The 227,065-nt window shown below is 65.3% G+C and carries 204 protein-coding genes, 3 tRNA genes and 2 pseudogenes (2 of these 209 cut by a window edge); 87 read left to right on the top strand and 122 right to left on the bottom strand.

The genetic code is table 11. From position 1 onward, the window contains the following. The 7 genes from ACQR0U_RS20150 to ACQR0U_RS20180 form a co-directional block, all read right to left on the bottom strand. Nucleotides 1–273: the 5' portion of a hypothetical protein gene (locus ACQR0U_RS20150; protein WP_315716536.1), read on the bottom strand. The gene continues 48 nt to the left of window position 1, outside the view; the window shows 273 of its 321 coding nt (coding positions 1–273); the start codon lies at nt 271–273; its stop codon lies beyond the left edge, outside the window. An 83-nt stretch (nt 274–356) separates the two neighbouring features. After that, nucleotides 357–1,376, bottom strand: coding sequence for a WD40 repeat domain-containing protein (locus tag ACQR0U_RS20155; protein WP_315716535.1), 1,020 nt, complete (start codon nt 1,374–1,376; stop codon nt 357–359). Further along, a complete protein-coding gene (locus tag ACQR0U_RS20160; RefSeq protein WP_409997649.1) occupies nt 1,376–2,416 on the bottom strand; it encodes a CobW family GTP-binding protein in 1,041 nt (346 codons plus the stop codon). The genes ACQR0U_RS20155 and ACQR0U_RS20160 overlap by 1 nt, the downstream gene beginning before the upstream one ends. A gap of 70 nt (nt 2,417–2,486) precedes the next feature. Beyond that, entirely contained in the window at nt 2,487–3,362 is an 876-nt protein-coding gene (locus tag ACQR0U_RS20165; RefSeq protein WP_315825453.1) for a metal ABC transporter substrate-binding protein, read from the bottom strand. An 11-nt stretch (nt 3,363–3,373) separates the two neighbouring features. Then, on the bottom strand, nt 3,374–4,246 hold the full coding sequence (locus tag ACQR0U_RS20170; protein WP_409977973.1) for a metal ABC transporter permease: 873 nt from the start codon (nt 4,244–4,246) through the stop codon (nt 3,374–3,376). Beyond that, nucleotides 4,243–5,004 carry a metal ABC transporter ATP-binding protein gene (locus tag ACQR0U_RS20175; RefSeq protein ID WP_434872225.1) on the bottom strand — a complete coding sequence of 254 codons (762 nt, stop codon included), beginning with the start codon at nt 5,002–5,004 and terminating at the stop codon, nt 4,243–4,245. The genes ACQR0U_RS20170 and ACQR0U_RS20175 overlap by 4 nt, the downstream gene beginning before the upstream one ends. Continuing rightward, nucleotides 5,004–5,216, bottom strand: a complete 213-nt coding sequence (locus ACQR0U_RS20180; RefSeq protein ID WP_315753695.1) for a hypothetical protein — start codon at nt 5,214–5,216, stop codon at nt 5,004–5,006. Before ACQR0U_RS20180 ends, ACQR0U_RS20175 begins: the two co-directional genes overlap by 1 nt. Nucleotides 5,217–5,488: 272 nt before the next feature. Between ACQR0U_RS20180 and ACQR0U_RS20185 the strand changes: the two genes are divergently transcribed. Beyond that, nucleotides 5,489–6,592 carry a hypothetical protein gene (locus ACQR0U_RS20185; RefSeq protein WP_434872226.1) on the top strand — a complete coding sequence of 368 codons (1,104 nt, stop codon included), beginning with the start codon at nt 5,489–5,491 and terminating at the stop codon, nt 6,590–6,592. A 556-nt stretch (nt 6,593–7,148) separates the two neighbouring features. On the opposite strand, the gene crcB is transcribed toward ACQR0U_RS20185, so the two are convergent. Both crcB and ACQR0U_RS20195 read right to left on the bottom strand, forming a co-directional pair. Beyond that, nucleotides 7,149–7,535, bottom strand: a complete 387-nt coding sequence (crcB, locus tag ACQR0U_RS20190; protein ID WP_434872227.1) for a fluoride efflux transporter CrcB — start codon at nt 7,533–7,535, stop codon at nt 7,149–7,151. A gap of 178 nt (nt 7,536–7,713) precedes the next feature. Continuing rightward, a complete protein-coding gene (locus ACQR0U_RS20195; RefSeq protein ID WP_315753699.1) occupies nt 7,714–8,313 on the bottom strand; it encodes a superoxide dismutase in 600 nt (199 codons plus the stop codon). Nucleotides 8,314–8,418: 105 nt separating this feature from the next. Here ACQR0U_RS20195 and ACQR0U_RS20200 point away from each other — a divergent pair, with 105 nt between their 5' ends. Further along, on the top strand, nt 8,419–8,952 hold the full coding sequence (locus ACQR0U_RS20200; RefSeq protein ID WP_434872228.1) for a GNAT family N-acetyltransferase: 534 nt from the start codon (nt 8,419–8,421) through the stop codon (nt 8,950–8,952). Between the two features lie 1,035 nt (nt 8,953–9,987). Next, nucleotides 9,988–10,422 carry a DUF2147 domain-containing protein gene (locus tag ACQR0U_RS20205; protein ID WP_315716527.1) on the top strand — a complete coding sequence of 145 codons (435 nt, stop codon included), beginning with the start codon at nt 9,988–9,990 and terminating at the stop codon, nt 10,420–10,422. 6 nt (nt 10,423–10,428) lie between these two features. Here the strand turns inward: ACQR0U_RS20205 and ACQR0U_RS20210 are convergent, their stop codons facing one another. Then, complete coding sequence (locus ACQR0U_RS20210; RefSeq protein WP_315716526.1) at nt 10,429–11,577, bottom strand: DUF3095 domain-containing protein; 1,149 nt, start codon at nt 11,575–11,577, stop codon at nt 10,429–10,431. Between the two features lie 152 nt (nt 11,578–11,729). Here ACQR0U_RS20210 and ACQR0U_RS20215 point away from each other — a divergent pair, with 152 nt between their 5' ends. Beyond that, nucleotides 11,730–12,530, top strand: coding sequence for an RMD1 family protein (locus ACQR0U_RS20215; RefSeq protein ID WP_409977997.1), 801 nt, complete (start codon nt 11,730–11,732; stop codon nt 12,528–12,530). A gap of 213 nt (nt 12,531–12,743) precedes the next feature. On the opposite strand, the gene ACQR0U_RS20220 is transcribed toward ACQR0U_RS20215, so the two are convergent. Then, the gene (locus tag ACQR0U_RS20220) at nt 12,744–13,460 is read right to left on the bottom strand and encodes an MgtC/SapB family protein (RefSeq protein ID WP_315772367.1); all 717 of its coding nucleotides are present in this window, start codon (nt 13,458–13,460) and stop codon (nt 12,744–12,746) included. 156 nt (nt 13,461–13,616) lie between these two features. On the opposite strand from ACQR0U_RS20220, the gene ACQR0U_RS20225 reads away from it, so the two are divergent. Then, on the top strand, nt 13,617–14,024 hold the full coding sequence (locus ACQR0U_RS20225) for a hypothetical protein (RefSeq protein WP_315716524.1): 408 nt from the start codon (nt 13,617–13,619) through the stop codon (nt 14,022–14,024). A gap of 10 nt (nt 14,025–14,034) precedes the next feature. Here the strand turns inward: ACQR0U_RS20225 and ACQR0U_RS20230 are convergent, their stop codons facing one another. The 5 genes from ACQR0U_RS20230 to ACQR0U_RS20250 form a co-directional block, all read right to left on the bottom strand. Beyond that, nucleotides 14,035–16,329 (bottom strand): heavy metal translocating P-type ATPase, encoded by a 2,295-nt coding sequence (locus ACQR0U_RS20230; protein WP_315828459.1) that lies wholly within the window; start codon nt 16,327–16,329, stop codon nt 14,035–14,037. Between the two features lie 99 nt (nt 16,330–16,428). After that, nucleotides 16,429–17,160, bottom strand: a complete 732-nt coding sequence (locus tag ACQR0U_RS20235; RefSeq protein ID WP_315716522.1) for an SDR family NAD(P)-dependent oxidoreductase — start codon at nt 17,158–17,160, stop codon at nt 16,429–16,431. Then, a complete protein-coding gene (locus ACQR0U_RS20240; protein ID WP_316174999.1) occupies nt 17,153–18,541 on the bottom strand; it encodes an AMP-binding protein in 1,389 nt (462 codons plus the stop codon). Before ACQR0U_RS20240 ends, ACQR0U_RS20235 begins: the two co-directional genes overlap by 8 nt. Beyond that, complete coding sequence (locus ACQR0U_RS20245) at nt 18,528–18,773, bottom strand: acyl carrier protein (RefSeq protein ID WP_315716519.1); 246 nt, start codon at nt 18,771–18,773, stop codon at nt 18,528–18,530. Before ACQR0U_RS20245 ends, ACQR0U_RS20240 begins: the two co-directional genes overlap by 14 nt. A gap of 127 nt (nt 18,774–18,900) precedes the next feature. Then, on the bottom strand, nt 18,901–20,706 hold the full coding sequence (locus ACQR0U_RS20250) for a long-chain-acyl-CoA synthetase (protein WP_434843612.1): 1,806 nt from the start codon (nt 20,704–20,706) through the stop codon (nt 18,901–18,903). Nucleotides 20,707–20,882: 176 nt separating this feature from the next. On the opposite strand from ACQR0U_RS20250, the gene ACQR0U_RS20255 reads away from it, so the two are divergent. Beyond that, the gene (locus tag ACQR0U_RS20255) at nt 20,883–21,869 is read left to right on the top strand and encodes a Bug family tripartite tricarboxylate transporter substrate binding protein (RefSeq protein WP_316171301.1); all 987 of its coding nucleotides are present in this window, start codon (nt 20,883–20,885) and stop codon (nt 21,867–21,869) included. Between the two features lie 26 nt (nt 21,870–21,895). Here the strand turns inward: ACQR0U_RS20255 and htpG are convergent, their stop codons facing one another. After that, nucleotides 21,896–23,785, bottom strand: coding sequence for a molecular chaperone HtpG (gene htpG, locus ACQR0U_RS20260; protein ID WP_434843613.1), 1,890 nt, complete (start codon nt 23,783–23,785; stop codon nt 21,896–21,898). A 50-nt stretch (nt 23,786–23,835) separates the two neighbouring features. Next, complete coding sequence (locus ACQR0U_RS20265) at nt 23,836–24,354, bottom strand: MarR family winged helix-turn-helix transcriptional regulator (protein WP_316186074.1); 519 nt, start codon at nt 24,352–24,354, stop codon at nt 23,836–23,838. Between the two features lie 140 nt (nt 24,355–24,494). On the opposite strand from ACQR0U_RS20265, the gene ACQR0U_RS20270 reads away from it, so the two are divergent. The 7 genes from ACQR0U_RS20270 (at nt 24,495) to ACQR0U_RS20300 (ending at nt 30,247) form a co-directional block, all read left to right on the top strand. Continuing rightward, nucleotides 24,495–25,037, top strand: coding sequence for a VOC family protein (locus tag ACQR0U_RS20270; protein ID WP_315716514.1), 543 nt, complete (start codon nt 24,495–24,497; stop codon nt 25,035–25,037). Between the two features lie 51 nt (nt 25,038–25,088). After that, a complete protein-coding gene (locus tag ACQR0U_RS20275) occupies nt 25,089–26,726 on the top strand; it encodes an FAD-dependent oxidoreductase (protein WP_434843614.1) in 1,638 nt (545 codons plus the stop codon). Beyond that, nucleotides 26,723–26,917, top strand: coding sequence for a DUF2783 domain-containing protein (locus ACQR0U_RS20280; protein ID WP_315716512.1), 195 nt, complete (start codon nt 26,723–26,725; stop codon nt 26,915–26,917). The genes ACQR0U_RS20275 and ACQR0U_RS20280 overlap by 4 nt, the downstream gene beginning before the upstream one ends. Nucleotides 26,918–27,164: 247 nt before the next feature. Further along, nucleotides 27,165–27,815, top strand: a complete 651-nt coding sequence (locus ACQR0U_RS20285; RefSeq protein WP_316171297.1) for an Mpo1-like protein — start codon at nt 27,165–27,167, stop codon at nt 27,813–27,815. 126 nt (nt 27,816–27,941) lie between these two features. Continuing rightward, complete coding sequence (locus ACQR0U_RS20290) at nt 27,942–28,352, top strand: hypothetical protein (RefSeq protein ID WP_315753724.1); 411 nt, start codon at nt 27,942–27,944, stop codon at nt 28,350–28,352. 750 nt (nt 28,353–29,102) lie between these two features. Further along, nucleotides 29,103–29,537, top strand: coding sequence for a bleomycin resistance protein (locus ACQR0U_RS20295; RefSeq protein ID WP_434872229.1), 435 nt, complete (start codon nt 29,103–29,105; stop codon nt 29,535–29,537). 56 nt (nt 29,538–29,593) lie between these two features. Continuing rightward, the gene (locus ACQR0U_RS20300; protein WP_315753728.1) at nt 29,594–30,247 is read left to right on the top strand and encodes an HAD family hydrolase; all 654 of its coding nucleotides are present in this window, start codon (nt 29,594–29,596) and stop codon (nt 30,245–30,247) included. 25 nt (nt 30,248–30,272) lie between these two features. Here ACQR0U_RS20300 and ACQR0U_RS20305 read toward each other — a convergent pair whose 3' ends face one another. The 4 genes from ACQR0U_RS20305 to ACQR0U_RS20320 form a co-directional block, all read right to left on the bottom strand. Further along, nucleotides 30,273–30,755, bottom strand: a complete 483-nt coding sequence (locus ACQR0U_RS20305; protein ID WP_315828454.1) for a hypothetical protein — start codon at nt 30,753–30,755, stop codon at nt 30,273–30,275. A 152-nt stretch (nt 30,756–30,907) separates the two neighbouring features. Further along, nucleotides 30,908–31,396, bottom strand: a complete 489-nt coding sequence (locus tag ACQR0U_RS20310; RefSeq protein ID WP_315828453.1) for a DUF427 domain-containing protein — start codon at nt 31,394–31,396, stop codon at nt 30,908–30,910. A gap of 120 nt (nt 31,397–31,516) precedes the next feature. Next, complete coding sequence (locus tag ACQR0U_RS20315) at nt 31,517–33,124, bottom strand: hypothetical protein (protein ID WP_434843616.1); 1,608 nt, start codon at nt 33,122–33,124, stop codon at nt 31,517–31,519. A 220-nt stretch (nt 33,125–33,344) separates the two neighbouring features. Further along, the gene (locus ACQR0U_RS20320) at nt 33,345–34,148 is read right to left on the bottom strand and encodes an MBL fold metallo-hydrolase (protein WP_434843617.1); all 804 of its coding nucleotides are present in this window, start codon (nt 34,146–34,148) and stop codon (nt 33,345–33,347) included. A gap of 118 nt (nt 34,149–34,266) precedes the next feature. On the opposite strand from ACQR0U_RS20320, the gene ACQR0U_RS20325 reads away from it, so the two are divergent. The 6 genes from ACQR0U_RS20325 (at nt 34,267) to ACQR0U_RS20350 (ending at nt 42,721) form a co-directional block, all read left to right on the top strand. Continuing rightward, entirely contained in the window at nt 34,267–35,385 is a 1,119-nt protein-coding gene (locus tag ACQR0U_RS20325) for a ring-opening amidohydrolase (RefSeq protein ID WP_434843618.1), read from the top strand. Nucleotides 35,386–35,948: 563 nt separating this feature from the next. After that, complete coding sequence (locus ACQR0U_RS20330; protein WP_434843619.1) at nt 35,949–38,480, top strand: TonB-dependent receptor; 2,532 nt, start codon at nt 35,949–35,951, stop codon at nt 38,478–38,480. 40 nt (nt 38,481–38,520) lie between these two features. Then, on the top strand, nt 38,521–39,210 hold the full coding sequence (locus ACQR0U_RS20335) for a Fe2+-dependent dioxygenase (protein ID WP_315716500.1): 690 nt from the start codon (nt 38,521–38,523) through the stop codon (nt 39,208–39,210). A gap of 1,234 nt (nt 39,211–40,444) precedes the next feature. Continuing rightward, on the top strand, nt 40,445–41,452 hold the full coding sequence (gene exbB / locus ACQR0U_RS20340) for a tonB-system energizer ExbB (RefSeq protein WP_434872241.1): 1,008 nt from the start codon (nt 40,445–40,447) through the stop codon (nt 41,450–41,452). Between the two features lie 4 nt (nt 41,453–41,456). Then, entirely contained in the window at nt 41,457–41,906 is a 450-nt protein-coding gene (gene exbD, locus ACQR0U_RS20345) for a TonB system transport protein ExbD (RefSeq protein ID WP_316167910.1), read from the top strand. Between the two features lie 26 nt (nt 41,907–41,932). After that, a complete protein-coding gene (locus tag ACQR0U_RS20350; RefSeq protein ID WP_315753745.1) occupies nt 41,933–42,721 on the top strand; it encodes an energy transducer TonB in 789 nt (262 codons plus the stop codon). 352 nt (nt 42,722–43,073) lie between these two features. Here ACQR0U_RS20350 and ACQR0U_RS20355 read toward each other — a convergent pair whose 3' ends face one another. The 7 genes from ACQR0U_RS20355 to ACQR0U_RS20385 all read right to left on the bottom strand — a co-directional run bounded on the left by ACQR0U_RS20355 (nt 43,074) and on the right by ACQR0U_RS20385 (nt 55,448). Then, entirely contained in the window at nt 43,074–44,930 is a 1,857-nt protein-coding gene (locus ACQR0U_RS20355; RefSeq protein WP_434872230.1) for an outer membrane beta-barrel protein, read from the bottom strand. An 88-nt stretch (nt 44,931–45,018) separates the two neighbouring features. Beyond that, nucleotides 45,019–45,360, bottom strand: coding sequence for a cupredoxin domain-containing protein (locus tag ACQR0U_RS20360; RefSeq protein WP_315716494.1), 342 nt, complete (start codon nt 45,358–45,360; stop codon nt 45,019–45,021). Between the two features lie 615 nt (nt 45,361–45,975). Continuing rightward, nucleotides 45,976–46,755 (bottom strand): cytochrome b/b6 domain-containing protein, encoded by a 780-nt coding sequence (locus tag ACQR0U_RS20365; protein ID WP_316186068.1) that lies wholly within the window; start codon nt 46,753–46,755, stop codon nt 45,976–45,978. A gap of 10 nt (nt 46,756–46,765) precedes the next feature. Beyond that, nucleotides 46,766–47,044: a PepSY domain-containing protein gene (locus ACQR0U_RS20370; protein WP_315716492.1), complete on the bottom strand. Its 279-nt coding sequence runs from the start codon at nt 47,042–47,044 to the stop codon at nt 46,766–46,768. A gap of 974 nt (nt 47,045–48,018) precedes the next feature. Continuing rightward, nucleotides 48,019–48,627, bottom strand: a complete 609-nt coding sequence (locus tag ACQR0U_RS20375; RefSeq protein WP_315716490.1) for a DUF4399 domain-containing protein — start codon at nt 48,625–48,627, stop codon at nt 48,019–48,021. A 9-nt stretch (nt 48,628–48,636) separates the two neighbouring features. Then, nucleotides 48,637–50,106, bottom strand: coding sequence for a formylglycine-generating enzyme family protein (locus ACQR0U_RS20380; protein ID WP_434872231.1), 1,470 nt, complete (start codon nt 50,104–50,106; stop codon nt 48,637–48,639). Nucleotides 50,107–50,138: 32 nt separating this feature from the next. Then, nucleotides 50,139–55,448: an AAA family ATPase gene (locus ACQR0U_RS20385; RefSeq protein ID WP_434872232.1), complete on the bottom strand. Its 5,310-nt coding sequence runs from the start codon at nt 55,446–55,448 to the stop codon at nt 50,139–50,141. A 755-nt stretch (nt 55,449–56,203) separates the two neighbouring features. Between ACQR0U_RS20385 and ACQR0U_RS20390 the strand changes: the two genes are divergently transcribed. Both ACQR0U_RS20390 and ACQR0U_RS20395 read left to right on the top strand, forming a co-directional pair. After that, nucleotides 56,204–57,211: an efflux RND transporter periplasmic adaptor subunit gene (locus ACQR0U_RS20390; RefSeq protein ID WP_316171289.1), complete on the top strand. Its 1,008-nt coding sequence runs from the start codon at nt 56,204–56,206 to the stop codon at nt 57,209–57,211. Further along, nucleotides 57,204–60,356, top strand: coding sequence for an efflux RND transporter permease subunit (locus ACQR0U_RS20395; protein WP_434872233.1), 3,153 nt, complete (start codon nt 57,204–57,206; stop codon nt 60,354–60,356). Before ACQR0U_RS20390 ends, ACQR0U_RS20395 begins: the two co-directional genes overlap by 8 nt. Nucleotides 60,357–60,665: 309 nt before the next feature. Here the strand turns inward: ACQR0U_RS20395 and ACQR0U_RS20400 are convergent, their stop codons facing one another. Next, a complete protein-coding gene (locus ACQR0U_RS20400) occupies nt 60,666–61,244 on the bottom strand; it encodes a hypothetical protein (protein WP_316186063.1) in 579 nt (192 codons plus the stop codon). Beyond that, complete coding sequence (locus ACQR0U_RS20405; RefSeq protein ID WP_316186062.1) at nt 61,237–62,307, bottom strand: hypothetical protein; 1,071 nt, start codon at nt 62,305–62,307, stop codon at nt 61,237–61,239. Before ACQR0U_RS20405 ends, ACQR0U_RS20400 begins: the two co-directional genes overlap by 8 nt. A gap of 212 nt (nt 62,308–62,519) precedes the next feature. On the opposite strand from ACQR0U_RS20405, the gene ACQR0U_RS20410 reads away from it, so the two are divergent. Together ACQR0U_RS20410 and ACQR0U_RS20415 are read left to right on the top strand one after the other, a co-directional pair. Continuing rightward, nucleotides 62,520–63,758, top strand: coding sequence for a hypothetical protein (locus ACQR0U_RS20410; protein ID WP_316186061.1), 1,239 nt, complete (start codon nt 62,520–62,522; stop codon nt 63,756–63,758). Between the two features lie 182 nt (nt 63,759–63,940). Further along, nucleotides 63,941–65,293 carry a transposase gene (locus ACQR0U_RS20415; RefSeq protein ID WP_434872234.1) on the top strand — a complete coding sequence of 451 codons (1,353 nt, stop codon included), beginning with the start codon at nt 63,941–63,943 and terminating at the stop codon, nt 65,291–65,293. 869 nt (nt 65,294–66,162) lie between these two features. Here the strand turns inward: ACQR0U_RS20415 and ACQR0U_RS20420 are convergent. The 3 genes from ACQR0U_RS20420 to ACQR0U_RS20430 all read right to left on the bottom strand — a co-directional run bounded on the left by ACQR0U_RS20420 (nt 66,163) and on the right by ACQR0U_RS20430 (nt 72,072). Further along, nucleotides 66,163–67,410 carry an amidohydrolase family protein gene (locus ACQR0U_RS20420; RefSeq protein WP_434872235.1) on the bottom strand — a complete coding sequence of 416 codons (1,248 nt, stop codon included), beginning with the start codon at nt 67,408–67,410 and terminating at the stop codon, nt 66,163–66,165. A 120-nt stretch (nt 67,411–67,530) separates the two neighbouring features. Next, complete coding sequence (gene putA / locus ACQR0U_RS20425) at nt 67,531–71,184, bottom strand: trifunctional transcriptional regulator/proline dehydrogenase/L-glutamate gamma-semialdehyde dehydrogenase (protein ID WP_434872236.1); 3,654 nt, start codon at nt 71,182–71,184, stop codon at nt 67,531–67,533. Nucleotides 71,185–71,265: 81 nt separating this feature from the next. Continuing rightward, on the bottom strand, nt 71,266–72,072 hold the full coding sequence (locus ACQR0U_RS20430) for a lytic murein transglycosylase (RefSeq protein ID WP_315754577.1): 807 nt from the start codon (nt 72,070–72,072) through the stop codon (nt 71,266–71,268). Nucleotides 72,073–72,344: 272 nt separating this feature from the next. Here ACQR0U_RS20430 and ACQR0U_RS20435 point away from each other — a divergent pair, with 272 nt between their 5' ends. The 3 genes from ACQR0U_RS20435 to ACQR0U_RS20445 all read left to right on the top strand — a co-directional run bounded on the left by ACQR0U_RS20435 (nt 72,345) and on the right by ACQR0U_RS20445 (nt 74,467). Further along, entirely contained in the window at nt 72,345–73,289 is a 945-nt protein-coding gene (locus ACQR0U_RS20435) for an OmpA family protein (RefSeq protein WP_434872242.1), read from the top strand. Between the two features lie 86 nt (nt 73,290–73,375). Further along, on the top strand, nt 73,376–73,888 hold the full coding sequence (locus ACQR0U_RS20440; protein ID WP_315716476.1) for a hypothetical protein: 513 nt from the start codon (nt 73,376–73,378) through the stop codon (nt 73,886–73,888). 258 nt (nt 73,889–74,146) lie between these two features. Then, on the top strand, nt 74,147–74,467 hold the full coding sequence (locus tag ACQR0U_RS20445) for a hypothetical protein (protein ID WP_315716475.1): 321 nt from the start codon (nt 74,147–74,149) through the stop codon (nt 74,465–74,467). A gap of 103 nt (nt 74,468–74,570) precedes the next feature. Here the strand turns inward: ACQR0U_RS20445 and ACQR0U_RS20450 are convergent, their stop codons facing one another. Further along, nucleotides 74,571–74,945: a thiol-disulfide oxidoreductase DCC family protein gene (locus ACQR0U_RS20450; RefSeq protein ID WP_315716704.1), complete on the bottom strand. Its 375-nt coding sequence runs from the start codon at nt 74,943–74,945 to the stop codon at nt 74,571–74,573. Nucleotides 74,946–75,164: 219 nt separating this feature from the next. On the opposite strand from ACQR0U_RS20450, the gene ACQR0U_RS20455 reads away from it, so the two are divergent. Beyond that, complete coding sequence (locus ACQR0U_RS20455; RefSeq protein WP_315716474.1) at nt 75,165–75,401, top strand: hypothetical protein; 237 nt, start codon at nt 75,165–75,167, stop codon at nt 75,399–75,401. 248 nt (nt 75,402–75,649) lie between these two features. Here ACQR0U_RS20455 and ACQR0U_RS20460 read toward each other — a convergent pair whose 3' ends face one another. From ACQR0U_RS20460 to ACQR0U_RS20485, 6 genes are all read right to left on the bottom strand, one after another. Next, nucleotides 75,650–76,591 (bottom strand): DUF817 domain-containing protein, encoded by a 942-nt coding sequence (locus ACQR0U_RS20460; RefSeq protein ID WP_434843629.1) that lies wholly within the window; start codon nt 76,589–76,591, stop codon nt 75,650–75,652. Between the two features lie 281 nt (nt 76,592–76,872). Then, nucleotides 76,873–77,223, bottom strand: coding sequence for a hypothetical protein (locus ACQR0U_RS20465; RefSeq protein ID WP_315754583.1), 351 nt, complete (start codon nt 77,221–77,223; stop codon nt 76,873–76,875). A gap of 12 nt (nt 77,224–77,235) precedes the next feature. Continuing rightward, complete coding sequence (rpoD, locus tag ACQR0U_RS20470) at nt 77,236–79,344, bottom strand: RNA polymerase sigma factor RpoD (protein ID WP_315717492.1); 2,109 nt, start codon at nt 79,342–79,344, stop codon at nt 77,236–77,238. Between the two features lie 428 nt (nt 79,345–79,772). Continuing rightward, on the bottom strand, nt 79,773–81,779 hold the full coding sequence (dnaG, locus tag ACQR0U_RS20475; RefSeq protein ID WP_316171530.1) for a DNA primase: 2,007 nt from the start codon (nt 81,777–81,779) through the stop codon (nt 79,773–79,775). Nucleotides 81,780–82,043: 264 nt separating this feature from the next. Next, nucleotides 82,044–82,442, bottom strand: coding sequence for a gamma-glutamylcyclotransferase family protein (locus ACQR0U_RS20480; protein ID WP_315754588.1), 399 nt, complete (start codon nt 82,440–82,442; stop codon nt 82,044–82,046). Between the two features lie 62 nt (nt 82,443–82,504). Continuing rightward, the gene (locus tag ACQR0U_RS20485) at nt 82,505–83,317 is read right to left on the bottom strand and encodes a transglutaminase-like domain-containing protein (protein WP_434843630.1); all 813 of its coding nucleotides are present in this window, start codon (nt 83,315–83,317) and stop codon (nt 82,505–82,507) included. Nucleotides 83,318–83,521: 204 nt separating this feature from the next. Between ACQR0U_RS20485 and ACQR0U_RS20490 the strand changes: the two genes are divergently transcribed. After that, on the top strand, nt 83,522–84,325 hold the full coding sequence (locus ACQR0U_RS20490) for an N-formylglutamate amidohydrolase (protein WP_315810603.1): 804 nt from the start codon (nt 83,522–83,524) through the stop codon (nt 84,323–84,325). Nucleotides 84,326–84,329: 4 nt separating this feature from the next. On the opposite strand, the gene ACQR0U_RS20495 is transcribed toward ACQR0U_RS20490, so the two are convergent. Next, nucleotides 84,330–85,739 (bottom strand): PLP-dependent aminotransferase family protein, encoded by a 1,410-nt coding sequence (locus tag ACQR0U_RS20495; RefSeq protein WP_315754592.1) that lies wholly within the window; start codon nt 85,737–85,739, stop codon nt 84,330–84,332. An 86-nt stretch (nt 85,740–85,825) separates the two neighbouring features. On the opposite strand from ACQR0U_RS20495, the gene ACQR0U_RS20500 reads away from it, so the two are divergent. Continuing rightward, nucleotides 85,826–85,969, top strand: a complete 144-nt coding sequence (locus ACQR0U_RS20500; protein WP_315717499.1) for a hypothetical protein — start codon at nt 85,826–85,828, stop codon at nt 85,967–85,969. Nucleotides 85,970–85,994: 25 nt separating this feature from the next. Next, nucleotides 85,995–86,831, top strand: a complete 837-nt coding sequence (locus ACQR0U_RS20505) for a PhzF family phenazine biosynthesis protein (protein WP_434843631.1) — start codon at nt 85,995–85,997, stop codon at nt 86,829–86,831. 45 nt (nt 86,832–86,876) lie between these two features. Here ACQR0U_RS20505 and ACQR0U_RS20510 read toward each other — a convergent pair whose 3' ends face one another. Then, a complete protein-coding gene (locus ACQR0U_RS20510) occupies nt 86,877–87,497 on the bottom strand; it encodes a LysE family translocator (protein WP_316171520.1) in 621 nt (206 codons plus the stop codon). 131 nt (nt 87,498–87,628) lie between these two features. Between ACQR0U_RS20510 and ACQR0U_RS20515 the strand changes: the two genes are divergently transcribed. Genes ACQR0U_RS20515 through ACQR0U_RS20525 form a run of 3 tightly spaced genes read left to right on the top strand, consistent with a single transcriptional unit; the run spans nt 87,629 to nt 88,913 of the window. After that, nucleotides 87,629–87,943: an ArsR/SmtB family transcription factor gene (locus ACQR0U_RS20515; RefSeq protein ID WP_315754598.1), complete on the top strand. Its 315-nt coding sequence runs from the start codon at nt 87,629–87,631 to the stop codon at nt 87,941–87,943. Continuing rightward, a complete protein-coding gene (locus tag ACQR0U_RS20520; RefSeq protein ID WP_316171518.1) occupies nt 87,936–88,397 on the top strand; it encodes an SRPBCC family protein in 462 nt (153 codons plus the stop codon). Before ACQR0U_RS20515 ends, ACQR0U_RS20520 begins: the two co-directional genes overlap by 8 nt. Before the next feature lie 3 nt (nt 88,398–88,400). Next, nucleotides 88,401–88,913, top strand: a complete 513-nt coding sequence (locus ACQR0U_RS20525) for an SRPBCC family protein (protein ID WP_315717504.1) — start codon at nt 88,401–88,403, stop codon at nt 88,911–88,913. Between the two features lie 13 nt (nt 88,914–88,926). Here ACQR0U_RS20525 and ACQR0U_RS20530 read toward each other — a convergent pair whose 3' ends face one another. The 4 genes from ACQR0U_RS20530 to ACQR0U_RS20545 all read right to left on the bottom strand — a co-directional run bounded on the left by ACQR0U_RS20530 (nt 88,927) and on the right by ACQR0U_RS20545 (nt 92,686). Next, on the bottom strand, nt 88,927–89,349 hold the full coding sequence (locus ACQR0U_RS20530) for a hypothetical protein (protein WP_315826724.1): 423 nt from the start codon (nt 89,347–89,349) through the stop codon (nt 88,927–88,929). 112 nt (nt 89,350–89,461) lie between these two features. Beyond that, on the bottom strand, nt 89,462–90,238 hold the full coding sequence (locus ACQR0U_RS20535) for a DUF2189 domain-containing protein (RefSeq protein ID WP_315717506.1): 777 nt from the start codon (nt 90,236–90,238) through the stop codon (nt 89,462–89,464). Nucleotides 90,239–90,446: 208 nt separating this feature from the next. Continuing rightward, nucleotides 90,447–92,054, bottom strand: coding sequence for an acyl-CoA synthetase (locus ACQR0U_RS20540; RefSeq protein ID WP_315717507.1), 1,608 nt, complete (start codon nt 92,052–92,054; stop codon nt 90,447–90,449). A gap of 176 nt (nt 92,055–92,230) precedes the next feature. Beyond that, the gene (locus ACQR0U_RS20545) at nt 92,231–92,686 is read right to left on the bottom strand and encodes a GatB/YqeY domain-containing protein (protein WP_315717508.1); all 456 of its coding nucleotides are present in this window, start codon (nt 92,684–92,686) and stop codon (nt 92,231–92,233) included. A 181-nt stretch (nt 92,687–92,867) separates the two neighbouring features. Here ACQR0U_RS20545 and carA point away from each other — a divergent pair, with 181 nt between their 5' ends. The 3 genes and pseudogenes from carA to ACQR0U_RS20560 all read left to right on the top strand — a co-directional run bounded on the left by carA (nt 92,868) and on the right by ACQR0U_RS20560 (nt 95,311). Continuing rightward, a complete protein-coding gene (gene carA / locus ACQR0U_RS20550) occupies nt 92,868–94,064 on the top strand; it encodes a glutamine-hydrolyzing carbamoyl-phosphate synthase small subunit (RefSeq protein WP_315754612.1) in 1,197 nt (398 codons plus the stop codon). A gap of 147 nt (nt 94,065–94,211) precedes the next feature. Further along, a pseudogene (locus ACQR0U_RS20555) lies at nt 94,212–94,702 on the top strand (PaaI family thioesterase). 66 nt (nt 94,703–94,768) lie between these two features. Next, nucleotides 94,769–95,311 carry a cupin domain-containing protein gene (locus ACQR0U_RS20560; RefSeq protein ID WP_315826723.1) on the top strand — a complete coding sequence of 181 codons (543 nt, stop codon included), beginning with the start codon at nt 94,769–94,771 and terminating at the stop codon, nt 95,309–95,311. Here ACQR0U_RS20560 and ACQR0U_RS20565 read toward each other — a convergent pair whose 3' ends face one another. Beyond that, on the bottom strand, nt 95,312–95,638 hold the full coding sequence (locus ACQR0U_RS20565; RefSeq protein ID WP_315717511.1) for an ArsR/SmtB family transcription factor: 327 nt from the start codon (nt 95,636–95,638) through the stop codon (nt 95,312–95,314). On the opposite strand from ACQR0U_RS20565, the gene ACQR0U_RS20570 reads away from it, so the two are divergent. The 4 genes from ACQR0U_RS20570 to ACQR0U_RS20585 all read left to right on the top strand — a co-directional run bounded on the left by ACQR0U_RS20570 (nt 95,637) and on the right by ACQR0U_RS20585 (nt 98,412). Next, the gene (locus tag ACQR0U_RS20570; protein ID WP_316159411.1) at nt 95,637–96,149 is read left to right on the top strand and encodes a YeeE/YedE family protein; all 513 of its coding nucleotides are present in this window, start codon (nt 95,637–95,639) and stop codon (nt 96,147–96,149) included. The two genes, ACQR0U_RS20565 and ACQR0U_RS20570, sit on opposite strands and share 2 nt — an antisense overlap. Nucleotides 96,150–96,155: 6 nt before the next feature. Further along, nucleotides 96,156–96,608, top strand: a complete 453-nt coding sequence (locus tag ACQR0U_RS20575) for a DUF6691 family protein (protein WP_315717513.1) — start codon at nt 96,156–96,158, stop codon at nt 96,606–96,608. Between the two features lie 11 nt (nt 96,609–96,619). Then, nucleotides 96,620–97,513 (top strand): MBL fold metallo-hydrolase, encoded by an 894-nt coding sequence (locus ACQR0U_RS20580; RefSeq protein ID WP_315717514.1) that lies wholly within the window; start codon nt 96,620–96,622, stop codon nt 97,511–97,513. Between the two features lie 104 nt (nt 97,514–97,617). Then, nucleotides 97,618–98,412 (top strand): sulfite exporter TauE/SafE family protein, encoded by a 795-nt coding sequence (locus ACQR0U_RS20585; protein ID WP_434843632.1) that lies wholly within the window; start codon nt 97,618–97,620, stop codon nt 98,410–98,412. A gap of 95 nt (nt 98,413–98,507) precedes the next feature. Here ACQR0U_RS20585 and ACQR0U_RS20590 read toward each other — a convergent pair whose 3' ends face one another. After that, nucleotides 98,508–99,035: a Dps family protein gene (locus tag ACQR0U_RS20590; protein WP_315717516.1), complete on the bottom strand. Its 528-nt coding sequence runs from the start codon at nt 99,033–99,035 to the stop codon at nt 98,508–98,510. A gap of 108 nt (nt 99,036–99,143) precedes the next feature. Here ACQR0U_RS20590 and ACQR0U_RS20595 point away from each other — a divergent pair, with 108 nt between their 5' ends. From ACQR0U_RS20595 to ACQR0U_RS20615, 5 genes are all read left to right on the top strand, one after another. Beyond that, nucleotides 99,144–99,848: a class I SAM-dependent methyltransferase gene (locus ACQR0U_RS20595; RefSeq protein ID WP_315717517.1), complete on the top strand. Its 705-nt coding sequence runs from the start codon at nt 99,144–99,146 to the stop codon at nt 99,846–99,848. A 108-nt stretch (nt 99,849–99,956) separates the two neighbouring features. Next, a tRNA-OTHER gene (locus ACQR0U_RS20600) sits at nt 99,957–100,033 on the top strand. A gap of 235 nt (nt 100,034–100,268) precedes the next feature. Next, on the top strand, nt 100,269–103,733 hold the full coding sequence (gene carB / locus ACQR0U_RS20605; RefSeq protein WP_315717518.1) for a carbamoyl-phosphate synthase large subunit: 3,465 nt from the start codon (nt 100,269–100,271) through the stop codon (nt 103,731–103,733). Nucleotides 103,734–103,940: 207 nt separating this feature from the next. Then, nucleotides 103,941–104,417, top strand: a complete 477-nt coding sequence (gene greA / locus ACQR0U_RS20610; RefSeq protein ID WP_315717519.1) for a transcription elongation factor GreA — start codon at nt 103,941–103,943, stop codon at nt 104,415–104,417. Nucleotides 104,418–104,672: 255 nt separating this feature from the next. After that, nucleotides 104,673–105,077 (top strand): DoxX family protein, encoded by a 405-nt coding sequence (locus ACQR0U_RS20615; protein ID WP_315717520.1) that lies wholly within the window; start codon nt 104,673–104,675, stop codon nt 105,075–105,077. 61 nt (nt 105,078–105,138) lie between these two features. On the opposite strand, the gene ACQR0U_RS20620 is transcribed toward ACQR0U_RS20615, so the two are convergent. After that, a complete protein-coding gene (locus tag ACQR0U_RS20620) occupies nt 105,139–105,618 on the bottom strand; it encodes an Lrp/AsnC family transcriptional regulator (protein ID WP_015664493.1) in 480 nt (159 codons plus the stop codon). Nucleotides 105,619–105,907: 289 nt separating this feature from the next. Here ACQR0U_RS20620 and trxB point away from each other — a divergent pair, with 289 nt between their 5' ends. The 4 genes from trxB (at nt 105,908) to ACQR0U_RS20640 (ending at nt 109,516) form a co-directional block, all read left to right on the top strand. Next, complete coding sequence (gene trxB, locus ACQR0U_RS20625) at nt 105,908–106,873, top strand: thioredoxin-disulfide reductase (RefSeq protein ID WP_315717521.1); 966 nt, start codon at nt 105,908–105,910, stop codon at nt 106,871–106,873. 7 nt (nt 106,874–106,880) lie between these two features. Continuing rightward, the gene (locus ACQR0U_RS20630) at nt 106,881–107,804 is read left to right on the top strand and encodes a LysR family transcriptional regulator (RefSeq protein ID WP_315717522.1); all 924 of its coding nucleotides are present in this window, start codon (nt 106,881–106,883) and stop codon (nt 107,802–107,804) included. A gap of 448 nt (nt 107,805–108,252) precedes the next feature. Then, entirely contained in the window at nt 108,253–109,176 is a 924-nt protein-coding gene (gene dapA, locus ACQR0U_RS20635) for a 4-hydroxy-tetrahydrodipicolinate synthase (RefSeq protein ID WP_315826719.1), read from the top strand. Between the two features lie 169 nt (nt 109,177–109,345). After that, nucleotides 109,346–109,516 (top strand): hypothetical protein, encoded by a 171-nt coding sequence (locus tag ACQR0U_RS20640; protein WP_315717524.1) that lies wholly within the window; start codon nt 109,346–109,348, stop codon nt 109,514–109,516. A 111-nt stretch (nt 109,517–109,627) separates the two neighbouring features. Here ACQR0U_RS20640 and ACQR0U_RS20645 read toward each other — a convergent pair whose 3' ends face one another. From ACQR0U_RS20645 to ACQR0U_RS20665, 5 genes are all read right to left on the bottom strand, one after another. Beyond that, nucleotides 109,628–110,305 carry a ParA family protein gene (locus ACQR0U_RS20645; protein WP_231327589.1) on the bottom strand — a complete coding sequence of 226 codons (678 nt, stop codon included), beginning with the start codon at nt 110,303–110,305 and terminating at the stop codon, nt 109,628–109,630. A gap of 261 nt (nt 110,306–110,566) precedes the next feature. Then, the gene (locus ACQR0U_RS20650) at nt 110,567–110,920 is read right to left on the bottom strand and encodes a hypothetical protein (protein WP_315717526.1); all 354 of its coding nucleotides are present in this window, start codon (nt 110,918–110,920) and stop codon (nt 110,567–110,569) included. Between the two features lie 297 nt (nt 110,921–111,217). After that, nucleotides 111,218–111,294: transfer RNA gene (locus ACQR0U_RS20655), tRNA-His, on the bottom strand. 262 nt (nt 111,295–111,556) lie between these two features. Further along, on the bottom strand, nt 111,557–111,991 hold the full coding sequence (locus ACQR0U_RS20660) for a phasin (protein ID WP_315717527.1): 435 nt from the start codon (nt 111,989–111,991) through the stop codon (nt 111,557–111,559). A 205-nt stretch (nt 111,992–112,196) separates the two neighbouring features. Next, nucleotides 112,197–112,577, bottom strand: a complete 381-nt coding sequence (locus ACQR0U_RS20665) for a phasin family protein (RefSeq protein WP_315755002.1) — start codon at nt 112,575–112,577, stop codon at nt 112,197–112,199. Nucleotides 112,578–112,897: 320 nt separating this feature from the next. On the opposite strand from ACQR0U_RS20665, the gene ACQR0U_RS20670 reads away from it, so the two are divergent. Then, nucleotides 112,898–116,239: a sensor histidine kinase gene (locus ACQR0U_RS20670; protein ID WP_434872237.1), complete on the top strand. Its 3,342-nt coding sequence runs from the start codon at nt 112,898–112,900 to the stop codon at nt 116,237–116,239. Here the strand turns inward: ACQR0U_RS20670 and ACQR0U_RS20675 are convergent. Further along, on the bottom strand, nt 116,224–117,435 hold the full coding sequence (locus ACQR0U_RS20675) for an NnrS family protein (RefSeq protein ID WP_315754998.1): 1,212 nt from the start codon (nt 117,433–117,435) through the stop codon (nt 116,224–116,226). The two genes, ACQR0U_RS20670 and ACQR0U_RS20675, sit on opposite strands and share 16 nt — an antisense overlap. Nucleotides 117,436–117,605: 170 nt before the next feature. Between ACQR0U_RS20675 and ACQR0U_RS20680 the strand changes: the two genes are divergently transcribed. After that, complete coding sequence (locus ACQR0U_RS20680; RefSeq protein ID WP_315754997.1) at nt 117,606–118,325, top strand: Crp/Fnr family transcriptional regulator; 720 nt, start codon at nt 117,606–117,608, stop codon at nt 118,323–118,325. Here the strand turns inward: ACQR0U_RS20680 and ACQR0U_RS20685 are convergent, their stop codons facing one another. Both ACQR0U_RS20685 and hemN read right to left on the bottom strand, forming a co-directional pair. Next, entirely contained in the window at nt 118,326–118,529 is a 204-nt protein-coding gene (locus ACQR0U_RS20685; RefSeq protein ID WP_410052398.1) for a DUF1858 domain-containing protein, read from the bottom strand. It lies immediately after the preceding gene. A 72-nt stretch (nt 118,530–118,601) separates the two neighbouring features. Continuing rightward, nucleotides 118,602–119,954 (bottom strand): oxygen-independent coproporphyrinogen III oxidase, encoded by a 1,353-nt coding sequence (gene hemN, locus ACQR0U_RS20690; protein ID WP_316175038.1) that lies wholly within the window; start codon nt 119,952–119,954, stop codon nt 118,602–118,604. 211 nt (nt 119,955–120,165) lie between these two features. On the opposite strand from hemN, the gene ACQR0U_RS20695 reads away from it, so the two are divergent. From ACQR0U_RS20695 to ACQR0U_RS20710, 4 genes are all read left to right on the top strand, one after another. After that, nucleotides 120,166–120,375 carry a hypothetical protein gene (locus ACQR0U_RS20695; RefSeq protein ID WP_315754993.1) on the top strand — a complete coding sequence of 70 codons (210 nt, stop codon included), beginning with the start codon at nt 120,166–120,168 and terminating at the stop codon, nt 120,373–120,375. Between the two features lie 350 nt (nt 120,376–120,725). Continuing rightward, complete coding sequence (gene nirK / locus ACQR0U_RS20700) at nt 120,726–121,820, top strand: copper-containing nitrite reductase (RefSeq protein ID WP_315754991.1); 1,095 nt, start codon at nt 120,726–120,728, stop codon at nt 121,818–121,820. Between the two features lie 51 nt (nt 121,821–121,871). Next, complete coding sequence (locus ACQR0U_RS20705) at nt 121,872–122,753, top strand: formylglycine-generating enzyme family protein (RefSeq protein ID WP_315754989.1); 882 nt, start codon at nt 121,872–121,874, stop codon at nt 122,751–122,753. A gap of 178 nt (nt 122,754–122,931) precedes the next feature. After that, nucleotides 122,932–124,653 (top strand): hypothetical protein, encoded by a 1,722-nt coding sequence (locus ACQR0U_RS20710; RefSeq protein WP_316166887.1) that lies wholly within the window; start codon nt 122,932–122,934, stop codon nt 124,651–124,653. 8 nt (nt 124,654–124,661) lie between these two features. Here ACQR0U_RS20710 and ACQR0U_RS20715 read toward each other — a convergent pair whose 3' ends face one another. Together ACQR0U_RS20715 and ACQR0U_RS20720 are read right to left on the bottom strand one after the other, a co-directional pair. After that, nucleotides 124,662–125,312 carry a 3-oxoacid CoA-transferase subunit B gene (locus ACQR0U_RS20715; RefSeq protein ID WP_315717539.1) on the bottom strand — a complete coding sequence of 217 codons (651 nt, stop codon included), beginning with the start codon at nt 125,310–125,312 and terminating at the stop codon, nt 124,662–124,664. After that, the gene (locus ACQR0U_RS20720) at nt 125,312–126,040 is read right to left on the bottom strand and encodes a CoA transferase subunit A (RefSeq protein WP_315717540.1); all 729 of its coding nucleotides are present in this window, start codon (nt 126,038–126,040) and stop codon (nt 125,312–125,314) included. The genes ACQR0U_RS20715 and ACQR0U_RS20720 overlap by 1 nt, the downstream gene beginning before the upstream one ends. 310 nt (nt 126,041–126,350) lie before the next feature. Between ACQR0U_RS20720 and ACQR0U_RS20725 the strand changes: the two genes are divergently transcribed. The 5 genes from ACQR0U_RS20725 to ACQR0U_RS20745 all read left to right on the top strand — a co-directional run bounded on the left by ACQR0U_RS20725 (nt 126,351) and on the right by ACQR0U_RS20745 (nt 132,659). Continuing rightward, complete coding sequence (locus ACQR0U_RS20725) at nt 126,351–128,300, top strand: AsmA family protein (RefSeq protein ID WP_315810648.1); 1,950 nt, start codon at nt 126,351–126,353, stop codon at nt 128,298–128,300. A 142-nt stretch (nt 128,301–128,442) separates the two neighbouring features. Continuing rightward, nucleotides 128,443–129,825, top strand: coding sequence for an ABC transporter substrate-binding protein (locus ACQR0U_RS20730; RefSeq protein WP_315717541.1), 1,383 nt, complete (start codon nt 128,443–128,445; stop codon nt 129,823–129,825). A 116-nt stretch (nt 129,826–129,941) separates the two neighbouring features. After that, complete coding sequence (locus ACQR0U_RS20735; RefSeq protein WP_315810585.1) at nt 129,942–130,817, top strand: carbohydrate ABC transporter permease; 876 nt, start codon at nt 129,942–129,944, stop codon at nt 130,815–130,817. After that, nucleotides 130,814–131,665, top strand: coding sequence for a carbohydrate ABC transporter permease (locus ACQR0U_RS20740; RefSeq protein WP_315717543.1), 852 nt, complete (start codon nt 130,814–130,816; stop codon nt 131,663–131,665). The genes ACQR0U_RS20735 and ACQR0U_RS20740 overlap by 4 nt, the downstream gene beginning before the upstream one ends. Before the next feature lie 7 nt (nt 131,666–131,672). Then, nucleotides 131,673–132,659: an alpha/beta hydrolase family protein gene (locus ACQR0U_RS20745; protein ID WP_316226775.1), complete on the top strand. Its 987-nt coding sequence runs from the start codon at nt 131,673–131,675 to the stop codon at nt 132,657–132,659. A gap of 100 nt (nt 132,660–132,759) precedes the next feature. Here the strand turns inward: ACQR0U_RS20745 and ACQR0U_RS20750 are convergent, their stop codons facing one another. The 5 genes from ACQR0U_RS20750 to ACQR0U_RS20770 form a co-directional block, all read right to left on the bottom strand. Further along, nucleotides 132,760–133,572: an ABC transporter permease gene (locus tag ACQR0U_RS20750; RefSeq protein WP_315753898.1), complete on the bottom strand. Its 813-nt coding sequence runs from the start codon at nt 133,570–133,572 to the stop codon at nt 132,760–132,762. 171 nt (nt 133,573–133,743) lie between these two features. Continuing rightward, the gene (locus ACQR0U_RS20755) at nt 133,744–134,658 is read right to left on the bottom strand and encodes an ABC transporter permease (RefSeq protein WP_315753900.1); all 915 of its coding nucleotides are present in this window, start codon (nt 134,656–134,658) and stop codon (nt 133,744–133,746) included. Next, entirely contained in the window at nt 134,655–135,827 is a 1,173-nt protein-coding gene (locus ACQR0U_RS20760) for an ABC transporter ATP-binding protein (protein ID WP_315717547.1), read from the bottom strand. Before ACQR0U_RS20760 ends, ACQR0U_RS20755 begins: the two co-directional genes overlap by 4 nt. Nucleotides 135,828–135,877: 50 nt before the next feature. Continuing rightward, nucleotides 135,878–137,440: a glycerol-3-phosphate dehydrogenase gene (locus tag ACQR0U_RS20765; protein WP_434843634.1), complete on the bottom strand. Its 1,563-nt coding sequence runs from the start codon at nt 137,438–137,440 to the stop codon at nt 135,878–135,880. Nucleotides 137,441–137,570: 130 nt separating this feature from the next. Beyond that, nucleotides 137,571–140,276, bottom strand: a complete 2,706-nt coding sequence (locus tag ACQR0U_RS20770) for a sensor domain-containing protein (protein ID WP_434843635.1) — start codon at nt 140,274–140,276, stop codon at nt 137,571–137,573. Nucleotides 140,277–140,487: 211 nt separating this feature from the next. Between ACQR0U_RS20770 and ACQR0U_RS20775 the strand changes: the two genes are divergently transcribed. Further along, nucleotides 140,488–141,591 (top strand): NAD(P)/FAD-dependent oxidoreductase, encoded by a 1,104-nt coding sequence (locus ACQR0U_RS20775; protein ID WP_434843636.1) that lies wholly within the window; start codon nt 140,488–140,490, stop codon nt 141,589–141,591. A 183-nt stretch (nt 141,592–141,774) separates the two neighbouring features. On the opposite strand, the gene ACQR0U_RS20780 is transcribed toward ACQR0U_RS20775, so the two are convergent. Next, the gene (locus tag ACQR0U_RS20780; protein WP_315717551.1) at nt 141,775–141,960 is read right to left on the bottom strand and encodes a YdcH family protein; all 186 of its coding nucleotides are present in this window, start codon (nt 141,958–141,960) and stop codon (nt 141,775–141,777) included. A gap of 290 nt (nt 141,961–142,250) precedes the next feature. On the opposite strand from ACQR0U_RS20780, the gene ACQR0U_RS20785 reads away from it, so the two are divergent. The 3 genes from ACQR0U_RS20785 to ACQR0U_RS20795 all read left to right on the top strand — a co-directional run bounded on the left by ACQR0U_RS20785 (nt 142,251) and on the right by ACQR0U_RS20795 (nt 143,147). Continuing rightward, on the top strand, nt 142,251–142,457 hold the full coding sequence (locus ACQR0U_RS20785; RefSeq protein ID WP_009028242.1) for a YdcH family protein: 207 nt from the start codon (nt 142,251–142,253) through the stop codon (nt 142,455–142,457). 146 nt (nt 142,458–142,603) lie between these two features. Continuing rightward, on the top strand, nt 142,604–142,816 hold the full coding sequence (locus ACQR0U_RS20790; RefSeq protein WP_315717552.1) for a hypothetical protein: 213 nt from the start codon (nt 142,604–142,606) through the stop codon (nt 142,814–142,816). 79 nt (nt 142,817–142,895) lie between these two features. Beyond that, nucleotides 142,896–143,147, top strand: coding sequence for a hypothetical protein (locus ACQR0U_RS20795; RefSeq protein ID WP_315717553.1), 252 nt, complete (start codon nt 142,896–142,898; stop codon nt 143,145–143,147). 48 nt (nt 143,148–143,195) lie between these two features. Here the strand turns inward: ACQR0U_RS20795 and ACQR0U_RS20800 are convergent, their stop codons facing one another. Beyond that, on the bottom strand, nt 143,196–143,957 hold the full coding sequence (locus tag ACQR0U_RS20800; RefSeq protein WP_315753908.1) for a GGDEF domain-containing protein: 762 nt from the start codon (nt 143,955–143,957) through the stop codon (nt 143,196–143,198). Between the two features lie 87 nt (nt 143,958–144,044). On the opposite strand from ACQR0U_RS20800, the gene purE reads away from it, so the two are divergent. From purE to rpsU, 3 genes are all read left to right on the top strand, one after another. After that, on the top strand, nt 144,045–144,533 hold the full coding sequence (gene purE / locus ACQR0U_RS20805; RefSeq protein ID WP_316193977.1) for a 5-(carboxyamino)imidazole ribonucleotide mutase: 489 nt from the start codon (nt 144,045–144,047) through the stop codon (nt 144,531–144,533). Continuing rightward, nucleotides 144,530–145,639 (top strand): 5-(carboxyamino)imidazole ribonucleotide synthase, encoded by a 1,110-nt coding sequence (locus tag ACQR0U_RS20810; RefSeq protein WP_316226771.1) that lies wholly within the window; start codon nt 144,530–144,532, stop codon nt 145,637–145,639. The genes purE and ACQR0U_RS20810 overlap by 4 nt, the downstream gene beginning before the upstream one ends. Nucleotides 145,640–145,805: 166 nt before the next feature. Then, nucleotides 145,806–146,108, top strand: a complete 303-nt coding sequence (rpsU, locus tag ACQR0U_RS20815) for a 30S ribosomal protein S21 (protein ID WP_315717557.1) — start codon at nt 145,806–145,808, stop codon at nt 146,106–146,108. Nucleotides 146,109–146,331: 223 nt separating this feature from the next. On the opposite strand, the gene ACQR0U_RS20820 is transcribed toward rpsU, so the two are convergent. The 10 genes from ACQR0U_RS20820 to ACQR0U_RS20865 form a co-directional block, all read right to left on the bottom strand. After that, nucleotides 146,332–147,240, bottom strand: a complete 909-nt coding sequence (locus ACQR0U_RS20820; protein WP_316175048.1) for a hypothetical protein — start codon at nt 147,238–147,240, stop codon at nt 146,332–146,334. Nucleotides 147,241–147,463: 223 nt separating this feature from the next. Continuing rightward, nucleotides 147,464–147,748 (bottom strand): cupin domain-containing protein, encoded by a 285-nt coding sequence (locus tag ACQR0U_RS20825; protein WP_315717559.1) that lies wholly within the window; start codon nt 147,746–147,748, stop codon nt 147,464–147,466. A 15-nt stretch (nt 147,749–147,763) separates the two neighbouring features. Further along, nucleotides 147,764–148,861: a calcium:proton antiporter gene (locus ACQR0U_RS20830; protein WP_434843637.1), complete on the bottom strand. Its 1,098-nt coding sequence runs from the start codon at nt 148,859–148,861 to the stop codon at nt 147,764–147,766. Between the two features lie 115 nt (nt 148,862–148,976). Then, complete coding sequence (locus tag ACQR0U_RS20835; RefSeq protein WP_434843716.1) at nt 148,977–150,314, bottom strand: sodium:proton antiporter; 1,338 nt, start codon at nt 150,312–150,314, stop codon at nt 148,977–148,979. A gap of 103 nt (nt 150,315–150,417) precedes the next feature. Then, a complete protein-coding gene (locus ACQR0U_RS20840; RefSeq protein WP_316171493.1) occupies nt 150,418–151,218 on the bottom strand; it encodes an alpha/beta hydrolase in 801 nt (266 codons plus the stop codon). An 18-nt stretch (nt 151,219–151,236) separates the two neighbouring features. Further along, the gene (locus tag ACQR0U_RS20845; protein WP_315717562.1) at nt 151,237–152,634 is read right to left on the bottom strand and encodes an NAD(P)(+) transhydrogenase (Re/Si-specific) subunit beta; all 1,398 of its coding nucleotides are present in this window, start codon (nt 152,632–152,634) and stop codon (nt 151,237–151,239) included. A gap of 45 nt (nt 152,635–152,679) precedes the next feature. Beyond that, nucleotides 152,680–152,997, bottom strand: coding sequence for a proton-translocating transhydrogenase family protein (locus ACQR0U_RS20850; RefSeq protein ID WP_315717563.1), 318 nt, complete (start codon nt 152,995–152,997; stop codon nt 152,680–152,682). Nucleotides 152,998–153,008: 11 nt separating this feature from the next. Then, nucleotides 153,009–154,136 (bottom strand): Re/Si-specific NAD(P)(+) transhydrogenase subunit alpha, encoded by a 1,128-nt coding sequence (locus tag ACQR0U_RS20855; RefSeq protein ID WP_434843638.1) that lies wholly within the window; start codon nt 154,134–154,136, stop codon nt 153,009–153,011. Nucleotides 154,137–154,276: 140 nt separating this feature from the next. Then, nucleotides 154,277–154,429, bottom strand: coding sequence for an aa3-type cytochrome c oxidase subunit IV (locus ACQR0U_RS20860; protein WP_315717565.1), 153 nt, complete (start codon nt 154,427–154,429; stop codon nt 154,277–154,279). A gap of 206 nt (nt 154,430–154,635) precedes the next feature. Beyond that, entirely contained in the window at nt 154,636–156,618 is a 1,983-nt protein-coding gene (locus ACQR0U_RS20865; RefSeq protein WP_434843639.1) for a M3 family oligoendopeptidase, read from the bottom strand. A gap of 120 nt (nt 156,619–156,738) precedes the next feature. On the opposite strand from ACQR0U_RS20865, the gene ACQR0U_RS20870 reads away from it, so the two are divergent. The 3 genes from ACQR0U_RS20870 (at nt 156,739) to ACQR0U_RS20880 (ending at nt 162,603) form a co-directional block, all read left to right on the top strand. Beyond that, entirely contained in the window at nt 156,739–158,232 is a 1,494-nt protein-coding gene (locus ACQR0U_RS20870; protein WP_316171492.1) for a sigma-54-dependent transcriptional regulator, read from the top strand. 386 nt (nt 158,233–158,618) lie between these two features. Continuing rightward, a complete protein-coding gene (locus ACQR0U_RS20875) occupies nt 158,619–160,676 on the top strand; it encodes a L,D-transpeptidase family protein (protein WP_315826750.1) in 2,058 nt (685 codons plus the stop codon). A gap of 271 nt (nt 160,677–160,947) precedes the next feature. After that, on the top strand, nt 160,948–162,603 hold the full coding sequence (locus ACQR0U_RS20880; protein ID WP_316166879.1) for a DUF882 domain-containing protein: 1,656 nt from the start codon (nt 160,948–160,950) through the stop codon (nt 162,601–162,603). A 168-nt stretch (nt 162,604–162,771) separates the two neighbouring features. Here ACQR0U_RS20880 and ACQR0U_RS20885 read toward each other — a convergent pair whose 3' ends face one another. Continuing rightward, on the bottom strand, nt 162,772–163,047 hold the full coding sequence (locus ACQR0U_RS20885; protein WP_008961835.1) for a DUF2312 domain-containing protein: 276 nt from the start codon (nt 163,045–163,047) through the stop codon (nt 162,772–162,774). A gap of 289 nt (nt 163,048–163,336) precedes the next feature. Continuing rightward, nucleotides 163,337–163,639 (bottom strand): DUF1244 domain-containing protein, encoded by a 303-nt coding sequence (locus ACQR0U_RS20890; RefSeq protein ID WP_315717569.1) that lies wholly within the window; start codon nt 163,637–163,639, stop codon nt 163,337–163,339. 194 nt (nt 163,640–163,833) lie between these two features. On the opposite strand from ACQR0U_RS20890, the gene ACQR0U_RS20895 reads away from it, so the two are divergent. Together ACQR0U_RS20895 and pyk are read left to right on the top strand one after the other, a co-directional pair. Beyond that, on the top strand, nt 163,834–164,430 hold the full coding sequence (locus ACQR0U_RS20895; RefSeq protein ID WP_315717570.1) for a DUF1036 domain-containing protein: 597 nt from the start codon (nt 163,834–163,836) through the stop codon (nt 164,428–164,430). Further along, nucleotides 164,427–165,863, top strand: a complete 1,437-nt coding sequence (gene pyk / locus ACQR0U_RS20900; protein WP_315717571.1) for a pyruvate kinase — start codon at nt 164,427–164,429, stop codon at nt 165,861–165,863. The genes ACQR0U_RS20895 and pyk overlap by 4 nt, the downstream gene beginning before the upstream one ends. A gap of 6 nt (nt 165,864–165,869) precedes the next feature. On the opposite strand, the gene ACQR0U_RS20905 is transcribed toward pyk, so the two are convergent. The 3 genes from ACQR0U_RS20905 to ACQR0U_RS20915 all read right to left on the bottom strand — a co-directional run bounded on the left by ACQR0U_RS20905 (nt 165,870) and on the right by ACQR0U_RS20915 (nt 169,668). Beyond that, nucleotides 165,870–167,483: a glycosyltransferase family 87 protein gene (locus ACQR0U_RS20905; RefSeq protein ID WP_434843640.1), complete on the bottom strand. Its 1,614-nt coding sequence runs from the start codon at nt 167,481–167,483 to the stop codon at nt 165,870–165,872. Between the two features lie 126 nt (nt 167,484–167,609). After that, on the bottom strand, nt 167,610–168,284 hold the full coding sequence (locus tag ACQR0U_RS20910; protein ID WP_315717573.1) for a TetR/AcrR family transcriptional regulator: 675 nt from the start codon (nt 168,282–168,284) through the stop codon (nt 167,610–167,612). A gap of 157 nt (nt 168,285–168,441) precedes the next feature. Next, nucleotides 168,442–169,668, bottom strand: a complete 1,227-nt coding sequence (locus ACQR0U_RS20915) for a glycosyltransferase family 87 protein (RefSeq protein ID WP_434843641.1) — start codon at nt 169,666–169,668, stop codon at nt 168,442–168,444. Between the two features lie 177 nt (nt 169,669–169,845). Between ACQR0U_RS20915 and ACQR0U_RS20920 the strand changes: the two genes are divergently transcribed. Beyond that, entirely contained in the window at nt 169,846–171,051 is a 1,206-nt protein-coding gene (locus ACQR0U_RS20920) for an alpha/beta hydrolase family protein (RefSeq protein ID WP_434843642.1), read from the top strand. 205 nt (nt 171,052–171,256) lie between these two features. Here the strand turns inward: ACQR0U_RS20920 and ftsH are convergent, their stop codons facing one another. The 17 genes from ftsH to ACQR0U_RS21005 form a co-directional block, all read right to left on the bottom strand. Continuing rightward, nucleotides 171,257–173,173, bottom strand: a complete 1,917-nt coding sequence (ftsH, locus tag ACQR0U_RS20925; protein WP_315717576.1) for an ATP-dependent zinc metalloprotease FtsH — start codon at nt 173,171–173,173, stop codon at nt 171,257–171,259. A gap of 235 nt (nt 173,174–173,408) precedes the next feature. Then, entirely contained in the window at nt 173,409–174,482 is a 1,074-nt protein-coding gene (gene tilS, locus ACQR0U_RS20930) for a tRNA lysidine(34) synthetase TilS (RefSeq protein ID WP_315826698.1), read from the bottom strand. A 61-nt stretch (nt 174,483–174,543) separates the two neighbouring features. Then, nucleotides 174,544–175,593: a tol-pal system protein YbgF gene (ybgF, locus tag ACQR0U_RS20935; RefSeq protein ID WP_315826697.1), complete on the bottom strand. Its 1,050-nt coding sequence runs from the start codon at nt 175,591–175,593 to the stop codon at nt 174,544–174,546. A 202-nt stretch (nt 175,594–175,795) separates the two neighbouring features. Then, complete coding sequence (pal, locus tag ACQR0U_RS20940) at nt 175,796–176,290, bottom strand: peptidoglycan-associated lipoprotein Pal (protein ID WP_172133860.1); 495 nt, start codon at nt 176,288–176,290, stop codon at nt 175,796–175,798. Nucleotides 176,291–176,569: 279 nt separating this feature from the next. Further along, nucleotides 176,570–177,292, bottom strand: coding sequence for an N-acyl amino acid synthase FeeM domain-containing protein (locus ACQR0U_RS20945; protein ID WP_315717579.1), 723 nt, complete (start codon nt 177,290–177,292; stop codon nt 176,570–176,572). Between the two features lie 354 nt (nt 177,293–177,646). After that, nucleotides 177,647–179,986: a putative bifunctional diguanylate cyclase/phosphodiesterase gene (locus ACQR0U_RS20950; protein WP_315826695.1), complete on the bottom strand. Its 2,340-nt coding sequence runs from the start codon at nt 179,984–179,986 to the stop codon at nt 177,647–177,649. 246 nt (nt 179,987–180,232) lie between these two features. Next, entirely contained in the window at nt 180,233–181,504 is a 1,272-nt protein-coding gene (gene tolB, locus ACQR0U_RS20955) for a Tol-Pal system beta propeller repeat protein TolB (RefSeq protein WP_434843643.1), read from the bottom strand. A 68-nt stretch (nt 181,505–181,572) separates the two neighbouring features. Further along, the gene (locus ACQR0U_RS20960; protein ID WP_315717582.1) at nt 181,573–182,607 is read right to left on the bottom strand and encodes a protein TolA; all 1,035 of its coding nucleotides are present in this window, start codon (nt 182,605–182,607) and stop codon (nt 181,573–181,575) included. Then, nucleotides 182,604–183,083, bottom strand: a complete 480-nt coding sequence (locus ACQR0U_RS20965; RefSeq protein ID WP_315717583.1) for an ExbD/TolR family protein — start codon at nt 183,081–183,083, stop codon at nt 182,604–182,606. Before ACQR0U_RS20965 ends, ACQR0U_RS20960 begins: the two co-directional genes overlap by 4 nt. Nucleotides 183,084–183,122: 39 nt before the next feature. Further along, complete coding sequence (gene tolQ, locus ACQR0U_RS20970) at nt 183,123–183,806, bottom strand: protein TolQ (RefSeq protein WP_315717584.1); 684 nt, start codon at nt 183,804–183,806, stop codon at nt 183,123–183,125. Between the two features lie 456 nt (nt 183,807–184,262). Further along, nucleotides 184,263–184,748: a DUF2852 domain-containing protein gene (locus ACQR0U_RS20975; protein WP_434843644.1), complete on the bottom strand. Its 486-nt coding sequence runs from the start codon at nt 184,746–184,748 to the stop codon at nt 184,263–184,265. A gap of 129 nt (nt 184,749–184,877) precedes the next feature. After that, nucleotides 184,878–185,603, bottom strand: a complete 726-nt coding sequence (locus ACQR0U_RS20980) for a TetR/AcrR family transcriptional regulator (protein ID WP_315717586.1) — start codon at nt 185,601–185,603, stop codon at nt 184,878–184,880. Nucleotides 185,604–185,866: 263 nt separating this feature from the next. Then, nucleotides 185,867–186,235 carry a hypothetical protein gene (locus tag ACQR0U_RS20985; RefSeq protein WP_315717587.1) on the bottom strand — a complete coding sequence of 123 codons (369 nt, stop codon included), beginning with the start codon at nt 186,233–186,235 and terminating at the stop codon, nt 185,867–185,869. 33 nt (nt 186,236–186,268) lie between these two features. After that, the gene (locus ACQR0U_RS20990; RefSeq protein WP_316175058.1) at nt 186,269–186,685 is read right to left on the bottom strand and encodes a YciI family protein; all 417 of its coding nucleotides are present in this window, start codon (nt 186,683–186,685) and stop codon (nt 186,269–186,271) included. 33 nt (nt 186,686–186,718) lie between these two features. Continuing rightward, nucleotides 186,719–187,132: a YciI family protein gene (locus ACQR0U_RS20995; RefSeq protein WP_434843645.1), complete on the bottom strand. Its 414-nt coding sequence runs from the start codon at nt 187,130–187,132 to the stop codon at nt 186,719–186,721. 112 nt (nt 187,133–187,244) lie between these two features. Further along, nucleotides 187,245–187,895 (bottom strand): glutathione S-transferase family protein, encoded by a 651-nt coding sequence (locus tag ACQR0U_RS21000; protein WP_434843646.1) that lies wholly within the window; start codon nt 187,893–187,895, stop codon nt 187,245–187,247. A gap of 186 nt (nt 187,896–188,081) precedes the next feature. Next, complete coding sequence (locus ACQR0U_RS21005) at nt 188,082–188,633, bottom strand: dihydrofolate reductase family protein (protein WP_316195355.1); 552 nt, start codon at nt 188,631–188,633, stop codon at nt 188,082–188,084. Between the two features lie 106 nt (nt 188,634–188,739). Here ACQR0U_RS21005 and ACQR0U_RS21010 point away from each other — a divergent pair, with 106 nt between their 5' ends. Next, entirely contained in the window at nt 188,740–189,258 is a 519-nt protein-coding gene (locus ACQR0U_RS21010) for a winged helix-turn-helix transcriptional regulator (RefSeq protein WP_315753948.1), read from the top strand. Between the two features lie 46 nt (nt 189,259–189,304). Here the strand turns inward: ACQR0U_RS21010 and ACQR0U_RS21015 are convergent, their stop codons facing one another. After that, a complete protein-coding gene (locus ACQR0U_RS21015) occupies nt 189,305–190,513 on the bottom strand; it encodes a hypothetical protein (RefSeq protein ID WP_434843647.1) in 1,209 nt (402 codons plus the stop codon). 880 nt (nt 190,514–191,393) lie between these two features. Here ACQR0U_RS21015 and ACQR0U_RS21020 point away from each other — a divergent pair. Together ACQR0U_RS21020 and ACQR0U_RS21025 are read left to right on the top strand one after the other, a co-directional pair. Further along, nucleotides 191,394–192,192 (top strand): annotated as a pseudogene (locus ACQR0U_RS21020) (SDR family NAD(P)-dependent oxidoreductase). Nucleotides 192,193–192,196: 4 nt separating this feature from the next. After that, nucleotides 192,197–192,643, top strand: a complete 447-nt coding sequence (locus ACQR0U_RS21025) for a hypothetical protein (RefSeq protein WP_315717596.1) — start codon at nt 192,197–192,199, stop codon at nt 192,641–192,643. A 5-nt stretch (nt 192,644–192,648) separates the two neighbouring features. Here the strand turns inward: ACQR0U_RS21025 and ACQR0U_RS21030 are convergent, their stop codons facing one another. The 5 genes from ACQR0U_RS21030 to ACQR0U_RS21050 all read right to left on the bottom strand — a co-directional run bounded on the left by ACQR0U_RS21030 (nt 192,649) and on the right by ACQR0U_RS21050 (nt 195,668). Continuing rightward, nucleotides 192,649–193,068 (bottom strand): VOC family protein, encoded by a 420-nt coding sequence (locus ACQR0U_RS21030; RefSeq protein ID WP_315717597.1) that lies wholly within the window; start codon nt 193,066–193,068, stop codon nt 192,649–192,651. 30 nt (nt 193,069–193,098) lie between these two features. Beyond that, complete coding sequence (locus tag ACQR0U_RS21035; protein ID WP_316187053.1) at nt 193,099–193,518, bottom strand: DoxX family protein; 420 nt, start codon at nt 193,516–193,518, stop codon at nt 193,099–193,101. A gap of 96 nt (nt 193,519–193,614) precedes the next feature. Then, on the bottom strand, nt 193,615–194,886 hold the full coding sequence (locus tag ACQR0U_RS21040; protein WP_434843648.1) for an RNA polymerase sigma factor: 1,272 nt from the start codon (nt 194,884–194,886) through the stop codon (nt 193,615–193,617). Beyond that, on the bottom strand, nt 194,883–195,251 hold the full coding sequence (locus ACQR0U_RS21045) for a YciI family protein (RefSeq protein ID WP_315717600.1): 369 nt from the start codon (nt 195,249–195,251) through the stop codon (nt 194,883–194,885). The genes ACQR0U_RS21040 and ACQR0U_RS21045 overlap by 4 nt, the downstream gene beginning before the upstream one ends. Before the next feature lie 99 nt (nt 195,252–195,350). Beyond that, on the bottom strand, nt 195,351–195,668 hold the full coding sequence (locus ACQR0U_RS21050; RefSeq protein WP_315717601.1) for a hypothetical protein: 318 nt from the start codon (nt 195,666–195,668) through the stop codon (nt 195,351–195,353). Nucleotides 195,669–195,756: 88 nt separating this feature from the next. On the opposite strand from ACQR0U_RS21050, the gene ACQR0U_RS21055 reads away from it, so the two are divergent. Continuing rightward, entirely contained in the window at nt 195,757–196,722 is a 966-nt protein-coding gene (locus ACQR0U_RS21055) for a 2-hydroxyacid dehydrogenase (protein ID WP_316202629.1), read from the top strand. A gap of 4 nt (nt 196,723–196,726) precedes the next feature. On the opposite strand, the gene ACQR0U_RS21060 is transcribed toward ACQR0U_RS21055, so the two are convergent. Beyond that, nucleotides 196,727–197,398: a TetR/AcrR family transcriptional regulator gene (locus tag ACQR0U_RS21060; RefSeq protein ID WP_315717603.1), complete on the bottom strand. Its 672-nt coding sequence runs from the start codon at nt 197,396–197,398 to the stop codon at nt 196,727–196,729. A gap of 90 nt (nt 197,399–197,488) precedes the next feature. Here ACQR0U_RS21060 and ACQR0U_RS21065 point away from each other — a divergent pair, with 90 nt between their 5' ends. From ACQR0U_RS21065 to ACQR0U_RS21075, 3 genes are all read left to right on the top strand, one after another. Beyond that, a complete protein-coding gene (locus tag ACQR0U_RS21065) occupies nt 197,489–198,133 on the top strand; it encodes a glutathione binding-like protein (RefSeq protein WP_315717604.1) in 645 nt (214 codons plus the stop codon). Between the two features lie 164 nt (nt 198,134–198,297). Further along, entirely contained in the window at nt 198,298–203,067 is a 4,770-nt protein-coding gene (locus ACQR0U_RS21070) for a DUF3320 domain-containing protein (RefSeq protein WP_434843649.1), read from the top strand. 362 nt (nt 203,068–203,429) lie between these two features. Then, nucleotides 203,430–204,626, top strand: a complete 1,197-nt coding sequence (locus tag ACQR0U_RS21075) for a cytochrome P450 (protein WP_434843650.1) — start codon at nt 203,430–203,432, stop codon at nt 204,624–204,626. Between the two features lie 84 nt (nt 204,627–204,710). Here the strand turns inward: ACQR0U_RS21075 and ACQR0U_RS21080 are convergent, their stop codons facing one another. From ACQR0U_RS21080 to ACQR0U_RS21090, 3 genes are all read right to left on the bottom strand, one after another. After that, nucleotides 204,711–204,938, bottom strand: a complete 228-nt coding sequence (locus ACQR0U_RS21080) for a hypothetical protein (RefSeq protein ID WP_316195367.1) — start codon at nt 204,936–204,938, stop codon at nt 204,711–204,713. 139 nt (nt 204,939–205,077) lie between these two features. Next, the gene (locus ACQR0U_RS21085) at nt 205,078–205,653 is read right to left on the bottom strand and encodes a hypothetical protein (protein WP_434843651.1); all 576 of its coding nucleotides are present in this window, start codon (nt 205,651–205,653) and stop codon (nt 205,078–205,080) included. A gap of 50 nt (nt 205,654–205,703) precedes the next feature. Beyond that, nucleotides 205,704–206,039: an HPF/RaiA family ribosome-associated protein gene (locus ACQR0U_RS21090; RefSeq protein ID WP_434843652.1), complete on the bottom strand. Its 336-nt coding sequence runs from the start codon at nt 206,037–206,039 to the stop codon at nt 205,704–205,706. A 366-nt stretch (nt 206,040–206,405) separates the two neighbouring features. Between ACQR0U_RS21090 and ACQR0U_RS21095 the strand changes: the two genes are divergently transcribed. From ACQR0U_RS21095 to ACQR0U_RS21105, 3 genes are all read left to right on the top strand, one after another. Further along, on the top strand, nt 206,406–206,612 hold the full coding sequence (locus tag ACQR0U_RS21095; RefSeq protein ID WP_315736291.1) for a hypothetical protein: 207 nt from the start codon (nt 206,406–206,408) through the stop codon (nt 206,610–206,612). Nucleotides 206,613–207,325: 713 nt separating this feature from the next. Then, complete coding sequence (locus ACQR0U_RS21100) at nt 207,326–209,458, top strand: ATP-binding protein (protein ID WP_434843653.1); 2,133 nt, start codon at nt 207,326–207,328, stop codon at nt 209,456–209,458. 161 nt (nt 209,459–209,619) lie between these two features. Further along, a complete protein-coding gene (locus ACQR0U_RS21105) occupies nt 209,620–210,768 on the top strand; it encodes a hypothetical protein (RefSeq protein WP_434843654.1) in 1,149 nt (382 codons plus the stop codon). Here ACQR0U_RS21105 and ACQR0U_RS21110 read toward each other — a convergent pair. The 4 genes from ACQR0U_RS21110 to ACQR0U_RS21125 form a co-directional block, all read right to left on the bottom strand. Beyond that, entirely contained in the window at nt 210,755–211,702 is a 948-nt protein-coding gene (locus tag ACQR0U_RS21110) for a DNA cytosine methyltransferase (RefSeq protein WP_434843655.1), read from the bottom strand. The two genes, ACQR0U_RS21105 and ACQR0U_RS21110, sit on opposite strands and share 14 nt — an antisense overlap. Nucleotides 211,703–211,914: 212 nt before the next feature. Next, nucleotides 211,915–212,349, bottom strand: coding sequence for a very short patch repair endonuclease (locus tag ACQR0U_RS21115; RefSeq protein WP_434843656.1), 435 nt, complete (start codon nt 212,347–212,349; stop codon nt 211,915–211,917). Nucleotides 212,350–213,032: 683 nt separating this feature from the next. Next, nucleotides 213,033–213,107, bottom strand: a tRNA-Glu gene (locus ACQR0U_RS21120). Between the two features lie 372 nt (nt 213,108–213,479). After that, entirely contained in the window at nt 213,480–213,818 is a 339-nt protein-coding gene (locus ACQR0U_RS21125; RefSeq protein WP_315718294.1) for a hypothetical protein, read from the bottom strand. A gap of 31 nt (nt 213,819–213,849) precedes the next feature. Here ACQR0U_RS21125 and ACQR0U_RS21130 point away from each other — a divergent pair, with 31 nt between their 5' ends. Together ACQR0U_RS21130 and rpoH are read left to right on the top strand one after the other, a co-directional pair. After that, nucleotides 213,850–214,830 carry an RluA family pseudouridine synthase gene (locus ACQR0U_RS21130; RefSeq protein ID WP_434843719.1) on the top strand — a complete coding sequence of 327 codons (981 nt, stop codon included), beginning with the start codon at nt 213,850–213,852 and terminating at the stop codon, nt 214,828–214,830. A 219-nt stretch (nt 214,831–215,049) separates the two neighbouring features. After that, on the top strand, nt 215,050–215,949 hold the full coding sequence (rpoH, locus tag ACQR0U_RS21135) for an RNA polymerase sigma factor RpoH (RefSeq protein WP_315754871.1): 900 nt from the start codon (nt 215,050–215,052) through the stop codon (nt 215,947–215,949). 75 nt (nt 215,950–216,024) lie between these two features. Here rpoH and ACQR0U_RS21140 read toward each other — a convergent pair whose 3' ends face one another. Beyond that, a complete protein-coding gene (locus ACQR0U_RS21140) occupies nt 216,025–216,654 on the bottom strand; it encodes a peptidoglycan recognition protein family protein (RefSeq protein WP_434843720.1) in 630 nt (209 codons plus the stop codon). Nucleotides 216,655–216,675: 21 nt separating this feature from the next. Further along, nucleotides 216,676–217,911: a GGDEF domain-containing protein gene (locus tag ACQR0U_RS21145; protein WP_315718296.1), complete on the bottom strand. Its 1,236-nt coding sequence runs from the start codon at nt 217,909–217,911 to the stop codon at nt 216,676–216,678. Between the two features lie 227 nt (nt 217,912–218,138). Here ACQR0U_RS21145 and ACQR0U_RS21150 point away from each other — a divergent pair, with 227 nt between their 5' ends. Further along, nucleotides 218,139–218,366, top strand: a complete 228-nt coding sequence (locus tag ACQR0U_RS21150) for a hypothetical protein (protein ID WP_315718297.1) — start codon at nt 218,139–218,141, stop codon at nt 218,364–218,366. 105 nt (nt 218,367–218,471) lie between these two features. Here the strand turns inward: ACQR0U_RS21150 and ACQR0U_RS21155 are convergent, their stop codons facing one another. After that, complete coding sequence (locus ACQR0U_RS21155) at nt 218,472–218,861, bottom strand: response regulator (RefSeq protein WP_315718298.1); 390 nt, start codon at nt 218,859–218,861, stop codon at nt 218,472–218,474. 151 nt (nt 218,862–219,012) lie between these two features. Between ACQR0U_RS21155 and ACQR0U_RS21160 the strand changes: the two genes are divergently transcribed. Further along, nucleotides 219,013–219,852, top strand: coding sequence for an SDR family NAD(P)-dependent oxidoreductase (locus ACQR0U_RS21160; RefSeq protein ID WP_434843683.1), 840 nt, complete (start codon nt 219,013–219,015; stop codon nt 219,850–219,852). A 100-nt stretch (nt 219,853–219,952) separates the two neighbouring features. Here ACQR0U_RS21160 and ACQR0U_RS21165 read toward each other — a convergent pair whose 3' ends face one another. From ACQR0U_RS21165 to ACQR0U_RS21190, 6 genes are all read right to left on the bottom strand, one after another. Further along, nucleotides 219,953–221,920 (bottom strand): methyl-accepting chemotaxis protein, encoded by a 1,968-nt coding sequence (locus ACQR0U_RS21165; RefSeq protein ID WP_434872238.1) that lies wholly within the window; start codon nt 221,918–221,920, stop codon nt 219,953–219,955. A 259-nt stretch (nt 221,921–222,179) separates the two neighbouring features. Then, entirely contained in the window at nt 222,180–222,521 is a 342-nt protein-coding gene (locus ACQR0U_RS21170; protein WP_315718300.1) for a rhodanese-like domain-containing protein, read from the bottom strand. 48 nt (nt 222,522–222,569) lie between these two features. After that, complete coding sequence (locus ACQR0U_RS21175) at nt 222,570–223,127, bottom strand: YeeE/YedE thiosulfate transporter family protein (protein WP_315718301.1); 558 nt, start codon at nt 223,125–223,127, stop codon at nt 222,570–222,572. A 10-nt stretch (nt 223,128–223,137) separates the two neighbouring features. Further along, nucleotides 223,138–223,680, bottom strand: coding sequence for a YeeE/YedE thiosulfate transporter family protein (locus ACQR0U_RS21180; RefSeq protein WP_434872243.1), 543 nt, complete (start codon nt 223,678–223,680; stop codon nt 223,138–223,140). A gap of 452 nt (nt 223,681–224,132) precedes the next feature. Further along, on the bottom strand, nt 224,133–225,821 hold the full coding sequence (locus ACQR0U_RS21185) for a methyl-accepting chemotaxis protein (protein ID WP_316171756.1): 1,689 nt from the start codon (nt 225,819–225,821) through the stop codon (nt 224,133–224,135). Between the two features lie 418 nt (nt 225,822–226,239). Continuing rightward, nucleotides 226,240–227,065: the 3' portion of a YeeE/YedE family protein gene (locus ACQR0U_RS21190; protein WP_315754833.1), read on the bottom strand. The gene runs 275 nt beyond the window's last position; only the last 826 of its 1,101 coding nucleotides appear in the window; the start codon falls outside the window, past its right edge — the gene reads right to left on this strand; it ends in the stop codon at nt 226,240–226,242.

Genomic DNA, 227,065 nt, shown 5'->3' on the forward strand with positions numbered 1-227,065 from the left:
CAGCGCCGGCTTGGCGCCTTCCTTTTGAGCTTCCACGTCAGGGCGCGCGGGCTCTGGCGCCGGCGTCGTCGGGCGCGTGCCGCCGGGCTTGGACTCGGCCGGGGTCGCTGACGGTTCAGGCGAGGCCGAGGGCGTCGCCTGCGCAACCTGGTCGAGGTGATTGGCCTTGATCTCGGTCAGCGAGACCACGGCCACGAGCACGCCGAGGACGAACAGGCCCGCCGCCAGCAGCATGTCCCGGCGCAACGTCTGTTTACTGTTGATCGAGGCCATGGCTTGTCATCCGCATCCTATGTGTGCGGAACAACGGTCACGCGCCTGCGAGGTTCCATCGGGGTCTACGCCCCAGTGCCTCATCAGAGCCGCAGCAGCCCGGCCTCGCCGCTTTCATCGGAGAAAGCGAGCCACGTTCCCGCGGCATTCCAGCCCAGCGCCACGATCGGCGGCGTCTCGTTCCGCCGCACCAGGATCTCGGCGCCGTCCTGCATCCGCACCATCAGCACGGTGCCGTCCTCGTAGCCGCAGGCCAGGATGTCCTGCTTGGGATGGCAGGCGACCGCGGTGACCTTGGCCTTCATCGGCGCCAGCATCGCCGGCTCCTTGCCCATCGGGCCGTCCTTGCCGACGAACGGCCAGAGGATGACCATGTCGGCACCCGAGGTCGCCAGGAAACGGCCGCCGCTGCCCCAGGACATCGACTTCACCCGCGAGGGGTAGCCGGTCATCCGCATGTGCCTGCTATCAGCGAGCCGCCAGCCATGCAGCGCCGGCTCGTGCATCGCGGTGACCAGGAACTTGTTGTCCGGGCTGAAGGTGACGGCGTGATGCGAGCCGGCCCAGCCTAAAAATTCCGGCTCGCCCGCCATGTTGGGAAACCACAAGGTGGCGCCGTTGTAGTGCGCGATCGCGAGCCGCAGGCCCTTCGGCGCGAACGCAAGTCCGCCCGCAGTCGACGGCACCTCGAGCGACTTCTCCTCGCCCTTGGGCTGACGCACGAACGCGGTCTTGCCCACCGACCAGGCGATCGCACCATCCGGATGAAGGGCGACGTTGTCGATCCAGCGCCGCTTCGGATCGGTCACGAGCACGCTGACGCTGCCCGCCTTGTCGAGCGACGAGACCTTGCCGTCATCGCCGCCGATCAGGATGCGCGATCCGTCCGACACCGCCGACAGGATGCCGCCGCCGGTGACATCCACCTTGCTGATCTCGCCGTCGCCGTCGACGACAGCGACACTCTCCTCGGTGCCGACGAAGGCGGCGCGATCGCCGAGATAGTGCACGGCCGTGACGGCCATGCCGAGCGAGACCGGCTTCACCTTGTCGGTGACGGAGACGATCGATGCGGCCTCGCCGCCCTGGTCGAACGACGTCATCAGGTCACGATGCAGCGTTCGAAGCCTTCGCGGATGGCGTCTTCCGGCAGCTCGCGGCCGATGAAGACGACGCGGCTCTGGCGCGCCTCGTCGGGCTTCCACTTCCGCTGATGATCGCCTTCGAGCATCATGTGCACGCCCTGGAAGACGTAGCGGTCGTCATCGTCCTGAAACGACAGGATGCCCTTGGAGCGCAGGATCTTGCCGCCCTCGGTCTGCACCAGGTTCTGCAGCCACGGCATGAATTTCGACGGATCGAGCGGCTTGTCGGAGCGCAGCGACAGCGACTGCATCTCCTCGTCGTGATAGTGCTTCAGGCCGTGATCGTGATGATGATGGTGATCATGGCCGTGGTCGTGATCATGGTGGTGATGATCGTGATCGTCGCCCGCTTCGAGGAATTGCGGCTCGATCTCCAGAATGCGGTCGAGATCGAACGCGCCGCGCTCCAGCACATCCGAGATCGCGATCTGGCAGCGCTCGGTGCGATGCAGCTTTGCGTAGGGGTTGATGGCGCGGATGCGCGCCTCGACCTCGGCGAGCTCCGGCTTGGTGACGAGGTCTGTCTTGTTGAGCACGATGACGTCGGCAAACGCGATCTGGTTCTTCGCCTCGGGCGCATCCTTGAGCCGGTCCGAGAGCCACTTCGCGTCGGCCACCGTCACGACCGCGTCGAGCCGCGCGTTCTTCTGCACGTCCTCGTCGACGAAGAAGGTCTGCGCCACCGGCGCCGGATCGGCGAGCCCCGTGGTCTCGACGATGATCGCGTCGAACTTGCCCTTGCGGCGCATCAGGCCGGAGATGATGCGCACGAGATCGCCGCGCACGGTGCAGCAGATGCAGCCATTGTTCATCTCGAACACTTCCTCATCGGCGCCGACGATGAGGTCGTTGTCGATGCCGATCTCGCCGAATTCGTTGACGATGACGGCGTACTTCTTGCCGTGGTCTTCCGAGAGGATGCGGTTCAGAAGCGTGGTCTTGCCGGCCCCGAGATAGCCGGTCAGGACCGTCACTGGTGTCTTGCTCGCGTCGGACATGCTCACTCCGAAAACCTCAGATCGCGTCGAAAATGGCTCAAAAGCGCACTACCGCGAGGGCTCGAGAACCCTAACGGACCAGCGCGCTCGTCAGGGCCCTTATATTGTGCCTGACCATGGCAATGTAAGTGGGAACGGGGCCCTTTTCCTCGCTCAGGGCATCGGAATACAGCGTGCCGCCGATCTTCGCGCCGGTCTCGGCGGCGATCCGGCCGACCAGCCGGTCGTCGTTGAAATTCTCCAGGAAGACGGCCGGAATCCCCGCTTTTTTCACTTGGCGGATGATCTCGGCGACGTCGCGGGCCGACGGCTCGGTCTCGGTGGAGACGCCGAGCGGGGCGATGAACTGGACGCCATAGGCATCGGCGAAATAACCGAAGGCGTCATGGGTCGAGATCACCTTGCGCCGCTCGGCCGGGATCTTGTCGATCTCGGCGCGGACCTCGCGGTCGAGTGCATCGAGCTCGCCGAGATAGCGTTCCGCATTGGCCTTGAAGACCTCCGCGTCTGCGGGGGCGGCCGCGACCAGCGCATCGCGGATGTTCTTGACATAGACCTTGGCATTGCCGACCGACTGCCAGGCATGCGGATCGGCATCCGAGCCGCGCTTGCGTGGGGTGATGCCCTGAGTGGCGACGACGATCGGCGCCTTGCTGCCGGAGGCCTGCTGCAGCCGCGGCAGCCAGCCCTCCAGCCCGAGGCCGTTGACGATCAGGAGCTGCGCGGCGCCGACATCCTTCGCATCATGCGGCGTCGGCGTGTAGACGTGCACGTCGCTGTCCGGCCCGACCAGCGAGGCGACATTGACCTTGTCGCCGCCGACCTGGCGGACGAAGTCAGCGAGGATCGAGAAGCTGGTGACGACGTTCAGCCGGGTCTCGGCCGATGCGGGGACGATCAGAACAAGGCCAAACAGCAGGCTCAGCGCGGACAACAGGCGTTTCATGGGCATCGACTTCAGGCTTCGAGGTGGCGTCCCGGAAACAGTTGCGGAAGCACGCCGCCCACGCGTCCGAACAGCACCGAGGCGAGATAGAGCAAGGACGCGACCAGGATGATCGCAGGCCCCGAGGGAATGCGGGTCTGGAACGACAGCACCAGCCCGACATAGCCGGAGACGATCGCAGAGGCGACCGCGATGCAGATCATCGGCGTGACGTCGCGCGACCAGAACCGGGCGATCCCCGCCGGCAGGATCATCAGGCCGACCGCAAGCAAGGTGCCGAGCGCCTGGAAGCCGTTGACGAGGTTGACGACGATCAGGGCGAGGAAGATCAGATGCGCCGGCGCACCGGCGCGGCTCACGGTGCGCAGGAACAAGGGATCGACGCTCTCGACGACCAGCGGGCGGTAGATCACGGCGAGCACGACGAGCGTGATGGTGGCGTTGGTCGCGACCATCAGCAAGGTCGGGTCGTCCATCGCCAGGATGTTGCCGAACAGCACGTGCAAGAGATCGACGTTGGTGCCCTTGACCGAGACGATGGTGACGCCGATCGCCAGTGACGCCAGATAGAAGGTCGCGAGCGACGCGTCCTCCTTCAACCCGGTCGAGCGCGAGACGAGGCCCGATAGCAGCGCCACGGCAAAGCCGGCGATCAGGCCGCCGGTCGTCATCGCAAACAAATTGAGACCCGACAGCAGGAAACCGATCGCCGCGCCGGGAAGGATCGCATGTGCCATGGCGTCGCCGACCAGGCTCATGCGCCTGAGCATCAGGAAGACGCCGATCGGTCCGGAGCCGAGCGACAGTGCGATGACCGCGGCGAGCGCGCGGCGCATGAACTCGAAATCCGAGAACGGAGCGAACAGCACCTCGCGCAGCATCATGCCGCCTTGGAGGCTTGCGCGGGCACGCAGGGCGCGGCGGCATCGTCGAACGCCTCGCACATCCGACGCGCCTGCGACAGGTTATCGGCGGTCAGCACCTCCGCCGTCGGTCCCCAGGCCACGGCCTCGCGCGCCAGCAGCAGGGTCTGCGGGAAATGCGCGCGCACCATGTCCATGTCGTGCAGCGCCGCGAGCACGGTGCGCCGCTCGCCATGCCAGTGCTCGATCAGTTGCAACAGGTCGGCCGAGGTCTTCGTGTCCATCGCATTGAACGGCTCGTCGAGCACGATCACGCGGGCATCCTGCAGCAGCACGCGCGCGAACAGCATGCGCTGCATCTGGCCGCCCGAGAGCGTGCCGATGCCGCGACCCTCGAAGCCGGTGAGGCCGACGGCCGCGATCGCCTGCGCGATCTTCTCGCGCGCGGCCGCGCCGATGCCGCCGAACATGCCGGTGCTGCGCCACAGTCCGGTGCTGACGAAATCGAACACCGAGATCGGGAAGGAGCGGTCGATATCGGCGATCTGCGGCAGATAGGCGATTTCGCGCGGCTTCAGGCCGGCCGCGGCGATGGTGCCGGCGAGCGGCTTCAACAGGCCGACGATGCCGCGAAACAGCGTCGACTTGCCGGCGCCGTTGGGGCCGACCACGGCAAGCAGCGCCCCCGTCGCGACCTCACCGGTAAGGTGATGCACGGCGGGGTGGCGGTCGTAGCCCAGAGTCACGTCGCGGAATTGCAGCTGGACCATGACCGTCATCACCGCATCGCCAGCCAGACGATCAGCCAGAGCACCGCGCTCGCCGCGAGCGCCGCGCCGAGCCGCGTCGTCACCGGCATGCGCAGGATCGACCACGGCGCCGGCTGCGCCGGATGCGGCGCCGCGGGACCGTGGCTGTGGGCATGACCGTGACCATGGCTGTGCCCGTGCGCATGCGAATGGCCGTGGCTATCGAGGGCAGACTGCGTCATTTCGTCATGATGTTACATTATAACATCACGCATGTCCACTGCGTGCGGGCGGTGTTTCTGAGGGCCGGAGGTCTTCGCCCCACCCGTCATTGCGAGCGACGCGAAGCGGCATTCGGGAGCAAACTCACCAAAACAGCAATGTATATCGTTTGCGCAACGACTTTGCCTAATCACATAGATTCTGCAACTCTCTCCTTGTTGGAAAGCGGGAATCAGCGTAGATTGCTCTCCGAAACGTAAAATCTGTTCGCCGCTGCGCCTCAGGGATTCTATTGACTGATCTGCCCAAAAACCCCCTGCCGGATATTTCCAAAACGCTTGATGAGATCGAGCGTCGGCGGGCGCATGCGCTTGAGCAGATGAAGCGGTTTGCGGCCGAAGCGGAGGAGATGGAGCGCGATAAGGCCCAGTTGCAAGAATTCGCAGCCAAGTTGGCCATAAAATATGGTATTTCGGTCCAGATTAGCGGCGGTTTGGCGAAAACTCGCCCTATTGGCAGCGAACGGCGAATGTTGCGGCTGAGCGATCTTGTTAAGTTGTACCGCGAAGACGAAAAGTCTCCATACCACGGGCTCAGGCACAATTCTCGGGAAAGCTACAACGCCATTCTAGGGCTAATTGAGCGAGAGTACGGCACGCAACATATTGCCGGCCTCAGCTCCGCTGTTTTGCACGAGTGGTACGAGAAATGGAAGGCTGGCAACAAGGCTGCCATGGCGCGCGCCAAAATGGTGATGCTTCGTAGCCTTTTCAATCTTGGTTTTGCGACTCTTGCAGACGACGATTGCGCACGCCTTTTTGGCATCGTGAGCAGCATGGCAATTGAGGTACCAAAAGCTCGCACCGAGCAGCTCACGCGTGAACAGGCTAATCTGATCAGGCTCAAGGCGCATGAGAAAGAGCGGGCATCGATCGCCTTGGCTCAAGCGTTCCAGATGGACTGTGATTTCCTCCAGAAAGACGTCATCGGCGAATGGCTTCCGGTCTCAGAGCCGGGAATCTCCGATGTTATTTCTAAAGGTCTGAAGTGGGTACGTGGCATCCGCTGGGAAGAGATCAGCGAGAATCTGATTTTGGAGCACCCGCCGAGCGGCAAGGGCAAAATAGATCTGAAGAAGGCTCCCATGGTCATGGAGGAGCTTGAGCGGGTACGGACGAAAAATGGCGGCAAGCTACCCACCAATGGTCCCATCGTAGTTTCTGAGTGGGATGATTTGCCTTGGACGGCGCCTGAGTTTCGGCGCTGGTGGCGCATTGTGGCGGACGCCTGCGGCATTCCGAAGACCGTACGCAGTGCAGACAGTCGGGCTAGGTCCGTCAACGGAAAGAATGAAGGCAAGATGAAATCTCCCGACAAGAGCGAAAGTCTCCTTTGATCTAGCTCAAACGAAAACCGGGGCCATGAGGCCCCGGTAGATCAGTTCTCTAACGCAGCAAGTGTGGCAGCGGTCCGTCAACCGCTCGAAAGGTAGGTGGAACATGACAACATGACGCTATCGTGTGCCAAAGAAGCTGTTGGTCACGTTGGCGCGTGACCGACAGTTTCCAAGGAAGGGCCGGGTCTGGAGACGCTCGCCGGATTTCCACCTGTGCAAGCTCGGGTCCGATCCCCGACCGGTCCACCACCATCTTCTAGCCAAATCTCGGATTCCCGTCTACCTCGTCGCGGTGATGACACGAGCGTTTTCGTTCTCACTAACTGAACACTACCTGTTTCCAATGCAACTTGCATTGCCGCTAGATTATTCCGCGCTGGACCCGCCGACGGGCCTCAAAGTCGCGCACCGTCAGCCCGTTCAGGACGAATTCGTCATGTTGTCATCTCCCGTTGGAAAAGAGGCCGGGATGGTCGCATGCAGGTAGACAAGTCCCAGATGCGGTAAGGTGAGTTTGCTACCTAATGCTGCATCGAAGCAATCCAGGACCGCTCCCTTAGCTCAGCACCCGCACCAGCGCGAGCCCTGCGAACAGGCCGGCGATAGAGATGCCGACCGAGCCGAGGACATACAGCGCGGCCAGTCCCAGTGCGCCGCGCTCATACAGCAGTGCCGTATCGAGCGAGAACGCCGAGAACGTCGTGTAACCGCCGAGGATTCCGGTCATCAGGAACAGCCGCCAGTGCTGGGTGGCGCCGCCCTTGAAGGCGAGGTAGCCAGCGATCAGGCCCATCACGGTCGAGCCGGTGACGTTGATGATGAAGGTGCCCCACGGAAAACCGGTGCCAAGCGCCCGCGCGCTGGCCATGTTGACCGCGTGCCGGATCGAGGCGCCGCAGCCGCCGCCGACAAACACGAGAAGATACCCGAACAGCTGATTCACGACACCTCACCCCTGCAGAGCGCACCCAGAGAAGCAATGCCCTGCTTTCCCCGCCAAAGATGCAAAACTTCTGCCGCACGGGTCTGCCGCTTGCAAGGATCGTCCTGATCACAAACCGCAGGGCATGAAAAAGGGCGGCGAGCCCAAGCTCACCGCCCTCCGTGTCGATCACGATCGATCAGATCGCCTTGCCGTAGAGCTCGTCGACGTAATCCCAGTTGATCAGGTTCTCGACGAACGCCTTCAGATAGTCGGGACGGCGGTTGCGATAGTCGATGTAGTAGGAGTGCTCCCAGACGTCGCAGCCGAGGATCGGGGTCGCGCCGTGCACCAGCGGGTTCTCGCCGTTCGGGGTCTTGGAGATTTCGAGCTTGCCGTTCTTGACCGAGAGCCAGCACCAGCCGGAGCCGAACTGGCCGACGCCGGCGGCGGCGAAGTCGGCCTTGAACTTCTCGAAGCCGCCGAGATCCTCGTCGATCTTCTTCTCGAGCCGGCCGGGCAGCTTGGAGCCGCCGCCATTCGGCTTCATCCAGGACCAGAAATGGATGTGGTTGAAATGCTGGCCGGCATTGTTGAACACGGCGGGGTTCTTGCCGAACGAGCCCTTGACGATCTCCTCGAGGGACTTGCCTTCGAATTCGGTCCCCTTGATCGCATTGTTGCCGTTGGTCACATAGGCCTGGTGATGCTTGTCGTGGTGGTACTCGAGCGTCTCCTTGGACATGTAGGGGCCGAGGGCTTCGTAGGCGTAAGGCAGAGGGGGGAGCGTAAAGGTCATGGGGTCGGTTCCGCAACTTGTGGGAAGACGGGATTTAACGGGACCTCCTTATAGAAGGTTCCGCAGTCCTAAACACTGTGATTCTGGAAAAAGCGAGCCGTTTTGATGAGCATCGAAATCGAGGTCCTGAATGGCGACGCCTCCTGGCCGCTGGTGAAGCCGCTTTACGACGCGGTTTGGCCGCCGGAGGTGGTCGCCGGATTGCCGTGGGCTGGTATCACATTTGCGCATGCCGACCTGCGGGTACTGGTGCAGGACGACAGCGGCGAGGTGCTGTGCCATGTCGGCATCTATCGCCGTCTCGTGAAGTGGAACGGTCAGAACGTCAATGTCGCCGGCATCGGCGGCGTTTTGACGCGTGCCGACATGCGCAACCGCGGTCTCGCCACGGTGGGACTGAACGCGGCGATCCAGACCCTGCGGCACGAGGACTCGATCAACTACGCCGTGCTGTTCTGCGCGGCGGACCGCATCCCCTTCTATACGGCACGCGGCTTCATGCCGTTCGACGGCGACGTCTACGCCGAGCAGCCCGAGCAGGGCCGCATCCGCTTCGACACGCTGTCTGCGCTCGTGCACGACGTCAAGCGCACCGCCCCGACCCGCGGCACCATCGACCTCTGCGGGTTGCCGTGGTGAGGCCGCTCTCTCCTGTCGTCCCGGACAAGCGCGCGGCACGCGCGCGCAGATCCGGGACCCATACCCCGAGGGAAATGTTTGAGGCACCGCTGGTCATTGGCGCTTTGCCCATGATGTCCGCCGCGGAGGATGGGTCCCGGCTCGAGGCCGGGACGACAGCGGAGCACATGGAGTGCCTTCCGAAAAAAATAATTCTCTTGCGCCTTTCTCGAAATCATGATTGTCTACGCGCATCCCGCCTCACCGCAGAGGGGCGTAGCGCGCGATCGTCACGACACGCGAGGTGGGGATGCGATGGCCGCGTTGCTGCCGCAGCACGCTTATCGGCGTGCGGACGAACGGTAGCGCGCGGACGTGAAGTCGCAGCGTCCTGACACCCCGACGCTGGTGTCAACCTGGCGCAATGCTCACGCATGGCGCTGGGGATGGTGGCCAACAAGCCCGGCGCACCAGGGAGACTGCGTATAAGCGTGAAGACCGTCGCGCAGGGAATGCCGGTTGAATCGGCTTTGCCTGTGGTACCTGCCGCCTGCATTTTTTTCGCAGGCGGGCCATGGGTGAGGCCTTCACCCGGCATTCCCTGCGCCCTCTGCATTTCGAGAGGGACGAACTGATCGCAGGCCTCGGGCGCGATGCGCCGCGAGACTGCAAAGCCATGTCCATCGCTGTTTGAGCCGTGAAACCACCTCACCCGCCGTCGTCGTCCCGGACAAGCCGTGACGCGCGCCAGAGGGGCATGGCGCCGATCCGGACCCATACGCCGCGGCGACGCGAGATGCGAAAAGCCAATCGCCGGCGCGTCTCGAACCGCTCCCTGGGGGTATGGATCCCGGCTCAAGGGCCGGGACGACAGCCGAGTTCGTTGCCGCAATCAAAACCATTTCCCGGCACATGCATGAGACAACCGAACAAGGAATTGAGACGGCTCGGCAGCCATGCACCTGATCGTGATGATCCCGCTTTGGACAACCGCTCCTCTGCGATTGCAACTGCGCCGTTTGCTGTTATGGAAACGCGGCTTCAACGGGGGGTAAGATGATTTGGAAATTGCGTTTGGCTGGTCTTGCGCTGGCGACCGTCGTGATGGCGCAGCCCGCTTTGGCCGCCGATGATCCGACCGGCACCTGGCTGACCCAGGCGGGCGACGCCAGGATCAAGGTCGCCAAATGCGGCGCCAATCTCTGCGGCACCGTCGTGTGGCTGAAGGAGCCGATGGACACCGACACCGGCAAGCCGGCCGTCGACAACAAGAATCCCAATCGCGCGCTGGCCAACCGCCCGATCATCGGCCTGCAATTGTTCGAAGGCGTTCACTCGGAGGGGCCGAATAAATGGTCCGGCAAGATCTACAACGCCGATGACGGCCAGAGCTACACCAGCCACATCTCCGTCTCCGGCCCGGATACGCTGAAGGTGGAAGGCTGCGTCGGATCGCTGTGCGGCGGCGAGACCTGGACCCGCGCGCGCTGATCACTCTCAGGCGACCGCGGCCTTCAACGCGGTCGCAGCCGATGCGTAGCCGCCTCGCGCGCCGTCGATGAAGTGGACGTGATCCGGCCGGATCGCGGACGGCGTGAAGCAGGTCATCATCGCGGCATCTTGCCGATGCAGCCCGTAGCGGACGATGCCGCGCGAAGCCGCCGCGCCGAGCCGGCGCTCCAGCTCCTGCGCGAGCTCGTCGGTGCAGTCGAGGATCATGCGCAGCGCATCGTCATATTTGCGGAAGTCGGAATTCTCGACCACCTGCTGCTTGTAGAGATCCGGCACGAAGCCGCCGATGCTGATGTTGAACCGCATCACGGCATAGACGAACAGCGTACGTCCGAGCACGCGGGCCCAGCGCGACAACAGCGGTCCGCGCGCGGCGCGGACCTCGTAGCCAAATCCCTGCGGCGGCCATCGCAACGCCGGCGCGCCGGCCGGCACCGGCCGCCCGGCATCGGGGCTGCGCTCGGTGAGGGTGATGATCTCCTCGATCACCTTGCGATAGGCCTGCGCATCCGCGCCGGGAGCCGGCAGCACCAGCACCGACAGGATGACCCCGCGCGCCGCCGGAATCTCCTCGAAGCGGCACGAGAGTCCGGACAGATCGGGCTGCGCACCCGACGGCGCCGGGGGAATCGCGAACTCGCCCCGCTTCATCGCGGCCTCGGCCCAGCCCACTCCGCCGCCCGCGAACATCGCATAGGACAGATTGGCCGACGGACCGTAGCGCGCCACGCGGACATCGAGCCCCTGCGCGCGGATCGCCGTCACGGGCACCAGCGCGACGCGCATCGCGAGAGCGAGATCCTCCCTGACCCAGGTCGCGGTGGCGGCAAGGGCTTCGCGCGCGGCCGCTTCGTCATCCGGGCTGACGGCGAAGCTGGCGCCGTCACCGCCGAACACGAACGGGAATTCGCGCCCCTCCAAGGCATTGGTGACCGCGGCGATGACCGCCGCCCCGGCCATGTTGACCGCCTTGTAGCGCCTGTCGGCGATCGCCTTGGTCGACTCGACGATGTCGGCCGTGCCGATCAGCCAGTCGTCCGGCACCGGCTGGTAGAGCTGCGGCTCCATCAGGCGCGCGAAGCCGCGAAACACCGGGATCGAGGCATAGTAGTCCGCAGCACTGGTCTTCGACATCGAGAGGCATCCATCCGGGGTGCGCGTCCAATGAGGAGCTACGTTCCTTCCTGTCAAGCGGGTTCAGGCAGCGATATTCGGCAACGGACGTGTCGCCAGGCTTGCGCCGCGTTATCGTTCTGTCGGGCTCGACGTGCTAGCCTTTCACCATCATGGCCGACTCCTCCCCCGTTCCACAACTCGCCGCCCGCGCGCTCCAGATCGCGGACCGCATCAATACCGCCGGCTTCGAAGGCCAGGTGCTGTCGGCGACGCCGCTTGCGGTCCGCATCGGCGAGACGGGAGTTGCCGTGGTCTTCCGCTACGGCGTCGTCGTCTTCATCGGCCTGTCGGTGGCCGAGGAGATCAACTTCCTCGACCGGCTGAGCGCGCGGCTGTTCGGCCCGATCGCGCCCCACGAGGAAGAGACGGCCAAGGTCCAGGTCGCGCGCGAATCCGACGAGCCGATCCCGGTCGGCGGCCCGGTCCTGGTCAAGGAATTGTCGCTGGAGCGACTGCTCATCGTCGCCGATGCGCTGGCGAAGAGCGTCGTGCTCGGCCGCAGCGAGCGCGAGATCGCCAACGTGTTCGACACCATCGAGCCGTTCGCGCGCGAGCTGGCGATGCTGGGACGAACATCGAAGAGCCGGGTGGCGATGCTCAAGCTGCTCGGCGAGGCGCTGCTGGTGCAGCACCGCGTCTCCGGCCGCGTGGCCGTCGGCGAAAAGCCGGACGTGTTGTGGGACCGGCCAGATCTGGAGCGGCTCTATGCGCGGCTCGAGGACGAGTATGAGCTGAAAGAGCGCGAGGACACCCTCAACCGCAAGCTCGCGGTGATCGCCGAGACGGCGACCACGCTCGCCGACATCATCGACACCAAGCGCTCGCTGCGGCTCGAGGTCATCGTCGTCATCCTGATCGCCTGCGAGATCGTGCTCGGCTTCTATGAGATCTTCGCCCGCGGCGGGCACTGACGATGGAGCTGCCGCACGCCTGACGACTGACGGCGCTGCATTCAGCGATGGTTCAGGCGCGACATGGAACTTTCGCATGGGCGCGATGAGCGATGCAGGGGATATCGAACCATGACGTGGGTGGGGAGCTTGCCACGGCCGCCGGCGGCCGGCAGCCACGAGGTGTGGCGAGCGCCCCGCCGCCGGTGCGGCGATGCTGGTCCGGCAATGCCGTCACACCAGCGCCCTGACGTTCCAGGTCGCATGACGGACCCCGGCGAGCTTCGCCAGCTCGGACACGACGCGGTCGAGATCGACCGTATCGACCGCGAGCGGCACCAGCGTCGCGACGATCTCGACGATGTCCTCGGAGCGATAGACGACCTCGGTCTCCCGCACCGGGTATTTGGCCGCCTCCAGCCGCTCGTCGAGCGCCTCGCGCAGCTCGGCGGCGCGCAGCCCGTCGGTGGTCAGGACGATCTCGTAGTGCGCCTCCGACGTCTGCGCATTGAGCGGGATGCGATCGATCGCGTTGACCAGCGGCCGCAGCAGCGTGTTGCCGGCCAGCACGAACACGGTCAGCGCCACCGATTGCGCGATCAGGTCGGCGCCGGCGCAGGCGCCGACCGCGGCGGACGCCCACAGCGTCGCCGCGGTGTTGAGCCCGCGGACGTTCATGCCCTCCTTCATGATCGTGCCGGCGCCGAGGAAGCCGATGCCCGACACCACATAGGCGATGATCCGCACCGCGCCGTCGGCACCGGTCAGGCGGTTGCCGAGATCGACGAAGGCGGCCGCGCCGACGGCGACCAGCACGTTGGTGCGCAGGCCGGCGCTGCGCTGCCGGTATTGCCGCTCGGCGCCGATCAGCGTCCCCAGCACGAAAGCTGCGAACAGGCTGACGAGCGTGTCGAGGAAATCATAGACTTGGAAAGTGTGGAGGAATCGCATGGGCTTGCTGACTGTCTGCAGTATTAAGCTCCGTGGCCTGCCTGGCAGCAGCGACACGCGTGGCATCCGGCGGCGGAACCGCCGCGAGAGGCCGCTTTCTTAGGACGTCCTTGATCGAAATCAAATCCCAGTCCCTCCCGCATACTTTAGGCTGATATGATCAACAGGCAGATGACGTCCGGCAAACACATGACGCCATTCTCCGACGTCCGCAGGGATCACAGCCCGGCCGTCCGGCTGGGACATGATGCGGTGAGTGCGGTGAAGCTGTCCCAGGAGCTCACCGCCGAGATCGACGCCTGGGCGGAGGCTCACCAGATGACACGCTCCGACGCCATCGGCCAGTTGCTCACGATCGGCCTGCATGCATCGCGGCCGGCAGCAGCCGGGCAGCCCACGTCGCGGGATCCCGTCGCCATCGAGCAGAATGCGATCCGGCTGATCGATCGGATGCTCGATCCGAGTCTGTCGGCCGAGGAGCGCCAGCGGCGGATCCGCCGCCTGATCGAAGGTCCTGCGGAATTCGCCAACGAACGGATCGACCTGCCGCGGCATCCGGGCTGACGCGAACGGTTCAGGCGGCCGAGCGCGCCACCACGGCCTCATAGATGTCGTCCTCCTGCGCCGTGTGCATGCGCACCAGCGTCTCGATCGCCTCGATCACCCGTTGCGCATCGCGGATCAGATAGCGGTCCACATGCTCGGACGGCAGATCCTCGACCAGCCGGCCGAGCAGGCGCGCCAGATGCAGGATCTCGCGATGCGCCCGGCTCATCGCCGACAGGCCATGGCTCTCCTGCAGGAGCCGCGCGAGCTTCGGATAGACCGATCCTTCGTCGTCGCGCTCATGCGCCACGACCTTGTCCTGCACCAAGCCGTTTGCCTCCATGATCAGCGCCACGGCGCCGTCCGGCGAGGCTTCGTCGAGCGCATCGACGATCGAGCGCAGGCGGTCGAGGCCGCGCAGCAGCGCCTGGTGATCATGCCTGAGCCCTCGGCCGTCTTCGGCCGTGATCCGGCCGGCCTTGCTGCGTCCAGCCGGGAACAGAGCGCGGAGCGCGTTCAGGATGACGGCGACGTCGATGGCCTCCTGGACCAGGGCCGCAGGTACCGGCTGCAGCAGCCCGAAGGCGGCGGCCCCCATCGCGACGAACGACAGGCCCATGCCGGCGAAGATGCTCTCCAGGGCGACGCGTCGGGCGCGCTGGGCGATCACGATCGCCTTGCCGACCCGATCGAGCCGATCGGCCAGAATGACCACGTCGGCGGCTTCCGACGAGGCGCTGGCGCCGCGGGCGCCGAGCGCGATGCCGACGTCGGCGCAGGCCAGCGCCGGGGCGTCGTTGATGCCGTCGCCGACCATGATGGTGGGATGCAGCCGCTGCTCGCTCCTGACCGCCTCCACCTTGTCGGAGGGGACACGGTCCGCCAGCACGGCGTCGAGGTCGAGCGCCGCGCCGATCGCCTGCGCGGCCGCGGCGCGGTCCCCGGTCACCATGACCATGCGCGCGATGCCGGCCTCGCGCAGCCAGCGGATCGCCCGCGGCGTATCCGCGCGCAGCTCGTCCGCCAGCAGCAGCGCCCCGATCGGGCGCCCCTCGACGGCGACGAAGACGATCAGGGCCGAACGCCATGACGCGCGGCGGATCGCGCGCGCCGCCCAAGCCGGCGGCGTGCGGCTGCCGAGCACGAGGTCGCGCGAGCCGGCCATCACAGGGCGGCCATCGATCAGCCCTTCGAGGCCCGAGCCCATCGTCTCCCTGACCTGTTCGGGCACCTTCAGCTTCAGCCCGCGGGCCTGGCCGGCCTGAACGATCGCGTGCGCCACCACGTGGTGCGAGGCCTGCTCGAGCGATGCGCAGAGCAGCAGCACCGCATCGGCGTCCTCGCCCGGTGCCGCGTCGACCGAGAGCAGCCGCGCGCCGCCGACGGTCAGCGTGCCCGTCTTGTCGAACAGCACGGTATGGGCACGCGCGAGCGCCTCGAGCTTGCCGCCGCCTTTGACCAGAATGCCACTTCGGGCCGCCTGCGCCACACCCGCAATGAAAGCGACGGGTGCGGCGAGAATCAGCGGGCACGGCGTTGCCGCCACCAGCACGGCAAGACTCCGGATCAGATCGCCCGAGGCCAAATAGGCGGCCCCCGCAATAGCGAGGCTTACGGGCAGGAAGATCAGCGCGTAGCGGTCGGCAAGCCGCACGAACGGCGCTTTCGCGGTCTGGGCCGTCGTCACCAGCTTGACGATGCCGGCATAGGTGCTTTCGCCCGCGGTCGCCGTGACCGCCATTTCGAACGTGTCGCCGGCGTTCACCGATCCCGACAGGATCGCCATCCCGCGCGTCTTCATCACCGGGATGGGCTCGCCCGTGAGCGCCGACTCGTCGACGACGGCGATGGTTGTTTCGACCATGCCGTCGACCGGGACGATCTCGCCGGCGCGGACCATCAGGCGATCACCGACCGCGACGCTGGCGATCGGAACGTTGTCGATCTCGTCGCCACGGCGGCGATGCGCCTCACGCGGCGCGCGATCGACCAACGCGCGCAGATCGTGCTCGGCGCGGGCGACGGCAATGTCCTCCAGCACGTTGCCTCCGGAATACATCAGCGCCACGACAGCGCCGGCCAGCGGCTCGCCGAGGATGATCGCCGCGCTCATCGACACCAGCGCGATCGCGTCGACGCCGATGCGGCCGGCCAGAAAATCGCGGACGATCGAGACGATCAGCCCCAGGATGACAGGAACGGTCGAGGCCGTGAACGCGATCCCGGCAAGATCGGGGCGACCGAGCACATGCGCGAGGCCGCCCGCGGCGAGGCCCGCGATTGCGATCACGACGAGGGTCCACCGCAGAATGCGCTCGAACATGGATACCGGTTCCGGATTGCGCCGGCACTATCGCTGCTGCCGCCCGTCGGACGCTTGAGCGAAATCAACGGCGAGAGCGACCGATCGCCGCAAATGGCCTCAGGCGGTATTGCCTGCGTCGACCGTCAGCACGGTGCCGGTAACATTGCGCCCGCCGTCGCCGAGCAGGAATTCAACCATCGCGGCCACGTCATGCGTCTCCGGCAGCCGCCGCAACGCGCTGCGGCCGGCGATGCGCCGCTGCTGCTCCTCGTCCATGCTCTGCGTCAGCTCGGTGGCGATGAAGCCCGGCGCGATCGCGTTCACGGTGATGCCGACCTTGCCGACCTCGCGCGCCAGCGAGCGCGTGAAGCCGTTGGCGGCCGCCTTGGTCGCGCCATAGACGGACAGGCCGTTATAGCCGGTAGAGGCGATGATCGAGGAGATGTTGATCACCCGGCCCTCGCCCGCGGCCATCATGTGACGAACGACGTATTTCGTCAGGATCATCGGCGCCAGCACGTTGAGCCGCACCAGTGCCTCGATCTCCGAATTGTGCATGGTCGCGAGCAGGCCCTCGGTGCCGAGACCGGCATTGTTGACGAGACCATAGAGCGGACCGAACTCGTCGCGCACCGACTTCACGAAGGCCGGTAGTTCATCAACGATGCTGAGGTCGCAGGCGCGGAAATGAATGCCGGCGCTGCTGGCGCTGAACTCGGCCATCGCGGCGCGCAGCTCGTCGCTCTCCCGGCGGGCCACCGCGATGACGTCATAGCCCGCTCCCGCGAGCCTGCGCGCGATGGCGAGCCCGATGCCACGGCTGCCGCCGGTGACGAGAACATTATGCATCGGCGCGCGCCAGCTTGCCGGCCGGAGTGACGTCGAGCGCTGGCACGACGCGGATCATCGCCGGCACCTTGTGGGCCGCGAGACGCGCGCGACACGCGGCGAGGATCTCATTGCGGACCGTCTCACTCCGTACCGGATCGGCATCCGCCGTCAGCACGACCTCGGCGACGACGATGCCGCCGGTGATCGGGCTGCGCCGCGACTTGGCGCGCGACATCCGCACCTCGGGATGGCCATTGATCACGGCTTCGATCTCTTCGGGATGGACCTTGAGCCCGCCGACATTGATGATGCCGTTGCGGCGTCCGACGAAGTAGTAGCGATCGCCGCGCAGCTCGACCATGTCGCCGGTGTCGACATAACCATCCGTGTCGGTCAGGGCGGCGGCAGAGCGTCCGACATAGGCGTGCGCCGCGCGCCTGGAGCGGATGCGCAGCGAGCCGTCGACGACCTTCATGTCGACGGCACCGCGGCCCTCGCCGAGCAGCGTCGCAGGAAAACCCTCCAGCCCATCATTGACCGCGAAGCCGACGCCGGCCTCCGTCGAGGCGTAGGCATGACCGATCGAAGCGCCGGGAAATGCCTGCTTCAATCCGTCGAGCACGGCCTGGTCGGCGATCTCGCCGGAGAGACGCACGTAGCGCGGCGCAAAGCCTTCCACCGACCCACTCATCAGCAGCTTGCGCCAATGCGACGGCGTTCCGGACATGTGAGTGACGCCGCGTGCGTTGAGGCGCGCGATGTGGTCCGTGAGCCCCTCGCCCGGATCCGACAGCACCATCGAGCCGCCGCCGACGATGGCACGCAGGAAGATCTGCAGGCCGCCATAGCGGCGAATGTCGTAGAAGGTCGCCCACACCGGCATCGCTTCGCCAGGTACGGGGCGGTCGCCGATGATCGCGCCGCACAGGCCCTCGAGCGTATGCCCGACAATCTTCGGCACGCCCGACGTGCCTGATGTCAGCATCAGCCATTCGGTGGCACGCGCCGTTTGCACCACCTCGGCGAAAGGCTGCGGCAGGGCGACCTCGATCACGAGATCGACGCCGCAGGCGTCGAAACGCTGGACCTCGTCGGTCACGATGGCGTCGATGTCAGCATCGGCGATGATGCTGGCGAGATGCTCGCCCTTGAGATCCGGCGGACACAACAACAGGCGCCGTGCGACGCCGTCGATCTCGATCAGCGCCAAGCCGGCGAGCAACTGACCGGACGTCGCCAGCAGCACCGAACGTCCGTTGAGCTCTGCGCTGCGGCCGCCGAGGCAGCTTCCACGCGACAGCTCGGCGAGCGATAGGAGGTGACGCGGATCGGAGATCGTCCGCTCGGTCAGCGCCGCCCCGAGATGGTCGCGAAGGGCGAAGATCTCACGCGGGGACATTCTCATAGGCCCCGATGAAGTCGCCTATCGTGTTGGGGAACGTCACATCCTCGGACAGGGTGAACGGATCGACGCCGAGATCGTCCTCGAGACGGGCGACCAGGATGGCGAAAGCGAGCGAGTCGAAGCCGGTCTCGTGCAACGTCAGCTCGTCGGTCAGCGGCGGCAGCTTGACCTTCTGCTCGTCCGCAATCTGCTTGATCGCTGCAATAATTCTTAACCGTACCGACATGGGCCAATCCGCTCACTGTTCAAACGATGAAACCGACCATAGGACGAGAAGGTGAAGGAAGCCGGACTTGCCAGCCATCTTTCGGGACCGTTGGTAAATACCCATCATGGCCTATGATTAAAATCATCTACAAACGAACCTCGCCGGCGAGGATCCGCGCATGGAGATCCCGATCGAGCAGACAATAGGCACCCGTCCCGGCGTCGCGCACGTAGAGCGGCTCATGCACGATCGACGGATCGAAGCCGTCGCGCATCAGCGCCTGCTTCTTCTGCTTGAATGTTTCGGTCGACTGCAGCGACGACGTGATGCGGAGCGCCACCGGCCGAGCATAGGGCGGCAATCGGCGGGCAAGTTCTAGAGAGAGGCGATCGAGATCGAAGCTGTCGCCGACGACGAGCGCAGCCATGCCGGCGCGTCCGTCCCTGCCGGGCACGACGACACCATAGGTCGATGCTTCCAACACGCCGGGACATTGCAGGATCGCCTCGTTCACCTCGCTGGTCGCGACGTTCTCGCCCTTCCAGCGGAAGGTGTCGCCGAGACGATCGACGAAATAGAAGAAGCCCTGGTCGTCCTGGCGCATCAGGTCACCGGTGCGGAACCAGGCATCGCCCTTGGCGAAGACGTCGCGCAGGATCTTCTTCTCGGTCTCGCCCGTATCGGTATAGCCTTCGAAGCGGCCGCCTCGCTGGTCCGCCGTACCGATGCGGCCAATGGCCTCGCCGATCTCGCCGCGCGCGCAGACCAGGCACCGCCCGTCGGGTCCGCGCAAGGGTGCGCGCTGGTCGGCATCCAGCTTGATGATTTCGGCGGGAAAGCGATGCGCAAGCAGCGACGGCACACGCCCGATCGATCCCACCCTGCCCTCGACATTGTAGAGTGAGAAGTTGCCTTCGGTCGCGGCGTAGAATTCCAGCACCTGGGGGATGGCGAAGCGCGCCTGGAACGCCTCCCAGACGTCGCCGCGCATTCCGTTGCCGCAGGCGAGCCGCAGCCGATGGGCGCGGTCGAAATCGGATGGCGCGGCGGCCAGCAGGTAGCGGCAGAGCTCGCCGATATATTGCACCAGCGTGCAATCGTGACGGACGATGTCGCGCCAGAAATTGCTCGCCGAAAACTTCTCGGCGAGCACCGCCGCACCGCCGGCGCGCAGCATGCTGCAAGGCGCGACGATGCCGCCGACGGAATGATAGACCGGCAGACAGTCATAGAGGCGATCGTCGGGACCTGCGCCGGTGAGGCCGGCAAACCAGCCGCCCCAGTTCATGATGCGGCGATGGCTGATGCTGGCGGCCTTGGGCAGGCCCGTCGTGCCGGAGGTGTAGATCAGCAGCGCGCGGTCGTTGATCGTCACGGCGCGGCGCTCAGTCGCGTCGAGCGCGTGCGTATCCATCGCGGCGATCGCGACGTCGAGATCGCCGCCGCCGGCAATCCAGACACGCGGCCCGCCCGCGATCAACGGCGCAACCTCCGTATAGGCTTCATGGAAGTCCTTGGAGACGATCACATGGACTGGCCGAGCCACATTGATGCAATGCGCAAGCGACGGTCCGATGAGATTGGCATTGATGAGCGCAACCACACCGCCGACGCGACTGATCCCAAGCCAGGCGGCCAGGTAGTCGGGCCGGCTCGGCATCATCAAAGCGATCGTGTGGCCAGGCCCGATGCCATTGGCCAGCGCCCAGCGGGCGTATCGGTTGATGCGCCCAGACAGGGCGGAATAGCTCAGCGTCTCGCGATCGGAGATCAGCGCCGGCCGTTCGGGCTGCTTCGCGGCCCAGTCGTCCACCACGTCGGCGAACAGCCGCGCCGGCTCTGCCTCGATGCGCGAGGTCAGCTCGATCGCCTTCAGCCAGATCTTCGCTGCCGACGGCTTCCGAGGGGCCGTGCTGAGTTCCACAGATCGATCCGACTGCCCGGAGTTCATGAACGCCCTCACCCCAATTCGGCGTGCTTATAGGCCGGGTGGCCTGACCGGCCGTTAATCGGGAGGGTTAACCGGCCGAGAGTGCGTCGCTGTTGATGCGAATGCGATCCTTTACGAAGTTCTCGGAAATGCCGGTTAGCGTACCGCTCCCAGAACATGCCAACGCGAAGGCCGGCATGCCCAAGGACACGATGACACGACGCGCCTTGCTGCGCTGCGCCGCCTGGAGCAGCGTTGCAGCCATGACTTCGACCACGGCGTTCGCCGGAGTTGATGCGCCCTATCCGGCTCGGCCCGTCACCTGGGTCATTCCGTTTGCTCCGGGCGGGGCCACCGGCCGGCTGTCGCTCTTGATCTGCGACCGGCTGACCCGCCGACTGGGCCAGCCCTTCGTGCTCGATCACCGGCCGGGTGCGGGCGGCGCGACCGCCACCAAGAGCGTCGCGAGCGCCGCGCCGGACGGCTACACGATCCTTGCGACCTCGACCGCCAACGTCATTACGGCCTCGACCGACGGCTCGCCCGGCGCCGAGGGCGATCTCATCCCCGTCGCCGGCATGGCGCGCATGCCGCTGCTGCTGCTGGTCAGCCGGCAGCTGCCGGTCGAGACGCTGCCGGAATTCCTGGCCTATGCGAAGGCCAACCCGGGCAAGCTCAGCGTCGGCTCCGCCGGTCCCGGCACCGTCCAGCTGCTGTCGGCCGAGCTGTTCCGGACCCTCGGCGGCATCACCTGGTCAGTCGTGCATTATCGTGGCTCGGGGCCGGCCCTGACCGACCTCGCCTCCGGCCATATCCACGCGATGTTCGACAACGCCGCTTCCGCCGCCGACCTTTTGCGCAGCGGCAAGGTCCGGGCGCTGGCCGTCACGACGCGCGAGCACGCCGCCGCCTTCCCCGATCTGCCGCCGGTCGCCGACGTGCTGCCGGCGTTCGAAACCTCCGGCTTCTATGGCGTCGCGGTGCCGCACGGCACGCCGAAAGCCATCGTCGAGCTGCTCAACCGCGAGATCAACGCCGCGCTGGCCGATCCCGACATCAGCAGGCAGTTCGCCGAGGTCGGCGCCACGCCGCTCACCGGCGACGTCGGCGTCTATGCCGCGACCTACCGCGCCGAGATCATGCACTGGCGCAAGCTGGTCCCGCAGGTGAGCGCGAAGAACTGACCTCCGCGCCCGGCGACCCGCCTGCCTCAGGCCCCCGCGACGCCCAGCAGCACCAGCCGGTTGAGACGGGCCGCGAAGGCGGCCGGATCCTCCGGCAGTTCGCCGTCGAGGATCTGCGCCTGTTCGAGCAGCAGGAACGACAGATCGTCGACCTTGGCCTTGTCGGCGGCGGCCTTGGCGACCGCCACGACCAGCGGATGGCGCAGATTGATCTCGAGGATCGGCTTGGTGCGCGCCCCGCGCGCCTGCTGCGACAGGATGCGCTCCAGCTCGCGATCCGGACCATGGCTGCCGGCCACCAGGCACGACGCGCTGGTGGTAAGCCGGGTCGAGACCTTCACGTCGGTGACGTGGTCGCCGAGGCTCGCCTTGATCAACGCGATCGTGTTGGCCTCGTCGGCCGCCGGCTGCGCCTCGTCCGCTTGCGTCGGCTCGGTTACCGGGATCGGGTCGAAATTGATGTCGCCCTGGCTCAGCGACTTCAGCGGCTTGCCGTCGAACTCCAGCCGTGCCGAGGTCCAGAACGCATCGACCGGATCGGTGAGGAGCAGCACCTCGACGCCGCGCGCCTTGGCGGCCTCGAGCCGCGGATTGGACTTCAGCCGCTCGATGCTGTCACCAACCAGGAAATAGATCTCGGTCTGGTTCTCCTTGAGACCCTCGACATATTGCTTCAGCGATCGCCGCTCGCCCGATGTCGTGGTGAAGCGCGACAGCGCCAGCAGCTTGTCGCGGCGCTCGAAATCCTCGTACAGGCCTTCCTTGATCACGGCGCCGAACGAATCCCAGATCTTGTCGAAGTTTTCGGCATCCTTGTCGGCGAGCTGCTCCAGCTCGCCGATCACGCGCGTGGTCACGGCCTTGCGGATCTGCGCCAGCTGCGGATTGTTCTGCAGCATCTCGCGCGACAAATTGAGCGGCAGGTCCTCGCTGTCGATCACTCCGCGGATGAAGCGCAGATAGGCCGGCATCAGGTCGGCGTCATCGGTGATGAAGACGCGGCGAACATAGAGCTTGACCTTGCCCTTGCGCGCCGGCTCGAACAGGTCGAACGGCTTGGTCGACGGCGCGAACAGCAGCACCGCGTAGGAATAGCGGCCCTCGGCGCGGTAGTGCAGCGTCATCGCCGGCTCGTCGAACGCGTGCGCAATCGACTTGTAGGCCTTACTGTAGTCCTCGGACGTCAGCTCGGACTTCGAGCGCTGCCACAGCGCGCTGGCGGAGTTGATCTGGCGCGGCTCGCCCTCCTCCGGCACCAGCATGATCGGAAACTGGATGTTGTCGGAATAGGCGGTGACGATGCGCTCGATCTCATAGGTTTCGAGATATTTCTTGGCGTCGTCCTTGAGGTGCAGCACGATCTCGGTGCCGCGCGTCACCCGCTTGGCATCCTCCTCGGACGCGGGCGCCACCTCGAAGCCGGCGCCGCCCGACGAGGTCCACGTCCAGACCTCGCTGCCGCCGGCACGGCGGCTGATCACGACGATGCGGTCGGCGACCATGAAGGCCGAGTAGAAGCCGACGCCGAACTGGCCGATCAGGCCGGTGCCGTCCTTGGCCTCGGCCAGCTTCTGCACGAACGCCTTGGTGCCGGAGCGGGCGATGGTGCCGAGATGGTCGATCAGTTCCTGGCGCTCCATGCCGATGCCGCTGTCGGCGATGGTCAGCGTATCAGCGGCCTTGTTCGGGATGATGCGGATCTGCGGCGCCTCGCCCTCGCCGATCAGGTCGGGTCTGGCGATCGCCTCGTAACGCAGCTTGTCACAGGCGTCCGAGGCGTTCGAAATCAGCTCGCGCAGGAAAATGTCGGTCTCGGAGTAGACCGAATGCACCATCAGATGGAGCAGCTCGGAGACTTCGGCCTGGAAGGAATGGCTAACGGTGGCGGTGTCGGTCATCGTCGTACGTTGGCCCATGCTATCAGGGGTGGAGAGAGACCGTCGATATAGCGCGGCGGCGGCACCGATCAAGCCTTTCGGCCGGGGGGATCATCGAGCGATCGTTCGGCGGCCGCGAGCAGCTTGTCGATGACCGTGTCGAGGGTCGCGATCTCGGCGGCCGAAAGCACGCTGAGCAGCTCGGCCTCGCGCGCCAGCGCATGGGGCACGATTCTGCGGTACAGCGCCCGCCCGGCGGCCGTCAGCGCCACGATCCGCTCGCGGCCGTCCTCGGGATCGCGGCTGCGGCTGACGATCCCGCGCGCCTCCAGGCTCTGCATGGCGCGGCTGACGTTCATCTTGTCGAGCGTCGTCAGCCGGCCGATCTGCTTGGTCGGCAATTGCGGCTGCTCGCCCAGCGCCGCCAAGATGCGCCATTCCTGGCGCGACAGCGCGAACCTGTCGCCGTAGACCTCCGCCACCGCCAGCGACACCTGCTCGGCGAGCCGGGCCAGCCGGTAGGGAAAATAGCGCTGCAATCGGAGCTCGCGCTCCGTGGCCGCCTCGCCCTGCTTGCGGTCCCGCATGTCGCTGGCCAGCTTCGTCATCGCGTCCTCTGCCCTCGTCCGTTCCGGGCGCTCGCCCCTGGCGACCTCAATCCGATCCCAATCGGGTTGATCTGGATCAAGGCGACCAGATCGTATCATCCGTTACCATCTTGCCAACCACGAACATGGGAGGAGAAGACATGCAGATCGAGAAGATCCATCACGTCGCCTATCGCTGCGTCGACGCCAAGGCCACGGTCGAGTTCTACAAGAAGGTCCTCAACATGGACCTGCTCGGCGCCATCGCCGAGGACAAGGTGCCCTCGACCAAGGCGCCCGATCCCTACATGCACATCTTCCTCGATGCGGGAAACGGCAACATCCTCGCCTTCTTCGAGCTGCCGAACTCGCCGCCGATGGGCCGCGATCCGAACACCCCGGAATGGACCCAGCACATCGCCTTCCAGGTCAAGGACATGGAGGAGCTGGAAGAAGCCAAGGCGCGCGCCGAGGCCGCCGGCCTCGACGTCGTCGGGATCACCGACCACACCATCTTCAAGTCGATCTATTTCCATGATCCGAGCGGCCATCGGCTGGAGATCGCGGCCTGGACTGCAACGCCCGAGCAGATCGCGCGGATGAAGTCGGTCGCCCACGCCATGGTCGACGAATGGGCGACCACCAAGAAGCCGCCGCGGCACACCGCCTGGATGCACGAGAAGGAATTCGCAGGCAGCGACTGAGCGATTGCTCGTCCCGACAGTCCCGACCGCAACGCGCCAGGCGAGGCAGCCATGAGCAACTATGTCTATCCGCGATTTCCCTATGTCTGCTCGGTAGAGCAGCGCAGCGGCGAGACCCGCCGCCATCCGATCGTCGTGATCGGCGCCGGGCCGATCGGCCTGACGGCGGCGCTCGATCTCGCCGCCCGCGGCCAGCCGGTGGTCGTGCTCGACGACAACGACACCGTCAGCATCGGCTCTCGCGCCGTGTGCTACGCCAAGCGCCCGCTCGAGATCTGGGATCGGCTCGGCTGCGCCGCGCCGATGGTGGAAAAGGGCGTGAGCTGGAACATCGGCAAGGTGTTCTTCCGCGACCAGCTCTCTTATCAATTCGATTTGCTGCCCGAGCCCGACCATCGCTGGCCGGCAATGATCAACCTGCAACAATACTATCTCGAGGAGATTCTGGTCGATGCCTGCAACAGGACTCCGCTGATCGATCTGCGCTGGAAGCATCGGGTCGTCAGCCTCAAGCAGACCGACGACTTCGCGCAGCTCGCGGTGGAGACGCCGGACGGCATCTTCACCATGGAGGCGCAGTGGGTGATCGCCTGCGACGGCGCCAATTCCGATACGCGGCGCATGGTCGGCGCCGAGTTCACGGGCCAGTTCTTTCAGGACCGCTTCCTGATCGCCGACGTCAGGATGAAGGCGGAGTTTCCGACCGAGCGCTGGTTCTGGTTCGATCCGCCGTTCCATCCGGGGCAGTCGGTGCTGCTGCATCGCCAGTCCGACAACATCTGGCGCATCGACTTCCAGCTCGGCTGGGACGCCAATCCGGACGAGGAGAAGAAGCCCGAGCGCGTGATCCCGCGCATCCGGGCCATGCTCGGCGAGAGCACCGAATTTGAGCTCGAATGGGTGTCGATCTATCAGTTCGCCTGCCGCCGGATCGACAATTTCCGTCACGGCCGCGTCCTCTTCGCGGGCGACGCGGCGCACCAGGTGTCGCCGTTCGGCGCCCGCGGCGCCAACACCGGCGTGCAGGACATCGACAACCTCGCCTGGAAGCTGGCAATGGTGCTGCGCGGCGAGGCGCCGGAGAGCCTGATCGACAGCTATCACGAGGAGCGCGCCTTTGCCGCCGACGACAACATCCTGAACTCGACGCGCGCGACGGACTTCATCACGCCGAAGACGCAAGCCAGTCGTCTTTACCGCGACGCCGTGCTCGACCTCGCACAGAACCACAGCTTTGCGCGGCCGCTGGTCAACAGCGGCCGGCTGTCGACGCCGACGCCCTATGTCGCGTCGTCGTTGAATACGCCTGACGGCGGCAACGTCCCCGGCGCGATGACGCCTGGCACCAATGCCGCCGATGCACCGGTGACGATCGCGGGCGAGCCCGGCTGGTTGCTGAACTGTCTCGGCTCCAGCTTCACCGTGGTCACGTTCGACCCCGCCGTGACGGCCGAGCAGCTCACCATCGACGGCATCACGGCGCAGGTGATCGTCGTCGGTCGCGACATCGCCGATGCCACGGGCCTGCTCGCGGCACGATACGGCGCCTCGCCCGGCACGACCTATCTGTTCCGTCCCGATCAATATGTCACCGCCCGCTGGCCGCAGTTCGACGGGGACGCGATCACGGACGCGGTCCGGCGCGCCTGCGGCAGGCGCGGCGCGGTCCAGCAGGAGCTTGCAGCATGAGCCTGACCCTCACCCCGAACATCAGCGATCCCGACGACTTCTATGCCGAGCTGATCGGCGGCCAGCGCGACCTCGGCGAGGACGAGGCGCTGCGCATGAACGCCAGGCTGGTGCTGCTGCTCGCCAACCATATCGGTGACCGGGCGATCCTGAGCGAGGCGATCCGGCTGGCAAGGTCGCCCGCCGGCTGACGCAGGCCGCAACACGTCACATCGGCAGCCGGCTTTGATCCGGATCAAAGCCGTTTCTCCGCATTTTGCGGCAGACAGAGAGACCAGCCGGCGAGTCGTGCGCCGGCGCAGAGTCCGCTCGCTTGCGCACATTGCGGCTCCCGATCCGATCCCGGTCGGTTTCATTGTGACAACATCATAATGTCACGCCACCTTCACCGAGGCCCTCTACGTCTTCGCCTCGTTCCACAACGGCACGGGGATTCGCATGTCGCGCTACTACAAGACGCTGCAGACGCAGCGCTTCGACGACTATCGCTACTATCATCAGAGCCGGATCAATCAGACGCTGCACCTGGTCAGCGCCGTGATCTTCCTCGTGTGCTATGCGCTCCTGTTCAAGGATCCGGCGATGGCCGGCCTGGTCGGCTGGCTCGCGATGCTGACGCGGCAGACCGGGCACTTCTTCTTCGAACCGAACGGCTATGACCACGTCAACGGCGTCAGCAACGACTACAAGGAAGCGGTCAAGGTCGGCTACAATCAGACCCGCAAGATCGTGCTGCTGACGGTGTGGGGCCTGGTGCCGGTGGCGCTGTTCGCGTTTCCGACGCTGTTCGGCCTGTTCGCCGAGCCGACCGGCCGGATGGACTTCGTCCGCCACGTCGGCCTGCTCTGGCTCGCGGTCGGCATCGGCGGCGGCCTGTTTCGCGTCATCCAGCTGTTTGCAATGCAGGATGTCTCGACGGGCCTGATCTGGGCCTTCAAGGTGCTGACCGACCCGTTCCACAACATCGCGCTGTATTGGAAGTCGCCGCTGGCGCTGCTGCGCGGCGAGCTGATCGATCCAACCATCAAGGACGCCTCGCATTGGGGCGCCGCCGAGGACGAGGCCGAAGAAGCTGCGCATCTCACCTGATCGCGAGTTCCCGCCGCCGGCCGGTCCCGCGGCGGGAGTCCTTGAGCAGACGGGCTGCAACAACATGGAACAACTCTCCTGCTGCGCCGTTGCGGCCTCAGTGCTGGCGGCCTTCAGGAGCTCCCCATGTGTGACTACAGCCTCCATACTGTTGCTTCCCGCGATGCCAAAACTGCCGACGTGCTGGTCTCCTGTCGATTTCCCGGCACGGAGACCCGCGGCTTCTGCACCAAGGACGACCCGTTGACCGCCGTCTGCCTGCGGCCGGGCACGGAGCTCGCCTTCGAAGACGATGTCCGCATCAAGGGCTTCTTCTTCCGGCGCAAGGTCGGCGCCCATCTCGCCCGCTTCCGGCAGGTCGACACCAACAAGCCGACCGAACATCACGATGCGCTCGAATTCTCCAATGGCCGAATCGTCAAGGTCACCGACCTCGCCACCGGCCAGCGCGCCCGCGTGCTGCAGATGCCGGCCGATCCGGCCGCCAAGCGCACGACCGTACCGCTCACGATCGAGCTGCGGGCGACGCAGCTCTGAAAACGTCGACATGGCCGGCGTCAGCGCCGCGGCGGCGCTGGCGTCGGGCATGACCAGCTGAAGACAATGCGCGTCGTCGGAGGCTGCGGGCCCGCCCCCTGATGACATCCTGAACATGTGATCTTGCATGCGTGTTCGCGATCCCGCGGCACGATCGGTGCCCGAGTGATGCGGCAGTCGTCCCTCTGAAAATGAGAGGGCGCGGGGAAGGCCGGGTGCTGACCGCGGCCCATGGCCCGCCTGCAACAAGAAAGCAGGCGGCAGTCACCACAGGTCGGGCCTGACAACCGGCCTCCCCCGCGCGATCGGTTTTAACGGTGTCCTTCGCGCTCTCCCTGGGGATCGGCGTTCTTGCCCCCATCGCCCGCCCCGAGCCGTCACAGCATCGAAAGCGAACTTGACCTCAGCGTCGAGAGGCCAGGACCACACGACTTCGCCGTCCGCGCCGAACTGCGCTCGTCTGGCGCAGCCGTCACGTCCATCGCAGCCCACCTCCACGTTCGTGACGACGCGTACGTCCCTCTGCACGAGGCGGGATGGGGAGAGAAAAACATGATTTCGGAAAAATAGCAACAAAAATCTTCTTCTCGGTGGCCTCGACGGGGCGATCGCGCTGAAGCAGCGATCAAGACCTGCGTTTTGGCCCGCGCTTCGCTGTGCAGCAGCGAGCGCAGCAAGCAACTGACCGCATCCATTGGACAGATCAAACGCCGTGGCTCTCGCGCGCGCTGCCGGCTATGATGGAGCAGTATGACCGCTTCATCCGACAGATTGCCCACCGGTGGCTTCGCTTCTCTCGTCCCCGAGCTCGACGTCAGTGACCTCAATGCGAGCAAGAGCTTCTGGTGCGACCTGCTGGGCTTTCGGATCGCCTATCAGCGTCCCGAAGACCGCTTCATGTATATCGAGTTGCAGGGCGCACAGGTGATGCTGATGCAGCACAACGGCAACTGGGAGACCGCCCCCCTCGAACGGCCGTTCGGACGGGGGATCAATTTCCAGATCATCATTGATGACATCACGCCGTTGCTGGCCGCGCTTGAACAAGGGAACTGGCCGCTATTCGAAGAATGTCGCGAAGCCTGGTATCGGGTGGGCGAGCGGGCACGCGGCCAACGCCAGTTTCTGGTGCAGGATCCCGACGGCTACCTGCTGCGCTTCGCGCAGGAGCTGGAATTGAAATAGGCGGCCCGCGCGCGGTCTAGTCTCTCGCCATGAACGCCCACCCGAAAGCCCACTCCGTGCAGCTCATCATCTTCGATTTCGACGGCACGCTGGTCGACAGCCGGGCCCTGATCCTCGAATGCCATCGCATCGTGTTCGCGGACTTCGGGCTGCCGGTGCCTAGCGCGCAGGACAGCTTGGCGCTGATCGGCCGCTCCCTGGAGCTCGTGCTCGCCGAGCTCGCCGGCGACGGCGCTCCAATCATGAGCATGGTGCAGGCCTATGGCCGGGTGCTGCCGCAACTACGCGGCGATGCCGCCTTTGCCGAGCGGCCGTTCGATGGAATCGGCGAGTTGCTGGGCGCCCTGAGCTGCAGGCCCGGCACCGTGCTTGCGATAGCGACCGGACATACCTCAAAGGCCGTCGTGCCGGCGCTCGAAATGCTCGGCTGGCGCGATCGGTTCAGCACCATTCAGGCGGCAGACAAGGCACCGTCGAAGCCGCATCCCGGCATGTTGCTGCAGGCGCTGGCTGAGACCGGCGTCGCGGCTGATGATGCCGTCTTCATCGGCGACACCAGCTTCGACATGCTGATGGCAAAGGCTGCAGGCGTCCCCGGCATCGGCGTCACCTGGGGCTATCACACCGCGGAGCAACTCGCCGCGGCCGGTGCAAGCCGTGTCGTGACCACGGTCGCCGAACTACGGCGCTGCCTCGACGACGCACTGTAGCACCAGCCTCCAGCGCCCAGTCTCCTCAATCAGGCAGGTTGGTAAACTTCGGCCGCCAGACGCCCAGGATGACGTTCACGGTGGCGACGCCGAGCATGACCCAGATGGCGCCCTGCTCGGTGCCGAAGTTGGGCGCAAGCGTCGCCGGATCGATCTGGCCGGCGACGGCGCGCGCGGCCTCCTCGGCGGCTTCCTGCATCGGTCCCTGCACGGCGGCAAAGCCCCATTCGAAGACGAGGATGCCGGAAGCGAGCTTGGCGAGCGCCCAGCCGGCGCTGTGCAGCGCGCGGTTGATCGCGATCGCCAGCAGGCCGGCGACCAGGGTCAGGCCGAGCGAGGGGAAGAACACGTAGCGCACGATGGCGCCCATCGCCGCGCGCATCTCGGCATAGTGCGCAAGCGACACCGACGGCTGCGGGATGAGGCCGAGCAGCACGACGAGGCAGGCCATCGCGCCCATCATGCCGATCGCGCCCATCGTGTGCAGAAACTTCATCAACCGTCGCATGGCATTCCCCCGGCGTCGTGAAGATGAGATCTGGTCCGGCAGGGATTGCGGCCCCAGCCAAGTCAGGCCGCGCTGCATGCGCAGGCTGCCGTCACCATTCATCCCTACGATCAGGATCGGCGACCGGATCATGCATCGGGACGGGAGCCTGTCTACCAGTGCCGCGTACCCGGCCCGCCCTTGAACGGTCCGACGACACGAGAGGTGATCCAGCCGCCGTAGAAATCGCCCTGTTGCGCGGCAACGCGCTCGTCGCCGACGAAGCAGGCCTCGACCCGCGAGGCATAGAACGCCAGATGGCCCGCGATCGGTGCGAATGGCGCCGTCGGCTGCTCGTAGCTCCAGGCGGCCTGCTCGGACACGCGGCCGCCGACCTCCAGCGTCCAGTAGCCGGCGACGCCCTTGAACTCGCAGAACGACCGGCCGGGCGCGCGCCGCAGCCACTGCATCGCGACATGCTGCGGCGGGATGTAGTAGACCGGAGGATGGCTGGTCTCGAGCACGCGATGGCCATCCTGCGTGTCGGCGATGGTGACGCCGGCAAATGCGACGCGCAGCCGCGCCGTGCAGCGCTCCAGCCGCGGCGGCCGCGGATAGTCCCACACCGATTCCTGGCCCGGCCCCGGCACGATGCGTCGCATGTCGCTTCTCCGTTGTGGCGCCACCGAGCGCGCCTAGCGCCCGGCCAGCGCAAGGCAACGGCCGAACGGAGACAAGGGATCACTGGAGACGGATGGGGAGCGGCGGCCGTCGTTCCGGCTTCACGAAGGTGAGGCCGCCGGCGGAGCGGGCTGAGGCTCCTGCACAGCGGTGGTGCCGGTGCCCTGCCCGATGCGGAACAGTTGGATGTAGCTGCCGAGATAGAGCGGCGTGAGTCCGGCGACCGGCTGCTCAGGGACTGGCGGGTCGAGCAACAGGACAGCATCGAAGTTCGACCGCCAGCCGGCCAGATAGCGCGCGAGCGGCAACACGTCGGCGGGCGGCGTGTCAGGTTGCAGCCAGCGCCACGCGGCGGGCTCGGCCAGCGGCTGCGCAAGACGAGCGAAAGAGGGACGGACCGTGATGGGCTGCTGGTTCGGATGGGCGAACATCAGCGGCCAGAACGCCCGCCGCTCGATCACGAGCAGCGCCGCCATATGGGAATCGACGTAGCGGAATCCGGGCAGGATCCGCTCGCGCCGGCTGGAGACGGGCTGCTCGTGGCCATGCGCGGCGATGACGCGCGCGCCGGGCTGCACATGCGCGATCGCCGCGCGCAGTTCGGCAAGGTCCACCCTGTGATCGATCCATGCCGATGCGATATCCGCGGTCCGAATCAACATCAGCCCCGAGAGGACGATGCCGACGAGCACCGCCTTCCTGCCGGACACGACCGGCTGCAAGCCGGCGAACAGCAGCAGGCCGCACATCGCGGCAAAGCGCATGTCGATCAACGTTCCTCCCAGCGCCGTCCACGGCGCGGCGACGAAGGCCGTGAACAGCGCCGCCAGCGCCAGCGGAACGCCCGGCGCGACGACGAGCTGGCGCCGGACGAGGACCAACACAGACATCACCACGACCGTCGTGATGATCGTCAGCTCGGCGCTGGTGGTCAGGAACGGCGTCATGATGCGCCACAGCTTCGGCGGTCCGTCCCAGTCGCCGAGTTGCAATCCACCCTCGCCCAGCGGACAGAGCCCATAGAGCAGCACGGCCGGGCTGAGCGTGACTCCGAGCGCACAGGCAGCGACAGCGAACTCCCGCGCCAGGACCGGCGACCGGCGCAGCCGCCACAGCCGATCGGCCTCTCCGGCGCCGATCAGAACCGCGAAGAACAGCAGGCCGAAGATGTGGCAGAGGAAGGCGGCCGCCGCGGCGATGGCGCCCCAGGCGATCGCGGGCAGCCAGCCGCCCCGACGGCGCAGCGCCACCCAGCCGGCGGCGCCGCCGAGGGCCAGGCCGAGCGAGAGCTGGAAATTCATGAAGCCGAGCAGGAAGACGCCGTCATAGGCGACGATGCCGGCCGCCAGCGGCCACAACGACAGCCGGCCGAACACCGCGCGGTGATAGGTGACGACGCCGACGAGCGGCGCGAACAGGCTGAGCGCGAGCAGGATGCGGCCGCCGACATGAACGTCGGTGACGCGCAGCAGCGCGACGCCGATCACGTCCATGCCGAGATTGGGCAGGATGCGCCAGTTCGGCGCGTATATCTGCGACAGCACGGGATCGTCGGGATGCGCCAGCACGAACAACCGCGCGAGGTGGTTGGGATAGTCGAGCACCGGCGGGACATCGACCAGCAGGAACGGCACCGCGAGCACGATGGCGAGCACCAGCGCCAACAGAATCCAGCGCCAGGACAGGTCGCCGGCGCTGGAGGCGGACACCGGATGATGGGGAGCTGATCGGAGGTCTGAATGCACGAGGAGGCCGGCCGGCACGATGGCGCCAGTCGCCGACGAGCATGATGGCAAATGCATTGAGGTACCCCATTCCGCCCGGGATACTTCGATACCATCCGACCAAAGACTGCAAGATGCGCTGAAACAACCTTCTGGTTGTACCTAATGCCCCGTTACTTTACGGGGATTCCGCAAAGCCGGCGGCTCAGGCGATCGCCTGGAGATAACGCCGCACCGAGCGATCGAACGCCGCCTTCGCATCGTCGCCGATGTTCTTCTGCCACCACGCGCCGTAGATGCGGTCGAAGGCCAGCGGCGCGACCGCATCGGCGATGCGGCGCACGGCGGCGGCGCCGAGCGGGATGTAGTTCGGATAGGAATACATGAAGCTGACGTGGCGGCGATCCATCGCCACCATCGCGATGTCACCGGTCAACAGCGCGCCCTTGCCACCGACACCTTTGCGCCAATGCAGGATGGTGGCGCCGGCAAAATGCCCGCCGGTCCGCAGCAGCACGACGTCATCCGAGATGGCAAGGCGATCGCCCGTCCATGGCACGATCGCCGGATGCGGCCGGGTGACGAAGGCGCGGTCGTCGCCATGGAGATAGACCGGCGCGTTGCCGAACGCGGCGCTCCAATCGGCGACCGCGCCATAGTAGTGCGGATGCGACACCGCGATGGCCTTCAGGCCGCCCAATGAGCGGACGCGGGAGATGGCCGCATCGGTCGCCAAGGGAATGCAGTCCCACATCACGCAGCCGTCCGGCTCGGGAACGAGCAGCGCGCGCTGGCCGATCGCAAAGCTCGGGTCCAGAGCGAGGCCGGTCAGGCCGTCATCCTCGCGCCAGATGACCTGATGCCGGCCAGCAAGGTCGTCGCGGCTGAGGAAGCTCTGTCCCTTCCAATTCACATATTGCCGCTCGTCCTCGCAGACGACGCAATGGCCGGGCGGCGCCTTCGTATCGGGAAACTGCGCGCCGCATTGAAAGCAGGTCCAGAGAGGCATGGATCACCGGTCGTCGAGATGGGATTGCGGAGGATAGCACGCGGACCATCCCGGAACACCGTCGCGCGCGGCTTCGTGATTGCCTAGTGTCGCCGGACGCCCGACAGGAGTTCTCGACATGCCGACCACGCTGCGCCGCGCCTACGTTCACCGCCTTCCGATGCGCAGCCCGGACGATGTCGGCGCGCTCGAGGCCGGAATCGCGCAAGGCGCGATCGATCCCGCCGGCATCGTCGCCATTCTCGGCAAGACCGAGGGCAATGGCTGCGTCAACGACTTCACCCGCGCCTTCGCCGTGCGCTCGCTGGAGACGCTGCTCGGCCGCTATCTCGCAGCCGACGCCGTGCGGCAGATCGCGATGGTGATGTCGGGCGGCACCGAGGGCGCGCTGTCGCCGCACATGATCGTGTTCGAGGCACGCGACGGGGATGACGCCGCGGCGCCGCGCGCTTTCCCGGCATCGCTGGCGCTGGGGCGCGCGCGCACGCCGGCGCTGCCGGGCGAGCATCTCGGCCGCATGCCGCAGGTCGAGCTCGTGGCCGCCGGCGTGCGCGCGGCAATGACCGACGCCGGCATCAGCGATCCTTCCGACGTCCATTATGTGCAGGTAAAATGTCCGCTGCTGACGATGGAGCGCATCGAGGCGGTCGAGGCCCGGGGACAGCGCACCGCCGTGCGCGATACGCTGAAGTCGATGGGCTTCTCGCGCGGCGCCTCGGCGCTGGGTGTCGCGATCGCGCTCGGCGAGCTCGCCGCCGCCGATGTCTCCGACGCGACGATCTGCGCCGACGTCTCGCGCTACAGCGGGCGCGCGGCCACCTCGGGCGGCGTCGAGCTGCTCGACCACGAGATCTTGGTGGCCGGCATGTCGGCCACCTGGAGCGGGCCGCTCGCGATCGATCATGCCGTCATGGGCGATGCCATCGACATCGAGCCGGCCCGGCAGGCGCTCGCCCGGCTCGGCCTGAACGTGCCGGGCCAGGTCGCGGCGGCCGATCGCAGCCGCATCGCCGCGGTGCTCGCGAAGGCGGAGGCGGCGCAGAGCGGCCGGCTGCGCGGCCAGCGGCATACCATGCTGGATGACAGCGACGTCTCCTCGACCCGCCATGCCCGCGCCTTCGTCGGCGGCGCGCTGGCCGGGCTGTTCGGCTTCACCGACCTGTTCGTCTCAGGCGGCGCCGAGCATCAGGGTCCCGACGGCGGCGGGCCGGTCGCGATCATCGCCGAGCGCCGCTGATCTCACGGTCGAGACCGCTGCAGATGCCGGCCCCCGCATGAAGGTCTACGCTCGGAACCTCACCAACCGCTCCATTCCGACACCTGCCACCGCGGCAACGTCCCGTTCACCCAGATCGCTCCGGGCGCCGCGTTCTACCTGATCACCACGGCGAAGTTCCGAGCCGCACACGCGCCCCGATCAGGCAACAGATTTGCCAGATTCCCGCCGCATCTCGCGACGCGGCGGGGAGCAGCTCGAACCGAAGATCGACCGAAGTGATCGTCAAGCGAACGATCCACCTCGCGAGACGACGTGAAAGACCACCAATTCTCTCATCAGCAATTGAATGACGGAGATCGGTTCAACCAGGAGGTTTCAACTGTTGCTACGGGGCGACAGTCTGCGAACAACTCTCATTCTCAGAAATGAATGGAAACTTTTCGCATTCCGGCCATCGGCGGAACCAGCTTTGGGCCGCTTTCCCCCGCTTCTTGACTTGCATTCGCAACAAGCGCGCGCCGGTTGCGGGCGTTGAAACGAACCCAAGTCAAAGTTTTGCGTAACGAATGGGGTGGTCGAGTATGGGTAAGGCAGTCTTTCCAAGGAGCTTGCGAGGGGCAAGCGGACACGAGTGGGATCCATCTCCCGAGATTTCCGGTGTGAAAGTCTCGGCAGTCGCGAGCCTGATCGCGGTTGCCTCGTTCTCCGGTGCCGAAGCCCAACAGGCGCCGCTGCCGTCCGTCACCGTCGAAGCCCCGGTGGCGCGCCCCAAGCCGGCCGCCTCGCGCCCGACCGCGGACCAGGTCCGCGCCCGCGACGCGATGCGCCGCGCCGCCCGCCAGCAACAACAGCAACAGGCCGCGGCGCCGAAGAGCAATCTGCCGCCCGACCGCAACCCCTATTCCAGCCCCGCCTCCGACTACAAGGGCGAGCGGCTACAGGCCTCCGGCAAGTTTCCGGAGAAGCTGCTCAACACGCCGAAGACCGTCACCGTCCTGAGCAAGGAGATCCTGGCGGACAAGAACTCCACCAGCCTCAAATCCGCGGTGCTCTCCACCGCCGGCGTGACGCTCGGCACCGGCGAAGGCGGCAACGCGTTCGGCGACCGCTTCTTCATCCGCGGCTTCGACGCCCGCAACGACGTCTTCATCGACGGCGTGCGTGACGCCGGCGTCTCCGTGCGCGAGAACTTCTTCACCGAGCAGGTCGAGATCCTGCGCGGCCCGGCGTCGTCCTTCGCCGGCCGCGGCACCACCGGCGGCGCGATCAACATCGTGACCAAGCAGGCCACGACCGAGAACAGCTTCTACAACATCGACACCACGCTCGGCACCGACCAGACCAAGCGCGTGGTCATCGACGTCAACCAGAAGATCACGCCGACCTTCGCTGCCCGCGTCGGCGGCCTGTTCCAGGATGCCGGCGTCGCCGGCCGCGACTACGTCACCGACAACCGCAACGGCGGCTTCATCGCCACCAAGTGGACGCCGCTGGACACCGTGACCCTGTCCGCCAACTACATCCATAACGAGGTGACCGGCCGTCCGGACTTCGGCGTGCCCTACTATCGGCCGAGCACGCTCACCGCCGGCGTGCCGTTCCCCGAGGTCGGCTCGCCGCGCAACGCCTGGTACGGCTTCGTCAACCGCGACTTCTCGCGTGTCGGACAGGACATCGGTACGTTCAACGCCGAGGTGAAGGTCACCCCAGACCTGACGATCTCCGACAAGATCCGGGTGTCGCGCTCGACCCTGAACTACATCGGCACGCTGCCGGAAGGCCCGACGCTCACCAACCCGCTGTCGAATTCGACGATCCGGGCCAATCCGCAGAGCCGCTTCCAGCAGACCGACGTGCTCGCCAACCAGCTCGAGGCGACCTACAAGTTCGATACCGGCAACTTCAGGCACACCGTGCTCGCGGGGCTCGAAGTCTCGCAGGAAAAGGCGCGCATCAACAGCTACACCGGGTTGACATCCGAGCAGCAGGGCCTGGCGTTCGCGGGCAGCGGCTCGCTCTCGGGCGTGAGCGTGTTCAACCCGCAGTTCACCAACCTACCGTTCGGCATTCCGTCGCTGGGACAATTCCCGACGAACGTGAAGATCGACTCGGCGAGCGTCTACGCGCTCGACAGCGTCAACTACCGCGATCTCGTCATCCTCAACGGCGGCGTCCGCTACGACAAATACGACGTCCGCGTCGACGGCTTCGGCACCGTCAACGGCGTCGCCAACACGCCGGGTTCGACGGCGGCCTCCAGCGGCATGCCGAACTTCAACGTCGGCATGACCTTGAAGCCGGTGCCCTACGCCAGCTTCTATGCGGCCTACGCCACCTCGTCGAATCCGGTCGGCGCGGAGTTCGACGGCCTCAGCCCGCAATATGGCGGCCTGTCGGCGGTCACCAATGGCGGCGCCAACCAGATCTTCGGGCCCGAGAAGAACACCTCGATCGAGATCGGCACCAAGTGGGAGCTGCTCGACGGTCGCCTGCTGGTCACCGGAGCGCTGTTCCAGACCGAGAAGGAGAACGCCCGCGAGTCACGCAACATCACCAGCGCCGCGCAGGCCACGGCGGACTGCCCGTATCCGGCAGGCACCATCGGCTCCGTGCCGTGTCTCTCGGCCGGTGCCGCCTACCGCATCCGCGGCATCGACCTGCAGGCGGGCGGCAAGCTGACCGACAAATGGAGCATCTTCGGCGGCATCGTGCTGATGCAGTCCGAGGTGACGAAGTCGAACATCCCGCCAGCCAACACCGCGCTGTTCACCAGCAATGTCGGCCTGCAGCTCGCCAACACCGCGCACCAGTCGTTCAGCCTGCTGACGAAGTACCAGATCAACGACACCTGGGAGATCGGCGGCCAGGCGGTGTACCGCTCGAAGATCTTCGGCGGCACCTGGCTGGCGGCGAACCAGGGCACGGAGCTGCCGAGCTACTGGCGCTTCGATGCGTTCGCGGAAGCCAAGCTCGACAAGAACTGGACGGCGAAGCTGTTTGTTGCCAACATCTTCGACAAGCTCTACTACGACGCTCTCTATCAGAGTGCCACCCCGTTCGTGCTCGTCGGTCCGGGACGAAGCGCGTCGATCGTCCTGTCCGGGCGGTTCTGATCGCACACCCAAACCTGGGCATACATCAAGTGATGAGTTCATGCTGATCTGTGTCCCCGGAGTTCTGAGCAAAGACGATGTGGCGGACTTCCGCCACATCATGGACGACAGCGACTGGGAGGACGGTCGCTCGACGGCCGGCGCCCAGTCGGCCATGGTCAAGCGCAACGAGCAGTTGCCGCCCGACAGCGAGGTGGCGCGCAAGCTCGGCCACCGCATCATTTCGGCGATGACCGCCAATCCGCGCTTTCTCGCCGCAGCCATCCCGCAGCAGATCTTCCCGCCGCTGTTCAACCGCTACAGCGCGGAGTCGGGCCACCATTTCGGCATCCACGTCGACAACGCGGTCCGCGGCGACAAGCTCACCGGCTTGCGCATTCGCACCGACCTTTCGGTCACGCTGTTTCTGTCCGAGCCGGAGGATTACGACGGCGGCGAGCTGGTGATCGAGGATCTGTACGGCTCGCACGAGGTCAAGCTGCCGGCCGGCGACCTCGTGCTGTATCCCGCCTCGAGCCTGCATATGGTCACCCCGGTGACGCGCGGCGTCCGCGTCGCCTCGTTCTTCTGGCTGCAGAGCATGATCCGCGATCCCCTCGCGCGCAGCATGATCTTCGATCTCGACACGACGATCCAGGGATTGTCGCAGCGGATGGGACGCGACGATCCGGAGATGGTGCGGCTGACCGGCCTCTATCACAACCTGATCCGCTACTGGGCCGAGAACTAGACGACCGTTTTCAACGTTCCAGCCCTATTGATGCAGATATGTAGACCCTCACTGTCATCGTCCGCGAACGCGGACGATCTGGTACGCCGTGACATCTCGGTTCATCATCTTCGCGGATTGCTGGATGCACTGCCATCGCGGAGTATGACAGCGGTCGAGATGGCAAGCGGTCGACCCGGCATCGACCGCTGTTTCCAAGGAAACGCTCGTTTCAATATCCGCCTTCGGTCGCCACACTCACGTTGAGTTCGATCGTCTACGAGCCGGGTTGCACGCATGCAGCCCGGCTCATTCGTTCGGACGATGACCGCATCGCTGCGGAGCCGTTCTCAGCCTTCGCGATGGACCACCGTCCAATCTCACAAGCGGCCGCCTGTCTCTTCCTTGAGCTGTCACACGTCCTTGACTGCCGGCAGACCGCCGCTCGCGAGCGGCACGATCTTTCGACGCCGGCAAGCGGGTGCGCTTTGCGAACTTCAGCCACCGCTCGCAGCTTGATCAGATCGCGCGCGGCCCGCTTCTCAAACAAACCTGATTCCACCGCACCCTGATTCGGATCTCGACGCTTTCGAGCCCTTTCCGGCGGCATCACGTCTCGAAGAACGCGCGTGATGCCCTCGCGTCCGCCAAACGGGACCATCACGCCGGCGCCGACTAATTAGAATTGATGGAAGACCGAACGGCGGCATTTGCGTGACAGGCAGCCGCGTTGGCGGAACCGTGCACGGCTCGTCGCGCCCCAGGTCAGGACTTTCAGGGAGTTATGACGCGATGGGCAGCATCCCGAGCTCTTACGCAGATCACACGATTCGATTTTTCATCTGGCATCGCACTCACCGGAGTGACTGCCGACATCGATGTTCCCGCTTTGAGTCAACGCGCCGTCTCAAAACAGCCGGGTTACGACTAGAAGCATTACAGAGAAGATAACTACCAAGGGGTACGCAGCAACATGTTCAGGATCGTTCTTCATGTAGGAGCGGTGATCGCAGCCGTTTCGGCCGGCGCCATGGCGCATGCCGAGCAGCCGGCCACGTCGCCGAGACCTGGCCAGGCTGCCACCGCCCCGCAGACCACAGCACCGAGTCCCACGACTCCGACCGGCGCGAAATCCGTTCAGGCTCCGACGACGGCGGCCGCCACGCAGGCGCCTGCAGCTGCGCTCGCCAACGCCGCCAGTGCGCCGGCTCCCGTCGCGCACGCAGCTCAAGCTCAGGGCGCGGCTCCGAAGCCGATGACCGTCGGACAGGCGCAGACAGCCCCCGCCGTTGCCCAGCCCGCGCCCACGGCGCAGGCGGCCGCGCCTTCGCCGGCTCCGGCCGCGACCACGCCGCAAGCTGGTGCAACGAACCCGGCACCGGCCGCCGCAACGAACGACACCCAACCGTCGACCGCGACCGAAGCCGTCACGGACACGGCAGCGGGCGACAAGGCGAAGGACCAGGCAGAGAAGCCGGCCCAGGGCGCGGCACAAGGCGGTGCGCAAGCGGCATCACACGTGCCGCATGATCTGTCGCCATGGTCGATGTTCCTGGCCGCCGACATTCTCGTGAAGTCGGTCATGATGGGGCTCGCGCTCGCCTCGCTTGCGACCTGGACCGTCTTCATCGCCAAGACCATCGAGTTCTCCATCCTGCGCCGGAAGCTGAGCGGCGCGCTGCGCAAGGTCGACGACGTACGCTGGCTGTCGGAAGCCAAGCTCGCGCTGGGATCACGCCAGAACGTGCTGACGGCTCTGATCGACGCCGCCATGCACGAGATCAGAATGTCGTCCGAACTGCCGTCTCACGGCGTCAACGAGCGCGCCGCGTCGAGCTTCTCCGAGATCGTACGTGCCGAGGGCCGGCGTTGCCGGACCGGCATGGGCCTGCTCGCCACGATCGGCTCGATCTCGCCCTTCGTCGGCCTGTTCGGCACGGTCTGGGGCATCATGAACAGCTTCATCGGCATCTCGAAGTCGCAGACCACGAACCTCGCCGTCGTCGCGCCCGGCATCGCCGAAGCGCTTCTCGCAACCGCCATCGGCCTCGTCGCCGCGATCCCGGCCGTGATCATCTACAATCACTTCACACGGGTGACGAAGGGCTACATGGAGCTCGTGAACCGGTCCTCCGGCGCCACCGCCCGGATGCTGTCGCGCGATCTGGATCGCGGCCAGAGCCACCACAGCAGCCATCACGGCGAGCACTTCGAGCCCATCCACGTCCACTCTGCGCCTCCGATGGCGCTGGCGGCGGAGTAGCTCCATGGCCGTCTCTCTCTCGGAAGGCGATGGCGACGATGATCTCGGCGAGACGAGCGACATCAACGTCACGCCCTTCATCGACGTGATCCTGGTGCTGCTGATCATCTTCATGGTCGCGGCGCCGCTGTCGACGGTCGACGTGCCGGTCGATCTCCCGACATCGACGGCCACGCCGCAGAAGAAGCCGGACAAGCCGATCTATGTCAGCATCAAGCCGGATCTGACACTGTTCGTCGGCGAGGAGCCGGTGAAACGGGCGAGCCTGGTGAGCACGCTCGAGCACATCCCCGAGGCGGCGAAGGACAAGTTCATCTTCCTGCGCGCCGACCGGGGCGTGGCGTATGGAGAGCTGATGGACGTGATGGAGCTGCTACGGACCGGCGGCTATCCGAAGATCAAGCTCGTGACTGTCGAAGGCGTCTCACAGGCCGCCGCCCAGACTGCACATTGAAACCAGTGAAACGACGGAACTGAAGAATGGTCGAACACAAGTATCAGGGAGCGTCGCGCCGCTTGTGGATCTCAGCCGCGATCGGCGCCCTCATGCTGCACGGTGGCGGCGCCGCGCTCGCGGTCGTCCATCTCAGCGGCAATGACGCGGACGGCGGTCTCGGCGCGGCCGGCGCCGAATTCGCGCTCGAGATCGCCTCGCCCCAGGTCGAGGACAACGATCTTCCGCCGGGTCCCGACAGCGACGCGGCCGAGGCTGCGCCGGAGCAGATGCAGCAGACCGCCGAAGTCAAGGAGTCCGACGCCGTCAAGGACAAGCCGACCGAGACAGAGGAGGAGGCCGATCGGGTCGTCACGCAGAACGATCCCAAGAAGCCGGAGAAGGAGGAACAGCAGCAGGCAACCCAGCAGGCCGAAGCGTCGGTCGCATCTGCTGCGCAGGAAGAATCGGCCCGCAAGGCGCTGGACGAGGCCGCGCCGCCGGCCGAGACGGCCAAGGCCCCCAATCCGGGAATGGGCAAGGACAAGCAGAAGCTGACCAACGATTGGGGCCGAAAGATCAGCGCCTATTTCGAGCTGCACAAGCGCTATCCGGAAGGCAAGAAGCACAATGGCACGGTCAAGGTGGCGCTGGTGCTGAGCCGGGCCGGCAAGGTGGTGTCTGCGTCCGTCATGCAGTCGTCCGGCGACTCGATGTTCGACGATGCCGCGCTGGCGATGATCCGCCGCTCCGACCCTGTGCCTGCGCCGCCGTCCGGACTGACGGACGATCAGTTCAGCTTCAGCCTCGACGTGAACTTCAACCAGAAGAAGTAGACCGTGCGTCGTTCGACGCGTGTATCTTGAAGACTTGGCAGCGTTCGCAATGGCGCGAGCGCTGCTTTTTGCGTCTGCTGGGCCGAGGTCGCGCGGACGAAGGAACGCGAGACCTTTCCGTATCCGGCCAGAATTCCCGCGAGACGACCTTTTCCAAAGTCTCCTCTCATATTCGGAGATGGGTATCCTCGCTGTCATCGTCCGAGGCGGACGATCCAGTACGCCGTGACGTTTCGGTTCGGCATCTGCCGCCACGGAAGTACTGGATGCCCCGCTTTCGCGAGGCACGACAGCGTTGGAGACTGCGGGGGGCTCAGCCCACCACGCGTGCCGATTGGATGGAAACGTTCGTCTAGTACTGTACCCGCGCGCCGACCTGCACCACGGTCGCCGACAGATTGTTTTCGCGGAAGTTGGAGCGCGTCTCCTCGCGCCGGACGCTGGCCCTGAGCTGCAGCAGGCGTGAGAACTTGTAGAGCATGCCGAGCTCGACCAGATAGCGGTTGTCGACCCGCGTCGTACCGGTGAACGCGTCCTCGCCATAGCCGGCGAGGAACGTGCCGACGAGCCAGGGCTCGAACTGATGCTCGATGCCGACGGTGACGTCGCGCTTGAGCACGCCGGAAATGCCGGGCTCGGTGATCTCCACCACCTGCGACTTGGCCCCCAGCGCGATCGCTGTCTCCTTGGCGAACTGCCATGTCAGATTGGCGTCGGCAATGAAGCCGTTGACCGGCTTGAGCATCGGATCCTGATAGCGGCGCGTCAGATAGCCGACGGCGACGTCGCCTGTCAGCTTGTCGGCGTAGTTGAAGGTCACGCCGGCCTCGACCGCCGTCCCGGTGGAGTCGCGGCGGATGCCTTCGGCATCGACCGCGATGTCGTGAACGCGGCGATCGACGGCGACGTCGACGAAGGGACGGATCTCCGGCGTCAGATTGTAGGTGATGCGGCTCTGCGAGCCGTATTGGACGAAGTTGCGATCGGCATTGCTGACGATCTGGCCGTCGACGAGCGGCGCGTTCTGGAACGCGACGCGGTCGATGGCGGCCTTGGTCGAGACCTCGACCTCCTCGAACCGCTTGGTGACGCCCGCCGAGCCGCCGACGGTGGAGGCGAGCGGAATCCTGGCGAACCGGCCGGCGAAGCGCGGCGTGCCGGGATCATCGGCATCGACGGCAACGTGGCCCTCGCCGTTGAGCGCAAACGTATCGGTGATGTCGTAGCGCCCATTCACCTTGGCGTCGACGGTAGGCCTGCTGAGCTGCCGGAGCTTCGCATAGTCGATGTAGCCGACGCGCACATCGGCGTTGAGCAGATGCCGCTCGAACTGAGAGCGCACGAGCAGGACCGGCGCAACGCTGACGAAGGCCGAGCCCTTGCCTTGCGGCACACGGCCGGGATTGCTGTCGAAGCCTGAGGACATTTCGAACGCAGGCTTCAGGATGAAGTTTCCCACCGTGATGCCCTTGGGCTCATAGGGGTCTTCCGCCATCATCGGCGGCTGCGGCTGCTCCTGCGGCTTCTGCCCCTTGTTCACCGGCGGCAGCCGCATCTTGGGCTTGTCCGCCAGAACGGGCGGAATCGGCTGCGCATCCTGTCGCGGAATCGGCGGCAGGTTGCGCGGCAGCACGCCACGCGTGGCCGGCGGCGGACTGACGGCGAACGCCAGCGCGTCCAGGCAGCGATTGGGCACGTTCGTGACCGACAGCCGGCCCGGCGTCGACAGGCAGCCGCCGACCAGGAGGCCGGCGGACGGTGCACCGAAAAAGCCGTTTCGAACCGGAGCCAGACGCGGCGCCGGCTCGCGGCGCGCGGCCTGCGGGAGCGCGCCCGCGCCCGCATCGATCGGAGACCGCGGCCGCGGCGGTGGAGCCTCGTCCACCTGCGTGGCCGCCTTCGGCTCCGGCTCGACCCCGCCCGGCGAAACGATCACCTGCGGAATGACCAGCGGTCCATTGCTGTTCGCCGGCCTCACCGGCTGGCGGCGGCGATTGGGTACGACCACCACCGGTCCGGCGTCGGTGGTCCCCGGATCTGCATAGGCCCTGACCTGGCTCCCCGGCGTGACGGTCTGACCGTAGGACGGCGCGACTCCGAACAGCGTCACGAGCAGCACGGTGATCGCAACCGTCTCCTCCTGGCACCGTGAGACGTCGCGACCGATGCCACGTCTGGAAGCGACCGTCTCTCGTGCTGCCCGTTCCAAAGAGCCTCGTCTCCGTCGAGTTCGGCAACCTGCGAAGCGCGGCGCCCGCGGCGTGACGCATCCCGGCATCACGGCGTCGAAGGTCGGATCACTCGATGATCAGCGCGCCCTTGTTGCCCTGATGGAAGTCGTCGAAGAATTCGTAGCGTCCCGGCTTCTGCGCCTTGACCTTCACGACGCCTTCCATGTTGGGCTTGATCACCGTCTCGAACTCCAGGGGCTCGCTCTCGAACTCGACCGGCGCGCCATCCAGATTCTTGACCTTGAACACGATCGGCGTGTTGGCCGGCGCCTTCATCTCCGCCGGCTGAAACTTGTTGTCCTTGACCGATATCTCGATGGTCGTCTCAGCCGCCCCTGCCGGCAGCGCGAACGCCGCGATCAACAGCACGGCGGCTCCTGCTGCCTGTACCTTCCCAAAGAGATTCATGCTGTATGTCCCTGTCCCGAATTCACCCGAATGTGCCGAACGTCTTCCAGCGCTCGCCTGTTTCGACGAGTCTTCGACACTTCATAGAACGACTATAAAGTCCCGAATGCGGCAATTTGCCGTGTCGAAATTTGACAACATCTGTGTGTGCGACAAAGCGCGCGAATTTATTAGTTGTACGGCGTCAAGTCGCCGCGCAAACGCGCGGGCTCGAGCATCGCCGATGCACAGCGCCGAATGACAACGACGAAAATCAGCGGTCACTGCGGTCGGTAGCAGCACAATCGCCTTAGTTCGCATCTGTGCTGATATGAGACACGACAGGTCATGCAGCGCCGTCGCGCGCCGCGAACCACACGAGACTCACGATCGACCGCCTACGCTGCGCACAGCACATGCATGATCCTCATGCGCCCGCTCATCGAGACGAGTGCGAGCGAGATGCACGAAGGGACACGCTCGTGCTGGTCTCACGCGGCATGGACCGCAATATGCGTGTGCGCCCATCCAGCTCGAGCCGTGCGCGGACAAGCCTTGCGCGCACTAGAAATGAAATCAGGCGCGGGCCTGCACGCACATATCGCCGGCGAGCGCACACGACCGATGCCCGCCGTCTCACCTGCCGACCCCCAGCCGCCTGTCGTGAATGCTGAGGGATCGCGGCATACGCGCAGGCTTCGCGGTGCCGGGGGCCGGATTCACGCGCAGGGGCGGCAGATCGGGTACAACGGATACGTGCTCCTCGTCCGCCATCGGCTCGGGCTCCGGGCTCTGGCGTGCGACGCTGCGCGCCACCGCAGGCGCGGCGCGCATGATGCCAGGCACGCGCTTGCGTCCCGTCACCATCGCGCGCATCAAATTCTCCCGCTGCAGCACGCTCATCCACACCGTGCCGAGCACATGCACGGCGATCAGGGCGATGATGGCATTGGACGACAGCGCATGCGCCTGCTCGATCCAGCCGACGCCGAAGAACCGGATCGAGACCTGCATGACGCCGCTGATGGTCGAGACGATCAGAAGCGCAAGCATCACGACCAGCATCGCGGCCCCTGCCGGGTTCAGGCCCAGATAGCGTCCCGTCTCTCCGCGCAACATGCCCACGATGTACTGAGGCGCCGCCCGCAGCTTGAGGCTGATCCGCGCAAACAGCGAATGACGGCTGCCGATCAGTCCCCAGATCAGCCTGAAGGCGAGAAGACCGATGACGGCATAGCCCGCCAGGCGATGCAGGCGATCGAACGTGTTGGGCGTGACGCAGGCGACGAGCACGAAGGCCGCGAGCGACCAGTGCCAGACGCGCAGCGGAAAATCCCAGACCACTACGGTCCCCGAACCCGAGTTCGCCGGCGTCTCGGAGAAGACGCTCCGCTGTGCCTGGCCTGCGTCACGCATGACCATCAGATCACTTCGCCTTGGTGTGCTTCAGCGCGAGGTCTTCGGGGCTGTAGAACAGCTCATAGAGCTTACCGCCCTTAACGCCGTAGACCTCGTAGCAGGTGCCCTCGATCTTGGTCTGTCGAACCTCGTAGCCCGCGGCCTTCGCCTTTGCCTCGGCCTCGGCGGTGGTCTTCCACGACGCCTTGTCGAGCTTGGTGCAATCCTTGTAGCCGTCGGCGAGCGCTGCGGAGCCCGACGCCAGACCCGCCGCCAAGACCACGCCCATCAGCTTGATGACCTTCATAATCAAATCCCTCCTCGAAGACTGCGCCATCGGCGCCAACAGCGCTCGATGCGCAGGCTACAAAGGGGAGGAGATTTCAACGAAACTTGGACATCATCAGCCGCGGCGGATGGCCTCGATCACGCAGGCGCGGCTCGAAACGTTCCGCATCCGGCCGCAATGTCGCTGAGATGCGAACTCACATGCGGTCCCGTCAGGATTGAACCGTGTCGGCAGGCTGCTGATCTTTTCAGGACTCGACAACGCGCGCGGTTCCCCGCGCATTGCAACTGATATTGATTCGCAAGGATGTAGCAGCATCATCGCGAGGCGCATGCGCTTTGCTCCCGCACAAGGCGTGGCCGGCGCTGTGTGCGGGACCACACTCCTGCCCGATTGCCGCTGTGACCATGGTGAGGCGAGAAAGGAACCGACAGCTACAAGGCTGCGACCTTAAGCCTCAGAATTTTTTTTTGAGCGTCGCCATCGTTCGCACGACCGGATCGAGATCGATGGTGGATGATGACGATGCGGCTGCTTGCGCACGCATCGTCCGGCCGTCAAACGCACATCCGTGCGGACAACGGCGCAGCCATCCTGATCCTGGGCGCGGGCGATGCCCTTGCCGACACGGACTGCCGACCAGGATGGCGAGTCGCTGCAGGAAAACGACGTGTCAGATGCCTCGGCAACGACGTCCCCTTTTGCGTCGGGATCTGCCATGGACGCGCGCCAGGACGAGCGGCCATTTGCCGGGTGAGGTGCGCTTGCGCCGCCCAGTGCGGCGCATGCCTCGCGAGCCCTGGCGCGGATTTCGACATGCGTCATTCCATCGCTGCGGCAGGGGCAGGATGATGATGGATCGTCCTTGCCGCCATCGCGCGACAAGCGCCGCCCTCAGCGATGGATCCTCGAGGAGCGAGCGAGCTTGCGTCCCACGGTCGCGCGCAAGGCGACGCGCATCACGCGCCCGGCCGTCGGGAATGGAAGGCTCGTCACTTCGTTCCGGAGAAGACGCGGCTGATGAAGTCGGAGCTCTCGGGCGACTTCGTCATCTCCGGCGACGGCTCGGGCTGGGCCGGCGGCTCGGTTGGTACGGATCGGATCTGCGGTCGGCTTCGGACGGTGACGCTGCGCGTCGCGCGCGCCTCCTGCTCGCCTCCGTTCGGCTTGCTCACCGTGATCATGATCTTCTCGGAGATCACGGGCGGATCGAAGTTGAGATGCCTGGTGTCGCCCAGCACGAGCTGCAGCGTGTGCTTGCCGGGCGACAATTCGATCCGCGCCTCCGTCTCCCCCGCTGCGTAATGAACGTGTTTCTTGTCGCGCGGAATCTCCTCGCCGGCCTGCATCGTCTCGTCGACGTCGACCAGAAGATGATGATGGCCACTGCCGGCGAAATCGTCGCCCGCATGGGTAACGCCCATGTTGCGCAGTCCGAAGCGAGCGATGAAGGGCCCGGTCACCGTCTCCCCGTCCGCAGGAGAGATGAAATAGACGCGGGCATCCTTCGCAGCCTTCGTCCCCTTGGCCGGCGCCAATGACGGCGCGAGCACGAGCGATGCGGTCAGGATGAGGCAGAGTCGCGCAGACCTCGGCAGCATGCAAATCCCCTATGGTGAGAGCGCGATGCGGAAACCCAGGGTCGGATGCCGGATGCGGCCGTCATAGCGGTCGCGGCTGCCGGCCCGCGCATCGGCGGCGCCGTTCTTCCACGATCCCGAGCGGATGACGCGGGCATAGCTACCTTCCTCGAGCCAGGCCGATCCGTCCGCCGGCGCGCCCTTGTAGTTCTTGTGCCAGCTGTCGGCGACCCACTGGCCGACGCCGCCGCCCATGTCGAACAGGCCGTAAGGATTGGCCTGGACGCTGCCTATCTTCGGCGGCTGGTCGGTCTCGGCGTCGCCCGTGCCGTTGCAGCCCTTGCAACTGGCCATGCCGGGGCGCATGCGATCGCCCCACCAATAGCGGGTGCGCTGGCCGCCGCGCGCGGCATATTCCCACTCGGCCTCGGTCGGCAGCCGGAACGACTTGCCGGTCGCCTTCGACAGCCAGGCGAGATAGGCCTGCGTGTCGTCGTAGCTCAGGTTGGTGACCGGACGATCATCCGCACCGGCCGCGATGTCGGCGCAGCTTGCCGCGGCGACACACTGCTTCCACTCGCCGATCGTCACGGGATGCTTGCCGAGCGAGAACGGTCGCACGCTGACCTGATGCGCCGGCTGCTCGGACTCGTCGTCGCCGCCCATCGCAAAACTGCCACCGGCGATCGCAACCAGCTCAGGAACGCGCAGCTTCGGCCCGGCTTCCGGCGCCGGCGCGGGCCGCGGAATGGCTGCCGCGTCGGATGATCGCGCCAGCGTCGCCTCGAGTGCCGGAGCATCCTGGCGCGGCGCGATGAAGGCGCTGGACGGCGATCGCGCGGCGTCCTGGCGCGCGCCGGCGGCTTCCAGCAGGATCCGGCGCGGCGGAGGCAGCGGCGCGGCGGACTGCGCCTCCTGCTGCGAGCTCGACGATCCGGCCGACCCAGGCGGCGCCTGAATCAGCAGCCTGATCTCGCGTAGCGGCAACAGCACGCCGCCGAGGAAGACGATGCCGAGGACCACGACGCCGAGCGCTCCGCGGATCAGCTTCTTGCGCGCACCTGCCGCCGGTGCGAACACGGCCTTCAGCCGGCCGCCCTCACCCGCCTCCTCCTGATCACCGTCGCTGCCGTCGTCCCATCTGTCTGGAAGGGACGCCGCCGGCGCGGGTGACGGGCGCACCGGAGAGACTGGTGCAGGTTCTCGTCGAGCCGCACTCTCCGGCTCTGCGATCTCCCATTCGGCATCGAGCGACTGCTCGAGCGCGCCGCACATCATCAGCAACAGCCCGCCTTCGCTCTTGCCGGTCCACCGCTCCTGCACCTCGGGACACTCGACCTGATCCTCGACGCGCAGGAAGCTCGGCGGACGCATCGGGCTGAGCGAGACCTGCACCGTGCGGCCGCAGCGCCGGCAGGCCACCGCGCGGGAATCCTCCGGCAGCGCATCCTCGGCGAGCTTGGGAGCCCGCAGCCATTGCAACGCTGAACTCTCGCTCATGCTGTCCTCGCTCGTGATGCCCGCCAACCCCGTCACTGACCCCAGCTGGCGAACACGTCCTTGAACACGCGGTCGCCGTCGGATCCCTTCTCGATCGACAGCAGCGCCCGGTTGCCGCCCTCGTAGACGATCGGAATGTCGAACCACTGCTTGCCCTTGAGAAGCATCAGGTTGCGCTTGGTATCGACCTCGTTGGCCGACAGCGCGACCATGAAGTATTTCGGTGTCACCCGGGCGGTCTGGGTCACCAGCGCCGTCCCGCGCTCGGCCTCCTCGCCCTTCAGGCCGATGCCCCTCAGGCTGGTCAGGCCGCTGACCGACTGATCCGGCCAGTCGAACTTGAGCTCCATGATGTGACTCGCCGGCATCTCCATGTCGGCGTTCCGCCGCAGCGAGATCGTGGCCTTGGTGCCGTTCTCGATCTCGATCTCACCCTTGATCGCCGGCGCCGTATCGAGTCGCGGCCCCTTGGTCTGCTCGATCGACCAGGTGACCTTGCCAGGATAACGCTTGCCCTTCGGATCCTGCGGATCCTCATGATAGAGGAACGCCTGCGCCGGCGTGCTGACCGGCACGCTCATGCCGACCGTGGCATGCTCCTCGGCCGCGGCGACAACCACCGGCTTGGCCTCAACCACCGGCTTGGCCTCGGGCGTGATCCGCTCTGCACTGACCTTATGGGCGCCCGGTTCGCTCGGCAGAGCCGACGCTGCCGTCGCACCGCTCAGGGACAGCTGGATCCATTCCGACGCGCGCTCCCAGGACACCGCCGCACCGACGACTGCCAGCAATCCGGCCGCGGCAAACGCCATCACCCGCCGGCTCGGCCGACGGCGGTGTGGTGCCGCGGCGTTCTCCGTCGCCTTGAACGCCATCGCGACGAGGGAGGGATGAATCTTGATCTCGGTCGCCGGCGCTGCAGAAGTCGCAGCAGAGGCTGTAGCCGCAGCAGCGGCAGCGGGCTCAGTGGTGGCAGAAGCCGCTGCCGCAGCGGGTGTCGCAACGACGGCAGGCTTCACGGGCTCTGCCGGCGCGGCGCCCGTGGACTCCGCCTCGATCTCCGCTGTGACCACCTTTTTTTCGGCAGGGCGCTGCGGCACCGCAGCCCGATCGGCGACGATGACCGGCGCTTCAGTGACGGCGGCCGCGCTCGGCTGGGTCGGCTCGACCGTGGCCGGCTGCGCGACGGTCGGCAGCTCAGGCGGAGCCGCAGTCACAACCGGCGCCACGATGTCCGCGGCCGGCTGGCGCGGCGGACGCCGGCGCAGCACGCGAATCTCCGGCGCGGGCTTGGGCGCAGCCACGCGGCTCTCGGCACGCTGCGCTATCGCGGGCGCGCCGGCGGCAGCCGTGACGATGTCCGTCCCCGAGCGGCGAGCCATCGACAGATATTTCGCGACGGTGGCGATCTCCTCTTCGAGCGAGTGCGTCGTGAAGACCTGCCGTGGCTGCGGCCGCTGCTTCGGCGCGGGCGCTGCCGCGCGGGCCGGCCGCGGCAGCTCGGCGGCTGGTGCATCGGCCGGTCTGGACGTATCGGCGGGCAGCAGCGAAGCTGTGACCGAGGCTGCCTCGACGCCGGCAGGGCGCGCGCGCAGCTCGATCATGCGATCGGGAAACAGGATCGCGGCGAGATCGCGCAGCGAGGCACCCGGCATCAGCAGCCGCCGCAGCGCTGGTGGAACGCGGCGCAGCGTGTTCGTCTCGGTGCGTTTGACAACAGGATCGTTGCGGCCGGCTTCGACCAAGGCTCCGTCGTCGTGACGCTCGTCGCTGATCAGAACCTTGCGGGCCCGCAGCATCGCCGTCAGTTCGCGCAGATCGGAGCGCGAGGCGTGGTCGACGACCAGAAGATCGAAGGTGCCGATCCGGGCCGGCAGCAACTCGGCGACACGCCAGGCCGGCATCACGTGACAGGGAATCTCCTCGAGCCAGCCGTCGAGAGACCTGCGCGCAGCAAGCCGAAGTCGGCGTGCGGTCGGACCGGAGCAGGCCGACGCCATCTTCTGCATCGAGTCCCTGAACCGCCTCACCGCTTGCCTGACGGCGACGCCCGCATTCTGCGCGATGCCCAGCGACATGCGGGCGCCGATCACCGCTTCGAACAGGGCCAGCGACCGCGTCTCCAGCCGCGCGCGCTGAGCCGCGAGGTCATGCAGCAGCTGCCGCTCCTCCGGACTTTCGATCCGCATCAGCACGGCCCAATTCCAGGCCGCCACCCATTCCGCGAGCGTCGCCGCATCCTTCGCCTCGCCCGCGCCCGGCGCGGACCGCAGCCGCTGCGCCAGACTCGGCGCGCCCGCTGCAGTCACCATCCGGCAGGCGGTCCTGACGAGTTCGTAGTCCGGGCTGGCCTCGCGGATCTTCTCCATGGTCGCGAGAATGCCTGTCCACCGCGTTTCGAGCTCCTGCGGCTCCGTCTCGGCGTCACCGACCCGCGACAGCACGTTCTCCTGAACGGAGACAGCGAGTTCTCCCGCCCGGGCGAACAATTCGCCGAGGCGAGCGAGTTCGATCAGCGGTCCCGATACGCGCGTCATGACGGTCCGAATCGCCGCGCCGAACGCGGCCAGCCGCTGTGCATCGGCCAGCATCGCCCTGACGTCGCCGTCCGGCACCGACAGCTTGGAGCAGGCATCGGCCACGCTGCGGACGGCGAGCGCGGCCGTCACGATGGCGGCCTCGACGCTCTTGACGATGTGCTCGAGGTCATCGAACGCCCGCGCCGATTCCAATTGAAGCGCGGGTGCACCGATCTGCGTTGCGATCGACGTCCAGCGCGCGCGCAACGCATGCAGGTCGTGGCGCCACAGCAGGAAGCGCCCGACATATTGCCAGTCCGCCGGCTTCGACGGCGCGGCACCGTCCACCGTGATCGCTTCGACGGCGGCCTTCAGCGCGCGGCGCGAGGGCGAGAACCGCGCGAACGGCTTCTCGCCGGCCGCAAGCCGCTCGACCACGCGGATCGCGTCCCTCCTGGTGAACGCCTCGACCGGCGCCTGCACCTGGCGCCTCGCGAATTCGGCGCTCCGCGACAGCTGGAACGACGCATCACGCGCCCACCCCACGACCTTGTCGAGACCTGCGGGAGCGTCAGCCTTGGCGGCGCCGAGCGGCGACAGCCGCGCGAGCCAGGTCTCCTCGGCAATGGCGCGATGGCCAGCCACCAGCGCATCGAGATCGGCCGCCAGGCGGTTGGTTGCGTCGAGCCCGAAGGTCGCGATGGCGTCGAGCGCGAGATCCTCGTCGCGGCCAGCGTCCGACGTCAGGCCTGCCTGGTGCTGCAGCTCCGCGTGCAGACGCAGGATAGCGGCGGTGTCGGGAAGCGCCGCGAGCTCCGGCAACTCGACATCGATGTGCTTGAGATCAGCGGCAAGCCGCAGCCGCGCCTCGCGTGCATTGTCGACCGCCGTCACGAGCGGGTCGGTGGCCGCGAGCAGGTGCTTCGGCCGGTCGGTGAACCAGGCATGCGCGTCCTGCTCGCCGATCAGCGCCTTGAACAAATCGAACGGCAGCTCCGGCAAGCCGCCGGCGAGCCGCAAATTGCGCCGGACGATCTCGGCGATCTCGTCGTCGAGCGATGCGATCTGCGTGCGCTTCGAGATGATGTCGCGTTCGAGCCGGCCGATCTGACCGACCTGATCGCGCAGATTTGGCGTATCCAGGATCGATTGCAGCCGGCCCGCCAGGGCTTCGGCCTTCCTGAGCACGTCCTTGTCGGAGCCGGTCGAGCTGACGGTCAGCTCGCGAATGGCCAGCGGCAGCTTCTGATGCAGCAGCGAAAGTGCAGCCTCGTCCCTGGACACGACGAGGACGCGCGAGCCGAGCGCGAGGTGATGGCAGACGACGTTGACGAGCGCAGTGATCCGATCGTCGCGTTCGACAGACTGGACCATCAGGCCATCCGACCGCGACAGTTCGCGTACGACCTCGACATCCTCCGCGACAGCGGGCAGCGGGAAGAACAGATCGCCCTGCTCGACCGCAGCAGGCTTGGGCGCAGGCGCAAGGTCGATCGGGCCGCCGACGATGCCGGACAGGTGCCGGCGCGCATTGGCGTGGCCACGTCCATCCGGCTGCGAGAGCAGCGCGCTCACGGCTCCCGACAGGCAGCACTCACTCTGCGGCGCATGCTCGATGGCGTTCTTGAGACGGTCGATGTCGCGCAGGGCGAGGCTCTCCGGCCGCCGCCGCGCGGATATGACCCAGCGTCCCGACGTGAGCGCGGCCTCCGAGGCCTCCATGGCCGGCGCATCGTCCGAAGACGCGAATTTGCGCGACGTCTTGTAACCGGACTGCGCGCCTGCGGCGCTCAGGATCTGATCGAGGCCGACCGGCGTGAACGGCGACAGCTCTGCGCGCTGCTCGAGCGCCTCGACCAGGCGATCCGGCTTGTCGCGCACGGCAAGCGCCACGTCCGGCGCCACGGCATCGAGCGCCCTCAAATTGACGGTTGCGCCGACGAAGCGCGGCCGGACCCTGACCTCGGCATCCGGACGCGCAATGATCTCGATCTCGACCGCGCGCTCGAACAGCGGCAACTCGAATTCGCGCCCGCCCTGCCGCCACGATGACAGCGCGATGCCCCACATGACCTCGATCGCCTGATCGTCGCGGGCCGTGGCCGCCATGTCGCGCAGCCGCTGATGGATCGCCATGGTCCGGCGGCGCATGCGCTCGGTGTCGGCCCAGGCGGTCCATGGCCCGCTGATATAGCGCTCGATCCGCTGCACGAGGTCAGGACGCTGCTCCAGACGCAGCCGTCCGGTCCAGGCGCCCAGCGCCGGGGCGGGCGAAAAATCCTCGGGCCGTGCGTGGCGGGCGAAGGTGAGGCGGTTCTTCTCCATCTCATCGACCGTGACCACGATGCTCTCGTGCGGCGATGGACGACGGTCGGGCTCGGACGACGGCTCGACCCAGATCTTGAGATCGTAGTCGATGGCGGGGGGCTGTGTCGCAGCAAGCGCCTCGACGGCGAGCCACACCGGACCGTCAACATCGAAGGTATTGAGCACCACGCCCGGCAGACCCGCCAGCTCCTCCTGGTCGAGCGCGAAGCCATGATCGTCGGCGAATGGATGATCCGGCTGCCGCTCCGCCGGGGAGCCCTCGGCCCGAATGATCTCGGTCAGACTGCCGAGCACGTCCTGCAACGGCTCGACGACCGATCCCGTGCCGAGCGCTTCGCTCGTCGAGAACGCCCAGGCGTCGGTCGGCGACTGCGGCTCCAGGGCCGCCGCGCCGATAGCACCAAGCAGCCGCATGCCGTGATCGGCTGCACTGCTCTGCGCCTTGCGATCGCCCGCGCCGGCCTCGTTGGGCCGCACATTCACCAGCTGGCTCATCGCACAGATCCTTCTCTGAAGTCGGCCGCGACGTCGGCGGGAGCTCGGCGAGAGGCTGACCGACAAGGATGGCCCTGCGCGTGATCGCGGTGCGCCGGGCGATCGAAGGGTGGGTTCAGAGTGGACAAGCTTGCCTCGCTGCAACGTCGACGGAACTCCCGACTCGTTGCGGAGGGGTATGGCGAAGTGAGGTCACATCAATGACCCGACAGGTAGATGAATGTGACGATTCTCGCCCCTGTCGGGGAATCGGGAAAAAATCCCGGGTCATTCGATGAGGAAAATCGTGCCTAACAAGTTTGTTAGTCTCGGCTTTTTGTGTAGCGCGGCGCGCGTGGCCGGCAACAAGCTTGGGTTGCGGACGAATACGCTGGAATGTGTCTAAGAATACTTCTAACACTCAAGAAGAAATATCCCGACGCATGCCGAACGCCCGATCTCCACGCCGCAGCGCGGCTGCGGTCCATGTTCGGCCACGAACCCGCCGCGCATGCGGCTCGCTTGCAAGGCAGGCGCCACAAGCATTGGCGCCTGCGTGCATCGCGCTGCGCGCTCCCCTCCGCAAGTACCGGGATCGCATCCGACGGAAACGGCGCTGGCAAGCGATAGCCGGACAGAGCCCGGGGAGTTGCCGGATCCGACGCGACCGTCCTGCAGCGAGCGCTGCTTGAAACACCCGCGAAGCTGAAGTAGCTGTTGTTGCAGCGACATCAACGTCATCCAGACGTTTCCCCGATCGATGGGGCTGGGACTGCATGGTGAGGCAACGGACAAGAGCTGCGGCCGCATGCGGTGCCGTGCTGTTCACGGTGGTTTCCCTGTCGTCGCGCGCGCAGGCGCAGTCTGACGGCGCGGCAGGCCGGGAGCCGGCAACGGTCAAGCTTTCCGCAACGCAACAGAAGCAGATCGGACTCCAGACCGCCGTCCTGGCGGCGGAATCCCATCCCGAACAGTTTCGCGCCTACGGCACGGTGCTGGACGTCGCCAGGCTGACCGACCTGACCAACAACTACGCCAACGCCCAGGCGCAGCTGCAGACGGCACAAGCGAAACTCGACGTCGCAAGACTCGCATTCGAGCGCGCCCGCGACCTCGTGCAGTCGGCGGCGATGCCGCGGAAGGATGCGGAGGCGGCGGAGGGCACGTTCCGGACCGATCAAGCCAGCCTGGCTGCCGCCGAATCGCAAGTGAAGACCCTGATGGCGACGGCGCGGCAGGAATGGGGCGCGGTCATCGGAAAGGGCATCATCGAGCGTTCGCCGCAGGTCGTGCAATTGATCGAACGCGAGCAGCTGCTGGTGCAGGTCACGCTGCCGCCCGGCGTGACTCTGGCCGCGCCGCCGCGCGGCGCGCTGGCGCAGGCGCCCACCCGCAGCGCCAACATCGATCTGCGCTATCTGTCGGCTGCGCCGCGAACCGATCCGCGCATCCAGGGCGTGAGCTATTACTTCGTCGCCGCCGGCGACAGCGGGCTGCTGCCGGGGATGAACACCACCGCCTATGTGCCCTCGGGCAAGTCGTTCGACGGCGTGTTCATCGAGGACACCGCGATCGTGCAATGGCAGGGCCGCTCGTGGGTCTATTTGCGCGCCGGTCCCGAGATCTTCAAGCGCCACCCGATCCGCACCGACCAGCCAGTGTCCGACGACGACTATGTCGTGCAGGACATTCCGTCGGGCTCCGAGATCGTCCTGCGCGGCGCGCAGGTGCTGTTGTCGGAGGAGGCCAAGAGCGAGCTGCGCGGCGGCGGCGACGATGATTGACGGCGTTCGCGGCGCCGCGGCCGGCCCCCAGGCGGCGCTGATCTCGTTTGCCATCCGCTTCCGCGGCATCGTGCTGGGGGTGGCCTGCACCATTCTCGGCTACGGCATCTTCTCGCTAGGCAGCGCCAATTACGCGGTCTTTCCCGAATTCGCGCCGCCGCAGGTCTCGATCCAGACCGAGGCTCCCGGGCTCAGTCCGGAACAGGTCGAGGTGCTGGTCACGCAGCCGATCGAAACCGCGATCAACGGTCTCGCGGGCGTCGAGAGCATGAGGTCGTCGTCGATCCAGGGCCTGTCGGTCATCTCGGTCATTTTCCAGCCCGGCACCGAGGTGTTCCGGGCGCGGCAGCTGGTGACCGAGCGGCTCGCGGTCGTCGCCGGTAGCCTGCCACAGGGCGTGCGGGCGCCATCGATGACGCCGCTGGTGCCGGCGGCCGGCACCGTGCTGGCGATCGGGCTGACCTCCGAGCAGCGCTCGCTGATGGATCTGCGCACGATTGCCGATTGGACCGTGAGCCGACGGCTGCTGGCCGTCGCGGGCGTGGCGCAGGTCACGACCTATGGCCGGGACGTCCGGTCGCTGCAGGTGCAGGTGCGGTCCGACGACCTTGTCCGCTTCGGCGTCGGCATGAACGACGTCGTCGCCGCCGCGCGCAAGGCCACCGGCGTGCGCGGTGCCGGCTTCGTCGACACCGCCAATCAACGGGTCATCCTGCAGACGCAGGGCCAGTCGCTCACACCCGAGCAACTGGCGCGGACGGTCCTGCTGCACCAAGGCGGCGCCAGCGTGGTGCTCGGCGACGTCGCGACGGTCGTGAACGCGCCGGAACCGCCGATCGGGGGCGCGCTGATCAACGGCCAGCCCGGCATCATGATGATGATCAGCCAGCAGTTCGGCGCCAACACGCGCAACGTCGCGGCGCGCGTCGAGGCCGCGCTGCGGGATCTGCGCCCGGCGCTCGACAGCGAGAAGGTCAGGCTGCACGCCGATCTGTTTCGTCCGGCGACCTTCATCGACGCGGCGACGCAGAACGTGCTGTACGCGCTGCTGATCGGCGGCGCCCTGGTCATCATCGTGCTGTTGCTGTTCCTCTATGACTGGCGCACCTCCGTCATCAGTTGCACCGCGATCCCGCTGTCGCTGTTATCGGCCGTGCTGGCGCTGCAATGGATGGGACAGAGCCTGGACACGATGACCCTTGGCGGCCTCGCCATCGCGATCGGCGAGGTCGTCGATGATGCCGTCATCGGCGTCGAGAACGTGGTGCGCCGGCTGCGTGAGAACCGAGGCCTGCCGTCGCCGCGCAGCGAAGCGCGCGTCATCTACGATGCCATGCTCGAGGTGCGCGGCGCGGTCGCCTATGCGACCTTCGCCGTGCTCCTGGTGTTCGTGCCGATCCTTGCGCTGCCGGGCCTCGCTGGCCGGCTGTTCGGTCCGCTCGGCATCGCCTACATCCTCGCCGTGGTGGCCTCGCTCGTCGTCGCGCTGACGGTCACACCGGCGCTGTCGATGCTGCTGCTGGCCGGCCGGAAGCCGCGCGAGGAACGCGAGCCGCCACTGGTGCGCTGGTCGCGCGGCTCCTACGAGACGCTGTTGCGGCGGTTCGGCCGCTTTCCCAAATCCGTCATGTTGACGGCCGTGCTGGTGACCGCTGGCGGCGCAAGCCTGGTTCCGTTCTTCGGCGGCACCTTCCTGCCCGACCTGAAGGAAGGTCACCTGATCCTCCACGTCTCGACGCTGCCGGGCACCTCGCTCGACGAATCGCTGCGGCTGGGCACACTGATCGCCGGAGCCCTGCAGGGCGTGCCGGAGGTCCGCAGCGTGGCGCAGCATGCCGGCCGCGCCGAAGCCGGCGTCGATACCGCGGGCACGCATTCGAGCGAGATCGAGGTCGACCTGAAGCCGGGGCTGTCCGGCGAACAGCAGGAGCTGGCGCAACAGCGCATCCGCGCCGCGCTCGCCAACTTCGCCGGCATCAACCTGTCGATCAAGACCTACCTGACCGAGCGCATCGAGGAGACGCTGTCCGGCTTCAACGCCGCCGTGGTCATCAACGTGTTCGGCCCCGATCTCGACGATCTCGAGCGTGCGGCGCGCGACATCGCGCGCGAGCTCGGCGAGGTCTGGGGCGCGATCGACATTCAGCAGCAGTCGCCGCCGGGCATGCCGCAGGTCAACGTGACCTTGCGCCCGACCGACTTGCAATCCTGGGGCCTGGATGCGGTGGAGGTGCTGGAATTGATCCGCACCGCCTATCAGGGCGACGTCGTCGGACAGGCCTATGAAGGCAACGTGGTCTTCAACGTCATCGTCAAGCTCGACCCCGATGCGAGCGCCCGCCCGACCGAGATCGGCAGCATGCCGATCCGGACGCCGAGCGGCGCCTACATTCTCCTGAAGCAGGTCGCGGACATCTACGGCACCGCGGGGCGCTACGTCGTGCTTCATCGCAATGGGCAGCGCGTTCAGACCGTGACCGCCAATGTCGCCGAGCGCGATCTCGAATCCTTCGTGGCCGCGGCCAAACGGAAGATCGCCAAGGAGGTCAAGCTGCCGCCGGGCGCGCATGTCGAGTTCACCGGCGCGGCCGAGGCGCAGGCCAAGTCGCGGCGCGACCTGCTGGTGAATTCGCTGCTGGCAACGATCGGCATCGTGCTGCTGCTGTCCTTCGTCACCGGGCACTGGCGCAACCTGGTGCTGGTGCTGATCAACCTGCCGTTCGCCTTCGTCGGCGGCGTCATCGCCGTCGCATTGACCGGCGGCGTGCTGTCGCTGGGCTCGATGGTCGGCTTCGTGACGCTGTTCGGGATTGCGCTGCGCAACTCGATCCTGATGATCTCGCACTACGAGCATCTGGTCGTCGTCGAAGGCCGCGCCTGGAATCTGGAGACCGCGATCGCCGGCGCCGCCGACCGCCTGGTGCCGATCCTGATGACCTCGCTGGTGACCGGCCTCGGCCTGCTGCCGCTCGCCCTCGGCGCCGGCGAGCCGGGCCGCGAGATCGAGGGGCCGATGGCGGTGGTCATCCTCGGCGGACTCCTGACCTCGATGGCGCTCAACCTGCTGGTGCTGCCGACGCTGGCGCTGCGCTTCGGACGGTTCGCGAGCGGCGTGCACGCCCGCCGAGATGTCGCGGCGAGCTGATCGTGGGCGTTAGACGTCCGCGACGTTCGCCGCACGTGGCTGCTCGACGCTTCACCGTGCGGGCCGGATGAAGGAGATTAACTTCCGACCCGTGTTGACGAGCTTGCCACTGGTCAACTGCAGACCTCCGCGACCGAGTCTGCGGCGTCCGCATTCAGCCCGAAACGGACGTTGGCCGACTGCTCGTACGAACCGAAAGTCTCACGTCGCGCAAATCTAACATGCGAAAACTCAGACACAATTTCGGGATTGACAGTGTACTTACCTCAGTGAGGTGCGCCCAGCACAGCACAATCACCGGAAACGCCGCTAGGCTTTAGGCTGAGGCGGTCTTATCGGCTTGGGTATTGGCGGAGAAGTAGGGCACGTGCTTATGGCCATCATCCCGGCTTCGCGCGCGACCGGCGAGAACTGCGTGGCCAAGTAAGATGATAGATAGCTGCCAAACTGCGAATAGCGATAAAGGTCGTCGGCGACCTGCCGAATGGCCGGCAACGACGACTTGAATACGGTCGTTCGGCCGTCGCGGCCCATGCTGATAATGGCGGGTTCTCGCGCTTTACCAACCGCCATATCGACCACATTGCCGTGAATGAGGGTGTTGCGATTCTCGGTCAGCGCCCGCATGCCTTTGATGTACATTTCGATGGCGCGCTTGGCGTCATCTTTCCATTCACGCATCTGAAACGATCGGTCGAGAATGGTGGCCCGTTCGGTAGGGTTAATCCGAGCGCAGAACACCGCAGCCTGATTTGTCGAAATATTCGAGACGGCCGATAGCATGTAGACGTGTGTCGTTTCGAATCTGACGTAATTGATGTTCATCACGCCGAGCGCATGAACTACGTCCTCGTTCGCAACTTCGTAGGACGGCCATTTCTCAGTCATCGGCTTCTACCGGCTTATGGCGACTCCTGATGCGGGCCTGATCGATTTTGCCCTGCTTCATCGCCCGGTATTCCTCTTGAGTGAACATGACGGTCGCTATAGCGGCTTCGATGTCGCTTTGGTATTTTCCGTAATCGTGCATGTGGCGCCAATGGGCGTCGTAATCCGTCTCTCCCTCTTGCTTGACCGTTGGAGGTGGCTTCAGGTCGAGAAATGAGGTGAGGGCCATCCGGTATAAGGGCGCCGTATAGAGGTGCAGAGGTCGTTTGCCTGGCGCCACAATCAACCGCATGGGGTCAATTGGGTTACCGTGCATGAAATCATTCCGAGCATGGTACATGGCGCCGTAGAGCCATACTGGGAGCGTTCTCTTGGGCTGGCCAGACTTGTACTTGTGTGGCTCAAAACTCGGATCAGCATTGTCCGACAGATGCCACTTGGCCCCTTCCAACAGGTTGTAGACCTGATCGGATTGTCCATCATCGGTTAGGATCTCGAACGCGCTGGCCCACAACGCGATCGAACGGCCGAGATCGTAGATAGTCACCTCGACATTGCCGGGAAGTGCTGCCGCCGACATCGCCATGTTGAGGGAGCGAAATAAGGACGTATTTTCCTTCGATGGCGTCTGACTGCCAAAGCGCTCAATCCAGCGCGCCAGCAGAGCCTCCAAGATGGGCCGGTCGACCATTCTCGGTTCGAGGTACATGTACGAAATTCCGGGTGAGGTCTGTGCCTGAAGAGCCTTAACCTCATGCCAGCCCGTCTGAGCCATACTGCTCATGACGAGACCTTCGTACTTGTTGTCGACAAGCCACGGATAGAACGCAAACCAGTTCGCGTATTTGATGTTGTGGTTGTTCTCGAAGCGCAGGACGTGGGCCCACGAGTAGGGAATTACAGACATGGCAATCGCATCTCTGAAGCCTGCCAGCGCCTCAGCCGACCTATAAAGGTCGAACCTGTCCTTATGCACCAGAATGACGCTAGGGGAAATCTGTTGGCCAAACTCGGTGGTGAAACGGTTCAGGTAGATGGCGAACTTTTCGTGGTCGGTGGCCAAAGACCGGAGCCTACCGTCATGCAGGGAAACAAGCGCAACACCGTCCACCTCGATTGGTTCTTGAATCGAGATGTTCGGGAGAGTGAACATAGGTACCCAGTCGTCGGGTGTAGTTTCTGGCATCGTATGACCGCGACTTGAAGGGCTTGCCAATATCACCTTTCCCGTGTGAACGATAGATCGGAAAGTGGCGGTTGGTGTTGGAGGCCGAGATGAAAGTCTTTTGGTCATGGCAGTCCGACCATGACGGCAAGATCTCGCATTACCTCATCAGGGATGCACTTGAGGCGGCTATCGAAAAGCTGAAGCTGCCGAAGGACATCGAGGAGCCTTCGGAGGCCGAGCGTCGCGCAAACCTCGAACTTGACCACGATACAAAGGGAGAGACCGGCTGGACGGATATCGCGGACTCGATTTTCAAAAAGATCGATAACAGTGCCGTATTCGTCGCCGATGTTACGCCTGTCGGGAGAAGCAGATCTGGCAATGGGCGTCGGAAGCCGATAATGAACCCAAACGTCGCTATCGAATTGGGCTACGCAATCAAAGCACTCACTTGGTCGAGTTGTCTGGGTGTGATGAACCTGGCCTACGGCAAAATTGATGATTTGCCGTTTGATATCCATCGGACGCGGTCATGGCCTGTGACATACTCCCTCAAGGAGGGCGCAACGAAGGAGAACATTGACGCCGCTAAAAAGGGTTTGGCGGAGGCGTTCTTCCTGAAGCTCCGTCCTATCCTGTCGAAGGCAACCGAACAATCCATGCCAGGATTCGAGCGCGTTCAACCAGCGCGACCGCCCGCTTTTTGGTTCGCCAAGGGACGCTCGGTAGGCGTGCGCGGGACGACCCCATACACGATGCCGTATGAACGAGCGCTGTTCCTCAGGGTCATCCCAACAACTGCGCCGAAGTTGATCTCGCACGAAAAAGCCGGCCATATGGCGAGTAAGTACGGTTCATTCGACGAATTTGGCAACTTGTACATCCTTCGGAATGAAGACGGCGCGGCAACGTGCGAATTGAGTGATGACATCAAAGTTGAAAGTATCGCCCAGTATTTTTGCACAGGCGAGGTTTGGGGCATCAACGCCGTCATCCTCAGAAACGGCGAAAGTCGCCAGTTCAACTATATGGATATGGCCAAGATCGAGGAGCTGTTTCGCAAGAAGTTGCCCGTCTTCATTGAGGCCATCACACATGACGGCAGGGTCAAGCTCCCGATAACGGTGGTTGGGGGAGTTATGGGGGTCAAAGGCTGGTCGATCCTGTTTGGGGGAGTGCCTGTGTCGGGATACTCCCGAATGATAAAGGGCGATGTTGTTCATGAGCGCACGCTGAATGTTGTCGATCAACCTGCACTCGATGAATATCTGCTGGGACTGTTCGAGGCGATATTCGAGGCGTCAGGTAAGCCAAGGCCGGACAGTTTCAACGGCTTTCCAAGATGAGTAGGCTGTGTGCATAGGTGAGTTGCGCGCCATAGAATGCGATCGAATCATGATCTTCTGAGGTGAGCCTGGTACGAGGGTCTAGTCGACGTCCGCATTTCGCCGATTTCGTTGAAAAAGTCAGCAGTTGCGACGCAGAGATATCGGTGATTCAGTCTGTCTAGTGGGCAGGACTGAAGGTCATGATGGGGCATCGGCAAGTCGAACAGGCTGCGTTGTTCTATGAGTTCTCGCTGGAAAGGCACATCCCAGCCGACCACCTCGTGCGGTCGATCGATAGGTTCGTCGACCTTGAGGACTTACGGCGGGAGCTGGCGCCGTTCTACAGCAACATCGGGCGGCCCTCGATCGATCCGGAGCTGATGATCAGGATGCTCTTGATCGGCTATTGCTTCGGCATCCGATCGGAACGGCGCCTCTGCGATGAAGTCCATCTCAATCTGGCATACCGCTGGTTTTGCCGGCTGGGTCTAGATGGAGGCGTCCCCGATCACTCGACGTTCTCGAAGAACAGGCACGGCCGCTTCCGTGAGAGCGATCTCTTCCGTCGCGTGTTCGAGACCGTCTTGCGCCGCTGCATCCGGGAGCGCCTGATCGGCGGCGAAGGGTTCGCAGTCGACGCGAGCCTGATCAAGGCGGATGCCAATCGGCAGAAGGGAATCGAAGGCGATAAGAGGCTTCCGCCGGAGGCTGCGGGTCGAGCGATCGACGAGTATCTTGCCGTTCTTGATGATGCCGCGTTCGGTGCCGCGACGGAGGTCACGCCCAAGTTTATATCGCCCTCCGACCCGGCGGCGCGCTGGACGGGAGCGCACGGCGGCCAAGCCTTCTTCGCCTACTCGACGAACTATCTGGTCGACGTCGAGAATGCGATCATCGTCGATGTCGAAGCGACCACGGCGATCCGCCAGGCAGAAGTATTGGCCGCCAAGCGCATGATTGAGCGTTCAATCGAAAGGTTCGATCTTTATCCAAGCCGGCTTCTCGGCGACAGCGCCTATGGCTCCGCTGAGATGCTCGGGTGGCTGGTCTACGAGCACGGGATCGAGCCGCACGTGACCGTCTTCGACAAGTCGGCCCGCACCGACGGGACCTTCTCGCGTGAGGCGTTCACCTACGACCATACCAGGGACGTCTATCGCTGCCCCGCTGGCAAACCCCTCACCACTACAGGGACGCTGGTGAACAACGACACGACGGTCCTCTACCGTGCGAGCAAGCGCGATTGTCAAGCATGCTCTCTAAGAAGCAGGTGTTGCCCCAACACCCCGGCTCGAAAAGTGCCGCGCTCGATCTACGAGGGCGCTCGCGACATGGCACGCGAGATCGCAAGCTCATGGGAAGGCCGCACTTCACGCCGGCTCCGCAAGAAGATTGAGATGCTGTTCGCGCATCTCAAGCGCATCCTCAAGCTAGATCGGCTGCGACTAAGAGGGCCGAACGGCGCACGCGACGAGTTCACCCTCGCTGCAGCCGCTCAGAACCTTCGTAAGATGGCCAAGCTGATCCCGATGCCCGCGCTGACGCCCGCGTGAACCACACCGCGCCAATTCGTCCTCGAAACAGATGGCGTTCACGACGAAACTACTGCCGACTTTTTCAACGGAATCCGCCCTTCTCGGACCTTCCGGCCGCCGCCAAAGACGTCGGCCTGCTGGGCTTGAGCGGATATGCTTCTCGAGACTCGTGCGGGCCCGGAGCCAGGCGCGCACGACCGACAAGTAGACCTCTGATGCGATGCGCCCAAAATCTGATTTCACTCACCGCCTCAAGCACATCACCCTTGTCCAGTCCTCCCACGGAAAATATTCTACTTTCGTTTTTCAGAAAAGCATGATTGACTATGCGCATCCCGTCCCGCCATGAGGGGCGCTTCGCGATCGTCACGAGACGTGGGTGCGGGATGCGGTGGGTGCATTGGATCGCAGCGCGAGCAATCGTGCGGACGAACGAGCCCGATGCGCCGGCGAAATCGTAGGGTCCTGGCCTCCCGGTGCTGAGGCCAAGCGGACGGGGATGATGATCCGTTCGTGACGGGGGCAAGACAGCCGGTCCCCGGGGAGAGGACGTATAAGCCGCCCAACCATCGCGCGGGGAATGCCGGGATGTCTCGGCTGAACCTGTGGTACCTGCCGCCTGCATTTTTTTCGCAGGCGGGCCATGGGGGCGGCCAGCTCCCGGCATTCCCTGCGCCCTCTTCGTCGATGAGGGCGAAACGACCCGCGCAACTCGGACGCACGGAGCGCCGCGAGGCCGAATGACTGCGTTCCAAGAAGCACTCATCGCAGATGTCGGCGCCCGCAGCGTCGAGGCGGCGGAGAGACGATGGACGTCCCGCATGACAGCGCGCACAAACGCTGGGACTGTCGACCATTGGCCCGGTGGATTTCGGCGCCGAGTTGCCTCAGCCGTTCAGCCGGTCGATGTGCACCTTGCCGGCCTTCATCACCAGCGGAATGTGATCGCCCTGGCCGAGCAGGCACGAGACGTCGCGCAGCGGATTGCCCTTGACCACGAGCAGGTCGGCGAAGGCGCCGGGCGCGATGCAGCCGAGCCTGCCCTGCATGCCCAGCACCTCGGCGCCGATCACGGTCGCGCTGGCGATGACCTCGCGGGCGCCGAGGATCTCGGCGCGGATCCGGAATTCATCGCTCTGCAGGCGCTGGGACGGTCCCAGGAGATCGCTGCCGAAGCCCATCTTGACGCCGGCGTCGCGGTAGATGCCGAGCGAGCGCAGGCCGGCATCGCGCACATCGGCGATCTTGGCGACGCTCTCCGGCGGCAGGCCATACTGCGCGCCCTCATTGGCGAGCGCCTCATAGGTGACGAGCGTCGGGATGACATAGACGCCCTTCTCGGCCATCAGCCGCGCGGTCGGAAGGTCGACCAGATTGCCGTGCTCGATGGTGCGCACCCCGCAATGGACGGCGCGGGCGATGGCTTCCGCCGTGTAGGCATGCGCCAGGACGTAGGTCTGCCGCGCGCGGGCCTCGGCGACGATGGCGCGGATCTCGTCCTCCGAGTAGCCGAACGCACCGACGGGATCGGTCGGCGAGGCCACGCCGCCGGACGCCATGATCTTGATCTGGTCGGCGCCCATCTGCAGCTCCTCGCGCACCGCCTTGCGCACCGCATCGACGCCATCGGCCACCCGGGCCAGCGCGCCGACGCGCACGCAGCAGGGACAAGGGGCGTTGTCGGAAAGGAAATCCGTCCGCGCCCGCATGTCGCCATGGCCGCCGGTCTGGCTGAGCGCCCGGCCGGACACGAACAGCCGCGGGCCCTCGGTGAGGCCGGTGTCGACGGCCTGCTTCAGCGGATAGCCGGCGCCGCCGGCGTCACGCACCGTCGTGAAGCCCCGCCGCAGCATGCCCTTGAGCAGCAGCGCCGAGCGCAGGGTCACCAGCACGTTCGGCATCTGCACCTGTTGCGCAAGATTGAGCTCGACCGCGATCGCATGCACGTGCAGGTCGATCAGGCCGGGCATCAGCGTCTTGCCCTTGAGATCGATGGTCTGATCGGCGCTCGCCCGCAGCGGCTGATCCGACACCTCCTTGATCAGATGGTCCTCGACCAGCACGTGCTGCCCCTCGAGCAGCTCCGGCTGCAGCGGGTCGAGCAGAGCGGCATTCTTGAACAGGATGGTCGACATCAAGGTGTCCTCGATCGGAGCGAAGCGTGCGTCAGCGGGCGGAGCGGGCCGACGATGACGGTGTTCTCCCCTATCCTGTCCTGGGGCCTCGAGCCAGCCCGGGACGGAATACCTGTCTTCTCAGCCGATCGACATCAGGCTGGCATTGCCGCCGGCGGCCGCGGTGTTGGTGGAGAGACTGACCTCGGTGACCAGCCGGTCGAGATCGTAGCAGCCGTCGCTGGCGCGCGGCGTGACGAGCGGGACGATCGGTCCGGGGCGCGTGGCGAGGTCGCGGCCGAGCGCGATCAATTCATCCGCATTGCCGTCCGAGAGCACGGCCTGCAGATCGCCGAGAGCCCGCCAGCTGTCGACGATCCGCAGGCGGCCGCGCAGCCGGCTGGCGAGCGGTCCCAACACGGCACAAGCAGGGCTGGCGCGTTCGACGAACGCGTCGTTTCCGGTCATCAGAATGACGCCGATCTGGACCAGCAACGCCTGCTTGCTTCTCGCCAGTGCAGCGACGACGCCGCGCGCGGTGATGCGATAGATGTTCTGTTCGCCGACGGGTCCTGGCAACTCGATCTCAAGCCCGGCCAGCACCTGGGGCCCATGCGCCTCGCACGCCAGCGCCGCCTCGGCATGTCCGCTTGCGCGCAACCCGTCGAGGTAAGAGCGCAAGACCGCGTCAGACTGCGACGCCATGAGCCGCTGGCGCGGCGGCATCGCGAACAGCCGGCGCAGATACAGCGGACCGCCGGCCTTCGGCCCGGTCCCCGACAGGCCGGAGCCGCCGAACGGCTGCACGCCGACGACCGCGCCGATGACGTTGCGGTTGACGTAGATGTTGCCCGCCGCGCTGCGGCCCGACGCCCGCGCAATTGTCTCCGTGATCCGCGAGTGGATGCCGAAGGTCAGGCCATAGCCGGTGAGATTGATCGCGTCGATGAGGTCAGCGAGCTGCTCGCGACGGTAGCGCAGGACGTGGAGGACGGGGCCGAACACCTCGCGCTCGACATCGAAGATGTTGGCGATCTCGATGATGGTCGGCGCAACGAAAGTCCCGTGCGCCGCCTGCGGCGGCAGCGGCAGCTCGTCCACCGCATGACCGCGGGCGCGCATCGACGCGACATGAGCGGAGATGGTGTCGCGTGCCTCGTCGGAAATCACCGGCCCGACGTCGACGGACAGCAGGCTCGGATCGCCGAGCTCGAGCTCGGCCATCGCGCCGCGCAGCATCGACAGGATGCGATCGGCGACATCGTCCTGCAGGCAGAGGATGCGCAGCGCCGAGCAGCGCTGGCCGGCGGAGTCGAAGGCGGAGGTGATGACATCGGCGACGACCTGCTCGGCGAGCGCGGAGGAATCCACGACCAGCGCGTTCTGGCCGCCGGTCTCCGCGATCAGCGGCACGGGCTGTCCATGGACGGTGAGGCGCTCGGCAAGCTGTTTCTGGATCAGCCGCGCGACGTCGGTCGATCCCGTGAACATCACGCCCTGCACGCTGTGATCGCCGACCAGCGCGGCGCCGACGCGGCCGTCGCCCGGCAGCAATTGCAGGACATCCGCTGGAACGCCGGCCTCATGGATGATGCGGACGGCCTCGGCGGCGATCAGCGGCGTCTCCTCGGCGGGTTTCGCCAGCACCGGATTGCCGGCCGCGAGTGCGGCCGCGACCTGGCCGGTGAAGATCGCGAGCGGAAAATTCCACGGGCTGATGCAGACCACGGGGCCGAGCGAGCCGGGACTATCGCCCTCGGAGAGACGTTCGATCTCGCCCGCATAATAGCGCAGGAAATCGACGGCTTCGCGCACCTCGCCGACGGCGTTCGCAAAGGTCTTGCCGGCCTCGCGGACGCTCAAGCCGATGAGGACGAGGCGACGCGCCTCCATCGTCTCGGCCGCGGCGCGCAGGCATGCGGCGCGCGCGCGGGGGCTGGTCGCGGCCCAGGCCGGCGCGGCGTTTGCCGCACGCGACAGCGCCGCCTCGATCTCGGCAGGCGCGGCATCCCTGACCGCGCCGACGACGTCACGGCGGTCGGCGGGATTGCGAATGCGGCGCGCGCCTTCGCTGGTCGTCGCTCCGGGCGCCGCAGCCGTCCAATCGAGGCTCGCGCTCGTGACCAGGCCTTCGCCGAGACGCGCCAGCGCGCGCTGATCGGAGAGATCGAATCCGGCCGAGTTCACGCGGCCCAGGCCGAACAGCTCAGGCGGGCGCCTGATCTTGTCATGCGGCGCGCCCGGGCGTTCCGACGCGCGAACGATGGCGACGGGGTCCGCGATCAGATCGTCGACGGAGACGGCGGGATCGGCGATGCGATTGACGAAGGAGGTGTTGGCGCCGTTCTCCAGCAGCCGCCGCACCAGATAGGCCAGCAGCGTCTCGTGCGAACCGACCGGCGCGTAGATGCGGCACGGGCGGCCGAGCCGTGCGGGTCCGACAACCTCCTCGTAGAGCGGCTCGCCCATGCCGTGCAGGCATTGGAATTCGTACTGGCCGCGCTCGTAGCTGGAGCCCGCCATCTCCACGATCGATGCCAGCGTCCGGGCATTATGCGTCGCGAACTGCGGAAACACCGCGTCGGGCGCGCCCAGCAGTTTGCGGGCGCAGGCGAGGTACGACACGTCGGTATGGTGCTTGCGCGTGAAGACCGGAAAGTCCTCCAGACCATCGACCTGCGCGCGCTTGATCTCGCTGTCCCAATAGGCGCCCTTGACGAGCCGCACCATCAGCCGCCGCCGCGTGCGCCGCGCGAGGTCGATGAGCCAATCGACCACGAAGGCGCAGCGCCTCTGATAGGCCTGGATGACAAAGCCGATGCCGTTCCAGCCGGCGAGGTCCGGATCGATACAGAGCGCCTCGAGCAGATCGAGGGACAGGTCGAGACGGTCGGCTTCCTCGGCGTCGATGTTGAGGCCGATGTCGTATCGCCGCGCGAGCAGCACCAGCCGCTTCAGTCGCGGCAGCAACTCGTCCATGACGCGGTCGCGCTTGATGCTGACGTAACGCGGATGCAGCGCCGAGAGCTTGATCGAGATGCCCGGCCCGTCGTAGATGCCGGCACCGGCCGCATGCCGCCCGATCGCATGGATCGCCGCCTCGTAGGCGGCGAAGTAGCGCGCGGCGTCTTCCGCCGTCGTCGCGGCCTCCCCGAGCATGTCATAGGAGTAGCGGAAGCCCTGCGCTTCCCATGGACGGCCGTTCGACAGCGCCGCGTCGATGGTCTGACCGGCCACGAACTGTTCGCCCATCAGGCGCATGGCGAGCGTGACGCCCTTGCGGATGATCGGCTCGCCGCCGCGGGCGATCAGCCGTGTCAGCGCCGACGCCAGGCTGTCCTCGCTGGCCGCGGCCGTCAGCGTGCCGGTGACGATGAGGCCCCAGGTCGCGGCGTTCACCAGCAGCGACGGGCTGTGCCCGATATGGGCGCGCCAATCGCCGGTTGCGATCTTGTCGCGGATCAGCGCATCCCGCGTCGCGGTGTCCGGAATCCGCAGCAGCGCCTCGGCCAGGCACATCAGGGCCACGCCCTCCTGGCTCGACAGCGAATATTCGTGGATCAGTCCCTCGACGCCGCCGGATTGCGCCTTGCCGCGCAGACGCAGGACCAGATCCCGCGCCAGACCGGCCGCTCGTGCCGACGATGCCTCCGGGAGCGCGGCGAGATCGAGCAGCGGCGCGATGCACTCCGGCTCGGCGCGGCGATAGGCCGAGGTGATCGCGGCGCGCAGCCCGCTCTGGCGCTGGACCTGGGTCGCGAACGCGGCGAACGGTCGTGGCGGCGACTGCGACATGACCCGTCTCCTCTGAAGCGATCCCCGTCACTCGCCGCGCATGCACGGGACCTGAGAGCAAGGGGCGAGCGACGGATAACGCTACCGCCCGATCAGCTGATCGGCGTAGTAGCCGATCGTCTTGCGGTAGATCACCGCCCTGTTCCACTCGCGCATCGCGTCGAAATTGGCCGAGCCCTCGTCGTAGGGCTGGCCCATCTTGAAGCCGTTGCTGTGCAGCAGGTTGGCGGTCGAGGCCAGCACGTCCGCGGTGGAGTGGCGCAGGTCGACGCGGCCGTCGCCGTCGAAATCGACGCCGTATTTGATGTAGGACGACGGCAGGAACTGGGTCTGGCCGATCTCGCCGGCGAAGGCGCCCACGAGGTCGCGCAGAGTGAGATCGCCGCGCTGCACGATCTTCAGCGCCGCCAGCAGCTCGCCCTGGAACAGCTCAGTGCGGCGGCAGTCATGCGCCAAGGTCGCAAGCGTGCGGATCACCGGCAGCTTGCCCATGTCGCCCTTGCCGAAATCGGTCTCGAGTCCCCAGATCGCGACCAGGATCTGGCGCGGCACGCCATATTGTTGCTCGATGCGCGACAGCAGCGCGGCGTGCCGCTGCAGCATGGCGCGGCCGCCATTGATGCGGCCCGCGCCGACGCGGGTCGAGACGTACTGCTCGAAGCTCTTGTTGAAGGTGTAGCGCTGGCGGCGGTCGAAGGCGAGCACGGCCGGATCGAGCGTCACGCCCGACAGCGCCTGGCTGATCGTGCCGCCCGAGACGCCGGCGCTCTGCGCCTCCGCCGAGACGCCCGCGATGAAGGTATTGAAGTCGCCGCCGCAGCGCGCGGCCAAAGCGGGAGAGGCAAAGGAGAGGATCGCGACGGCAACAAGGAAGCGGACAACGGACATGAGGAGAAAGGTCCCTGCATGAGAGCATGATGACGGCAGTCCGGCGGCGGACGCCGTCACAATGCCTGATTTGGCGGTACCAGGCCAGCCGGCGGGCGATAGCCACCGAACCGCACCCCATCGTCATCTTTTTTTGAACGGTCGGCGCGCTCGTCGCCACTCATGCAGGGCGTGCCTCGTCCGACGTCGCGCCGTTTTCGCGCGCCGATCCAAGCGCGCGTTCTGAAAACCACGAGCGTTGGCGCCACTTTTCGGGAGAGGTCCCCATGACGATGATGTTCCGGCTCGGCACACTGGCACAGCTCACCTTGGTCGCGGCCCTGATGTGTCACGGCCTGGCGCCCGCGGCCGCTCAGCCGGGCGATGTGGCGGGCGCAAAGGATTACCCCGGGATCGGCCGCTTCGCCGGCAGCGTGATCACCGGCTATGTCGCCAAGGATTTCGATGCGGTGCGGCTGCAGGCGGCGCCGTTCAAGGCGGACAAGGCGACCGACGAGCGACGCCTGGAGGGTCGCGTCGTCAGAATCGCCTATCGCACCGCGCCGGGTCCCTCGATCCTCGAAGTGTCGCGCAATTTCGAAAATCAGCTCGCCAAGGCCGGCTTCGAGAAGCTCCTCGCCTGCGACACCGACGCCTGCGGCGGCATTCCCTTCACCGAGGCGATCGACCTGCTGCCGGTTCCGCAGATGTGGGCCGATGGCTTCGACTACCGCTATTTTGCCGGCCGCAAGGAGGCCGGCGGCCGCGAGACCTTTGCCAGCGTGCTGGTCAGCCAGAACAACCAGCAGATCTACGCCCAGCTCACCGTTGCCGAGCTCGGCGCGATGGAGAACAAGATGGTGAGCGCAGCCGAGATGGCGAAGGGCCTCGGCGACAAGGGCCACATCGCGCTCTACGGCATCTATTTCGACACCGACAAGGCGACGATGAAGCCGGAGAGCCGGCCGACACTGGAGCAGATCGCGCAGTTGCTCGCCGGCCAGCCGCAGCTCAGCGTCTTCATCGTCGGCCATACCGACAACCAAGGCAGCTACGACTACAATCTCGATCTGTCACGGCGGCGCGCCGAGGCGGTCGCCGCCGAGCTTTCGCGCAGCTATCGCATCGCGCCAGCGCGGCTGCGCACCGCGGGCGTCGGCCTGCTCGCGCCGGTCGGCAGCAATGCCACCGATGCGGGCCGCGCGCTGAACCGCCGCGTCGAACTGGTGGCGCCCTGAGGCGCTGCGCCGGCGCGGCCGCTTGATCCTCGTCAACACCGTGCCATCATGACGCCCTAAGCTCCGCGGCCGAAATGGAGATCGCCATGATCGGGATTACGCTGTCGACCGACCAGATCCGCTCGGCGCCGCCGGAGGTGCGGCGTTGGATCGAGCATCAGGTGCTGTCGGGTCTCGGGCTCGGCCCGGAGGCGCCGCTGACGCCTACCCTCCCCGCCCAGAGCGCGCATCTCGTCGCCTGCAGCGTCGAGGATGCGGCCAAGGTCCTGGCGCAGATCCAGAGCGCGCTGCCCGCGGTGAACGTATTCTTCGAGTTCGGCCGGCCGGGCATCGCGATGGGCCAGCCGCCGATCATGATGTTCCGCCTGATCGACATCCTGCATCACACGCGGCTGCAGAACATCGGCCAAGTGATGGCCTCGCTGGAGATGATCAACAAGGCGCTGGTCGAGGTGAGGCACGATCCTTCGGTGCGCTTCTGCGGCTTCGACAATGAAGGCCACTGCCTGATCGCGCCGGAGACGCAACGCGCGATCGCCAGCGTCTGGCAGAGCGTGATCGCCAGGCAGCACGGGGTGGCCGAGGGCGAGGCGGCGTGAGGCCGCGGCTCCGGTTTCAATGAGGCGTCATCCGGAGCGCGCGGGGGCCCGGAATGACGGAGCGAGATGTGCCGCGGGCGCCTCGTGCGCGCGAGGTCCGCGGACAAGAGAGGGCCGCCGGGACACTCCCGCCTCCTGTCCCAAATCGGCGCGCCGCACGCGGCGCAGCCATGCCCGCCCCGAGCGGCTCCGGCCTTGAGCCGGTCGCGGACGGTGCTACGATATCGTTGTCGTTCACGATCCCTCGGGAGATCGCCGATGCAGCACAATCAACGCCAGCGCCGATTGCTCCAGATCCCTCTGTTCCGCCTGCTCGCGATCAATCTCGCGCTCGGCCTCGGCATGGCCGTGGTGCTGGTCGGCGGATTGCTGCTGCTCGATCCCTGGGGCCTGCGTCACCTGATCTTCGCCGACCACTCGCCCGTCGTCGCCATCGGTCTCTTGCTCGGCTCGTTCTTCGTCACCTTCGGCTCGACCGCGATGGGCACCGCGATCATGGCGCTCGGCCGCGGTGATGATGACGACGGCCCGCACGGCGGCACGCGGGTGCATGCGCGGGTGAAGGTGCGGAGGCGGTAGAGGCGAGCTGTTACCACGCGCTCGGTGCGCTCCCCTCCCCGCAAGGGGGAGGGGAGTCGACCGCGCCAGCGGCCGAAGCCTTGGCTCAAGCGGCAGCTCTCGCTCACCAATGCCCCCTCCGCTTGTTCCAGGCGAACAGCACATCGGCAAACCGGTCATAGCCGAACCGCGTCAGCGGCCGCACCAGGCGGTTGCCGAACAGGGTCGCCAGCCAGCCCTCGCCCGGCGTCAGCGCCCACAGCAGCAGCGCCACGTCGGCGCCGGTGATCAGCTCGCCGTCCTCGTCGGTCGCGTGCAGGCGGCGGCGGACGGCGTCGACATCGGCGCCGAATGCGGCCAGCGCGTCGGGCTGCTCGTTGATGTCCTTGAACGCGACCCGCCCCGACTTGACCAGCGCCAGCAGCTTGTTGCGCTGCCAGTCGATGCCGGCGTCACAGACCGGGCAGCGCGTGTTGTACCAGATGGTGAGTTGGGGCATCGACATGGGCTGCATTCGCGGCGGGGTGAGACGTCCACGATGAACGCACTTTCATCCGGCAAAATCGAGGTGTTTCGGGACCCCGCCGGCCGGTCCGTGATCGCTCCGGCCGCCCTGCCGATTCGGCGAAAACCATATGACGAAAAAGTCAAATTCGGGCAGCGGATAAGCATTTTCTGGCATTGACCGGACCGGTCCCGCCGCCGTAAAGCGCCATCCATGGCGAAAAAACCCGGCTCCAATCCCAAAGGCGAATTCGCCTTCTTCAACGTGACCTACGAGGACGGCTCGCAGCGCTCCAACCGGCGCGTCCCGGCCGAGCTGCTCGGCGGCCTCGACGGCGACGAGCCCGCGCGCGGCTTCATCATGGAGCAGGACCGCGAGATCGCCGAAAAATCCGGCCGCCCGCCACTTCAGATCAAGTCGCTCGAGCGCGTTGGGGCGAAGAAGAAGTAGGCCGGCCGAGCTGCCGTAGGGTGGGCAAAGCGACCGCCGCCAGGCGGCCGCGTGCCCACGATCAGCCGCGTACCACGAACGACCTCATCATGGGTTACGCGTCATGGCCGGGCTTGTCCCGGCCATCCGCGTCGTTGACGTCGCAATGACGTGGATGGGCGGGCCTTCGCCGCGACGAAGCGGCTTCGGCCGCGCAGGCGGGACAAGCCCGCGCACGACGCGGAGATATCTCGACCCACATCCGACCGTCACGCCGCCTCTCGCTCCGGCTCGACGGCGGCCGGCCTCACCGCCCTGCCCTGCTCCATCGCCCTCGGTCGGTTGATCAGGCTGACCAGCGTGTAGCTGATGATCAGCAGCAGAAACCACGAGCCGAGCTTGGCCGGCGACACCATGGCCCAGCCATGGGCCTGCTGCGGATAGAGCCAGACCCGCGTGAAGGTGCCGATGTTCTCCGACAGCCAGATGAACAGCGACACCAGGACCAGCCCGAGCAGCAGCGGCATCGACCGGTGCACGCGCCAGACCTTGAAGTGAACGGTCGCCGGTGCGAACAGCAGCGCCGCCCAGCCGAACAGCACGACCCGCAGATCGATCCCGTAATGGTCGGTGAAGAAGTTGAGGTAGATGGCCGCGCTCAAGCCGATCAGCCAGCGCCGTGAGGGGTGGCCGGTGAAGCGGAAGTCGAACAGCCGCCAGACCCGGCAGAGATAGCTGCCGATGCAGGAATACATGAAGCCGGAGAACAGCGGTACGCCGCCGAGCTTGATGAGGCTTGGCTCGGGATAGATCCACGAGCCGGTCGCGGTCTTGAACAGCTCCATCGCGGTGCCGACGAGGTGATAGATCAGGATGATCTTCGCCTCCTCGAATGTCTCCAGACGCGCAGCGAGCAATGCGGCTTGGACGCCGAGCATGCAGAGGAAGAGAAAATCGTAGCGCGCGAGCGGCGCGTTCGCCGGATAGAACCGCCACGTCAGCAGCATCAGCGCCACCGCGATGCCGCCGAACAGGCAGGCCCAAGCCTGCTTCACGCCGAAGCGGAGGAATTCGTAGAGGGCTGCAGTCCAGGGCTGCTGCGCCGCGCGGGCTGCGAGCCGAGCTTCGGCGGCAATGAAGGGGCGCTGCGGCGCCCAGATCGCGGCGGCGCTGTCGTGCGCTGCGGCCGATGAGAACTCGTCGTCATGCATGGGATAGGCGTCCGGTGAGGCGCCAATTCCTAGCAGCCGATCGCCCAACGCCGTCTGCGCAAAGTTCGGCCTCTTGCAGCAAGGACACGGACATTTGCGGACAAGAGGTCGTGTCGGCTAACCCGGACACCTCAGCGCCGCCCCTCGTCATTGCGAGCGAAGCAATCCAGAATCGTACGCGCAGCTCTGGATTGCTTCGCTTCGCTCGCAATGACGGACAACCGGAGCATGCAACACGAACTACGCAGGCACCGCGTCCAGCGATGATTGGATGCGCATGCTCACTCCCCTTGAGACTGCAAAAAGAGCATCAGCTCTTCGTAGCCGCCCTCTACACTCTCGTCGCCGCGGAAGCGGCTGAATTCGAGATGGCCATCTTCGAACACATCGATCTCGAGCCGCTCGCCTACCAACGTCACCGACAGGCGGATCGTATCGGGGCGCGTTCGTTCAATGAAGAAGTGAAGGCCGAGTTTGTCGAGCAGGCGCATGCTCGCGAACAGAGTCGAGGACATCGGAAGCTCTTCTTTCGTGCGCTGGAACCATGAGCAGAACAAACAAAAAGACGGGCCTTTCGGCCCGCCGTTGATGTCTCGATGGATTGCCGGGTCAAGCCCGGCAATGACGACCAATCGGTGGCCGAATTAGTTATCCAAGAAGCTCCGCAGCTTCCGCGACCGGCTCGGATGCTTCAGCTTCCGCAGCGCCTTTGCCTCGATCTGACGAATGCGCTCTCTGGTCACCGAGAACTGCTGGCCGACTTCTTCCAGCGTGTGGTCGGTGTTCATGCCGATGCCGAAGCGCATGCGCAGCACACGCTCTTCGCGCGGGGTGAGCGAGGCGAGCACGCGGGTCGTCGTCTCGCGCAGGTTGGACTGGATGGCGGCGTCGATCGGCAGGATCGCGTTCTTGTCCTCGATGAAATCGCCGAGATGAGAGTCCTCCTCGTCACCCACGGGGGTTTCGAGCGAGAGCGGCTCCTTCGCGATCTTGAGGACCTTGCGCACCTTCTCCAGCGGCATGCCGAGCTTCTCGGCGAGCTCCTCCGGGGTCGGCTCGCGGCCGATCTCGTTCAGCATCTGGCGTGAGGTGCGGACGATCTTGTTGATCGTCTCGATCATGTGCACGGGGATGCGGATGGTGCGGGCCTGGTCGGCGATCGAACGGGTGATCGCCTGCCGGATCCACCAGGTGGCGTAGGTCGAGAACTTGTAGCCGCGGCGATACTCGAACTTGTCGACCGCCTTCATCAGGCCGATGTTGCCTTCCTGGATCAGATCGAGGAACTGCAGGCCGCGGTTGGTGTACTTCTTGGCGATCGAGATCACGAGACGGAGATTGGCTTCCACCATCTCCTTCTTGGCCTGACGGGCCTCGCGCTCGCCCTTCTGCACCGAGTGCACGATCTTGCGGAACTCGCCGATCTCCAGACCGGTGAGCGCGGCCATGGCCTGCACCTCCTGGCGCAGGTCCTTGATGCGGTCCTTCTCGTAATGGACGAAGTTCTTCCAGCCCTTCGCGGAGAGCTTGGAGACGCGGTTGAGCCAGCGCGGGTCGAGCTCCGAGCCCTGGTAGTTGCGCAGGAAGTCCTCGCGCGCGACGCCGTGGGAGTCGGCCAAGCGCATCAGCCGGCTCTCGAACGAGACCAGCTTCTTGTTGATGTCGTAGAGCTGCTCGACGAGGCTGTCGATGCGGGCCTGGTTGAGGCGCAGCGACTTCACCTCGACGATGATCTCGTCCTTGAGCTTCTTGTACTTGCGCTCCTGCGAGGGCGACAGCGACTCGCTCTGCAGCTGGTTGGCGATGTCCTGCTCCTGCAGGCGTCGCAGCTTCTTGTACTCGGACGCGATCTTGTCGAAGGTCTCGACCACCTTCGGCTTCAGCTCGGCCTCGATGGCGGCGAGCGACATCTGGTTCTCGAACTCGTCGTCGTCCATGTCGGCTTCGGCCGCCGCCTCGCCGGGATCCTTCTCCTCGGCGGGCGCGCCGTTCGGCGCGGCGCGGAACGGCGTCGGCTGCTGCGGGGCGGCCGGCGGCGCGACCGCGGCCTGGACCTCGCCGCCCTCGGCCGCAGCGCCCTCGCCATTCACCGGCGCGGCGATCTGCGGATTCATGCCGCCCTTGGCCTCAGGGCCGGCATAGGTGGCTTCGAGATCGATGATGTCGCGAAGGAAGATCTTGCCTTCGTTGAGCTCGTCGCGCCAGATGATGATGGCCTGGAACGTCAGCGGGCTTTCGCAGAGGCCCGCGATCATCGCCTCGCGGCCGGCCTCGATGCGCTTGGCGATGGCGATTTCACCCTCGCGCGACAGCAGCTCGACGGTGCCCATCTCGCGCAGATACATGCGCACGGGATCGTCGGTGCGCTCGCCGGGCTCGGACTTCTTGACCTCGGTGACGGCCTTCTGGGTGATCTCGACAAGCTCGTTGTCGGTCTCGTCCTCGCCGTCGTCCTTCTCGTCGGACTCGTCGGCCTCCTCGGCCTCGGTCACGTTGATGCCCATGTCGGAGAGCATCGACATGATGTCTTCGATCTGTTCCGGCGAGGTGGTGTCGGAAGGCAGGACCTCGTTGAGCTGATCAAAGGTCACGAAGCCGCGCTTCTTGGCCTGCTTGATCATCTTCTTGACGGCGGCGTCCGACAGGTCGAGCAACGGCGACGGCGCATCGGCGGCGTCCTTCTCGGGAGCGTCCGCGGCCTTGTCGTCCTTTTCCTTGTCCTTCACCTGCAGCGTCTTTGCCTTCGTGGCCATTCATTGCTCCCGAAACGCGCCCGCTCCGCCCGTGGCATCGTAGCCCTTGGCATCGCGGCGCCCGCCTGCTCTACTCAAACTGTTCTCGACGCGGAAAGGGCGGCGCACTTTTAACGTCGCCACCCCCTGAAGCCCGTCGCTCGTTTCGTCCTACGCTGGTGTCGTCCCGTTTTCGGACCGGCGCGCGTTTCTTGCAAAAGCGATACCGGTTTTGCAATCGAATCCGGCGCCCGACATGCAGGCGCGGTGTCCGACAGCGAAACCAACCCATCTGCCGCAGAAAATGCCCCGGACCTCTTAAACTTCGATTAACCCTGTTTTTGCAGCCAAACCATGGATTTGGCGAGTCTTTTCGCGCGGACCTGATACCGCGCGGGCGGATCGGGCCGAAATGTGCTCAACTGGCGACAGGGCGCCGGGCGTCCCATCTACACGTTGCGGTTGGTGCGTCCGGACAGTTCCCCGAAGCCTTCGATCAGCGCTTCGGTGCCGTCCATCTCGGCCATCCTGGCCTTCACGTCCCTCAACCAGCCCATGTTCGGCTCGCTCGGCTCCTCGCCCAGCGCCAGCTCGGCATCCTTCAATTCCCTAAGTAAGGAGTGCCATTGCCGATGCAAGGCAACCAGCTGATGCCAGGTCGCAAGAACGTCATCGCGCGCCGCGCCCGATTTGGTCGCCCACACCGCCGCCGTCGTGATCGCGCGCTCAACCCGTTGAAGAAGCTCGGAAAAGCCTGCCTTCTCCAGATCGGCCCGCATCTTCTCGGCCTGCTCGTCCGGATCCGGCGAATGGTGATGGTCGTGGGCGAAGGCGGCGATGATGGCGGCGCGGAGCTTGTGCGCCTCGGGATGGGCCAGTTCCAGCGCGGCGACCTCCTCCAGGTGGTCGTGCAGGAGCCAGGGGTGGTTGATCAGGCACTGCAGGATCAGGGCCTCCCGGCGCGAGATCGCCGAGCGCTGGCCGCGCATGATCGGGCTCATGGCGAGCTGCGGGCTGGCCGCCTGGTAGGGGCCGCGGGCCATGGCCTGGCCTGTGGATGGCGGTCCGCCGCGGCGACCGCCTCCTGTGGATAACCGCCCAGGCTGTCCGGAACCGGGACTGCGGGGAGCAAAACGCCGTCCTGATTCGGCACCGAAGCCGCGGCCAAACCCCCGGCCGCCGTCCGGGGCGAACGCCCGGTACAGCCGGTCGCCGAGATCCTGCTTGTAGTAGCGCCGTACCACCTCGTCGGCGATGCCGCCGGTGAGCTGGCCGATCCGCGCCTCCAGCGCGGCACGGCGCTCCGGGGTGTTGAAGCTGCCGCCCTCGATCTCGCGCGACCAGATCACCTCGGCGAGGGGTTTTGCGATTTTGAGCACCTCCTCGACCGCGCCGCGACCGCCGGAGCGGACGAGGTCGTCGGGATCCTGTCCCTCGGGCAAGAGCGCGAAGCGCAGGCTCTTGCCAGGCTTGAGATGCGGCAAAGCAAGGTCTGCGGCCCGATAGGCCGCCTTTTGGCCGGCGCGGTCGCCATCGAAACACAGGATCGGCTCGTCGACCATCTTCCAGATCAGCGAAAGTTGGCTCTCGGTCAGCGCGGTGCCGAGCGGCGCCACGGCGCCGGCAAAGCCGGCCGCGACCAGCGCAATGACGTCGACATAGCCCTCGACCACGATCATCGGCGCGCCGTTATGGGCGGCCTGACGGGCGCTGGCGAGATTGTAGAGGTTGTCGCCCTTGTGGAAGAGCGGCGTCTCCGGCGAGTTCAGGTATTTCGCCGGCACGTCCTTCTGCAGCGCGCGGCCGCCGAAGGCGATGACGCGTCCGCGGAGATCGGTGATCGGGAACATCACGCGGTCGCGGAAGCGGTCATACGGCACGGGAATGTCGTCGCCGCCGACCAGCAATCCCGCCTCGACCATGTCGGCCACCGGGACGCCCTGGGCGCCGAGATATTCCTTCAAGCCGAACCGATCCGGCGGCGCGTAGCCAAGCCGGAATTGGAGCTGCGTCTGCGGCAGGATCGCGCGATCGGCAAGATAGCCGCGGGCGCGCGCGCCATGACGGGACGCCAGCGTGTCAGAAAAGAACTTCGCCGCCAGCTCCATCACGTCGTACAGCGTCTTGCGCTGCCGCTCCTGGCGCGCCGCGTCGGGCGTGACCGCGGGCAGCGCCAGGCCGGCGATTCCCGCGAGCCGCTCCACGGCTTCGGGGAAGCTGCAGCCCTCGGTCTCCATCACGAAGTCGAAGATGTTGCCGTGCTTGCCGGACGAGAAGTCGTGATAAAAACCCTTCTGGTCGTTGACGTAGAAGGACGGCGTCTTCTCCTGCTGGAACGGCGACAGCCCCTTCCACTCGCGCCCGGCCTTCTTGAGCTTCACGCGCTTGCCGACGACGTCCGAGACCGGAAGCCGGGCGCGCAGCTCATCGAGAAATTCCGGCGTGAAGCGGGCCATGAGCGGGCTGGTCCTGTGGTGGTGGCCTAGGCATATAGGCACCCGTGTACGAAATGTGAACTTCCTCCGGCTTGTCCGGGCTATTCACAGGCACGGCCCTCTCCTCTCGTCATTCCGGGGCGCCCGCAGGGCGAGCCCGGAATCCATAACCACGACCAGTCGTGAGGCGGGACGGCCGCGCCACTGCGTGTCCTCGCACCGTTCGTGGTTATGGATTCCGGGCCCATCGCTGCGCGATGTCCCGGAATGACGGCGCGGAGAGACTTAGGGCGCCAAAAACCGTCCCGAGGCGATGCGGGCGACCTCGTCCACGGGCCAGTTGTACACGTAGGTCCAGGCCTCGCGGGCCGCGCCGTCGGCCAGCGTCACGGCGAGGCACCGGCGCAGATATTCGGTCGGCGCGGCGAAGCCTTCGCCGCAGGCCTCGTACATGTCGAATTCGCGCAGCATCGGCTCGGGCTGGCGCAGCCGGAACAGTTCGCCATGGACGAGATCGGCCGCGTCATCGGACGGCACCAGGCCGGGATAATGCTGGATGCGGTACAACCGGCCGCGGCAGCTTGCCTCGGCGACGAAATCGGCATTGGCCGACAACAGCCGCGCCATCGGATGGTCGAAGCCGCGCATCAGCGTGCCGTAGACGAACAGGAGATCGGTGGTCATGGCCCGTCTATAGCGGCGATCGCCGATGATGCGAAGCGGCGGCCGGCCGCGCCTTTCTCTGCTCAGGCGGCCGCGATCTCATCGCTGACGACGTGGAATTTGGTCAGGGTCATCAGGCCGAACGAGGTCGACAGCGCGACGTCGGCGGCGTCCCGTCCGGTCGCCATCAGGATGCGGCCGATGCGCGGCACGTTGTGGCGGGCATCGAACGTGTACCACCGGCCCGAGAGATAGACCTCGAACCAGCCCGAGAAATCCATCGGGACAGGGTCCGGCGGCACGCCGATGTCGCCGAGATAACCGGTGCAATAGCGAGCCGGAATGCCCATGCAGCGGCAGAAGGTCAGCGCGAGGTGGGCGAAGTCGCGGCAGACGCCGGCGCGCTGCTGATAGACGTCGTGCGCCGACTTCATGGCGTGGGCGTGCTCATAGCCGAACGTGACGTGGCTGTGCACGAAGTCGCAGATCGCCTGCACGCGCGCCCATCCCGCCGGCGCGCTGCCGAACAACGACCAGGCGACCTCGGCCAGCTTGTCGGTCTCGCAATAGCGGCTCGGCATCAGATACAGCAGAAGCTCATCGGGCAGCTGCTCGATCGACAGTTGCTGGGCGCCGGGATCGATCGCGTCCGGCCGCCCGCTGTCGCGGACGATGGCGCTGCCGTGGAAGGTGACCCCGCCGGCCGGCGCCACCAGCCGTCCACAGAGATTGCCGAAGCTGTCGTTGTAGAATTTGATCGGCACCTTGGGCTCGGTCGTGATCGTCTCGGTGCCGACGATGTCGGGAAAGCGCGACGGATGGATCGACAGCATGATCACCATCGGCGTTGCCGCCGGAGCCGCATAGGCGATCTCAAATCCAACCTTGATCAGCATGAAGGCTCCTTCGCCCCGTTCGAGCGGCACGATGCGCCAGCCTCATCCAGCCCGGACCGTAGGCCCATTGCGAACTTCTGTCTTGTGAATGATCGCCAGAATCAGCATCGTTTGGGCGACCATCATGATGTCCGCCGGCCCAATCCTCATCCGTCTGCCCAATCCGAGATCGGTCTGCCGCTTCATGAAGCAACGGGAGGCAGCATGACCGTGTCCGGCACGAGCAACACTCATCGACTCCTCCAGCCAGACGAAGTTCCACCCGTGCTCGAGCGCAACGCCGATGGGGCGTCGGCCTTGTTCTTCACGTGCGATCACTATGGCCGCCTGCTGCCGCGCGCACTCGGCGATCTCGGCCTGCCCGAAAGCGAACTGGAGCGGCACATCGCCTGGGACATCGGCATCGCCGGCGTCGCGGAGGCCGTATCGCGGGCGCTCGATGCGCATCTGATCGCGCAGCGCTATTCGCGGCTGGTGATCGACTGCAACCGCTCGCCGAAGGCGCCGAACGCGATTCCGATGATCAGCGAGCGCACCACGATCCCCGGCAATGAGGGTCTGACGCATGAGGACGCCGAGCTCCGGCGCCGCGCGATCTTCGATCCCTATCACGACCGCATCACCGAGGTGCTCGATGCGCGCAAGGCCGCGGGGCGGCCGACCATCCTCGTCTCGCTGCACAGCTTCACGCCGGTCTATGCGGGCATCGCGCGGCCCTGGCACATTGGCACGCTGTATCAGCACGACCGTGTGCTGCCGCCGCTGCTGTTGAGGGCGTTGCGGGCCGAGCCCGATCTCGTGGTGGGCGACAATCAGCCCTATGCGGTCGGCGACGGCACCGACTACACCATCCCCGTGCATGGCGAGGCGCGCGGGCTGATCAATTCCGGCATCGAGATTCGTCAGAACGAAATCGCCGAGCCCGAGGACCAGCAGCGCTGGGCCGAGCGGCTGATCCGCATTCTCGGCGAGATCGAGGTCGAGCTGCGCAGCAAGGGTCTCGCTTAGCCCGCTACTCCGTCATGTCGGAGGCGTCGTGATGGGCGAGCAGGCCCGCGAGCCGCCACAGCGCCGTGCGCAGATCGTCATGGCTCGGCAGGCCGAGCGCGAGCCGCACCGCGTTCGGTGAATGGCCGTGCGCCACCGCAAACGCGCTCGCCGGCGTGATCGCGATGCCGGCGCGCGCGGCCGCGGCGGTCAAGGCTTCGGCGCGCCAGCCCTCCGGCAGATGCAGCCAGACATGGTAGGAGCGCGGATCGGCCTCGATGTGATGGCCGGCGAGGCACTCGGCGACGATCGCCTGCCGCACCAGCGCGTCGGCCCGCTTGCGCCTGGTGATCTCGGCCGCCGTGCCGTCGGCGAGCAGCCCCATGCCGGCGGCCAGCGCCAGCGACGTCACCGACCAGGCCCCGGTGCGCACCGTGGCGGCGAATTTTTCGCGCATGCTTCCCGGCACGTAGAGAAAACCGACCGCAATCCCCGGCGCGAGCCGCTTGGCAAGGCTGTCGACCACGACGACACGCTCCTCGGCCTGCGTCGCCAGCGAGACCTGATCGCTGAGGAAGCCGTAGACGAGGTCCTCGATGATCATCAGCTCGTGCTTGCGCACCAGACGCACGATCTCCTCGCGCCTCGCCTCGCTCATCGTCAGGCCGAGCGGATTCTGCATCACCGGCTGGATGTAGATCGCGTTGAGCGCGCTCGCGCGGTGCGCCTTGGTCAGGGCATCCGGGCGGACGCCCTCGCCGTCCATCGCGAGCGGCACCAGGGTCACGCCCAGCCGCGCCGCGATGCCCTTGATCATCGGATAGGTGACGGCCTCGACGCCGAGCCGGCCACCGACCGGCACCAGCGCCGAGATCGCCGCAGCCAGCGACTGCCGACCACTGCCGGCGAAGACGAAGTTCTCCGCGCGCGGGCGCCAGCGCTCGCTGGCGAAGAAGGCCGCGGCGGTGCGCCCGGCCTCGGCCAGCCGCCGCTGCGTGATCGGCGCCAGCACCGGCGCCAGCTTCTCCGGCCGCTGCCATGCGGCAAGCGACTTCGCGATCAGGGCCGCCTGATCCGGCAGGGTCGGGAAATTGAACTCGAGATCGATGCGGCCATCGAACGGCTCCAGCCGCAGCGAGGGTGGTACCGGTACCGCCTCTCCCGCGACGAAGGTGCCGCGCCCGACCTCGCCCACGACCAGACCCCTGCGCAATAATTCGGCATAGACGCGCGCTGCCGTGGATGCGGCAATTCCCCGTTCATAGGCGAACTGACGCTGCGGCGGCAGCCGGTCGCCGGCCTTCAGCCTGCCGTTGGCGATGTCCTCGGCAATGTCGTCCACCAGGGCCGTATACGAAGCATTCATGCTATATTGCACCGAGAGCAATGTTTCGATTGCACCGAGATATGTACTGCGCGATTGCTCTTCGAACAACGCAATTGAAGAGCGATAGGTGACTCATGGCATATTCCCTGGCGCAGCGTTGGGCAACTCCGCAGGTTGCCCACGGAAAGAGCAATTTGCTCCAGGTCCCGCAACTCTGGCTGCGGCGCCTGTTCTGGCGGTCCGAACTGGCGATGCTCGATCGCGAGCAGATGCGCGACTGCGGCCTTGATCCCGTGGTCGTGCAGGAAGAGGCCAACAAGCCGTTCTGGCGCGACTGACGCCGACATCGAGGAGGGCACCGCAATGCTCGCGCTTCCGTTCCATCAAGTCGACGTGTTCTCCAAGGTCGCCTTCAAAGGCAACCCGCTCGCCGTGATCGCCGAGGCCGACGGCCTCGACGATGCAGCGATGCAGGCGATCGCCAACTGGACCAATCTGTCCGAGACGACCTTCCTGTCACGCGCTCAGAATCCGGGCGCTGATTATCGCGTGCGCATCTTCACCCCGCAGCGCGAACTGCCTTTTGCGGGCCATCCGACGCTCGGCTCATGCCACGTATGGCTCGCGCTCGGCGGCCGGTCAAAGGGCGAGCATGTGGTGCAGGAATGCGGCGCGGGCCTCGTGCGCATCAAGCGTGACGGAGATCGCCTCGCCTTCGCCGCCCCGCCCCTCCGCCGCTCCGGCGCCGTCGATGCCGAGCTGACGAGCAGGATCGCAGCAGCGCTCGGCATCCCAACGAGCACGATGCGCGCCGTGCAGTGGATCGACAACGGCCCGGGCTGGATCGGCGTGCTGATCGACTCGCGCCGCGCGCTGCTCGACATCCGCTACAATCCGGCGTCGCTGCCGCAACAGCCGATCGGCGTTGTTGCGCCATGGGATCGGGCGCAAGATGGCACAGATGCCGACTACGAGGTCCGCGGCTTCATGTGGGGCGGCGGCGAGGACCCGGTGACGGGCAGTCTCAATGCAAGTCTGGCGCAATGGCTGATCGGAGCCGGAATTGCTCCGAAGCAATATGTCGCCTCCCAGGGCACCGTGCTCGGTCGCGCCGGCCGCGTCCATGTCGCGCAGGACGGCGACACGATCTGGATCGGCGGCGACGTCGCGCCGGTGGTGAAGGGGACGATCAGCCTGTAGCGCGCGTCAGCAGACGGCGATGCGGCCGCGGGGCCGAACGCGTGCTCACCGTGCCCGGGTCAGCGCCAGCCACACGCCGCCGCCGATCATGAAGCCGCCGGAGATGCGCGACACCAGCCGCGTCCGCCTGGCCGAGAACAGTTTTCGCGCACGGCCCGCGAGCAGCGCATAGATCGCGTCGGTGAGACCCGCGATCACCATGAAAGTGACGCCGAGCAAACCGACCTGCGGCACGTGGTCCCGGCTCATGTCCATGAACTGCGGCAGGAACGCGCCGAAGAACACCATCACCTTCGGGTTTGAGAGCAGCACCAGCAGCCCCTGCAGGAAAAAGCCGCCGCGCGGCGGCGGTGGCGGCGCCTCGCCCGCAGAGATCCCCTCGATCGGCGAGCGGATGAGCTGAATTCCGAGCCACACCAGATAGGCCGCACCGACCAGCCGCACCCATTCGAACCAATAGCCCATCGTGGCCATCAGCGACGTCAGGCCGACGGCGACGATGCCGATCGCGATCGCCAGCCCGGTCTGCACGCCGGCGATATTGATGAGCGCGGCGCGGGTCCCGTGGCGCAGACCGTTGGCGATCAGCAGCGTCACGACGGGACCCGGCAGCAGCGCCAGCCCGATACAGGCGGCGACGAAGGCGAGATAGACTTGCAGGGACATGAGGCGCCTCGATGCGAATGAGGCGCTCACTAATGCACGACATGTCTGCAGAGGAAAGCCCGCTTGTCCTCGCGCGATCCACAGCGCAGCGTTCTTGACACGCAACCATTTGGTTGCCTATTCTTTCTCACATGGATGATGTCTTCAAGGCGCTTGCGGACGGCTCACGACGCGCCCTGCTCGACAGGCTCCACGCGCGGAACGGGCAAACCCTGACCGAACTCTGCGACGGCCTCGCGATGACGCGACAGGCCGTGACCAAGCACCTTGCCATTCTGGAAGCGGCCAATCTGGTCGCGACGATCCGGCATGGCCGCGAGAAGCTGCACTATCTCAATCCGGTGCCGATCCATCACATCGGGGAGCGCTGGATCAGGAAATTCGAGCGCGGCAAGCTCGCCGCGCTCAGCGAGTTGAAGCGGCAATTGGAGGAGCGCGATGAGTAAGCCCGAATTCGTCTACGTCACGTATATCGCGACGACGCCCGAGAAATTGTGGGAAGCGCTGACATCAAACGAATTCGCAAAGCGCTACTGGTTCGGCACCGAACTGCATTCCGACTGGCGCGTCGGCTCGCCGTTCACGCTGGTGACCGACGGGATGGCGACGGATGTCGGCCAGATTCTGGAGTTCGATCCGCCACGCCGGCTCTCCTACACCTTCCAGCACGTCCTGAAAGACGAGTTTCGCAACGAGCAGCCGACCAAGGTCGTGTTCGCGATCGAACAGCACGGCAACTCCGTCAAGCTGACCCTGACGCATGAAGGCTTCGAAGGGGCACGGAGATTGCTCGATGCGGTTTCCAACGGCTGGCCCGCGATCATGTCCGGCCTAAAAAGTCTGCTTGAGACCGGAACGGCGCTGGTGATCCCGATGTCAGCGCTCGGCAAGGGAGTCTGAGCGATGGATCTTGCAAAGTTCAAGCCCGCCACCGTCTACACGATCTACATCGCCGCCAGCCCTGAGAAGGTGTGGCAGGCGCTGACCTCCGCCGAGTTCAGCCGGCAATATTTCTTCGGCTTCGCCGTGGAAGCCGAACTGAGGGCGGGCGGCGCCTTCATCGTGCGCGCGCCGGACGGCTCCGAACACATCAGCGGCCAGGTGATCGTCTGCGAGCCGCCGCACCGGCTGACCGTCACCTGGGACGTCAACTGGCCCGGCCTCGTCGAGGCACTGGGCCGCACGCTCGTGACCTATGAGATCGAACCGGCCGGCGACGCCGTCCGTCTCACGATGACTGAAGCGCATGAGCGGCCGCTCTCCGACGACATCCTGTCTGGCGGACGCCAGGGCTGGCCGGCCATCCTGTCGAGCCTCAAGAGCGTGCTCGAGACGGGCAAGCCGCTCGCGGTGAAGATGACGCCGCCGACGCGCATGCTGGCGGCCCTGAAGGCGATGGGGATTGCAGTACCTTAAACGACAAGGCCTGCTACGACACCGCGGCGATCTGTGGGATGCTGGCGAGGACGGCGCCGACCTGGACCGCATTGCTCAGCATGCCACCCCAATGTAACCAACGCAGCCGACGCAGGGCCGTCGCATCGCCAGAATCCCTGTCGCGGATACGCGCGTCCATCTGCCGCAGAAACCAGCGGCGCGAGAGCAGCGCGAACGCCGCGATCAGCCCAATGCCCAGCCCCAGAACGGGGCGGCCGTCGGCCAGCACGGCGAGCGCGCCGATGCCGCCAGCGATCGAAAGCGCCACGAAGTAGGAGTCGAACATGCCGCGCAGGAGCCGGGTGACCGGCACGATGTCGAGCCGCACCAGCAGAAAGGCCGGCGCAGCCAGCAGCAGATAGAACATCGGCAGCAACAAGACGATCGTGGCAAACAACGCGATGTTGTCCGGCATCATCCTCCTCCGACATTGGGGCCGGCCGGACCACCGGCGAGCCGCGTTTCGAAACGAGCCCGTTCGACGGCGTCCATGCGCCATCGAACCTACGTCGCGGCTCGCCCTTGCCTTATGCCGGAGCTACGATCCGGCGGTACAGATGCCAGGTCGCATGGCCCAGCACCGGCACAGTGACCAGCAGCCCGAGGAAGTACGGTAATGCCGAAATGATCAGCAGCACGGTGATGACGGCGGCCCAGCCGATCATCGGGCCGGGACTCGTCACGACCGCGCGCACGCTGGTGATCATCGCCGTCACGAAATCGACGTCGCGCTCCAGCAGCAGCGGAAACGACACGACCGTGAGCGAGAACAGCACCAGCGATAGAGCGGCGCCGTCGAGATTGCCGATCGCGAGGAAGAGCAGACCCTCGTTGGTCGTCAGCACCACGGTCATGAACTCCTTGATGCTGGAGAACGAGGCATTGAGCCCGAGCAGCAGCGCGATCAGGAGGCGCACCTGGTACATCCAGATGATGAAGAAAAATAGCGTCACGAACGCCATCCAGCCGATCTCGCCGCGCGAAGTGATCGTGCGCCAGATCCCGCCATAGGAAATCGGCTGGCCGAGTTCGCGGCGGCGGCTGACCTCGTAGAGACCGATCGCGACGAACGGGCCGATCAGCGCAAACCCTGCGGCCAGCGGATAGGCCAAGTAGACCATCCCGAAGGCGGTGACGCACAGCACGATGCTGATGCCGCCGAGTACATAGATCAGCCCGAAAGCAAGGCCGAACATGGGCTGAGCCTGAAAATCGCGGAGGCCTTGCGTCAAGGCTTCGGCAATATCGGCCGTGGTGATGCGGCGCACCACGGGATCGGATCGTCCCGAGACGGATGCGGTCATCGGCGGTCCCTCCTGAATGTTGTTGTTGCCGTGATGCTAACAGCGGGAGGGCGGGGATTTCAATTTCAACTTGTGGGCAGAGGGGCGGAGCGATCACATATGACGATGCAGTTTTGCACTCGTCTGTCGCCATCCGTCGTGCCGCGCGGGACTGCCAGCGAGGCGAGGGAGCCAGGCGCACCATTGGGCACCCACGAACGGGAGCCCCCTACCCCCGCGCCCGCAACTCCCGCCTCAGCACCTTGCCGGTCGCCGTCATCGGCAGGGTGTCGGTGAATTCAACGTGGCGCGGGTATTCGTGCGCGGCAAGCTTCACTTTGACGAAGTCCTGGATCTCTCGCGACAGCGTGTCATTTGCAACGAAGCCAGGGCGCAGCACGATCCACGCCTTGATGGCCTCCGTGCGCACCGGGTCGGGAATGCCGACGACGGCCGCCAGCGCGACTGCCGGATGCTTGAGCAGCGTGTCCTCGATCTCCGCCGGGCCGATGCGATAGCCGGCCGACGTGATGACATCGTCCTCGCGGCTCGCATACCAGAAATAGCCGTCGTCATCCTGGGTGCCGAGATCGCCTGTCAGCAGCACGTCGCCCGCGAACTTCTTCTGCGTCGCCTCCGGATTGCGCCAATATTCGATCATGGTGCAGGGATTGGGCTGGCGCACGCCGATGATGCCCCTCTCTCCGCGCGGCAGCTCCTCGCCCTTGTCGTTGACGATCAGCACCTCGAAGCCCGGCGTCGCCTTGCCCATCGAGCCCGGCCGGATCGGAAACAGCCTCGCATTGTTGCCGACGACGAGATTGCATTCGGTCTGGCCGTAGATCTCGTGCGCATCGATGCCGAAGGTCGCGCGCACCCAGTCGAGCAGCTCGGCGCCGAGCGACTCGCCGCCGGTGAGGATGCTGCGCAGCTTGACGCCCTCGTGCTTGACATTGGCCTGGCGCATCAACTTCAGCGCGGTCGGGGGCAGGAACACGTTGCGGACGGCGTAGTCCGCCATCAGTTGCATTGCGGCCTGCGGCTCGAATTTCCTGGCGCGATAACCGATCATCGGGATCGCGTGATACCATGCAGGAAACAGCGCATCGAACAGGCCGCCGATCCATGCCCAATCCGCCGGCGTCCACATGACGTCGCCGGGCTTCGGCAGGAAGCCGTGCACCATCTCGACATTGGGCAGGTGGCCGAGCAGTACGCGATGGGCGTGCAGCGCGCCCTTGGGATTTCCGGTCGTACCCGAGGTATAGATGATGATGGCAGGGTCGTCGCTCGACGTGGCGACGGTCGGGAATTGATCGGAGGCGCGCTCCAGCGTCGGCCAGAAGGCTTGGGCGCCGAGGCCGTCGCCGTCAGTGACATAGATCGTCTTGAGTTCCGGCAGGCGGTCGCGAATGCGCGCGAGCTTCGCAAGGCCCGTGGCGTCGGTGACGACGACCTTGGCGCCGGAGTTCTGCAGCCGGAATTGCAGCGCGTCCTCGCCGAACAGCGTGAACAGCGGCACCGAGACGAGACCGGCGCGGAACGCCGCCAGATGGACGATCGGCAGCTCCAGCGACTGCGACAGGAACACCGCGACGCGGTCGCCCTGCGCGAGACCATCGGCCTTCAATACGTTGGCGAAGCGGCAGGAGTAATCGCGCAGCTCATCGAATGAGACGCGCCGTGCGGCGCCGTCCTCTTCGACGACGATCAGCGCCAGGCGCCCCGAGCCGTCGGCGTGGCGATCGCAGGTCGCGACCGCGATGTTGAACTGCGCCGGGATGTCCCAGCGGAAGTCGCGAGTGAGCTGGTCGTAGTCGGACGTTTCCTTGAGCATTGTTCTCTCCGTCATGGCCAGGCGAAGACCCGCCTGCGGGGCCGAAGCCCCTTCGGCGCGGCGAAGGCCCGGCCATCCACGTCTTTCTTCTTGATGACAGTCTTAAAGACGTGGATGCCCGGGACAAGCCCGGGCATGACGATGTGGGGATGCATGGGCGCTTCGCGTCGCGCGGCCTAGCCCGACAGCGCCGCCTTCACCAGCGCGCTCGCCTTGGCGAAATCCATCTGCCCGGTGTACTTGGCCTTCAGCACGGCGATCACCTTGCCCATGTCCTTCATGCCGGCGGCGCCGGTCTCGGCGACTGCAGCGGAGATGGCGGTCTTCACCTCGTCGTCGCTCATCTGCTTCGGCAGATAGGCCGAGATGACCGCGATCTCCTCGCGCTCGCCGGCGGCGAGCTCAGCGCGGCCGCCCTTTTCATACAGCTCGACCGACTCCTGACGCTGCTTGATCATCTTCTGCAGCACCGCGAGCACGTCGGCGTCGGTCAAGGGCGGCTTGCCTTCGCCGCGCGCGGCGATGTCGGCGTTCTTCAAGGTCGAGTTCACCATGCGAAGGGTGGACAGCTTGCGCTCGTCCTTGGCCTTCATCGCCTCCTTGACCGCATTGTTGATGTCGTCGCGCAGCATGCTCTCGCCCTCTCAAAATCCATTGGCGCTGGTCTAGGCGGTTCGCCCACCCGAAACAACACGGTTCCGCATCCGTTCCGGTCGGATGCCTCGAAACTCCGGCCGAATTGACCGAAATCGCATGTGAATCGGCCGCTTCCCGCTTTGACGCCGCGCGCCTGGGGCACTATGTAGGGGCCTCATGACACACATCGATACTGACGCCGCCTGGCCGGACCATAAACCGACCGCGCTCCTCGTGCTCGCCGACGGCACGGTGCTGGAAGGCTACGGCCTCGGCGCCGAAGGCCACGCCGTGGGCGAGGTCTGCTTCAACACCGCCATGACCGGCTATGAGGAGATCCTGACGGATCCGTCCTATGCCGGCCAGCTCATCACCTTCACCTTCCCGCATATCGGCAATGTCGGCACCAACGACGAGGATATCGAGACGGTGAACATGGCGGCGACGCCGGGCGCACGCGGGGTGATCCTGCGCACCGCGATCACCGATCCGTCGAACTACCGCGCCACCCGCCATCTCGACCAGTGGCTGCGTGCGCGCGGAATCATCGGGCTGTCCGGCATCGACACCCGGGCGCTGACCGCGCTGATCCGCTCCAAGGGCATGCCGAACGCCGTGATCGCGCATGCCAAGGACGGCAATTTCGACCTCGACGCCCTGAAGAAGGAAGCGCGGGAATGGCCCGGCCTGGAGGGCATGGACCTCGTGCCGATGGTGACCTCCGCCCAGCGCTTCACCTGGGACGAGACCCCCTGGGTGTGGAACGAGGGCTTCGGCCGACAGGTCAATCCGGAGTTCAACGTCGTCGCGATCGACTACGGCATCAAGCGCAACATCCTGCGCCTGCTCGCCGGCGTCGGCTGCAAGGTGACGGTGGTGCCGGCGACGACGCCGGCCGAGGACATCCTGGCGATGAAGCCGGACGGCGTGTTCCTGTCGAACGGACCCGGCGATCCCGCGGCGACCGGTAAATATGCCGTGCCGGTCATTCAGCAGGTGATTTCGTCGGGCACACCGACCTTCGGCATCTGCCTCGGCCATCAGATGCTCGGGCTTGCGGTCGGCGCCAAGACCAAGAAGATGCACCAGGGCCATCACGGCGCCAACCATCCGGTCAAGGACGAGACCACTGGCAAGGTCGAGATCACCTCGATGAACCATGGCTTCGCGGTCGACCAGGACACGTTGCCATCGGGCGCGACGCAGACCCACATCTCGCTGTTCGACGGCTCGAATTGCGGCATCCAGCTCGAGGGCAAACCGGTGTTCTCGGTGCAGTACCACCCGGAAGCTTCGCCCGGCCCGCGCGACTCGCATTACCTCTTTCAGCGCTTCGCCGAGCTGATGCGCGAGAAGAAGCGCAGCGCAGCCTGAGGTCGGCAGCTTGACGACACTCGACATGCCCGGGCTGGTCCCGGGCATTTTTCTGTCCGCAATCTTGTGATCGCCGGCATCTGTTTTGCCCTCGATCTTTTCGCACCGCATTCATATGATGATCATCATATATTGTAGATCGACAATATGAGCGAGACGGATTCGCGCGCTGAATTCGGCGTGGTGCCCCTGGCGGTACTGGCCTCGATGCCCGGGCTCGATTTCGTGCGCGGCATCTTCGCCGGGACCTTGCCGCAGCCGCCGATCATGCAGACCGTCGCGCCGTTCGACTGCAGCGCCGAGCCCGGCCGGGTCGTCATGCACAGCGTGCCGGCCTTGCGGCACTACAATCCGATCTGCTCGGTGCATGGCGGCTACACCGCGATCCTGCTGGATTCCGCGATGGGGCTCGCCGTCCCACGATGTGCCCGCAGGGCAGCGGTTACACCACGCGGGAATTCAAGGTCTCCTTCATCAAGGCAATGACCGAGACCACCGGCATCGTGAGAACGGAGGGCAGGACGCTGTCGTTCGGACGCCGCGCCGCGACCGCCGAGGCACGCATCGCCGATTCGCAAGGGCGCCTGCTGGCGCACGCCACCACGACTTGCCCGGTGCTCGAGCTGCCCAAGGCGTGAGCCTGGAACGGCGGCCGCGCAGGCCGATTGATAGGGCGAGGCCCCATCCTTTGTTCCGAGGTCGCCATGCCTGCCGCCCCCTCGCCCCGCGTCAAGTCGATCGAACCGCTCAGCATCGTGTTCGCGGATGACGGCCTGGTGCCCAATAATCCGATGCCGTTCCTGGTCTACAAGGCCGTCATCGATCTGGGTGGCGCCGATCCGGCGGCCGACATCGAGCGCGTGTTCGCCGCCAATGGCTGGGGCGACATGTGGCGCAACGGCGTCTACGACTATCTGCACTATCACGCGACCGTGCATGAGGCGCTGGGTGTCGCCGGCGGAACGGCGCGGGTCCGCTTCGGCGGCGATCAGGGCCGGGAGCTGGAGCTCAGGCCGGGCGACGTCGCCATCCTGCCGGCCGGCACTGGACATCAATGCATCGCTGCCAGCAGCGATTTCTGCATCGTCGGCGCCTATCCGCCCGGACCGAAGATGCAGATCACGCGGCCGACGCCGGAGAACCACGCCCGCGCATCGAAAACCATTCCGGAGGTGCCGCTGCCCGCGACCGATCCTGTGCTCGGCGCGGGCGGCCCGCTCACGCGCCTGTGGCACCAGGCGCGCTGATCAGGCGCAATACAGCCGATACAGCGTCTGCAGGATCTCGCGGACCTCCCGGCTCGCCAGCCGATAGTAGATGGTCTGGCCATCGCGCCGGGTGGCGACGAGATCGAGCGCGCGCATCTTCGCGAGATGCTGAGACAGCGCCGCCTGTCGCAACCCGACCTGTTCGGCGAGATCGCCGACCGCGCGCTCGCCGTCGATGAGGTTGCAGAGCACCATGAGGCGCTTCGAATTCGCCATGGCAGCGAGCAGGCCCGCCGCCTCCTCCGCCTTGTCGTCGAGCGCCGCCACCATGGCCTCACGGGTTTTGCGCCTGGCCTGTGTTGTCATGATTGTTACTTCTTCATTTTCGTATATATGCAATAATGCACATGACAGCCGATTGCAACATGCCCCCGACGAGGGAATCAAGGACGATATGATCACGGAGTATACAGCGGTCACGGCGCTCGCAGGCGGCGCCCTCATCGGCGCTGCAGCCGTCATGCTGATGGGCCTGACCGGCCGTATTGCCGGCGTCAGCGGCATTGCCGCGCGGCTGTTGCCGCCCTGGGACGGTGCGCTCGCTGGCCGGCTCGCCTTCATAGGAGGGCTGGTCGCCGCCGCCCTTGCAGTCCGCATCGTCAGCGGGAGCCTGCCGCCGCTGAAGCTGGAGGTCGGTCCGATCGATATGGTTGCAGCCGGGCTGCTGGTCGGCTTCGGGGCGGTCTGGGGCAACGGCTGCACCTCGGGTCATGGCGTCTGCGGCATCGCCAGCCTCTCGCCGCGCTCGATCGTCGCCACGCTGGTGTTCATGGCCACCGCGGTCGCGACCACCTTCCTCGTTCGCCACGTGCTGTGAGGCACCATGATCATTTTCGTCCAGTTCACCGTCGGCCTCATCTTCGGACTCGGGCTGCTGCTCTCGGGCATGTCCAATCCAGAGAAGGTGCTCAACTTCCTCGATTTCGCGGCGATCCGCTTCGGCGGCTGGGATCCGAGCCTGATCCTCGTGATGGCTGGAGCGGTGGGGGTCACCTTCGCCGGCTTCCGACTGGTTTTCCGGCGCCGGCGTCCCGTCCTCGGTGACCAATTCCACCTGCCATCCTTTCAGACGCTGGATTGGCGGATCGCAACCGGCCCTGCGATCTTCGGCATCGGCTGGGGCCTCGCCGGCATCTGCCCGGGCCCGGCCTTCGTGGCGCTCGGCTACGGCTCGCCTGCCATCGTCCTGTTCGTCACGGCCATGATGATCGGAATGGCCGCAGCCCGCATGCTCGCGAGCCGCCGGCCCTCGCTCGCCGCAGTCGCTTCAGAATGAGGGAGGCTTGAATGTCCGGCATTCCTCATCCGGTCGACCTGTCAGTGAAACCCGAGGTCACACCGTTCTTCGATCGCGCCACCAACACCGTCAGCTATGTGGTCAAGGACCCAGGCTCGCGGGCCTGCGCGGTGATCGATTCGGTCATGGACATCGACTATGCGTCGGGGCGCATCGCGCCGCATTCGGCCGACGAGATCATTCGCCTGATCGAGGATCGCGGCTGGCAACTGGACTGGCTGATCGAGACCCATGTCCATGCCGACCATCTGTCGGCGGCGCCCTACATCCAGTCAAGGCTGGGCGGCAGGATCGGCATCGGCGCCAACATCAGGATGGTGCAGGAGACGTTCGGCAAGATCTTCAACGAAGGCACCGAGTTTCAGCGCGACGGCAGCCAGTTCGACCGCCTGTTCCATGATGGCGACACCTACCGGATCGGCGCAATCACCGCCTTCGCCATGCATACGCCGGGGCACACGCCGGCCTGCATGACTCATGTGATCGGAGACGCCGCCTTCGTCGGCGACACGCTATTCATGCCGGACGGCGGCTCGGCACGCGCCGACTTTCCTGGCGGCGATGCCCGCACGCTGTATCGCTCGATCCGCCGGGTGCTGGAGTTGCCTGACGCGACGCGGCTGTTCATGTGCCACGACTACGGTCCAAACGGCCGCGACATCCGCTGGGAAACGACGGTGGCCGAGCAGCGCGCGCACAACATCCACGTCCGCGACGGCATCACCGAGGATCAGTTCGTGGCCGCCCGCGAGGCGCGCGACCGCACCTTGGACATGCCCAAGCTGATCATCCCCTCCCTGCAGGTGAACATGAAGGCGGGACGGCTGCCGACGCCCGATCAGGACGGCCGGCGCTTCCTGAAAGTCCCGCTCAACGCACTCTAGGACCCCCCTCGCCCCACCGACCACGCGGCAGACGTCGCGGCTCGGCTTTCCCATTTGGCAACGGCCGGGCACCGGCGCGGCACGCCACTCCGGAGCATCGCAGGATGACCTTGTCCGCTGCCCAGCTTGCGCTCGGCTCGCTGTCCGGCTCTTTCGTCGGATTCACGCTCGGCCTGATCGGCGGGGGCGGATCGGTGCTGGCCGTGCCGCTCATGGTGTATCTGGTCGGCGTCGGCAATCCCCACGTCGCGATCGGCACGAGCGCGGTCGCCGTGGCGATCAACGCGGCGGCCAATCTCGCCAATCATGCCGGCTCCGGGAACGTCAAATGGCCTTGCGCGCTGGTGTTTGCTGCAACGGGCGTGGTCGGCGCCTTCGCTGGCTCGACGCTCGGCAAGATGGTCGACGGTCAGAAGCTGCTGCTGCTGTTCGCCCTGGTCATGATCGTGATCGGCCTCTTGATGCTGCGCAGGCGCGGCACGAACAGCCAGCTGGACGTCAAGCTTTCGCGCGACAATCTGCTGCCGCTCTTGGCATTCGGTTTCGGCACGGGAACACTGTCCGGCTTCTTCGGCATCGGTGGCGGCTTCCTGATCGTTCCGGCTCTGATGTTTGCGACGGGCATGCCGATCCTCTACGCGATCGGCTCCTCGCTCGTGTCCGTCACGGCGTTCGGACTGACGACCGCAGCAAACTACGCGCTGTCGGGACTGGTCGACTGGGCGCTGGCGGCGACCTTTCTCGTCGCCGGCATCGCCGGTGGCCTGGTCGGTGCGAAGCTGGCGGCTCGCCTGTCCGGTACGCGCGGCACCCTGAACAAGGTGTTTGCCACGGTGGTGTTCGTGGTGGCGGCTTACATGATCTATCGGAGCTGGTCGGCACTCGGCCACTCCGCATAGCCTGGCATGGTATGAGCCGGAGGCCGGCATCGAGGCCGGACCGGCGCGCCACGTCCTCGCAGCGCGCCCGGGACCTCAACTCGACGCGGGCCCGCCTATGCCGCGTTGCTGCCTTCCTGGCGGCTGGCTTCGAACAAGAACCAAGTGCGGCGCTCGGTCTCGTCGATGAAGGTCTCCAGCAATCCCGCGGTGGCGGGATCGTCATTGTCGTCGCACAGCCCGTGCGCTTTCCGCATCGCAGCCGCGACGTGCTTGTTGTCCTCCATCAACTCCCGCAACATCTCGCGCGGCGGCACATACTCCTCGTTGTTGTCCTTGATGGTCTGCAGCTTGCTGATCTGGCTGATCGATTTCAGCGTGGTGCCACCGAGCTTGCGCACGCGCTCGGCGAGCTGGTCCGTGGTGGCAAAGATCGCGTCCGACTGCTCGTCGAGCATTTCGTGGTAGTCATGGAAATGCCGTCCGCTGACGTGCCAGTGGAAGTTCTTGGTCTTCAGATAGAGCGCAAAGGCGTCCGCAAGCAGCGTGTTCAATGCCGTCGAGATCTTGTTCACGGCATCCGGGGACAGATCGGTCGGGGTATCGAGCTCGGGGGCGGTCTTGTCGGTCTTTGCTTTACTCACGGCTTGGCCTTCCTGTTAGAAGCAGCGATGGACACGGATGATCGGACCCGTTAACGCTCGCTGACCCCTCCAGTTCCGATCAAGGAACTGTGTTTGCCGGAACCCGCCATGGACGACTGGATCGATTATTACGATTCCACGCACACGATCTATGCGAGCAAGCTGCATCGCGACCTGCACTTCGAGGGGATCGCGCGCGACATCGTCGGCTATATTCCCTCGCCCGACGCAGTCGTTCTCGACTATTCCTGCGGAGAGGCCCTGTCGGCCGCCAAGGTCGCCGACGCCTGCATGACGCTCATCCTGGCCGAGCCGGCGCCGGGCGTGCGCGGCCGGCTGATCGCGCGCTTCGCCCCCAACACCAAGATCCGCGTGCGGTCGCTGGACGAGCTGCGCAACATGCAGGAAGGCTCGATCGACCTCGTGGTCATGAACTCCGTGGCCCAGTACATGAGCGAGGCGGAATTCGATGCAGCCCTGGCCGTGATCAGGCGGCTGCTGAAGCCGTCGGGAAAGTTCGTCCTCGGCGACGTCCTGCGTCCGGACGTCGGCATGGGCCGTGACGTGCTCGCGCTGCTGATGTTCGCGGCGCGGGACGGCTTCCTCAAGGATGCCCTGGTCGGGCTGGTCGCCACTGCCCTGTCCGATTACCGGCAGTTGCGGACCAAGGTCGGCCTGCAGCGCTACAGCGAGGCCGAGATCCTGGCACGGCTGAAGAAGGCCGGCCTCTCTGCCGTCCGGGCGCCGAAGAATATCGGCCACAATCCCTGGCGCATGACCTTCGTGGCGCAGCCGGCAATGGGAACCGTGTGACCGGCCGAGCCGACCAACCCCACGCCGTGGCCCAACATCGAGCAACCGGATTAGGGTTAACTGAAACACGGGCTGGCTCACGCGGCCGTGAGAGGTAAGATCACCCCCGGCCCGGTGGCGGAAGCTACGACGCGAAGAGCGGTGCAACGCTCTTGAACCTGGTTCAAGTCCAGGCCGGGCCTCCAGCCGTCGCTGCTGCGCAGCTTCGGCTCGGCGAGCCAGCGACGGCGCCGTGCCCCTCAGACCCTCTTCGGCCAAATTGGCCGTTGATTTCGGCCCAAAACCCTTTTCGCTCAGAGGAAACTGGTCTAAAGACCGCTCGCGCGCGAGCAATGGTCGCGCCTTGGCCTTCGGGGACGCGCGGCACGCGCGCCCTTTTTTTGTGCCCAATTCCTGCCCGTTTCTTGCCCGTGAGCTTGAATGCCGAAACGAACCGACATCTCGACCATCCTGATCATTGGCGCCGGTCCGATCGTGATCGGCCAGGCCTGCGAATTCGACTATTCCGGTACGCAGGCGGTGAAGGCGCTGAAGGAGGAGGGCTATCGCGTCGTCCTCGTCAATTCCAATCCGGCCACGATCATGACCGATCCGGAATTGGCCGATGCGACCTATATCGAGCCAATCACGCCGGAGATCGTCGCCAAGATCATCGAGAAGGAACGCCACGTCATCCCCGGCGGCTTCGCACTGCTGCCGACCATGGGCGGGCAGACCGCGCTGAACTGCGCGCTGTCGCTGCGCCGGCAGGGGACACTGGAGAAGTTCGACGTCGAAATGATCGGCGCGACGGCTGACGCGATCGACAAGGCCGAGGACCGCCAGCTGTTCCGCAATGCGATGGAGAAGATCGGGCTGCAGACCCCGAAGTCGCGGCTCGCCAATGCGTCGGCGCTGAAGAAGCAGTATCGAGACAAATACTTGGCCGAGCGCGAGACGCTGTCGGGCGCCGCGCGCGACGAGCTCGACCGGCAATGGACGCTCGGCGAGAACGAGCGCCGCAAGCGCTATCAGGAGCATGCGCTGGGACAGGCGCTGATGGCGCTGTCCGAGATCGGCCTGCCCGCGATCATCCGTCCCTCCTTCACCATGGGCGGCACCGGTGGCGGCATCGCCTACAACAAGGAAGAGTATCTCGACATCATCGAGCGCGGTCTCGATGCCTCCCCCACCAACGAAGTGCTGATCGAGGAATCGGTGCTCGGATGGAAGGAGTACGAGATGGAGGTCGTCCGCGACAAACACGACAACTGCATCATCGTCTGCTCGATCGAGAACCTCGATCCGATGGGCGTGCACACCGGCGACTCGATCACGGTGGCGCCGGCGTTGACGCTGACCGACAAGGAATATCAGATCATGCGCGACGCCTCGCTGGCGGTGCTGCGCGAGATCGGCGTCGAGACCGGCGGCTCCAACGTGCAGTTCGGCGTCAACCCGGCCGACGGCCGCATGGTCGTGATCGAGATGAATCCGCGCGTGTCGCGCTCCTCGGCCTTGGCCTCCAAGGCGACCGGCTTCCCGATCGCCAAGGTCGCGGCCAAGCTCGCGGTCGGCTACACGCTGGACGAGATCGCCAACGACATCACCGGCGGCGCGACCCCGGCCTCGTTCGAGCCGACGATCGACTACGTCGTCACCAAGATCCCCCGCTTTGCCTTCGAGAAATTCCCGGGCGCCTCGACCACCTTGACGACCTCGATGAAGTCGGTCGGCGAAGTCATGGCGATCGGCCGCACGTTCCAGGAAAGCCTGCAAAAGGCGCTGCGCGGCCTGGAGACGGGCCTCACCGGCCTCGACGAGATCGACATCGAGGGGCTCGGCCGCGGCGATGACAAGAATGCGATCCGCGCCGCCCTGGGCACGCCGACCCCGAACCGCCTGCTCCAGGTGGCGCAGGCGATGCGCCTCGGCTGGTCGGACGAGGACATCTTCAACTCCTGCAAGATCGATCCGTGGTTCCTGGCGCAGATGCGCGGCATCGTCGAGATGGAGGACAAGGTTCGCCGTCATGGCCTGCCGCCGAATGCCAGCGGCATGCGCACGCTGAAGGCGATGGGCTTCTCCGACGCGCGGCTCGCGGTGCTCGCCAACACCACCGAAGCCGAGGTCGCCGCCAAGCGGCAGGCGCTCGGCGTCCGTCCGGCGTTCAAGCGAATCGACACCTGCGCAGCGGAGTTCGCTTCGCCGACCGCCTACATGTATTCGAGCTATGAGACGCCGTTTGCCGGCGCTCTCGGCGACGAGAGCGCGCCGTCGGACAAGAAGAAAGTAATCATTCTCGGCGGCGGTCCGAACCGGATCGGCCAGGGCATCGAGTTCGACTATTGCTGCTGCCATGCCTGTTTCGCGCTGGCCGATGCCGGCTACGAGACCATCATGGTCAACTGCAATCCGGAGACGGTCTCGACTGACTATGACACCGCCGACCGGCTGTATTTCGAGCCGCTGACGGCCGAGGACGTGCTCGAGATCATCGCCACCGAGCGAAAGAACGGCACCGTGCATGGCGTCATCGTGCAGTTCGGCGGCCAGACGCCGCTGAAGCTCGCGCGCGCGCTCGAAGCCGCCGAGGTACCGATCCTCGGCACCTCGCCGGAAGCCATCGACCTGGCCGAGGACCGCGACCGCTTCAAGCGCATCCTCGACAAGCTGCATCTGAAGCAGCCGAAGAACGGCATCGCCTATTCGGTCGAGCAGGCGCGCCTGGTGGCGGCCGATCTCGGCCTGCCGCTGGTGGTGCGCCCATCCTATGTGCTCGGCGGCCGCGCGATGCAGATCATCCGCGAGGACAACCAGCTCAGCGACTACCTGCTCGGCACCCTGCCGGAGCTGGTGCCGGCCGACGTCAAGGCGCGCTATCCCAACGACAAGACCGGCCAGATCAACACGGTGCTGGGCAAGAACCCGCTGCTGTTCGACCGCTACCTGTCGGACGCCACCGAGATCGATGTGGACTGCCTTTCCGACGGCAAGGACACCTTCATCGTCGGCATCATGGAGCACATCGAGGAGGCTGGCATCCATTCCGGCGATTCCGCCTGCTCGCTGCCGCCGCATTCGCTCGACGAGGCGACCATCGCCGAGCTGGAGCGGCAGACCCGCGAGCTGGCGCTCGGGCTCGACGTCGTCGGCCTGATGAACGTGCAATATGCGATCAAGGACGGCACGATCTACGTGCTCGAGGTCAATCCGCGCGCCTCGCGCACGGTGCCCTTCGTCGCCAAGGTGGTCGGCACGCCGGTCGCCAAGATTGCGGCCCGGATCATGGCGGGCGAGAAGCTCGCCGATTTCGGGTTGACCAAGCGCGCGCTCAAGCATGTCGGGGTGAAGGAATCAGTCTTCCCGTTCGCCCGCTTCCCCGGCGTCGACACCGTGCTCGGCCCGGAGATGCGCTCCACCGGCGAGGTGATGGGCATCGACCGCTCGTTCGCCGTGGCGTTCGCCAAGAGCCAGCTCGGGGGCGGCACACGCGTGCCGCGCAAAGGCACGGTGTTCGTGTCGGTGCGTGAAAGCGACAAGGCGCGCATCACCGAGGTGGTGCGGATGCTGCACGAACTCGGCTTCAAGGTGGTAGCGACTTCCGGGACCCAGCGCTTCCTGACCGACCAGGGCGTGCCGACCGAGAAGATCAACAAGGTGCTGGAAGGCCGGCCACACATCGTGGACGCCATCACCAACGGCGACATCCAGCTGGTCTTCAACACCACCGAAGGCCCGCAGGCGCTGGCCGACAGCCGCTCGCTGCGGCGCGCTGCCCTCTTGCATAAAGTGCCGTATTACACCACTCTTTCGGGTGCCGTGGCGGCCGCGCAAGGCATCCGTGCCTATCTCGGGGGAGACCTTGAGGTCCGCACCCTGCAGAGTTACTTTTCCGAAAACTAATCGCAGCGCGCGGGCGAACGCCCGCTAAGCGGTTGGCAACAATCGGCAATAGAAGCTTTCAGGAACTCGCCGCCCCGTTCGATGTTGTACCGGCCTTTGACGGGACGGTCTTGCCGGGCCTTGAGGCTTTGCTTTGAGCCGCAAAGGCCTATTCTGAAGATGCTGATCGTGCGCGCCCCCGCCCGCACGACTGAAGGACGAGAAGAGATGGTGGAAAAGGTTCCCATGACTTCGATGGGCTACGCCGCGTTGGAGAACGAGCTCAAGCAGCGCCAATCGGTGGACCGTCCGCGCATCATCGAACATATCGCGGAAGCGCGTTCGCATGGCGACCTGTCCGAGAACGCGGAATATCACGCCGCCAAGGAAGAGCAGTCTCACAACGAGGGCCGCATCGCCGAGCTCGAGGACAAGCTCGCGCGCGCCGACATCATCGATGTGACCAAGCTCTCCGGCGACACGATCAAGTTCGGCGCGACGGTGACCCTGATCGACGAGGACACCGAGAAGAAGACGGTCTGGCAGATCGTCGGCGAGGTCGAGGCGGACGCCAAGAAGGGCAAGATCTCGATCACCTCGCCGCTGGCGCGCGCGCTGATCGGCAAGAAGATGGGCACTACCGTCGAGGTCATGGCGCCCGGCGGCGCCAAGTCCTACGAGATCGCCAAGGTCGAGTGGCGCTGAGGACCCGAGGCACCGGAGCGGTGCCTGTGACCGTTCGGACGAAACCAGGGCTGCGCGAAGGCGCGGCCCTTCGTCGTTTGGCCGGCCGCACTGCGGCACAATGGCGTTCGGCAGCACACGGTCAATTCATCGGGCTCCAGGCCACACGCCGGTGACGGGCTTTCGGGAATGAGCTAGTGCAGAACCGACGAGCCGTGCCGGGAGGATGGGTCCGGTCCGTCGCATCATGATGGCTTTGATTGGGGGATGATCGACATGGAGCAGATGTTCTCGAAATGGCAACCGGCTGTACTCAGCCTGTTTCGCTTCGTCACGGGTCTGTTGTTGTTTCAATACGGCGTGGCGAAGATCTTCAAGTTTCCAGTGCTTCCGTATTTCGCAAACATTCCGCCGCTCATCTATACGGCCGGCCTGATCGAGCTCGTGCTGGGCGGATTGCTGATGGTGGGTCTGCTCACGCGGCCCGTCGCGTTCATTCTGTCGGGTCAGATGGCCTTCGCCTATTTCCTCGGTCACATGTTCAAGACAGGTGAGCCGGTGTGGCTGCCGCTCCTGAACAACGGCACCGCGGCAATCGCATTCTGCTTCTCATGCCTTTATCTGGCGACGGCCGGCGGGGGTCCGATCAGCCTCGACGCGATGCTGCGTAAGAAGGCGTAGGCTTTCACTCACGGTCATTCCGGGGCGCCTCGAACGAGGCGAACCCGGAATGGCGGTGGGCCTAGCTGCGTCCCTTGACCTCGAGCGGCACCGCCGCCTCGTATTTCGAGTTGTGCAGCACCAGGGACGTTCGCACGTTGCGCACGTGAGGTGCCGCCGTCAGGTGGGTCACGAACTCCTGAAACGTCGCCATGTCCGGTGCCACGCATTTCAGGATGAAGTCCACCTCGCCGGACAGCATCCAGCATTCCCGCACCAGCGGCTCGGACCGCACGAACTCTTCGAACGCCTTCAGATCGGCGTCCGCCTGGCTCGACAGGTGGACCGAGGCGAACACGGTCACGTCGAAGCCGAGCTTGCGCGGGTCGAGCAGGCCCCGGTAGCCGGTGATGTAGCCTTCCTCCTCCAGGGTCCGCACGCGGCGCAAGCAAGGCGGCGGCGAGATGCCGACCCGCTTGGCGAGCTCGACATTGGTGATCCTGCCGTCGGCCTGAATTTCGCTCAGGATTTTGAGATCGATCTCATCAAGATTCTTGGACACGGGGATTGTGGGCTCTGGCGGAACAGGAGGAGGCGCAGGGGGCGCCGGGCGACGATGGGCAACTCTCTTAGCGCAAGCCGGTCAATCCACGCAATTTTATTGCTTTAGATTTCCCCTGTTGACCGGCTCGTGAAGGGAAAATTCGCCGAGATGCGTTGCAATTCTTGCATAGCTTGCCAGATGGCTTAGACTTGGATTTGACATTTTCGATGGGGCTTCGGAGCGTTTCTTCAGCGCATTCCGCTCGCTGCGTCGGTAATCCTCCCTTTTCCAGCGAGTCTTCGGCCACATGCAAGCTCCGATCCATGCCAAAGTCGTCATCATCGGTTCCGGCCCTGCTGGCTATACGGCGGCGATCTACGCGGCACGAGCTATGCTGGAGCCGGTGCTGATTCAGGGCATCCAGCCAGGCGGCCAGCTCACCATCACCACCGACGTGGAGAACTATCCGGGATTTGCCGACGTCATCCAGGGTCCCTGGCTGATGGAGCAGATGGAAAAGCAGGCGACGCATGTCGGCGCCCAGATCAAGACGGACCTCGTGACCAAGCTGGAGCTGGGACAGCGTCCGTTCCGCCTGACCTGCGACTCCGGTGACGTCTACCTCGCCGAGACCGTCATTCTGGCGACCGGCGCCCAGGCGCGCTGGCTCGGGCTGCCGTCGGAGGAGACGTTCAAGGGCTTCGGGGTCTCGGCCTGTGCGACCTGTGACGGCTTCTTCTATCGCGGAAAGGAGGTCGTCGTCGTCGGCGGCGGCAACACCGCGGTCGAGGAAGCGTTGTTCCTGACCAATTTCGCATCGACCGTCACCGTCGTACACCGGCGCGACCATTTCCGCGCCGAGCGCATCCTGCAGGAGCGGCTGTTCAAGCATCCCAAGATCAAGGTCGTCTGGGACAGCGCCCTCGATGAGATCTGCGGCGCCAGCTCGCCATCCAAGGTCACGCATGTCCGGCTCAAGAACGTCAAGACCGGCGCGCTCACCGAGCTGCCCGCCGATGGCGTGTTCGTTGCAATCGGCCACGCGCCGGCAACCGAGCTGGTCGCGGGGCAACTGAAACTGAAGCCTTCCGGTTACGTCGAGGTGGCGCCGGGCTCGACCGCGACCTCCGTTCCCGGCGTGTTTGCGGCCGGCGACGTCGCCGATGAAACCTATCGGCAGGCGATCACCGCAGCCGGCATGGGCTGCATGGCCGCCCTCGAGGCCGAACGCTTCCTCGCCCACGCCGCGAGCGAACGCGCCGCGGCGGAATGAACTGACGATGCCACGATCACGGGATGGATTTACGGATATGGATTGGGACAAGCTGAAGGTGTTTCACGCAGCGGCGGAAGCAGGCAGCTTCACGCATGCCGGGGAGCAGCTCGGGCTGTCACAATCGGCGGTGTCGCGCCAGGTCAGCGCGCTCGAGCAGGAGCTCGCAGTCTCGCTGTTCCACCGCCACGCCCGCGGGCTGATCCTGACGGAGCAAGGCGACCTCCTGTTCCGAACCGCGCATGACGTCTTCATGCAGCTGCAGGCGGCGCGCGCCAAGCTGACCGATAGCCGCGAGCGCCCGAGCGGCGACCTGAAGATCACGACCACGCCGGGCGTCGGCATCAACTGGTTGATCCCGCGACTCGGAGAATTCACCGCGCTCTATCCGGAGATCCGGATCTCGCTGATCGTCACCGACGAGGAGCTTGATCTGTCGATGCGCGAGGCGGACGTGGCGATCCGCACCCGCAAGCCGACCCAGCCCGATCTGATCCAGCGCAAGCTGTTCGCGATCAGCTTCCACGCCTATTGTTCACCGGAATATGTCAAGCGCTTCGGCACGCCGCGCACGCTCGACGAGCTCGATGATCATCGCATCATCATGCTGGCCGACGGCCAAGTCGCGCCGCATCTCCAGAACCGCAGCTGGCTGGTCGATGCCGGCCGCAACGGCTCCGGTCCGCGCGAGGCCTATTTCAGGGTCAACAACATTCTCGGCCTGGTCCGCGCCTGCCAGCAAGGACTCGGCATCGCCGCGCTGCCGGACTACCTCGTCGAGGAAAACAGCCGTCTCGTGCAATTGTTTGGGGAGTCGGATTCGATCCAACTCGACACCTACTTCGTCTATCCCGAGGAATTGAAAACGGTCGCTCGCGTTCAAGTGTTCCGTGACTTCGTCGTGAGCAAAGCGCAGCGCTGGCCGGCGTAAGATTGTGCATGTCTGACATGCGGCTTGCATGGTTGCTGCGACGCCATGCGAGAGCCCATACTGAGGATGTGCTGAGCGTTGGCGTTGCGCATTGTCCCCCTCCTCCAGTGGCGCGAGCGTTCAGAAATCCCTCTTGGAAGGTGATTGTGTCGGCCGCTTTGGCCAATACCTCCAGCCGGGCTCATTTGGGCCCGGCTATTTTTTTGCCGAATGTTTCCGTGTCGTGCCCGATGCGGCGTTGACAGCATCGCCCGCACCGCGCATCTAGATCTTATGTCCACGTCTTCGCACGCCAAGTTGTCGTCGAAAAAAGCTCCCCTCCCGGGGACATGTGGACGCGCGCGCTAGAATCTCTCGAATTCACCGCCGCATCACCAGCCCCGCCGCGAGGACGGGGCTTTTTTTGCGTGTCCCGTCTCCGGCTCCTGCCAACCCAAGGAGATGGACCATGACCGACGTTACGACCCGATTGCAGGGCCTCTGGCTGCCCCTGATCACGCCGTTCCGCGATGGCGCGCTCGACGAACCATCCTTACGCAGTCTGGTTCGGCACTACGCCGCCAAGCGGATCGATGGACTGGTGCTCGGTGCCACGTCAGGCGAAGGACTGGCGCTGTCATGGGACGAGCGCGCCCGTCTGATCAGCGTGGTCCGGGACGAGCTCGACACCACCGGCCGGTCGCTGCCGATCTGTCTTGGTGTCGGCGGCGTGGCGACGGCCGAGGTGATCGAAGCGCTCGACCGAACCGCGTCATGGCCGATCGACTTCTATCTGATCTCGAGTCCGCCTTACGTGCGTCCGTCGCAGCGCGGCCTGCTGGCGCATTTCACCGCGTTGGCTGACCGCACCGCCCATCCGATCGTGCTCTACAACATTCCCTATCGGTCGGCGGTCGGCCTCGACAACGAGACGTTGCTGCAGCTCGCCGAGCATCCCGCCATCGCTGGGCTCAAGGATTGCTGCGCCAACCGCACGCAGACGCGCGACCTGATCACGCGCCGGCGCGCTGGCTTTCATATCCTGACGGGCGAAGACGCCCAGAGCTTCGATGCGCTGCAGGCCGGTGCCGACGGCGCCATCCTGCTCTCGGCACATCTGGAGACCGAGACGTTTGTCGCAATCCTGCAGCACGTGAAGGCCGGCCGTCACGACGCGGCAGCAGCGTGCTGGGCGCAGGTCGAGCATCTGACGCGGCTGCTGTTCACCGAGCCGAGCCCCGCACCGGCCAAGTACTGGCTGGCGCGCACCGGCGTCATTGCGAGCCCCGAAGTGCGGCTGCCGATGGTGGAGGTTGGCGACGACCTCGCCGCACGGCTGGATCAGCAGATCGAGCGGCGCCAGCCGACGACCACGCAGAACCGCGTTGCCTGAGCACGCCCCAACCTATTCGCCGGCTCTGCCTTGCCTTCCCGATCGGAACGGCCAGGCAGAGCCGCGCCGCCGCTGCGGAGCCGGAGCAGAATCTCCGTGGTTAATCCGAGCTAACAAACGCGATCAAAAGCGGCGCAGTCCGCAACCTCGTGTTTAAAGATGTTCCGCTATGGATGTTGAAAACATCAAAGAGCGCGAGGGCGTCGTGGCTTTGCAGGATCATCCATACCCTGAGCACCAGGGGTTCAGCGTCGAAGACATTCTCTGGGCGGTCGGGATCTGGTCCGTCATCCTGACCCTGACGCCGGCAATCGCCTTCTATTTCCTGATGGTTGCCTGACCTCGCCGCGCCCTCGCGCGCGGCGCGAGGTCGGCACTCACGCCAGATCGTGTGACCCGACGCAAAAAACGCGCGGAAGACCGCGCGTCGATGCCTCATCTGATGCCGCGATCAGGCCGCCTGCTTGTGCATGGCGCCGTTGGCCGACACAGTCCCGCGAATCGCCCGCACCGAACGCTCGATCGCAGCCCAGAGGCGTGCGATCTCGGCCGCAGCCCGGCCCTCCGCATAATATTCCCGCACGCCTTCACCCTGGCCCAGCGCCATCAGCAGATCGGCGCGGTTGGTGATCTGGCCGCCCCACACCGGGGCCTTGAACTTCGCCAGCGCCTCGCGGGCGATGGTGACGATCGGGCTCTCAGCATCGTCGCGGCGCGCCGGCGCGCCATTGAGAACGACCGCGTAGGGCTTGCGCGCGGCGCGGCAGGTCTGGATCGTCTCCTGTACCGCGTTGACGTCGAACACGCCGGGGCGGGCCGGGATGATCACCATGGTGGCGTTCTTGATCGCATCCTCGACGACGGCCGAGATGGTCGGCGGCGTATCGATCAGCACCCATTCGACGCCGTCGCGGCGGGCGGCGGACACGATCGCGCTCACCGAGTTCACGGCCGTCTTGATCGGCGGCTCGTTGGTGCCGCGCAGCTTGTGCCAAAGCGTCAGCGACCCCTGCGGGTCGGCATCGATGAGCAGACAAGACTTGCTCGACTTGATCTGCGCAGCGAGATGGGCGGCCAGGGTGCTCTTGCCTGAACCGCCCTTACGCGATGCGAAAACAATAACGTTCATACCTTGGCCTCCAGATTGACCCCGGCAGCGAAAATGAATCAGCGGACTGATTCGCGGAAGATAAATTTAGCGATCGATAAGACGTAACTCCTGATTGCCGAATCGCATTGGTTTTTGAGTCACACCAAAGCAGGCAAAACAGCAGATCAGGCCGCGATGTTCGACAACATCCGGTCATGCCCCATCGCATTTACATGTTGAGGCTGCGCGTCGAGGACCGCCATCATTCCCGGTGCCGCCAAATGCGGCCATCGGCATCGCTCAGGTCGCGTCCGGTCGCGTCGACTTCTTCGATTTGCCGGCGCGCGCAGTGACCGGCTTCCTGGTGACAGGACGAATGCTCATCGGCCGCTCCGCGCGGCCCGATGACGCTGTCTGGCGCTCTGGCGGCCCGAATTGGGCGCGGCATGGCGGCGACAGCTCGGCCTTGCGGCGGACCATGCAGGCGGTGACACGATCGACATCGGGAATGTCGGAACTACAAAGCCGGAACGCATCGCCTGTGCACGCCTGCTCCTGCTCGGCGGTATAGGCCCGTGCGGTTACGGGGACTAACAGCGCGGCTATAGCGATCAGTACGGCAGAGATGCATGGATCGAGATCAATCCCTCTCATCGCCCCCTCCCCCTCGTTGCCGCCAACTGTGATTGAAGGAGATCGGATTCGCAAGCAACGGCGCCACGCCGTGCTACCGATCCGGCGCAGCAAAACCGCAAGCGAGCGCACGATCCGGCGATATATCCGTCGAAATACGGAGACGGGGCTCGGGCTTCCGCGACCAAAGCTCTGCGCCCCACGCCCCGGCCCTGCGCGAGAGGTCGCGACGGGGCTACAAATCACGGCGCAGGATCAATGGGGCGCGGAGCACGGATGGAGGTGAGCTTGCGAACGGCACAGCGATGGGGGTGGCCATGGTACAGTTGGGTGGGCTCGAACCACCGACCTCCTGTTCCACAGACAGGCGCTCTAACCAACTGAGCTACAACTGCATCCGCATGGGACGGCCCACGAGGGGGCGTCCGAACGGGCCGGAAACTAGGTGCAACGGGCGAATTTGGCAAGGCCGAGAACGGATAAAGTCCCCTGCCGTGACGGCGTTTTTTGACGCCGCTTCGGCCCGAACGAGCCCCCGTGCAAACGGCGAGCCCCAGAAAGCAAACCCGGCCGCGAACGCGCCCGGGTCATGGTCTCCCGCCGTCCATGCCGGCACACGGCCCGTACCGCGCACCCGGCGAGACTTGAGGCTGGCCCTCAGGCCGCCGTCTTGAACAGCTTGGTGGCGCTTTCCTTGATCGGCTCAACCGTCTCGGCCGCAACCTTCTGGCCGAGCTCGCCTAGCTCCTTGGCCTGGGCCGTCAAGGTCTCGAACTGCTTGCGCGCGAAGCCCGTCCACAGCTCCATCGCCTCCGACGGCGACTTCACGCCGAACAGCTCCTGGGCGAAGTCGAGCGAAGCCGTGGTATTGGCCTTCGTGAATTCCATGACCTTGGACGAGTAGGCGCCGGCGCCCTTGCTGGCGTTGGCGAAGAAGGCCTCGATGGCCGAATTGTGGGTTTCCGCTGCGTCCTTGAACTTGGCGTAGTTCTCGCGGGCCTGGGACACGCCCTTTTCGGCGAACGCGCGCACCTGCTCGGGAACCTCGAACGGGATGATGGACGCGGAGAAAGGATCGGTGGCATTGGTCATGGCATGCATCCTTCGAAACATTGAGACTGGACCGTCCCGGCAATCGGGACGTCACTTCGGATCACGCAGAGGAACCGCCCCTGGGAGGTAACAACCTCGCGTAGAGCTATATCGTGGCGCTTTTGTGCAACGCAACGGAAATTCCACTATCAGGAACTGTTTGCCGCACCCGCTTCCAGATTTTTCGGGAGCGGAGAACGTTCCGTCAGGCCTTAGGCTTTGTGGCGTCGATCGCAACCTTGCCGATGGCCTGCCCCATTTCGCTTGCCTGCTCGGCGAGCGACCGCATCTGGCCCTGAACAAATTCGCCGTGCAGCCGCAGCACCTCGGGCAGGTCCTTGGCGTGCACCAGCGATTGGGCGTAGTCGAGCGACGACTGGACGTTCTTTTCAGCGTAGGACAAGACCTTGGCGCCGATGTCCTTGGCCCCGGCCCGCACCGTCGTGCTGCGGTGTTCGAGCGAGCCGGCCGTCGCCTCCGCTCCAGCCAGGAACTTCTCGAACGTCTGACGTGCCTGGTTGAAGCCTGCCTCCGCCATCGCCCGCATGTCTTTCGGAATCTCGAATCGTCGCCCGTCGTCGGTCATGGTTCCCTCCTTCTGACGTCACGATCGGCTGGCGCCCTTAGCGCCCCGTCCTCGCGGTGACCGTCCCGTTGCCCGCGCAGCTCTCGACCTGCCCAGGTATCATCGTGGTCCCCAACAGGGGGTTCGCCGCGATTCCGCGCGCTGCGGCTCACGAGGAACACATTAAGGTTATCCAAGCTTTAGCAGGACAGGAGCGCGGCCCCGCCGTGGACCTCGGCCCTCAAAACGCGCGATAGTAACGAATTCTTAACGCGACCAGTTCCGACCGCCGATCAACGTCGGCCGATCAACATCACAAGAGCCGTTTGCCGTCGTCGCCCATGACCTACGCCGATCTCGAATTGCAGGCCCTCAGCGACCCCCGGCTGGCCGTCCACGCCGCCGGCAGTCTGCCGGCCTGGCTATGGTCGGCGGATGGCAGCCGTGTGCTGTGGGCCAATGCGGCCGGGGCGCGCGCCCTCGGCGCGGCGAGCGCAGCGGCGCTGATTGCTAAGACGCTCGGCCCTGCCGACGCGCATCGTCGCCAGGTCGCTCAATTGGGACGGCGGCTGCCCGAGACCGGCGCCTTGCGGCTCGAACGCCTCCGTGGCTTCGGCGCGCCGCTCGGCACGCTCGCGACCTGCGGCTGCGCCCGGATCGATCTGCCGGATGGCACGCGCGCGGTGCTGATCACCGGCACCGACGGGGGTGGACGTAGCTTCCCCCTGGCGGATCGCCTGAAGCGGCTCGTGGAGACGAGTGAGCATGCGCTGATCGCATTCACCCAGGACGGTCAGTTCGCCGGCATCAGTTCAGCCGGACGGCGCCTGTTTGGCATGCGCGACCTGAGCGAGCCGGATTTCGTCGGGATACGCAGGGCGGCGCTGGCCGATGGCATGGCCGAGGTGACGTTCGGCACGGAGCGCGCAGCGCTCTACCGCATCGGCAGCGGCAACCAGGTCGGGCTGGTGGCCGTCCCGATGCCGGCCCCTGCCGAGGAGATCGAGGCGCCGGGCACGGCGCCAATACCTGAGCCAACCGCGGATGCCGCCCCGGCATCACCAGCCCCCGTGGATGTTCCCGCTGGGCCCGCGGTCGTGACTTCGCCTCCTCTTCCGATGGACGCAATGACTGAACGCCAAACCGAAGACGAATCCCGCGCGCTGTCGAACGAAGCGTCGGCCGAGTTCCTGCTGATCGACGATCCGGCCGAGGCCGACCTGTTCAAGGCGTCGGCGCCGCAAACGGAAGATCACGCGCATCCTGCCGATTCCGGCGCGGCGGACCCTTCAGTCGGCCGCCGCCATCCGCTCCGATTTTCCTGGCAGATGGATGCCGAGGGACGGTTCTCGATCGGCTCCGATGAATTCACCCGCCTGATCGGGCGGCACAGCGCCGCCAAGCTCGGCCATCCCTGGCATGAGCTCGCTGCATCGCTAGGCCTCGATCCCGAAGGGCGAATCAGTGCCGCGATCGAAACGAAAGAGACCTGGAGCGGGATCGTCGTCAGCTGGCCCGCGGAGGGCGAGCGGCTTGCGGTCGAATTGTCGGGACTGCCTGTCCTGACGGAGGACAGAACCCATGCCGGCTATCGCGGCTTCGGCGTCTGTCGCGACCTCGACGCCCTGGACCGGCTGGCCGCACTGCGTCGCCCCGCATCGACCGATGCAGCCGCGACTGATGCTCCGGACGCCGACGAAACCGAACCTGCCCAATCCGACCATGTGCAGGCCGCAGATGTGCCGCCGCAGCAGGACAACGTCACTGCGTCATCGCGTGAGGCTTCCATTGCGCCGGACGTACACCACATCGACGGCATCGGGCTCGAAACGACCGGGAACGTGGTCCCGTTCCGCGCTCCGGGCGAGTCCAAGCATCCGGTGCTCACGCCGGTGGAGAACAGTGCGTTCCATGAACTCGCGCGTCAGCTGTCGGCTCGGCTCGAAGGCGAGATCCGCAACTCAGCCGCGGGCGTCGCGAGTGCGGCGCTCGAGCCGGGATCGCGCGTGAGCGATCCGTCGGTCCCGCCGCAGCAGCAGGCTCCGTCGGCGACGGAAACGGCGACCGATCATGGCGCGGAGCTGCAGACCGAATGGCTCAGCCCCGAGGAGCCGCCGGCCCAGGGCGACAGTCAGCGCGACCGCATCCTGCTCGACCTGCTGCCGACGGGCATGCTGATCTACCGGCTCGATCGTCTGCTCTATGGCAATCCGGCCTTCTTCAGGCAGATGGGCTACGCCGATCTTGCGGCCCTGGAGCAGGCAGGCGGGCTCGATGCGCTCTATGTCGAGCCAGGCGTGTCGTCCGCGTCGAACAAGTCGGAGGCCGGCACCCCCGTCACGATCTCGGCCGCCGACGGCTCCTCCAGCGAGGAGGTGAAGGCGGAAGCTCGCCTGTTCACGATCACCTGGGACGGCGATACCGCCCATGCCCTGATCTTCGCTCCGGTGCCCGGAACCGCAGCCGCGGTTCCGACGGCGGCCGACGCCGCACCGATGTCGGCGCAGGCCTCGGCTGCACCGGCCCCCCTGGTCGTGGCCCCGCCTCCGGCCGCCGGCCACGCCGAAGCCGAAGATCTTGCGGCGATCCTCGACGTCACAGCCGAGGGCATCCTGATGTTCGACGCCGGCGGCAACATCCACGCCTGCAACCGCAGCGCCGAGGCGCTGTTCGGCTACGATGGCGCGGCGCTGGTGCGCCGTAACCTGATCGAGCTGTTCGCGCCGGAAAGCGCCCGCCTCGTGCTCGATGACCTCGACAGCGTGCAGCAGGCCGGCGCGTCGAGCGGGCTCGATCAGGGCCGCGAGGTGCTCGGGAAGGTCGCTCAGGGCGGCGTCATTCCGTTGTCGATGGCAATTGGCCGGACCCGGCCCAACGGTCCGAATTTCTTTGCCGTGTTCCGCGACCTGTCGCAACTCCATCGCGGCGATAGCGAGTTGCTGCAGGCTCGTCGCGTGGCCGATCGGGCCGCCAACGCCAAGGCCGACATGCTGGCCCGGATCAGCCACGAGGTGCGCGCGCCGCTGAACGCGATCATCGGCTTTGCCGAGGTCATGATCGGCGAACGTTTCGGCACGATCGGCAACACGCGCTACGCCGAATACATGAAGGACATCCGCGCCTCGGGCGAGCGCGTCGTCTCCCTGATCGACGATCTCTTGGAGCTGTCGCGCATCGAGACCGGCAAGCTCGAGCTCACCTTCACCAGCCAGAACCTCAACGAGCTGGTGGAGAGCTGTGTCGCAGTGATGCAGCCGCAGGCTAACCGCGCCCGCATCATCATCCGCACCTCGCTGTCGCAACTGCTGCCGCCGGTCATCGCCGACACAAGGGCGCTGCGCCAGATCGCGATGAACCTGATCTCGGCCTCGATCTCGCTGGCAAATCCCGGCGGCCAGGTCATCGTCTCGACCGCGCTGACCGATTTCGGCGAGGTCGCGCTGCGCGTGCGCGACACCGGTCATGGCCTGAACGATCAGGAGGTGGCCGCCGCGCTCGAACCGTTCCGTGCGCCCTCGGCTTCCGAGCAAGGCCCCGATGGCGCCGGTCTCAGCCTGTCGCTCACCAAGGCGCTGGTCGAAGCCAACCGGGCGCAGTTTCATATCAAGGCGGCGCCGAAATCCGGCACGTTGATCGAGGTGGTGTTTCCCCGCGCCGTGGCGCGCAATCAGAGCACCGGCTGAGCCGATCCCGCCCGCCGCACGGCCAGTGACCGACGCTTGAGACCGAGCAGAAGCGGACCGAACGCCAGGACGAAGCCGGCGAATGCGACGATCCAGGCCAACGCCGCGACGTGCAGCAGCACCTCGCCGTGCGCCGGCGCCACTGCGGCGCAGACCCGCGTCACCGCTGCGACGATGATCGCCAGATAGATCGCCTGGGTCGCGGGCGCGGCCGTCAGCGCCTGGCCGGTGTGGCCGAGCGTGGCCCGCGTCATCACGGCAAGCGTCGTGATGCCGGCGGCTCCGACCATCCAGGCATGCAGCCCGGCGCTTGGCAGAATCCATCCGAGGCTGGCGGCCGCCGTGAGCAGGAAGCCGAGCGGGACGAACATGTAACCGACATGCAGGATGACCAGCAGCCGTTCGCGCAAGGTGCGATCGCCGGCCCAGCGCGCGAGCCTCACCACATGCAACATGCCGGCCGCAGCCAGCGCGAGCGCGGTCGGCGCGCTCTCAGGAACCAGGATCCAGCCGAGCAGGCCCAGCGCGCTGAACAGCACGACCGCGATGTCGAAGCGGCCGAACGGCGCCGGCAGCCGGCCGGGATTGTGCTTGACCAGCCAGTTGCGCGTGAAGCTCGGCGTGATGCGGCCGCCGATCAGCGCGAGCAGCAGCACGATCACGGCAACGCCGACGCGGATCGCGTAATCGGCCGAGCCACGCAGATGGGCCTCGACGTGGAAGGCGATGTTGCCGACGCACAGCACCGTGACGATCGCGACCACCGGCAGATTGCGCCAATTGCGCCCGGCGACGATCTCGCGCGCCGCGGCCAGGACGACGAGCACGAGGAAGCTCGCATCGATCAGCAGCGCGGCCCACCAGGGACCCAGCGCAGACACCGTGACGGCCAGTCGTCCGGCTGTCCATACGAGCACCAGGGTGAGCAGCGGCAGGCCCCGGATCGGCAGCCGTCCGGTCCAGTTCGGGATCGCCGTGAACAGGAAGCCGGTGACGATGGCCGGCAGGTAGCCGTAGAGCATCTCGTGCACGTGCCAGTCTCGGGGGGCAAAGCCCGAGCTCAGCTTCAGCTCACCGTAAAAGGCCGGGAGCCAGATCAGGATCGCCAGCGCAGCCTGGAGCGCGCCGAGCAGGAAGAACGGCCTGAACCCGTTGGCGAGGACGGTCCAGCCCTGATAGTTGCGTGGAATGGCCATGTGCATGCTCGCTCGATGAAGGACGGGAACCGCACCGATCGCGGCGCTGTGCTTAACATGTAGTTGCGGGTCGCCCACCATGGCTTGCGCCAGCACAAACTTCCGACGGATCGCAAAAACGTGCTATTGAGCGCCGCAAAATTGAGCCGAATCCGGCCCCGGAGAACACCATGGCTTCCATCGACCGTTCGCTGGTCGCGCATCTGCCGCTGTTTGCAGGGCTGTCCGCTGAGGATCTCACGGACGTGCTGCGGGAAGCCCGCTCCCTTCGCGTGCCCCGCAACGGCGCGGTGTTCGAGCAGGGCGCCGATGCGACCTCGTTCTTCCTGCTGCTCCACGGTCATGTCCGCGCCAGCAAGACGACACCGACCGGCGACCAGATCGTGGTGCGCTATGTCGTGCCAGGGGACACGTTCGGCGTCGCCCCCGCCATCGGACTCCAACATTATCCGGCGACAGCGACCGCCGTCGATGACAGCATCGTGCTGGCCTGGCCGTCCGCCTCATGGCCGCGGCTGGTCGCGAAGTTCCCATCGCTGGCGGCGAACACGCTGCAGACGGTCGGCCAGCGGCTGCAGGAAACCCACGCGCGCGTGATCGAAATGTCGACGCAGCAGGTGGAGCAGCGCATCGCGCATGCGCTGCTTCGGCTCGCCAACCAGGCCGGCCGCAAGCTCGATCATGGCGTGCAGATCGATTTCCCGATCAGCCGGCAGGACATTGCGCAGATGACCGGGACGACGCTGCACACGGTGAGCCGCATCCTCTCCGGCTGGGAGCAGCTCGGCCTGGTCGAAAGCGGCCGTCAGAAGATCGTCCTGCGCGAGCCGCACAAGATCGTGCTGCTGGCGCAGCAGGGCGCCGGCGACGCGGCCGCATCCCGCACCTGATCACGTGCAGGCACACAGGGCCGCGAGGAAGGCGTCGGGATCGACGGCATGCTCGTGGCAGGCATCCGCGACGTTGTGAAAACAGGCGATCGGGCAACCGACGCAACGCATCTGGAAAGCAAGAAAGACGCCGATCGTCTCCGGCCTTCGCCGCATGACATCGTCGACCAGTTCATCGAAGGAGATTGGCATGCGCGCCTCCATTCCAGCGCGAACGGTAGCGGGCATGCCCTTTGCGGTCTTTGTCGCGGCACAAGCACCGCGGCACCTCGACAGTCAGACCGCCCGGCTGTGCAGCTGCTTCGACGCGTCGAGATGCGCATCGAACGCCGCAGCGACGCTGCGCACCAGGAACCGGGAATGCTCGGTCACCGCGAGCGCACCGCCGTTCAGCTCGACCACACCGTCGGAGATCAGCGATTGCAGTCGCGGCGCCGATCTCAGCATGTCGTCGGTGTCCGTGCCATGGCGGGTGCAGATGACGTCGAGATCCACGCCGTAGTCGCACATGATGCGCTCGATGATGTCCGCCCGCAGGCGGTCGTCATCGGTCAGTCCATAGCCTTTCACGGTCGCGAGGCTGCCGGACGCGATCTTCTGCTCATAGGCCCGGACCTGCGGCGCGTTCTGGACATAGCCTTGCGGCAGCTGTCCGATCGCCGAGGCGCCGAAGCCGAGCAGCAGATCATTGGCATCGGTCGTGTAGCCCTGGAAATTACGATGCAGCCGGCCTTCGCGGAACGCGATGGTCATCGGGTCCGTGGGCAAGGCGAAATGATCGAGCCCGATCTGGACGTAGCCTGCGTCCTTCAGCGCGTCAGCAATCGCGCAGGACTGATCGTAGCGTTCCAGACTGTCCGGCAACGCCGAGTCCTGAATCTTGCGCTGGTGCGTCTTGAACGATGGCACATGAGCGTAGCCGAACACGGAGAGCCGGTCGGGGCGCAGGTCGATGGCGCGCCGGACGGTGTCGAGACACGACTCGACGTTCTGATGCGGCAGTCCGTAGATCAGGTCGAAGTTGATGCCGGCAACGCCGGCCTGACGCAACCCGTTCGTGGCCGCCGCAGTCTGCTCGAAGCTCTGCACCCGGTTGATCGCCTGCTGCACCCGCGGATCGAAACTCTGCACGCCCAGACTGGCGCGATTGACCCCGCTCACCCCCAGCGCCGCGATCATCTCCGCCGTCAGCGTGCGCGGATCAATCTCGATGGCGATCTCCGCCGATGGCAACACGAAAAAGGAATGGCGCAGAGATCCGACGAGATCGACGAAGGACTCCGGCGCCATGATGGTCGGCGTGCCGCCGCCGAAATGGATGTGCCCGACCTGCAGCCGCCGGCCGATCTGGCGCGCCACCATGTCGACCTCGCAACGTAGTGCCGATTCGTAGACCGCAATCGGCTCGTCGCGTTTGGCGACCATGGTGTTGCAGCCGCAATACCAGCACATCGAGCGACAGAAGGGCACGTGCAGGTACAACGATGCCGTCGCGCTTGCTGGTATCGCGCGCAGCCATTCTGCGTAGGTGGACGGGCCGACCGCGTTGGAGAAATGAGGCGCCGTGGGATAGCTGGTGTAGCGCGGGAGGCGCTCCTGTCCGTAGCATGCTGCAAGATCTGGTCTCATGTCCTGCCTGTCACCTGAGCGTGTCGACCTGGGGTTCGGAGGTTCTTGACACAAGGCAAGAGGGACGACCTTGAGCTTTCTCAAGGCGCGGCCGGCAGATACCCTGTTGGAGCAGTAGAACGCCGGTGATCACCGCGGACTTTGCGCTTCCTCAAAGTGGCCGGCTCATTTCCCGTCATCATCGAATCATCGACGATTCGAGGAAATCGCAATGGAAGCTGTGCAACTGCTGATCCGTTCATTTGCTCTCCTCGCCGGCATCCGCGGCCATATCCCCCAGTCCGACGGCTTCGAATCGTTCCGCGACGAGTCGGGGCCGACAGGCCTGCTCGGCAACATCGCCATGTTCATGACCACGGTGTTTTGCATCGCGGCGGCAGTGGCCTTCGTCGTGTTGCTGGCGGTGCGCTGGCTGAGCTGACGAGTTCGGGAGCCCATCGTCGATCGGTCCAGAGCTGCGCTCTGAAGCGCGCATCATAGCGCCCGCGATTCTCGTGCCGTATGGGCAGACGGACAGATCCCATCATCTTATCGCGTCGTCGCGCGGGACAGTCCGGCCCGCTTTGCTCCGCACCCTGTCCGGCCTCCCACGAAACTGCGCGCCGATGCAACTCATTCGCGCGCTGCGCGGGCGCAGCCGCGCCAAATTCGCTCAAGATCTGCCGCCTGATTCCGCAATTGCGAAGTTGCTTGTTGCAGCACAAACAAGCCGAGTTCCAACGGGAGCATGATGATTGCGGCACTACAACAGATCCAATGAAGGAGCGATCCATGTTGACCCGCCGCACCGCCATGTTCAGTGCAGCCATCGCCGCGATGATGCTTGCGGCTCCCGCGATGGCCGAGGACCTCAAGCTGCCGCGCCAGAAGGTCGATCTGGTGGCTCCGCCGTTCGTGCATGCGCACGAGCAGGCGACGAAGCAGGGGCCCAAGATCATGGAGTTCAAGCTCGTGGTCCAGGAAAAGAAGATGGTGATCGACGAGAAGGGCACCACCTTCCAGGCCATGACGTTCAACGGCTCGATGCCAGGCCCGCTGATGGTGGTCCATGAGGGCGACTATGTCGAGGTGACCCTGGTCAATCCCGCGACCAACAGCATGCCGCATAACATCGACTTCCACTCCGCGACCGGAGCGCTGGGCGGCGGCGCGCTGACCCTGGTCAATCCGGGCGAACAGGTCGTGCTACGCTGGAAGGCGACGCGGACCGGCGTGTTCGTCTATCACTGCGCCCCCGGCGGACCGATGATCCCCTGGCATGTCGTCTCCGGCATGAACGGCGCCGTGATGGTGCTGCCGCGCGACGGTCTCAATGACGGCCGCGGACACGCGCTGCGCTACGATCGCGTCTACTACATCGGCGAGCAGGACCTCTACGTCCCGCGCGACGAGAAGGGAAACTTCAAGTCCTACGACTCGCCCGGCGAAGCCTATAGCGACACCGAGGAGGTCATGCGCAAGCTCACGCCGACCCATGTGGTGTTCAACGGCAAGGCCGGCGCGCTCACCGGAAAGAATGCGCTCACGGCCAATGTCGGCGAGAACGTTCTGATCGTGCACTCGCAGGCGAACCGCGACAGTCGTCCGCATCTGATCGGCGGCCACGGCGACTATGTCTGGGAGACCGGCAAATTTTCCAACGCGCCGGAGACCGGGCTCGAGACCTGGTTCATCCGGGGCGGCTCGGCAGGCGCCGCGCTCTACAAATTCCTGCAGCCCGGCATCTACGCCTACGTCACCCACAACCTGATCGAGGCGGCCAATCTCGGCGCGACGGCCCATTTCAAGGTCGAAGGCAAGTGGAATGACGACCTGATGACGCAGGTCAAGGCCCCGGCGGACATTCCGACCGGCACGACGAACTGATCGGCCCTGGGGGCCGGCGTATCCGGCCCCCACTCTCCTGAGTGTGCTGCCATGCTGCTCGCTTTCAAGCTCAAGCTCACCATCGCCTGCGTCGTCGGATTGGCTGGCCCGACCGCAATGGCACCGATCCTTGCCGATCTGCCAAACCGCGTTGCGGACTTCGACGGCCCCGCCCTCACCGAGATCGCACCTGGTACGATCAGCTACCGCGACTCCGGTGACCATCTCCGCAGCGGGCGGCAGGCCGAAGCGCCCATCACGACGGTCCGCTTTGATCATCCGCTGACGATCATGACGAACCAGGTCAGTGCCGCGGACTACCACGCCTGCGTCGAAGCGCATGCGTGCCGCGCGCTCGATCGCAACGTTCCCATCGCCAGCGATCGCCCGGCCGTGCAGGTGAGTTGGCATGACGCGGTGGCCTACGCCGAATGGCTCTCACACCGGACCGGCCACAGCTATCGTCTGCCGACCGATACCGAGTGGGCCTATGCAGCGGGCAGCCGCTTCAAGGACGATGGCGTCTCGATCGACGACGCCGATCCCTCCCGACGCTGGATTGCCCGCTACGAGCGGGAAGCCGCGCTGCAAGAGGACTCCGAGACGCGCGGCTTCGGCAGCTTCGGCATCAACGAGCACGGCATTGCCGACCTCGCGGGTAATGTCTGGGAGTGGACCTCGACCTGCTTCACACGCAAGATGCAGGATAGTGCAGGTCGCGTCACCAAGACCGTCAGCAATTGCGGCGTGCGGCTGGCCGAAGGCGCGCATCGAGCCTACGTGACCGACTTCATCCGCGACGCGCGCGCCGGCGGCTGCGCCTCCGGCACGCCACCTGCCAATCTCGGCTTCCGGCTGGTCCGCGAACAGCCCTCATGGAGCCGCAGCATGACGCAGCGTCTCAGCCGGCTCCTCGGCGCCATTCGCGCCTGACGCGGCGTGCTCAGCGTTAAGCACGCTCGACAGCAACCCACGCCGGTGCCGGATCGGCGGTGCCCTGACACTGGCACAAATGACAGTCACGCAAAATCAACTTTCGATTGCGAGATGCAAGCTACAAACGTTAGACAATTTTCGTTGAGAGACGCGATAAGCGGACCAGGAGGCGAGTGTGAATTCTCGACATCCGCCGGTCTTCTTCACGTCCGACCTGCATGGTTACGGAATTGGCAACACCAGCTGGTTCGACGACGATTCGCCCCGCGCACTGGCTGGACGCTGCCTCATCGACGCGCTCGAATATCTGCGGACGTCGCCTAAATTCGCCGCCAGGGACTGGCACGTGGTGAATGCGGGCGCGGCGCGTCTCGTGCACCAATGTCTCACGGACGGCGCGCTGGCGCGCAAGGATATTCTCGATCGCGTGGCTCCCGCCATCGAACAGGCTTGCGCACGGATCGTCGCGAGCCGCCAATATCGCATTCCGTTCTATGGCGACGACTTCTGGGACTGGGCCAGTGTGGTCGACGGTTTGTGCGAGGTGCAGCAGGTTTCGGTGACCGCGGCCCAGGTCGCAAGACGCGAGCTCGACCAGTTTCGCAGGACCGTCCACATCCGCATGCCGAGCGGTCTCTCGGTCGGCGACCCCGAGCACGAATGGTTCGGACCGGCGATCGCAACACGCGCCTATCGTCTGCTGGATTCCCGCGCATCGGGAATAGATCCCGACCTGCGCAACGAGTTGCAGGCGCAATCGCTCGAACGCATCGAGCGCGGCAGGTATCGCGGACGGCAGGTGACGCCGTGGCAATTGAGCTGGCACTACGGTCAGGTCGTCGGCGAATTCCAGCGCGCCGCCAGCGAGCAGGCGGCCGAGCTGGCTGATTTTGCCTGGCTCGCCGTTCCGCTCGAACTTGGCAAGCGCGCCCAGGTTCTCGCGCGCATCCTGCAAGGAGCCTACGCCGTCAAGGACCGCAGAACCGTCCTGCAGGCATTGGAGGAGCTCTACCGTTGCGAGACACCCGGCCGCCCGCTCGGCCAGGGCGTGATCGGCGCCGGCATCGAGGCCTCTCTGGACGTGCTGGAAGCGCTGTGGCAGCAGCTCGATGGTCGGGAGAAGGCCAGCATCAACGCGATGCTCGACGCGCTGCGATTTCTCCATGCCAAAGCCAACACGATCGGTTTCCTGGTCGAAACGCCGGAGGATATCGAAGCCCTGGTCCAGGCCATGGGCCCGGGCACACTGATTGAACAGCGCAACGCGGCGCGCGCCATCATCAGGCATTCCTGCTTCCATGCGGTCGTGTGCCTCGGGCGATCGATGGCCGAGGTGGCGAGCGCGGCCGCAGTGGCGATCGAAGAGCATGGGGCGCAGTGGCTGATCATGCCGGGACGGGCCGAAGCACTGGGCCCGAATCTTCCGCACGCGGCCCGCGGCCCGCGATTCGTCGGCGCCGGCCCCGGTGATCTCGTCATCGCCACCTCGGTCGCGCCATTCCGGATTCAGATCAAGCTGCGCGACGCGCTCAGCATTGCCGAGCCGCCCTTGGTCGATGACAGCGGAATGATCATTCCGGCCGATCCCGAGCTTTGCCGCCTCGCGCACGAGGCCGCGGATGGCATGCTGGATGACATCGGCGTGTTCTTCGAAGGAATGACGGTGACGTGCGATGGCGACGGCACGAATGCCGAGATCTCGGCAGCGTTTCCAGGCGCGCTTGCGACGGATAACATGGCCTATGCGATGGGGCTGATCTGCCTCAGCCGCAGTGTGCCGTGTCTCATCATTCAGGGGCTGGCGGAGACCGCGCAGTCCACTGCTGCGAGCCCGCCGCGGCGAGCGGCATGCCGGCTCGCCGTCAAGGTCGCGGAGATGCTGTGCCGGCGCTGGTAGCCGCGCCCTCAGGCATTCTTCAGCGCGACCCGGAACTCGGCTTCGGTCTTGGCCTTGACCTCGTCGAGCGTCACGCCGTCGGCGAGCTCGATCAGGGCCATGCCGTCATTGCCGTGCTTGTCGATCGTGAACACCGCCAGATCGGTCACCACCATGTCCACCACGCGCTCGCCGGTCAGCGGCAAGGTGCACTGCTTGAGCAGCTTCGGGCCGTCCTTGGCGCTGTGCTCCATGACCACGACCACGCGCTTGACGCCGGCGACGAGATCCATCGCGCCGCCCATGCCCTTCACCATCTTGCCGGGGATCATCCAGTTGGCGAGATCGCCGTTCTGGGCGACCTGCATGGCGCCGAGGATCGACAGGTCGATGTGGCCGCCGCGGACCATGGCGAAGGATTCGGCTGACGAGAAATAGCTGGTGATCGGCAGCTCGGTAACGGTCTGCTTGCCGGCATTGATGAGGTCGGGATCCTCCTCGCCCTCATAGGGGAACGGACCCATGCCGAGCATGCCGTTCTCGCTCTGCAGCGCGACGTCGACGCCCGGCGGAATGAAGTTGGAGACCAGCGTCGGAATGCCGATGCCGAGATTGACGTAGTAGCCGTCCCGCAGCTCCTTGGCGGCGCGCGCCGCCATCTGCTCTCGCGTCCAGGCCATCAGACTTCCTCCCCGGCTGCGGCGGCGGCTTCACGTTTGCGCACGGTGCGCTGCTCGATGCGCTTGAGCGCAGTTCCGACCTGGATGATGCGCTTCACGAAGATGCCCGGCGTATGAATGTGGTCGGGATCGATCTGGCCGGCCGGCAGCAGATGCTCAACCTCCGCGACCGTCACCTTGGCCGCAGTGGCCATCATCGGATTGAAGTTGCGCGCGGTCTTGCGGTAGACGAGGTTGCCGGCGGTGTCGCCCTTCCAGGCGTGCACGATCGCCAGATCGGCAAACAGACCGCGCTCCATCAGATATTTCTCGCCGTCGAACTCCCGCACCTCCTTGCCCTCCGCGACCAGCGTGCCGACGCCGGTCTTGGTGAAGAAGGCCGGGATGCCGGCGCCGCCGGCGCGGATGCGCTCGGCCAGGGTGCCCTGCGGGCAGAATTCGAGCTCCAGCTCGCCGGCCAGATATTGCTGGGCAAACAGCTTGTTCTCGCCGACATAGGACGAGATCATCTTCTTGATCTGCCGCGTCTCCAGCAGCCGGCTGAGGCCGATGCCGTCCACCCCGGCATTGTTGGAGATGACGGTGAGGTCCTTCACCCCGGACTCGCGAATGGCGTCGGACAGGGTTTCTGCGATGCCACAAAGACCAAACCCACCCGACATGATGGTCATGCCGTCCTTGAGGAGGCCGGCAAGGGCGGATTTGGCGTCCGGATAGACCTTGTTCATACGGGAATGACCTGATGGAGAGCGGCGACCGCGCGGATATCGACCGGATTATTAGGCGAAATCTTCGCAATGCGTCAATGATGCCTTCCCAACGCGCACATCCTGCTTTAGCTGTCGCACCAGCCTGCGCCTCCGTGGCGATCCGGAGTCCGGAATATCAGGGCTCCGCCGCAATCCGGCCACACCGGCGGCGTGGCCTTGAAAGCGTCAAGAAAGCGCATCAAGTTGTTGATGTTGGCAGTGGTTTTCGGCGCACCCTGCCCATCCCGCGTAACCAGCGATCCGACGATCCCAGGACATGTCCGTGACCATGGCCCAAGGAATGAGGCGCCTCGGCACACCGATCGCGGTGCTGCTGGGCATCGCGTTCGTGGCCCTGCTGGCGAGCTCCTGGCTGGTCAATCGCGAGGCACTGCGGCAGGCGGTGGAGAGCCAGATCCGCGCCGTGACCGGGCTCGAGCTCGTCGTCAAGGGACATATCGACGTCTCCTTGTTTCCGGGCAGCTATGTCTCGTTCCACGATGTCGGCCTGAAGGGCAGCGGCACCGCGGATCCGGCCCTGCGCGTCGACGTGCTGACCGCCAATCTGCAGTTGTTGCCGCTGCTGCTGCAGCGGTTCGAAATCGCCGATGTCATGATGCTGCGGCCGCAGATCAACGTCACCCGCGAGGCCGACGGCAACAGTAACTGGACTCCCTTCATCGAGACCATCGCGCGCACGATGCGTCCGGGGCCCGACAGCCAGATGTCGTTCTCTGAGATCCGCATTCAGGACGGCATCCTGGTCTACGAGGACACCGACCACCACGCTTCCGAGCGGCTCGACGATATCGACCTGTCGCTCGCCTGGCCGTCGATCTCGCGCTCGTTCGCGGCGACCGGGCAGTTCGATTGGCGCGGCCAGCGCATCGAGGGCTCCATCAGCGTCAGCGACTTCCTGGCTGCGCTGTCGGGGGACCGGTCCGGCTTGAAGATGCGGCTCGCCAGCGCGCCGCTGAAAGTCGCCTTCGACGGCACGGTCGCGAACCGCACCAGCGCGCTGATGGAAGGCATGCTGACGGTGGATAGCCCTTCGCTCCGCGATGCGCTGCGCTGGACGGGGCAGACGCCGCTCGGCGGCGGCGGCTTCGGGCGCTTCGCCTTGCGCGCCCGCGCCAACGTGGTCGGCGCCTCGATCGCCCTCACCAATGTCAACGTCGAACTCGACGGCAACACCGCCGAAGGCGTGATGACCTACGCCAATAACGGCCGGCAGACGCTGCAGGCGACGCTGGCGGCCGACGCGCTCGACTTCACCCCCTACATCTCGACGGTCCGGCTGCTGGCCAATGGGGCCCGCGACTGGAATCGGCAACTCTTCGACCTCAAGGCCTTGTCCACCACTGACCTCGACATGCGGCTATCGGCCGCAAAGGTCACGGTCGGCTCCTCGAAAATCGGACGCACGGCCTTCGGCGCCAACCTGCGCAACGGCGTGCTCGCCCTCTCGGTCGGCGAGGCTCAGATGTATGGCGGCATCGTGCGCGGCTCGTTCGGAATCGCCCGTGCCGACACCGTGGCGGACGTGAAGGCTGAGCTGCAATTCAACGATGTCGATCTTCAGGCCTGCGCGAACGAGATGTTCGGCGTGTCGTCGCTGTCGGGACGCGGCAATCTCAACGTCTCGCTGACGGCTTCGGGCTCGAGCCCGTTCGGGCTCGCCCAGTCGCTCGACGGCAGCGCCAACCTGCAGGGCCGCGATGGCGCGATCTCCGGCTTCAACGTCGAGCAGCTCCTGAAGCGCCTCGAGCGCAGCCCGCTGTCGCGCGGCGGCAATTTCCGCTCCGGTTCGACGCCTTACGATTCGCTGACGATCGCGGTCAAGTTCTCCGAGGGTATCGCGACCGCAGAGGACATCCGCGTCGAGAGCCCGACCGCGCGCATCACGATGACCGGTACGGCCTCGGTGCCGACACGGGAATACGATTTCAAGGGCGTCGCGAGCCTGCTGTCGTCCGGCAACGGCAGCAACGGCTTCGAACTGCCTTTCGTCGTCCAGGGCCCCTGGGAAGATCCACTGATCTTTCCCGATCCGGAAAGCCTGATCCGCCGCGCTCCGGCCGCCGCCCCTCTGCTCGATGCGGTCAAGGACCGCAAGACGAGGGATGCGGTGCGCTCGGTGTTGGAACGATTCACCGGCGGCGGATTGCGCCCGGCGCAGCCAGACACTGCGCCGCAGGCTGACGCCCCGACGGGCGACCCTCCCACCAAGCAGAACTGACCGACGCGGCTTGCTTCGCGTGCCGATACGCGGCCGCCGTCACGACCTATGTCTGATATATTACTTCTGGATCACGTCGGGTCCCTGGGCTAGTGTCCGGCCGCAACCGATCAAGCAAGATCGGCGGATCAGGGAGAGACACGTGAAATCCAGGGGAATGGGTGCGCTTTCGATCGCAGTCGCAGCCGCCGGGCTTTTTTGCGCTGCAGCACCAGCCATCGCTCAGGACACCATCACGATCTGGTGGAGCAAGGGCTTCTACAAGTCCGAGGACGATGCGCTGCTCAACGTCGTCAAGAAGTTCGAGGCCAAGACCGGCATCAAGGTCGAGCTGTCGCAATACGCGATCCAGGACATGATTCCGAAGACGGTCGCCGCGCTCGATTCGGGCACCGTGCCCGACGTGGCCTATGCCGACACCTACGACGTTCAGGCCCAGGGCAAGTGGGCCTACGAAGGCAAGCTCGAGGATCTCACCGACATCCTGGAGCCGATGAAGTCGGCGTTCGCTCCGAACACGCTCGAGACCGCCTACCTCTACAACAACGTCACCAAGAAGAAGGCCTATTACGGCTTCCCGCTGAAGCAACAGAGCATGCACGTCCAGATCTGGGGCGACCTGCTGAGCAAGGCCGGCTTCAAGCAGAGCGACATCCCCACCAAGTGGGAAGACTACTGGACGTTCTGGTGCGACAAGGTGCAGCCGGCGGTCCGCAAGGCCACCGGCCAGCGCATGTATGGCGTCGGTCAGCCGATGGGCGTGGAATCCACCGACTCGTTCCAGTCGTTCTACACCTTCATGGACGCCTACAACGTCAAGCTGGTCGACGACGACGGCAAGCTGCTGGTCGACGACCCCAAGGTGCGCGACGGCCTCGTCAAGGCGATGAAGGATTATACCGACACCTACATCAAGGGCTGCACGCCGCCCTCGTCCACGACCTGGAAGGATCCGGACAACAACGTCGCGTTCCACAACAAGACGATCGTGATGACCCACAATTTCACGATCTCGATCGCGGCCAAGTGGTTCGAGGACTCCACCAACCCGGCGCTGACGCCCGAGCAGCGCGCGGCCGGCAAGAAGGCCTATGAGGAGGACATCATCACCGCGTCCTTCCCCAACAAGCCGGACGGCACGCCGATCAAGTACCGCTCCGACGTCAAGACCGGACTGATCTTCGCCAATGCTCCTCACAAGGCGCAGGCCAAGGAATTCATCAAGTTCCTGATGCAGGAGGAGAACCTCGGCCCCTACATCGAGGGCGCGCTGGGCCGCTGGTTCCCGGTGACGACCGCAGGCCAGAAGAGCCCGTTCTGGCAGGCCGACCGCCATCGCAAAGCCGTGTACACCCAGTTCACCGGCGGCACGACGCCGTTCGACTTCACCAAGAACTACAAGTTCACGATCCTCAACAATGAGAACGTCTGGGCGAAGGCGATGAACCGCGTGGTCAGCGAGAAGGTGCCGGTCGAGAAGGCCGTCGACGAGCTGATCGCGCGGCTGAAGGAGGTCGCCGGCTAGTCTCTCGCCTCGCGAGGCACCAGCTCGAGATCCTGACAACGACAACAAAACCCGGCCGCAGCGCATGCGGCCGGGATGGCTTATAGGCGGGAAGAGACGACCCGGGAAAAACGACCATGGCGATCACGCTCTCAGCTTCCGATTCCGCACTCGCGGAGGCGCCGCGCCCGGTGCTGCTCACACCGTCACAGGTGTGGGGCATCGTCATGCTTGCCCCCTATCTGCTCGTCTTCCTCGCCTTCGTCGTCTATCCCGTCGGCTACGGCCTGTGGCTCGCCCGGGAGCCGGCCAGCTATGTCGCGCTGTATAACGACCCCATCTTCGCGCGCGCCGCCGTCAACACGCTGATCTTCCTTGTGGTCGGCATCAATCTGAAGATGGTGATCGCACTGTTCCTGTCCGGCTTCTTCATTCAGCAGCGCGGCTGGATCAAATGGCTGTCGGTCATCTTCATCCTGCCCTGGGCGGTGCCTTCGATCCCGACCATCCTGTCGGTGCGCTTCATGCTCAATCCCGAATGGGGCGTGGTGAACCAGCTGATCTTCAAGTTCACCGGCGAAGATGGCCCCAACTGGCTGAACGATCCGACGGTCGCGCTGTCGATGGCGATCGGCATGCACATCTGGAAATCGCTGCCGTTCTGGACCCTGATCCTGATGACCGGGCGGCTTGCGATCTCGCAGGACCTGTTCGAGGCCGCCGAGGTCGACGGCGCCACCTGGTGGCAGAAGTTCCGCTTCATCACCTGGCCGTCGATGCAGACGCTCTACATCACCTGCACGCTGCTCTCGATGATCTGGACGCTCGGCGACTTCAACAGCGTCTATCTCCTGACCGGCGGCGGTCCCGCCGATCTCACCCACGTGCTGGCGACGCTCGGCATCCGCTATCTCCGGCTCGATCAGCTCAGCCTCGCGATGGCCTCGATCGTCTGCGCGATGCCGCTGGTGCTCCCCCTGGTCTATTTCATGATGAAGCGGTTGTCGCGATGAAGCTCCCCACCCTGCGCGAAGTCGGCACCGAGGCCCGGCTGCTGCTGATCGGCATCCCCGTCTTCATCTGGACGATGATCCCGATCTACCACATGTTCCTGTTCGCGATCTCGCCGAAGGAGGACGCGTTCTCGGGCAAGCTGTGGCCGGACCATCCGACGCTGCACAATTTCTCGATCGTGTTCCACCAGCAGCATTACTTCCTGCGCGATTTCTGGATCCAGTTCGGCAACTCCGTCATCATTGCCGCCGCCGTCGGCGCGCTGACCCTGGTGATCGCGACTTGCGCGGCTTACGCCATCTCGCGCCTGCGCGTGCCCGGCAGCCGGGTGGTGATGAACCTCGCGCTGTTCACCTATTTCATCCCGGCGGCGTTCCTCGCGGTGCCGATGTATCGCACCATGGGCAAATACGGCCTGCTCAACAACGACTGGTCGCTGATCCTGGCGATGGTGACGATTGCCTCGCCCTACGCGATCTGGGTGCTGAAACAGGCCTCCGACAAGCTGCCGGTCGAGCTGGACGAGGCCGCCGTCATGGATGGCGCCAGCCCGCTGCAGATCTTCCGCCTCGTCTATGTGCCGCTGATGATGCCCTCGCTGGTCGCGATCGGAACCTATGCGGTGCTGCTGGCCTGGAACGAGTACCTCTACGCGTTCCTCCTGCTGTCGAACGACAAGGATATCACGCTGCCCGTGGCGCTCGGCAACTTCCTGGCCGCCGACGATTCGCCGTGGGAGCTCCTGATGACCACCGGCTTCATCTACGCGCTGCCGCCCGCGGCGGTCTATTATGCCTTCAAGCGCTACATGGTGGGCGGCCTGACCGCCGGCGCCGTGAAGTCGTGACGGAGCGATGAGGGTCGGATTTCGTCAGGGACGGTTCGCCGACGCTTCGCGGCCGAACTGGGACGACGACGGGCCGCGGCCCATCGACTGGTTCGCCTGGTATCCGGCCGCGGATAGCGCGATCGAAGCAGCGCTTCCGGTCGCCCCATGGCCGCAAGGATGGTTCGAGGCGGGACCTGCGGCGCTGGATGCGCCGCTCGGTCCCAACGGGACTTGCCCGCTCGTCGTGTATTCGCATGGCACCGGCTGCAACGGCCTGCAGTTCGAATGGCTGGCGCGCGAGCTGGCGTCCCGCGGCTTTGTCGCGGTCGCCGTCAATCATCATGGCAACAGCAACGCTGAACCCTACCGGGCAGAGGGCTTCCTCTGCTCATGGGAACGCCCGCGCGACGTGTCCTCGCTGATCGACCACATCGCCGCTCATCCCGATTTCGAAGGCCGTATCAACCCCGACCGCATCTACGCCGTCGGCTATTCGCTCGGCGGCGTCACCGCCACCGCCTTGCTCGGCGCCATCATGCTCCGCTCGCCGTTCGAGCCGGGCGCCAATCTGGGCCGCGGACCGCGCGAGTTTCCCGATCTCGTCGATCATCTGCCGCGGCTGATGGAGAAGAGCCAGATCTTCCGCGACTCCTGGGGGCGGATGTCGGCCTCCTATCGCGATCCCCGCATCAAGGCCGCGCTGCTGCTGGCGCCGGGCCGATCGGTGCAGGGCTTCTCCGACGAGAGCGTCGCCGCGATCAGCGTACCCGCACGCATCATGGTCGGCGGTGGGGACGCCCTGCTGCCATCCGCGCGCTGGCTGCATGAGCGGCTCAGCGGCAGCACCTTTGATGTCGTTGCCGACGAGGCCGGCCACTATGTGTTCCTGCCGAAGAGCACCGCGCTCGGACGCAGCGCCGACCCGGCGTGCTGCGTCGATCCGCCGTCGGTCGACCGCGGCGCGATCCACCGCACGGTTGTGGCCGCCGCGTTGCGGCTGTTCGAGGCCTGAGCGACGCTGCCGCAGCATTCTCCGTCATTTTGAGCGTAGCAAAGCAATCCAGAGTCCTGGCGCGGCCCGGATTGCTTCGCTACGCTCGCAATGACGACCTCTATAATGGCGCAGCGCTCTCGCCGCGATCACTCGACAGCTTCGAAGCTAACGACGCCACGACGATCACCACGGCAATCAGCCCGATCACCAGCGTGCAGATCGCGTTGATCTCCGGCTTCACCCCGAGCCGTACTTCCGAATAGATCCGGATCGGCAATGTCGCCGAGCCCGGGCCGGTGGTGAAGCTCGCGATCACGAGATCGTCGAGCGACAGCGTGAAGGCGAGCATCCAGCCGGCGACCACCGCCGGGGCGATCAATGGCAAGGTGACCATCACGAACGCGCGCAAGGGATCGCAGCCGAGGTCCATCGCGGCTTCCTCCAGGCTGCGGTCGAGCGAGACCAGCCGCGACTGTACGATCACCGCAACGAAGCACATCGTGAGGGTCGTGTGGGCGAGCGTCACCGTCCAGAAGCCGCGCTCGGCCTCCAGCGCCACGAACAGCAGCAGCAGCGACAGGCCGGTGATCACCTCGGGCATCACCAGCGGCGCATACAGCATGCCGGAGAACAGCATGCGGCCGCGAAATCCCTGGCCGCGCGACAGCGCCACCGCGGCAAGGGTGCCGAGCAAGGTCGCCACCGTCGCCGAGGTGGCGCCGACGCGCAGGCTCATCCAGGCTGCATCGATCATCGCGCGGTCGTTGAAGAACTCGTGATACCAGCGCAGCGACCAGCCGCCCCAGACCGTGACCAGCCGCGAGGCGTTGAACGAATAGATCACCAGGATCAGGATCGGGAGGTAAAGAAAGGCGAGCCCAAGCGTCAGCGAGGCGACGTTGAAGCGCGACAGGCGGGAGGGATTAGGCACGATCTCCTCCTCCCTCAATCCCAGTGAAACCCTCTCCGTTCCCTCCCCCCTTGTGGGGGAGGGTCAGGGAGGGGGGCACCCAGCAAAGACCGCCGATGCGGACCCCCACCCCCAACCCCTCTCCGCAAGGGGGAGGGGAGCGAGAGAACGTGCCTTGCTGTACGCCATCCATCACCTGCTCTCCTCCAACTGCCGGCGCTGCAGCCGGTCGTAGAGCAGAAGCGGAAGCAACAGCACGACCAAGAGGACCACGGCGATGCTGGAGGCCACCGGCCAGTCCTTGTTGGTGAAGAATTCAAGCCACAGCGTCTGGCCGATCATCAGCGATTTCGAGCCGGCGAGCAGATCGGGAATGACGAACTCGCCGACGATCGGAATGAAGCACAGCAGCGCGCCGGCGCCGACACCCGGCAGCGACAGCGGAAACGTCACCAGCCAGAAGGTCTGGCGCGGCGAGGCGCCGAGATCGGCGGCGGCCTCTTCCAGGGCCGGCTCCAGCTTCGTCAGCGTCGCAAACAGCGGCAGGATCATGAAGGGCAGATAGGAATAGACGATCCCGACATACATCGCGCTGTCCGTCGACAGCCACACCACCGGCGCGGACACCAGATGCAGCGCGAGCAGGATCTGGTTCAACAGGCCGTCATGCTGCAGGATGTTGACCCAGGCATAGATGCGAATCAGGAACGAGGTCCAGAACGGGACGATGACCAGCATCATCGCGATGCCCTGCCAACGCCTGGGCAGCCGCGCCATGCCATAGGCGATCGGGTAGCCGATCAGGAGCAGGATCGCGGTCGACGTCGCCGCGACGACGACGCTGCGCAGATAGGACGCGAGATACAGATCGTCCGACAGCAGCAGACGGAAATTGTCGAGCGACAGCGCCGCAAATGCATCCCGAAGCGACGACAAACCATCAGCCAGCGAGAACACCGGCGTATAGGGGGGCTGCGCGATCGCAGTCTGCGACAGGCTGATCTTGGCGACGAAGGCGAACGGCACCAGGAAGAACAGCACCATCCAGACGTAAGGCGCGATCGCCGCAAATCGCGCCGGACGCGAGAAGATGCGGCGCGCGCTCATCGCTCCAGCACCACGCAATCATCGGGCGTGAACCAGGCCACGACGCGCTGGTTCAGCCCATAGCCGTCGGCGTCGAGCCGGGCCGTGTTGGCTTGCGACGCGTGCAGGACAGCGCCGCCGTCGAGCTTGATCTTGTACACGGTCTTGCCGCCGAGATAGCTCGCATCGGAAATGGCGCCCTCGACACAGTTGATCGCTGCGGCATCAGCCGCCGGCCGGCGAAGCGCGAGGCGGATCTTCTCGGGACGGATCGCGACTGCGACCTTGCTCTCGCTGATCGGAGTGACGGGTTGCGCCGCGGCGAGCTCGCCGGCAGCGGCGGTCGTGATCCGGAGCCGGTGCGACTCACGCGCGGTCACCTCGCCCTCGAACAGGTTGATGTCGCCGACGAACTCCGCGACCCACCGCGACACGGGCTCTTCATACAGGCGGCGCGGTGCAGCGACCTGCTCGAGCCTTCCCGCGTTCATTACCCCGATCCGGCTCGCCACCGTCATCGCCTCCTCCTGGTCGTGGGTGACGATGATGAAGGTCATGCCGAGCTTGCGCTGCAGCTCCATCAGCTCGAACTGCGTGCTCTCGCGCAGCTTCTTGTCGAGCGCCGCCATCGGCTCATCGAGCAGCAGCACCTTCGGCCGGCGCGCCAGCGAGCGTGCCAGCGCGACGCGCTGCTTCTGTCCCCCGGACAGTTGATCGGGCTTGCGCTTCTCCAGGCCTTCGAGCCGGACCAGCGCCACCATCTCCGCGACGCGGGTGGCGATCTCGGCGCGCGGCATGCCGGCGCGCTTCAGGCCGAAGGCGATGTTGTCGCGCACGTTCAGATGCGGGAACAGCGCGTAGTTCTGGAACATCATGTTGACGGGCCGCTGATGCGGCAGCACCTGCGCGATCTCCTCGCCCGATAGCAGGATGCGCCCTTCATCCGGCGTCTCGAAGCCGGCCAGCATGCGCAGCAAGGTCGTCTTGCCGCAGCCGCTGGGGCCGAGCAGCGCGAAGAACTCGCCGGCTCGGATGTCGAGCGAGACGCCGTCGACGGCGCGGAAGCTGCCGAAAGTCTTGACGACGTTCTCGATCCGCAGGATCGGCGGCTGAGGATCGGGGCGCGGTTCCGGCAGTGGTGATGCCGCCGGCTCCTCGGCGGGCGCTGGATTTGCGATGTCGTCAGCCATGTCCTGATCAAATCACCCTGCCCGGCCACAACGCCCGGCCGGTCGGCAAGCTAGCCGCCCATGGATTGCAGCTCAACCGCACGGGCCGGACTATCCCCGCTCGCGTCAGCGGCCTGCGGCGAGCCCCGGCCACAGGCGACCGTCGCCATGAACGCGGCGAGCGCATCGCGTTCGGCAGCGGGAAGCGTCAGGCCCAGCTTGGTCCGCCGCCATAGAACGTCGTCGGGAAACCGCGCCCATTCGCGCGTCATGAGGTAGCGGACCTCCGCCTCCGTCAGCTTCGGCCCGAACGCCTGTCCGAGATCGGCCCGGCATCTCGCCCCGCCGAGGATGTCCGCCAGCCGGGTGCCATAGGCGCCGACCAGCCGCCGGGCCTCGGCTTCGCCGAGAAAGCGCCAGCGCTCCCGTGCGTCGTCGACGAGATCCTCGAACCGATCCCAGGCGAAATCGCCACCCGGAAGCGGCGCGCTCGCAGTCCAGCGCGGCGACATCGGGTAGAAGCGCGCAAGCCGCGAGACCGCCCGCTCGGCCCGGTACCGGGCTGTCGTGACATCGCCGCCGCACATGGTCAGGAGCGGCGCCTTGGCGGGCTCCTTGGCGCGGCCGGCATCAAGGCTCACGATCGTTTCCAATTCCCCGCTGTCGGCAGCACGCAGCACCATCATGTTGGCGCCGGACACGCTCCGGACCACATCCGCGGGCTGGACGTCCGAGCGGAAATAGCGGTTCGCCGCCTTGCAGAGATAGGCCACGTCTGCCGCCGGCACCGCCACCACGGCTGTGTCGCCCTTGAAGCCGTGGGCCACCGTGCCGATCAGGGTGAAATCTTGCTCGTAGGGCTGGGCAAAGATCAGCCTTCCATCCGAATTCTGAAACACGTAGACCGCTTCGACATCGAACAGCCGCGGCACGATGATCTGGCTGACCTGCCGCGCGGTGACCCGCGGCGGCGGCTGACGCAGCACGGTTTCCGCCGTCGAGACGCTCCACGCGCCGGTGGCGTTGGCGAGCGCGCGCGAGGTGACGATGCGGCGATGGCCGCGGTCGATGATGGCGAGCCGCCATAGATGGTCACGGTCGGCTCGCACGCAGCGGGCGCCGGTGCGGATCTCTGCGCCGCGCTCGGCGGCATCCATCGCGGTCAGAACCACCAGGCGGGAATCGTCGACCACGCAGTCGGAATAGTCGAACGCCGTCCCGATCGGACGCTTCAGGGCATCGCCGATCGGATGATGCGTGACGTCGAGCACCGACGCGGCCGGCAGCCGGTTGCGCGTAGCGAGGCGATCGTAGAGCCAGAGCCCTGCGCGCAGCTGCCATGGCGGCCGCTCATTGGCGTGAGCCGGAATCGCAAAGCGGATCGGCCGCACCAGATGCGGCGCGACCGTGAGCCAGACGTCGCGCTCGGCGAGCGCGCGGCGCACGCGCAGAAAGCCGCGGCGCTCCAGCGCCGCGAGGTCCCCGTGCACCAGCCGCGACGTGGCCGACGAGGCGGCGCCGCCAAGATCGCCCTGCTCGATCAGGATCACGCGCAAGCCGCGGCCGGCCGCATCGCGTGCCAGGCTGACGCCGTTCAGACCGCCGCCGATGATCGCAAGATCGTAGTCCGCCATACGCAAGGTCTTCGAGCGTGCCAGGGCGAATGATCGTAGACCGGCGGAAATGATTCTCGTAGCGGCCGAGCTGTCGTGCGCGCGGATAAATTCGCGCTGTTGCGCAACAGCCTCTGACCGGCGTGCCTGGTCAGCCCGTCTTGCGAACGGACGCGACGTCGTCGTCGTGAGCGCGACCGACAATGCCGTCGTATTTGTTGATCGGCAGGGGCTTGCCGAGCAGATAGCCCTGAACCGAGTCGCAGCCCTGCTCGGCGAGGAAGCCAAGCTGCTCGGGCGTCTCGACGCCTTCCGCCACGATCGACATGTTCATGCCGTGACCCAGACCGATGACCGCACGAATGATCGCCGCCGATTGCGGATTGCGGCCGATGTTCATGACGAAGGCGCGGTCGATCTTGATCTTGTCGAACGGGAATGCCTGCAGGTAGCTCAGCGACGAGTAGCCGCTGCCGAAATCGTCCATCGAGACGCGAACGCCGAGCGCCTTCAGCCGGCGCAGCAGCGCGACACCGCGATCGAAATCCTCGATCAGCACACCCTCGGTGATCTCGAGCTCGAGCCTGCCGGGTGCGAGCCCCGTCTCGATCAGGATCGAGTGGACCAGCGCAACGAGGTCGCCATGGACGAACTGGGCCGGGGATAGGTTGACCGCGACCTGCAGCGGCTTGGGCCACGACGCCGCCTCGCGGCAGGCCTCGCGCAGGATCCACTCGCCCATCTCGACGATGAGGCCGCTCTCTTCCGCGAGCGGAATGAAGTCGCTCGGCGGCACGAAACCCCGGACCGGGTGCTGCCAGCGCGCCAGCGCCTCGAAGCCGATGATCTCGCTGGCGTCGACCGTGCGGCCGGAGACGGCCTGCGGCTGGAAGTACAGCGACAGTTCGCCATGCTTGATCGCGACAGACAGCTCCTGATGCAGAACGCGGCGGTCGCGAATCTGCTGATCCATTTCAGGCTCGTAGAAGGTGATGCTGCCGCGCGATTTGGCCTTGGCGCGGAACAGAGCGGCACCCGCATTGGCGAGCAGCGACGCCGGATCCGAACCATTGTGCGGGAACACCGAGATGCCCGTCGTCAGCGCGGTGCGGATCGACTTGCCCTCGATCTGGAAGTCCACCGCGATCGCCGCCGCCAATTGCTCGGCCAGCGCCCTGCCCGTTTCCGGTTGCTTGCCGTCGATGATCAGCCCGAACTCATCGCCGGAGAGCCGCGCGACCACCCCGCCCCGGGCAACTGCATGGACGCGACGGGCGACCTCGATCAACAGCTTGTCGCCGATGGCGTGGCCGAAGACGTCGTTGACGTCCTTCAGGCCCTTGAGATCGACGTTCAGGACCGCGAACTCCTCGTCCGTATCCGCGCAGGCCTCGATCATCTGGCTCAGGGCCTGCAGGAACGCGGCGCGGTTCGGCAGATCGGTCAGGCCGTCGTGATAGGCCATGTGCGCCATCCGCGATTCGGTCTGGCGCCGGTCGGTGACGTCCTCATAGGTCTTGATCAGATATTGCGGCTCGCCGGTCTCGCCCAGCACGGTTGCCCGCCGGGTCAGGAACAGCCGCAGGCCGTCCTTGGTCGAGATCGGATGTTCCTCGGTCAGAAGGCCGCGCTTCTTGATGGCGGCTTCGTCGCGCGCCGTGATCAGTCTGGCCTCGCGCGGATTGAAGATGTCGGCGGTGGTCAGGCCCGTGGCGTCCTCGCGCTTGCGGTTGAGGATGATCTCGGCGCTGCGGTTGGCGAGCAGATAACGGCCGTCGCTGACGCTCTCGACGATGAGCGAAACCGGAATGTTGTCGACAACCAGTTCCAGGAACTTCTTGCTGTTCTCCAGCTCGCGGCTCAGCGATCGCCGCTCCGTGGCATCGTCGAACAGCGCGATGAGGAATTGCGGTTCGTTCTTGTCGTTGCGTGCAACGACCCGGTGGGCGTCCAGGATGCGCTTCTCGTCACCGCGTTGAACCACGAGTTCGCTGCAATAGGTGGTGCCAGGCGCCAGCATCGCTTCGCGATCGGCCGCCGCGATGTCGGCCGCGGTCTCCTCGCCGAACAGGTCGCTCGGGCACCGTCCGATGATCTGATCCCGCGGCACCTGCGCGAACTGCTCGAACGCCCGGTTGGCGAAGATGTAGCGACCGTCCTCGATGTTCTTGGCGGCGACGCAGACGGGAACCTGATCGACCACCGATTCCAGGAACTGCTTGGTCGAGGCGAGCTCGCGCTCCAGCCGGTGCTGCACCGTACAGTCTTCATGGATGCCGATCGATCCTCCGGTGGGAAGACGGAAAATCTGGGCACGCACCACACGTCCGTCGGGCAGTTCGGTCAGGCACCCATCCGGAGCCCGCGCCTGGCGAGCATAGTCCTCGACCGTCAGATTGAGCAGGCCACGCTGCCGCCGCAACTCGACCAGATCCCGGCCGGTGCAACCGGGCGGAATGTCGGCCCGGCTCATGCCGTAGATCTCGAGAAAGCGATGGTTGTAGAAGACGACGCGGTTGGCGGCGTCCGTCAGCATCAGCCCCTGGCTCAGATTGTTGAGCGCGGAGCTGATGAAAACATTGCGCCGCAGTTGTGCTCGCTTGGCGCGCCGCAAGGCCGAATGGATCCAGATCACGACCGACGCGAGGAAGGCGCAGACGACAACGCCGGCGATCAACACCTTCCAGAGCACGTCCGGCTCGATGGTGGCCAGGTAGCCGGAGGGCGAGAAATCGGAGGAAGCGGCCCAGGCTCGGGTCGGCGCAGCCGCCCACGCTGCCATGGCGGCCACCGAGGCCGCAACGACACGCGCAGAAAACGCGTTTCGGTCGCTCGCCTGCCAATTCTTGCCAGCCATCAATCACCCGCGGTATTCGGCGACAGTATCTGGCTTCACCTATTGGGATCGGGTAAACGGGTTCTGCAAACTTCGAAAAAGACGAAGCAAATTTGGTCAATGGCGCCTTATGATGAATGGTTTGCTAAGGGCCCTCGCACTCCGGACCGGGGTTCCGCCCACCAGGGATTGCAGCGAGGCATGACTTCTCCCAATCGTCTCAGGACTATGCATGGATAGAGTGGATTGCGTCGTCGTTGGCGCCGGCGTCGTCGGACTTGCCGTCGCACGTCAATTGGCGCGGGCCGGACGCGAGGTCATCATTCTCGAGGCGGCCGAGGGTATCGGAACCGTCACTTCGTCTCGCAACAGCGAAGTGATCCACGCCGGCATCTACTACAAGGCCGGGAGCCTGATGGCCCGCTTCTGCGTGGCTGGCAAGCGCCTGCTTTACCGCTATTGCGACGACCATGGCGTGCCCTACCGCAATTGCGGGAAGCTGATCGTTGCGACCAATACAGCCGAGACCGAGAAGCTGCAGGGCATCCGCGCGCACGCCGAAGCCAATGGTGTCGAAGGTATGCGGCTGCTATCCGGAACCGAAGCGCTGGCGCTGGAGCCGGCCCTGGCCTGCCAGGCGGCGCTGCTGTCGCCGTCCACCGGCATCCTCGACAGCCATGCCTTCATGCTGTCGCTGCGCGGCGAGATCGAGGATGCCGGCGGTGCCTTCGCCTTCCACACGTCGTTGCTGCGGGCCAAGGCGACCGGGGGATCGATCGAGGTCGATGCGGGCGGCGCGGAACCGATGACGCTGAGCTGCCGGCTGCTGGTGAACGCCGCCGGCCTCGACGCGCCCGAGCTGGCGCGGCTGATCGACGGCATGCCGTCGTCGCTGGTGCCGACGGCCTATCTCGCCAAGGGCAACTATTTCAGCTGCAGCGCCCGGGCACCGTTCAGCCGGCTCATCTACCCGGTGCCGGAACCAGGCGGCCTCGGCGTGCACCTCACGCTCGACATGGCAGGCCAAGCCAGATTCGGCCCCGACGTCGAGTGGATCGACCGGATCGACTATACGGTCGATCCGGCGCGCGCCGAGCGCTTCTACCCGGCGATCCGCAAGTACTGGCCGTCGCTGCCGGATGGGGCGCTGATGCCGAGCTATTCCGGTATCAGGCCGAAGATCGTACCGCCGGCCGTGGCGTCGCAGGATTTCGTCATTCAGGGCCCGCGCGATCACGGGGTGCCCGGACTCATCAATCTGTTCGGAATTGAATCGCCTGGATTGACGTCATCGCTCGCGATTGCGGCTCACGTCTGCGATCTCGCCTCGAGCTGAAGACCCCAGATATCGCGATGAACGGCGTGTCGCGATAGATGCGCTGGCAGACAACGCAGGCAGATGCGTCCGCCTCATCGTATATCGCAACTAATTTGATTGGAGTTGCGTCTGGGATGGACTCGTCACCATCCCAGGCGCACGGTCTTACGATCAGATGGTACGGCGGATGATGGTCACATGTCAGTGAAGTGTTTCGCTGGTTACCTGTCTCAAGCGCTCGATCTCATCCTTCACCATCAGTTTGCGTCGCTTCAGTTCGACAATTCGCAGGTCGTCCGTCGATGGATGCAGGAGAGCTTGATGCAATTCGTTTTCAAGAACTTTATGCTTACGCTCCAGTTCAACGAGATGCGCCTGAATGGCCATTCGAAACCTCCTCGGTAGGTGAACCTGAGATTCGACCAGGGCTAATGAGTGTACACAAGTCGCTTGACCTGTCGATGGGGCCAAAAGACCGCACATGCAAATTTGAGCGCCGTGTGTAACGAAGCGTGAGCAGATCCGGACGAATCTAAAGCCGGCGCCAACCTGAAATTCACGGGACAGCTGCACCGATCTTGAGAGTGCGACTTGCTTATCAGCTTCGCAGGCGCAATATTTGCGCCCGCCTTTCGCAAGGCTTTCCACTTCCTTCCGCTTTTTTGCTATCATAGATCATGGCTGACCAAGACGAGCGCGAACTGCAGGCCGAACTCGCGCGCCTGCAGCAGGAGCACCGCGATCTCGACGCGGCGATCGACGCTTTGCATCAATCGCCCGCCCCCGATTTGTTGCGGCTGCAACGACTGAAGAAGCGGAAGCTTCTGCTACGCGATCGGATCGCCTTCATCGAAGACCAGATCACGCCCGACATCATCGCCTGAGGCGAAGCGTCAGCACGGCTGACCGTATGCACATAAGCAATACGCAACAGAGGTGCAGGATTTGCCGAAGCGCCTTGACAATAAGAACAAAAAGAGAACAATCGGACCATCCCTCGTAACCCCTGACGACAACAAGGATGGTTGTGATGCCCGCCTCCTTCTCCCCACAGGATCGCCTCTATGAACAGGCCTGTGACCAAGCCATCGCGATGTGCGACGGCAATCTGCGCTCCACGATCAAGGCGCTGATCATGGCGAACGAGTATCTCGAGCTGGAGCTGCAGGAGCTGCGGGCGGCAATCTCCTGCGGCTGCATGCCCAACACCATTTCGGACGATGCGCAGAACAATGCGGCCTGAGCCCTAGGCCGTCGAGGCTTTCCGGACGATTGCCACCGCGCTCGCTCGCAGCTTCGACGAAGGCCGGGAGGTGCGTGCAATGCCTGACATCACCTATTACGTCGCCATGCCGTTCAGACGGGACGAGACTGGGATGCTGGTCGCAGGCGCGGCGGAGGAATGCCAGAGCTCGTCCGCAGCGCTGCGTCGTGCCGAAGCGATGTCGCGCTTGCCGGACAACATCGGCGCCATTGCCTTCAGCCGCAGCGGAGATCCCTTGCTGGGGGAATTCTGCGACGCCCGGCTGCTGCACAAGTTCGGCGAGTTGCCCGACGATCTCGGCGAGTTGTGAGCGCCGTGCACCGCAAGCTCTGTCATCGGCGCGAACGGCCCACGAGCGTCACCGCTGGTCGCCCGACAGGGCTGTGCCGTGCGCGGGGCTCTCGTACCTCCGCTGGGCCTTGCGCATATACATCGCACGGTCGGCTTCCTCCAACGCACGCACTGGGTTGACGCGCTTGTCGAGAAGGGCAATCCCGGCCGACGCGCCGGCACGCACGGTCTGATCGCCGAAGGTGAAGGTCAGGCTGTCGATGGCCTGTTCCAGCTCCGTCGCCTTGGCATGTGCGTCCGCCGCGCTGAGGTGCCAGAGCAGCACGCCGAACTCGTCGCCGCCGAGCCGACCGATCACGTCGGAGGATCGGACATGCTCGCCGAGGACACGCGCAACCGCCTTCAGGACCTCATCACCGGCGGCATGGCCGAACGTATCATTGATCGGTTTCAGCCGATCGACGTCGAGCACGATGAGAGCACCGGTCGCGTCGTAGCGCTTGATGAAGGCGATGGAACGATGGAGTTCGCGGGCGAAGCCGCGACGATTAAAGATGTCGAGCAGGAAATCGCGCTCAGCGGAGGCCGTCAGCTCGGCGATCCGGGCCTGTGCTGTCGCCAACTCGGCCTTGAGGCGTCGGATCGTGTGCCGCGCGCCTGCCGGTACGGAACCGGGTTCAGGAGCCCGCGCGCGCCGCGAAGGCCGATGACGGTAGCGGGTTCTTCGCTTCCCGGCTCGCCACGCGGCCGCCATGCGCTTCTTTTTCATCGGACACCTGCCGCGCCATCGTTTGGGCTTGCCGGGCTTGACCAAGACAGGATAGTCCATTCGGACCTCCATGCCATGGCTTGCCGCTGTCAGGACCGATCCTATACTCCGGCCCATGCTGATGGATTCCCGAGAAGAATTGAGGTCATGACCGCCCCGATCGCCATCATCATGGGAAGCCAGTCGGACTGGGATACCATGCGCCATACCGCCGAGACGCTTGACGCCCTGGGCGTGAGCTACGACGCCCGGATCGTCTCGGCGCACCGCACCCCGGACCGGCTGTATGCTTTCGCCAAGGGTGCCAAGGCGGCGGGCTACAAGGTCGTGATCGCCGGTGCCGGCGGCGCCGCCCATCTGCCGGGCATGACGGCCTCGCTCACGGAACTGCCCGTGTTCGGCGTTCCCGTCGAGTCGAAGGCGCTGTCGGGGGTCGATTCGCTGTATTCCATCGTCCAGATGCCGGCCGGAATTCCGGTCGGAACGCTCGCCATCGGCAAATCCGGCGCCATTAACGCAGCGCTGCTGGCGGCCAGCGTGCTCGCTCTCTCGGACTCCGCGCTCGCCGGCCGTCTGTCGGCTTGGCGCCAGGCGCAGACCAATGCGATCGCCGAACGTCCGGAGGGCACGGCGTGACCGACTCCAATCGGGTGAAGCTCAAGCCCGGCGACACCATCGGTATTCTCGGCGGCGGCCAGCTCGGCCGCATGCTGGCGCTTGCTGCGGCGCGGCTGGGGCTGCGCTGCCAGGTGTTCTCGCCGGACCCGGACTCCCCCGCCTTCGACGTCGTGCTGAACGCAACCTGCGCCGAATATGCCGACGTCGAGGCGCTCGAGCTGTTCGCCAATGACGTCGACGTCGTCACCTACGAGTTCGAAAACGTCCCCTCGGCTGCGGCCCTGGTGCTGGCGGCCAGACGCCCGGTGCTGCCGCGGCGTTCGGCGCTCGAGACCACCCAGGATCGCCTCACCGAGAAGGATTTCGTCACCTCGCTGGGCATCGGCACCGCGACCTATGCGGATGTGTCCTCGGTCGCCACCTTGCGCGAAGCCGCGTTCCGGATCGGCTTACCGGCCGTGCTGAAGACGCGGCGATTTGGCTATGACGGCAAGGGTCAGATCAAGATCCACCAGGGTGACGATCTCGAGCGGATCTGGGCCGAGCTCGGCACCAAATCGGCCATCCTCGAAGCGTTCGTTCCGTTCGAGCGCGAGATCTCGGTCGTGGCGGCCCGAGCGGCCGACGGTCAGGTCGAGTGCTTCGACGTGACCGAGAACGAGCATCGCGATCACATCCTGAAGGTGTCGCGGGCGCCGGCGCGTATCCCTGATGCGCTCGCCGACGAGGCCAGGGACATTGCCAGCCGGATCGCCACCGCCCTCGACTACGTCGGGGTGCTGGCCGTGGAGATGTTCGTGGTGTCGGACGGACCCACTCCAGGCGTCCTGGTCAACGAAATTGCCCCGCGGGTGCATAATTCCGGCCACTGGACCCTCGATGGCGCCTCGATTTCCCAATTCGAACAGCACATCCGGGCGATCGCCGGTTGGCCGCTCGGCAAGCCGCTGCGGCACGGTCACGTCACGATGACGAACCTGATCGGGGACGAGATCGACAGCTACGAGCAGTGGCTCACGGTTCCTGGCGCCACCGTGCATCTCTACGGCAAGGGCGCCGCTCGTCCGGGCCGCAAGATGGGACATGTGACCCAGGTCTCGCCACTGCCGCCGAGGCAGGGCTGAAATAAACCGCTCCGGCGGGGTTAAACTTGCGGTCAAGAGCCCGTCAGCGGGTGGACAGCGAGGATGTCCTCTGATACACGGGCGCGCTCAAGGTCAAGGGCGCGGCCATCTGCCAGCCCTGGCTTCACCAGATTTCAAACCGATAGACTGAGAAAGAGGATGCCGCGTGCAGGTTCTCGTTCGCGATAACAATGTCGATCAAGCCCTCAAGGCGCTCAAGAAGAAGATGCAGCGTGAGGGCATTTTCCGCGAGATGAAGCTTCGCGGCCATTACGAGAAGCCGTCCGAGAAGAAAGCCCGCGAGAAGGCCGAAGCCGTGCGTCGTGCGCGCAAGCTGGCCCGCAAGAAGTTGCAGCGTGAAGGCCTGCTGCCGATGAAGCCGAAGCCGGTGTTCGGCGCTGGCCCCGGCGGCGACCGTGGTGCTGGTCGTGGTCCGGGTGCAGGTGCCCGTCCCAGCGCGCCGCGCTGATCTGGCCAGATTGATCTGACGTCGTCTGAAGCGCGGGCCTTTGGCTCGCGTTTTTGTTTTGGGCGCCTCTCTTTGATTTCATGCCTCCTGCCATCCGGCGACCGGGGTCAATCCGGGTTGCGCCGCCACTCCTCGCATCGCTGCAGAGTTCGCCACTCCAAAGAAAAAGCGGCAGACCGCCCGGGCCCACCGCCTCGATCACGTCGGCGAACGATTCGGTCAGCTATTTCGGCAACACCGAGTGGAACACCGATTTGGCTGCGGACATCATGTCCTGCGCCACGTTGGACATCTGGTCCTTGATCGATGGATCAGTCTTGTCGGCGCGCAGGTCGAGCGGACGCAACTGCTGGACAGGGATCTCCGCCGGAGGCGTCGGGCGCCCGTCCGGCTGCAATGATCCCGTGTAGGGCGGGCTCGAGGCCGACGGCAAGGCAAAGCCCTGCTCGACCGGTGGCGCAGACACCGTCACGGGCGGCGGCAGCGGACGGACCGGCGACACCGGTGGCGCGACGGTCGCGATGCGCGGCGCCTCGCCAGCGCCCCGGGGTGCGTCGCTCGACGGCTTCTCGACAGCCGCCTTGCCGGTACCTTCGCTCGCGCGCAACCGCTCGATCGCCGCGCGGGCGAGATCAGCGGCATCCCGGCGATCTTCCTGCTGGGTCGCTGGGGCCTCGGCCGGAGTACCGCGCGCAATCAGCTTTTCCCGCGGCGACGCAGGATGGCGCGAGGCCTGCGGATCGGCCGGGAGGCTCGCCGTTTCGGCCGGCTTCACTTCGACCGCCTTCTCTGCAGCCTTGTCGGCCAGCGACTTCTCGGACACGCCCTTGGCCTTGATGCCGGGAGCGGGAATGCTCGAGACCTCGTTCGACGTTTCCGCCGGCTTGGCGTCAGACTTGGGATCGGCCTTCGCTTCCAGCTTGGCAGGGTCGGTCCCCTTGCCCGTGGATTTCGGAGCGTCGCTCTTTGAGCCGGTGAGCTTGGCGTAGGCAGCCGACGCCACCGACGCCACGGTCGATGGCGGCGAGTCCGGCTTGGTGTTGATGTAGTGATTGACGATGTAGGCCCCGATGATGGTGGCAACCACCGACGGGATGATCTCCATGGCGAACTTTGTGAGATATTTCAGCATGCTGACCACTCCCGCGCGGTATTTGCGGGAACTTTGAGGCACAATTAAGGGACCATCCCACACCTTCCGAAGCTCGCAGACTGCACTCCGCGCAGACGCGACCGCCGAAAAGTCGTTTCCTGAAATCCTTTGAAACCGGAGCCAGCAATCCCAGGGTGTTGCCACAGCTTCCGGATCGCCGGCTCAAGATACCACAATCAGCGGCATCCCGGTAAACAATTGGTTACGGCTTCAATTCAACTTCGAGGAAAACGATCTCGGAACCGGTCTCGTTCAGCACATCGTGTTCGACACCGGCCTTTCGGAAATAGGATTTGCCGACCGCGAGCTGCGCCTTCGAGCGCTCGCCGGACGGCGCCACGATCGTCATCTCGCCCGCTGTGACCGGCACGATCACGTAATCCATCTCATGAACGTGGCGCCCCGTGGCACTGCCGGGCAATAGCCGCCACTCCGTGACGCGGACTTCGGGCGTATCGACCTGGACGTCGGACTGAGCGCTGAGCATGGGGGATCTCTTGAATCAGGGGACGAAGAGCAGGAACACGAATATCGCGAACACCACCATGTGCACCAGCCCGAACAGAATGTTCGTCCGACCGGTGCCGAAGGTCAGCATGCTCAGGACGAAGGTCAGGACCAGCAGCACTGTTCCCTGCGGGTCCAGCCCGAGGACGAGCTGCCTGTCGAGCACATGGGCGGCGACCGCCACTGCCGGGATGGTCAGCCCTATGGTGGCGAGCGAGGAGCCAAGCGCGAGATTGATGCTCTTCTGAAGGTCGTTGGTGCGGGCGGCCGAGAGGGCGGCGACACTCTCCGGCAGCAGGATCAACAGCGCCACCAGCACGCCTGCGACCGCCTGCGGCGCCCCCGTTGCGGCAACGCCGGCGTCGACCACCAGCGAGAACTTCTTGGCAAGCAGGACCACAGCGAGCAGTGCGACCAGCAGCAGCCCGACACTGAGCAACAGCTTCGCACGCGGCAGCCGGACATCGTCATCGGCGAACCCAGCCGAGCCGCCGACGAAATAATCCCGATGGCGGGTGGTCTGCGTATACAGGAACACCGCGTAGAGCAGGATCGTCACGACGCTGACGAAGGCGATCTGCACGGCAGAATACACCGGACCAGGCGACGTCAAGGTATAATTCGGCAGCACCAGTGTGATGGTTGCCATCGTGAACAGTACGCTGAGATACAGATTGGCACCGGAGACCAGCACGTCCTGCTCGCGATAGCGCAGGCCGCCGATGAAGATGCAGATGCCGGCCAGGCCGTTGCACACGATCATGACGACCGCGAACACGGTGTCGCGGGCCAGCGCGGGCGCAGCCTTGTCGCCGAGCATGATGGTGGCGATCAGCGCCACCTCGATCACCGTCACCGCCAGGGTCAGGAGCAGCGTGCCGAACGGCTCGCCGATCTCATGCGCGATCACCTCGGCATGGTGCACGGCCGCGAACACCGTGCCGAACAGGATCACCAGCAGCACCGCGGCGAAGACCACGCCGGCGGCCGAGGGCGTGAAGTCATAATGCGTCGCCGTGACGATCGCGACGAGCGCGACCGCCAGGCCGGGAAAGATCACCGATGATGCGGGCGTTGCGCCCTTCACGCTCATGATTCGCGTCCTTCGATCCGTTCTGTCCGACTATGCGCGACCGCGAGGCGATCGTCACGCGGTCCGGCCGTGACCGGGTCAACCTGGACGGTCTCTGAAAGTGCCGTCGATCAGGTCAATGCGGGCTGAGCAGCGGATGGATCGGAAGCACGGTCAGCAGCACGAACAGCGGAATGAGGACGGCACCTGCCCGCAGCATGTAGCCGAAGAAACTCGGCATCTTGATGCCGCGCTCATTGGCGATCGCTGCGACCATGAAGTTCGGCGCATTTCCGATATAGGTCAGCGCGCCCATGTAGACTGCGCCCATCGAGATCGCCGCCAGCGTTCCCGAGAGTTCGCCCATCAACACCTTGGGATCGCCGCCCGCCAATTCGAAGAACAAGAGATAGGTCGGGGCATTGTCGAGGAAGGCCGACATCAGCCCGGTGAACCAGAAATAGGCGACCTCCCGCGGCGCGCCGGCGGGTGTCGTCACGGCATCCAAGAGCCAGCCGAAAGAGCCACTGCGCCCCGCATTCAGCATGGCGATGACCGGGACGATCGCGGTGAAGATCGCCGCGAACAGTTTGGCGACCTCTCGAATCGGCTCCCAGTTGAACCCGTTCGCCTCGCGGTGCTCGTCCGGCGTCAGCCACAGCGACAGTCCGGCGATCGTCACGAGGACGGCATCGCGCACGAGGTTCTGAAGCTCGACATGCGTGCCGAAGACGTCGAAGGAGATGCCCGGCTTCCAGGTCGCCGATAGCAGCGTATTGGCAACGATCGCGGCGATCAAAACGACATTGATGAGGCCGCGAATGCGCACCGGTTCCTTTGTTACGGACGCTTGCAACGCAAGCTTCTCCGCGCGGAAGCGCCACCAGTCGGTAGCGGCAAAGACGATGAGCAGCAATCCGGCGACGATCGCGGTCTGCAGCCAGAGATGTTGCGTCGTCCAGAAGAAGTCCACACCACGCAGAAAACCGACGAACAGCGGTGGATCGCCGAGCGGGCTCAGTGCACCACCGACATTGGCGGCCAGAATGATGAAGAAGATCAGCACATGCACATTATGCGGCCGGCTCAGATTGGCGCGGATCAGGGGGCGCACCAGGATCATCGCGGCGCCCGTCGTGCCGACGACGCTCGCGATGATCGTGCCGAGTGCCAGGATGGCCGTATTTGTCGCAGGTGTACCTCTGATGTCGCCGGTCACCAGGATGCCGCCGGCCACCGTATAGAGGGCGAACAGCAGCACGATGAAGCTGAGATACTCGGCGAGCAGCGCGTGGACGAAGGCGTCGAGCGCCGTGCCGAGCCCTGCATTCCAGGTCAACGCCGCCAACGTCACCAAGGCCCATGCCGCGGCGATCTTTCCGTAGTGATGATGCCAGAACCTGGCAAACAGCAGCGGCCCGAGCGCGATCGACAACAGCAGTCCCGCGAACGGCAGCGCGAACGGCCAGGTCATCGCGGAGCCGTTCAGCCCGGCCGCATGCGCCTGCACCGGCAGGCTCGCAAAGACAAGGAGCAGGATGGTCCCGCGCAGGGCCGGCCACCGCGATCCACGGACGTTACGGATTGTCGATGAAGCTCTTTGCCGTCTCAGTCGCACCGAAAAGATCCAGGTCGTTATGTCCGCCGCCGGGAAACCGTACGAAGCGCTTGGGGTCATGCGCAAGTGCGAACAATCGTTCCCCGAAGCGGATCGAAATCGCCGGATCCCGTTCGCCATGCATGATCAGCAGCGGCACATGCACATTGGCGATGCGCTGGTCGGAATGGAAGCTGTCGCGCATCAGCAGGCTGACCGGGACGACCCTGAGCATCGCGGAGGCGACGTCCACGGTCGACGTATAAGGGGCTTCGAGGATCAACTTGGAGATCGGGTGCTCCGCCGCGATGGCGGTGGCGACACCGCTGCCGAGGGAAAAGCCCCAGGCGACGATCCGTCCCGCCTCGTAGCGCTCTGTCGTGAACGCATAGGCGACTGCGGCATCTTGCAGCAGCCCGGGCTCACTGGGACTGCCGCTGGACCCCGCATAGCCGCGATAGGAAAGCGCAACGAGACCGGTACCGTCGGCCGTGAGCGCCTTGAAGCGCGACGCCACGCCGGCAAGAAAATCGCCATTGCCCGGGAAGTACAGAACGACCTTGCGGCCCGGCTTCGCCGGCACATGCCAGACGATGACCCGCTCGCCATCGGCCGAGGTCAGCACATGCTCCTCAGCCTGAGGAAACCCGGCTGCAGCCGGTGCCGTGCGGCCGACCGGCGGAATGGGAAACAGCATCGCACGCTGGCGGACGAACAGGGCCGCAAGCACGATGCCGTAGACCGCCGCCACGACGATCAGGAGCCATTTCAGAAACGTCATGGCTCCCGACGCCGTGGGCTACATGCCCTTGACGATGTTCTCGGTCATCTTCTTGGCGTCGCCGAGCAGCATCATCGTGTTGTCGCGGTAGAACAGCGGATTGTCGATGCCGGCATAGCCCGAGGCGAGCGAGCGCTTGATGAACATCACGGTGCCGGCCTTCCAGACTTGCAGCACCGGCATGCCGTAGATCGGCGAGGACTTGTCCTCCTCGGCCGCCGGATTGGTGACGTCGTTGGCGCCGATCACGAAGGCGACGTCGGCCTGGGCGAATTCCGAGTTGATGTCCTCGAGCTCGAACACCTCGTCGTAGGGAACGTTGGCTTCGGCGAGCAGCACGTTCATGTGGCCGGGCATGCGGCCCGCGACCGGATGAATCGCGTATTTCACCTCGACGCCTTCCTTCTTCAGCGTGTCGGCCATCTCGCGCAGCGCGTGCTGCGCCTGGGCGACCGCCATGCCGTAGCCGGGGACGATGATGACCTTGGAGGCGTTCTTCATGATGAAGGCGGCGTCGTCGGCCGAGCCGAGCTTGGCCGGCTTCTGCTCGCCTGTCGCCCCGCCGGCCGCTGCGGTCTCGCCACCGAAGCCGCCGAGGATGACCGAGATGAAGGACCGGTTCATCGCGTGGCACATGATGTAGGACAGGATCGCACCGGACGAGCCGACCAGCGCGCCGGTGATGATCAGCGCCGAATTGCCGAGCGTGAAGCCGATGCCGGCCGCGGCCCAGCCCGAATAGGAGTTCAGCATCGAGATCACGACCGGCATGTCGGCGCCGCCGATCGGGATGATCATGAGCACGCCGAGCGCCAGCGCCAGCAGCGTCACCATCAGGAAGTCGAAGCCGCCGCCGGTCATCACCAGGCGGACCACGAAGAAGACGAGCGCGACCGCGAGCGCAATGTTGATGATGTGGCGCGCCGGCAGGATGATCGGTGCACCGCTCATCCGCGCGGACAGCTTGAGGAAGGCGATGACCGAGCCGGTGAAGGTCAGCGCGCCAATGGCGACGCCGAGCGACATTTCGACCAGGCTCTGCGGATGGATGTTGCCGGGCGTGCCGATGTCGAAGGCTTCCGGCGCGAAGAACGCGCCGGCGGCGACCAGCACCGCGGCCATGCCGACCAGCGAATGGAACGCCGCCACGAGCTCGGGCATCGACGTCATCGGCACCCGGCGCGCAATCACCGCACCGATACCGCCGCCGATCGCAACGCCGAGGATGACGAGCACCCAGGCGATCGCATCCGCCGGTGGATGCCCGGCCAGGGTGGTGGCGACCGCAATCGCCATGCCGGCCATGCCGAAGAAGTTGCCTTGCCGGCTCGAGGCCGGGCTCGACAGCCCGCGAAGAGACAGGATGAACAGCACACCTGCCACGAGATAAAGGAGTGCCGACAGATTGGCGTTCATTGCAGATGCCCCGTTGTGCCTGTCATCCCGCGTCGTGCGGCGTTGTTACCTGGACTTCTTCTTGTACATCGCCAGCATGCGCTGGGTGACGAGGAAGCCGCCGAAGATGTTCACGCAGGCGAAGATCAGCGCGACGAAGCCGAACGCTCGCGCCAGACCGCTGCCGCTCGAGAGCATGGGAACGCCGACCGCCAGCAGCGCGCCGACCACGATCACCGAGGAGATCGCATTGGTCACCGACATCAGCGGCGTGTGCAGGGCCGGCGTCACCGACCACACCACGAAGTAGCCGACGAACACCGCCAGCACGAAGATCGACAGCCGGAAGACGAAGGGGTCGACGGCTTGGACGACATGTTCCATGGCTCTGCTCCTTAGGCCTTCGGCTGGAAGTTCGGGTGGACGATGGCGCCATCCTTTGTCAAAGCCGTGGCCTTGACCAGCTCATCGTCCCAGTTGACCGCCAGTGTCTTTTCCTTCTTGTCGATCATCGTCTCGATGAAGGAGAACAGGTTGCGGGCGTACAGGCCGGAGGCGGACGCTGCGACCCGGCCGGCGAGATTGGGGTAGCCGATGATCTTGACGCCGTCGATCTCGACAGTCTCGCCGAGCTTGACACCCTCGACATTGCCGCCACGCTCGACCGCGAGGTCGACCAGGACCGAGCCCGGGCGCATCGACTTCACCATCTCCATGGTGACGAGGCGCGGCGCCGGACGGCCGGGGATCAGCGCGGTTGTGATGATGACGTCCTGCTTCTTGATGTGTTCCGCCGTCAGCGCCGCCTGCTTGGCCTGGTACTCCTTGGACATCTCCTTGGCGTAGCCACCGGCCGTCTGCGCGTTCTTGAACTCCTCGTCCTCGACCGCCAGGAATTTGGCGCCGAGGCTCTCCACCTGCTCCTTGGTGGCGGGGCGCACGTCGGTGGCGGAGACCATGGCGCCGAGCCGGCGCGCGGTTGCGATTGCCTGCAGGCCGGCGACGCCGACGCCCATCACGAAGACCTTGGTCGCCGGCACGGTGCCGGCCGCAGTCATCATCATCGGGAAGGCGCGACCGAACGCCTCGGCGCCCTCGATCACGGCGCGGTAGCCGGCGAGGTTCGCCTGGCTCGATAGCACGTCCATCACCTGGGCGCGGGTGATGCGCGGCATCAGTTCCATCGCGAACGAGGCAATGCCGGCATCGGCCATCGCCTTGAGCGCGGTATCGTTGCCGTAGGGATCCATGATCGCGAACACCAAGGCGCCACGCCGGTAGTTGGCAAGCTCGGAGGCTTCCGGCCGCTTCACCTTGATGATGATGTCGGCGTCCTTGAGCGCATCGGCGCTCACGGATGCGCCCGCCGCCGTGAACTCCGAATCCGGCAGGCCGGATTTGATGCCGGCGCCGGGCTCGACCGCGATCTCGGCACCCAACGCCTTGAACTTCTTCACCGTGTCGGGAGAGGCGGCGACCCGCGGCTCCAACGGGTCGATTTCCTTGGCGACGGCAATCTTCATGAGGCCTCCGGCGCGAATGCGCGCGCGAGCTTTAAGAGGGCGGGACGTCCATGGGCTACAGCGTGACGCCTGGTCAGCAATCGGCTTCGGCAGTCAGCTGAAGGCCCGCCAGCGGGGATGCCGGCGGGCCGATCGCGACATTAAGCGAGGAAAATAGCCATCAAGATGACGATGAGAGCGACGCCGATCGTGCCGTACTTCACCAGCCTGATGAAGCCCTCGTAGGTGGCCTCATGCGCCAGATAGTCGTTGCCGTCAGCCGTCGAGTAGGCGATCTCGCCATGGTTTGCCATCGGGGTCCCCCAGAGAAAATATGCTTTGTTAAGGTCGCATACCCCAAAGCCGATGCAAGGGCAACGGCTGGCATGCAAGGCAGTTTTATCACCTTTTCCGATCGCCCTATTGGCAAGGCCAATTATCACGGATCCAGCGCGTCAGGCTGGCCTCGCTGACCTCGCCGGCGCGCCTCTTCGACCCGTTCAACACATGTTATACGCCCCTACCCCATCCGCTCCAGCTCGTCGATCATCCCGGCGATGACCGAGAGACCACCGTCCCAGAACCTGGGGTCCTTGGCGTCCAGGCCGAACGGGGCGAGCAGCTCCGAATAGTGCTTGGTGCCGCCGGCCGCGAGCATCGCCAGATAGCGCTCGGCGAACCCCTCGGCGGCATGCTCGTAGACGGCGTAGAGCGAGTTCACGAGGCAGTCCCCGAAGGCATAGGCGTAGACGTAGAACGGCGAATGGATGAAGTGCGGGATGTACATCCAGAAGTTCTCGTAGCCCGGCTTGATCTCGATCGCCTCGCCGAGGCTCTCGGTCTGCACCGACAGCCAGATCTGTCCCAGCCGCTCCGCGGTCAGTTCGCCGTTCTTGCGCTCGGTGTGGACAGCACGCTCGAACGAATAGAACGCGATCTGCCGCACCACCGTGTTGATCATGTCCTCGACCTTGCCGGCGAGCAGCGCCTGGCGCTGCCTCGCGTCCTTGGTCTCGGACAGCAGGCGCCTGAAGGTCAGCATCTCGCCGAACACGCTCGCGGTCTCGGCCAGCGTCAGCGGCGTCGGCGCCATCAACGCACCGTTCTTCGCTGCCAGCACCTGGTGCACGCCATGGCCGAGCTCATGCGCGAGCGTCATGACGTCGCGCGGCTTGCCCTGGTAGTTCATCAACACATAGGGATGCGCCGAGGGCGTGGTCGGATGCGAGAACGCGCCCGGCGCCTTGCCCGGCCGCACCGGCGCATCGATCCAGCTCTGGTCGAAGAAGCGCTGGGCGATGTCGGCCATCTCGGGCGAGAAGCCGCGATACGCCGTCAGCACCATGTTCTTGGCCTCGGGCCAGGCGATGGTGGCATTGGCGGCGAAGGGCAGCGGCGCGTTGCGGTCCCAATGCGCGAGCTTCTTCTTTTTGAACCAGCGCGCCTTGAGCTGATAGTAGCGATGCGACAGCTTCGGATAGGCCGCGCGCACCGAGGCCACCAGCGCATCGACCACCTCGCGCTCGACGCGATTGTTGAGATGGCGCGAATCCGCAACGTCCTGGAAGCCGCGCCAGCGGTCGGAGATGTCCTTGTCCTTGGCGAGCGTATTGGTGATCAGCGCGAACGTTCGCTCATTGGCCTTGAAGGTCTTGGCCAGCGCCTCGGCGGCGGCCTTCCGCTTGGCGCCGTCACGGTCCTGAAGGAAATTCAACGTCGGCTCGATCGCAAGCTCCTTGCCACCGACTTGAAACCGTAGACCGGCGATGGTCTGGTCGAACAGCCGGTTCCAAGCCGAATAGCCGGTCTGCGACTTCTCGTGGAACAGCTGCTCCACGCGATCCTCGAGCTGATACGGCTTGTCCTTGCGCAGATCCTCGATCCACGGCCGGTAGTGACCGAGCGCGGGCGTCTCCATCGCGCGCGCGATCACGGCGTCGTCGATGCGGTTGAGCTCGAGCGGAAAGAACAGCAGGTGCGTCGACGCGGCCGTCAGGCGCTCCGAGATGTCCCCGTAGAATTTCGAGATCGCGGGATCGACGCTGTCGCCGGCATGCGCGAGACCCGCGAAGGAGCCGAGCCGTCCGGCGAGGTCGTCGATGGCCTCGTAGCGCCGCACGGCTTCTGCGAGCCATTCGCCACCGTCTTCGCGCGCCACATGCTCGGCAAGCTTGCCCTTGTAGTCGGTCTCAAACGCGACGCATTCGGCATCCATCTTCGCGAGATCGTGAGCGATCTCCGGCGCGTCGATGCCCATATAAAGATCGCCGAGATTCCATTCGGGCAGCGTCCCGATCCCCGTCTTGGCCGCGACCACCTTCTTCGCCGGCTTTGCAGACGATTTGGCCGTCGCGCCACGCTTGGTCTTGGCGGCTGCCTGCCTCGACGGAGTCTTGACGACGGACTTCTTGGCCGGCTTGGCCTTGGCAGTCTTTGACGCGGTTTTGGGCGGAGGAGCAGCTTTGGTCGACTTGCGAAGGGCAGAAGAGGCGCGCGAGGTCATCGGATGGGTAACCTGTTGTTCGAACGTTTATCCCGATCAGCGAGGTTTAAGGTTGCGTTAATCGGCGTCGGCGAGAGTGCCCCGATTCGAGACAGATAGTCGTAGCGTGCAAGGAAAGCCATGGCTGCCAGCATTTTGATTGCCGATGATGATCCGGTCCAGCGCCGGCTGGTGGAGAACATGGTGCAGAAATGCGGCTACGAGGCGGTCGTCGTCGAGACCGGCGACGCCGTCATCGAGAAGCTGACGAATCCTGATGCCGGCCCCATCGACGCCATCGTGCTCGACCTCGTGATGCCCGGCCTCGACGGCATGGGCGTGCTCTCCAAGATGCGCGAGACGGGGATCTCGATACCCGTGATCGTGCAGACCGCGCATGGCGGCATCGACAACGTGGTCTCCGCGATGCGCGCCGGCGCGCAGGATTTCGTCGTCAAGCCGGTCGGCATCGAGCGGCTCCAGGTCTCCCTGCGCAATGCGCTCAATACCTCGGCCCTGAAGGGCGAATTGCAGCGCATCCGGCACAGCCGCGAGGGGCGCCTGACCTTCGCGGACATCATCACCCGCGCCGAGGCGATGGCGCCGATCCTGCGCATCGCGGAGAAGGCCGCGACTTCGTCGATTCCCGTGCTGATCGAAGGCGAATCGGGCGTCGGCAAGGAGCTGTTCGCCCGCGCGATCCACGGCACCAGCGAGCGCAAGACGAAGCCGTTCGTCGCCGTCAATTGCGGCGCGATCCCGGACAATCTGGTGGAATCGATCCTGTTTGGCCACGAGAAGGGCGCATTCACCGGCGCGACCGAGCGTCACATGGGCAAGTTCGTCGAAGCCCATGGCGGCACGCTGTTCCTCGACGAGGTCTCGGAGCTGCCGCTCACCGCCCAGGTCAAGCTGCTGCGCGCTCTGCAGGAGGGCGCCGTGGAAGCCGTCGGCGGCCGCAAGCCGGTCAAGGTCGACGTGCGCATCATCTCGGCGACCAATCGCAGGCTGCTCGACCGCGTCAAGGAAGGCCACTTCCGCGAGGATCTCTTCTACCGGCTGCATGTGCTGCCGCTCACCGTTCCGCCGCTGCGCACCCGCCGCGAGGACATCCCGCATCTGTTGCGGCATTTCCTCGCGCGGTTTGCGGCTGAGGAGAACCGCGCCATTTCGGGCATCACCGGCGAGGCCGTCGCCTATCTGACCAAGCTCGACTGGCCCGGCAATATCCGCCAGCTGGAAAACGCGGTCTACCGCGCCGTCGTCATGGGCGAGAGCGACCAGCTCGGCGTTGCCGATTTTCCGCTGATTCCCACCCACGCGCCGCCGGTGGAGCCTGCGCCGGCCCTCACCGTGGAGCGGCCCGTTCCTCCCCTGCCTGCGATGGTGCCGGGGAGTGAAGTCCCCATTGCCCCCCTGCCCTCGCATGGGTTCCTGCCGCTGCTCACCGCAAGCGGCGAGGTGCGGCCGCTCGAGGAGATGGAGCATGAGATCATCCGTTTCGCCATCGCCCATTACCGCGGCCAGATGTCTGAGGTGGCGCGCCGCCTCAAAATCGGACGCTCGACGCTCTACCGCAAGCTCGACGAGGCCAATGGCGAGACGCCCGCGACGGAAAGCCCGCCGCTCGGCTGAGCCGCTCGGATCCTCACCATGGTCGCGCTCGGCTGTCGTCCGAAAAAGGCCGCAAGTCTTGGCAACACTGGAACATCTGAACCGTTGCCTTGCGGTGACAGACAAAGGAAATAACGCGTGGCACAAACGCACGATCGGTTTGGCCGGGGTTTCCCAAGAGTCAGTTTGTCGTGAGTTGTCCCGTGTGGCGCTGGCCGCAGAAGTGGGGCTTGAGTATCGTTTGGGCGTGAATCATTGCGTGCAGACGTGAACCATCCTCACCGGCGGTACCGACGCCGAAGCTGGCAGATCGACCTTGTTACACCTGTTCCAGCCGGGACAGATCATCCGAGGGATTGACGATGCGAGATTGTGTGACCACCCGTGGCGGATATGACCGCGTGCTCATGGCTGTCGCGGCGACCTTCCTCGCGGTGTCCTCGACCTCTGCTTTCGCCCAGAGCGATCCGCCCCGCAGCAGCGCGGCCGAGCTCGCCATCGATGCTGCGATCCCGTTCCCCGAGCCGGCCAACGTGCCGCCACCGACCGCCAGCGACTTCAAACTCGACACCACCGCCACCGTGTCGCCCGACCCGGCCAAGGCGCCGGAGACGACGACCAAGCCGCTCGACTCTGCCGCGGCGCCTGCGGCCGATCCCGCCAAGACCATCGCCACGCCGCCTGCAGCAGCCCCTGCGACCGCGACAGTCCCAGAGCCGGTCAAGGCCGCCAGCACCGTTCCCGCCGCCGATCAGCCGGTTGCCGACCGTCTGCGCGACCTGATGGCGACCAAGGCGACAAGGTATTTCGACCGCAAGGCCGAACGCGCCGCCGTCGAGAAATTCTACACCGGCCGCGACTACGCGCCGATCTGGACCCAGGGCGGCAACCTGACGGCCGCCGCGAAGGGCGTCATCGCCCGTCTCAAGGATGCAGCGGCCGATGGCCTCAATCCCGGCGACTATCCGGTGCCGGACTTCGCGGCCGCAGCCTCCGCACCGGACGCACTGGCGGAGGCCGATCTCAGGCTCACCGAGAGCATGATGGACTACGCCCGCCAGGCGCAGAGCGGCCGCATGCACTGGTCGCAGGTCTCGGCGGACATCCAGTATCCCGAGCACCCGATCGACCCGAACGAGGTGCTGGCCAACGTCACCGGCGCCAAGGACGCCTCCGCGGCGCTGGAGAGCTACAACCCGCCGCACCGGCTCTACAAGCTCTTGAAGGCCAAGCTTGCCGAGCTGCGCGGCGTCACCGACGGCGCGCCCGTCATCATCGACGAAGGCCAGCCGCTGAAATACACCCCGGCCCGCGGCAAGAATGCGCAGGAAGCCGAGGCGCAGATGTCCGACCCGCGCGTGCCCAAGCTGCGCGCCAAGCTCGGTCTCACCGAGAATGCCGACGACATCCGCTACGACGCCAAGGTCGCCGCCGCCGTCCGCAAGTTCCAGGAGAGTGTCGACCTCAAGCCGACCGGGGTGCTCGACGACCGCACCGTGAAGGCGCTGAACACGCCCAAGCGTGACAAGCAGATCGATACGGTCCTCGTCAACATGGAGCGCTGGCGCTGGTTGCCGCGCGACCTCGGCGCGCCTGCGATCGGCGACGCCTATGTGATCCTCAACATTCCCGACTACACGCTGAAGGTGATGCAACACGGCGCGCAGGTGTGGACCACCCGCGTGGTGACCGGCAAGCCCGGGCAGCATGCGACGCCGCTGCTCAGCGAGACGATGAAGTTCATCACGGTCAATCCGACCTGGAACGTGCCGCCGTCGATCATCTACAACGAGTATCTGCCGGCGCTGCAGCAGGACCCGACCGTGCTGGACCGCATGGGCCTGCGGCTGGAGCGCGCGCGCGACGGCTCGATCCACATCTCGCAGCCGCCGGGCGAGGCCAACGCGCTCGGCCGCATCCGCTTCAACTTCCCGAACAAGTTCCTGGTCTATCAGCACGACACGCCGGACAAGAACCTGTTCGCCCGTGACGAGCGCGCCTTCAGCCACGGCTGCATGCGCGTGCAGTATCCGGATCAGTACGCGTCGGTGCTGCTCAACATCACCATGCCGAACGAGCGCTACACGCCAGAGCGCATCCGCAGCATGTACGGCCGGAGCGAGATCGACCTGAAATTCCCGACGCCGATCCCGGTCAACATCACCTACCAGACCGCCTTCGTCGACGATGCCGGCAAGCTGCAATTCCGCAAGGACATCTATGGCCGCGACGCCACCATGATCGCGATCCTGAAGAACAACCGCGGCAAGGATCTCGAGAACGTCGTCGCCCACGCCCAACCCAGCTACGCGCGTCCGAAGGGGGCGCTGCCGAACTCGGTCAGCCTCAGCGACAACAGCTTCTCCTCCGGCCCGAACTTCTTCGAGCGTCTGTTCGGTGGCGGTGGCCCGCCGACGCCGCCGGCGCCGGTCGGCCGTCCTGCCCGGCGGGTCTTCACCCGCTGATCAGGCCGCCAATCACGGTCACAATTTCCGTTTGGAGATCAAAGGCCTCGCCGATCGGCGGGGCCTTTGCTTTAGGTTAACCACAAGGATCAACCAAGATTCGATGGCTCTTTTTCGCCACACTCAAGAGTATATGTTAAGGGTAATTGGGGGGCGGGCCGGTCAGTATCCCTTAACCATCCCGCCTTAGGTAAGCGTTTCCTCTCTCTTCCGCCGGACGGGCCGCAAGAGGGTAATCGAGTAAACGCTCGTCGACGGGGTGGGCTGCATCTTGCTGTCTGTTTTCGCGCGCCAATCTGTTTCGCTCACGAGGGCGGGTTGGAAGGCTGGATGCCAATGCGGGCTGGCGGCGCTGCTGCTGCTCATCGGCGCCGGCTCGGTGCATGACGCAGCGGCGCTGAATGAAACCCACACCCTCTCCTTCCACCACACCCATTCCGGCGAGGACCTGACGGTCACCTTCAAGCGCGAGGGCCGCTATGACGAAGACGCGCTGAAGAAGCTCAATCACTTCCTCCGCGACTGGCGTACCCAGGACGAGACGGTCATGGACCGCCGCCTGTTCGACATCCTCTGGGAAGTCTATCGCGACGTCGACGCCAAGCAGCCGATCCAGATCATCTCGTCGTACCGGTCGCCCGCCACCAATTCGATGCTGCGCCGTCGCTCGGCGCATTCCGGTGTGGCGCGGCACAGCCAGCACATGCTGGGCCACGCGATGGATTTCTACATTCCCAACGTGCCGCTGGAGCAGATCCGCTTCGCCGGCCTGCGCCTGCAGCGCGGCGGTGTCGGCTTCTATCCGACCTCCGGCTCGCCTTTCGTGCACCTCGACACCGGCAACATCCGGCACTGGCCGCGGATGACGGCTGACCAGCTTGCCCGCGTCTTCCCGGACGGAAAGACCGTTCACGTGCCGAGCAACGGCGTTCCGCTCAAGGGCTATGAGCTGGCGAAGGCCGAGATCGAGAAACGCGGCAATGGCGATGACGCGTCGTCCAGCCGCCCCAACCTGTTTGCACGGCTGTTCCGCGGTCGTCCGAGCGAGGATGACGACGAGTCTGGCGAGAGCGAGAGCAAGGCCGACGCCAAGCCGGTCCAAACCGCGGCACTCGCCGCCAAGCCGGCTGACAAGAGCTCCGACAAGGACAGCCGGACCGCCGAGCGAGCGGTGGACAGCAAAGCCGCCACCGCGCGTGGCAAGATCGCCAATGCGCTGCAGTTGGCCTCCGCGGATGCGCAATCTGCCGCTCAGCCCGTGGCGACCAGGCCCGAGACGAAGTCCGAAACGACGGGTGCTGTCGGCAGCAAATCCAGGGACGGCGCGCCGCAGAGCGTCGCCGACATCATCAATTCGCGCGGCTTCTGGGGTGACAATCCTGGGACGCCGAAGCAGGCAACCCCCGAGCAGGTTGCCGCGATCACGGCGCGCCGTGCGCTGTCGTCGATCGATCAGCAACAGACCGCGAGCCTGATGCAGGCCATGGCCTTCGCGCCCCCGGCCTCCTCTCCGCTCGATCGCGCCAATGCCGCCTCCACGACCGCCATCCCGGTGCGAAACTCCCGCCCGGCGACCCGCAGCGTCACGCCGGCGCCGGAGCCCGCCCCGGTGGCCGCGAAGAACGGGCAAGGTCAGGACGGCGCCATCACGATGGCGACGCGAATCTCCGCGGCCAAGGGCCCCGATTCGACCTGGATGCGGGCCATCATGCTGACGCCGAGCGCATCGTCATCGATGTCCGTGACGAAAATGGGCGAGGTCGACCTCACCGTGATGCGCAGCTATTTCGTCAAGCCGCAGGTCGCGCTGGCGATGAGCTTCGCCGCCGAGCCGACGCCGGGACTGAGCTATGACCAGTTCACAGGGCCGGCGATCATCAAGCTCGAAACCAAATCCTTCGCCATGCGCGCGGCAGCCTTGCGCTGACGCCGAGGCGGCCGGCTTCGTCGTTCTCCTCAGCATTGACGCGTTTGGAGTGCGGCGTCGATCGCCGCAGCACGCGCATGCCGCCGGCGCGCCGAGCCGAATCGCGAGAAAGCGAATGCCCCGTCAGGGGCCGGCGGAGGTCTCCTGCTGGTGAGCGAGGCCGGCTGCTCAGATCATTCCGAGCGCCTGCATATAGGTCTCGAGGATGCTTTCCTCTTCCTGGCGCTCGTTCGGGTCCTGCTTGCGCAGCCGGATGATCGTGCGCAGCGCCTTGACGTCGAAGCCATTGCCCTTGCTCTCGGCGTAGACGTCCTTGATGTCTTCGGAGATCGCCTTCTTCTCCTCCTCGAGACGCTCGATCCGCTCGATGATCGACTTGAGCTGGTCTACGGCAAAGCGGGTCGCGGGCGAGTCGTCGTCCTTCGCGGCGGCGGAGGTGGCCATCTGATACTCCTGAGTGGAACTCTGTGTCCAAGGAAGGCGCCAAAGGGCGCTGCGTGTTCGCCGCGACCCTCAAATCTGGCGTGCCCTGCGTCAAGGCGACATCGACCTCATCCACAGAGCGCCCACATCTTGTTGGCCTGCGCAGCGTCAAGCCCGCGCAAGCCGCCCGCGCCACTTGTGTTTCGTCGCCATCGCGCGCAGCACCCGATTCGCCGTTCGAAGCCCCTGCCAAGTCTGGACTCGCGCGCGCAGGGCAACACAGCGCATCTCCTGCGCGCTCGTTCCGGATTCAGTGGCCCGGATGCGCCTTCTTGAACGCTTCGTGCTGCTCGGCGCTCGCCTCGCGCTGGTACTTCGCCTTCCATTGCTCGTAGGGCATGCCATAGACCGCCTCGCGGCTCTCGTCCCTGGTCATTGGTGCCCCCTGGGCGTCGGCGGCGTCCTTCAGCCAGTTGGAGAGGCAGTTGCGGCAGAAGCCTGCCAGATTCATCAGATCGATGTTCTGAACGTCGGTTCTGGTCCGCAGATGCTCGACAAGCCGGCGAAAGGCGGCGGCTTCGAGCTCGGTCCGGGTGGTGCTGTCCATCGTCATCTCTTTGTTCCCTGTTCCGCGCCGTGACGGATGTCTGCTATATAATGAGGCTTCGTCGCAGATTTGGCCATATCGCAGCACCGTCAGGAGGAGCGAGGCGCTGGATCGCAGCGGCTTCGCACGAGATCGTCATGACGTTGACAGCCGCAGCCAAGCCCAGCGACATCGTTCAACGGTTGATATAGCGTCGCGCAATGATCCCGAAAATCTCCTCTCTCTTGCATCGCAATCCCTTCCGCCCCGGTTACGGACTGCTTTCGCTGCTTGGGTTGGCCGCGCTCTGTCTGTGGTCGTCCCCGGCGGCCGCCGATTTTCGGCTCTGCAACAACACCTCCAGCCGGGTCGGGATCGCCCTCGGCTACAAGGACGCCGAAGGCTGGACCACGGAAGGCTGGTGGAACGTGTCGTCACGCAGCTGCGAGACGCTGCTCAAGGGCACGCTGGTGGCGCGCTATTATTACATCTATGCGCTGGACTATGACCGCGGCGGTGAATGGTCGGGACAGGCCTTCATGTGCTCGCGTGACAAGGAATTCACCATCAAGGGCACCGACAATTGCCTGGCCCGAGGCTTCGACCGCACCGGCTTCTTCGAGGTCGACACCGGCGACCAGCGTGCCTGGACCGTGCAGCTCACGGAGGCCAATGAGCAGCCGGCGCAGCAGCGCGTTCCAGGTATCCCGGGCACGCTCGGGCCCGGAGGCAACGTCCCCGGTCTGCCGAATGGGCCGCAGGGCACGCCGCCGGCGGCCGCGCCGGCCCTGCCGCCAGGACAAGCACCCAAGCCATGAGGCGGCTGCGACGCATCAAGATCCTCGCCACGCTCGGTCCCGCCTCCTCGGACAGCACGATGATTCGCAAGCTGTTCGAGGCCGGAGCCGACATCTTCAGGATCAACATGAGCCACACCTCGCACGACAAGCTGCGGGAGCTGGTGGCCACGATCCGCAGCGTGGAGGCGAGCTACGGCCGCCCGATCGGCATTCTGGTCGACCTCCAGGGCCCGAAGCTCAGGCTCGGCACCTTCGCCGAGGGCCCGGTTCAGCTCAACAACGGCCAGAGCTTCGTGCTCGATTCGGACAAGACGCCGGGCGATGTGACGCGGGTCCACCTGCCGCATCCGGAAATCCTGGCCGCCCTGCAGCCGGGACATGCGCTGCTGCTGGATGACGGCAAGGTGAGGCTGATCGCCGAGGAGACCTCGCCGACCCGCGCCGTCACCCGGGTCGTGATCGGCGGCAGGATGTCCGACCGCAAGGGCGTGAGCCTGCCGGACACCGACCTGCCGGTCTCGGCGATGACGCCGAAGGACCGCGCCGACCTCGATGCAGCCTTGAACATCGGCATCGACTGGATCGCGCTATCCTTCGTGCAGCGCGCCGACGACGTGCTGGAAGCCAAGAAGATCATCCGCGGCCGCGCCGCGGTGATGTCCAAGATCGAGAAGCCGCAGGCGATCGACCGGCTCAACGACATCATCGATGTCTCCGATGCCTTGATGGTGGCGCGCGGCGATCTCGGCGTCGAACTGCCGCTGGAGCGCGTGCCCGGACTGCAGAAGCAGATGACCCGGCTGGCGCGCCGCGCCGGCAAGCCGGTGGTGGTGGCGACGCAGATGCTGGAATCGATGATCCAGTCGCCGGTGCCGACCCGCGCCGAGGTCTCCGACGTCGCGACCGCCGTCTATGAAGGCGCCGACGCCATCATGCTGTCGGCCGAGTCGGCCGCCGGCAAATACCCGGTCGAGGCGGTGTCGACCATGAACCGCATCGGCGAGGAGGTCGAGCGCGACGTGGTCTATCGCTCGGTGATCGCGGCGCAGCGTCCCGAGCCGGAATCGACCGCGGGCGATGCGATCGCCGAGGCCGCGCGGCGGATCGCCGAAAATCTCGATCTTCCTACGATCATCTGCTGGACCTCGTCCGGCTCCACCGCCATCCGTGTCGCGCGCGAGCGGCCGAAGCCGCCGGTGGTCGCGATCACGCCCAATCTGGCGACCGGGCGCCGCTTGTCGGTCGTCTGGGGCGTGCACTGCGTGGTGGCCGAGGACGCGCGCGACCAGGACGACATGGTCGAGCGCGCCGGCTCGATCGCGTTCCGCGACGGCTTCGTCCGCGCCGGGCAGCGCGTCATCATCGTCGCCGGCGTGCCGCTCGGCACGCCCGGCACCACGAACATGGTGCGGATCGCCTATGTCGGGCCGTCGAGCGACGCCCATATCTGAGACGACCTATTGGATCGTATCGATCGCGCCCAATCCGGCCGTGGACGGGGGCTTGAGCCGCGCGATCACCGGACAGGCCTCGATGGCAATGCCGGCGGCGCCAGGAATGCGCTCGCAGCCACGCGACGCATCGATCTGGAGGTCGTAGTCGGCGAGCACCTCGAGCCGCGGCGGGTTGTCGGCCGGGCTTCTGGACAGATACAGCGCCCATACGCCTCCCGGCAGCGGGTTGGCGAGGCCGTTGCGAACCCGGCGGTCCAGCACGCCGCCAGGCACGATCGGCACCACGAGCTCGGACAACTGATAGACGCGCGAGCCCTGTGGCAGGAACGACGTGACGTAGCCGAGCGGCTTCTGCAGCAGCAGGAATGTCGCCGGACGCTGCAGGTTGGCCGCGAGCTGCGGCCGATAGGGGTCCGACCACGACCGCCGCATCCAGTCGGTCGGCTGCGACGCCAGCGCGATGCCGAGCGCGGCCATCACCGTGACGGCCTGCGTCATCCGCCGCGATGGTGACGCGACCGGCCCAGCGTCTGCACGCCAAGCATCGACCAGGCGGATGAGCAGCAGCACGATCAGCGGCGCCGACAACAGCTCGAGCGGCATCAGATAGCGCTGGATCGAGAAGGCCAGCATCCACAGGACGTAGCTGAGCCAGAAGAAGATCAGGAGGCGCCGCTCGCGCAGCGGCAGCACTTCACGCCGCTGCCATAGGCCGGTGACGATCAGCGCGATGAGCAGCACGATCACGACGGCGAAACGCGGATCGCGGAACGGCCATTCCGACGAGGGATGCTTGCCGATCACCCAGTAGAACGGATAGGCGAGCGCATCGAGCACGCCGGACGGCATGAAGCGCGTATCGGCGATCGAGATCTGCGGCGCTTCGGGCGAGCGGAAGACCGTGTTGTAGAATGGAAACAGCGGGCTGCCGTAGTCGCGCGCCATCTTCAGCGCCCACGGCCCCGCGGTCACGATCGCGCCGGCCGCACTGCCGGCCCCGAACGCGACGATCGCGCGCCACGGCCGCGCCACCAGCAGCAGCGACACGCCCGCTCCGACCAGAAACGTCGCATTGGTGAGCTTCAATCCCGTGGCCGCGCCGATCAGCAGGCCAGCGGCGACGAAACGTCGGCCGCGCTCATCGTCCTCCCCGAAGATCAGCGCGATGCCGGCGAGGATCGGAATGGTCGTGAGAATGTCGGCGAAGCTGGTGCCGACCTCGGACAGCGCCATCGGACTGAGGGCGGCGATGATGAGCGCGGCGCCGAGCGTGAACGCGTCAGCCGCGCGCCCGAGCAGCACGCGCGCGAGCCAATAGACCAGCGCGAGATTGAGGCCGTGCAGCGCGCCCAGTGCGACGCCCCACCACGGCGCATCGAGCCCGTGGCGGACCGCGTAAGGCAGCAGGTAGATCAGCGGATTGAGGAAGCTCTGAAAGCCGCCGGGCGCCACATCGACATCGAAGCGGCCATGCAGCAGCGCGAAGCCGGCATAGTCGTGATAGTTCTGCCAGTCCCAGTTGATATCCTCGCCGGCGAGATACGCATAGACGGCGCCGGCGGCGGCCGATCCGGCGATGACGAGGCGCGTCGCCAGAGGGTTGCGTGCAATCGACATCGTCCGAGGAGACACCTGGAGTGAGGCAAGGGCGGCCCTCTCGCGGCGCGCCAGCCCCCACCATCGCCGCGACGGGTGAATCCTTGCTTAAGCGCGGCCTTGCCCGACAGGCATGGGTGACGCGGACTACGCGCCGACCAGGCTCCTGACCGGCAGCACGGCCTGCACGACGAGACCGCGCGCACGCGCATCCATGACGCCGACCGCGCGCAGCGCCAGCAGGGTGACCGCCTGAACGGTGTCGCGGAGTTTGGCAGGGTCGTCGGGATTCTCGGTCGCCAGCGGCCCCACCAGCGCCTCGTGCAGCGCGCCGAGCAGCGCGGTCGCGGCCAACTGGGTGTCCTGCGCCGGAAGGTGGCCGGCACGGACGGCCGCGTCGATCCGCGAGGCGATCTCGCCGACGATCTCGCGGCGGCTCGCGATCCGTGACGCCGTCACGTCGACGTCGACCGGCTCGGCCAGGATACCCCAGGCAAGCTTGCGCTGCGACAGGATGTGCACTGCCACCGTGGATACCGCGGCAGCCAGGGCCGAGGACGGACCGGGCGCGGCATCGGCGGCGCGCCGGACGGCAGCGAGTTCGTCGCGCGAGACTTCCGCGATCAGCTCCGAGATCAGATCGGCCTTGGAAGGAAAGTAGCGATAGACGGTGCCGGCTGCGACATTGGCCCGGATCGCCACCGGGGCGATCTGGACGGCCGACATGCCGCCTTCTGCAGCAGTCTCGCGAGCGGCTGCCAGAATCGCACTGCGGCGGGCCGCCAGCCGCTTCACGACCTGATGGGTTCGCCGATAGACCATGGCGTTTCTCGTCCCGGACGCGCTCGTCCAGGGCACCCGGCGAACGCTGGTTCAGTGTTTTTGGAGGATCGACCTCACAAATGGCTGGGAAGAACTGAACACTTGTTCACGCGATAAGACAAGAGAAATCATGACCCTGTGCTGCGCGATCGATGCGTCAGGCGTGCGCGAGCGCCGTGCCGGCGGGCGCCGGCTGCCGACGCCACCACGAGCCGGCGCGCGCCAGCACCAAGCCGGCCATGATCAGATTGGCGGCGAGCCCAAGCGGAATCCCGGACAGCATGAACGTGATCTGAAGCGCCGCGATGCCGCCGAGCGCGGGCAGCTCGTAGCGGCGAAAGCCCTCGGCGAGGCCGATCCGCACCAGCCACGCCACGGCGATGGCCTGAACCATCATGTCGTACATGAACAGATAAGGCGTCGTCAGCAGCAGTCCGACGGCCAGCGCGGCCGCCTTCAGAGCATAGCGCACGGGGCTGCGCCACAGCATCACCAGCACGATCGCAACGGCCGCGGTCAGCACCCATTGGAAGGTCCAGCCGAGCGCTTCCGAGCCGCCGAAATAGCGTACCAGCGAAAACAGACTCTGCAGCTTCCACCAGGTCGCCTTGCCCTCGGTCAGGAACGCCTGCGAGAACATCGGCAGCCAATGGAAGAAGGCCTGCCAACTCTCCAACCCGAAGGCGAGCCATGACAGCAGCGCCAGCACGATGGCGGTGACGCTCGCAGAGATGAAGGCTGTCCAGCGCTGGGTGGCGATCAGCACGATCGGGAAGAGCAGGCCATATTGCGGCTTGTAGGTCAGCAGGCCGAGACAGATCCCCGCCAGCACCGGCCGCACCGGCAGCAGATAGAGTGTGCCGCCGACGAGCGCGGCGGTGAGGCATCCGTTCTGCCCGACCAGAGCGTTCGAGAACAGGGCCGGAAAGCCGGCTGCGAGCAGCAGGCCGAAGCCGCGGCCGACGATCGCGCGCATCGCGAGCGCATAGGGAACGAAGCTGGCATAGACCCAGCCGACAAAGGCGAGCGTGTAGGGAAATTGCGCCAGGAACGCCGCGACGAACAGGAATGGCGGCGGGTAGTGCCAGGCGAAGTAGCCCGGAAAATCCTGCCGCAGCAGAGCGAGCTCGACCTGGCGCTGCACGTCCCAGTCCCAGGCCAGCGCCGGATGTCCCTGCAGCGCGAGCTTGCCGGCCGCCCAGACATTGACGAAGTCCGTCGGAATGCCGAGCCCGGCCTGGTCCCAGATCCAGGTGCCCGACCACAGTCCGGCCGGGAAGAACGAGGCGTTGATGCAGGCGAGCGCAAAGCAGGCCGCGAACAGGCCGAGCGGAACGTCACGACGCTGCGATGGGATCGCGGCGGCATCAGGATTGTCGGCCATCTGGACCTCGCCCCGCGCTGCATGGATGCATTCCCGATCGAGACATAGGCGCGGACGCTTGAAGAAGGCTTAAACGCGGGCAACGGCGCGCGACTGCCGGCGCCGCACCGATTGTTTACTCGCAAACTGTATCGCAGGGTCCGAATGCAACCAACGGCGGCAGGCCGGGGAGATCCCATGTTCGTTCATCGCGCTCTCATCGCACTGCTCGTCTGCGTCATTTGGCCGGCCGCAACCCGCGCCCAGGACAAGGGGCCCGTGCGCGTCTCCTCCGACGTCAGCTATGAATATCTGGCCCGCTGGGACGTCGCCCGGCTGAACACCATCCTCACCGTCGACACGCCGAAATTCGCGGGTCTTTCGGTGACCTACACCCCGGCCCGCAACGCCGTCCGGCTCTATCGCGTCACCTATGCGTCCGTCATCCCCGAGCGCGGAAACAAGCCGATCACGGCGAGCGGCCTGCTCGCAGTGCCCGAGACCGGCGAGACCAGCCTGCCGATGGTGTCCTATCAGCACGGCACGGTGTACGGAAAGCAGGAGGTGCCGTCGTTTCCGGAGCAGTCGCCCGAGACCCAGCTGATGATCGCGCAGTTCGCGGGACAAGGCTATCTGCTGATCGGCGCCGATTATTTCGGGATGGGCATCTCGACCGAGCCAGAAGGCTACATGGTGAAGGCCAGCCATCAGCAGGCCACCTACGACATGCTGCGGGCGAGCCGCGCCGTGCTCGACCAGATGAAGCTGACGAGCGCCGGGCTCGACATCGCCGGCTGGTCGCAAGGCGGCTTCGTGACCATGGCCTTTCTCGAGAAGCTCGAAAGCGCCGGCCTGCCGGTGACGGCGGCGGCGACCGCGAGCGCTCCTGTCGACGTGTCCGTGGCGCTCAACGGCTTCCTCAGCTTCCCGCGCAAGAACGACGCCGCCTGGGTCAATTCGCTGTTCATCCTGTCGGCGTTCGCGTTCGAGAACTACTATGCGGTGCCGGGGCTGGCGCGCTCGGTGATCAGCGACAGCTACTACGATGTGGCGCGCAAGGCCTATGAGCGCGAGCCCTTCAACGTCGCCGACGTCCCGACCGATCTGCACAAGCTGCTCAAGCCCGACTATTTCGATGCGGAGTATTTCGCGGCGTCGGCCTACGGCCGCCTGGTCGCGCAGACGCAGGCCTATCGCTGGATCATCAAGACGCCGGTGCGCAACTATTACGGTGAGACCGACGAGGCGATCTCGACCGGTCTCGGCCGCCTGGCGATGACCTACCAGCAGGCGATCGGGGCCGGTAACAGCAAGGTCGAGGCGGTGTCGACCGGGCCGACCAGCCATCGCGGCACGTTCGCGACCGCCGTCCCGCAGTGGAAGGCCTGGTTCGACAAGCCGTGATGCGCGCGGCGCCGCTGGATGCGGTCCGCGGCAACCCCGTCAACACACGGACTTCTCCCACGCTCATAACCTGCGGTTCGGACCACCGCCGGCACCGATCTCCAAGCAAACAAAAGGCCCGGCTGCAAGCCGGGCCTGTCGTTTCTCTTAATCTTCCGGATCAGACGGGCTGACCGCCGGATGTCCGTTGCATATCAACCCTGGCTCACGCCTGAGGCTGCGGCTCCAGGCCCGGATCGGGCCGCGGCCGCGGCTTGCCGGCCGGCGGCACGGCCGACGCCCGTGGCGTCGACGGCTCGATCGCCGATTCGCGGTTCGGCTTCTTGCCCTTCAGGAGGTCGTTGATCTCCTCGCCGGTCAGCGTCTCGTATTCGAGCAGCGCCTGGGCGATCGCTTCCCAGTCGTCGCGCTTCTCGGTGATGATGCGGCGCGCCTCCTGCTCGCCGGCCTCGATCAGGCCGCGAATTTCGGAGTCGATCAGGCGGGCGGTATCGTCGGAGATGTTGGTCGAGCGCGCCACCGAATGACCCAGGAAGACCTCCTGCTCGTTGCTCTGGTAGCGGACGCGGCCGAGCTTGTCGGACATGCCCCACTCCATCACCATCGCACGAGCGAGGTTGGTGGCCTGCTGGATGTCGCCGGTGGCGCCGTTGGTCACCTTCTCCGGACCGAACTTCTGCACCTCGGCCTCGCGGCCGCCGAACATCATCGCAAGCTTCGAGACGCACCACTCACGGGTATGCGAGTGGCGGTCGGCCTCGGGCAGCGACTGCACCATGCCGAGCGCGCGGCCGCGCGGAATGATGGTCGCCTTGTGGATCGGGTCGTGGCTCGGGACGTTGAGGCCGACGATCGCATGTCCCGCCTCGTGATAGGCGGTCAGCATCTTCTCTTCCTCGGTCATGACCATCGAGCGGCGCTCGGCGCCCATCAGCACCTTGTCCTTGGCCTCCTCGAACTCGGACTGCGTTACCATCCGCTTGTTGCGGCGAGCGGCGGTCAGAGCAGCCTCGTTGACGAGGTTCATCAGGTCGGCGCCGGAGAAGCCGGGGGTGCCGCGGGCGATGGTCTTGAGGTTGACGTCCGGCGCCAGCGGCACCTTGCGGACGTGAACCTTGAGGATCTGCTCGCGGCCGATGATGTCGGGGTTCGAGACCACGACCTGGCGGTCGAAGCGGCCGGGACGCATCAGCGCCGGATCGAGCACGTCGGGCCGGTTGGTGGCCGCGATCAGGATCACGCCCTCATTGGCCTCGAAGCCGTCCATCTCGACCAGCAGCTGGTTGAGGGTCTGCTCGCGCTCGTCATTGCCGCCGCCGAGACCGGCGCCGCGATGACGACCGACGGCGTCGATCTCGTCGATGAAGATGATGCAGGGCGCGTTCTTCTTGGCCTGCTCGAACATGTCGCGGACGCGGCTGGCGCCGACGCCGACGAACATCTCGACGAAGTCAGAACCCGAAATGGTGAAGAACGGCACGTTGGCTTCGCCGGCGACGGCGCGCGCGATCAGCGTCTTGCCGGTGCCGGGAGGGCCGACCAGCAGCACGCCGCGCGGGATGCGGCCGCCGAGCCGCTGGAATTTGCCGGGATCGCGCAGGAATTCGACGATCTCCTGCAGGTCCTGCTTGGCCTCGTCGACGCCGGCGACGTCCTCGAACGTCACCCGGCCATGCGCCTCGGTCAGCATCTTGGCGCGCGACTTGCCGAAGCCCATCGCCTTGCCAGCGCCGCCCTGCATCTGCCGGGAGAGGAAGATCCAGACGCCGATCAGCGCGATGAAGGGCAGCCACGACACCAGCAGCGACACGAACCACGGCACGTTGTCGCCGGGCGGCTTGGCCTGGATGTTGACCTTGGCGTCGTACAGGCGCTTCACGAGGTTCGGATCGCTCGGCGCGTAGGTCTGGAACGACGAGCCGTTCTTGAAGGTGCCGTGAATCTCCGGCCCCTGGATCACGACGTCGCGCACATTGCCCTGATCGACCTCGGTCAACAGCTGCGAGAAGTTGATGTCGGTCGACGACGCGCGTTGCCCCGGGTTCTGGAAGAGTGTGAACAGCGCCAACAGCAACAGGACAATAATGACCCAAAGGGCGAAATTGCGCAGATTGGCGTTCATCGATTTTCCTTCGTGGTCGCGCGGATCGCGGCCGTTCGTCCTCGGACTCATCCCTGGGTAGCCACGAGGGAATCCCCCGGTCGACCATCTCGTAATCTAGGTACCACTCGCCGCAATGCCAAGGGAACTAGAAAGGACTATTTATCGCATCCTAGCCCGATTCCCGCTCAAAAAATGGCGCGGGAAAGCGCCGCCAAGGCAGGTGGTTAAGCGTCCGCGAAGGCGGTGAACCGCTTCAGACCCCGCGCGACCGCCGCGGCGGCGCGGGCGTGATGCGGATCGTCTCTCTCGTCATGCTTACCAGTGCACCAGCCAGGGTCTGTTTTAGCCTGCCCGGAGCAGACGTACCACCATCTGCGATCTCCGCAAGAGTCCGGTCCAGCCGCGCCAGCAGCGACTCTGCCTTGCCGAGTTCCACGGGACCTTCGGTTCCAACGCGGTTGATCGCGCGCATCAGCAGCCTCAGCCTGATTTCGGCTGGAAGTGCGACAAAGGCGCGCGCCTCGAAGGTCTCGCCGTGAATCGCGCCCACCGGCCTGCTCCCGGCCGCGCGCAGTGCAAGATAGCGTTCGGCGCCATCCACCATCAATTCGATCGCGGCATTGGCCCGTCCGAGCCGGTCGGCCAGCGTCGCCAGCGTCCGGGCATCGCCGCCCTCGGCGGCCAGAGCCGGCATCAGGGCGCGCAGCCGCGGCCGGGTGAAGGCGGGATCTTGATTGGTCGGGTCATCTGCGAAGGGGATGCCGGCCGAGCGCAGCGTCGCCACCAGCCTGGCCTTGGCAACGTCGAGCAGAGGCCGCGCCAGCAACAACCCTTCACGCTCGCTGAGCGGTGCCATCGCCGCGAGCCCCGCGATGCCGCTGCCACGCAAGAGCCGCATCAGCACGGTCTCGGCCTGGTCGTCACGGGTGTGGGCGGTGACGACGTGTCCGGCGCCCGCCTGCCGCGCCGCGCGTGCCAGCAGGCGGTATCTTGCCAGGCGCGCCGCTTCGGGAATCCCAGTGTCCGGCTTCTCATCGTTCCAGCGCAGGGTCCGATGTGGAATTGCCAGCCGGCGCGCGGTCTCCTTCACCATGCGGGCTTCACGGGCGGACTCGCGCCGCAGCGCATGGTCGACCGTCACGGCCACAAGGCGCGGCCCCTGCGCGAGCCCCGCGCGCCACTGCGCCGCGAGCCACATCAGAGCCATCGAATCCGGACCGCCCGACACGGCGAGCACCAGCGCGGGCGCCCCCGAAAGCGGGGCGAACAGGCGCTCGGCTTCGGCTGCGGAGATCGCAGGATCGGCTTCGGAACGGGCCTTGGACATGGCGCCGCAGCCTACCCGCCTCGCCGATTATAGGCGAGAGGCTACCCTCGCCCGGGGACGTTCAGCACTTCACCCGCTTCTGCTCGCGATCGACGGTCGCCTTCACGCCCGCCGAGGCGCGCGGATATTTACGCGTCACTTCGCCGAACGCGGCGCAGGCGGCCTCCTTCTCCTTCAGCGCGGCCAGCGACTGGCCGAGCCGGAGCAGCGCATCCGCCGCCTTGCCCGACTTCTCATATTTCGTCGTCACGGCGAGGAAGACCTCGGCGGCATCGCGATATTGCTGACGCTGGTAGAAGCTCTCGCCGAGCCAGTATTGCGCGTCGCCGACCATCGGATCGTTCGGATATTTCTGGGTGAAGTTGCGCATCGTCTGCTCGGCCAGCGCGTAGTCGCGGCGCTGCATGTAGCCGATGCCGAGGTCGTATTCGTCGCGCGGCGTCTGCCGCGGCGGCGCGGTCTCCAGTCCGCCAGCGCCGGGAGCGGCGGCCGGCGGAGCACCCTGGGGATAGCGACCGCCCGTGTTGGCGAGAGTCGTGGGATCGCCGGCGGGACGGCCGGCGGGCTGGCCGCCACCCGGCTGGATCGGCAACTGGCCGCCGCCGAGCGCTTGCGGGGCGCCGGGAGCCGTCGGATTCTGGCTCGGATCGAACGCATCGCCGCGGCGGCCCCGGCCAGGGGCCGCGGGCTCCTGGACGATTTGCACCGGCGCGCCGGCCTGCGGCTGCGCGTAGCCCGGCTGCTGCTGGGGATAGGCCTGTTGCGGCTGGCCGTACGGCTGCTGGCCATATTGCTGCTGGCCGTTGGCCGGCTGAGCAGCCTGGCCGTAGGCGGGATTGGCCTGCGCCGGCGCGGCCGCGGTCGGCTGCGCCGCGGCGGCGCCCCCAGGTGCTGCGCCCTGCAGTTGTCGCAACCGCTCCTCGAGCTGGCGATTGCGATATTGCAGCTCCTCGTTCTGACCGGTCAGTTGCCGGAGCTGATTTTCGAGCCGCTGAATCCGGATCTCGGGATCATCATCATCGGTCTGGGCGAGCGCCCGCGACGAAAATGCCTGGCACGAGAAAATGACGAGCGCGGCGAGGATCGCGGCGGCGCTCCGTGGAAGAAACATGAACGACATGCTGCCCTGACGACCAGATCGGCGAGACGTTGAAAACAGGCCTGTGAGCGTGGCTGTAAAGCAGAAATGCGACGGATACAAATGACGTTCAAGCGAAGAAAAAACCAAGTCCGGCCGAGACCCGCCGACAACAAACGATGAAGCCGGCGTCGATGGGCGACGCCGGCTTCATCAGCAACGGATTCGTTCAGCTTTATGAACTGGCGTTCAGGACCGTCACCGCACGGCGGTTCTGCGACCAGCACGAGATGTCGTTACAGACCGCCACCGGCCGCTCCTTGCCGTAGGAGATCGTGCGCATGCGGCCCTGGTCGATGCCGCGCGACGCCAGGAAGTTGCGGACCGACTGCGCGCGCCGCGCGCCCAGCGCAATGTTGTACTCGCGGGTGCCGCGCTCGTCGGCGTGGCCCTCGATCGTGAAGGAGTAGCGCGGATAGCTCTGCAGCCACTGCGCCTGCTTCTCCAAGGTCGCGATCGCCTGCGGCGTGAGATCGGTCTGATCGCTCTCGAAGAAGACGCGATCGCCGACATTCACGACGAAGTCCTGCTGGCTGCCTGGAGTCGCAGCGCTGGCCATCGCCCCGTCGGCCCCGGTGAGATTCTTGTTGGCGCAGGCGCCCATCGACAGCGCCACGGCCAGCACGGCGGCCAACTTCAATCCCTGGAGGATACGCATCTGATATTTCATTCCCGGAGCCTCCACGCTCACGTTCTTAGACTGCCATCCGGTCTACAGGGCGATGGTTAAGCGAACGTTCCGTCAACCTTGATGGGGTCTTGCCGAACCCCGTCAAATGCTAACGAAACCCGAAAAGCGACCGCGATGGTTAATGGGTTGTAAATGTGGCGCCAGGGTGAAGGCAAGCCGCTCAGCGCCTGCAGCAGGGCGCTTTTTCGCTGATTTTTGCATCGCTGCCACGGTGCGAACCGGCCGGACGGCCGAACTGGCCCCGATATCGGCCGATGATCAGCCAGCCCTCGCGACCGCGTGAATCCTGAACGAATCAGTGAAGGCGTCCGGCGCCGGACGATCGAACAGCATCCGTCGCTCGAACGCGCTCGATCGCATGAACGGAAAGCGCTGGAACACGCGATCGCGGATCGAAGGATAATGCGCCGCCACCAGGCCGACCGGCTTGGTGAGGCCGGAGTAGAGCCGCGGTTCACCCCATGGTTCCTGCAAGAACACCTTCTTGTAGAACGCACGATGCTCGGGGCGCACGTTGGCGAGACCGATATCCGCATTGAAATGGGCGCAGGCAACGTAGCCGAGCCGGACGGTCACATAGGGAAGCGCCGGAAACAGCCGCGCCTTCTCATGGTCGGCGACGAACCGTGTCGGGTCGATGATGACCTTGCCGCGATCGAGCTCGGGATGCAGCAGGTCGGCGAACATGTCCGAGGACAGCGATCGGCGCCATTGCGAGTTCAGCACGCTGATGCGGATCGAGCTGTAGAGCTCGCCATTGACGTAGACGCCGAAGATGAAGCTGTTGGGAAGATCGTCATATTCGTCGCTGACGCGTTCGCTGGGCGACGGCAGGATGGCGCCTTCACGCAGATAGGCGCGGTAGCGCAGCCGATAGATCTCGTCCTTGTCTTCAGCAGTCAACGCCAGTCGATAGTCCACGTTCTCCAGCACATCCGACTTCTGCTCAGCAACGGCACTCACTCTAGCCGCCGACTTCATCCGCAACCCCTTTTCACACAACTCCTACGAGCAGTATGAGCTTAACAGCGGGTTAATGCCGACGCAAAGCTTTCGCCGGTACAAAGTTAACGGCACGTAGAATCCCGGAGGCGTAACCGTGACTTACGGGATTGGATGCTACGCTGGACGATTGCTTCGGATCACTTGCGTATCAAATCGAAACGGATTCGCTTGGCATGCACGTGCGATGTTTCCGAACGATGCGACGTGGGGTTGTTACATTGCCATTCCCATACGAGCCATGCTCGGACCGGCGGGATGCTGCGCACAGAGCCGCCTTCAGCACTGGTCGGTCTTTCCCGGCACCACCGCATCAAGGCGGAGGTCGGGCGATCAAGCGATCGAACGTGTCCCGCCGGCGGCCGCGATCGCCCCGTCGCTCGAACGGCGCCCATGCGATGCATTCAGGAGCTGCCGGATGCGGATGGCGGGGACGGGCCGGCTGAACAGATAGCCCTGCGCCTCGGTGACCGTACCGTCGGCGCTGACCAGTTCGAGCTGCTCGTTGGTCTCGATGCCCTCCACCACCACCGACATGCCGAGATCGGCGGACAATCTTGCGACACCGCGCAACAGGGTCAGCGGCCGATCGCTGTCGATTCCTTCGAGGAATGAGCGATCGATCTTGACCTTCTCCAACGGGAAGTTGTGCAGATAGCTGAGGCTCGAATAGCCGGTGCCGAAATCATCGAGCGAAATACGGACCCCGAGCATGTGCAGCTGCGACAGCACATCGTGGGTGAGCTGAGTGTTGCGCAACAGCGAGGATTCGGTGATCTCGATCTCGAGCCGATGCGGCGGCAGCCCGGACACTTCGAGCGCGTAGCGGACCTCACTGAGCACATCGCGCTGATGGAACTGCTGCGGCGAGAAGTTGACGGCGACGCTGACCGCATCCGGCCATTTCATGCATTCCAGGCAGGCCTTGCGCAGGATCCAGCGGCCGAGATCAACGATCAGGCCCATGTCCTCGGCGACGGGAATGATGTCGACCGGCGAGACCGTGCCGCGCACCGGGTGGTTCCAGCGCAGCAGCGCCTCGCAGGTCGAGATCTTGCCGGACTTCAGGTTGACCAGCGGCTGGTAGAACAGCTCGAACTCCTCGTTCGCCAGCGCCTTGCGCAGGTCGAGCTCGAGGATGCGGCGTGCTTCCACCGTCTGGGCGAGTTCATCGCGGAAGAAGCAGAAGGTGCCGCGTCCCTCCGCCTTGGCGCGATACAGCGCCATGTCGGCATTCTTCAGCAGGGTGTCGGCGCTGATCCCCGGCGCGGTCATGGCGATGCCGACACTGGCGCCGATCTCGACCAGGTGATTGTCGATCTTGTAGCGCTCGCTGAGCTGGTCGACGATCCGGCGCGCCAGCATCGCCGCGTCGTCGTTGGAGCGGATGTTGCGCTGGAACACCACGAACTCGTCGCCGCCGAAGCGCGCGACGAAGTCTTCAGGACGCAGCATGTCGCGCAGCCGCTCGGAGACCGCGCAGAGCAGTTGATCGCCGCAGGGGTGGCCGAGCGTGTCGTTGACCTGCTTGAAGCGGTCGAGATCGACGAACAGCAGCGCGGACAATTCGCCGTGCCGCTGCGGAATCCTGAGCAGCCGTTCGATCTCGTCGCGGAAGCTGACGCGGTTCGGCAAGGTCGTGAGCTCGTCGTAGCGCGCCAGATGCGAGATGCGCGCCTCGGCATGCCGGCGCTCGGTGATGTCCTCGAGCAGGACCACGGCGCCGCCGTCGGCCATCGGCTGGAAGGTCCAGGACAGCGACCGGTCGCGCGCGACGTCGGGATCGCTGGTAATGACATTATGGGTCTTGGTGTGCTCGATCTCGGCCAGGATCAGCCGGCCGCTCGAAGCGGAGATCGAGCCTGCAATCACGCAGGCGTTGATGATGTCGGCCGCCTTGCCGCCACGCTGCAGGATGTCATCCGGCAGGCTCATCATCTGGCCGAAGCGATGGTTCATCACGGCCAGACGCCCGTCGGAGCGGAACATGCACAGGCCGTGCGGCATGTTGTTCAGAGCCGTATCGAACTGCTTGGCCAGTGCGGCCTCGCTTTCGCGCGCCACGAAGGCCTGGACGAAGATCCGCTGCAGGTTGGTCGAGATGTGTTTCAGCGACACGAAGAACAGGACGCAGAACGCCGCCATGCCCAGGTAATAAGGGCTGCCGTGGATCGCGAGGGCCACTGCGAGCGGTCCGCAGGCGAGCAGGATCTGGACGTGGAAGATCCAGGGCCGCCCGTAGGTCCGGCCCGCGCCCGCCGACATGTAGCAGAGCGTCACCGTGATCGCGATCAGGTGCACCACCGGGTCGCTGTTGTCGACCAGGGCGACCACGCACCAGACGCCGAGCACCAGCGCATAGATCATGGCGCCGATCTGGTAGCGAACCTCCCAGCGCTCGACCGCCTCCTGCGTGAGGCGGCCGTTGTCGCACAGGCTTCGATAGTAGCGCATGTCGAGCGAACGGAACGCCCCTGCGATGATCAGCATCGCGGCACACGGCCACAGATTGACGTCGCCGCTCTTGATCGCGGTCATGACGGCGGCGACGGCGGCGCAGAGTGCGCCGGCGAACATCGGGCCGGGATCCTGGAAGAGGGAGTCGACGAGAGCCGCCTGGATCGCAGGCGACAACTTTCGATCGTCTTCTCCGTTCTGAGTGGCAAGCTGCATTCGTGCGCACGCGTCCTGTTCGGTGCACAAACATTACCGCTCGCAGGTGAAGTCTTTCTGAGGGAACATCGTTAGCGGAGCGTTTCCGCGTTCGCGAAGTGCACGAATTCGCTCGAAAATTCAGAGAACTAGGCAAACACTACCCGGCTACTACAACTAATAGTTCTGCCTTTCCATAGAACACGCATCGCGCGACTGGAAAAATCGCGTCCACCACGACGTGAGCGGGCCCAGAGGCTCGCTCCATCACGACAGCAGCGGCGACCAAGCCGGATCCGAGGCGAAGCCCGGCGTCGGCACCTTCTGCTCGAAGCGGCCGGAGACGTCGATCGAATATAGCGACGGACCAGCGGTGCCGCCGGGGTCACGGAAGAACATCAGCACGCGGCCGTTGGGCGAGAAGGTCGGCCCTTCGTTGTGGAAGCCGGCGGTGAGGATGCGCTCGCCCGAGCCGTCCGTCTTCATGATGCCGATCGCGAATTGGCCGCCGCCCTGCTTGGTAAAGGCGATGAAGTCGCCACGCGGCGACCACACCGGCGTCGAGTAGCTGCCCTCGCCGAACGAGATGCGCTGCGCTGCGCCGCCACTGGAGGACATTACGTAGATCTGCGGTTTGCCGCCGCGATCGCTTTCAAAGCAGATCTGGCTGCCGTCCGGCGAGTAGCACGGCGAGGTGTCGATCGCCGGCGTGTCGGTGAGCCGCGTCGTCGTGCGCGAGCGCAGATCCATCACGAACAGGTTGGAGTTGCCGCCCTGCTGGAGGCTGAGGATGATGCGCTGGCCGTCCGGCGAGAACCGCGGCGAGAACGACATGCCGGGGAAGTTGCCGACGATCTCGCGCTGGCCGGTCTCGATGTTGAACAGATAGACCCTCGGGTCACCCTGCCCGAACTCCATGTAGGTGATTTCCTGGCTCGACGGCGAGAACCGCGGCGTCAGCACGAGGTCGGCGCCGCGGGTGAGGTAGCGGACGTTGGCCCCGTCCTGATCCATCAGCGCGAGCCGCTTGACGCGCCGCTCGGACGGGCCGCTCTCGTCGACGAACACGACGCGGCTGTCGAAATAGCCCTTCTCGCCGGTCATCTGGGTGTAGATCTGGTCCGAGATGATATGTGCGATGCGCCGCCAGTATTCCGGCGCCGTCACATATTGCTGGCCGGTGAGCTGCTGGCCCGAGTTCGGGTCCCACAGCCGAAACTCGGCCTTCAGCCGCCCGTCCGGCTGCCGCGTCGCGCGGCCGGTGACGAGCCCGCGCAGATCGAGCGGCTTCCAGCTCGCGAATTGCGGCGGGGCCTCGAAATTGCTGATGCGCTCGGGAAAGGCGGCCGGGTCCACCGGCGCGAACAACCCGCTGCGCTTGAAATTGTTGGTAATCACCTGTGCGATACCGTTGCCGACATCGGCGTCACCGGCACCGCCGGGCACGAATGGCGGAATCGCGATCGGGATCGGCTTGAACTCGCCAGGGCCGATAATCACACGTTGCGCGAACACGGGCCCCGCGCCCAAGGCTGCCATGGCGGCTCCTCCGCCCAGCAGAACCTGGCGCCGCGTGGTGGATCCTATCTTGCGCGTCGGAGGTGTCGTCAAGTTCGGCCTCGCATCGAATTCATCATTTTGAGGTTGAATGTCGCGGGTATCAACTTCCACTCATTGTACCGGTTCTTCGGCAGAAACGCGTAGGGCGCACAGTTCTCGACCGCACGCTTGGCATTTTCCGCCATGGCCAGGCTGACGGTACGGGACGGTCCGGTCATGCCGACGACGGCGGGAGCAGCAAAGAGCGATCCATCCGGCCGTAGCTGGATATCGAGATCAACGGAGATCTTGTCTTCATCCACGCCGCTATAGGGCGCATTGAAGCAGCGGGTGACCGCCTCCTGGAACGCGGCCTGCCAGCTCGCGACATTGGCCTCTGCCGTTCCTCGCACCGAGCCCAGCGCCGCATTCGCATTGATCTCGGATCCCGTGACCGCCTGCCGCGTCGGATCTTTCTGATTGATCAAGCTCGCCATCTTCTCGGCGTCGAACTTGCGCTCGCTCTTGTGCTTGGGCGGCTCCGGCGGCGCGGCGGCGGCCTGCGGCTTCGGCGGCTGCTTCGCCTTGTCCTTGTTGAGCACGCTGGCGATCTGGTCCGGATTGAACGGGTCCGGCTTCTTCTCCTCCGGCTTCGGCTTCTCGGCCGGCGCGGGCTTCGGCGGCTCCGGCTTCTTCTCGGCCACCGGCTTCGGCGTATCCGGCTGCTTCTCGACCGGCTTCGGCGGATCGGGCTTCTTCTCGACCGGCTTCTCCGGCTTGGGCTGCGGCTCAGGCGCGGCGTCGGTCTCGGTGACCTGCTTGGTATCGACCTTGCCGACGATGTCCTCGGTCGGCTTCTTCTCGCCGATCTTGTCGGCCAGCAGCTTCTGGGATTCCTTCTTGCCCGTCAGCGCGCCGGCCTTGGCCTTCGAGCTGTTGTCCTCCGAGATCACGTCGACCGGCACAAGGTCCTCCGGCGGCGCCACCATCGAGCGCGCGGAGAAGCTGAACAGGCCCCAGCACAGCACGAGCACGTGCAGGGCGACGGACAGCACTGTCCCCTTGCGCGTGCGCACGAACCGGATGAGGTCCTTCGACGTCATGAGCCCTGATCCGGCAGCACGACGATGCTGGCGCGATAGCCGGCATCGCGCGCCAGGCCCAGCACCTTCATCATGTCGGAGTAGCAGGCGTCGCGATCGCCGCGGATCTTGACGACGTTGTCGCCGCCGCCGGCGCCCGCCTCCTTCATCGCCTTGATCTTCGGCCCAAGTTCGTTGATCGCGATCGGCGAGTCACCGAGATACACGTCCACCTTCGACGCGCAGCCGCCGCCGGTCTTCTTCACGGTGACCTCGAGCGGTGGCTTGGCGTCGGCCGTCGAGGCCGAGCCGCCTTGCGCCTGGGGCAGGTCGACCTGGATGTTGACGGTGAGCAGCGGCGCCGCGACCATGAAGATGATCAGCAGCACCAGCATGACGTCGACCATCGGCGTGACGTTGATCTCCGCCATCACGGCCGCCTTGCGCCGACCGCGGCGACCACCGCCGCCGGACGCGCTGCCCATGCTCATGCCCATGCTATGGTACTCACGATCCGGATGCCACTATACCTGCCCTCATCCCCGCTCGTCGATCTGACGGGACAAGATGGCCGAAAATTCATCTGCGAAGCCTTCCAACCGCTGCGCCTGCCGGTTCACCTCCGAAGAGAACTTGTTGTAGAAAATCGTCGCCGGGATGGCCGCGATCAGGCCGATGGCTGTGGCGAACAGCGCCTCCGCGATGCCCGGCGCGACCACCGCCAGCGAGGTGTTCTTGGAGGCCGCGATCGCCTGGAAGCTGGTCATGATGCCCCAGACCGTGCCGAACAGACCGACGAACGGGCCGGCGGAACCGACCGTGGCGAGCACCAGGAGACGGCGTTCCAGCCGCTCGACCTCGCGCGCGATCGACACGTTCATCACCTTCTCGATGCGCATCTGCAGGCCGGCGAAGGAGCGCGCGTGGCCCTCGAACGAGCGCTTCCACTCGCGCATCGCCGCCACGAAGCACGCCGCCATGGACTGCGTCGGCTTCGCCGATAGCACCCGGTACAATTCCTCGATGGATTCCCCGGACCAGAAGGCCTGCTCGAACCGGTCCATCGAGCGGCGGGTCCGCGAGAACAGGAACATCTTGTCGATCGCAATCGCCCAGACCCAGATCGAGCAGGAGATCAGGCCGAGCATGATGATCCGAACCACCCAGCCGGCATTGCCGAACAGATCGATCAGGGACAGGCCGCCGCTATCGACAGACATCTGCAGTATCCTCTCAACCAATCATCCCGGGATGCCCGGGACCATGCAGCCGCCGTTCCATGCCGGATGCCGTCGCGGCGGAAAGCGCCTGCGCGAGAAAACCCTGAACTGATCGCTTTAAGAGGCCCGCCGAAGCCATAAGCGGCCTGCTTCCTCTGCCAACGTGTCAAAACAAGGGCTCTTGGCGCGCGTAAGCGCCCCTTAACCAAACCCCCTCCGGGGTTAAGGCGGGGTTACCGCGGAGTATTGCCGAGGTCAAAGGTCCAGCCGGACCAGCCAGATAGAGCCTTTGTGATCAGCCGCTTGACCGTTTTGGCCGGCGGCGGACAGCGGCCAGCCGCCGCAGGCGGGCGGTATCGGAGAACGCAAAACGCCCGCCGGCGGGGGAACCGCAGGCGGGCGTCTTGTGCCGTCAGGGCGGGGGCTGAAAGCCCTGCGGCGTCAGGTGAGAGGCGATCAGCTCTGCGGCTGGTCGTTCGGCGGGGTCGGACGCGGCTTGTGCTGGGCCATGAACGCGTCGAACTCCTCCTTGTCCTTGGCGTGGCGCAGCCGGGTCAGGAAGTCACGGAACTCCTGCTGCTCCTCTTCGAGCCGCCGCAGGGTCTCCATGCGGTACTCGTCGAAGGCGCGGTTGCCGCTCGAAGCCGGCTGCGAGAAACCGAAGCCGAAGCCGCGGCGCTCCATCTTGTCGCGCATGCGGTCCATCTTCCACTGCATCCGTTCCATCTTGTTCGACCAGCGATCGCCGCCGTTCCAGCACGACATCTTTCTGCTCCCGAGTGTGAAAAAGAGAAGGGCAAGTCCGATCGGCCACCAGATGATGAAGCCGATCACGGTCACGGCGATCCAGCCGGGATGCCAGGGCGACTCCATCATGCGGGGCCGGTACCTCTGCTCCTCCTCCGAACCGCGCCAACGATTGACATCTGCGGTGTAGGCCATCTCCCTCTCCATTCGCGGCGCCATGCCGTGTGAATGTAAATAACATTTACATAGCTAGCTCAACCCGGGATTTTGTCAAGGCGACCGCCTGACGCGTCGCTCGAATTATTTTTCGGCGTTCTTTGAACCTTATTTCGGGCGGCCCCAGGGCCCTGCCGGCTTGTCATCGTCCGGCAGCGGCGGCGGCTCGGCAGCGGAGGACGGCGCAGGCCGGCGGTCGGTCGGGAAGCCGAGCCCGCGCAGATAGATCAGCAGCTCGGCCTCCAGCAGCTCCTCGGGCGACATCGGCAGCTTGCGCCGGGCGGCATCGCCGCGCGCGAACAGCGAGGCGATGCCATGCGCCATCGACCAGATGTGCAGCGCCATCATCAGGGCCGGCGGCCGCGGCATCCCGGGCGGCGCCAGCGCCGCCAGCCGCTCCGCGGCGGCCCGAATGACGCCGAAAGCGCGCTCACCCGCCGCCAACAGGCCCGCGGTGGAGTCCGCCGGCACGCCGGATTCGAACATCGCCGAGTAGAACGCAGGCTCCGAACGGGCAAATGCCAGATACGCCTTGCCGACGCGCTCGAACGCCGTGACGGTGTCGGGCCGGCCGTCGTCCCACGCCGCCGAGAGCTGCGCCTCGAACTGCTCGAAGCCGCGCTGGGCGATGCTCGACAGCAGTTCATCGCGGTCGCGGAAGTGGCGATAGGGCGCGGCCGGGCTGACGCCGGCCATGCGGGCCGCATCGGCAAAGGTGAAGCCGGCAGCCCCCTTCTGCGCGATCAGGTCGAGCGCCGCCTGCAGCAGCGCCTCCTTGAGGTTACCGTGATGATAGCCGCGCTCGGCGCGGCGCTCTTCCTTGCGCCAGCTCATGTAAATGGCTTTTACATGAGCCGGGTCGAAGGAAGCCAGCGACTTTTGGGCGGGGTCAGCCGCCGACTTCCGGGACGCTCTATCGCGCCGTTCGGTTAAGCCCCCCGCGAACAGGTGCCACCCTCGCCCCTTGAGGGCCCCCGCAAGGGGCAGGGTGGCACCGAAGTCGCCGCGGGATCAGCGCGCCCGGCACAAACGCCGGGCGCCCGCAGCAAGCGGGACGTTCACCTCGGCCGACGTGCTCCGCCCTGCAGGCCGCTCAACTAGCCGCCCGGAATCGGCAGCACCGGCATGATCTCGACCCGCTCGCCCGGGAAGATCGCAAAATGCGGATGGTTGACGAACATCTTCGCGGCATCCTCATGTGACGCGGCGCGGACCACGGTGAACGCGCCCATCTCGTTGGCGATGTCGTTGACGCCGCCCTTGTCGACCCGCTTGGTCTTGCCGAGCGGCCCGCCCATCGCGACGATCGCGTCCTTGTGTTGGTCCACCCAGGCATGCCAGGCCGCCATGCCCTGCTGTCCCCTGGCATTGCGCTCCGTCTCGGACAGCGCCTCCCAGGCTTTCCAGACCGGACTGGTCTTGCTGCCGAGAAAGACGGCGAGATAGGTGTTGCTGTTGTCGCTCATTGCACTTCCCTCTCCTGCTGTGAAACGGATCGATCAGACACGGCCGGCATGCGGCAGCTCGGCGAAGCCCGCCGCCGCCTGCTGTACCTCCTCGGAAAAGTCGGCCATCTCCTGGACCTGGCGAATCTCGATGATCTCGTTGTCCGAGGCCGGGCACTGCCTGGCCCAGGCGATCGCCTCGTCGCGCGAGGCGACCTCGATCATCCAATAGCCGCCGAGCACCTCCTTGGCCTCCGCGAACGGGCCGTCGGTCACCACAGGCTTGCCGCCCGCGAACGAGACCCGCGCCCCCATCGACAGCGGATTCAGGCCCTCCAGCGTGATCAGCACGCCGGCGTCCTTCAGGGCCTCGTTGTAGCGCATCATCGCTTTGACACGCTCGGGATCGAGCTGCACGTCCGGCGGCGCACTCTCATAGCCGAGCGGGATCATCAGCATCATGAATCGCATCGCGTTTCTCCTCCTCTCCTGATCAGGGTCGGTTCAGCTCTTGGCGGCCTGCGCACGCAGCCGTTCGACCCGCTCACGCAATTCGGGCGTGAACGTCTCGCCGAAATCCTCCGCGGCATAGACCTGGCGGATCTCGATCTCGCCGCTCGGGAACGGCGCCCGCTTCATGTTCTCGATCACCTCCTCGAGCGAGCCGGCCTTGAGCATCCAGAAGCCCGCCGCGAGATCGCGGGAGAGATCGAACGGACCGCGCGCGACGCTCGGCGTCCCGTTCGAGAAGTCGATGCGCGCCCCCTTCGCGGTCGGATGCAGGCCCTCGCCGGCCTCCATCATGCCGGCCTTCACCAAGCCCTCGTTGAACCGGCCCATCGCCGCGAACTCCTCGGTGGTCGGCAGGATTCCGGCTTCCGTGTCCCTGGTCGCCTTCACGATCACCATGAACCGCATGGCTGCTCTCCCCTGATGCTGTCCGGCAGGACTGCCCTGCCCTCATCAGTAGGACGATCCGGCCCCGGCACGGCCGACACGCTCCCGCAATTATTTTGGCCGGGTTCCCGGTTCAGCCCGGCTCTTGCGGGAACATGTGGAAATAAGGCTGGGCGTCGGCGAGCACCCGCGCGACGGAGGGCCGCGCCTTGAGCCGGTCGAGATAGGCTGTGACCCCAGGCAGCCCATCACCCAGCGGCTCCACTCTGTCGGCGTAGAACAGCGCCGGCAAGGCCGCGCAATCCGCCAGGGTGAAAGGGTCGCCCATCGCCCAGCCACGCGGCGGCAGCTCGGCCTCGAGCATGGCGTAGGACGTGCGGAGCCGGCTTCGGGCGTCGGCGACGCCGAGCGGATCGCGGGCATCGGCCGGCCGCAGCCGGTCGAACACGACGGTCTGCGTCGGCATGTGCACATAGAGGTCGAGAAAGCGATCGCGCAGACGTGTCCGCAAAGCGAGATCGGGATCATCGGGAATGAAGCGCGTCCTGCCCGCATAGTGCTGGTCGAGATACTCGATGATGATGCTCGATTCCGGAATCGTGCGCTGCTCGTCGCGCAGCACGGGAAATTTACCGATCGGCCACAGCTTCAAGAACGCCGCGCGCTCATCCGCGTCACCGAGATTGATCAGCTTCGGCGTGAACGAAACGTCGTTCTCATACAGCGCGATCAGCACCTTCCAGCAGAACGACGACAGCGGATGATAGTAAAGGGTCAGGGACATCGTACGCTCCTGCTGAGTTGAGTGAGAACAAGTCGTTTGGTCCCGAACGCGCGGCCGCAGGACGGTGCGCTCCCGCGGCCCGCTGTTCACGGGGAGAGGGTTGAGGTGAGGCCCTTGACGCACGGATGATGTGAGTGGAAAGACCTGCGCTGCCCCGGAACCCGGAGCGCGCCGCGAGATATGGGCTCACACGCCCCGAACGGGGGCATAGCGCGCGATGACAACGCCGTTGGACAGCGCCCGGCTGTCGATCAGGCTGAGCTTCAAGGCCTGCCCCGGCTTGAACAGCGGCCGTCCGGCGCCAAGCACGCGCGGATTGATCGCGATTCGAAGCTCATCGATCAGGTCGTGTGCCACAAGCGTCGAGCCGAGGTCGGCGCTGCCGAACAGGAACAGGTCCTTGGCATTCTCCTGCTTGAGCTTGTCGACCTCGGCCGCGAGCTCCGGACCCAGCAGATGCGCGTTTGACCATGCCAGGCGAGACAGCGTGCGGGAGGCGACATATTTGGGGATGCTGTTCATGACGTCGGCGATCACGCCCTTCTCGGTCGGCCAATAGCCGGCCATCAGATCGTAGGTCACCCTGCCGAACAGCAATCCGCCCGCCTCGTGCAGCTGCGTCTCGGAGATCTGCTCCAGCTCCGGGCCCCACACATCCTCGTGCCAGGAGATGTCGCCGTTCGGGCCCGCAACCATGCCGTCCAGCGTCATCATGTTCCACATCACCAGTCTCGCCATCGACTGCCTCTCCCTGACTGCTTTCATTTTGCAAGCAGTTGGAGAATGCCCAGACCGGTGCAATATTGCAAGCGGTTTATGCGCGATCCCTGCTCACGAGACTTCGATGTCCGACCCTCAGCGCTCCGGCTGCCCGATCAACCTGTCGCTCGAAGTGGTGGGGGATAAATGGAGCCTCTTGATCATCCGCGACATGATGTTCGGAAATCGCCGGCACTATCGCGAGCTGCTCGGCGGCTCGGAGGAGGGCATCTCCTCGAACATTCTCGCCGACCGGCTGAAGACGCTGCTCGCGGCCGGCATCATCAGCCGTGAGGACGATCCGAGCCACAAGCAAAAGGGCATCTATTCCCTGACCGAGCAGGGCATCGAGCTGTTGCCGATCCTCGCGCAGATGGCGGGCTGGGGTTACAAGTATCTGCCCGTCTCGGAGGAGCTCGGCATCCGCGCCAAGCTATTGATGGAAGGCGGCCCGAAGATGTGGGCCGAATTCATGGACGAGCTGCGCGAAACCCATCTCGGCGCGAAACGGCGCAGGAGGGCTGGACCGAGCGTCGGCGAGCGGCTGCAGGCAGCTTACCAGAAGGTCGTCGCTGCCAAGAAGGCCGAGGCAGGCGGCCGATGATCGCACGCCTCGCGACGCGCACGGATCGTGCGCGCCGCTTCCCGCATCAGAACCGCGTGTTGTCGGCCCTGTAGCGCGATGATTTGCGCGGGGCGCGTTCGGGGGCCTGCTCGAGCTGCGCGATCGGACGGCGATAGGTCTCGGCGCGACGCAGCCAGCCCGCCTCCCACACGCGGTTCGAGGGCAGATTGCGAACCCGCTGTTGCAGCACGACCTGCACCGCGTCGGAATATTCGGCGAGCACGGCCTTGGACTCGGTGGTGGTGCCGTTCATCTTGAGCAGCACCTGCTTGAGACCCCAGCCCTGGCGCTGGCCCGTCTCCTTGTCCACGGCCGTCTCGGACGGATTGGTGCCCTCGCCCTTGAAGTTGATGTAGTCGATCAGCGGGTAGAGATCGTTGGAGGCGCGCACGACCCGCGAATATTGCGCGACGATGTGCTCGCGTTCGGCGCTGTCGGGCGTGTTGGCGAGGATCTTGTCCATCGCGCCTTGCGCACGCGCCACCAGGAACTGCGTCTGCTCCGCAATCGTGTCGAGCAGGAACTGCCGCAATTGCCGCATTTGCGGCGAGTTGAAATTCCGCTTGAAGTCGGCCCGGCTGGTCCACGGGCATGCCGGAATCGGCGTCTTGTCGAGCCATGCAGGCAACGGCGTCCTGCCCTTGCGCAGAAATGCGATCAGCCCCGGAAAACCCTCCTCATAAGGCGGCTTCGCGGTGGACGGGTACCAGATGAAATGCCCGATTCCCAGCGAGGCGAATTCTTCACCCGCATTCCACGACGTGATCGCGTCGCGCCGTCCCCCGGCCTCGTTGAGCCAGATCTTGCGGCCGATCATCTGCGCGACGTCGGCCGGCAGCGCGCGCTGAGGCACCGACAGATTCTTCGTGGTCTTGGCGTCGCTCCGCGGGTCGCCCTTGCGCTCGACCGCGATCGGCTTCGCAGGCTCGGTCGGTGGAACGACCACTTTCAGAGCCGGCGTCTGCACGTCCGACGGCCGCCCCACCGTCTCGGGCTCCGCCGTCTGCGGCTGCTGCGGCGGCGCGACATCGTGCGCAGCCTGCTCGGTCTCTGCCGGTTTCGCAGCAACGCTGCCATCCGCTCCGGCGGCGCCGGACGCCGCGAGCCCGAGGACAATGCACGACAGCAGCAACGCGCCGCACCCGCGCCTCAGACCATTCGACCCGTGCGACAAAGCGTGCAGCTCCGTGGTTCTGACGAGGGTGATTCGCCGGCTGATGAATAGATCGCCCATGTCGATTCTACCGAGACTCTTAAACTCTACGCTACCGGTTCAGATTCGTCCCGGACACGTCCGAGAGCCACCCGACAACGGGCAAATCAGCCGACGGCGGGACTGTCCAATTCCACGGGGAAATGCGCCTGGAGAGGCTGCTCTTTTCCTGAAGACTTTCAAGTCGATCACCCTTGTCCAGTGCTTCCCGTAAAAAAATCCCTCTTTCGCCTTTCCAGAATTCATGCTCCTTTAGCCACGTCCTGTTCCCGATCGAGAGGGACGTTTCGCGGTCGTCACGAACGTGGGGAGCAGGATGGGGTGGACGCGTCGATGTTGCAGCGTGGAGCATGATTCGGAACCGGAGGCCGTTGACGGCTATTGCGCCACAGCTTTCCGACAAGATCATGCTCATATGAGGACACGCAGACGAACAACGCGGCGCGTACGGCGAAATCATGTGGTCCCTGGCATCCCGATGCTGATGCCGTGTCCGATGCGGGAGCGTATTGTGGCGGAAACGGGGGCAAGACAGCCGGTCCCCGGGCATCGCGCAGGGAGGGCCGGGATGTCTCAGCCGGATCTGTGGTTCCTGCCCCGTGCATTTGTCCCGCGGGGGCCATGGGGCGGGCAAGCTCCCGGTCTTCCCTGCGCCCTCCGACCCGAGAGGGAGGCCAGGGCGAGCACGACTCGGGTGCTTCGACACCGCGCGAATTGACGTCGTCGTTACCACCCCTGGCTGTTTGACAACGCCCACGAACTTCGCTGGCTATACGCATCGCGCGGAGCTGGATTGAACGTACTCTGACAGATGTGACGGCCTTCACAGCCGATCCGGGCAGCGCATGTTAGGACTCAACGACGAGAAGAGCCGGGCTGCCGGCCCGAGGAGTCGACCCCCGTGACGGAAACATCGACGACGACGCTGACTGACAAGGTCGCCCTGATCACCGGGGCGGCACGCGGCATCGGGCTGGCGACGGCAAAGAGATTTCTGCACGAAGGCTGGCGCGTGGCGCTTCTCGACATCGAGAAGACGCTGCTCGACGACGCCACATCGGCACTCAAATCCCCCGATCGAACGCTCGCGCTGCATTGCGACGTCGCGGACGCGGCGATGGTCGCCGATGCGTTGGCGCGCATTGCCGGCCGTTTCGGTCGTCTCGATGCACTGGTCAACAATGCCGGCGTGGCGCGTTTCGCCCCGATCATGGAAACCAGCGAAGCCGACTGGCAACGCATCCTCGACGTCAACCTGACCGGGCCGTTTCTGTGCACGCGCGCCGCGGTGCCGCTGATGCGCGAGCACGGCGGCACCATCGTCAACATCACCTCGATTTCAGCCGTCCGCGCCTCGACGCTGCGCTCCGCCTACGGCACCAGCAAGGCGGCGCTGGCGCATCTGACCAAGCAGCTCGCGGTCGAGCTCGCTTCCGCCGGCATCCGCGTCAACGCGGTGGCGCCGGGCCCGGTGGAGACCGCGATGGCCAAGGACGTGCACACGCCGGAGATCCGCCGACTATCACGACGCCATTCCACTCAACCGTTACGGCCTCGAGGACGAGCTCGCCGAGGCCATCTTGTTTCTCAGCTCCGAACGCTCCAGCTATATCACCGGACAGATCCTGGCCGTCGATGGCGGCTTCGATGCCGCGGGAATCGGATTGCCGACCTTGCGCGGCCAACGCAGGAACACATGAAACGATGCCGAGCCGGACGCGCATCATCCTGACCTTGCTGCTCGCCGTCCTCTTGTGGGGGATCGCGACGATGCTGGCGCGCGCCGACGTCCGCATCATCTCCTCGCCCGGCGGCGAGGTGGGACCGTTCCTCGATCTGTTCGAGAAGGTGCGCGCCTCCGGGGAGCGTGTCATCATCGACGGTCCCTGCCTGTCGGCCTGCACGCTGGTGCTCAGCGTCGTGCCCGAGGACCGCATCTGCGTGACGCGGCGAGCCTCCCTCGGCTTCCACGCCGCACGCTCGGTCGACCGGCGCGGCCGCGTTTATGCGGAACCCGAAGCCTCCAAGCTGGTGCTGCAGACCTATCCCACGCCGGTGCGCGGCTGGATCGAGCGCCGCGGCGGCCTGACGTCGCGGCTTCTGTTGTTGCGCGGGCGCGAGCTCAAGGCGATGTACCCCTCGTGCCGCTAGCGGCGTCACGCCGCATAGCCTTCCGCCGGGGAATTGATCATCCACGGAATGCCGAAGCGATCGACGCCCATGCCGAAGCCCTTCGACCAGAAGGTCTTGCCGAACGGCATGGTGACGGCACCGCCTTCGAGCAGCGCGTTGAACTTGCGCTCGGCCTCGGCCGGGTCTGCGATCTGCAGCGAGACCGAGATTCCGTGCGGCTTGCCTTGATAATATTCGGGCGGCGAATCCGAGGCCATCAGGACGCCGCCGCCGATCGAGAAGCGGACATGCATGATCCTGTCCTTATGCTCCGGCGCACACGGCATCTCCGGCGGCGCCTCGCCGTTGCGCATCATCATCTCGATCTTGGCGCCGAGCACCTCGCTGTAGTGCTTGAGCGCCTGCTCGCAATCGCCGTTGAACGTCAGATAGGGACAGATCATCGTCATCCTCCTTGGTTGAAAGATCATTCGTCAGCGCGGCAGCGGCAGCGGCAGCAGCGCGCGCAGCCGGCGATCGCGCAGCCACAAGCCGCCCCACAGCATCAGCCCGAGATAGAGGCCGAACAGGACGTGGCTGAACAGCGGACTGCCGATGCGGACATGAGAAGCGATGGCGCCGCCGAGATAGCCTGTCAGCAGGATCGCCCCGACGAACGACGTCGGCGGCAACGCATAGAGCACGGTGCAGACGATCGTGATCAGACCGAGCGCGCGGGCCGTGCCGTCACTCGCGCCATAGCCCATCTGATCCAGCGTCTGGGTGACGACGGGCAGAGGGACGAGCTTGATCGCGCCGTCGAACAGCAGGAACAGGGTCACCAGCCCACTCAGGATGCGGCCGCTCCACAATTCGGCGCGCGAGACCGGTTCTTCCAAGGTGATCGTCGTCATCTGCAGCTCCTCCCCGTAATGCTGCTCCAAGGACGAATGAAGGAGCGTGCCGCCGACAGCCCGGTTCAAGATTTTGGATCGAATCTCAGCGGAATGTCACTGGCCGACCTGGACCTGAGCCGTTGCGCTGTCGCGCATCAGGCGATCGAGCTGCATGCGGATATGCGCGGCCTCCGCCGAGCTGTGCGCCAGCGCGATGGCGCGGTCGAAGGCGGTCCGTGCCTCGTCGGCGCGTCCGAGCTGCATCAGCAGCGCGCCGCGCACGCCGAAGAAATAGAAATAGTTGGCGAGCCGCCCTTCGAGCGGCGCGATCAGGTCGAGCGCCGCCTCGGCGCCGCGGACCTTGGACACCGCAACGGCGCGGTTGAGCGTCACCACCGGCGAGGGCTGCACCACTTCCAGCGCGCCATAGAGCAGGTCGATCTGCGTCCAGTCGGTGTCCTCCGGGCGCGCGGCGCGCGAATGCAGCGCCGCGATCGCCGCCTGGATCTGGTACGGACCGCTGCGGCGATGGCGCATCGCCTTGTCGATCAGGGCTGTGCCTTCCGCGATCATCGGCTGGTTCCACAGCGAGCGATCCTGATCCTCCAGAAGAATCGGCAATCCCTCGGCGTCGAAGCGGGCGGCGGAGCGGGCGTGCTGCAACAGCAGCAGCGCCGTCAGCCCCATGATTTCGGGCTCGCTCGGAAACAGCCGCAGCAGCAGCCGCGCCAGCCGGATCGCCTCCTCGGACAGCGGCTGGCGCTGCGCGGCGGTCTCGCCGCTGGCCGAATAGCCCTCGTTGAAGATCAGGTAGACCATGGCGGCGACCGCGGTCAGGCGCTCCGACCGCTCGACCGCGCCAGGGGTCTCGAACGGCACGTTCGCCTGCGCGACGCGCGCCTTGGCGCGGGTGATGCGCTGCTCCATGGCGGCCTCGCTGACCAGGAAGGCCCGGGCGATCTGCTTCACCGTCAGTCCGGACACCACGCGCAGCGCCAGCGCGATCTGCTGCGTCGCGGGCAGATCCTTGTGGCAGCAGATGAACAGCAGGCGGAGGATGTCGTCGCGATAATGCGAGCCGTCGAGCCGGTCGGCCAGCGCGCTCTCGGCGTCGTCGAGATCCGAGATCGCCTCGTCCTCCGGCAGCGGCTGCTCGCGGCGGACACGGCGGACATCATCGATGGCCGCGTTGCGTCCGACCATGATCAGCCACGCCGCGGGATCGCGCGGCGGCCCATTCTGGGGCCAGCTCTTCAGCGCGCGCAGGCAGGCGTTCTGGAATGCCTCCTCCGCCGTGTCGAGGTCGCGGAAATAGCGCAGCAGCGCGCCGACGGCCTGGGGACGTGCTGATGTCAGGGCTGCATCGATCCAGGCCGTATCGGTCATGCCAGCGCTCCACCCGGCCTGAACGTGCCGACGGGACGGATCTCGTAGGAGCCGCCTGGATTGGCCTCACCGAGTTCGCGCGCGACCTCGAGCGCCTCGTCGAGATTGGCACAGTCGACGAGATAGAAGCCGAGCAGTTGCTCCTTGGTCTCGGCATAGGGGCCGTCGATGACGAGCGGCGGATCCTCCTTCCGGAGCGTCGTCGCGGCCGTGGTCGGCAGCAGCCGCGCCACCGGCCCGAGCCGCCCCTGCTTGGCGAGCTTCTCCTGGATGACCGCAAGCTTGGCCATGACCGCGGCATCCTGGTCCTTGCTCCAGGCGCAGACGACATCCTCGTCATGATAGCAGAGCAGCGCATACAGCATCGGAAGTCATCTCCATTCGTCTTCAAGACGGCGGAGTATGCCTCCGGCCGACAGACCCACGAAGTATTTTCGCGGGTTCCGCCTGCAGGAACAAGCCGCCTACCAAGAGATGCCGTACTTGGCCGCGATGTTGCGCGCCCGCGTTTCCTGCGCGCTCTCGCGCGGCTGCCTGGCTCGGCCCGTCTGGCGCTGCGACTGGCCTTGGCCCTGCCCCTGACCTTGCCCTGCGGCACCTTGGCCGCCCGCACCTTGCGCCATGCCGTCCGCGGCGCCCTGTTGACTGGCGGCCTGCGGCTGACCGCCGCCCTTGCCAATGGAAATGCCGTTGGCCGACAGGATCGACCCGACATCGATGGTCTGAGCCTGGACCGAGGCGGATGCGATGACGAAAGCGGCGGCGAGAAGCAATTTGCGCATGACGATGTCTCCGTGTTGATGGCTGGAGATTGGCCTGCGCGCGCGATCTGGTATGTGGAACACGTCACATAAGCTCGAGGACCCCCCGATGACCAAAGGCGCGCTGGCGCTCCTGATCCATGGCGGCACCGATAACTGGTCGCCGCAGCGCTGGAAGGCGCGTTTCGACGACGTCTGCGGCGACCGCCCGGTGGTGCTGCTGCCGGATGCGAGCCTCGATCCGGCGGAGGTGCACTACGCCGCGGTGTGGAAGCCGGTCCCCGGCGAGCTCGCCGGCTTCCCGAACCTGCGCGTGATCTTCAATCTCGGCGCGGGCGTCGACGCACTGATGGCCGACAAGACGCTGCCGAGCCTGCCGCTGGTCCGGGTCGCGGTCGATGATCTTACGGCGCGGATGACCGAATATGTCGTGCTGCACGTGCTGATGCATCATCGGCAGGAGCTGTATCTGCGCGAGTCGCAGCGCGTGAAGCGCTGGGCGCCCAAGTATCAATGGCCGGCGGCCGCGATCGGAGTCGGTATTCTCGGACTGGGTACGCTCGGCATCGATGCGGCCGAAGTGCTCAAGCGGCTCGGCTTCCAGGTCGCCGGCTGGAGCCGCAGCGAAAAGCAGGCGGACGGCATCGAGTGCTTCCACGGTGCGGCGCAGCTGGATGCGTTCCTGGCGCGGACCGACATTTTGGTGTCGCTGCTGCCGCTGACGCCCGACACGCGCGACATTCTCGATCGCAAGATGTTCGCGAGGCTTCGGCGCAGCTCGCCGCTCGGCGCCCCCGTCATGATCAATGCCGGGCGCGGCGGCCTGCAGAACGAGGCCGACATCCTCGCCTGCCTCGACGACGGCACACTTGGTTCGGTCTCGCTCGACGTGTTCGGCCAGGAGCCGCTGCCGGTCGACAGCCCGTTCTGGAGCCACCCGAAGGTGGTGCTGACGCCGCACAATGCGGCCGACACCGACGCCGACGCGATCTCGCGCTACGTCGCCGAGCAGATCGCGACCTTCGAGGCCGGCGGGGCGCTGCGCAATCTGGTCGATCGCGTCAGGGGATATTGAACCGCTATTTGTTGCCGACCATCACATCGATGGCGCCGGCGACGATCGCCTCCAGCTCCTGACGCGGCGCCCGCGCGCGCGCCCGGACAGCGATCGAGTGGATCGTCGCCGACGCCAGACGCGCCAACACGACGGGATCGGCGTCGGCCGGCAGCTCGCCTTTTTCCTTGGCGCGGCGGAAGCAATGCGCAAACGCCTTGTCGAGCTCGGTCAGCGCGTTCTGCACCATGGCGCGGATGTCGGGGTCGGCGACCGCCTCCGAGCCCGCCGTCATCACCGTGAAGCAGCCGCGCGGTCCCTCCTCGCCCGACAGATAGATGTCGAGCGCCGTGGCGAAGATCTGCTCGAGCTGCCGTCGCACCGGCCAATCGTTACTGAAGACGTCGCCCATGAGGGCGCGGGCATTGTCGCGATAGCGCTGATAGCTCTTGATGTAGAGCTCGCGCTTGTCGCCGAACGCGCCATAGAGGCTCGGCCGGTTCATGCCGGTGGCGGCGCTGAGATCGTCGAGCGAGGTCGCGGCGAAGCCGGTCGACCGGAACAGGTCGAGCGCCTTGCCGAGCGCGACATCCGGCTCATACGCCCGCGGCCTCCCGCGCCGCTTCGGCTGGTCGGGGGCACCCGCCTTTTCTATCGGACGGTCGCCCTGCGGCGGCCCTTTCTTTTTTTGTACCATTTCGCACTAAATTCCTTGACCGAGCTCATATTATGCGAGACAGTATAAAAATCAACCAATGCTCCGGTCCGGAGCCCGAGGGAGACGTCCATGGACCTGTATTTCTCGCCGCTCGCCTGCTCGCTCGCCACCCGCATCGCGCTCTACGAAGCCGGCGCGAAGGCGAACTATCTCGAGGTCGATCCCAAGACCAAGATCGTCCTCAACGACGGCTCCGATTTCCGCGCCGTCAACCCGCTCGGGCTCGTCCCGACGCTCCGCACCGATGACGGCGACCTGCTGACCGAGAACGCCGCGATCCTGCAATATGTCGCCGATCGCTTCCCCGAGGCCAAGCTCGGCACCGGCCCCGGCATGGACCGCAGCCGGCTGCATCAATGGCTCTGCTTCATCGGCACCGAGCTGCACAAGGGCCTGTTCATTCCGATCCTCGACAAGACCGCGCCCGAGGAAATGAAGGCTCATGTCCTGAAAAAGAACCTGTCGCGGCTCGATCATCTCGAGAACCATCTGCGGGATCGCGACTATCTGCTCGATCATTTCACGGTCGCCGACGCGTATCTCGTCACCGTGATCAACTGGACCATGGCAACGCCGCCGGTCCAGCTCGCGAAATGGCCGGCCGTGAAGGCGTACTACGAGCGCCTGCGCGCGCGGCCGTCGATCGCCCGTGCCATCGCCGAGGAGTTCGAGCTCTACAAGGCGGAACTGGCGCGGCATAAGGCAGCGGCCTAGGAACAGGCGGCCTGGGAACATACGAGTCTCGTCTCCCTCGATTGGGAGATGAGACCTCTTCATGGGGAAGATGAACCATCGCTCATTGACCCCTTCTCCACCGCGCCGGATGCTTGACCGCGATCATTCCGGGTTGCAATCCTCGAATCGCAGGAGGATTGCACGTGGCAACCACATCCGTACGAGACCGATTGCTGGCGGACCGGCGCGCGCTGCTCGATCTGGGCACGCGCAACCGGCTCGTGCACATCCCGCTCAAGACCAAGACCATCCGCACCATCGACATCGTCGGCGCGCGCTCTGCTGCGCTCTTCGAGCTTCTCGGCGAAGGCAAGCGCTTCACGTTCCTTCCGACGAAGGCAGAGACTGCGGAGGCGGAAGGCACCCTGCCCTTGAGCGTGCCGGCACCTCGATCCGACACGCCGACCACCAAGGTGGACCAGGAAGGTGATGATTCGGAGTCGCAGACGCGGCAGCCCGACACCCGGCTCAGGACCCGGCTGTCATCGGAGGCGCTGCAGAAGCGTCTGCTGGATATCTGGTACGACGCACGAACGCTCGAGGAAGAACAGGGCGTCAATATCCTCTATCTCGCCTTCGGGCTGCTGAGATGGTTCGAGGACGACAAATCCGATGTCGAGCGCTTCGCACCGCTCGTCCTGCTGCCCGTCCGTCTGGAACGCAGCAGCGCCGCCGATCGGTTTCACCTGGTCTCGCGCGCTGAGCCGCCGTCGCCGAACCTCTCGCTCCAGGCCAAGCTCGACGCCGAATTCGGACTCAAGATCGAGGATTTTGGCGACGAGGACGATGTCGACATCGCGACCTATCTTGCCGGCGTCGCGGAGACGGTCGCCAACAAACAGCGGTGGGAGGTCAGGACGGACGCGATCGTCCTCGGCTTCTTCTCGTTCTCCAAGTTCCTGATGTATCGCGATCTGGACCCTGACAACTGGCCCGCAGATGGCGGCCTTGATCGTCACCCCCTCATCGCAGCGCTGCTTCAGGACGGCTTCGAGGGCGCGGAGCCGATCGTGGCCGACGACGGCAAGATCGATTCCGTCATCCAGCCGGTGGCGATGAACCATGTCGTCGATGCGGATTCATCGCAGGCCGTGGTCATCGAGGAAGTGGTCCGCGGACGCGACCTCGTCGTCAAGGGACCGCCTGGAACCGGCAAATCGCAGACCATCACCAACATCATCGCGTCGGCTGCCGCCGAGGGGAAAACGGTGCTGTTCGTCGCCGAGAAGATGGCGGCGCTCGAGGTCGTGCACCGGCGGCTGAAGCATGTCGGTCTCGGCGCGCTCGCGCTGGAGCTGCACTCCAACAAGGCCAACAAGCGCGTTCTGCTCGAAGAGCTGAAACGCTGCAAATCGGCTGAGGTCCCGGTCCCGCGCGGCGAAGCCACGCTGGTGCAGCGCCTGACCGACAGCCGGGACGGCCTCAACCGGCATGCGGAGATGATGCACCAGCCGCATCAGCCGAGCGAAATGACACCGTTCAGGCTGCTGGGTCATCTCGTGCGCTCTGGGGACAACTCCGCGCAGCCTCCCTATCCGTTGCAGGGTGCCCCCTCTTGGTCTCCCCTCGATCTGGAGCGGCGGCGTGAGCTGATCGCCGAACTCGCCGAACGAATTGCGGCCGACGGCGCGCCGCACCTGCATCCCTGGCGCGGTGTCGGCCGCGACGCGCTGGATCCAGCCGAGATGACAGAGCTGCGAAAATCGCTCGACGACATTTCGAACGTTGTCGGCAGCGTATCCACAGGCGCGGCCCGCCTCGGCACGCTGCTCGATCTCCCGCCGCCGGCCACCTTGGCCGATGCCGCGGGGATACTCGCCTTCGCCGAGGCCGCGGCCGCGATGCCGGAGTGCGATCGGACGTCCTTCCGCGACGGCGTCTGGAGCCAGACCGGACTCATCACGGACATCATCGACAAGGGGCTGCGTTACGCGAAATTGAGGACGGCCTTCGAGAGCGCCTTCGTCGAGGCCGCCTGGGATGCGCCGATCGCCGAGTGCCGCAAGGTCATCGCCGAGAAGGGCCGCTCCTGGCTGCGTCTGCTCAGCCCGCGCTATCGCGAGCAGGTGGCGCTGCTGGCCTCGTACCTGAAGGTGCCGATGCCGAAAACGCTCGAGCAGCGGCTTCTGCTGCTCGACGGCCTCATCGCGGCGCAAGCCGCACGCCGGTCCTTCGCGGAGGTCGAAGCTGCCGGCAGCACCGCATTCGGAACGGCGTGGCAGAAGGAACGGTCGGACTGGGATGCGTTGTCCAGATTGGCGACCTGGTGGAGTGCATTCCCCAAGCCGTTCGCAAACGACGAAACGCGCCAGCGGCTGACGCAGCTGGCCTTGTCGGCCGATGATCGGCAATCGATCGAACAGCTCAACCACGACCTCGCAAGTCTGAGGTCCGGCCTCGGCAGGCTGATCGACTCTCTCCAGCTGGAGCCTGCCCGCATCCCGCTCGAGGCCGGCGACCAGATCCGGTTGGCCGACCTGTCGCAGACCTTGTCGGAGTGGCAGAGCGCGACCGAGCGCCTCACCCGCTGGATCGCGTTCATGGACCGGGTCCGCCTTGCGCGCGCGCAAGGCCTCGCCGCGCTGGTCGACCGCACGCTCGACGGCTCCTTGCCGGGCGAAGCGCTCGAAGCCGCCTTCGACCGGTCCTATTACGACGCCATGCGCAGCGTGATCTTCGCCGACCATCCCGAGCTGAAGCGCTTCGACGGCGAATCGCACGATCGGCTGGTCGACGGCTTCCGCAAGCTCGACGTCGCGCGCATGCAACTGGCCCGCGATCAGATCGCCCACGAGCATGCCGCAGCCCTGCCGCGCAACGCCGGCGGCATCGGGCCGCTCGGCGTGCTGAACGGCGAGCTTGCCAAGAAGCGCAATCATCTGCCCATCCGCCAGCTCCTGGAACGGGCCGGTCCGGTCATTCAGCAGATCAAGCCGATCTTCCTGATGAGCCCGCTGTCGGTGGCCCAGTTCCTCAAGCCCGGCGCGATCGCCTTCGATCTTCTGGTGGTCGACGAGGCCTCGCAGATCGAGCCGGTCGACGCGCTCGGCGCGGTCGCGCGCTGCCGGCAGATCGTGGTCGTCGGCGACGAGCGGCAGCTGCCGCCGACGCGCTTCTTCGCGAAGCTGACAGGTAACGACGACGAGGACAATGACGACGAGGATCAGCCGACCTTCCAGGTCAAGGACGCCGAGAGCATTCTCGACCTCTGCCTTGCCAAGGGCCTGTCGCACCGGATGCTGAACTGGCACTATCGCAGCAAACACCAGTCGCTGATCGCCGTTTCCAACAAGCAGTTCTACGACAACCGGCTGTTCATCGTGCCGAGCCCGTACGACGCGGTTGCGGGAATGGGATTGAAGTTCAACTACAACCCCGATGCGCACTACGAACGCGGCAGCAGCCGGACCAACCCCGGGGAAGCGCGGCTCGTCGCCGAGGCCGTCATGCGCCATGCGCGCGAGACCCCGGACCGAAGCCTTGGCGTCGCGACCTTCTCGGTGGCGCAGCGCCAGGCGATCCAGGATCAGCTCGAAATCCTGCGCAAGGAAAACCCGGCAACGGAGAGCTTCTTCGTCCGCGGGACGAGCGAGCCGTTCTTCGTGAAGAACCTCGAGAACATCCAGGGCGACGAACGCGACGTCATCTTCATCTCCATCGGCTATGGGCGAACCAAGGAAGGTTTCGTTTCGATGAGCTTCGGCCCCCTCAACTCGGACGGCGGCGAGCGCCGGCTGAACGTGCTGATCTCGCGCGCCAAGCTCCGATGCGAGGTGTTCTCCTCGATCACCGGCGACGACATCGACCTGTCGCGCGCCAAGGGTCGCGGCATCGCGGCGCTGAAGACGTTCCTGACCTTCGCGCAGACGGGGCAGCTCGGCATCGCGCAGGAGACCGGGCGCGATCCCGACTCGGTGTTCGAGGAGCAGGTCGCCGCACGGCTGCGGGCGCTCGGCCACGACGTGAAGACCCAGATCGGCACCGCCGGATTCTTCGTCGACCTCGCCGTCGTCGATCCCGACAAGCCGGGCCGCTTCCTGCTCGGAATCGAATGCGACGGCGCCCAGTACCATGCGTCTCGTTCGGCGCGAGACCGCGACCGCCTTAGGCAGAATGTGCTGGAAGCGCATGGCTGGGTGCTGCATCGCATCTGGTCGACCGACTGGTTTCTCCGTCCCAAGGAGGAAACCGAGAAGGTCCTCCGCGCGATCGACGCTGCGAAGGCGCATTGGCGGGACATCGACCAAGGGACTGCGCGAGCTCAACCCGAGCCTCCGGCAACCTCCGATGTGCCGGCGCCGGAGCAGACCGAGCAGCGCCCTCAGGAAATCCTCGCACAGGCACCCACGGTGGCCCCCTATGAAGAGGCGAAGCTGCGCGTCCGTCGGGAGATCGAGCCGCACGAGACGCCGCTTGCCGACATGACGCGGCATGTCGTCGAGATCGTCGCCATCGAAGGGCCGGTGCATGAATCGGAAATCATCGTCCGCATCAGATCGGCCTGGGGCCTTGCCCGCGCCGGCAATCGCATCCGCGATGCCGTGCGAACGGCGCTGACATCGGCCGTGGCGAGGGGACGGATCGCCGGAGGTCCGTTCTACGCCGTGCCGGGACAGGCGATCGTCGTCCGCACGCGCGAGGACGTGCAATCGCAGTCCTTGCGCAAGCCCGAGATGCTGCCGCCGGAGGAGATCAAGGCGGCCATCATGCAGATTGTCGAGCAGAACTTCGGTGCCGAGGAGGACCAGTTGATCCAGGCGGTGGCCCGCTTGTTTGGCTTCGGGTCGACCAGCGCCCAGCTGCGGGAGACCGTGCAGGGCAGTCTCAGAAGTCTTCTCGACGCAGGACACCTGCGCCGCGAAGGAGCGCTGCTGACTAGGCCGCAGGAGGCTTCGCCGGCGGCGCAGGACTGACCGGCTGAATGCGTGCTGGGAATCACGGCCCGAACGCCGCGTCACAGCCGCCCCGCGGAGCGCACGTCGCACCGCGTTGCGCAGAGTCGCTGGCAACAACGATCTCGCGATCCATCCGCGTGCTGCAATGGCGGTGGAGCGCCGACGATGTCGGAGCTGACGCCTTGAAGGACGGAATGTCGCCCGCCGGCTGTCACCGCAAACCCGCGGAATCGCTGAAGGAACGGAACTGGCGAGGTCAGAATTCGTTCGGTGCGGACGCTCGTCCCGGCCAATGCATCGGACCAGGATTGCACGGGTCCGTCCCGGCCACTATCCTTGAGGTGAGACACGCGCTGGCCCGCATCCCACAGGAGCGCCCCATGCCGACCGCGACCCCGGCTCAGACTCTGGCTCCCCTGGACGAGACCATCACCATCGCGGAGCTGACGCGCGATCCCTATCCGATCTACCGGCGGCTGCGCCGCGAAGCGCCGGTGTTGCGAGTGAAGTCGGTGGGCCGGACGTTCCTCACCAAGGCGGCCGACACCAAATATGTGAAGGACAATGCGGCGCTGTTCTCGTCCGACGATCCGAACACGCCGATGAAGCGCGCCTTCCTCGCGCATACCCTGATGCGCAAGGATCACGATGAGCACCGCGCCGAACGCATGGCGATGATGCCGGCTTTGATGCCGAAGACGATCGAAGCCGTCTGGGAGCCGCTCTACACCAAATTCGCCACTGATTATCTCGGCCGGCTGCCGCGCGGCGAGATCGTCGATCTCTTCCCCGCCCTCGCAGGCCCCTTGGCCGCGCGCATCCTCGCTGAAGTGATGGGCATCCCGGACGCCAGCGACGCGGACATGCAGCGCTGGTCGCAGGCCCTGATCGACGGCGCCGGCAATTTCGGCTGGACGCCGGGGCCGTTCGACGCGTCCGATATCGCCAACGCCGAGATGGACCGCTGCATCCGCGCCAACATGGCGCGCGTCCGTGCCGCGCCGGATTCGTCCGCGCTCTCCTTCATGGTCAACGCGAAGAATCCGATTGCCGAAAGCCAGATCATCGCCAACATCAAGATCGCGATCGGCGGCGGCATCAACGAGCCGCGCGACGCGCTGCTGACGATCCTCTACGGCCTGCTCACCAACCCGGAGCAGCTCGCCGCGGTGCGCGCGCAGGACAAATGGCGCTCCGCCTTCGAGGAAGGCGTGCGCTGGGTGGCGCCGATCCAGGCGAGCTCACGCCTGGTGATGGAGGACACCGAGATCCGCGGCTGCCTGATCCCGAAGGGCGACACCGTGATGACCATCCAGGCCTCCGCCAACCGCGACGAGGAGCTGTTCACCGACGGCGAGCACTACAACGCGCTGCGCGACCCCAACCCCCACCAGGCCTTCGGCAACGGCCCCCACCACTGCGCCGGCGCCCACCTCTCCCGTCGCACCGTCGGCGCGATCCTGCTGCCGATGCTGTTCGAGCGGTTTCCGAAGATGACGCTGCCCGATCCCGCGAGCGTGCGCTGGCACGGATTCGGCTTCCGCGGCCCGCTCAATCTGCCGGTACGGCTGCAATAGGTCCGGCACGAAGGGCGTTGTTCTTCGCGTTGTCTCAGTGCACCTGAGGCGGGCCCCGGGTTGGTTGGAATCACCACGTTCGAGTTATCGCGCTTTGGCAGGCCCGGTGGCGATCTCGACGACGGCCTTCGTGAACCTGCGGTAGATGTCGATCTGTCTGCCGGCAAACGTGGTCGCGACGCCGAACATGCTGAGAGGCGAGCGCATCGTGGCGAGGCTGGCCGCCAAATCGAGATTGTCTCGCGTCATCTCCATAAGCAGGGTCTGGCAGGCCTCCATGCCGGCGAGCGCCGGCGGCGGTCCGCCCGCCACGGGCGAGGGATCGGCCGCCCTGGCTTCAGCGATCGGGGTTGGCTGGGATTCGTGCGAGTCCGTCCCAGCGCCGACCGGCTGAACGGCATCGGGCTTCAGCTCGCTGAGAGGCGGCAGGCGCGCCGGCGCGGATTCGGGCTCACGAGGCGGGAGCGGCGGCAGGATCGTTTCCGTCTCCTGGCCGGGTCGTCCCGGGAGCCTCGTTTCGGTCTCCGGAACTGCCTGCAGTTCGTCTGCGTCCGAGCTTACGAACTCGGCAAGCACGCGAGCGCGCTTCTGCCTCGCTGTCGCGTCGGCGTGTTTGGGCATTGATACCGGCTTCGCCACGACGGGTTTCGCGCTGTTCCCCTTGTGGGAGCCATTTGATTTGCGCTTGTTCATTGAAAGGCCTTCCTGTGCGGCATCGCCGGAGTGGGGCCAGCCCGGTCTCGATACCAATCTCCGTGTCGGACCGTTGGTTCCTTGCGATCAGGACGCCGTCGCTCGAGCCCATCTGCACCCGGCCGCGGCCGGCATCGAGCCGCAGGAACTGATCGGTTTCCGGATGCGCCTCCAGGCCGATGTCGCCGCCGACCGGAATCGACATCAGCGTCACCTGCAGATAGCGCCCGCTCCAGGCGACCGACCGATAATTGGCATTGTCCCGCGTCGCCCGCTCGATGTCGAACGCCTGCGGCTGCGGCCCGATGTCGGTGATCTCGGCAAGCATGTCCATCACGGATCTCCCACCCGGCGGCCTTGCCGGCAAACCGTCCCGCCACGGGTCTAGCGATGATCCCGAAGCTGATCGGACACCGCCTCCTTGCCGAAGGCGTGGTCGAGCGCGCGCTTCAGCTTGTGGACCGCGCCACGCACGGCCTGCTCCATGAAGCTGTCCTGATGTGCCGCGACGATCGGCTCGCCGCCGTCACGGTGCACCTCGATCCTGCAGCTCTTGTCGTCGTGACTGGGCTTGTGGCTCACCGCGTCGCTGAGCTGCACGTCGATCCGCCTGACCTGATCCTCATAGCGATGCAGCACCGCATGAAGCGACGCCTTCACGTCCTGCGACAACTGCTCGCCCTCCTCGACGTTTCCATCGGTTCTGACATCGATCAACATCCGTGTCTCCTTCAGGTGAAGCGTCAATCGTCGCAAGATGGAATTCGCGATCATGATCAGCTCCCCGGCATGGTCGCCATCCAGGCTTCGACGTCGCCGCACGGCACGCGACGCCATGCGTCGTCCGCGGGCGGCGGCCACGACTGAACGCCCCGTGATACAGCCGACGGTCCGAAGCGCCGCTTGATCCGCCTCGGCCCTTTCGGGCGGGGCGAAGCGGCCGTTCGAGCGCGTCCCCCGATCTCTCCCGCGATCAGACTGCCAGAGGCGAACGCGCGCGGCTGATCAATATTGCTCAGTCAATACCGGAGAATCAGGCGCAACCTGCGACGACCCAACTTTCGAGTCTGCACCGGAGATGGGATGATGGATTGTCCGATCACATTTCGCTGCCCCCAGACAGGGTCCGAGGTCGATGCCATCCTGCACCAGCCGAAGGACGACTGTCGGTTCGAGACCGTGACCTTCGAGACCGTGAGCTGCCCGGCCTGCACGAGATTCCACTTCATCCACGCCATGACCGGCGCGCTCATTCCTCCGACCCTGCTCGGCCCGGCGAACTGGACGCCGTAGCGGCGGTCCCCAAACGCGAACACGGCGACGCCGGTCGAGCCGGCATATTTGTGCACTGTCACTGTATTCCCGCCGCACCGTCGGCGCCATCCTGCTGCCGATGCTGTTCGAGCGGCTTCCGAGGAGGACGCTGCCGGATCCGGCGTCTGTGCGGCGGCATGGGTTCGGGTTTCGGGGGCCGCTGAATCTGCCGGTTCGGTTGCAGTAGGCTGGGGGCGGGGGCGTTCTTCTTCGTATGGCCTCAGCTCGTAGGATGGGTTGAGCCCCGCGCGAAACCCATCATCCCCGCAACACAGGGATGGCTATCGCTTCGCTCCACCCATCCTACGCGCTGACGCATACCAGAACAGTAGCAAACGGGATCTGCGCGCCGATCGGTCGCCTGAGGCAGAGAAGATTGACAAGCAGGAGCCGCCTCGTTGACCTATCGGTCGCGCGCAAAATGCCATACCCCGCCTCCGACCACGAGGCACGGAGATAAGAGCCTTGGATCACAGCTGCAGCTAGGAGCGAATGCCGCTATTGTCCTGCTGCGACCGAGGATGGCGAGAAAAATTAGTGGTTGCAACTGACTTTTTAATTTATCCAGTCATCATGTAGCGGCCAGCTCGTAGTCCCAACTTAACCAGCCATCGAGAAGCGGCTAGATCACAGATATGCCTGCAAACTCCGACGCTCACACTTTTCGGCCCCGCGCTCGCTTACTGCAACTCATGGGAGATCAGCTCATCGGCAGCAGCAGGCTCGCTGTTTTTGAGCTGGTAAAAAACGCGTACGACGCGGATGCATCCCACGTAAGATTGACGTTTCGCGATCTGGGCACTGACGCAGCACGAATCACAATCCGCGATGACGGAGACGGCATGAGCCTCGACGTGATAACAAACGTATGGCTCGAGCCAGGGGCCGATTTTCGCGAGCTACAAAAACAGAACAACCAGCGCAGTGCTAAATTTCATCGGCTTCCATTGGGTGAGAAGGGGGTGGGACGTTTCGCCGTTCACAAGCTTGGAACGCGCATCAAGCTGAACACGAAGCAGCGCGGCCAGCCTGAGTACGAGGTATCAATCGACTGGGACGAATACGCTCAGCATAAATATATGGATGAAGCGCAAATCGATGTTCAGCAAGCCAAGGAACCTCTGTTCAAAGACAAAGAGAGCGGAACAGAGATCGCAATTTCCGGGCTCAGGAACGATTGGAAACAGGGAGATATTCGCCGCCTTTGGCGAAATGTGAAGTCCATATCTTCTCCTACAAAAGCACCTGAAGGTTTCAGCGTCGAACTCCTTGTGCCTGAGCACAAGAATTGGCTAGACGGGCTACTTGACACGCCTGACTTTCTCGATCGCGCTATGTGGCATTTCACTTTTCTTTATGAGAACGGTCAGTTTGAATGGGATTACCGATTTACTCCTCTTCCAGGAATCGACGTTGAAGGTCACATGAAGAGAGCGAGCGACGCACCGCTCAAACTTGCACCGCAGGATCAAAGACTTTTCTCGATCGTAGACGAAAATGGGAAAGAAAAGCGGCGAATAGTCGCCGACGCGGAATTCACTCGAGTAAACGTAAACGGCGAGTCGAAGGAGGCAATCGGTCCAGTACTAGGTGAATTCTATGCATTTGACCGCGACCGCCCAGTTCTTCAGCGGATGGCGGAAGCCACCTCGCTAACTGAATTTCTCGATGAAAACGGCGGCGTTCGAGTTTATCGCGACGGCGTGCGCGTATACAACTACGGCGAGCACGCCGCCGGTGACGACTGGCTCGGCCTCGACCAAAGGCGCGTCAATATTCCAACGAGGCGGTTAAGTAACAACATTCTAATCGGCGCGATTGACCTCTCGCTCGAATCCAGCAGCGACAAGTCGCGGGGGCTAGTCGAGAAAACAAACAGAGAAGGATTTGTGGAGAATGAAGCCTTCGCCAAGTTCAAAGCGATAGTGCTGGGCGCTTTGATTGAATTCGAGCACCTCCGCGATTCCGATAAGGATCGAATTCGTGCCGTACTTAAAACTGTGACAGAGGCCGCAGTCGGCGATATTGATGATCCCATCAATGCGCTTCGAGTAGAATTCGACAAACGGAAGCTTTCCGCCGATTTAGGAAAGCACCTTAAGGCCATTGAGCAAAAGTTCGGCGAAATGAAAGAGGTAATGACCCACGCAGGCATGGCAGGTCTCAATTTGGGCATCCTCTTTCATGAAATTGATCGGGGCGTAAAGAGCCTAACATCCGACATCAGGAAGAAGCTACCTCTTCCTCGGCTCCTTGAGAGAGCGGAACACTTGAGTCAACTGCTCGATGGCTTTTCCACTCTGCTGAGAAAAGATAAGAAGCGCAAACACCAAGTCAAAGAACTTCTAGAGGAATGCAGATTCCTAAACGAGAGCCGATTTGCGATTCACGATGTAGTTTTTTCGTGCCCCATTTTGACCGGCGAGCAGGAGGACTTTCAGGTCAACGTCGCATTTGGGATGTTCTTGGGCGCACTATCAAACCTCATTGACAACTCGATTTACTGGCTACAAGTCAAATGGCCTGAAAAGAAGGCGGAACGAAAAAGTCGGGCAATCTACATTGGCAGCACTAACTACTTCGAAGAGGGCCCCGCACTCGTCATCGCAGACAACGGACCAGGGTTACCAGCAGACCCGGCAGATCTGGTTCGGCCTTTTATGACCACCAAGCCCGATGGAATGGGCCTCGGCCTATATTATGTAAACCTCGTTTGTGAGCTTAACAATGCCCGTTTGATTGTATCTCCGAATCGAGAGGACGTCGGAATTCCGAGAGCGTATGACGGCGCGGCATTTGCCATAATATTTAATAGCAAAGGCTAGATATGTTTCCTGGTGGAAAGATTGTAGTTATAGATGATGACAAGGAGCATCTAGAGGCCGTCGTAGGCGCACTACGAAAGCTAGGCTTAGCTTGCTTAAGTTACCATTATCCCGATGATCGACCGCTTGCCGACGATTCATTCGGCGGGATTCGCCTCATCGTGACCGACATCAATCTTGTGGGCGGAGCCTCTCCAGGCAACGACAATGCAACGCTGGGCCCACCAGTAAGCTTGATCGACCGGATCGTCTCTGCAGAAAATGGACCATACGCCTTAGCTACATGGTCTACTACGGACTTGCATGAGGCACTGATTAAAAGAATGCGAACGCACGGCTTTTCGGAAGGCAGAATGCCGTTTTTTTCTGTTGCTCTTGCCAAGACAGATTTCCTTGGTGATCCAGACGGCTTTAAAGGTGAGATAAAATCGTTGCTAACAAAGAACGCTCCATTCGGCGCAATGCTGGACTGGGAACGAAGAGTGTCCCGAGCAGCAGAGAAAGTCCTTTTCAACGTTCAAGACCTATCTAGTCGCTTCTCAGGAGACGAAGCATCCGAGCGAATGGATCGAACTCTGAGCAGACTTGCTGTCAACGCCTTCGGCCAAGCCAACGTTGCCGATCACCGGTTTGAAGCAACAAACGAAGCGTTAATGCCAATTCTGACGGACGCAGTGAGCACCGAGCTGTTCTCAGCTGACGACAAGGACGTGTGGACAAAAGCTGTCACCAAGCACGGCGAGAAGTTCGCGCTCGACGCAGGCGCGATTTCTAAACTCAACACCGCAGTCAACTTGGAGATTTCGCACGAAGTGAAGCCCTACCGTCGAGGAGTCCTCTTAGAGGTTCCACCTGCGTGGCTCAGCGATGACGAATTTGAAAGGCGTTTCGGATCGAAGCCAAGCCGCCTGCGCGGAGAATTTCTCAAGCTATCCGAACCAAAGACGCCGCAGTGGCTGCTCGTCCAGGTTCAAGCGGCGTGTGATTTCTCACAAGGCCACGTTGGAACCATTCCCTACTTCTTAGCTGCGGTGGTACCCGCCACACGTATCCGCAAACAGAAGGATGGATTAGACCTAAAGCTACCGGCGAGCGTGTGGCAGTCACCGCCGTTTGATGGCGGACCATCAATTTGTGCGGAGAGCTTCACCCTGGAAATTCTGACGAGCATATCCTACTCAATGACGCGCAAGGCGATTGAAGAAACAGAATTTAAGGTGGTTGGCCGACTAAAAGACCAGATCGTCTCTTCGATTGCTTACCAGGGCAGCACCAACAGCTCTCGGCCGGGCTTCATCAGCTTTCGGTGAGAGCCGCGACTACTGCCTCCATCACCGGCGGGCATACACCATTGCCCAGCAGCCGAACCTTGTCTCGTCGAGTACCATGCAGCAAGGAGAATTTGTCATCAAAACCCATTGCCCTTCTCAGTTCAGGGACCTGCAACATCCTCATCTGATATCCTTGAGAAGTTGGCTCAACTAAAGCAAATCGGTCCACCGTAGTGACCGTTCTCAATGGTCGGCTTATGCTCTGCCACCCGCCGCTTCCGTCGCTTCCATAATAGACCAAGATGAATGACTTGTTTTCGCCAAGCTCGTCGATCGCTCTTGAAGCCCTTGCGAGAGTGTCCTTAGCCCTGTTCTCTCTCAACAGCGGAGATGTGGGCCACAAACCTCTGGGATCAAGAATCGATCGCGCTGATAGCTTTCGTTTCTTCGCTTGCACGTTAACAGTCTTTGGAACTTGCCTCCTATCCCCAACAAGGAACAGCCTACGACGCGTCTGGGCCACTCCAAAGTTTGAAGCATCGAGGACTTGCTCAGCTAGGTTATACCCGAGTGCCACCAACTCGTTCTTGAGTTCGCCGTAGCGGGTCCAAGGGCGCATGTGAACAACGTTCTCTAAAACAATCCACCGCGGCTTAAAGGCTTCTGCATACTTCACGACATGCATCGCGGTAGCACGGCTCTTCTCGTCTCTTGGCGCGCTACCCTTTGCGCAGGTATGATTGGTGCATTCTGGGGATGATAAGAGTAGGTCAATATTTCCGATAGATCGACGCAATGAAGCGAGATTTATCTCCTCGAGCCGCTTGGTATAGACCTTCGCGCTAGGAAAATTCTGCTCGAAGGTCGCGGTGGCGACTGAACACATATCGATAGCTGCGACGGTAGTTGCTCCAGCTCGCCGCGCCCCTGCACTGCTGCCGCCTGCTCCGCTGAAAATGTCGAGCGTGCGCATCCAAATATACCCTCTCAGAACGCTAGCGAGCAGAGCTACCAGGTTTGAAGCAGCGCAACCAGGCGATAATCGGAATTGACAGCATTTTCTGCGAGTGTTGCAAATTCGACTCACCGAATGGATAGGACAGTGGACCGCCCCTGCGGGAGAACTGCGCTAGCTTTAGCCAAGGGCGCCTCCCCTCAGGAGCGTGAAGTCGTGGCGAAGGCAAACTACCTTGCTGCTCTTTGCTTTGGCCGATTTGGCGGCCCTAGAAATTTCTTCAGTTCTGCCGTCACCTTCGTTAGATCTCTCAGCTCGCATTGCCATATTACTTTTACTCTCCAACCTGCAGCACGAAGGTTATCCAGAACAAGACGGTCCCTCGCTATATTCTTGGTGAACTTGGCTTGCCAGAATTCGGTGCGAGACTTTGGCGAATAGGCCAAACCACAGTTGTGGCGATGCCAAAAACAGCCATGCACGAAGATCGCCGCTCGCCTTGTCTTGAAGACGATGTCAGGACGACCGAGCACATCGCGGGCGTGAAGGCGATATCTATAACCTAAACTGAAGAGAAGCTTACGAACCTGCAATTCAGGACGCGTGTTTACTCCCCGAATTCTTGACATATTTGCGCTTCGCTTCGCGGGCGTAAGATTGTCCATATCTCACCGTCCAGTATCGATGCGGAAAGCACAACCTTCCCTGCTGCCCCATATTCAAGAACTCTATTTGCTTAAGGCTCTCGCCACACTCTTAGATCGAATACCCCCCTATAGGTTGGCAGCTACTACCACCGCATCCCACCCATGCCCAAACTGCCCGTCGTGCCAGTTTGCCGCATTCCGTCGGGCAAATCTTCCCTTGCACCGTCGGGCAAATCACAACGATGATCCGGCCGTTCCACGCTCACTGAAGGGGCGTTTCGCGATCGTCACGGACCGTGGAGCGTGGGATGCGGTGGCCGCCTCGGGTCGCAGTGCGCGTTTCGCGTGCGGACGAACGAACCCGGGCGGACGGTCAAGCCGTGTGGTCCCGACACCCCGACGCTGGTGTCTTGGTCGGCGACATCCCGATGACGGGGGCAAGCAAGCCCGGTCCCCTGGGAGAGCACGGAGCAGCCGTTCAACCCATCGCGCAGGGAAGGCCGGTTGTTCGGCCAATCCTGTGGTGACTGCCGCCTGCTTTTCTTTCTGCAGGCGGGCCATGGGTGCGGCCTGCACCCGGCCTTCCCTGCGCCCTTCTCTTGGAAGGGCGTTCCGATGAGCAAAGCTCGGACGCGACAGCGCGCCGCGAGGCTGAGGAGCCGCGTCGACAGGTCAGAGTTTGAGGGTTGAGCGCCGGGGAATGGCGCTCCCTAGGGGAATCGAACCCCTGTTTCAGCCTTGAGAGGGCCGCGTCCTAACCGCTAGACGAAGGGAGCGTGAGGTGAACCGCATAGCCTCGAAATCGCCGCGCCGCAAGACGGGGGATGGAAATTTGTGGGGGTGTGGGTGTCCGTGCCCCAAGGGTCTTTCCCCGTGGGGACCCCCTCCCCTAGCCCCTCCCCACAAGGGGGAGGGGAACGGACTGCCCGGGTGGCGAGAGGATCGCTCATTCGGCCATCATGGGATGGAAGCGGCCGGCCGCGATGGCGGTGCGCCCCCTCTCCCGCTTGCGGGGGAGGGTTGGGGTGGGGGCGCGGCGGGCGGCGGTGCCAGTGGAGAGAGTGTCCCCCACCCGCAGGCGGGGGAGGCGCTGACTGCCCGTGTCGATAGAGATGGGCCGAAATAGGCGGGCGAAACCGCCCTGCCCCTTACGGCTCCACAGCGAAGCGGAGGCGGCCGGTGGGTTTGAGGGTCTTGGCGTCGAAGGTGCGGATCTCGGTGGTGCCGCCGACATCCAGCGTCACCGCCAGGCGGTCGCCGGCGGTGCCGGTGGCGACGATCCGGGCGCCCTTGGGCAGCATGGCGGTGAGGTCCGGGCCCGAAGCTGTGCTTCCATCGCCGCGGAAAAGGCGGTAGCCGATGGCGACCAGAAGCACTGCGATCGCGATCGAGGTGGTCACGCCCGCGATCATCATCATGCGCCGCAGCCGCGCCATCAGCTGGGCCTGCTCGGGCGAGGACGGCTCGGGCGCAACGGTAGAATTCATGGACATCTCGACTTCACAATCCCACGGTCTGATGACGGTCACGGTCGCCGGCGACGAAGGCTCGCCGCGGCTCGATCGCGTGCTCGCGGCCAGGCTGCCGGAGCTGTCGCGGTCCCGGCTGAAGGCGCTGATCCTGGCCGGTCAGGTGTCGCTCCGCGCGGCGGCGGTGCGGGACCCCGCTTATCACGTCACAGCCGGCGACACGATCACAATCGACGTGCCGGAGGCTGTCCCGGCCGAGCCCGCCGCCGAGGCGATCCCGCTGAAAATCATCTACGAGGACGACGACATCGTCGTCATCGACAAGCCGGCCGGCCTCGTCGTGCATCCCGCCGCCGGACACGAGACGGGAACACTGGTGAACGCGCTGATCGCGCATTGCGGCGCCAGTCTTTCCGGGATCGGCGGGGTCAAGCGGCCCGGCATCGTGCACCGGCTGGACAAGGACACCACCGGGCTGATGGTGGTGGCGAAGAACGATCACGCGCACGCCTCGCTCAGCGCACAGTTCGCCGACCACGGCCGCACCGGCGCGATGGAGCGCGGCTATCTGGCGTTCGCGTGGGGGGTGCCGCACCGGCCGCATGGCACCATCAATGCGCCGATCGACCGGCATCCGCATGCCCGCGACAAGATGGCGGTGCGCGCAAAAGGGCGCGAGGCCATCACCCATTACGAGGTGCAGGAGAGCTTTCCTGGCCGCGACGGCAAGCCGGCGGCGTCGCTGATCGCCTGCCATCTCGAGACCGGGCGCACCCACCAGATCCGGGTGCATCTGGCCCATCTCGGCCATCCGCTGCTCGGCGATGCCGTCTATGGCCCGCACTTCAAGACCAAGGCGAACCAGCTCGCGCCGGCCGCGCGGGACGCGCTGGCGGCGCTCGGGCGGCAGGCCCTGCACGCCTATCTGCTGGTGATCGAGCACCCCCGGACGGGAGAAATAATGCGCTGGGAATCGGAGCTTCCGGAGGATCTTTCTCTTTTGGGGCGCGCCTTGCGAGCGGCGCTATGACGCAGGACCTTCAGAAAAACGCAAGCATGTCAAAAACTTAATGGAGCCACACGGGGTCGTGACCCCCGGAATCCTTCCACCGGGGGGCGAAAATGGTGTATGTTGCGCCTGCGTCGAATGGTCGACGCATGGAACGTCGCAAACCGGCCGGCTTTAACCAAGCGACCGCTTTGCCTGGCCCGCCGCTATCGGGGGCCTGAACCAACTGGAGGGCGCTCGATGGCCCGTACAGCTACACTGCCGGTTCTCAACGGAGAATCGGGACTTTCACGCTACCTCGCCGAGATCCGCAAGTTCCCGATGCTGGAACCGCAGGAAGAGTACATGCTCGCCAAGCGTTGGCGCGAGCATGACGACAGCGACGCAGCGCATAAACTCGTGACCAGCCACCTCAGGCTCGTGGCCAAGATCGCCATGGGCTATCGCGGCTACGGCCTGCCGATATCCGAAGTCGTTTCGGAAGGCAATGTCGGCCTGATGCAGGCGGTGAAAAGGTTCGAGCCCGAGAAGGGCTTTCGCCTCGCCACCTACGCCATGTGGTGGATCAAGGCGTCGATACAAGAGTACATTCTGAGATCGTGGTCGCTCGTGAAGATGGGCACCACCGCGAACCAGAAGAAGCTGTTCTTCAACCTGCGCAAGGCCAAGAGCCGCATCAACGCGCTGGATGAAGGCGATCTGCATCCGGATCAGGTCAAGCTGATCGCGAAGCGCCTCGGCGTGACCGATCAGGACGTGGTCGACATGAACCGCCGCCTCGGCGGCGACGCCTCGCTGAACGCGCCGATCCGCGACGACGGCGAAGCGGGCGAATGGCAGGACTGGCTGGTCGACAATACGCCCAACCAGGAAGCCATCATGGCCGAGCACGAGGAATACGACCACCGGCGGCAGGCGCTGAACGGCGCGATCGGCGTGCTCAACGCCCGCGAACGCCGCATCTTCGAGGCGCGGCGCCTGGCCGACGAGCCGATGACGCTCGAGGACCTGGCGGCCGAGTTCGGCGTGTCGCGCGAGCGGGTGCGCCAGATCGAGGTGCGCGCGTTCGAGAAGGTGCAGTCCGCCGTCAAGGGCGCCATCGCCAGGCAGGAGGCGGCGGCCCTGGAGGCCGCGCACTAGACGCGCGGCTTGCTTGAAGGTGGTTTTTGGATGCGATCGGAGCCGGCGGAGACGCCGGCTTCTTGTTAGGTGCAGTTAGTCGGGCGCGGCGCGGGCGAGCTCGGCGAGCGCACAGCCCTCGCAGTAGCGGGCGTCCTTGTAGTCGATCCAGTTGTGCGCATAGATCCGCTCCCGGGCGATGCCATAGCGCAGCCGGAGCAGCTTCGAGAGCACGCGCCAGGCGGCGACCTGGGCGTCCGTCGGAGGCGTGGTGACGTCGGGATAGTTGCCGGCGAACTCCACGCCAATGGAATTGTCGCGCACGACCTTGCGATAGGTGGGGCCGTTGTCGATATAGCGGCTGTCGTTGCGGTTGGCGCCGTCGCCATGCAAGGTCACCAGGGTGTCCGGCACCGCCCAATACACCGTGCCGTCGGTTTCCACCCAGATCGTGACGCCGCGCCGTTTCGGGTTCTTGGCCTGGGCCAGCGCCCCGGCCCGCGCCGACCCGGCCGGACCCTCGGTCTGGTGGACGATGATGTTGGTCCAGGGATGGGCGAGGTGCGGATCGCCCCACGGCGCCAGCCAGACCATCTTCAGTCCCGGGATGTCCGGCGTGCCGGACGAACGGGCGAGCGACGTGAGATCCTCAGCCGCAACAGGCAGAGGCAGCGCGACGAGAAGCAGCGCGAGCGCTGCGCGGAGGGAGAACAGGACCGGCCTCATGGTCGGCAACGATAGCACCGGCTACCCGGCGGCGGCATCCTGCCGACGCGGCGGCGCCATCATCGGCTCGATCTGGTCCGGCGCCAGTGTCGGCGTCTCGTGGTCGGCGGCGAAGACGGCATAGCGATTCTTGCCCTCCTTCTTGGCCGCATAGAGCGCCTGGTCCGCCCGCGCCATCAGCCGGTCGGGGAAGGCGCCGACATCCTCGGTCCATTCGGCGACGCCGATCGAGACCTCGATCGGCACCTCGGCGCCGGCGCAGGCCTCCGCATCGTCGCGGCAGACCTGCAGGATGCGCCGCGCGATCATCGCCCCTTCGCGCAAGGCGGACGCCGGCAGCACGATGCAGAATTCGTCGCCACCGGTGCGCGCCAGCATGTCGCCGGGGCGCAGCCGGGTCTGGGCCATCAGCGTGAAGTGCTGCAGGCAGGCATCGCCGGCGGCATGGCCATGGGTGTCGTTGATGATCTTGAAGCCGTCGAGATCGATCACCAATAGCGCGAACGGCCGCCGCGAGCGCTCGGCGCGCGCGCATTCCTCGCTCAGGCGCTGCATCAGGTGACGGCGGTTGGCGACGCCGGTGAGATCGTCGAGCAGCGCGAGATCGGCGACCTCGTTGCGCAGCCGGTCCACCGCCATCAGCAGGAAGCCGAAATTGAGCGACATCGACAGGAAGATCAGCAGCAGCACCGCGGCGGCCTGACCGCTGGTGGAGCGGCTGAAATTGAAATCGGCGCCGATGAACGCCCCGATCGAGCGCGCGGCAAACACCGCGATGATCAGAACGGACAGCAGGCCGGCCAGCCGCGCTCCCGGATTGACGGGCCCGCGCCTCGCATCCAGCACCAGCCGCGCGATGATCGCCATGGGGACCGCCTGCCCGATCGAGTAGCACAGGATCCTCAGCGGGCCGTGGTCGTATCCGTATTGGAAAAATGCGATCGACGAGCAGGTCATCGCGACGACGGTCAAGCTCAGCCGCCACGACGCCCTGGAGCCATAGAAGCGCTCGACGCCCATCGCCGCGAGGCAGATCGCGAAGGTCATCAGCGAGCCGCCGACCAGCAGCGGAACGAACGAGCCGAAATAGAACCGCGTCAGCGCGAACGCCGCCGCCGGCGCGCACATGAACGCAGATGCCGTCCAGTACCGCGCCGAATCCAGATTGGGATAGCTGCGCATCACGTAGGCCCAGATCAGGCCCAACGCGAGGAAATTGACCACGAAGGCGGTCCACAGCGTCGGAACGTTCAGCATCCCGACAGCAGGACGCCGCAGGTCCTGTCCTCGATGTTCAATAACGCCGCGCTCATGAGCTACCCTGTTGCTCGAGGCAACATGGGCGCGGCGCAGTTAACGGTTCCTCAAGGGCCCAACCAAGGTTGCGCCTTGGTTTTGAATCAATGAAGACACCTTTTACGATCCGCTAACCTTGTCACACCCCGAGCGCCAGCGGCGCAACTGGCCGGCGAATGCATCGAGCTGTGGATAAGCGCAACCGCGCTGGTGACAGCGTGAGGCAGAGCTTCGCGAATCTGCTGGGATCGACACCCGAGGCTGATGCATGGCTGGCGTGCGCCAGCGAAGCCTCAAAGTCGCGTTGCAATCCATCAACTCCTGACGAGGATTCCATGGCGAAGAAGGCGAAGAAGGCCGCAAAGGCCACCAAGAAAGCTGCGAAGAAGACCAAGAAGGCTGCCAAGAAGAAGTAGTTGCACTTCCCGGGTGGGAGCGCGGCTTCCACCCGGCTCTCAGTCAGCTCGACCCGCTAGCCGATCCTACGTCTCCACCGGTCGGCGGTTGCCACGCAACACGCCTCACCTGATATCGGGCGTGCGCTCGAGCGTCACCTCGGCTTCGCGCAGCACGTCCAGCGGCGCCCACGGCTTGCTCCAGAACTTCGTGCCGCCCGGCAGCGGCTGCGACAACGGCCGGCCAGAAGTGACGACCACATTGATGTGGGGGTGACGCGCCTTGGCGAGATGGGCAAGCTCGACCCCGTTCATGCGGCCCGCCAGATTGACGTCGGTCATCAGCAGCACGATGCGATGACCCGGCTTGTTCAGGACGAGTTCGGCGGCCTCCGCGCTCTCACACGCGATCACGTCGTACTCGCTCTCTTCGAGCAGCAGCGTGATCATCTCGCGCTGCGCCAGATCGTCTTCCACGATCAGTGCGGTGGCGCGAAAAGGTTGCGACTGTCCCATGCAGGTCCTCCACGAATGTGTGCTCGCAAAGTAATGTGAGTTAAAAGCTGAACGGCCGGATGGTTCGGTTCCAATCAGAAAAAGTGGCCGAAAACCCAGCTGCAATTGGAACAGGCACGCAGAACCGGTCGATCAGGGGAGTGAAGCGACAATGACGATCATTCGAGGCGCATCTGCCGCCGTGACAGGCGCAGCCAGCGGCATTGGCCGTGCGCTGGCGCAGGAGCTGGCGGCCCGCGGTTGCGATCTCGCGCTCGCCGACCGCGACGAGGCGGGCCTCGCAAGCCTCGCCGCCGAGCTCACCGCAACCGGCCGCAAGGTGACCACGCACCGGCTGGACGTCAGCGATGTGGCTGCAGTCACCCAGTTCGCAGTAGACGCGACCCGCGCGCATCCCGGCCTCAACATCGTCGTCAACAATGCTGGCGTGGCACTGTTCGGCAGCTTCGCCGAGATCGATCAGGCGGAGATGGAGTGGCTGTTCAACATCAATTTCTGGGGCGTCGTGCACGGCACGCGCGCGTTCCTGCCGCATCTTTCGCGCCAGCGCGAAGCGCACGTCGTCAACCTGTCCTCGATCTTCGGCATCATCGCTCCGCCCGGTCAATCGGCCTACGCCGCGGCAAAGTTCGCGGTAAGGGGATTTTCCGAGAGCCTGCGTCACGAGCTCACAGCCGCCGGCAGTCCCGTGCGGCTGTCCGTCGTGCATCCCGGCGGCATCGCCACGGCGATTGCGCGCAATGCCCGCGCCGGCCAGGGCATGACCGACAATGCGCGCCGCGTGCAGGCCATCGAGCGGTTCGAGCGGCTTGCCAGGACCAGCCCGCGCGACGCCGCGTTGCGGATCATCGAGGGCATCGAGCGCAATGAGCCCCGCATCCTGATCGGCGGCGATGCGCGCTTCATGGATCTCCTGCAGCGGTTCATGCCGGCCACCTATTGGCGCGTGATGGCGAAGCGGCTCGAGAAGGCGGCCGCGAAGCAGGCGTGAGCCACAGGACAGGAGGCCCCGCCCCGGCTCGCGCCCGTGGCGGATACGCCGGAGCGATCGGCGTGTCGGCGAGCTTGTACTTCAGCCACCCAACGACCGGTCAGGCCGCCCTGATATGGGCTAGGAACTGGTTGACCTCGCTACGCAGCCGGGTCGACTGCTGCGCGAGCTCCCCGGCCGCCGACAGCACCTCGTTGGCGGCGTGGCCGGTCTGCACGACCCCGGACGTGACGCCCGCGATGTTGCGCGTGACGTCCTGGGTCTTGCCGGCGACGACGTTCACATTGCCGGCGATCTCGCGGGTCGCGGCGTCCTGTTGCGCGATCGATGAGGCGATGATGGTCGAGATCTCGTCGACCTCCTGGATCGTGGTGCAGATCATACCGATGCTCTGGACCGCGGCGGCGGTTTCGGCCTGAACCGCGGCGATCTGAGCACCAATCTCTTCGGTCGCCTTGGCCGTTTGGGTCGCCAGCGTCTTCACCTCGCTGGCGACGACGGCGAATCCCCTGCCCGACTCGCCGGCGCGCGCGGCCTCGATCGTCGCATTCAGCGCCAGCAGATTGGTCTGGCTGGCGATCTGGGTGATGAGTGCGACGACCTCGCCGATCTTGCTGGCCGCAATGTTGAGCCGCTGCACCTTGTCGTTGGATTGCTGCCCTTCGTCCGCGGCCTTGCGAACCACGGACGACGCACGCTCGAGCGTCTTGCTGATCTCGTTCATCGAGGATGACAGCTCCTCGGCCGCCGAGGCAACGGTGTTGACATTGTCCGACGCGGAGCCGCACGCCTGCGATACCGTCAGGGCCTGCTGCTTCGACTGATCGATCGTCACCGACATCGAACGGGCGGTCGCCTCCATTTCGATGGCCGCAGCCGACACGGCGTCGACGACGCCGCGGACGCTGGCCTCGAAGCCATCGGCCACCTCCATCAGCATGCGGCGCCGGTCCCCCTCGGCACGAGCCTGGGCCTTCTCCTGCTCCGCCTGCAGATCCCTCATCCGGACGGCGTTGTCCCTGAAGATCGAAACGGCGCGTGCCATCTGTCCGACCTCGTCCTTGCGCCAGTCCGCCGGGACGCGAACGTCCAGGTTGCCGTCGGCGAGCTCGCGCATGGCGCTCGTCATCTGGACGATCGGGAGGGAGATGCTGCGCGCGATCAGCAGCCCGGCGAGCGCGATCAGCACGAGGCCGGCCAGCGTCATCCCGATCGCCAACGCCCCGGCGCGATTGCGAGCCTGGATGAACTCGCTGTTGTCCATGATGATCTCGACGGCCCCGATCGGCTTGCCGGAGAAATCCTTGATCGGGCCCAGCAGCGCGACGACCGGAACACCCTCGAGCTGTCCTTGGCGCGACAGGAAGCTGCCGGCCGATGCCTCCCGATAGTCGCCGCTTGCGAAGAAGGAGGTCTCCCCGATCGTCGTCGCGAACAGCTTGAAGCCGGTGTCGCCAGCCAGGCGGAACGCAACCTCGACATTCCGGCTGCGCTTGAACTCGTCGAAGAAGTTTTGGCCAAAGGTCAGGCCGAACTCGACCGAGCCCAGATGTTTGCCGGCGGAAACGATCGGTACGACGCCGCGGAGGCCGAGGCCGGCAACGCCGCCCTCCAGCCCGACGATCGGCTTGCGGTCGGTGTTGGCGGCCACCACCGTCTTGCGGAATCCCGACAGATCGTCGCCGAACTTGGCCGGCTGGTGCACCCGCAGGAAGGACATCGCCGGCGGCGTGTGAAACTGAAACTGGTCGACGCCATAATCGGATTTCAGGCTGGCCATGCCCGCGCCGAACAGCCGCATCAAGGCGTCGCGGTCGTTCTGCGCCATGGCGTCCTGGACCGCGGGGATGTTGGCGACCACCGCGCTCATCGCTTCCGCGCGGGTCGACTCCAGCTGCAGGCGCGAATTGAAGGCGTCATATTGGGCGTGGAGCTCGCGCTCATTGGCGCGGTCGATGATGCCGCCGATGATCCACATGGCGACCAGCAGCACGAAGAGGGCCGTCGCTGCCGCACCGATCACCAGAGAAAGGGTGATCCGGGTTCTCAAGCCACCAAACTTCAACATGCGATCCTCGAACGTCGACCGGTGTTCGAGTATTGCAGCGTTGCAACTAATTATTCCTGAACGAGTCAACCAATGGACTGGACCAACAACAAATTAGCTGCTGCGGGGCGGGAACGGCTATCGGAGCCTTCCGCCGCACACTTTGCTCTTAACCTGCCGCAATCCATGCTGGTTGCAGATCACTTCACCTCAACCCTTCACAAGTCCCGTCGGGACATCCTGACAGAGCAGAGCGTCCGACCTGTCCGGCAGGGCGCGTTCAGGCGACAGGACCGCCGCGCGCCCGCCAGCCGCTCATGCCGCCGGCATAGTGGCGGATATCCTGCCGCCCGGCCGACAGCGCCCGCCGCAGGGCGGTGGCCGAGCGGCCGCCGGCCTGGCAGATCAGAACCACCGGCTTGTCGTGCACGAGGCTGCCCGGGTCGAAACGCGACAGCGGGTGATTGACGGCGCCGGGGATGTGGCCGCCCTTGAACTCATGCGGCTCGCGCACGTCGACGATGACGCAGCTCCGCTGCTGATGCGCCCGCACCAGCTCATCATGCTCGATCGCCGGCACGCTGGTCGACCCGGTCAACCTGCTGAACAGTCCTGATAGCATGGGAGGAACCTCTCACTGTTTGACATAGGGGCACTCGGGCGACTCAGCCTAGCCCTGTGTCCGCTTCGCCTTGGCCGCGGACGCTTCGACCCAGAAGAAGAACGCACCTGCACCGATCGCGAGCGCGGCGAACCAGACGCCATCCGGCACGCCGGTGATGTCGGGCAGCCGCACCTTGCCGAGCGCCCAAACATTCAGGACATGGGCCTTCACCCAGTCGAAGCTCAGCGCATAGAGGATCGCCCCGACGATCATGCCGAAAGCGCCCACTGCAGCATGAACGCTGCCGCTGGCAATGGCGCCGAGCGCAGTGCCCGGGCAGTAGCCGTAAACCACCATGCCGACGCCGAACAGCGCCGCGCCGAGCGCGACCGCAAGCATGTTGGCGTCCTTGACGTAATACTTGGTGTTGCCGGTATCGACCAGCAGCAGAACGCCGATGCCGCCGACCACGATCGCCGTGCCCATCACCTTCAGCACGGTGAAGTCGCGCAGCCGGAACTGGTTCTCGATCACGTTGCAGCTCGTGACCTTGCCCTGCTGCAGGAGATAGCCGAACACGGCGCCCATCAACAGCGGACCGGCGATGCTCATCAATGACGTCATGGCCCTTCTCCTATGCTTTGCGGAACATGACGCGCGACACCACCAGGCCGGTCGCGAACATCACGGCGAGGAACAGCCAGCTCGACAGCGCCAGTTGCAGACCGCCTGAAATGCCGTGGCCGCTGGTGCAGCCGCCGGCCAGACGCGCGCCATACGTGATGACGATGCCGCCGAGAAACGCAGCGACGAAGCGCTTGAACACCGACGGGCCAAAGCGCTCCCTCCAGACCTCTGGCACCAGCTCCAGTCGCCACGTGCCGGAGATGACCGCGGACAGGAATGCGCCGAGCGGAATGCCGACCAGAAACCAGACGCCATAATCCCATTTCAGCGGCATCGACTTCCAATAACTGTTGGCGGCGACGGCGTCGGATCCGATCACCGGCACGGCGAACAGCGACGCGATGCGCGAGAACGCCGTCGTCACGCCGAGCGGATCGCCGAACCCGGCAAAGGCCACCCAGCTGAGGATGCCGATGCCGGCGCCGACCAGATAAGGCGACCAGTCGATGCGCCCGGACTCGCCCAGATCCTTGACCATGACGTCGTTCATCATTGCCACGACGGGTCCTCCCTGCTGACGCGGCCCAGCGCCGCGACCGACGTACGCCACTATATGCATATATTCGAATTTATGCAATTATAAATCGGCCGGTGCCGATAGGTGAAAGGCGAGGTCCTGCGGCAGCGTGACGGCGAGGAATCAGCGGCACGGACGACCTCGGGGATGGCAGGCCCGAGCAAGCCGCAGTGGAGCATGATCCGCCGCAGCCCCACGCTCTGTTCATGTCGGCGCGGCCTCTCGCAGGTCCATCGTCACCACGCGACTCGGTCGCGCCGCTTGCCGCGGCCGCGGGAGAAGTCCTCGAGATGAGGCTCGCAGGCCAACGCAGAAGCGATGCCCGGCGCGTGGTGGCCGGGCCTGCGCACCTGTCCAGCACTCCGACGCGGGCCGGCGAATGGCGGCGAGATCGGATCTGCGCGGCTCTCAGTCGCTGCGAGTTCCTAGGCGGCTCTCACGCCGGCGATGAACTTCTTCACTTCCATGCTCAGTCTGGCACTGTCGTTGGCCAGCGATTTCGCGGCGGACAGCACCTGGGACGCGGCGGCTCCGGTATCGACGGCACCGCGCTGCACATCCGCAACGTTGGCTGAGACCTGCTGCGTTCCCGCCGCCGCATGCTGGACGTTCCGCGAGATCTCCTGCGTGGCAGCGCCCTGCTGCTCCACGGCCGATGCGATCGTCGACGAAATCTCCTGCAATTTCTCGATGGTGATGCTGATGTCGCGGATGGCACCGACCGATTGCTGGGTGGCGGACTGGATGCCGGAGATCTGCTGGCCGATCTCGCCCGTGGCCTTCGCCGTCTGCTCGGCCAGCGCCTTGACCTCGGATGCGACCACCGCAAATCCACGGCCGGCCTCGCCGGCGCGTGCGGCCTCGATCGTTGCATTCAGCGCGAGCAGATTGGTCTGTCCGGCAATCGTATTGATCAGCTCGACGACGTCGCCGATGCGGGCAGCGGACTTCGAGAGCTCGCTGACCTGTTCATTGGTCCTGCGGGCCTGTGCCACCGCCTCATTGGCCATCCGGGCTGAATCCTGGACTTGCCTGCTGATCTCGTTGACGGACGCGGAGAGCTCCTCGGTCGCAGATGCCACCGACTGCACATTGGTGCAGGCTTCCTCGGAAGCCGCGGTGACGGATGTGGCCAGGTTCTGTGCGCGGCTCGCCGTGTTGCTGAGCCCGCCGGCGTGACCTTCCAAAGTGCTCGATGCCGTGGACACGGTGTCGACGATCTCGCCGACCACGGCCTCGAAGCGGCCAGTGATCTCGTCGAGGCGCCGGCCGCGTTCCAGTTTCACCTCTGCCTCTCTCGAAGCGATATCGTCGGCCTGCTTCTTCGCAATCAAGGCGGTCTTGAAAACCTCCAGGGCGTCGGCCATCATGCCTACTTCGGTCTTCTGACCGCGATAGGGGATCTCGATCGCCAGGTTACCCTCACCGAGCGCCTGCATCGGCCTGATGATGGAAGCGATGCACCGGGAAATGTCGCGAACGAACCAGCTTCCGACGCCGATGCCGGTGAGAACGGCAAGGACGATGACCGTCGACATCAATGCAAATGCCTCGGCATAGCCATCCGCGGCGATCTTGGTTTCGGCGTCGGCGCCACGATTGTTGAGGTCAATCAGCTTTCGAAGAAATTCGTCCGACTGATTGGCGACGCTCCGGACCGTCTTGTTGAACAGATCGCTCGCCTGCTTGGTCGCGTTGCCGTTCCCTGCGCGCAGCACCTCGAGCACACCATCGGCAGCCTTGACATATTGCTCCCAGCCCCGCGACCAGCTCTCGAACAGGCTGCGCTCCTCGGCCGACGAGATCATCGCCTCATAGGAGCGGCGCGCCGTCGCGATGACGGCGAGCGTTGCCTTCATGTTGCGGTCGAGATTGTCCTTCTCCTCAGTCGTATCTGCCGTCATGTAGGCTCGCAGCTGCGCCCGATTGAGATTGATCGCCGAACGCAACTCGCCGAGCACGCGCACGCTCGGCAGCCAGTTCTTGGCGATCTGTTCGGTATGCGTATTGATTGTCTGCATGCCGCGGACGGCCAGCAACCCGACGATGGTCATCGCCACCAGCAGCAGCGCAATGACGGCCGCCATTTTTGCTCGAATGGAGAGTTGCGACATCACGCGTGCCTTTCGTAGTCCCGGCGATTCGTATCGGTCCGCCGCATGATTGCGTCGTCCCCTCGCGACGGTATCACCCGACCTTCGCAAATTGGTTAACGGGCGGGATTTCCAGACTGGAATCTACCAACGTCATGATCGGGCACGATGGTCCGAATGCCGTGTTCGGCACGCATCTCCTGTGGCCAATCCGCGGACTACGCGATCTGCGCTCCGGCGTGACGACGCAAAGACGCGTGTCTTCGGGCTCGATCCGATCTGATCAGACAATGTTCTTCGTCGGAGGCTTGAAGTGCGCCGACACGCCACGCGTCGACGAGCCTGTGACAGACAGGTCCCGGAGATTCATGGATGCTGCGCCTTGACGCTGCATGTCCAATGCCGCTCAGCAGAAGCAGGCTCGCTTCCGCAGGATGCCTCAAGAAGGCATGACGGAGGGCGACTGAACCGGGCTCTGCGCCGGCTTGGTGGCGAACAGCCAGCGGTCGACGACAAAATCGGTGACGGCCGCACCCAACCACATGCCACCGAGCACGATCCACGCTGTGAGCGCAAACACCGATGCCCCGGTTACGCCGGCGCCAACGGCGCAGCCGCCCGCCAGCATCGCACCGAATCCCATCAGGACGGCGCCGATCATGTAACGGCGCATGCCGCGCCCATCCGAGAAGCCTTCGAGATTGAGTTCACGCGCCAGCGCAGCCGCAACGAACGAGCCGATGAACACCCCCGGAATGATGCCGAGATCGAAGCCCGGCTTCAGTTGCGGGCTGGCGAGCACCTGCATCAGCAGCTCCGCCGAAGGACCGCTGAATGTCAGGCTCTTCAGCGGCACCGGCGAGAACGAGGCCTGGCCGAGCTGATAGGTGAGGAGCCAGCCCCCGGCGACCGCCGCGCCCGCGGCCACCGCCGAGCGCAGGATCTTCGGGCCAACCTGAAACTTCGACACGGCGGCGAGCCCGGCCAGGAACCACAGCATGCCGAAGCCGAGCTTCTCGGGCGTACCCCCGCCGAACAGGCTCATGATGTCGCGCGACGGTCCGCCGTCGACGAGCCAAAGATTGGTGAGCCACTCGCGTGCCGGCGCGAGCAGGCCGCGATAGGCCGACTGCGCCGTCACCGCGAAGACGAGGCCGGACAGCAGCGCCCGCAGATTGCCGTTGGCCGAGAGCACCAGCAGACGGCTGGCACAGCCTCTCGCCAGGATCATGCCGCAGCCGAACAGCGTGCCGCCGATCATCGCG

The sequence above is a fragment of the Bradyrhizobium sp. HKCCYLRH3097 genome, assembly GCF_051167875.1.
GTDB lineage: Bacteria > Pseudomonadota > Alphaproteobacteria > Rhizobiales > Xanthobacteraceae > Bradyrhizobium.

Bases quoted from the DNA above. Each gene is read 5' to 3' on its own strand.
- ACQR0U_RS20155 (WP_315716535.1), bottom strand. From the start codon at position 1,376: ATGACGTCGTTCGACCAGGGCGGCGAGGCCGCATCGATCGTCTCCGTC.
- ACQR0U_RS20160 (WP_409997649.1), bottom strand. From the start codon at position 2,416: ATGTCCGACGCGAGCAAGACACCAGTGACGGTCCTGACCGGCTATCTC.
- ACQR0U_RS20165 (WP_315825453.1), bottom strand. From the start codon at position 3,362: ATGAAACGCCTGTTGTCCGCGCTGAGCCTGCTGTTTGGCCTTGTTCTG.
- ACQR0U_RS20170 (WP_409977973.1), bottom strand. From the start codon at position 4,246: ATGATGCTGCGCGAGGTGCTGTTCGCTCCGTTCTCGGATTTCGAGTTC.
- ACQR0U_RS20175 (WP_434872225.1), bottom strand. From the start codon at position 5,004: ATGACGGTCATGGTCCAGCTGCAATTCCGCGACGTGACTCTGGGCTAC.
- ACQR0U_RS20180 (WP_315753695.1), bottom strand. From the start codon at position 5,216: ATGACGCAGTCTGCCCTCGATAGCCACGGCCATTCGCATGCGCACGGG.
- ACQR0U_RS20195 (WP_315753699.1), bottom strand. From the start codon at position 8,313: ATGACCTTTACGCTCCCCCCTCTGCCTTACGCCTACGAAGCCCTCGGC.
- ACQR0U_RS20200 (WP_434872228.1), top strand. From the start codon at position 8,419: ATGAGCATCGAAATCGAGGTCCTGAATGGCGACGCCTCCTGGCCGCTG.
- ACQR0U_RS20205 (WP_315716527.1), top strand. From the start codon at position 9,988: ATGATTTGGAAATTGCGTTTGGCTGGTCTTGCGCTGGCGACCGTCGTG.
- ACQR0U_RS20210 (WP_315716526.1), bottom strand. From the start codon at position 11,577: ATGTCGAAGACCAGTGCTGCGGACTACTATGCCTCGATCCCGGTGTTT.
- ACQR0U_RS20215 (WP_409977997.1), top strand. From the start codon at position 11,730: ATGGCCGACTCCTCCCCCGTTCCACAACTCGCCGCCCGCGCGCTCCAG.
- ACQR0U_RS20220 (WP_315772367.1), bottom strand. From the start codon at position 13,460: ATGCGATTCCTCCACACTTTCCAAGTCTATGATTTCCTCGACACGCTC.
- ACQR0U_RS20225 (WP_315716524.1), top strand. From the start codon at position 13,617: ATGATCAACAGGCAGATGACGTCCGGCAAACACATGACGCCATTCTCC.
- ACQR0U_RS20230 (WP_315828459.1), bottom strand. From the start codon at position 16,329: ATGTTCGAGCGCATTCTGCGGTGGACCCTCGTCGTGATCGCAATCGCG.
- ACQR0U_RS20235 (WP_315716522.1), bottom strand. From the start codon at position 17,160: ATGCATAATGTTCTCGTCACCGGCGGCAGCCGTGGCATCGGGCTCGCC.
- ACQR0U_RS20240 (WP_316174999.1), bottom strand. From the start codon at position 18,541: ATGTCCCCGCGTGAGATCTTCGCCCTTCGCGACCATCTCGGGGCGGCG.
- ACQR0U_RS20245 (WP_315716519.1), bottom strand. From the start codon at position 18,773: ATGTCGGTACGGTTAAGAATTATTGCAGCGATCAAGCAGATTGCGGAC.
- ACQR0U_RS20250 (WP_434843612.1), bottom strand. From the start codon at position 20,706: ATGAACTCCGGGCAGTCGGATCGATCTGTGGAACTCAGCACGGCCCCT.
- ACQR0U_RS20255 (WP_316171301.1), top strand. From the start codon at position 20,883: ATGCCCAAGGACACGATGACACGACGCGCCTTGCTGCGCTGCGCCGCC.
- htpG (WP_434843613.1), bottom strand. From the start codon at position 23,785: ATGGGCCAACGTACGACGATGACCGACACCGCCACCGTTAGCCATTCC.
- ACQR0U_RS20265 (WP_316186074.1), bottom strand. From the start codon at position 24,354: ATGACGAAGCTGGCCAGCGACATGCGGGACCGCAAGCAGGGCGAGGCG.
- ACQR0U_RS20270 (WP_315716514.1), top strand. From the start codon at position 24,495: ATGCAGATCGAGAAGATCCATCACGTCGCCTATCGCTGCGTCGACGCC.
- ACQR0U_RS20275 (WP_434843614.1), top strand. From the start codon at position 25,089: ATGAGCAACTATGTCTATCCGCGATTTCCCTATGTCTGCTCGGTAGAG.
- ACQR0U_RS20280 (WP_315716512.1), top strand. From the start codon at position 26,723: ATGAGCCTGACCCTCACCCCGAACATCAGCGATCCCGACGACTTCTAT.
- ACQR0U_RS20285 (WP_316171297.1), top strand. From the start codon at position 27,165: ATGTCGCGCTACTACAAGACGCTGCAGACGCAGCGCTTCGACGACTAT.
- ACQR0U_RS20290 (WP_315753724.1), top strand. From the start codon at position 27,942: ATGTGTGACTACAGCCTCCATACTGTTGCTTCCCGCGATGCCAAAACT.
- ACQR0U_RS20295 (WP_434872229.1), top strand. From the start codon at position 29,103: ATGACCGCTTCATCCGACAGATTGCCCACCGGTGGCTTCGCTTCTCTC.
- ACQR0U_RS20305 (WP_315828454.1), bottom strand. From the start codon at position 30,755: ATGCGACGGTTGATGAAGTTTCTGCACACGATGGGCGCGATCGGCATG.
- ACQR0U_RS20310 (WP_315828453.1), bottom strand. From the start codon at position 31,396: ATGCGACGCATCGTGCCGGGGCCGGGCCAGGAATCGGTGTGGGACTAT.
- ACQR0U_RS20320 (WP_434843617.1), bottom strand. From the start codon at position 34,148: ATGCCTCTCTGGACCTGCTTTCAATGCGGCGCGCAGTTTCCCGATACG.
- ACQR0U_RS20325 (WP_434843618.1), top strand. From the start codon at position 34,267: ATGCCGACCACGCTGCGCCGCGCCTACGTTCACCGCCTTCCGATGCGC.
- ACQR0U_RS20330 (WP_434843619.1), top strand. From the start codon at position 35,949: ATGGGTAAGGCAGTCTTTCCAAGGAGCTTGCGAGGGGCAAGCGGACAC.
- ACQR0U_RS20335 (WP_315716500.1), top strand. From the start codon at position 38,521: ATGCTGATCTGTGTCCCCGGAGTTCTGAGCAAAGACGATGTGGCGGAC.
- exbB (WP_434872241.1), top strand. From the start codon at position 40,445: ATGACCGTCGGACAGGCGCAGACAGCCCCCGCCGTTGCCCAGCCCGCG.
- exbD (WP_316167910.1), top strand. From the start codon at position 41,457: ATGGCCGTCTCTCTCTCGGAAGGCGATGGCGACGATGATCTCGGCGAG.
- ACQR0U_RS20350 (WP_315753745.1), top strand. From the start codon at position 41,933: ATGGTCGAACACAAGTATCAGGGAGCGTCGCGCCGCTTGTGGATCTCA.
- ACQR0U_RS20360 (WP_315716494.1), bottom strand. From the start codon at position 45,360: ATGAATCTCTTTGGGAAGGTACAGGCAGCAGGAGCCGCCGTGCTGTTG.
- ACQR0U_RS20365 (WP_316186068.1), bottom strand. From the start codon at position 46,755: ATGCGTGACGCAGGCCAGGCACAGCGGAGCGTCTTCTCCGAGACGCCG.
- ACQR0U_RS20370 (WP_315716492.1), bottom strand. From the start codon at position 47,044: ATGAAGGTCATCAAGCTGATGGGCGTGGTCTTGGCGGCGGGTCTGGCG.
- ACQR0U_RS20375 (WP_315716490.1), bottom strand. From the start codon at position 48,627: ATGCTGCCGAGGTCTGCGCGACTCTGCCTCATCCTGACCGCATCGCTC.
- ACQR0U_RS20380 (WP_434872231.1), bottom strand. From the start codon at position 50,106: ATGAGCGAGAGTTCAGCGTTGCAATGGCTGCGGGCTCCCAAGCTCGCC.
- ACQR0U_RS20385 (WP_434872232.1), bottom strand. From the start codon at position 55,448: ATGAGCCAGCTGGTGAATGTGCGGCCCAACGAGGCCGGCGCGGGCGAT.
- ACQR0U_RS20390 (WP_316171289.1), top strand. From the start codon at position 56,204: ATGGTGAGGCAACGGACAAGAGCTGCGGCCGCATGCGGTGCCGTGCTG.
- ACQR0U_RS20395 (WP_434872233.1), top strand. From the start codon at position 57,204: ATGATTGACGGCGTTCGCGGCGCCGCGGCCGGCCCCCAGGCGGCGCTG.
- ACQR0U_RS20400 (WP_316186063.1), bottom strand. From the start codon at position 61,244: ATGACTGAGAAATGGCCGTCCTACGAAGTTGCGAACGAGGACGTAGTT.
- ACQR0U_RS20410 (WP_316186061.1), top strand. From the start codon at position 62,520: ATGAAAGTCTTTTGGTCATGGCAGTCCGACCATGACGGCAAGATCTCG.
- ACQR0U_RS20415 (WP_434872234.1), top strand. From the start codon at position 63,941: ATGATGGGGCATCGGCAAGTCGAACAGGCTGCGTTGTTCTATGAGTTC.
- ACQR0U_RS20420 (WP_434872235.1), bottom strand. From the start codon at position 67,410: ATGTCGACCATCCTGTTCAAGAATGCCGCTCTGCTCGACCCGCTGCAG.
- putA (WP_434872236.1), bottom strand. From the start codon at position 71,184: ATGTCGCAGTCGCCGCCACGACCGTTCGCCGCGTTCGCGACCCAGGTC.
- ACQR0U_RS20430 (WP_315754577.1), bottom strand. From the start codon at position 72,072: ATGTCCGTTGTCCGCTTCCTTGTTGCCGTCGCGATCCTCTCCTTTGCC.
- ACQR0U_RS20435 (WP_434872242.1), top strand. From the start codon at position 72,345: ATGATGTTCCGGCTCGGCACACTGGCACAGCTCACCTTGGTCGCGGCC.
- ACQR0U_RS20440 (WP_315716476.1), top strand. From the start codon at position 73,376: ATGATCGGGATTACGCTGTCGACCGACCAGATCCGCTCGGCGCCGCCG.
- ACQR0U_RS20445 (WP_315716475.1), top strand. From the start codon at position 74,147: ATGCAGCACAATCAACGCCAGCGCCGATTGCTCCAGATCCCTCTGTTC.
- ACQR0U_RS20450 (WP_315716704.1), bottom strand. From the start codon at position 74,945: ATGCCCCAACTCACCATCTGGTACAACACGCGCTGCCCGGTCTGTGAC.
- ACQR0U_RS20455 (WP_315716474.1), top strand. From the start codon at position 75,165: ATGGCGAAAAAACCCGGCTCCAATCCCAAAGGCGAATTCGCCTTCTTC.
- ACQR0U_RS20460 (WP_434843629.1), bottom strand. From the start codon at position 76,591: ATGCATGACGACGAGTTCTCATCGGCCGCAGCGCACGACAGCGCCGCC.
- rpoD (WP_315717492.1), bottom strand. From the start codon at position 79,344: ATGGCCACGAAGGCAAAGACGCTGCAGGTGAAGGACAAGGAAAAGGAC.
- dnaG (WP_316171530.1), bottom strand. From the start codon at position 81,779: ATGGCCCGCTTCACGCCGGAATTTCTCGATGAGCTGCGCGCCCGGCTT.
- ACQR0U_RS20480 (WP_315754588.1), bottom strand. From the start codon at position 82,442: ATGACCACCGATCTCCTGTTCGTCTACGGCACGCTGATGCGCGGCTTC.
- ACQR0U_RS20485 (WP_434843630.1), bottom strand. From the start codon at position 83,317: ATGCTGATCAAGGTTGGATTTGAGATCGCCTATGCGGCTCCGGCGGCA.
- ACQR0U_RS20490 (WP_315810603.1), top strand. From the start codon at position 83,522: ATGACCGTGTCCGGCACGAGCAACACTCATCGACTCCTCCAGCCAGAC.
- ACQR0U_RS20505 (WP_434843631.1), top strand. From the start codon at position 85,995: ATGCTCGCGCTTCCGTTCCATCAAGTCGACGTGTTCTCCAAGGTCGCC.
- ACQR0U_RS20510 (WP_316171520.1), bottom strand. From the start codon at position 87,497: ATGTCCCTGCAAGTCTATCTCGCCTTCGTCGCCGCCTGTATCGGGCTG.
- ACQR0U_RS20515 (WP_315754598.1), top strand. From the start codon at position 87,629: ATGGATGATGTCTTCAAGGCGCTTGCGGACGGCTCACGACGCGCCCTG.
- ACQR0U_RS20520 (WP_316171518.1), top strand. From the start codon at position 87,936: ATGAGTAAGCCCGAATTCGTCTACGTCACGTATATCGCGACGACGCCC.
- ACQR0U_RS20525 (WP_315717504.1), top strand. From the start codon at position 88,401: ATGGATCTTGCAAAGTTCAAGCCCGCCACCGTCTACACGATCTACATC.
- ACQR0U_RS20530 (WP_315826724.1), bottom strand. From the start codon at position 89,349: ATGCCGGACAACATCGCGTTGTTTGCCACGATCGTCTTGTTGCTGCCG.
- ACQR0U_RS20535 (WP_315717506.1), bottom strand. From the start codon at position 90,238: ATGACCGCATCCGTCTCGGGACGATCCGATCCCGTGGTGCGCCGCATC.
- ACQR0U_RS20540 (WP_315717507.1), bottom strand. From the start codon at position 92,054: ATGCTCAAGGAAACGTCCGACTACGACCAGCTCACTCGCGACTTCCGC.
- ACQR0U_RS20545 (WP_315717508.1), bottom strand. From the start codon at position 92,686: ATGCTGCGCGACGACATCAACAATGCGGTCAAGGAGGCGATGAAGGCC.
- carA (WP_315754612.1), top strand. From the start codon at position 92,868: ATGACACACATCGATACTGACGCCGCCTGGCCGGACCATAAACCGACC.
- ACQR0U_RS20560 (WP_315826723.1), top strand. From the start codon at position 94,769: ATGCCTGCCGCCCCCTCGCCCCGCGTCAAGTCGATCGAACCGCTCAGC.
- ACQR0U_RS20570 (WP_316159411.1), top strand. From the start codon at position 95,637: ATGATTGTTACTTCTTCATTTTCGTATATATGCAATAATGCACATGAC.
- ACQR0U_RS20565 (WP_315717511.1), bottom strand. From the start codon at position 95,638: ATGACAACACAGGCCAGGCGCAAAACCCGTGAGGCCATGGTGGCGGCG.
- ACQR0U_RS20575 (WP_315717513.1), top strand. From the start codon at position 96,156: ATGATCATTTTCGTCCAGTTCACCGTCGGCCTCATCTTCGGACTCGGG.
- ACQR0U_RS20580 (WP_315717514.1), top strand. From the start codon at position 96,620: ATGTCCGGCATTCCTCATCCGGTCGACCTGTCAGTGAAACCCGAGGTC.
- ACQR0U_RS20585 (WP_434843632.1), top strand. From the start codon at position 97,618: ATGACCTTGTCCGCTGCCCAGCTTGCGCTCGGCTCGCTGTCCGGCTCT.
- ACQR0U_RS20595 (WP_315717517.1), top strand. From the start codon at position 99,144: ATGGACGACTGGATCGATTATTACGATTCCACGCACACGATCTATGCG.
- carB (WP_315717518.1), top strand. From the start codon at position 100,269: ATGCCGAAACGAACCGACATCTCGACCATCCTGATCATTGGCGCCGGT.
- greA (WP_315717519.1), top strand. From the start codon at position 103,941: ATGGTGGAAAAGGTTCCCATGACTTCGATGGGCTACGCCGCGTTGGAG.
- ACQR0U_RS20615 (WP_315717520.1), top strand. From the start codon at position 104,673: ATGGAGCAGATGTTCTCGAAATGGCAACCGGCTGTACTCAGCCTGTTT.
- trxB (WP_315717521.1), top strand. From the start codon at position 105,908: ATGCAAGCTCCGATCCATGCCAAAGTCGTCATCATCGGTTCCGGCCCT.
- ACQR0U_RS20630 (WP_315717522.1), top strand. From the start codon at position 106,881: ATGCCACGATCACGGGATGGATTTACGGATATGGATTGGGACAAGCTG.
- dapA (WP_315826719.1), top strand. From the start codon at position 108,253: ATGACCGACGTTACGACCCGATTGCAGGGCCTCTGGCTGCCCCTGATC.
- ACQR0U_RS20640 (WP_315717524.1), top strand. From the start codon at position 109,346: ATGGATGTTGAAAACATCAAAGAGCGCGAGGGCGTCGTGGCTTTGCAG.
- ACQR0U_RS20645 (WP_231327589.1), bottom strand. From the start codon at position 110,305: ATGAACGTTATTGTTTTCGCATCGCGTAAGGGCGGTTCAGGCAAGAGC.
- ACQR0U_RS20650 (WP_315717526.1), bottom strand. From the start codon at position 110,920: ATGAGAGGGATTGATCTCGATCCATGCATCTCTGCCGTACTGATCGCT.
- ACQR0U_RS20660 (WP_315717527.1), bottom strand. From the start codon at position 111,991: ATGACCAATGCCACCGATCCTTTCTCCGCGTCCATCATCCCGTTCGAG.
- ACQR0U_RS20665 (WP_315755002.1), bottom strand. From the start codon at position 112,577: ATGACCGACGACGGGCGACGATTCGAGATTCCGAAAGACATGCGGGCG.
- ACQR0U_RS20670 (WP_434872237.1), top strand. From the start codon at position 112,898: ATGACCTACGCCGATCTCGAATTGCAGGCCCTCAGCGACCCCCGGCTG.
- ACQR0U_RS20675 (WP_315754998.1), bottom strand. From the start codon at position 117,435: ATGGCCATTCCACGCAACTATCAGGGCTGGACCGTCCTCGCCAACGGG.
- ACQR0U_RS20680 (WP_315754997.1), top strand. From the start codon at position 117,606: ATGGCTTCCATCGACCGTTCGCTGGTCGCGCATCTGCCGCTGTTTGCA.
- ACQR0U_RS20685 (WP_410052398.1), bottom strand. From the start codon at position 118,529: ATGGAGGCGCGCATGCCAATCTCCTTCGATGAACTGGTCGACGATGTC.
- hemN (WP_316175038.1), bottom strand. From the start codon at position 119,954: ATGAGACCAGATCTTGCAGCATGCTACGGACAGGAGCGCCTCCCGCGC.
- ACQR0U_RS20695 (WP_315754993.1), top strand. From the start codon at position 120,166: ATGGAAGCTGTGCAACTGCTGATCCGTTCATTTGCTCTCCTCGCCGGC.
- nirK (WP_315754991.1), top strand. From the start codon at position 120,726: ATGTTGACCCGCCGCACCGCCATGTTCAGTGCAGCCATCGCCGCGATG.
- ACQR0U_RS20705 (WP_315754989.1), top strand. From the start codon at position 121,872: ATGCTGCTCGCTTTCAAGCTCAAGCTCACCATCGCCTGCGTCGTCGGA.
- ACQR0U_RS20715 (WP_315717539.1), bottom strand. From the start codon at position 125,312: ATGGCCTGGACGCGAGAGCAGATGGCGGCGCGCGCCGCCAAGGAGCTG.
- ACQR0U_RS20720 (WP_315717540.1), bottom strand. From the start codon at position 126,040: ATGAACAAGGTCTATCCGGACGCCAAATCCGCCCTTGCCGGCCTCCTC.
- ACQR0U_RS20725 (WP_315810648.1), top strand. From the start codon at position 126,351: ATGGCCCAAGGAATGAGGCGCCTCGGCACACCGATCGCGGTGCTGCTG.
- ACQR0U_RS20735 (WP_315810585.1), top strand. From the start codon at position 129,942: ATGGCGATCACGCTCTCAGCTTCCGATTCCGCACTCGCGGAGGCGCCG.
- ACQR0U_RS20740 (WP_315717543.1), top strand. From the start codon at position 130,814: ATGAAGCTCCCCACCCTGCGCGAAGTCGGCACCGAGGCCCGGCTGCTG.
- ACQR0U_RS20745 (WP_316226775.1), top strand. From the start codon at position 131,673: ATGAGGGTCGGATTTCGTCAGGGACGGTTCGCCGACGCTTCGCGGCCG.
- ACQR0U_RS20755 (WP_315753900.1), bottom strand. From the start codon at position 134,658: ATGAGCGCGCGCCGCATCTTCTCGCGTCCGGCGCGATTTGCGGCGATC.
- ACQR0U_RS20760 (WP_315717547.1), bottom strand. From the start codon at position 135,827: ATGGCTGACGACATCGCAAATCCAGCGCCCGCCGAGGAGCCGGCGGCA.
- ACQR0U_RS20765 (WP_434843634.1), bottom strand. From the start codon at position 137,440: ATGGCGGACTACGATCTTGCGATCATCGGCGGCGGTCTGAACGGCGTC.
- ACQR0U_RS20770 (WP_434843635.1), bottom strand. From the start codon at position 140,276: ATGGCTGGCAAGAATTGGCAGGCGAGCGACCGAAACGCGTTTTCTGCG.
- ACQR0U_RS20775 (WP_434843636.1), top strand. From the start codon at position 140,488: ATGGATAGAGTGGATTGCGTCGTCGTTGGCGCCGGCGTCGTCGGACTT.
- ACQR0U_RS20780 (WP_315717551.1), bottom strand. From the start codon at position 141,960: ATGGCCATTCAGGCGCATCTCGTTGAACTGGAGCGTAAGCATAAAGTT.
- ACQR0U_RS20785 (WP_009028242.1), top strand. From the start codon at position 142,251: ATGGCTGACCAAGACGAGCGCGAACTGCAGGCCGAACTCGCGCGCCTG.
- ACQR0U_RS20790 (WP_315717552.1), top strand. From the start codon at position 142,604: ATGCCCGCCTCCTTCTCCCCACAGGATCGCCTCTATGAACAGGCCTGT.
- ACQR0U_RS20795 (WP_315717553.1), top strand. From the start codon at position 142,896: ATGCCTGACATCACCTATTACGTCGCCATGCCGTTCAGACGGGACGAG.
- ACQR0U_RS20800 (WP_315753908.1), bottom strand. From the start codon at position 143,957: ATGGACTATCCTGTCTTGGTCAAGCCCGGCAAGCCCAAACGATGGCGC.
- purE (WP_316193977.1), top strand. From the start codon at position 144,045: ATGACCGCCCCGATCGCCATCATCATGGGAAGCCAGTCGGACTGGGAT.
- ACQR0U_RS20820 (WP_316175048.1), bottom strand. From the start codon at position 147,240: ATGCTGAAATATCTCACAAAGTTCGCCATGGAGATCATCCCGTCGGTG.
- ACQR0U_RS20825 (WP_315717559.1), bottom strand. From the start codon at position 147,748: ATGCTCAGCGCTCAGTCCGACGTCCAGGTCGATACGCCCGAAGTCCGC.
- ACQR0U_RS20830 (WP_434843637.1), bottom strand. From the start codon at position 148,861: ATGAGCGTGAAGGGCGCAACGCCCGCATCATCGGTGATCTTTCCCGGC.
- ACQR0U_RS20835 (WP_434843716.1), bottom strand. From the start codon at position 150,314: ATGACCTGGCCGTTCGCGCTGCCGTTCGCGGGACTGCTGTTGTCGATC.
- ACQR0U_RS20840 (WP_316171493.1), bottom strand. From the start codon at position 151,218: ATGACGTTTCTGAAATGGCTCCTGATCGTCGTGGCGGCGGTCTACGGC.
- ACQR0U_RS20845 (WP_315717562.1), bottom strand. From the start codon at position 152,634: ATGAACGCCAATCTGTCGGCACTCCTTTATCTCGTGGCAGGTGTGCTG.
- ACQR0U_RS20850 (WP_315717563.1), bottom strand. From the start codon at position 152,997: ATGGAACATGTCGTCCAAGCCGTCGACCCCTTCGTCTTCCGGCTGTCG.
- ACQR0U_RS20855 (WP_434843638.1), bottom strand. From the start codon at position 154,136: ATGAAGATTGCCGTCGCCAAGGAAATCGACCCGTTGGAGCCGCGGGTC.
- ACQR0U_RS20860 (WP_315717565.1), bottom strand. From the start codon at position 154,429: ATGGCAAACCATGGCGAGATCGCCTACTCGACGGCTGACGGCAACGAC.
- ACQR0U_RS20865 (WP_434843639.1), bottom strand. From the start codon at position 156,618: ATGACCTCGCGCGCCTCTTCTGCCCTTCGCAAGTCGACCAAAGCTGCT.
- ACQR0U_RS20870 (WP_316171492.1), top strand. From the start codon at position 156,739: ATGGCTGCCAGCATTTTGATTGCCGATGATGATCCGGTCCAGCGCCGG.
- ACQR0U_RS20875 (WP_315826750.1), top strand. From the start codon at position 158,619: ATGGCTGTCGCGGCGACCTTCCTCGCGGTGTCCTCGACCTCTGCTTTC.
- ACQR0U_RS20885 (WP_008961835.1), bottom strand. From the start codon at position 163,047: ATGGCCACCTCCGCCGCCGCGAAGGACGACGACTCGCCCGCGACCCGC.
- ACQR0U_RS20890 (WP_315717569.1), bottom strand. From the start codon at position 163,639: ATGACGATGGACAGCACCACCCGGACCGAGCTCGAAGCCGCCGCCTTT.
- ACQR0U_RS20895 (WP_315717570.1), top strand. From the start codon at position 163,834: ATGATCCCGAAAATCTCCTCTCTCTTGCATCGCAATCCCTTCCGCCCC.
- pyk (WP_315717571.1), top strand. From the start codon at position 164,427: ATGAGGCGGCTGCGACGCATCAAGATCCTCGCCACGCTCGGTCCCGCC.
- ACQR0U_RS20905 (WP_434843640.1), bottom strand. From the start codon at position 167,483: ATGTCGATTGCACGCAACCCTCTGGCGACGCGCCTCGTCATCGCCGGA.
- ACQR0U_RS20910 (WP_315717573.1), bottom strand. From the start codon at position 168,284: ATGGTCTATCGGCGAACCCATCAGGTCGTGAAGCGGCTGGCGGCCCGC.
- ACQR0U_RS20915 (WP_434843641.1), bottom strand. From the start codon at position 169,668: ATGGCCGACAATCCTGATGCCGCCGCGATCCCATCGCAGCGTCGTGAC.
- ACQR0U_RS20920 (WP_434843642.1), top strand. From the start codon at position 169,846: ATGTTCGTTCATCGCGCTCTCATCGCACTGCTCGTCTGCGTCATTTGG.
- ftsH (WP_315717576.1), bottom strand. From the start codon at position 173,173: ATGAACGCCAATCTGCGCAATTTCGCCCTTTGGGTCATTATTGTCCTG.
- tilS (WP_315826698.1), bottom strand. From the start codon at position 174,482: ATGTCCAAGGCCCGTTCCGAAGCCGATCCTGCGATCTCCGCAGCCGAA.
- ybgF (WP_315826697.1), bottom strand. From the start codon at position 175,593: ATGTTTCTTCCACGGAGCGCCGCCGCGATCCTCGCCGCGCTCGTCATT.
- pal (WP_172133860.1), bottom strand. From the start codon at position 176,290: ATGAAATATCAGATGCGTATCCTCCAGGGATTGAAGTTGGCCGCCGTG.
- ACQR0U_RS20945 (WP_315717579.1), bottom strand. From the start codon at position 177,292: ATGAAGTCGGCGGCTAGAGTGAGTGCCGTTGCTGAGCAGAAGTCGGAT.
- ACQR0U_RS20950 (WP_315826695.1), bottom strand. From the start codon at position 179,986: ATGCAGCTTGCCACTCAGAACGGAGAAGACGATCGAAAGTTGTCGCCT.
- tolB (WP_434843643.1), bottom strand. From the start codon at position 181,504: ATGGCAGCCTTGGGCGCGGGGCCCGTGTTCGCGCAACGTGTGATTATC.
- ACQR0U_RS20960 (WP_315717582.1), bottom strand. From the start codon at position 182,607: ATGACGTCGAAGGACCTCATCCGGTTCGTGCGCACGCGCAAGGGGACA.
- ACQR0U_RS20965 (WP_315717583.1), bottom strand. From the start codon at position 183,083: ATGGGCATGAGCATGGGCAGCGCGTCCGGCGGCGGTGGTCGCCGCGGT.
- tolQ (WP_315717584.1), bottom strand. From the start codon at position 183,806: ATGTCTGTCGATAGCGGCGGCCTGTCCCTGATCGATCTGTTCGGCAAT.
- ACQR0U_RS20975 (WP_434843644.1), bottom strand. From the start codon at position 184,748: ATGGCCTACACCGCAGATGTCAATCGTTGGCGCGGTTCGGAGGAGGAG.
- ACQR0U_RS20980 (WP_315717586.1), bottom strand. From the start codon at position 185,603: ATGAGCTGGCGCAAGGAAGAGCGCCGCGCCGAGCGCGGCTATCATCAC.
- ACQR0U_RS20985 (WP_315717587.1), bottom strand. From the start codon at position 186,235: ATGAGCGACAACAGCAACACCTATCTCGCCGTCTTTCTCGGCAGCAAG.
- ACQR0U_RS20990 (WP_316175058.1), bottom strand. From the start codon at position 186,685: ATGCGATTCATGATGCTGATGATCCCGCTCGGCTATGAGAGTGCGCCG.
- ACQR0U_RS20995 (WP_434843645.1), bottom strand. From the start codon at position 187,132: ATGCGGTTCATGGTGATCGTGAAGGCGACCAGGGACACGGAAGCCGGA.
- ACQR0U_RS21000 (WP_434843646.1), bottom strand. From the start codon at position 187,895: ATGTCCCTGACCCTTTACTATCATCCGCTGTCGTCGTTCTGCTGGAAG.
- ACQR0U_RS21005 (WP_316195355.1), bottom strand. From the start codon at position 188,633: ATGGCGAGACTGGTGATGTGGAACATGATGACGCTGGACGGCATGGTT.
- ACQR0U_RS21010 (WP_315753948.1), top strand. From the start codon at position 188,740: ATGTCCGACCCTCAGCGCTCCGGCTGCCCGATCAACCTGTCGCTCGAA.
- ACQR0U_RS21015 (WP_434843647.1), bottom strand. From the start codon at position 190,513: ATGGGCGATCTATTCATCAGCCGGCGAATCACCCTCGTCAGAACCACG.
- ACQR0U_RS21025 (WP_315717596.1), top strand. From the start codon at position 192,197: ATGCCGAGCCGGACGCGCATCATCCTGACCTTGCTGCTCGCCGTCCTC.
- ACQR0U_RS21030 (WP_315717597.1), bottom strand. From the start codon at position 193,068: ATGATCTGTCCCTATCTGACGTTCAACGGCGATTGCGAGCAGGCGCTC.
- ACQR0U_RS21035 (WP_316187053.1), bottom strand. From the start codon at position 193,518: ATGACGACGATCACCTTGGAAGAACCGGTCTCGCGCGCCGAATTGTGG.
- ACQR0U_RS21040 (WP_434843648.1), bottom strand. From the start codon at position 194,886: ATGACCGATACGGCCTGGATCGATGCAGCCCTGACATCAGCACGTCCC.
- ACQR0U_RS21045 (WP_315717600.1), bottom strand. From the start codon at position 195,251: ATGCTGTATGCGCTGCTCTGCTATCATGACGAGGATGTCGTCTGCGCC.
- ACQR0U_RS21050 (WP_315717601.1), bottom strand. From the start codon at position 195,668: ATGCGCAAATTGCTTCTCGCCGCCGCTTTCGTCATCGCATCCGCCTCG.
- ACQR0U_RS21055 (WP_316202629.1), top strand. From the start codon at position 195,757: ATGACCAAAGGCGCGCTGGCGCTCCTGATCCATGGCGGCACCGATAAC.
- ACQR0U_RS21060 (WP_315717603.1), bottom strand. From the start codon at position 197,398: ATGGTACAAAAAAAGAAAGGGCCGCCGCAGGGCGACCGTCCGATAGAA.
- ACQR0U_RS21065 (WP_315717604.1), top strand. From the start codon at position 197,489: ATGGACCTGTATTTCTCGCCGCTCGCCTGCTCGCTCGCCACCCGCATC.
- ACQR0U_RS21075 (WP_434843650.1), top strand. From the start codon at position 203,430: ATGCCGACCGCGACCCCGGCTCAGACTCTGGCTCCCCTGGACGAGACC.
- ACQR0U_RS21085 (WP_434843651.1), bottom strand. From the start codon at position 205,653: ATGGACATGCTTGCCGAGATCACCGACATCGGGCCGCAGCCGCAGGCG.
- ACQR0U_RS21090 (WP_434843652.1), bottom strand. From the start codon at position 206,039: ATGTTGATCGATGTCAGAACCGATGGAAACGTCGAGGAGGGCGAGCAG.
- ACQR0U_RS21095 (WP_315736291.1), top strand. From the start codon at position 206,406: ATGGATTGTCCGATCACATTTCGCTGCCCCCAGACAGGGTCCGAGGTC.
- ACQR0U_RS21100 (WP_434843653.1), top strand. From the start codon at position 207,326: ATGGGAGATCAGCTCATCGGCAGCAGCAGGCTCGCTGTTTTTGAGCTG.
- ACQR0U_RS21110 (WP_434843655.1), bottom strand. From the start codon at position 211,702: ATGCGCACGCTCGACATTTTCAGCGGAGCAGGCGGCAGCAGTGCAGGG.
- ACQR0U_RS21115 (WP_434843656.1), bottom strand. From the start codon at position 212,349: ATGGACAATCTTACGCCCGCGAAGCGAAGCGCAAATATGTCAAGAATT.
- ACQR0U_RS21125 (WP_315718294.1), bottom strand. From the start codon at position 213,818: ATGAATTCTACCGTTGCGCCCGAGCCGTCCTCGCCCGAGCAGGCCCAG.
- ACQR0U_RS21130 (WP_434843719.1), top strand. From the start codon at position 213,850: ATGACGGTCACGGTCGCCGGCGACGAAGGCTCGCCGCGGCTCGATCGC.
- rpoH (WP_315754871.1), top strand. From the start codon at position 215,050: ATGGCCCGTACAGCTACACTGCCGGTTCTCAACGGAGAATCGGGACTT.
- ACQR0U_RS21140 (WP_434843720.1), bottom strand. From the start codon at position 216,654: ATGAGGCCGGTCCTGTTCTCCCTCCGCGCAGCGCTCGCGCTGCTTCTC.
- ACQR0U_RS21145 (WP_315718296.1), bottom strand. From the start codon at position 217,911: ATGCTGAACGTTCCGACGCTGTGGACCGCCTTCGTGGTCAATTTCCTC.
- ACQR0U_RS21155 (WP_315718298.1), bottom strand. From the start codon at position 218,861: ATGGGACAGTCGCAACCTTTTCGCGCCACCGCACTGATCGTGGAAGAC.
- ACQR0U_RS21160 (WP_434843683.1), top strand. From the start codon at position 219,013: ATGACGATCATTCGAGGCGCATCTGCCGCCGTGACAGGCGCAGCCAGC.
- ACQR0U_RS21165 (WP_434872238.1), bottom strand. From the start codon at position 221,920: ATGTTGAAGTTTGGTGGCTTGAGAACCCGGATCACCCTTTCTCTGGTG.
- ACQR0U_RS21170 (WP_315718300.1), bottom strand. From the start codon at position 222,521: ATGCTATCAGGACTGTTCAGCAGGTTGACCGGGTCGACCAGCGTGCCG.
- ACQR0U_RS21175 (WP_315718301.1), bottom strand. From the start codon at position 223,127: ATGACGTCATTGATGAGCATCGCCGGTCCGCTGTTGATGGGCGCCGTG.
- ACQR0U_RS21180 (WP_434872243.1), bottom strand. From the start codon at position 223,680: ATGAACGACGTCATGGTCAAGGATCTGGGCGAGTCCGGGCGCATCGAC.
- ACQR0U_RS21185 (WP_316171756.1), bottom strand. From the start codon at position 225,821: ATGTCGCAACTCTCCATTCGAGCAAAAATGGCGGCCGTCATTGCGCTG.